Origin of the sequence: Glutamicibacter sp. JL.03c, assembly GCF_025854375.1 — a bacterium.
Lineage (GTDB): Bacteria > Actinomycetota > Actinomycetes > Actinomycetales > Micrococcaceae > Glutamicibacter.
The window spans coordinates 1,264,270-1,494,955 of sequence record NZ_CP107575.1 but is presented as its reverse complement, the minus strand read 5'-3'; the positions used below and the strand labels follow the sequence as shown (position 1 = coordinate 1,494,955).

At 59.8% G+C, this 230,686-nt stretch carries 192 protein-coding genes, 7 tRNA genes and 1 pseudogene (2 of these 200 running past the window's edge); 67 read left to right on the top strand and 133 right to left on the bottom strand.

The window, feature by feature from the left end; all coding sequences use genetic code 11:
• Positions 1-475: the beginning of an LCP family protein gene (locus tag OF385_RS06830; RefSeq protein ID WP_264277586.1), read on the bottom strand. The gene continues 581 nt to the left of window position 1, outside the view; the window shows 475 of its 1,056 coding nt (coding positions 1-475); the start codon lies at positions 473-475; the stop codon falls past the left edge of the window.
• A gap of 237 nt (positions 476-712) precedes the next feature.
• Between OF385_RS06830 and OF385_RS06825 the strand changes: the two genes are divergently transcribed.
• Complete coding sequence (locus tag OF385_RS06825) at positions 713-1,066, top strand: DUF3515 family protein (protein ID WP_319019270.1); 354 nt, start codon at positions 713-715, stop codon at positions 1,064-1,066.
• Positions 1,067-1,149: 83 nt separating this feature from the next.
• On the opposite strand, the gene OF385_RS06820 is transcribed toward OF385_RS06825, so the two are convergent.
• The 6 genes from OF385_RS06820 to leuC form a co-directional block, all read right to left on the bottom strand.
• On the bottom strand, positions 1,150-2,262 hold the full coding sequence (locus OF385_RS06820) for a D-alanine--D-alanine ligase family protein (RefSeq protein WP_264277584.1): 1,113 nt from the start codon (positions 2,260-2,262) through the stop codon (positions 1,150-1,152).
• Positions 2,262-3,296 (bottom strand): NAD(P)H-dependent glycerol-3-phosphate dehydrogenase, encoded by a 1,035-nt coding sequence (locus tag OF385_RS06815; protein WP_264277583.1) that lies wholly within the window; start codon positions 3,294-3,296, stop codon positions 2,262-2,264. The genes OF385_RS06820 and OF385_RS06815 overlap by 1 nt, the downstream gene beginning before the upstream one ends.
• A gap of 37 nt (positions 3,297-3,333) precedes the next feature.
• Positions 3,334-4,098, bottom strand: coding sequence for a lysophospholipid acyltransferase family protein (locus OF385_RS06810; protein WP_264277582.1), 765 nt, complete (start codon positions 4,096-4,098; stop codon positions 3,334-3,336).
• A 17-nt stretch (positions 4,099-4,115) separates the two neighbouring features.
• Entirely contained in the window at positions 4,116-5,435 is a 1,320-nt protein-coding gene (murA, locus tag OF385_RS06805) for a UDP-N-acetylglucosamine 1-carboxyvinyltransferase (protein WP_022876692.1), read from the bottom strand.
• A 257-nt stretch (positions 5,436-5,692) separates the two neighbouring features.
• Positions 5,693-6,298: a 3-isopropylmalate dehydratase small subunit gene (leuD, locus tag OF385_RS06800; RefSeq protein ID WP_264277581.1), complete on the bottom strand. Its 606-nt coding sequence runs from the start codon at positions 6,296-6,298 to the stop codon at positions 5,693-5,695.
• 14 nt (positions 6,299-6,312) lie between these two features.
• Complete coding sequence (gene leuC, locus OF385_RS06795) at positions 6,313-7,752, bottom strand: 3-isopropylmalate dehydratase large subunit (protein ID WP_264277871.1); 1,440 nt, start codon at positions 7,750-7,752, stop codon at positions 6,313-6,315.
• Between the two features lie 122 nt (positions 7,753-7,874).
• Here leuC and OF385_RS06790 point away from each other — a divergent pair, with 122 nt between their 5' ends.
• Entirely contained in the window at positions 7,875-8,600 is a 726-nt protein-coding gene (locus tag OF385_RS06790) for an IclR family transcriptional regulator (RefSeq protein ID WP_022876695.1), read from the top strand.
• A 27-nt stretch (positions 8,601-8,627) separates the two neighbouring features.
• Here OF385_RS06790 and thiL read toward each other — a convergent pair whose 3' ends face one another.
• The 10 genes from thiL to OF385_RS06740 all read right to left on the bottom strand — a co-directional run bounded on the left by thiL (position 8,628) and on the right by OF385_RS06740 (position 19,591).
• Complete coding sequence (thiL, locus tag OF385_RS06785) at positions 8,628-9,638, bottom strand: thiamine-phosphate kinase (RefSeq protein WP_264277580.1); 1,011 nt, start codon at positions 9,636-9,638, stop codon at positions 8,628-8,630.
• A 6-nt stretch (positions 9,639-9,644) separates the two neighbouring features.
• Entirely contained in the window at positions 9,645-11,288 is a 1,644-nt protein-coding gene (locus tag OF385_RS06780; protein ID WP_264277579.1) for a GTPase, read from the bottom strand.
• Positions 11,288-13,054 (bottom strand): dynamin family protein, encoded by a 1,767-nt coding sequence (locus tag OF385_RS06775; protein ID WP_264277578.1) that lies wholly within the window; start codon positions 13,052-13,054, stop codon positions 11,288-11,290. Before OF385_RS06775 ends, OF385_RS06780 begins: the two co-directional genes overlap by 1 nt.
• A 101-nt stretch (positions 13,055-13,155) precedes the next feature.
• Positions 13,156-13,228: transfer RNA gene (locus OF385_RS06770), tRNA-Glu, on the bottom strand.
• Between the two features lie 47 nt (positions 13,229-13,275).
• Positions 13,276-13,347, bottom strand: a tRNA-Gln gene (locus OF385_RS06765).
• Positions 13,348-13,710: 363 nt separating this feature from the next.
• Positions 13,711-15,216 carry a glutamate--tRNA ligase gene (gltX, locus tag OF385_RS06760; RefSeq protein ID WP_264277577.1) on the bottom strand — a complete coding sequence of 502 codons (1,506 nt, stop codon included), beginning with the start codon at positions 15,214-15,216 and terminating at the stop codon, positions 13,711-13,713.
• A 158-nt stretch (positions 15,217-15,374) separates the two neighbouring features.
• Positions 15,375-16,139, bottom strand: a complete 765-nt coding sequence (locus OF385_RS06755) for a fumarylacetoacetate hydrolase family protein (RefSeq protein ID WP_264277576.1) — start codon at positions 16,137-16,139, stop codon at positions 15,375-15,377.
• Positions 16,140-16,159: 20 nt separating this feature from the next.
• Complete coding sequence (galE, locus tag OF385_RS06750) at positions 16,160-17,248, bottom strand: UDP-glucose 4-epimerase GalE (protein WP_264277575.1); 1,089 nt, start codon at positions 17,246-17,248, stop codon at positions 16,160-16,162.
• 75 nt (positions 17,249-17,323) lie between these two features.
• Positions 17,324-18,418 (bottom strand): branched-chain amino acid aminotransferase, encoded by a 1,095-nt coding sequence (locus tag OF385_RS06745; protein ID WP_264277574.1) that lies wholly within the window; start codon positions 18,416-18,418, stop codon positions 17,324-17,326.
• Positions 18,419-18,532: 114 nt separating this feature from the next.
• Positions 18,533-19,591, bottom strand: coding sequence for a 3-isopropylmalate dehydrogenase (locus OF385_RS06740; protein ID WP_264277573.1), 1,059 nt, complete (start codon positions 19,589-19,591; stop codon positions 18,533-18,535).
• A gap of 182 nt (positions 19,592-19,773) precedes the next feature.
• Here OF385_RS06740 and OF385_RS06735 point away from each other — a divergent pair, with 182 nt between their 5' ends.
• Together OF385_RS06735 and OF385_RS06730 are read left to right on the top strand one after the other, a co-directional pair.
• Entirely contained in the window at positions 19,774-21,006 is a 1,233-nt protein-coding gene (locus OF385_RS06735) for a sensor histidine kinase (protein ID WP_264277572.1), read from the top strand.
• 6 nt (positions 21,007-21,012) lie between these two features.
• Entirely contained in the window at positions 21,013-21,705 is a 693-nt protein-coding gene (locus OF385_RS06730) for a response regulator (RefSeq protein WP_264277571.1), read from the top strand.
• A 99-nt stretch (positions 21,706-21,804) separates the two neighbouring features.
• Here the strand turns inward: OF385_RS06730 and metG are convergent, their stop codons facing one another.
• From metG to OF385_RS06710, 4 genes are all read right to left on the bottom strand, one after another.
• Positions 21,805-23,355 (bottom strand): methionine--tRNA ligase, encoded by a 1,551-nt coding sequence (gene metG / locus OF385_RS06725; protein ID WP_264277570.1) that lies wholly within the window; start codon positions 23,353-23,355, stop codon positions 21,805-21,807.
• Between the two features lie 57 nt (positions 23,356-23,412).
• Positions 23,413-24,417: an NYN domain-containing protein gene (locus OF385_RS06720; RefSeq protein ID WP_264277569.1), complete on the bottom strand. Its 1,005-nt coding sequence runs from the start codon at positions 24,415-24,417 to the stop codon at positions 23,413-23,415.
• Positions 24,418-24,445: 28 nt separating this feature from the next.
• On the bottom strand, positions 24,446-25,936 hold the full coding sequence (locus OF385_RS06715; RefSeq protein WP_264277568.1) for a glycosyltransferase: 1,491 nt from the start codon (positions 25,934-25,936) through the stop codon (positions 24,446-24,448).
• A 90-nt stretch (positions 25,937-26,026) separates the two neighbouring features.
• Positions 26,027-27,709, bottom strand: coding sequence for a Stealth CR1 domain-containing protein (locus tag OF385_RS06710; protein WP_264277567.1), 1,683 nt, complete (start codon positions 27,707-27,709; stop codon positions 26,027-26,029).
• A 392-nt stretch (positions 27,710-28,101) separates the two neighbouring features.
• Between OF385_RS06710 and OF385_RS06705 the strand changes: the two genes are divergently transcribed.
• Together OF385_RS06705 and OF385_RS06700 are read left to right on the top strand one after the other, a co-directional pair.
• Positions 28,102-29,310: a polysaccharide pyruvyl transferase family protein gene (locus OF385_RS06705; protein WP_264277566.1), complete on the top strand. Its 1,209-nt coding sequence runs from the start codon at positions 28,102-28,104 to the stop codon at positions 29,308-29,310.
• Positions 29,311-29,433: 123 nt separating this feature from the next.
• Positions 29,434-30,183, top strand: coding sequence for a hypothetical protein (locus OF385_RS06700; RefSeq protein ID WP_264277565.1), 750 nt, complete (start codon positions 29,434-29,436; stop codon positions 30,181-30,183).
• Positions 30,184-30,392: 209 nt separating this feature from the next.
• Here OF385_RS06700 and OF385_RS06695 read toward each other — a convergent pair whose 3' ends face one another.
• Together OF385_RS06695 and OF385_RS06690 are read right to left on the bottom strand one after the other, a co-directional pair.
• Positions 30,393-32,180, bottom strand: a complete 1,788-nt coding sequence (locus OF385_RS06695) for a hypothetical protein (protein WP_264277564.1) — start codon at positions 32,178-32,180, stop codon at positions 30,393-30,395.
• 80 nt (positions 32,181-32,260) lie between these two features.
• Positions 32,261-34,864, bottom strand: a complete 2,604-nt coding sequence (locus OF385_RS06690; RefSeq protein ID WP_264277563.1) for a polysaccharide pyruvyl transferase family protein — start codon at positions 34,862-34,864, stop codon at positions 32,261-32,263.
• 280 nt (positions 34,865-35,144) lie between these two features.
• On the opposite strand from OF385_RS06690, the gene glf reads away from it, so the two are divergent.
• Positions 35,145-36,317 carry a UDP-galactopyranose mutase gene (glf, locus tag OF385_RS06685; protein WP_264277562.1) on the top strand — a complete coding sequence of 391 codons (1,173 nt, stop codon included), beginning with the start codon at positions 35,145-35,147 and terminating at the stop codon, positions 36,315-36,317.
• Positions 36,318-36,471: 154 nt separating this feature from the next.
• Here glf and OF385_RS06680 read toward each other — a convergent pair whose 3' ends face one another.
• The 6 genes from OF385_RS06680 to OF385_RS06655 all read right to left on the bottom strand — a co-directional run bounded on the left by OF385_RS06680 (position 36,472) and on the right by OF385_RS06655 (position 47,798).
• Positions 36,472-37,488, bottom strand: a complete 1,017-nt coding sequence (locus OF385_RS06680; protein ID WP_264277561.1) for a glycosyltransferase — start codon at positions 37,486-37,488, stop codon at positions 36,472-36,474.
• A gap of 420 nt (positions 37,489-37,908) precedes the next feature.
• Positions 37,909-39,504 (bottom strand): phosphoglycerate dehydrogenase, encoded by a 1,596-nt coding sequence (gene serA, locus OF385_RS06675; RefSeq protein WP_264277560.1) that lies wholly within the window; start codon positions 39,502-39,504, stop codon positions 37,909-37,911.
• Between the two features lie 295 nt (positions 39,505-39,799).
• Positions 39,800-40,747 carry a class C sortase gene (locus OF385_RS06670; protein WP_264277559.1) on the bottom strand — a complete coding sequence of 316 codons (948 nt, stop codon included), beginning with the start codon at positions 40,745-40,747 and terminating at the stop codon, positions 39,800-39,802.
• Between the two features lie 141 nt (positions 40,748-40,888).
• Positions 40,889-42,361 carry a SpaH/EbpB family LPXTG-anchored major pilin gene (locus OF385_RS06665; RefSeq protein ID WP_264277558.1) on the bottom strand — a complete coding sequence of 491 codons (1,473 nt, stop codon included), beginning with the start codon at positions 42,359-42,361 and terminating at the stop codon, positions 40,889-40,891.
• Positions 42,362-42,503: 142 nt separating this feature from the next.
• Complete coding sequence (locus tag OF385_RS06660) at positions 42,504-45,929, bottom strand: prealbumin-like fold domain-containing protein (RefSeq protein WP_264277557.1); 3,426 nt, start codon at positions 45,927-45,929, stop codon at positions 42,504-42,506.
• Between the two features lie 1,167 nt (positions 45,930-47,096).
• Positions 47,097-47,798: a class I SAM-dependent methyltransferase gene (locus OF385_RS06655; RefSeq protein WP_264277556.1), complete on the bottom strand. Its 702-nt coding sequence runs from the start codon at positions 47,796-47,798 to the stop codon at positions 47,097-47,099.
• A gap of 1,002 nt (positions 47,799-48,800) precedes the next feature.
• On the opposite strand from OF385_RS06655, the gene OF385_RS06650 reads away from it, so the two are divergent.
• On the top strand, positions 48,801-49,406 hold the full coding sequence (locus OF385_RS06650) for a hypothetical protein (protein WP_264277555.1): 606 nt from the start codon (positions 48,801-48,803) through the stop codon (positions 49,404-49,406).
• Positions 49,407-49,603: 197 nt separating this feature from the next.
• Here OF385_RS06650 and ilvC read toward each other — a convergent pair whose 3' ends face one another.
• The 4 genes from ilvC to ilvD (OF385_RS06630) form a co-directional block, all read right to left on the bottom strand.
• Entirely contained in the window at positions 49,604-50,635 is a 1,032-nt protein-coding gene (gene ilvC, locus OF385_RS06645) for a ketol-acid reductoisomerase (RefSeq protein ID WP_264277554.1), read from the bottom strand.
• 104 nt (positions 50,636-50,739) lie between these two features.
• Positions 50,740-51,258: an acetolactate synthase small subunit gene (gene ilvN, locus OF385_RS06640; protein WP_264277553.1), complete on the bottom strand. Its 519-nt coding sequence runs from the start codon at positions 51,256-51,258 to the stop codon at positions 50,740-50,742.
• Between the two features lie 3 nt (positions 51,259-51,261).
• On the bottom strand, positions 51,262-53,145 hold the full coding sequence (locus tag OF385_RS06635) for an acetolactate synthase large subunit (protein WP_264277552.1): 1,884 nt from the start codon (positions 53,143-53,145) through the stop codon (positions 51,262-51,264).
• A gap of 288 nt (positions 53,146-53,433) precedes the next feature.
• A complete protein-coding gene (ilvD, locus tag OF385_RS06630; protein ID WP_413468119.1) occupies positions 53,434-55,146 on the bottom strand; it encodes a dihydroxy-acid dehydratase in 1,713 nt (570 codons plus the stop codon).
• Between the two features lie 108 nt (positions 55,147-55,254).
• On the opposite strand from ilvD (OF385_RS06630), the gene OF385_RS06625 reads away from it, so the two are divergent.
• A complete protein-coding gene (locus OF385_RS06625) occupies positions 55,255-55,716 on the top strand; it encodes a hypothetical protein (RefSeq protein WP_264277550.1) in 462 nt (153 codons plus the stop codon).
• Between the two features lie 84 nt (positions 55,717-55,800).
• Here the strand turns inward: OF385_RS06625 and idi are convergent, their stop codons facing one another.
• Genes idi through OF385_RS06585 form a run of 8 tightly spaced genes read right to left on the bottom strand, consistent with a single transcriptional unit; the run spans position 55,801 to position 62,042 of the window.
• Positions 55,801-56,316, bottom strand: coding sequence for an isopentenyl-diphosphate Delta-isomerase (gene idi / locus OF385_RS06620; RefSeq protein ID WP_264277549.1), 516 nt, complete (start codon positions 56,314-56,316; stop codon positions 55,801-55,803).
• A 26-nt stretch (positions 56,317-56,342) separates the two neighbouring features.
• Entirely contained in the window at positions 56,343-57,206 is an 864-nt protein-coding gene (locus OF385_RS06615) for a prenyltransferase (RefSeq protein ID WP_264277548.1), read from the bottom strand.
• The gene (locus OF385_RS06610; protein ID WP_264277547.1) at positions 57,203-57,562 is read right to left on the bottom strand and encodes a lycopene cyclase domain-containing protein; all 360 of its coding nucleotides are present in this window, start codon (positions 57,560-57,562) and stop codon (positions 57,203-57,205) included. Before OF385_RS06610 ends, OF385_RS06615 begins: the two co-directional genes overlap by 4 nt.
• A complete protein-coding gene (locus OF385_RS06605; protein WP_264277546.1) occupies positions 57,552-57,914 on the bottom strand; it encodes a lycopene cyclase domain-containing protein in 363 nt (120 codons plus the stop codon). Before OF385_RS06605 ends, OF385_RS06610 begins: the two co-directional genes overlap by 11 nt.
• The gene (gene crtI / locus OF385_RS06600; protein WP_264277545.1) at positions 57,911-59,503 is read right to left on the bottom strand and encodes a phytoene desaturase family protein; all 1,593 of its coding nucleotides are present in this window, start codon (positions 59,501-59,503) and stop codon (positions 57,911-57,913) included. The genes OF385_RS06605 and crtI overlap by 4 nt, the downstream gene beginning before the upstream one ends.
• Complete coding sequence (locus OF385_RS06595) at positions 59,500-60,441, bottom strand: phytoene/squalene synthase family protein (protein WP_264277544.1); 942 nt, start codon at positions 60,439-60,441, stop codon at positions 59,500-59,502. Before OF385_RS06595 ends, crtI begins: the two co-directional genes overlap by 4 nt.
• Entirely contained in the window at positions 60,438-61,547 is a 1,110-nt protein-coding gene (locus OF385_RS06590) for a polyprenyl synthetase family protein (protein ID WP_264277543.1), read from the bottom strand. The genes OF385_RS06595 and OF385_RS06590 overlap by 4 nt, the downstream gene beginning before the upstream one ends.
• 3 nt (positions 61,548-61,550) lie before the next feature.
• A complete protein-coding gene (locus OF385_RS06585) occupies positions 61,551-62,042 on the bottom strand; it encodes a MarR family winged helix-turn-helix transcriptional regulator (protein WP_264277542.1) in 492 nt (163 codons plus the stop codon).
• Between the two features lie 112 nt (positions 62,043-62,154).
• Here OF385_RS06585 and OF385_RS06580 point away from each other — a divergent pair, with 112 nt between their 5' ends.
• Both OF385_RS06580 and OF385_RS06575 read left to right on the top strand, forming a co-directional pair.
• The gene (locus OF385_RS06580; protein ID WP_264277541.1) at positions 62,155-63,000 is read left to right on the top strand and encodes a TspO/MBR family protein; all 846 of its coding nucleotides are present in this window, start codon (positions 62,155-62,157) and stop codon (positions 62,998-63,000) included.
• Positions 62,997-64,463, top strand: coding sequence for an SDR family oxidoreductase (locus OF385_RS06575; protein ID WP_264277870.1), 1,467 nt, complete (start codon positions 62,997-62,999; stop codon positions 64,461-64,463). The genes OF385_RS06580 and OF385_RS06575 overlap by 4 nt, the downstream gene beginning before the upstream one ends.
• A 12-nt stretch (positions 64,464-64,475) precedes the next feature.
• On the opposite strand, the gene OF385_RS06570 is transcribed toward OF385_RS06575, so the two are convergent.
• The 6 genes from OF385_RS06570 to OF385_RS06545 form a co-directional block, all read right to left on the bottom strand.
• Positions 64,476-65,033, bottom strand: coding sequence for a MarR family winged helix-turn-helix transcriptional regulator (locus OF385_RS06570; RefSeq protein WP_264277540.1), 558 nt, complete (start codon positions 65,031-65,033; stop codon positions 64,476-64,478).
• Positions 65,034-65,171: 138 nt separating this feature from the next.
• Positions 65,172-65,256 (bottom strand) — tRNA-Leu (locus OF385_RS06565).
• A gap of 91 nt (positions 65,257-65,347) precedes the next feature.
• Positions 65,348-65,839 (bottom strand): thioredoxin-dependent thiol peroxidase, encoded by a 492-nt coding sequence (gene bcp / locus OF385_RS06560; protein WP_264277539.1) that lies wholly within the window; start codon positions 65,837-65,839, stop codon positions 65,348-65,350.
• Between the two features lie 66 nt (positions 65,840-65,905).
• A tRNA-Lys gene (locus tag OF385_RS06555) sits at positions 65,906-65,978 on the bottom strand.
• A gap of 389 nt (positions 65,979-66,367) precedes the next feature.
• Positions 66,368-66,443, bottom strand: a tRNA-Lys gene (locus OF385_RS06550).
• A gap of 47 nt (positions 66,444-66,490) precedes the next feature.
• A tRNA-Lys gene (locus OF385_RS06545) sits at positions 66,491-66,566 on the bottom strand.
• Between the two features lie 174 nt (positions 66,567-66,740).
• On the opposite strand from OF385_RS06545, the gene OF385_RS06540 reads away from it, so the two are divergent.
• From OF385_RS06540 to OF385_RS06505, 8 genes are all read left to right on the top strand, one after another.
• Positions 66,741-67,673, top strand: coding sequence for a 2-hydroxyacid dehydrogenase (locus tag OF385_RS06540; protein ID WP_264277538.1), 933 nt, complete (start codon positions 66,741-66,743; stop codon positions 67,671-67,673).
• Between the two features lie 151 nt (positions 67,674-67,824).
• Positions 67,825-69,669: an ABC transporter substrate-binding protein gene (locus OF385_RS06535; RefSeq protein WP_264277537.1), complete on the top strand. Its 1,845-nt coding sequence runs from the start codon at positions 67,825-67,827 to the stop codon at positions 69,667-69,669.
• A 78-nt stretch (positions 69,670-69,747) separates the two neighbouring features.
• Positions 69,748-71,238, top strand: a complete 1,491-nt coding sequence (locus OF385_RS06530) for a malate:quinone oxidoreductase (protein WP_264277536.1) — start codon at positions 69,748-69,750, stop codon at positions 71,236-71,238.
• 209 nt (positions 71,239-71,447) lie between these two features.
• Entirely contained in the window at positions 71,448-72,479 is a 1,032-nt protein-coding gene (mgrA, locus tag OF385_RS06525; RefSeq protein ID WP_264277535.1) for an L-glyceraldehyde 3-phosphate reductase, read from the top strand.
• A 199-nt stretch (positions 72,480-72,678) separates the two neighbouring features.
• Positions 72,679-76,026, top strand: a complete 3,348-nt coding sequence (locus tag OF385_RS06520) for an efflux RND transporter permease subunit (protein ID WP_264277534.1) — start codon at positions 72,679-72,681, stop codon at positions 76,024-76,026.
• A gap of 162 nt (positions 76,027-76,188) precedes the next feature.
• Positions 76,189-76,629: a MarR family winged helix-turn-helix transcriptional regulator gene (locus tag OF385_RS06515; protein WP_264277533.1), complete on the top strand. Its 441-nt coding sequence runs from the start codon at positions 76,189-76,191 to the stop codon at positions 76,627-76,629.
• A 45-nt stretch (positions 76,630-76,674) separates the two neighbouring features.
• On the top strand, positions 76,675-77,094 hold the full coding sequence (locus OF385_RS06510; RefSeq protein ID WP_264277532.1) for an organic hydroperoxide resistance protein: 420 nt from the start codon (positions 76,675-76,677) through the stop codon (positions 77,092-77,094).
• The gene (locus OF385_RS06505) at positions 77,087-77,509 is read left to right on the top strand and encodes a DoxX family membrane protein (RefSeq protein WP_264277531.1); all 423 of its coding nucleotides are present in this window, start codon (positions 77,087-77,089) and stop codon (positions 77,507-77,509) included. The genes OF385_RS06510 and OF385_RS06505 overlap by 8 nt, the downstream gene beginning before the upstream one ends.
• 91 nt (positions 77,510-77,600) lie before the next feature.
• Here the strand turns inward: OF385_RS06505 and OF385_RS06500 are convergent, their stop codons facing one another.
• The 5 genes from OF385_RS06500 to OF385_RS06480 form a co-directional block, all read right to left on the bottom strand.
• Complete coding sequence (locus tag OF385_RS06500; protein WP_264277530.1) at positions 77,601-78,215, bottom strand: DUF305 domain-containing protein; 615 nt, start codon at positions 78,213-78,215, stop codon at positions 77,601-77,603.
• Positions 78,216-78,305: 90 nt separating this feature from the next.
• Positions 78,306-78,746, bottom strand: coding sequence for a DUF6153 family protein (locus tag OF385_RS06495; RefSeq protein ID WP_264277529.1), 441 nt, complete (start codon positions 78,744-78,746; stop codon positions 78,306-78,308).
• A 65-nt stretch (positions 78,747-78,811) separates the two neighbouring features.
• The gene (locus tag OF385_RS06490; RefSeq protein WP_264277528.1) at positions 78,812-79,327 is read right to left on the bottom strand and encodes a hypothetical protein; all 516 of its coding nucleotides are present in this window, start codon (positions 79,325-79,327) and stop codon (positions 78,812-78,814) included.
• Between the two features lie 30 nt (positions 79,328-79,357).
• Entirely contained in the window at positions 79,358-79,606 is a 249-nt protein-coding gene (locus tag OF385_RS06485) for a hypothetical protein (RefSeq protein WP_264277527.1), read from the bottom strand.
• Positions 79,607-79,610: 4 nt separating this feature from the next.
• Positions 79,611-80,528 (bottom strand): ATP-binding cassette domain-containing protein, encoded by a 918-nt coding sequence (locus OF385_RS06480; RefSeq protein WP_264277526.1) that lies wholly within the window; start codon positions 80,526-80,528, stop codon positions 79,611-79,613.
• 137 nt (positions 80,529-80,665) lie between these two features.
• Between OF385_RS06480 and OF385_RS06475 the strand changes: the two genes are divergently transcribed.
• From OF385_RS06475 to OF385_RS06445, 7 genes are all read left to right on the top strand, one after another.
• Entirely contained in the window at positions 80,666-82,015 is a 1,350-nt protein-coding gene (locus tag OF385_RS06475) for a sensor histidine kinase (RefSeq protein ID WP_264277525.1), read from the top strand.
• Between the two features lie 9 nt (positions 82,016-82,024).
• Positions 82,025-82,465, top strand: a complete 441-nt coding sequence (locus OF385_RS06470) for a response regulator transcription factor (RefSeq protein WP_264277524.1) — start codon at positions 82,025-82,027, stop codon at positions 82,463-82,465.
• Positions 82,466-82,489: 24 nt separating this feature from the next.
• Complete coding sequence (locus OF385_RS06465) at positions 82,490-82,690, top strand: response regulator transcription factor (protein ID WP_264277523.1); 201 nt, start codon at positions 82,490-82,492, stop codon at positions 82,688-82,690.
• 212 nt (positions 82,691-82,902) lie between these two features.
• Positions 82,903-84,036, top strand: a complete 1,134-nt coding sequence (locus tag OF385_RS06460; protein WP_264277522.1) for an LLM class flavin-dependent oxidoreductase — start codon at positions 82,903-82,905, stop codon at positions 84,034-84,036.
• Positions 84,020-84,478 (top strand): MarR family winged helix-turn-helix transcriptional regulator, encoded by a 459-nt coding sequence (locus tag OF385_RS06455; protein ID WP_264277521.1) that lies wholly within the window; start codon positions 84,020-84,022, stop codon positions 84,476-84,478. The genes OF385_RS06460 and OF385_RS06455 overlap by 17 nt, the downstream gene beginning before the upstream one ends.
• 114 nt (positions 84,479-84,592) lie before the next feature.
• Positions 84,593-85,285 carry a hypothetical protein gene (locus OF385_RS06450; RefSeq protein WP_264277520.1) on the top strand — a complete coding sequence of 231 codons (693 nt, stop codon included), beginning with the start codon at positions 84,593-84,595 and terminating at the stop codon, positions 85,283-85,285.
• A gap of 162 nt (positions 85,286-85,447) precedes the next feature.
• Positions 85,448-85,975, top strand: coding sequence for a dihydrofolate reductase family protein (locus OF385_RS06445; protein WP_264277519.1), 528 nt, complete (start codon positions 85,448-85,450; stop codon positions 85,973-85,975).
• A gap of 12 nt (positions 85,976-85,987) precedes the next feature.
• On the opposite strand, the gene OF385_RS06440 is transcribed toward OF385_RS06445, so the two are convergent.
• Complete coding sequence (locus tag OF385_RS06440) at positions 85,988-86,464, bottom strand: SRPBCC domain-containing protein (RefSeq protein ID WP_264277518.1); 477 nt, start codon at positions 86,462-86,464, stop codon at positions 85,988-85,990.
• Between the two features lie 68 nt (positions 86,465-86,532).
• Positions 86,533-87,042 carry a GNAT family N-acetyltransferase gene (locus tag OF385_RS06435; protein ID WP_264277517.1) on the bottom strand — a complete coding sequence of 170 codons (510 nt, stop codon included), beginning with the start codon at positions 87,040-87,042 and terminating at the stop codon, positions 86,533-86,535.
• A gap of 455 nt (positions 87,043-87,497) precedes the next feature.
• Here OF385_RS06435 and OF385_RS06430 point away from each other — a divergent pair, with 455 nt between their 5' ends.
• On the top strand, positions 87,498-88,691 hold the full coding sequence (locus tag OF385_RS06430; RefSeq protein ID WP_264277516.1) for a D-alanyl-D-alanine carboxypeptidase family protein: 1,194 nt from the start codon (positions 87,498-87,500) through the stop codon (positions 88,689-88,691).
• 292 nt (positions 88,692-88,983) lie between these two features.
• On the opposite strand, the gene OF385_RS06425 is transcribed toward OF385_RS06430, so the two are convergent.
• From OF385_RS06425 to OF385_RS06405, 5 genes are all read right to left on the bottom strand, one after another.
• Positions 88,984-89,352: a hypothetical protein gene (locus OF385_RS06425; protein ID WP_264277515.1), complete on the bottom strand. Its 369-nt coding sequence runs from the start codon at positions 89,350-89,352 to the stop codon at positions 88,984-88,986.
• Positions 89,353-89,747: 395 nt separating this feature from the next.
• Positions 89,748-91,196, bottom strand: coding sequence for an SH3 domain-containing protein (locus OF385_RS06420; RefSeq protein WP_264277514.1), 1,449 nt, complete (start codon positions 91,194-91,196; stop codon positions 89,748-89,750).
• A gap of 416 nt (positions 91,197-91,612) precedes the next feature.
• A complete protein-coding gene (locus OF385_RS06415; protein WP_264277513.1) occupies positions 91,613-93,091 on the bottom strand; it encodes an MFS transporter in 1,479 nt (492 codons plus the stop codon).
• 196 nt (positions 93,092-93,287) lie between these two features.
• Entirely contained in the window at positions 93,288-94,106 is an 819-nt protein-coding gene (locus tag OF385_RS06410; RefSeq protein ID WP_264277512.1) for an IclR family transcriptional regulator, read from the bottom strand.
• Entirely contained in the window at positions 94,106-95,167 is a 1,062-nt protein-coding gene (locus OF385_RS06405; protein WP_264277511.1) for a D-2-hydroxyacid dehydrogenase, read from the bottom strand. Before OF385_RS06405 ends, OF385_RS06410 begins: the two co-directional genes overlap by 1 nt.
• 119 nt (positions 95,168-95,286) lie before the next feature.
• Between OF385_RS06405 and OF385_RS06400 the strand changes: the two genes are divergently transcribed.
• Complete coding sequence (locus OF385_RS06400; RefSeq protein WP_264277510.1) at positions 95,287-96,231, top strand: NAD(P)-dependent oxidoreductase; 945 nt, start codon at positions 95,287-95,289, stop codon at positions 96,229-96,231.
• Positions 96,232-96,233: 2 nt separating this feature from the next.
• Here OF385_RS06400 and OF385_RS06395 read toward each other — a convergent pair whose 3' ends face one another.
• The 5 genes from OF385_RS06395 to OF385_RS06375 are packed head-to-tail and all read right to left on the bottom strand — an operon-like array spanning position 96,234 to position 101,905.
• Positions 96,234-97,376, bottom strand: a complete 1,143-nt coding sequence (locus OF385_RS06395) for a cysteine desulfurase family protein (protein WP_264277509.1) — start codon at positions 97,374-97,376, stop codon at positions 96,234-96,236.
• Positions 97,373-98,239 carry a carboxylating nicotinate-nucleotide diphosphorylase gene (gene nadC, locus OF385_RS06390; RefSeq protein ID WP_264277508.1) on the bottom strand — a complete coding sequence of 289 codons (867 nt, stop codon included), beginning with the start codon at positions 98,237-98,239 and terminating at the stop codon, positions 97,373-97,375. Before nadC ends, OF385_RS06395 begins: the two co-directional genes overlap by 4 nt.
• On the bottom strand, positions 98,236-99,858 hold the full coding sequence (locus tag OF385_RS06385) for an L-aspartate oxidase (protein ID WP_264277507.1): 1,623 nt from the start codon (positions 99,856-99,858) through the stop codon (positions 98,236-98,238). Before OF385_RS06385 ends, nadC begins: the two co-directional genes overlap by 4 nt.
• Positions 99,855-101,135 carry a quinolinate synthase NadA gene (nadA, locus tag OF385_RS06380; RefSeq protein WP_264277506.1) on the bottom strand — a complete coding sequence of 427 codons (1,281 nt, stop codon included), beginning with the start codon at positions 101,133-101,135 and terminating at the stop codon, positions 99,855-99,857. Before nadA ends, OF385_RS06385 begins: the two co-directional genes overlap by 4 nt.
• Positions 101,136-101,179: 44 nt before the next feature.
• Positions 101,180-101,905 carry an NUDIX hydrolase gene (locus OF385_RS06375; protein ID WP_264277505.1) on the bottom strand — a complete coding sequence of 242 codons (726 nt, stop codon included), beginning with the start codon at positions 101,903-101,905 and terminating at the stop codon, positions 101,180-101,182.
• 162 nt (positions 101,906-102,067) lie between these two features.
• On the opposite strand from OF385_RS06375, the gene OF385_RS06370 reads away from it, so the two are divergent.
• Positions 102,068-102,772: an alpha/beta fold hydrolase gene (locus OF385_RS06370; protein WP_264277504.1), complete on the top strand. Its 705-nt coding sequence runs from the start codon at positions 102,068-102,070 to the stop codon at positions 102,770-102,772.
• Positions 102,773-102,805: 33 nt separating this feature from the next.
• Here OF385_RS06370 and OF385_RS06365 read toward each other — a convergent pair whose 3' ends face one another.
• Positions 102,806-103,585: a helix-turn-helix transcriptional regulator gene (locus tag OF385_RS06365; RefSeq protein ID WP_264277503.1), complete on the bottom strand. Its 780-nt coding sequence runs from the start codon at positions 103,583-103,585 to the stop codon at positions 102,806-102,808.
• A gap of 84 nt (positions 103,586-103,669) precedes the next feature.
• Here OF385_RS06365 and ilvD (OF385_RS06360) point away from each other — a divergent pair, with 84 nt between their 5' ends.
• A complete protein-coding gene (gene ilvD, locus OF385_RS06360) occupies positions 103,670-105,592 on the top strand; it encodes a dihydroxy-acid dehydratase (RefSeq protein ID WP_264277502.1) in 1,923 nt (640 codons plus the stop codon).
• A gap of 86 nt (positions 105,593-105,678) precedes the next feature.
• Here ilvD (OF385_RS06360) and OF385_RS06355 read toward each other — a convergent pair whose 3' ends face one another.
• From OF385_RS06355 to OF385_RS06330, 6 genes are all read right to left on the bottom strand, one after another.
• Positions 105,679-113,508: a hypothetical protein gene (locus OF385_RS06355; RefSeq protein ID WP_264277501.1), complete on the bottom strand. Its 7,830-nt coding sequence runs from the start codon at positions 113,506-113,508 to the stop codon at positions 105,679-105,681.
• A gap of 729 nt (positions 113,509-114,237) precedes the next feature.
• Positions 114,238-115,119 (bottom strand): ABC transporter ATP-binding protein, encoded by an 882-nt coding sequence (locus tag OF385_RS06350; protein ID WP_264277500.1) that lies wholly within the window; start codon positions 115,117-115,119, stop codon positions 114,238-114,240.
• Positions 115,116-116,216 (bottom strand): FecCD family ABC transporter permease, encoded by a 1,101-nt coding sequence (locus tag OF385_RS06345; RefSeq protein ID WP_264277499.1) that lies wholly within the window; start codon positions 116,214-116,216, stop codon positions 115,116-115,118. Before OF385_RS06345 ends, OF385_RS06350 begins: the two co-directional genes overlap by 4 nt.
• Complete coding sequence (locus tag OF385_RS06340; RefSeq protein WP_264277498.1) at positions 116,213-117,343, bottom strand: FecCD family ABC transporter permease; 1,131 nt, start codon at positions 117,341-117,343, stop codon at positions 116,213-116,215. The genes OF385_RS06345 and OF385_RS06340 overlap by 4 nt, the downstream gene beginning before the upstream one ends.
• Positions 117,340-118,215 (bottom strand): siderophore-interacting protein, encoded by an 876-nt coding sequence (locus tag OF385_RS06335; protein ID WP_264277497.1) that lies wholly within the window; start codon positions 118,213-118,215, stop codon positions 117,340-117,342. Before OF385_RS06335 ends, OF385_RS06340 begins: the two co-directional genes overlap by 4 nt.
• 155 nt (positions 118,216-118,370) lie before the next feature.
• On the bottom strand, positions 118,371-119,189 hold the full coding sequence (locus OF385_RS06330) for an ABC transporter substrate-binding protein (RefSeq protein ID WP_264277496.1): 819 nt from the start codon (positions 119,187-119,189) through the stop codon (positions 118,371-118,373).
• 297 nt (positions 119,190-119,486) lie between these two features.
• Between OF385_RS06330 and OF385_RS06325 the strand changes: the two genes are divergently transcribed.
• From OF385_RS06325 to OF385_RS06290, 8 genes are all read left to right on the top strand, one after another.
• Positions 119,487-121,223, top strand: a complete 1,737-nt coding sequence (locus tag OF385_RS06325; RefSeq protein WP_264277495.1) for an ABC transporter transmembrane domain-containing protein — start codon at positions 119,487-119,489, stop codon at positions 121,221-121,223.
• On the top strand, positions 121,220-123,001 hold the full coding sequence (locus OF385_RS06320; RefSeq protein WP_264277494.1) for an ABC transporter ATP-binding protein: 1,782 nt from the start codon (positions 121,220-121,222) through the stop codon (positions 122,999-123,001). Before OF385_RS06325 ends, OF385_RS06320 begins: the two co-directional genes overlap by 4 nt.
• Before the next feature lie 466 nt (positions 123,002-123,467).
• The gene (locus tag OF385_RS06315) at positions 123,468-124,202 is read left to right on the top strand and encodes a hypothetical protein (RefSeq protein WP_264277493.1); all 735 of its coding nucleotides are present in this window, start codon (positions 123,468-123,470) and stop codon (positions 124,200-124,202) included.
• Positions 124,203-125,041: 839 nt separating this feature from the next.
• Positions 125,042-126,568, top strand: coding sequence for a fumarylacetoacetate hydrolase family protein (locus tag OF385_RS06310; protein ID WP_413468117.1), 1,527 nt, complete (start codon positions 125,042-125,044; stop codon positions 126,566-126,568).
• The gene (locus OF385_RS06305; RefSeq protein WP_264277491.1) at positions 126,556-127,227 is read left to right on the top strand and encodes a GntR family transcriptional regulator; all 672 of its coding nucleotides are present in this window, start codon (positions 126,556-126,558) and stop codon (positions 127,225-127,227) included. The genes OF385_RS06310 and OF385_RS06305 overlap by 13 nt, the downstream gene beginning before the upstream one ends.
• Positions 127,228-127,279: 52 nt before the next feature.
• On the top strand, positions 127,280-128,776 hold the full coding sequence (gene hpaE / locus OF385_RS06300; protein ID WP_264277490.1) for a 5-carboxymethyl-2-hydroxymuconate semialdehyde dehydrogenase: 1,497 nt from the start codon (positions 127,280-127,282) through the stop codon (positions 128,774-128,776).
• Between the two features lie 52 nt (positions 128,777-128,828).
• Positions 128,829-129,938, top strand: coding sequence for a 3,4-dihydroxyphenylacetate 2,3-dioxygenase (hpaD, locus tag OF385_RS06295; RefSeq protein ID WP_264277489.1), 1,110 nt, complete (start codon positions 128,829-128,831; stop codon positions 129,936-129,938).
• 163 nt (positions 129,939-130,101) lie between these two features.
• Positions 130,102-130,764 (top strand): phosphoribosyltransferase, encoded by a 663-nt coding sequence (locus OF385_RS06290; protein ID WP_264277488.1) that lies wholly within the window; start codon positions 130,102-130,104, stop codon positions 130,762-130,764.
• 75 nt (positions 130,765-130,839) lie between these two features.
• Here the strand turns inward: OF385_RS06290 and OF385_RS06285 are convergent, their stop codons facing one another.
• Both OF385_RS06285 and OF385_RS06280 read right to left on the bottom strand, forming a co-directional pair.
• Complete coding sequence (locus tag OF385_RS06285) at positions 130,840-132,153, bottom strand: MFS transporter (protein WP_264277487.1); 1,314 nt, start codon at positions 132,151-132,153, stop codon at positions 130,840-130,842.
• Between the two features lie 8 nt (positions 132,154-132,161).
• Positions 132,162-133,577: a M20 family metallopeptidase gene (locus OF385_RS06280; RefSeq protein ID WP_264277486.1), complete on the bottom strand. Its 1,416-nt coding sequence runs from the start codon at positions 133,575-133,577 to the stop codon at positions 132,162-132,164.
• A 127-nt stretch (positions 133,578-133,704) separates the two neighbouring features.
• Between OF385_RS06280 and OF385_RS06275 the strand changes: the two genes are divergently transcribed.
• Complete coding sequence (locus OF385_RS06275; protein WP_264277485.1) at positions 133,705-134,601, top strand: LysR family transcriptional regulator; 897 nt, start codon at positions 133,705-133,707, stop codon at positions 134,599-134,601.
• A 24-nt stretch (positions 134,602-134,625) separates the two neighbouring features.
• Here OF385_RS06275 and OF385_RS06270 read toward each other — a convergent pair whose 3' ends face one another.
• Complete coding sequence (locus OF385_RS06270) at positions 134,626-135,336, bottom strand: FadR/GntR family transcriptional regulator (protein ID WP_264277484.1); 711 nt, start codon at positions 135,334-135,336, stop codon at positions 134,626-134,628.
• Positions 135,337-135,488: 152 nt separating this feature from the next.
• Between OF385_RS06270 and OF385_RS06265 the strand changes: the two genes are divergently transcribed.
• The 5 genes from OF385_RS06265 to OF385_RS06245 all read left to right on the top strand — a co-directional run bounded on the left by OF385_RS06265 (position 135,489) and on the right by OF385_RS06245 (position 142,603).
• Positions 135,489-136,850, top strand: coding sequence for an SLC13 family permease (locus OF385_RS06265; RefSeq protein ID WP_264277483.1), 1,362 nt, complete (start codon positions 135,489-135,491; stop codon positions 136,848-136,850).
• Between the two features lie 46 nt (positions 136,851-136,896).
• Positions 136,897-138,123 carry a CaiB/BaiF CoA transferase family protein gene (locus OF385_RS06260; protein ID WP_264277482.1) on the top strand — a complete coding sequence of 409 codons (1,227 nt, stop codon included), beginning with the start codon at positions 136,897-136,899 and terminating at the stop codon, positions 138,121-138,123.
• The gene (locus OF385_RS06255; RefSeq protein ID WP_264277481.1) at positions 138,123-139,631 is read left to right on the top strand and encodes an acetyl-CoA carboxylase carboxyltransferase subunit alpha/beta; all 1,509 of its coding nucleotides are present in this window, start codon (positions 138,123-138,125) and stop codon (positions 139,629-139,631) included. The genes OF385_RS06260 and OF385_RS06255 overlap by 1 nt, the downstream gene beginning before the upstream one ends.
• 102 nt (positions 139,632-139,733) lie before the next feature.
• Positions 139,734-141,374 carry an ABC-F family ATP-binding cassette domain-containing protein gene (locus tag OF385_RS06250; RefSeq protein ID WP_264277480.1) on the top strand — a complete coding sequence of 547 codons (1,641 nt, stop codon included), beginning with the start codon at positions 139,734-139,736 and terminating at the stop codon, positions 141,372-141,374.
• A 128-nt stretch (positions 141,375-141,502) separates the two neighbouring features.
• Entirely contained in the window at positions 141,503-142,603 is a 1,101-nt protein-coding gene (locus OF385_RS06245; protein WP_264277479.1) for a fatty acid desaturase family protein, read from the top strand.
• 25 nt (positions 142,604-142,628) lie between these two features.
• Here the strand turns inward: OF385_RS06245 and OF385_RS06240 are convergent, their stop codons facing one another.
• The 7 genes from OF385_RS06240 to OF385_RS06210 all read right to left on the bottom strand — a co-directional run bounded on the left by OF385_RS06240 (position 142,629) and on the right by OF385_RS06210 (position 150,402).
• Positions 142,629-142,931 (bottom strand): META domain-containing protein, encoded by a 303-nt coding sequence (locus OF385_RS06240; protein ID WP_264277478.1) that lies wholly within the window; start codon positions 142,929-142,931, stop codon positions 142,629-142,631.
• A 36-nt stretch (positions 142,932-142,967) separates the two neighbouring features.
• On the bottom strand, positions 142,968-144,524 hold the full coding sequence (locus tag OF385_RS06235) for an MFS transporter (RefSeq protein ID WP_264277477.1): 1,557 nt from the start codon (positions 144,522-144,524) through the stop codon (positions 142,968-142,970).
• Positions 144,525-144,621: 97 nt separating this feature from the next.
• Positions 144,622-145,377, bottom strand: coding sequence for a TetR/AcrR family transcriptional regulator (locus OF385_RS06230; RefSeq protein WP_264277476.1), 756 nt, complete (start codon positions 145,375-145,377; stop codon positions 144,622-144,624).
• Between the two features lie 54 nt (positions 145,378-145,431).
• Entirely contained in the window at positions 145,432-146,418 is a 987-nt protein-coding gene (locus OF385_RS06225) for a hypothetical protein (RefSeq protein WP_264277475.1), read from the bottom strand.
• 98 nt (positions 146,419-146,516) lie between these two features.
• Entirely contained in the window at positions 146,517-147,437 is a 921-nt protein-coding gene (locus OF385_RS06220) for a sugar ABC transporter permease (RefSeq protein WP_264277474.1), read from the bottom strand.
• Positions 147,437-149,032: an ABC transporter permease subunit gene (locus OF385_RS06215; protein WP_264277473.1), complete on the bottom strand. Its 1,596-nt coding sequence runs from the start codon at positions 149,030-149,032 to the stop codon at positions 147,437-147,439. The genes OF385_RS06220 and OF385_RS06215 overlap by 1 nt, the downstream gene beginning before the upstream one ends.
• Positions 149,033-149,139: 107 nt before the next feature.
• Positions 149,140-150,402 carry an extracellular solute-binding protein gene (locus OF385_RS06210; protein WP_264277472.1) on the bottom strand — a complete coding sequence of 421 codons (1,263 nt, stop codon included), beginning with the start codon at positions 150,400-150,402 and terminating at the stop codon, positions 149,140-149,142.
• Positions 150,403-150,669: 267 nt separating this feature from the next.
• Here OF385_RS06210 and OF385_RS06205 point away from each other — a divergent pair, with 267 nt between their 5' ends.
• Positions 150,670-152,358: a glycoside hydrolase family 13 protein gene (locus tag OF385_RS06205; protein ID WP_264277471.1), complete on the top strand. Its 1,689-nt coding sequence runs from the start codon at positions 150,670-150,672 to the stop codon at positions 152,356-152,358.
• A gap of 114 nt (positions 152,359-152,472) precedes the next feature.
• Complete coding sequence (locus OF385_RS06200; RefSeq protein ID WP_264277470.1) at positions 152,473-153,486, top strand: LacI family DNA-binding transcriptional regulator; 1,014 nt, start codon at positions 152,473-152,475, stop codon at positions 153,484-153,486.
• Positions 153,487-153,587: 101 nt separating this feature from the next.
• On the opposite strand, the gene OF385_RS06195 is transcribed toward OF385_RS06200, so the two are convergent.
• Positions 153,588-154,928 carry an MFS transporter gene (locus OF385_RS06195; protein WP_264277469.1) on the bottom strand — a complete coding sequence of 447 codons (1,341 nt, stop codon included), beginning with the start codon at positions 154,926-154,928 and terminating at the stop codon, positions 153,588-153,590.
• Between the two features lie 266 nt (positions 154,929-155,194).
• Between OF385_RS06195 and OF385_RS06190 the strand changes: the two genes are divergently transcribed.
• Positions 155,195-155,890 carry an IclR family transcriptional regulator gene (locus tag OF385_RS06190; RefSeq protein ID WP_264277468.1) on the top strand — a complete coding sequence of 232 codons (696 nt, stop codon included), beginning with the start codon at positions 155,195-155,197 and terminating at the stop codon, positions 155,888-155,890.
• Between the two features lie 87 nt (positions 155,891-155,977).
• Here OF385_RS06190 and OF385_RS06185 read toward each other — a convergent pair whose 3' ends face one another.
• The 3 genes from OF385_RS06185 to OF385_RS06175 all read right to left on the bottom strand — a co-directional run bounded on the left by OF385_RS06185 (position 155,978) and on the right by OF385_RS06175 (position 161,551).
• Complete coding sequence (locus OF385_RS06185) at positions 155,978-157,252, bottom strand: MFS transporter (protein WP_264277467.1); 1,275 nt, start codon at positions 157,250-157,252, stop codon at positions 155,978-155,980.
• Positions 157,253-157,367: 115 nt separating this feature from the next.
• Positions 157,368-160,388, bottom strand: coding sequence for an AAA family ATPase (locus OF385_RS06180; protein WP_264277466.1), 3,021 nt, complete (start codon positions 160,386-160,388; stop codon positions 157,368-157,370).
• On the bottom strand, positions 160,385-161,551 hold the full coding sequence (locus OF385_RS06175) for an exonuclease SbcCD subunit D (protein ID WP_264277465.1): 1,167 nt from the start codon (positions 161,549-161,551) through the stop codon (positions 160,385-160,387). The genes OF385_RS06180 and OF385_RS06175 overlap by 4 nt, the downstream gene beginning before the upstream one ends.
• A gap of 51 nt (positions 161,552-161,602) precedes the next feature.
• On the opposite strand from OF385_RS06175, the gene OF385_RS06170 reads away from it, so the two are divergent.
• Positions 161,603-162,541, top strand: a complete 939-nt coding sequence (locus tag OF385_RS06170) for an ADP-ribosylglycohydrolase family protein (protein WP_264277464.1) — start codon at positions 161,603-161,605, stop codon at positions 162,539-162,541.
• Between the two features lie 71 nt (positions 162,542-162,612).
• Here the strand turns inward: OF385_RS06170 and OF385_RS06165 are convergent, their stop codons facing one another.
• The 5 genes from OF385_RS06165 to OF385_RS06145 all read right to left on the bottom strand — a co-directional run bounded on the left by OF385_RS06165 (position 162,613) and on the right by OF385_RS06145 (position 166,434).
• Positions 162,613-163,614: an exonuclease domain-containing protein gene (locus OF385_RS06165; protein ID WP_264277463.1), complete on the bottom strand. Its 1,002-nt coding sequence runs from the start codon at positions 163,612-163,614 to the stop codon at positions 162,613-162,615.
• A 195-nt stretch (positions 163,615-163,809) separates the two neighbouring features.
• The gene (locus OF385_RS06160; RefSeq protein ID WP_264277462.1) at positions 163,810-164,307 is read right to left on the bottom strand and encodes an SRPBCC domain-containing protein; all 498 of its coding nucleotides are present in this window, start codon (positions 164,305-164,307) and stop codon (positions 163,810-163,812) included.
• 135 nt (positions 164,308-164,442) lie between these two features.
• Positions 164,443-165,111 carry a hypothetical protein gene (locus OF385_RS06155; protein ID WP_264277461.1) on the bottom strand — a complete coding sequence of 223 codons (669 nt, stop codon included), beginning with the start codon at positions 165,109-165,111 and terminating at the stop codon, positions 164,443-164,445.
• Between the two features lie 23 nt (positions 165,112-165,134).
• Positions 165,135-166,046 carry an ABC transporter ATP-binding protein gene (locus tag OF385_RS06150; RefSeq protein ID WP_264277460.1) on the bottom strand — a complete coding sequence of 304 codons (912 nt, stop codon included), beginning with the start codon at positions 166,044-166,046 and terminating at the stop codon, positions 165,135-165,137.
• A gap of 28 nt (positions 166,047-166,074) precedes the next feature.
• Entirely contained in the window at positions 166,075-166,434 is a 360-nt protein-coding gene (locus OF385_RS06145) for a GntR family transcriptional regulator (protein WP_264277459.1), read from the bottom strand.
• Between the two features lie 329 nt (positions 166,435-166,763).
• Between OF385_RS06145 and OF385_RS06140 the strand changes: the two genes are divergently transcribed.
• Genes OF385_RS06140 through OF385_RS06130 form a run of 3 tightly spaced genes read left to right on the top strand, consistent with a single transcriptional unit; the run spans position 166,764 to position 169,946 of the window.
• Positions 166,764-167,381, top strand: coding sequence for a DUF4956 domain-containing protein (locus tag OF385_RS06140; protein WP_264277458.1), 618 nt, complete (start codon positions 166,764-166,766; stop codon positions 167,379-167,381).
• Positions 167,378-168,151, top strand: a complete 774-nt coding sequence (locus OF385_RS06135) for a polyphosphate polymerase domain-containing protein (RefSeq protein WP_264277457.1) — start codon at positions 167,378-167,380, stop codon at positions 168,149-168,151. Before OF385_RS06140 ends, OF385_RS06135 begins: the two co-directional genes overlap by 4 nt.
• 7 nt (positions 168,152-168,158) lie before the next feature.
• Positions 168,159-169,946 carry a CotH kinase family protein gene (locus tag OF385_RS06130; protein WP_264277456.1) on the top strand — a complete coding sequence of 596 codons (1,788 nt, stop codon included), beginning with the start codon at positions 168,159-168,161 and terminating at the stop codon, positions 169,944-169,946.
• 94 nt (positions 169,947-170,040) lie between these two features.
• Here the strand turns inward: OF385_RS06130 and rdgB are convergent, their stop codons facing one another.
• From rdgB to clpS, 6 genes and pseudogenes are all read right to left on the bottom strand, one after another.
• A complete protein-coding gene (gene rdgB, locus OF385_RS06125) occupies positions 170,041-170,676 on the bottom strand; it encodes an RdgB/HAM1 family non-canonical purine NTP pyrophosphatase (RefSeq protein ID WP_264277455.1) in 636 nt (211 codons plus the stop codon).
• Complete coding sequence (rph, locus tag OF385_RS06120; protein ID WP_264277454.1) at positions 170,673-171,407, bottom strand: ribonuclease PH; 735 nt, start codon at positions 171,405-171,407, stop codon at positions 170,673-170,675. Before rph ends, rdgB begins: the two co-directional genes overlap by 4 nt.
• 392 nt (positions 171,408-171,799) lie before the next feature.
• Positions 171,800-172,594 (bottom strand): annotated as a pseudogene (locus OF385_RS06115) (MBL fold metallo-hydrolase); the annotation flags it as partial.
• Positions 172,591-173,514: a glutamate racemase gene (gene murI / locus OF385_RS06110; protein ID WP_264277453.1), complete on the bottom strand. Its 924-nt coding sequence runs from the start codon at positions 173,512-173,514 to the stop codon at positions 172,591-172,593. The gene murI and the pseudogene OF385_RS06115, both read right to left, overlap by 4 nt.
• A gap of 3 nt (positions 173,515-173,517) precedes the next feature.
• Complete coding sequence (locus tag OF385_RS06105) at positions 173,518-174,096, bottom strand: DUF2017 domain-containing protein (protein WP_264277452.1); 579 nt, start codon at positions 174,094-174,096, stop codon at positions 173,518-173,520.
• A 2-nt stretch (positions 174,097-174,098) separates the two neighbouring features.
• A complete protein-coding gene (clpS, locus tag OF385_RS06100) occupies positions 174,099-174,383 on the bottom strand; it encodes an ATP-dependent Clp protease adapter ClpS (RefSeq protein WP_022876316.1) in 285 nt (94 codons plus the stop codon).
• A gap of 143 nt (positions 174,384-174,526) precedes the next feature.
• Here clpS and OF385_RS06095 point away from each other — a divergent pair, with 143 nt between their 5' ends.
• The 3 genes from OF385_RS06095 to OF385_RS06085 all read left to right on the top strand — a co-directional run bounded on the left by OF385_RS06095 (position 174,527) and on the right by OF385_RS06085 (position 177,178).
• Positions 174,527-175,825, top strand: a complete 1,299-nt coding sequence (locus tag OF385_RS06095) for a nicotinate phosphoribosyltransferase (RefSeq protein ID WP_264277451.1) — start codon at positions 174,527-174,529, stop codon at positions 175,823-175,825.
• Between the two features lie 76 nt (positions 175,826-175,901).
• Positions 175,902-176,495 (top strand): isochorismatase family protein, encoded by a 594-nt coding sequence (locus OF385_RS06090; protein ID WP_264277450.1) that lies wholly within the window; start codon positions 175,902-175,904, stop codon positions 176,493-176,495.
• 95 nt (positions 176,496-176,590) lie between these two features.
• Positions 176,591-177,178 carry a dihydrofolate reductase family protein gene (locus OF385_RS06085; protein ID WP_264277449.1) on the top strand — a complete coding sequence of 196 codons (588 nt, stop codon included), beginning with the start codon at positions 176,591-176,593 and terminating at the stop codon, positions 177,176-177,178.
• A 25-nt stretch (positions 177,179-177,203) separates the two neighbouring features.
• Here the strand turns inward: OF385_RS06085 and OF385_RS06080 are convergent, their stop codons facing one another.
• From OF385_RS06080 to OF385_RS06055, 6 genes are all read right to left on the bottom strand, one after another.
• Positions 177,204-178,970, bottom strand: a complete 1,767-nt coding sequence (locus tag OF385_RS06080; protein WP_264277448.1) for a DEAD/DEAH box helicase — start codon at positions 178,968-178,970, stop codon at positions 177,204-177,206.
• 55 nt (positions 178,971-179,025) lie between these two features.
• Positions 179,026-179,277, bottom strand: coding sequence for a DUF3039 domain-containing protein (locus OF385_RS06075; RefSeq protein ID WP_022876321.1), 252 nt, complete (start codon positions 179,275-179,277; stop codon positions 179,026-179,028).
• 224 nt (positions 179,278-179,501) lie between these two features.
• A complete protein-coding gene (locus OF385_RS06070) occupies positions 179,502-181,067 on the bottom strand; it encodes a transporter (protein ID WP_264277447.1) in 1,566 nt (521 codons plus the stop codon).
• Positions 181,043-181,807 (bottom strand): ABC transporter ATP-binding protein, encoded by a 765-nt coding sequence (locus OF385_RS06065; protein ID WP_264277446.1) that lies wholly within the window; start codon positions 181,805-181,807, stop codon positions 181,043-181,045. Before OF385_RS06065 ends, OF385_RS06070 begins: the two co-directional genes overlap by 25 nt.
• 120 nt (positions 181,808-181,927) lie before the next feature.
• A complete protein-coding gene (locus OF385_RS06060; RefSeq protein ID WP_264277445.1) occupies positions 181,928-182,839 on the bottom strand; it encodes a co-chaperone YbbN in 912 nt (303 codons plus the stop codon).
• Positions 182,840-182,844: 5 nt separating this feature from the next.
• Complete coding sequence (locus OF385_RS06055) at positions 182,845-184,539, bottom strand: hypothetical protein (protein ID WP_264277444.1); 1,695 nt, start codon at positions 184,537-184,539, stop codon at positions 182,845-182,847.
• 179 nt (positions 184,540-184,718) lie between these two features.
• Here OF385_RS06055 and OF385_RS06050 point away from each other — a divergent pair, with 179 nt between their 5' ends.
• The gene (locus tag OF385_RS06050) at positions 184,719-186,035 is read left to right on the top strand and encodes an AI-2E family transporter (protein WP_264277443.1); all 1,317 of its coding nucleotides are present in this window, start codon (positions 184,719-184,721) and stop codon (positions 186,033-186,035) included.
• A 7-nt stretch (positions 186,036-186,042) separates the two neighbouring features.
• On the opposite strand, the gene OF385_RS06045 is transcribed toward OF385_RS06050, so the two are convergent.
• A complete protein-coding gene (locus OF385_RS06045) occupies positions 186,043-186,393 on the bottom strand; it encodes a hypothetical protein (protein WP_264277442.1) in 351 nt (116 codons plus the stop codon).
• Between the two features lie 59 nt (positions 186,394-186,452).
• Between OF385_RS06045 and nucS the strand changes: the two genes are divergently transcribed.
• From nucS to OF385_RS06030, 3 genes are all read left to right on the top strand, one after another.
• Entirely contained in the window at positions 186,453-187,148 is a 696-nt protein-coding gene (gene nucS, locus OF385_RS06040) for an endonuclease NucS (RefSeq protein WP_264277441.1), read from the top strand.
• Between the two features lie 101 nt (positions 187,149-187,249).
• Positions 187,250-187,972, top strand: coding sequence for a DUF4126 domain-containing protein (locus tag OF385_RS06035; RefSeq protein ID WP_264277440.1), 723 nt, complete (start codon positions 187,250-187,252; stop codon positions 187,970-187,972).
• A gap of 78 nt (positions 187,973-188,050) precedes the next feature.
• The gene (locus OF385_RS06030; RefSeq protein ID WP_264277439.1) at positions 188,051-189,259 is read left to right on the top strand and encodes an N-acetylglucosamine-6-phosphate deacetylase; all 1,209 of its coding nucleotides are present in this window, start codon (positions 188,051-188,053) and stop codon (positions 189,257-189,259) included.
• Between the two features lie 445 nt (positions 189,260-189,704).
• Here OF385_RS06030 and OF385_RS06025 read toward each other — a convergent pair whose 3' ends face one another.
• The 21 genes from OF385_RS06025 to argS form a co-directional block, all read right to left on the bottom strand.
• Complete coding sequence (locus OF385_RS06025; protein ID WP_264277438.1) at positions 189,705-189,863, bottom strand: hypothetical protein; 159 nt, start codon at positions 189,861-189,863, stop codon at positions 189,705-189,707.
• Between the two features lie 126 nt (positions 189,864-189,989).
• Positions 189,990-190,418 carry a DUF2550 domain-containing protein gene (locus OF385_RS06020; RefSeq protein WP_264277437.1) on the bottom strand — a complete coding sequence of 143 codons (429 nt, stop codon included), beginning with the start codon at positions 190,416-190,418 and terminating at the stop codon, positions 189,990-189,992.
• A gap of 8 nt (positions 190,419-190,426) precedes the next feature.
• The gene (locus OF385_RS06015) at positions 190,427-190,696 is read right to left on the bottom strand and encodes a F0F1 ATP synthase subunit epsilon (protein ID WP_022876332.1); all 270 of its coding nucleotides are present in this window, start codon (positions 190,694-190,696) and stop codon (positions 190,427-190,429) included.
• Positions 190,697-190,698: 2 nt separating this feature from the next.
• On the bottom strand, positions 190,699-192,147 hold the full coding sequence (gene atpD, locus OF385_RS06010; protein WP_264277436.1) for a F0F1 ATP synthase subunit beta: 1,449 nt from the start codon (positions 192,145-192,147) through the stop codon (positions 190,699-190,701).
• A 36-nt stretch (positions 192,148-192,183) separates the two neighbouring features.
• Complete coding sequence (locus OF385_RS06005) at positions 192,184-193,077, bottom strand: F0F1 ATP synthase subunit gamma (RefSeq protein ID WP_022876334.1); 894 nt, start codon at positions 193,075-193,077, stop codon at positions 192,184-192,186.
• A 75-nt stretch (positions 193,078-193,152) separates the two neighbouring features.
• Positions 193,153-194,790: a F0F1 ATP synthase subunit alpha gene (gene atpA, locus OF385_RS06000; protein WP_060703342.1), complete on the bottom strand. Its 1,638-nt coding sequence runs from the start codon at positions 194,788-194,790 to the stop codon at positions 193,153-193,155.
• A gap of 123 nt (positions 194,791-194,913) precedes the next feature.
• Positions 194,914-195,726, bottom strand: coding sequence for a F0F1 ATP synthase subunit delta (locus OF385_RS05995; protein ID WP_264277435.1), 813 nt, complete (start codon positions 195,724-195,726; stop codon positions 194,914-194,916).
• Positions 195,726-196,280, bottom strand: coding sequence for a F0F1 ATP synthase subunit B (locus OF385_RS05990; RefSeq protein WP_022876337.1), 555 nt, complete (start codon positions 196,278-196,280; stop codon positions 195,726-195,728). The genes OF385_RS05995 and OF385_RS05990 overlap by 1 nt, the downstream gene beginning before the upstream one ends.
• An 80-nt stretch (positions 196,281-196,360) precedes the next feature.
• Complete coding sequence (locus OF385_RS05985; protein WP_028268761.1) at positions 196,361-196,573, bottom strand: ATP synthase subunit C; 213 nt, start codon at positions 196,571-196,573, stop codon at positions 196,361-196,363.
• A gap of 97 nt (positions 196,574-196,670) precedes the next feature.
• Positions 196,671-197,462, bottom strand: coding sequence for a F0F1 ATP synthase subunit A (atpB, locus tag OF385_RS05980; RefSeq protein ID WP_081638167.1), 792 nt, complete (start codon positions 197,460-197,462; stop codon positions 196,671-196,673).
• A 286-nt stretch (positions 197,463-197,748) separates the two neighbouring features.
• On the bottom strand, positions 197,749-198,105 hold the full coding sequence (locus OF385_RS05975; RefSeq protein WP_264277434.1) for a hypothetical protein: 357 nt from the start codon (positions 198,103-198,105) through the stop codon (positions 197,749-197,751).
• 244 nt (positions 198,106-198,349) lie between these two features.
• Positions 198,350-199,468, bottom strand: a complete 1,119-nt coding sequence (locus OF385_RS05970; protein WP_264277433.1) for an MraY family glycosyltransferase — start codon at positions 199,466-199,468, stop codon at positions 198,350-198,352.
• Entirely contained in the window at positions 199,465-200,148 is a 684-nt protein-coding gene (locus OF385_RS05965) for an L-threonylcarbamoyladenylate synthase (protein WP_264277432.1), read from the bottom strand. The genes OF385_RS05970 and OF385_RS05965 overlap by 4 nt, the downstream gene beginning before the upstream one ends.
• Positions 200,149-200,160: 12 nt before the next feature.
• Complete coding sequence (gene prmC, locus OF385_RS05960; protein ID WP_264277431.1) at positions 200,161-201,051, bottom strand: peptide chain release factor N(5)-glutamine methyltransferase; 891 nt, start codon at positions 201,049-201,051, stop codon at positions 200,161-200,163.
• Between the two features lie 8 nt (positions 201,052-201,059).
• The gene (gene prfA / locus OF385_RS05955) at positions 201,060-202,133 is read right to left on the bottom strand and encodes a peptide chain release factor 1 (RefSeq protein ID WP_264277430.1); all 1,074 of its coding nucleotides are present in this window, start codon (positions 202,131-202,133) and stop codon (positions 201,060-201,062) included.
• 164 nt (positions 202,134-202,297) lie between these two features.
• On the bottom strand, positions 202,298-204,442 hold the full coding sequence (rho, locus tag OF385_RS05950) for a transcription termination factor Rho (RefSeq protein WP_264277429.1): 2,145 nt from the start codon (positions 204,440-204,442) through the stop codon (positions 202,298-202,300).
• A 335-nt stretch (positions 204,443-204,777) separates the two neighbouring features.
• Positions 204,778-205,710 (bottom strand): homoserine kinase, encoded by a 933-nt coding sequence (gene thrB / locus OF385_RS05945; protein ID WP_264277428.1) that lies wholly within the window; start codon positions 205,708-205,710, stop codon positions 204,778-204,780.
• A 119-nt stretch (positions 205,711-205,829) separates the two neighbouring features.
• On the bottom strand, positions 205,830-206,930 hold the full coding sequence (gene thrC / locus OF385_RS05940; protein WP_264277427.1) for a threonine synthase: 1,101 nt from the start codon (positions 206,928-206,930) through the stop codon (positions 205,830-205,832).
• A gap of 1 nt (position 206,931) precedes the next feature.
• Positions 206,932-208,218 (bottom strand): homoserine dehydrogenase, encoded by a 1,287-nt coding sequence (locus tag OF385_RS05935; protein WP_264277426.1) that lies wholly within the window; start codon positions 208,216-208,218, stop codon positions 206,932-206,934.
• Positions 208,219-209,640 (bottom strand): diaminopimelate decarboxylase, encoded by a 1,422-nt coding sequence (lysA, locus tag OF385_RS05930; protein ID WP_264277425.1) that lies wholly within the window; start codon positions 209,638-209,640, stop codon positions 208,219-208,221.
• Positions 209,641-209,647: 7 nt separating this feature from the next.
• Positions 209,648-211,291, bottom strand: a complete 1,644-nt coding sequence (gene argS, locus OF385_RS05925; RefSeq protein ID WP_264277424.1) for an arginine--tRNA ligase — start codon at positions 211,289-211,291, stop codon at positions 209,648-209,650.
• A 167-nt stretch (positions 211,292-211,458) separates the two neighbouring features.
• Here argS and OF385_RS05920 point away from each other — a divergent pair.
• From OF385_RS05920 to OF385_RS16635, 5 genes are all read left to right on the top strand, one after another.
• A tRNA-Arg gene (locus OF385_RS05920) sits at positions 211,459-211,534 on the top strand.
• A 121-nt stretch (positions 211,535-211,655) separates the two neighbouring features.
• Positions 211,656-212,378, top strand: coding sequence for a VIT family protein (locus OF385_RS05915; RefSeq protein ID WP_264277423.1), 723 nt, complete (start codon positions 211,656-211,658; stop codon positions 212,376-212,378).
• A gap of 29 nt (positions 212,379-212,407) precedes the next feature.
• Positions 212,408-212,896: a GNAT family N-acetyltransferase gene (locus tag OF385_RS05910; RefSeq protein WP_264277422.1), complete on the top strand. Its 489-nt coding sequence runs from the start codon at positions 212,408-212,410 to the stop codon at positions 212,894-212,896.
• Between the two features lie 63 nt (positions 212,897-212,959).
• On the top strand, positions 212,960-213,535 hold the full coding sequence (locus OF385_RS16640; RefSeq protein ID WP_319019268.1) for an MFS transporter: 576 nt from the start codon (positions 212,960-212,962) through the stop codon (positions 213,533-213,535).
• A 30-nt stretch (positions 213,536-213,565) separates the two neighbouring features.
• The gene (locus OF385_RS16635; RefSeq protein WP_319019267.1) at positions 213,566-214,132 is read left to right on the top strand and encodes a hypothetical protein; all 567 of its coding nucleotides are present in this window, start codon (positions 213,566-213,568) and stop codon (positions 214,130-214,132) included.
• Positions 214,133-214,857: 725 nt separating this feature from the next.
• On the opposite strand, the gene OF385_RS05900 is transcribed toward OF385_RS16635, so the two are convergent.
• From OF385_RS05900 to OF385_RS05890, 3 genes are all read right to left on the bottom strand, one after another.
• Positions 214,858-215,649 (bottom strand): ABC transporter ATP-binding protein, encoded by a 792-nt coding sequence (locus OF385_RS05900; RefSeq protein ID WP_264277421.1) that lies wholly within the window; start codon positions 215,647-215,649, stop codon positions 214,858-214,860.
• Positions 215,642-216,559 (bottom strand): ABC transporter permease, encoded by a 918-nt coding sequence (locus OF385_RS05895; RefSeq protein WP_264277420.1) that lies wholly within the window; start codon positions 216,557-216,559, stop codon positions 215,642-215,644. Before OF385_RS05895 ends, OF385_RS05900 begins: the two co-directional genes overlap by 8 nt.
• Before the next feature lie 85 nt (positions 216,560-216,644).
• Positions 216,645-217,640 carry an ABC transporter substrate-binding protein gene (locus OF385_RS05890; RefSeq protein ID WP_264277419.1) on the bottom strand — a complete coding sequence of 332 codons (996 nt, stop codon included), beginning with the start codon at positions 217,638-217,640 and terminating at the stop codon, positions 216,645-216,647.
• A gap of 400 nt (positions 217,641-218,040) precedes the next feature.
• Between OF385_RS05890 and hrpA the strand changes: the two genes are divergently transcribed.
• Together hrpA and OF385_RS05880 are read left to right on the top strand one after the other, a co-directional pair.
• A complete protein-coding gene (gene hrpA, locus OF385_RS05885) occupies positions 218,041-221,964 on the top strand; it encodes an ATP-dependent RNA helicase HrpA (protein WP_264277418.1) in 3,924 nt (1,307 codons plus the stop codon).
• 183 nt (positions 221,965-222,147) lie between these two features.
• A complete protein-coding gene (locus OF385_RS05880; protein WP_264277417.1) occupies positions 222,148-223,332 on the top strand; it encodes a Cmx/CmrA family chloramphenicol efflux MFS transporter in 1,185 nt (394 codons plus the stop codon).
• Between the two features lie 263 nt (positions 223,333-223,595).
• On the opposite strand, the gene OF385_RS05875 is transcribed toward OF385_RS05880, so the two are convergent.
• Genes OF385_RS05875 through OF385_RS05865 form a run of 3 tightly spaced genes read right to left on the bottom strand, consistent with a single transcriptional unit; the run spans position 223,596 to position 225,577 of the window.
• The gene (locus OF385_RS05875) at positions 223,596-224,024 is read right to left on the bottom strand and encodes an HIT family protein (protein WP_264277416.1); all 429 of its coding nucleotides are present in this window, start codon (positions 224,022-224,024) and stop codon (positions 223,596-223,598) included.
• Between the two features lie 27 nt (positions 224,025-224,051).
• Positions 224,052-224,876, bottom strand: a complete 825-nt coding sequence (locus OF385_RS05870) for a sulfurtransferase (protein WP_264277415.1) — start codon at positions 224,874-224,876, stop codon at positions 224,052-224,054.
• Between the two features lie 5 nt (positions 224,877-224,881).
• Positions 224,882-225,577 carry an MBL fold metallo-hydrolase gene (locus tag OF385_RS05865; RefSeq protein ID WP_264277414.1) on the bottom strand — a complete coding sequence of 232 codons (696 nt, stop codon included), beginning with the start codon at positions 225,575-225,577 and terminating at the stop codon, positions 224,882-224,884.
• A 152-nt stretch (positions 225,578-225,729) separates the two neighbouring features.
• On the opposite strand from OF385_RS05865, the gene OF385_RS05860 reads away from it, so the two are divergent.
• Positions 225,730-226,137, top strand: coding sequence for a Fur family transcriptional regulator (locus tag OF385_RS05860; protein WP_264277413.1), 408 nt, complete (start codon positions 225,730-225,732; stop codon positions 226,135-226,137).
• A 129-nt stretch (positions 226,138-226,266) separates the two neighbouring features.
• Positions 226,267-227,739: an HNH endonuclease gene (locus OF385_RS05855; RefSeq protein WP_264277412.1), complete on the top strand. Its 1,473-nt coding sequence runs from the start codon at positions 226,267-226,269 to the stop codon at positions 227,737-227,739.
• Positions 227,740-227,819: 80 nt separating this feature from the next.
• On the opposite strand, the gene OF385_RS05850 is transcribed toward OF385_RS05855, so the two are convergent.
• From OF385_RS05850 to OF385_RS05840, 3 genes are all read right to left on the bottom strand, one after another.
• Positions 227,820-228,680, bottom strand: a complete 861-nt coding sequence (locus OF385_RS05850; RefSeq protein WP_264277411.1) for a metal ABC transporter permease — start codon at positions 228,678-228,680, stop codon at positions 227,820-227,822.
• A gap of 9 nt (positions 228,681-228,689) precedes the next feature.
• Complete coding sequence (locus OF385_RS05845; RefSeq protein ID WP_264277410.1) at positions 228,690-229,523, bottom strand: metal ABC transporter ATP-binding protein; 834 nt, start codon at positions 229,521-229,523, stop codon at positions 228,690-228,692.
• 129 nt (positions 229,524-229,652) lie between these two features.
• A protein-coding gene (locus tag OF385_RS05840) for a hemolysin family protein (RefSeq protein ID WP_264277409.1) crosses the window boundary here: on the bottom strand, positions 229,653-230,686 show its 3' portion. Its footprint extends 40 nt past the window's final position; only the last 1,034 of its 1,074 coding nucleotides appear in the window; the start codon falls outside the window, past its right edge — the gene reads right to left on this strand; the stop codon is at positions 229,653-229,655.

The following is a 230,686-nucleotide window of genomic DNA, read 5'->3' as shown; positions in this document are numbered from 1 at the left end:
CAAGGGTTTCAACTGCCTTTGGAACGCCGCCGCTGGCGAAGGCACGGTTGATCTTAGCCGTTCCAACGCCAGGAATGTCGAGCCACGTATCGCGCATGATCGAGGTGACAAACACGTTCTTTCTGTCTGACGGAATGTGAACGAGCATCATCGTGTCGGAGCGACCGCCGCTTGGGAGGGTGGCAAAGTCATCGCCCTGCTCATCATCGGAGCGTTCTGCGCGAGTATCCGATCCAAGCAAAAGGATATTAATTGCGTCCTTTGATTCTTCTTTAACCTCGGGACGGGTTTCCTCGGCAGGGAAAGCATCAGCGAGCTTGTTGCTGTTCTCATCAAATGTGCGTGCCAAGTTCCAGGCATATAGCCCGGCAACCAACGCAGCGATTACCACTACGGATAGAACACTAAAGAGTACTGCGCGCCCAGTGCGCTTCTTCTTTGTACGCTGCCTTGCTGGCTGCTCTTCAAAGGACATATGCTACCTTTCACAGTTTCAACTCAATACATCTTATCTTTCAGATAGCCGATGTACGCTTATAACGTGTCTAAAATCAGTGTCACAGCCCGACTGTCACCAAAACTTAATCCAAAAGTAGGCCAATTAACCCGAAACGCCTTACTTGGAGCACTATTTCTCCCGCTACTCACTGGGTGTTCGTCCGTAGCGGCGGTTGATGCGGCTCCCGATGCGGCCAACCCGCTTTGCGCTGAGATGATGGTAGTGCTCCCGGACACCATCGGCGACGCTGACCGTCGCACCACCACCTCCCAGTCGACCTCGGCGTGGGGCGATCCTTCCAAGGTAGTTCTGCGTTGCGGCGTCCAGGTGCCAACGCCGACCAGCGATCCATGTGTATCAGTCAATGATGTGGACTGGGTCGCCCACGAGGATGAGAAGTCCGGGATTTGGACACTGACCACCTACGGGCGCACGCCAGCTACTGAAGTTGTGCTGGATCCGAATGTCATTCCTTCAAGCACAGTACTCGCATCACTATCCGATGCCGCTGCCAAGATCCCTGCGCAGAAGGCTTGTGTGAGCGTCGATAAGTCAGAAAAGCTGTAGCCTGTCTCCTGGCGCTGCATACGTCATTGGCCTGGTGCCCCGATCTCGGGGCACCAGGCCAATGACTTTAATCTCGCTATGGGTTAGCGGAGGCCGACATTGCGTTCAGTTGCCAAGGCGATGAGCTCGTTAATCAGTTCACGGTAGTCGATACCCGTCTTATCCCACATCTGCGGGTACATGCTTGACGGCGTAAAGCCTGGCATCGTATTGATCTCATTGATAATCCACTGGCCTTCCGGCGTGTAGAAGAAGTCAACACGCGAAAGACCTTCAGCATCCAGGGAATCAAATGCCTTGACTGCCAATTCACGAATTTCCGCAGTGGCTTCTTCACTCAATACAGCAGGGCAGCTCAGCTTAGCAGCGGTTCCGTCCACGTATTTGGCTTCGAAGTCATAGAACGTATGCCCGTTATCCGCCACGGCAATCTCGCCCGGCAAGGAAGCACGGGCAGGAGAACTGCCTCGACCTTCCAGAACACCGCATTCGATTTCGCGGCCAACAATCCCCTGCTCAACAATCACCTTGGGATCTTCTGCCCGGGCTATCTCGACGGCAGCGCGAAGATCTGAGGGGACATCGACCTTGGTGATACCCACTGAAGAACCTGCGCGAGCAGGCTTGACGAACAGCGGGTACTCCAAGCGATCGCAACGAGCCAAAGCCGCGTCGCTGTCTCGCAGCCATTGCTTGTTGCTGATGACTTCGTAAGGGCCAACGTTGAAGCCGGCGCCTTCAAAAACGACTTTCATGAAGTGCTTATCCATGCCCATGGCACTAGCGGCAATACCGGAGCCAACATATGGAACTCCGGCGGTTTCAAGCATTCCCTGAATCGAGCCATCTTCACCGAATGGACCATGCAACAGCGGGAAGACTACATCGATTTCGGAGATTTCCGAGATCTTTGAACCGCCGAATGCTTGAAGCGAAGTCTTATTCGGCTCGGGTGATAGCTGAACCGGGTGATCAACGGAGGCGATTTCTGGCAACTGGCCCGAATCGAGAGCCCACCCTTCGGGGTCCTTGTCCAAGAGGGTCCATCCACCGTCGCGGGTGATGCCAACGGGGATGACGTCAAATCGCTCCCGGTCGATCGCATGCATCACGCCAGCGGCAGTCACGCAGGAAACCGAATGTTCCGAGGAACGTCCGCCGAAAAGCAGGAGGACACGAAGTTTACGGTCAGCCATTAGTTCTGTTCTCCTTCAGATTTCAGTTCGCGAGCCAGCAATCGCGCCGCCATGTTCTCAACGCTCAACGAACCTTCGAGCACCATGACCACCGCTTCGGTAATTGGCATTTCAACTTCGTGAGCGCGAGCCAGATCGAAGACTGCCCGCGCTGACTTGATGCCTTCGGCAGTCTGTGACATGCGGTCATTGACCTCGTCAAGGAAGAGCCCCTGGCCGAGCAGGCGACCTGCGGTGTTGTTGCGTGACAGCGACGAGGAGCAGGTGGCAACCAGGTCGCCTAGTCCCGAAAGGCCAGCCAGGGTGTCCAAGCGCCCGCCCAAGGAGAGCACCAGGCGGGTCGTCTCCGCCAGGCCACGAGTAATCACCGTGGACTTGGTGTTGTCGCCCATGCCCATGCCATCGCACATGCCAACAGCAAGCGCGATGATGTTCTTGACGATTCCACCGAGCTCAACACCCAAGACATCATCATTGGTATAAGGACGGAAGTACGATGCTGAGCAAAGCTCAGCGATCCACTGTGCAATTTCCGAGTCGGCACAAGCAACGACCGATGCAGTGGGCTGTTCCCGGGCAATCTCCATGGCAAGGTTCGGACCGGACAGCACGGCAATTCGGTCTTCAGGGAACTGGGTAATCTCGGCAATCACTTCGCTCATGCGAAGGTCGGTGCCACGCTCCAGGCCCTTCATCAGGGACAGCAATACGGCTTCTGGCTCAAAGTACTTCTTGAAGACAGCCAGTTCCCGGCGTAGCGACTGCGATGGGATGGCCAGGACGACAAGGTCAGCGCCCTCTAGCACCTCACGCTGATTCGACGAAGCCGAAATGTTGGCCGGCAGTTTCGTCTCCCGAAGATACCGGGAGTTGGTGTGGCGTTCGTTGATCTCGTTGGCAGCATCATCGCGGCGTGCCCAGATCTGAACGGGAATCCCTTGAGCTGCAACGGAGTCTGCCAAGACCTTGGCAAACGTAGTACCCCAGCTACCGGCACCCATCACGGCGATCTTGCGTGGAAGTGGCATTGTCATTGTCAGTCCTCTAGAAAGTGGTGATGTCCAGTGATGATTAGTTGTCCGGCTTTTCAAAGCTACGGCCGGTTTGGGCTTGACCATGCTCAGAAGGATCCCAGCGCTTGGCCGGTGGTTCTTCGTGGCGCAGTTCAGCCTGCAAAGCGGTGATCTCGTCCATGATTCGATCCGTTGCTTCTTGGAGCACCGTGCGGGTGCGCGGGCCTTCCCGCAAGTCATCCAGATCTACCGGCGCTCCAACGGAGACGGTGACGTGCTTGCGCGGGAACAGGTACATCTTCTTGGAGTACCTTGGCAGGAGCTCCTGGTCTCCCCAGTGTGCCATGGGCACTACCGGAGCACCGGTTTGCAGCGCCAAGCGCGCCGCACCGGTACGTCCGATCATGGGCCACAGGTCGGGATCCCTGGTCAGCGTGCCCTCGGGGTAAATCACGATGACTCCGCCGGCGTCCAGCACCTTCTTGGCCTGCTTCAACGAGTCGCCTGCGCTTGCAGAACTGCGCGAAACGGGGACCTGGCCGGTGGTCCGCAGGAACCAGCCAAGCACTGGTGGCTTGAACAGCGATTCCTTCGCCAGCCAACGAGGAAGCCTGCCGTTGCTGTAAATGGCATGCCCTACAACTAGCGGATCAATTTCCGTCAGATGATTGGGGCAGACGATGTAGCCGCCCTGCGGAAGGTTTTCAAAGCCCTTCCATGTTCTACCCGTCAGGCCGTTCATCACCGGACGGACGATTCCCGCCAGGACAGAAAAGACACGCTTGGTTTTTGCAGACTCCCCCGGAGCCAGGATCTTCACCACGAACAAGATCCCCTTTGCTAGTTGCTCAGCTCAACGTTGGCGCCCAAGCTCTGCAGCTTGTCCATGAAATGCTCGTAGCCGCGGTTGATGATTTCAATGCCGGTCACACGGCTGGTGCCCTCAGCAGCCAGAGCTGCAATGAGGTGGGAGAAACCGCCACGAAGATCTGGAACGTCAATATCAGCACCGGTGAGCTTTGCTGGGCCGACAACAACAGCTGAGTGCTTGAAGTTGCGCTGCCCGAAGCGGCAAGGGGTGGAACCGAGGCAGTCGGTATGCACCTGTACGGTGGAGCCCATGCGCACAAGAGCGTCGGTGAATCCGAAACGGTTTTCGTAAACGGTTTCGTGAATCACGGAAACACCCTTGGCCTGGGTCAGTGCCACGACCAGCGGCTGCTGCCAGTCGGTCATGAAACCTGGATGGACATCGGTTTCCAGGATCAAGGGATTCAGATCTCCACCTGGGTGGTAGAAGCGAATGCCGTTGGACTTGACCTCGAATTCTCCACCGATCTGGCGGTATACGTGGAGGAAGGCGGTCAGGTCGCGCTGTTGTGCGTCCTGAACGAAGATGTCACCCTTGGTGACCAGCGCTGCCGAAGCCCACGAGGCGGCTTCGTTGCGGTCAGGCAAGGCGGTATGGTCGAAGCCGGTGAGCTGGTCTACGCCCTGGATGCGAATCACACGGTCGCGGTGTACAGAGATAATGGCGCCCATCTTCTGCAACAGCGAGATCAGATCCAGGATTTCTGGCTCGATGGCGGCGTTGCTGACTTCGGTAACGCCCTTGGCGCGAACAGCCGAGAGCAGGACCTGCTCCGTCGTGCCCACGCTTGGGTACTGCAAGGAGAGCTTGGCACCGTGAAGCCCGTTGGGAGCCGAGATGCGGATGCCGTCCGGGGCCTTGTCCACGACTGCGCCGAATTCGCGCAGGACTTCAAGGTGGAAATCGATGGGACGGTCGCCGATGCGGCAGCCGCCCAGATCCGGGATGAAGGCTTCGCCCAAGGAGTGGATCAGCGGGCCGCAGAACAGGATAGGGATACGGGAGTCGCCTGCGTGGGCATCAATAGCCTGGTTGGAGGCAATCTTGACCTGGGTTGGGTCCATGGTGAGATCACCAGTGGTCGGGTCCTGGTCAACCTTGACACCATGAATCTCAAGCAAGCTGCGTACTACGACGACGTCTTTGATCTCTGGCACATTGCGCAGAACAGAAGGAGTGTCACCAAGCAGAGCTGCAACCATGGCTTTTGGCACTAGGTTCTTTGCTCCGCCGACTCGTACGGTGCCCTCGAGTGGAACACCACCATGGATCGTCAAGATCTTACCCATGTATGAATTACCTCATCGCGTAGTCGTTATCGCCCGCCGAAGCTTCTGAGCTTTCGAACTGGCAGGACTTAGCAAGCATACCGCCTATGTACCCGCTGGTATGTTCAGATCATCCCGTGGCGTACACATTGTGAGCATGCTTTCAGCCACGTCACGACCCTGAGCGGAATGCGCGTCCTGGGAAGAACAGCAGGTCCGCTCTCCCGCTATAAGAACGGTGAAGAGCGGACCTATTATTCCAGCATCAGGAAAACCTCTTAGCCGGCGGTTTGTGCGGGCAGCGTTTGAGGCTTGTGCTCCGGACGCTGTGCCTCGTAGGCCGTGATGGCATCTTCCTGCTGCAAAGTCAGCCCGATGTCATCCAGGCCTTCCATCAGGCGCCAGCGGGTGTAGTCGTCAATCTGGAATGGCGCCGAGATCGAGCCGCAGTGGACGGTACGGGATTCAAGATCCACGGTCACGGTGGTGCCCGGGTTGTTTTCCAGTTCCTTCCAGATCAGTTCGATGTCACTTTGCGCCACCTCGGCGGCAACCAATCCCTGCTTGCCGGAATTGCCACGGAAGATGTCGGCAAAGCGGGCAGAGATCACTGCTTTGAAGCCGTAATCCTTCAACGCCCAAACCGCGTGCTCACGTGAAGAGCCGGTGCCGAAATCAGGGCCGGCAACAAGCACGGAACCAGCGTTAAAAGGTTCCTTGTTCAGGATGAAGTTCTCATCTCGGCGCCATCCGGCAAACAGCGCGTCCTCGAAGCCAGTTCGCGTGATGCGCTTGAGGTAGACAGCAGGAATGATCTGGTCCGTGTCCACGTTGCTCTGCCGCAGCGGAACACCAATGCCGGTGTGGGTAACAATCTTTTCCATCGTGGTAATCCTTTCTAGACTGCAGCCGGTGCGTTGACCAGGTCGCTGGGCGAGGACAGGGTTCCGCGGACCGCGGTGGCGGCGGCAACCAGTGGAGAGACCAGGTGCGTGCGTCCGCCCTTGCCCTGCCGGCCTTCAAAGTTGCGGTTGGAGGTCGAAGCGCAACGCTCCCCCTCGTCCAGCTGATCCGGGTTCATTCCAAGGCACATGGAGCAACCAGCGAAACGCCACTCGGCGCCGAAATCCTTGAATACCTGATCCAGTCCCTCGGCTTCGGCTTCCAGCCGCACGCGGGCAGAGCCTGGCACAACGATCATTCGGATGTTTGGATCCTTGGTCTTGCCCTTGACGACTTCTGCCGCGGCTCGCAGGTCTTCCATGCGAGAGTTGGTGCAGGATCCCAGGAAGACGGTATCCACACGGATATCCTTCATCGGCGTTCCGCCGGTCAGGCCCATGTAGTCCAGTGCACGTTCGCAGGCTTTGCGATCATTCTCGTCTTCGAAGTCTTCTGGCGAAGGAACACTCTGGGAGAGTGAAACACCCTGGCCCGGGTTGGTTCCCCAGGTGACAAATGGTTCAAGTTCATCGGCGTTCAGGAAGACCTCTGCATCAAACTGGGCTCCCTCATCGGAGTGCAGCTGCTTCCAGTCTGCTACCGCAGCATCCCAGTCCGCGCCCTTTGGCGCGTGCGGACGGCCCTTCACATATTCGAAGGTTGTCTCATCCGGAGCGATCATGCCTGCGCGAGCGCCTGCTTCGATGGACATGTTGCAGATGGTCATTCGCGCGTCCATGGACAGGGAGCGGATGGCTGAACCTCGGTACTCGAGAACGTACCCTTGGCCGCCACCGGTGCCAATCTTGGCGATGACAGCCAGAATGATGTCCTTGGAGGTGACTCCCGGCTTCAAGGTGCCCTCGACGTTGATTGCCATGGTCTTGAAAGGCTTCAGGCTCAGCGACTGCGTGGCCATGACATGCTCTACCTCGGAGGTGCCGATGCCGAAGGCCAGGGCGCCGAACGCGCCATGCGTGGAGGTGTGGGAGTCTCCGCAGACCACGGTCATGCCTGGCTGGGTCAGGCCCAGCTGAGGACCAACCACGTGGACGATGCCCTGTTCCTTGTCACCCAGGGAGTGGAGGCGGACGCCAAACTCCTTGCAGTTTTCACGCAGGGTATTAATCTGGGCGCGGCTGGTCAAGTCAGCGATGGGCTTATCGATTTCCAGCGTAGGAGTGTTGTGATCTTCTGTCGCAATGGTCAAATCCGGGCGGCGCAGTTGGCGTCCTGCCAGGCGAAGCCCCTCGAATGCCTGCGGCGACGTCACCTCGTGTAGGAGGTGGAGGTCAATGTAGATCAAGTCCGGCTGGCGGGACTCTCCACTTCCTTCACCTTGGCGCACAACATGTGCACTCCAAACTTTTTCTGCCAATGTCTGGGGCGACTGCATGGCGGACATGCGACACACTCCTCAAGCTACGTAATTGTGGTAGTTCAACTTTGACACTTCACAGATAGTCATTTCCAGTATGCGGACTTGAATCTCAAATAATGAGACATGATACTTGGACTATGACAATAGGTAGCGGTGTAGGTGTTCTGGACAAGGCAGCAGCCATCCTCAATGCGCTGGAAAACGGACCAACGTCCCTTTCCCAGCTGGTGGAGTTGACGGACATTTCGCGCCCAACGGTTCACCGCATCGCCCAGTCGCTGGTGCACCACGGGCTGGTAGGCAGAGACATGCATGGCCGCTTTGAGCTGGGAAATCGCTTGGTGGAATTGGCGAGCGCCGCAGGTGAAGACCGCTTGGTCAGTGCGGCAGGACCGATTCTCATCAAGCTTCGGGACCTGACTGGGGAAAGCACGCAGATCTTCCGCAAACAAGGCGACTTCCGTGTCTGCATCGCCAGCGCAGAACGACCCATCGGATTGCGCGATACCATTCCGGTGGGTACCCAGCTGTCGATGAAAGCGGGTTCAGCCGCACAGATCCTCTTGGCCTGGGAAGACAATGAGCGAATGGTCGAAGGTCTGCATCATGCGCGCTTCACGCCGACCATTCTGGCGGGCGTACGCCGGCGCGGCTGGGCCCAGTCCTTGGGCGAGCGCGAGCCAGGTGTCGCCTCGGTTTCTGCGCCCGTTCGCGGCCAGTCCGGACGGGTCATCGCCGCCTTGTCGTTATCCGGTCCCATTGAACGATTGACACGGCAGCCAGGAAAAATTCATCACGAAGCCGTCACCAGCGCCGCCCATGAACTATCTGAACTGCTCAGGGTGCAAAACGACCACAGCTGAATTGCCCAGGTACGCGCGGGCCCTGAATCAGTTGAAGTGGTCGAAGCCCGCGCTAGCGGTTGCAGGTTTCCCGTCGACCGTCACCAATGAACGCCGGCCGCTGCGAGCCTTGGCAACGCCGATTACCGTGAACTCCTCCGGAACATCAGCTTCCGTTGGGAAAGCGGCCACAAGGCCGAAGTCCTCGCCGCCGTGCAATACCCATGCCATTGGATCTGTCCCGGTCAATTGCGCAGCAGGGGCCAACCGGGAGGCGAACTTTTGCAAGATCTGGCCGTTGTAATCAATGCTGATGCCGCTGCTCTTAGCCAGACGCGTGCTATCGCGCACCAGGCCGTCTGAAATATCCATCATGGCGTGGGCGCCGGCCTCGGCCGCACGGGGACCTGATCCTAGAGGCGGTGCGGGCTTGCATTGCGCTTCGACAATCCGGCGCACGGCCCGGCTCCACTCTTTGGCATCGCTGCCATGTTCCAAGACTGATAGGCCGGCACCCGCATCGCCAAGACGCCCAGCCACTGCGATGACATCCCCCGGCTTGGCGCCATTGCGCAGGATCTTTCCGTGCGCGCACTCCCCCAGCACGGTTGTCGTCACCGATATTTCCGTTGACTTGCCAAGGTCACCACCGAGGATCGCCAGTTCCTTGGCCTCCAATGAATTAATGGCATCGGCCATGCCCCGGGCAAAGTCCTTGACCCATTGAAGGGATGTCTGCACAGGCAGCGATAGGGAAACTACGGCGCCGGTAGTGGTGCCGCCCATCGCGTTGATATCCGAAACATTCTGGGCGATTGACTTCCATCCGATGTCATAAGCCCGGTGTTCGAGACCGCTTGGCCAAACCAGCTTGAAGTCTTGATTTTCGACAAGAGTATCCACCGAAACCAGGATTTCCGAGCCTTGGACGCTGAGCGCGCCTGCGTCATCCCCCGGACCGAGGTTTGCCTTTTGCGAATCGAGGAGTGGGAGTATGGTGTCAAGAATTCCTTGCTCGCCAAGGTCTCCAACGGTAGCTTCAGGCTGATTAATAGTCACAGAGTTCTAGTCGGCTTTCTTTGCTGCTGAGGTAATAAGGGAGGCGTAGCCGTTATACGTAGTCAGATACTCGTCTACAGGTTCAACGATGGCCGTGCGAACCAAGCTTGATACCGAACGTTCAATATTTCGTAACGCCTTCCTACGTTTAACTTTAGCCACTATTCGATTGACGAATGAGCACGCTACGCCTAGGACGATACCCAGCAATAACCCGATTGCCAAGACCAATGTAGGAACCGCGACCCCTTCCACCCGTGGGGCCGAGGGCAAGTCGAATTGGAAGTACCCTGCAACGGGATACGCGGCAAGCCAAAGCGCACCCGCCAATGCCGCCAGCAATGAGAACCACTGGATAAATTTGACTACAGGCCACCACCACGAAGCCTTTTCAACGCCAAGATGCGTACTGGCGATAGCGGCATCGACGGCACCATCAAGGTGCTCAACATTGCCCGCGACCTGTTCTCGAATTGGTTCATGCCAACTCTCAGGCAGTTCTTCGGTGGCCTGCTGAACATACTTGTCGATGGCATGGTCAATGGCCGAAGATTCGGCCGCAGATAGTTCTGGACGCGAGGTAATGGACAATTCGGGTTCATCCCGATTCCGCCCCAAGTTCATGCGCTGCAATGGATCGTTGCGCAGTCGAATCAGCCAGGTGGTCACTGGCCAACCAGTACGCCGGGCTGCCCGAAGCTTGTACGAAGTCTCTACCGCGTCTGCAATATATTGTGCGCCGTGGGCATTGGCGATCGTTCGTTCCAATTCGGATTGATGCAATTGGCTTGGCTGACGTACTTTTTCAACGCTTAATTGTCCATGCAACTGGTGCACTACCTGGTCAACGTCAGCCCTCAGCCGGCGCGTGGAGATAGCCTTGTTTCTTGCAGCAGCAGAGATCAGCTTTTGGACTTCGTCCAGCCCTTCCCCGGTGGTGGCCGACGCGCAGACAATCGGAAGTCGTTCCAGCCCGGACGAAGCGAGAGTATCGCGCAAGGAACTAACAATGATCTTGCGGTCAGACTCAGCCACTCGATCCATCTGGTTCAAAACAATCAGAATATTTCCCTGTTGGCTTTGCAAGGAGTTGAGATAACCATGGTGAATGGATGCATCCGCGTACTTCTGGGGATCAAGAACCCAAACCAGGAAATCCACCTGACCCACCAGACGCGCGGCAATTTGATGATGCTCTACCCGCGTCGAATCCATATCCGGCAGATCCAGGAGCAATAGCCCCGCATCAAGGTCTTTTTTCGAAGATCGGCGTCGAAGCCCTGCTCTCTCTTCGATGACGTGGCGATCTGTCACTTCAAGCCAGTCCAGAAGCTCATTGGCGCCTGTCGTATCCCAAATGGCAGCTACTGTATTTGCCGTCGTGGGACGAATCACGCCTGTTGATGCCAATTCCTCTCCAACGAGAGCGTTGAAGAGTGACGACTTGCCGCTACCCGTTGCGCCAAAGAGACCCACAACTACGTGTTCCGAGGATAGCTGTCGACGTGATTCCGATTTCCTGATGACCGAGGCCGCCAAATCGATGCTTTCCGCATCCAGATATGGTTCAGCTAGCTCCATGGCGCCGATAACGCTGTCTATCTGCTGATTCAGACCATTAACAGCTCGGACTACTTTTCGTTCAGCCATTATTTGGGCCCCTTGCCATTCAATCGATCAGTGACTTTGTTCAAGGCCAGGGCCGCTTCCGGTTGCGCCAGGTGATCCAGTCCGTCCGCGTACAGCTGCACGCTCGTGCCAATCAAAGCTTCCGCTCGTGCGTCCAACATCTTGCGCGCTCTGGCTGCCATGCGCCGGACAGCATCCTCGCCGAATATCGCTTCCAACAGCTTCTGGCCCACTACAGCAGACCCGCCGGCAATGCCGATTTCCAGTCCGGTCAATCCCGCGGTCGAGGCAAATACGACAACCATCAAAATGACCGCGACGCCGTTGACCCCGAAGGCCGCCATGCGGGCGGTCTTCCGCTTGCCGGCGCCTTCTTCACGGATCATATCGAGAATGTCTTTTTGCCAGAGGCGGATACTGTCAGCAGCTTGCGCATCAAGATCATTGGGTGGCCGCGGCGAAACCAGATCTGCGCGGAGAACTTGGCCCAATGGCGTGTTCTTCCAAGACCTGTCGACGTCATGGCAGGCCTTAGTGATTTCTGCGATGAACACCGTGTGCAAGCCTGATTCAATAGCTTGCTCAACTCGATGTGTGGCCGGAGGCCGCCCGGAGAAAAAAGCTCCTACCCTGTCGCGGACACGACCAATAGCTCCCTCGATCCCGCGAAGCAGCTCCCCTGCCCCGACAAAATCTTGCCATCGGGCCAGAATTTCTCCGCGTAATAGCGATCCGTCGTTGAGCGCTGCATTGATGCGTTCGTGAGCCTGGGCAAATCTCTCTTTGGTCAACTGACGCAGGTCTTCAATCTGCTGCTCCTGGTCTTGCAATTCGGCCAGTAGCTCTCCGACATCGGCCGTGCTTCGACGCAAGGCCCCCGCCAGTGTTTGCGCAGCGACCTCTTGACGCTTGGTGGCGTCAGCGGCCAAGGCATTGAGCCAGGCCAACAGGGGTTCGACTTGCTCCCCCGGCAGGAGTTTCTCGTCGTTCAGATGCGTCTCGTTAAAGACGTGCAGCAGGGCTGGATCCAGATTCTTTTCATTCAGCAGGCGACGCAAGTCGGGCACGATATCCCGCTCGGCACCCTTGGGAACTCGGTTGAGTACGACGGAGACGGTAATGTCCCTGACGCCGGCATCTGTCAGCAGTTCCCATGGCAGTGCGTCTGCGTAGCGGTTGGCTGTAGTTACGAAAATCCACAAATCAGCGGCGTTAAGCAGCTGCCCTGCAAGCGCCCGGTTGTCGTCTGATACTGAGTCGATATCCGGTGCATCCAGGATCGCCAGCCCCTGGGGCACGTTCGCGTGCGGCTTCATCAAGAGCGCATCATTTCGAGACGAATCACCGGTTAACGCAAAACCGCCCCCTGAAACGCGGGTGAGCTCCGGGAGCACGCGATCTGATTCGAAGAAGGGCTGATCAACGGGATTAAAAGCGAGGACAGGAGTTCGAGTGGTTGGCCGGACGGCGCCGGAAATACTGATTTGCTCCCCGATGAGTGAATTAACCAGTGTCGATTTGCCGGAGCCAGTGGAACCTCCAACGACTGCCAATAACGGCGCCCCCAAGTTCGAGACACGTGGAATCAGATAGTCGGATATCTGGTGCAGCGTCTTATCACGAAGCTGTTCGCTTTCAGATGCCGCAGAAGACTGATTTTTGGCGAAAACAAGATCCGTGAGTATGCTACGTAATTCCGCGAGGCTCCCAATGGTAATGTCACTGGTTTTTGCCCTTCCAGCGGCATCACCCGTTGCAGGGTTTGTCTGATCTGAGTTCGACTCCATGTGCACCATCTTGCCTTATGGCGGTGGTGTTTGCTGAGAGATGGAAGCACGTTTTCTGCGTAAAAGAAAAACCACGGATCTCTCCGTGGCTTTTCATGTTGTGACCCCAACGGGATTCGAACCCGTGTTGCCGCCGTGAGAGGGCGGAGTACTAGGCCGCTATACGATGGGGCCGTACGTCAAGTTTCACCTTGACTCACCGGAAAAAATCCGGTGAAGCGCTGGGATACCAGGACTCGAACCTAGAATGACGGAACCAGAAACCGTTGTGTTGCCAATTACACCATATCCCATTGTGACTTGGGAGTTTAGGAATTCTGTCAAGCATTATTCCAGGCCACTTCCGTAGCACGAGATACAACTATACCGGCAGGCAATCATCTACACAAATCGAAGAGCCTTCCCTCGGCTTTCGTAAACATCCGCGGATTCTAGCCGGTAAATCGGTTGCTGCTTCGGCTGGGAACACTCACCCTTCCACAATGGACATGTGAATTAACCCACTCCACCTACAGGTGCCGATGCACTTCTCCCAAATCCACCATCCAGCGTGGCGCTTGCCTCACCCCGGACATCGAAAAGCCTCGAGAGCCAGCAACTTTTAAAATTGATGGCCCCCGAGGCTTTCACGAATCAGTTGTCGCAAGCGCAGCAACTTACCGAGACGCTCCAAATGCGCGTAGACGGTTAAGGCTCGAATCGCGTCCCAGGATTTCCATGGACTCGAAGAGCGGTGGCGAAACTCGTTTGCCGGAGATAGCTACGCGCGCAGGGCCGAAGGCCTGTCGTGGCTTGAGTTCCAACTCGTCTACCAGTTTGGCACGAAGTGCACCCTGGATAGTTTCCGCGTTCCAATCTGACAGAGCTTCCAGTGTTTCAATCGAAGCCTCTACAACCTCGACAAGGTTGGCAGGCATTCCCTTGAGCGCGTTGTCGGCAATGACGATTTCATCGTCAGACTTGAAAAGGAATTCAAGCATGTCAGTGGCTTCGCCTAGGAGCGCGATGCGTTCCTGGACCAATGGAGCTGCCTGATCAAGGATTTCATTCTCACGTGCAGTCAGCTCCGAGCCGACCAGTTCTGCAGCTTGAAGGTAAGGAACCAGTCGGTCGCGGAAGTCCTGCGGCTCAAGCATGCGCACGTGCGTGCCGTTGATTGCTTCTGCCTTCTTGACGTCGAATCGAGCCGGGTTCGAAAGGACATCAGTTACGTCGAATGCCTCAACGAGCTGTTCGCGGGAGAAGATGTCCTCGTCTGCGCTGAGCGACCATCCGAGCAGTGCCAAGTAGTTCAGCAAGCCCTCCGGGATAAACCCGTTGTCGCGGTGCAAGAACAAGCTTGATTCTGGATCACGCTTGGACAGCTTCTTGTTGCCCTGGCCCATGACGTATGGGAGGTGGCCAAAACGAGGCATGTACTGAGCAACACCAATATCGTGAAGCAGCGCGTACAGCACCACCTGGCGAGGAGTTGAGGACAGCAGGTCTTCGCCACGAAGCACGTGGGTGATACCCATCAATGCATCGTCAACGGGGTTGACCAAGGTGTACAGCGGCTGTCCATTGGCGCGAACGACTACGAAGTCCGGAACACTGCCGGCCTTGAACGTGATTTCTCCGCGGACCAAGTCGTCGAAGGTGACATCGTGATCTGGCATGCGTACACGGAGAACAGGTTCACGCCCTTCAGCCTTGAAAGCGGCTTTCTGCTCATCAGTGAGTTCGCGGTCGAAGTTGTCGTACCCAAGCTTTGGGTCTCGGCCAGCTGCCTTGTGGCGCGCCTCGATCTCTTCTGGAGTCGAGTAGGACTCGTAAACGTGACCGGCCGCGCGCAGCTTGGCAATGACGTCTTGGTAGATCTCGCCTCGCTGAGACTGGCGGTATGGCTCGTGCGGTCCCCCGACGTTTACGCCTTCATCCCAGTCGATACCCAACCAGCCCAAGGCATCGAGTACTTGGTTGTAGCTTTCTTCCGAGTCACGCTTGGCATCGGTGTCTTCGATGCGGAAAATCATCCTGCCACCGGTGTGACGAGCATAGGCCCAGTTGAACAGGGCCGTGCGAATCAGGCCAACGTGTGGCGTACCAGTGGGTGATGGGCAAAAGCGGACGCGTACCGGGGTGTCTTCGGTTACTACAGGAATCAGCGATAGATCAGTCATGATGTCTTCATTCTATGCCTTCCGAACCGAAAGTTGCATTTAAACCGCAAGGCTCCCGATCACATTAATGATCGAGAGCCAGTGCGGTTCCACCAAAATGATGATGGCAAGTTGGTGGTAGTTATTATTGTATCCGGATAAAGGATAGATAAACTAACTCAGCGTCGGAATACACTTCGTAATGAACCGATACCTTCAACATCAATTTCGACAACATCGCCGGCATTAACTAATCCCACGCCTGCAGGAGTCCCGGTCATAATGACATCTCCTGGCAAAAGAGTAAATGCCTCGGAAGCTTGGGCAACAAGTTCATTAACGGGCCAGATCATTTCGTTGGTTGATCCGTCTTGCCGGATTTCGCCGTTGACTCGGGTGACAATGCTGACATCATCCGGATCAGATAGTTCTGTTTCAATCCACGGGCCCAATGGGCAAGAACCATCAAATCCCTTGGCACGGGCCCACTGAGGGTCCTTACGCTGCGCGTCGCGCGCCGTCAGGTCATTGGCAACGGTGTAACCGAAAATCACGTCCTGGGCTTTGTCAGCTGGTACGTCCTTGCAAATACGTCCGATAACTACAGCGAGCTCCCCTTCGAAGGAAACCTCATCTGAAAACGCCGGCAAGGTGACAGGATCCCCGTGGCCAACCACAGAAGTATTTGGCTTCAGGAATATCAGTGGTTCCTGCGGGACTTCGTTGCCGAGTTCCTTGGCATGCTCGCGGTAAGTGCGTCCGAAACCGACCACCTTGGAGCGCGGGATGATTGGAGCCACCAGTCGAACATCGTCAAGACTGTGGGTTGCACCGGTGGTCTTGATCCCCTGGAAGAAAGGGTCACCTGCTAGGACATGGATGTCGTTTCCATCAACGACTCCATAAAGAGGGTCACCGTCTACTACAAATCTTGCAATTTTCATTTGATTATTTCTCTTGTCTACTATTCTTTGACGATTGATGCGCGGGCCCCGCGAATGAATTCGTTAATTTCTTCTTCAGAAATTCCGTCAAGATCATAATCCGGGTATCCGGCAGGGTTTTTGGACTGCCATTCCCACATATCTCGGGCCATTTCCTCAACGCCGCGTTCGGCCTTCCAACCGAGCTCCAGACGAGCTGTGGTTGGATCACCGTAATACTCGGCAATGTCGCCTGGGCGGCGGTCTACCAATTTGTATGGCAACTGACGGCCGCAGGCTCGTGAAAATGCGCCGATGACGTCAAGGACGCTGGTGCCGCTTCCAGTTCCGAGGTTCCACACGTACTGCCCATTGTGGCTATTCAGGAAGTCCAATGCGTCCAGGTGCCCCTGGGCTAGATCCATGACGTGAATGTAGTCGCGTACACCCGTACCGTCATAGGTTGGGTAATCATTGCCGAAGACCTGGACTTCACTTCGGCGCCCAACGGCGACCTGAGCAATAAAAGGCATGAGGTTGTTCGGAATGCCTTGCGGATCCTCGCCGATATTGCCCGATGGATGGGCGCCGACCGGGTTGAAGTAGCGCAAGGTGGCGATGGACCACGAGGAGTCGGAGACTGCAAGGTCTTCAAGGATCTGCTCGTTGTGCAACTTGGTGCGGCCATAGGGGTTTGAGGCATCGCGCTGGGCGCCTTCAACCAGCGGCAATTCGGTGGACTCGGCGTAGACGGTTGCGGAAGAACTGAAGACCAAACGCTTCACGCCGGCCTTTTCCATCGCGGATACCAGGTTCAAGGTACCAACAACATTGTTCTGGTAATAGGAAATCGGCTTCTGTACTGATTCGCCAACAGCCTTCAACCCGCCGAAATGAATTACAGCGTCAGGCTGGGTCTGGCTCAAAACTGAATCCAACCGGTCGCTGTCAAGCAAATCGCCAATGAATAGCTCCGGAGCTGCACCAGACATTTCTCGAACTCGGCGTAATGATTCAGGTGAAGAATTGCTGAGATTATCGAAGACAGAAACCTTGTGGCCAGCTTCGAGCAATAGGAGCACAGCGTGCGAGCCTATGTAGCCTGCACCGCCAGTTACCAGTACGTGCATTTCATTCCTTTTCACATAAAAACGATGGCCCCAGGGCTTAAGCCCCGAGACCATCGTAGTCGCTTACTTTAGCGTCTATGCCAAACGCTCAAGCCAGCCGTGTCGATCTTCAACAGTTCCCAGCTGGATGCCCAGCAGTTCCTCGCGAATGGACATGGTCACTTCACCAGCCGGTGCATTTTCGGCACCAATGAGCTCGTCGCCGTTCTTCAAAACACCGATGGGGGTGATCACTGCCGCGGTACCGCAGGCGAAGACTTCGGTGATATCGCCGGACGCAATACCATCACGCCATTCGTCCAGGGTGATCTTGCGTTCTTCAACTTCGATGCCACGGTCCTTGGCAAGCTGAATAACGGATGAACGGGTAACGCCTTCAAGGATGGTGCCAGTCAATGCAGGGGTAACCAACTTGTTGTCCTTGGTGACAAAGAAAACATTCATGCCGCCTAGTTCTTCAACTGCGTTGTCGTTGAAGGAATCCAGGAACAGAACCTGCTTGCAGCCGTTTTCTTCGGCCTCCAGCTGCGCCACCAACGATGCGGCATAGTTGCCTCCGCACTTGGCTGAACCAGTGCCACCACGTCCCGCACGGGCATAATTCTTCGATACCCAAATAGCTACGGGCTTGAGCTCGCCACCGAAGTAGTTGCCTGCTGGAGAAGCGATGACGCGGTAGGAAACTTCGCGAGCGGCTCGCACACCGAGGAAGGCTTCGGTAGCAATCATGAATGGACGCAAGTACAGGGCTTCGCCGTCTCCGGTTGGCACCCAATCAATGTCAGTGGCCACGAGCTTTTTCAGAGACTCAACAAAGACTTCCTCATCCAGCTGTGGCAGCGCAAGACGCTGGGCAGACTTGTTTAAGCGAGCAGCGTTGGCGCGTGGGCGGAACGTCCACACGGAACCGTCAGCGTGACGGTATGCCTTCAAGCCTTCAAAAATTTCCTGGCCGTAGTGCAGCACCGAAGCAGCTGGATCCATGGCGATTGGCCCATAAGGCTCAATACGGGCGTCATGCCATTCGCCACCCTGGCCGCCTTTGTTGGCGGTCCAGTCAACGACAGTGGTGTGGTCAGTGAAGAAGTCCCCGAAACCAGGGTTAGCCAGAACGCTGGCACGCTCTTGGGCGCTCTTGCGACTCGTTGAAAGATTTTCGGTGAATTCCATCTACCTTGGACTTCCTAGCTCAATAAACAAAGAACGGATGCTCCACGCCAAAGCGGAACACCCGTTCGTGGAAATGCTGCCGATTAACCGGTAATCGGAAACGTCAGTTTCAGCTTATGCCAGTAACGCGACAATTGCATCGCCGATTTCACTCGTGGTGCGATTATCGGTCAATTCTTGACGCGAAGTGATCTCTTTTTCAACAGCTTGCTCAACCGAGCGTGCTTCTTCTGACAATCCGAGATGATCAAGCATCAAGGCCACCGAAAGAATAGCGGCAGTTGGATCCGCTTTCTGCTGCCCAGCGATGTCTGGCGCTGAACCGTGAACGGGCTCAAACATCGATGGGTACGTGCGATCCATGTTGATGTTGCCGCTAGCTGCCAAGCCGATGCCGCCGGTGATTGCGCCAGCCTGGTCGGTCAAGATATCTCCGAAGAGATTGTCCGTGACGATCACATCGAAGCGCGATGGATCAGTTGTCAGGAAAATAGTCGCGGCGTCGACATGGAGGTAGTCGTGAGTGACTTCAGGGAATTCCACTGCTACTGCCTCTACCGTGCGCTTCCACAAGTGACCGGCGTGCACCAGGACATTGTGCTTGTGCACCAGCGTGACATGCTTGCGTTCACGCTCTGAGGCGCGACGGAATGCATCACGGACAACACGCTCGACGCCATAGGCCGTGTTGACCGATACCTCGGTGGCAATTTCATGCGAGGTGCCGGTACGGACTGAACCGCCATTGCCTACATATGGGCCTTCAGTACCTTCGCGCACCACGATGAAGTCGATTGTTCCCGGGTTGGCCAGCGGGCTTTCGATACCTGGGTAGAGCTTGGATGGACGCAGGTTCACATAGTGGTCCAGCGAGAAACGGAGCTTCAGGAGCATTTCACGCTCGATGATCCCCGATGGAATGCGGGTGTCGCCCGGTGCCGCACCTACGGCGCCGAAGAGAATCGCATCGTGCTGCTTGATCGAGGCAAGGGTTTCATCCGGAAGAGTCTCGCCGGTTTCCAACCAGTGTTCTGCACCCAGTTTGTAGTTAGTGAGCTTGACGTCTTGCTTGCCACCGTTGGTGACGAATTTCAGAACCTTGACCGCTTCAGCTACAACTTCTGGGCCAATACCGTCGCCCGGAATGACCGCAATATCAATTTCTTTTGCCATGCTTTAACTCTAGCCACCCAAGTCCAACATGTGAGAGTTCATCTCATATTTTGAGAAGAATGTTCCTGCGCGTTTCAGAATTCAAACCTAGGCATGAGGAACAGGACTAGACGAGGTCGATATTCTGGATACTCCGGACGTAGCAACCAGTACACCAATAGTCCGCAGCAAGCTCCACGGAATTGAAGGAAGAATTGATTTTTGCCAATCCCCACCGTCGAATTGACGGTTGGATCCGAGCGAATCCACGACGAATAGACTTCATCACGGGTCTGATCTACACCCTATTCTGCGTGCCCGGAACACTCGGTTTCGCGGGCGCGATGTCAGTCTCTGCGGTGCTTTCAATCTTCGCCATCGCCCTGTTGCAAACCGTCCCCTTGATGGTAAGAAGGCGATACCCCTGGGCAGCGACACTTGTCGTCGCATTCGGCCACATCCTGCAGCTCGGCTTTGACAGCCTCGTGCTGCCATCGCAATTCTCGGTACCCATCATGGTTTACACGATGGCAGTGTACGGAAAGCGCTGGCAGTCCTTCACCGCCCTTGCCCTTGGCCTGACCGGTGCCGTCTTGGCCACATTCAGCATGTTCAACCCCTTCCGCGACGTTTCTGACCCCACGCCGTCGATGACTCTGAACATGTTGGTATCTTTTGTGGGTCTTGCTCTCGTTGTCACCGTCTCGTGGACCTTTGGCGACCTTGCGCGCACTCGACGCTTGGCCATGAAATCACTAAAGGATCATGCCGAACGGCTTGAAAAAGAGCGCGTCATGGAAAGAGCCCTGGCCGCGTCTGATGAACGCAATCATATTGCCAGGGAAATGCACGACATCGTTGCCCACTCGCTATCTGTCATCATCACGCAGGCGAATGGTGCTCGCTATGCAGCGGTCAATGACCCACAGATTGCCATTGATACTCTCAAGACAGTGTCCGACACCGGGCGCGCCTCACTCAAGGAAATGCGCAGACTCCTCGGCGTCCTCCGTAAAGACGAAGAACTTCAGAATCGGCCCTTGCCCGGCCTATCCGACATCTCAGATCTCGTGGAGTTAGCCAAGAATTCAGGCCTGACGGTGCAACTGACCACACACGGTACTCCACGAAAAGAACTGCCTGCTGGGGCTGAGCTCACCGCGTACCGTTGCGTTCAAGAATCACTGACTAATGTGCTCAAGCATGGCGGTGCTAACGCTGTCGCCGGGGTAATCCTCGAATGGACGTTCCGAGGCCTAGAGCTGCAGATCAAAGACGATGGGCGCGGCGCAGGAGCTATCAAGCTAGAAGGCGCCGGCCAGGGGCTGCTCGGCATGAAGGAACGCGTAGCCTTGTACGAGGGAACATGCAACGCTGGCCCACAATCTTCCGGCGGATTCGCCGTCGCCGTATTCATTCCATACTCCGAGGACTGACAACACATGGAAAACGACAACGCCATCAAGGTCGCCTTGGTGGATGACCAACTATTGGTACGCAGCGGCTTTCGCATGCTGATCAACTCTCAAGAAGACATGCAGGTGATTGTTGAAGCGAGCAATGGCCGAGAGGCTATCGCCACTCCCCTGATGAATCAAGCTGACGTCATCCTCATGGATGTGCGAATGCCGGAAATGGATGGCATCGAAGCAACAGAACGCTTGCTTGATCCGTCTAAAACCGCCGCCGAGGGCACAAAGGTCATTGTGCTGACGACGTTCGACATGGATGAGTACGCTTTGAGCGCGATCCAGGCTGGCGCCAGTGGATTCCTTTTGAAAGATGCACCGCCCGAAGAGTTGCTTGAATCGATTCGCACGGTGAATCGTGGCGATGCTGTGATCGCGCCTTCCACCACTCGCCGATTGCTGGATCATATGGCACCACTGCTGAAGAAGGAAAGCGCCCAGGGCAATGAGCAGCTGTCTGTTCTTGTGGATTCATTAACCCGAAGAGAACGCGAGGTCTTCGGCCTTATCGCGCTGGGTCGATCCAATCCTGAAATCGCCGAGGAGCTCTTCCTCTCTGAAGCCACGATCAAGACGCATGTTGGCCACATATTGGCCAAGCTAGACGCCCGGGATCGGGTTCAAGCCGTAGTCATTGCTTACCAGACCGGCGTTGTCAGCCCGTAGACGCAGAGAATCTGTAACGGCTCAAACGAAAGCTGCCGGCCAGGCAGAGAACGCACATTCTCTGCCTGGCCGGCAACTAGCTTACCTAGGTAGCTTCGGCTACTTTTCTTCCTCGTATCGAGGGAACACTGGGGATGGCGCTGGCAACTCGGTGCCTGGAACCAAAGCAGTGTCAAAGTATTCGAAGGTACGGGCCGACCCTTCGCCAACCGCCAAAGAATTCAGCATGGCGGTCATGGCCTGAGGCAGAACCGGTTGCAGAAGCAGTGCGACCTTGCGAACGATTTCGATTGTCACGTAAAGCACCGTGGCCATGCGCTCAGGATCAGTCTTCTTCAGCTTCCAAGGCTCTTGTTCCGCGAAGTACGCATTGGTATCACCCAATACGTGCCAAACGGCTTCCAGAGCTTTGCTGAATTCCTGACGCGAGTATGCGTCCCGGTTGGCTTCTAGAAGCTTCCCGGCAGCATCAAGAATCTGCTGGTCGGCTTCAAGCAACTCACCAGGCGTAGGTACTACCCCGCCGCAGTTCTTGGCGACCATCGACAACGAGCGCTGAGCGAGGTTGCCGAAGTTGTTGGCGAGGTCCCCATTGATACGGGCGACGATGGTCTCGTGGTTATAGCTGCCGTCGGCTCCGAAAGGAACTTCGCGCAGGAAGAAGTACCGGACCTGGTCCAGGCCGTAGCGGTTCACGAAGTCATCAGGCGAAACGGTGTTGCCCAATGACTTGGACATCTTGACACCGTTGTTGTGAAGGAATCCATGGATCATCACGCGCTTCGGCAAGGGAAGCTTGGCGGACATCAGGAATGCAGGCCAGTAGATGGCATGGAACCGTGAAATGTCCTTGCCGATGACGTGAACGTCAGCCGGCCAGTACTTCTGGAATGATGCAGACTCGACATCAGGGAAACCCACGCCGGTGAGGTAATTAGTCAATGCATCTACCCACACGTACATCACGTGCTTTTCATTGCCCGGTACAGGGATACCCCAGTCAAAGGTGGTGCGGGAAATCGAAAGGTCAGTCAGCCCGCCCTCGACAAATCGAACAACCTCATTAAAACGTGAACGAGGCGCACCGAATTCTGGGTTTTCGTTGTAGTACGCGAGAAGCTTGTCCTGGTACTTGGAAAGGCGGAAGAAGTAGGACTCTTCTTCAGTCCAGGTGACTTCGGTGTCGGTTTCGGTGGCGTATCGAATACCGTCCTCGCGGACCTCGGTTTGCTCTTCGGTGTAGAAGGCTTCGTCGCGTACAGAATACCAACCGGCGTACTTATCCAGGTAGATATCGTCGTTGGCCTCCATCCGGCGCCACAGCTCCTGAGCCGCGGCGTGGTGGTCTGCGTCAGTGGTACGGATAAACCGGTCGTAGCTAGTGCCCAATTCATCATTCATCACCTGGAACGCGTCGGAGTTACGCTGGGCCAGCTGAGCCGGAGTGATTCCCAGCTTTTCAGCTGTCTGCATCATCTTCTGACCGTGCTCATCGGTGCCGGTCATGAAGAAAACGTCGTGCCCATCTAGTCGCTTGAAGCGAGCCATGACGTCGGTCGCCACTACTTCGTAAGCGTGGCCGATATGAGGGGTGCCGTTCGGGTAGGAAATGGCAGTGGTGATGTAAAAGGGTTTCTGCTGAGAAGTCACGTTACAAATTTACCTTAGCTCGCGTCAGTTAGAGTTCTTCAAGTCGTTGCTAACTCGTCACATGATCTTTGCTAGATACTCCCAGAAGGCACTACGTAAGGTTCGGCGGATGGTCTGTTGATCAGTCTTCCATTCCCCAAGGACTTGAGCACAGTCTTTCAGCAATGTCCTATCGATTTCAGGTGGCAGTTGCGGCTTATCGGCCATGAGCTCAACGACTTCAGACTGGGTCGTAAATGCAAGCCAAGACTTGGCAACCTTTGCACCGATTTCTTCGGCCACTTTAAGTTCTTGTTGCTCGTAGGCAGCGTTGCCTTTGTAACCCGGCTGCTCGCCACCGCTTGAGTAGATAACTTCGGCGCTGGACACAGTGGAAGTGTGTGTCTTCGCAGTTGTTTTTTGAGCCATTACAGCAGGCGTTGGAGCGAAAGGCTTGGGTGCAATCGAAGTAGGTGCTTCGGTTGGAGCGTTAGCAATAATTGAGGTCTCTTCGGAGTGGCGTTGGTCCCACTCCAAAACTTTAGTAAATGCGCTATCCAACAACTGATTGGGGATGGTTTCGATATAATCGGCAGTTAAAGCCAGATGCTCAGCAACTGATGCGACGCCCAGCCTACTTTCAGACTTGGCTACGCCCAGAAGCACCACTTTCATGCCGAGGTCTTGGGCCTCTTCTACAGCTTCAGCAAGATCATCGTCACCGGATACTAGGTAGGCTATCGAGGCGGACCGATTCCTTGCCACTCCAACTAGGTCCAGAGCCAAACGTAGATCGACGCCTTTTTGCTCACCGTTGTAGGAGATCCGCCCCAAACGCACCTTCACGCCCGGTATCAGTCCGATTCTCTTGTGCTGCTCGGTAAACAGTCCGTCTTTAGATGCGTCATACCAGTAAACACGCAGGTTATTCAGGCCAGTATTCTTCTTCACCGTCTGCACTATGCCGCGCACCAACGACTCATAGTGCGTTGTAAAGGCCGTCCTTAAAGTCGTCCCGGCGGCGCGATGACCACCTAATGAGAGCAAGAATCCGGCATCTATGAATATCGCAGTATAGTTCATTTTCCTTTAACCCTCACTTTAATGCAATCTAATTAGACTCAATTTCAGAAAATAGATATAGCCAACGATTTAAAATCGCATTATCAGATAGATTCTTACTGAACCATTCCATAGCTGACAAGGAAAACTGATCGAGCAATGAGTCGTTTTCAAGCAAGTCAATTACATGGCCAGCCATCTGTTCTATATCTCTATTATTAACCAGAAAACCAGTTTTACTATTGTCGATAAGAGAAGCAGGACCATATTTACAGTCAAAGGACACTACGGGAGTTCCTGAAGACAGTGACTCGGCAATTGTTAGTCCAAATCCTTCGCTTTCAGAGGTAAACATGAATACCTTGGAATTCGCCATTTCCTGGAGCGGCCGATTGGTAGCACCACGCAATTTAACGTTTTGAGAAAGAACGTATTGAGATATCAATCCTTCAATCAGTTCTTGCTCACTACCAGAACCAAATATTTCCAACTTCGCATCTGGCAATTTATCAACAACATGCCTAAAAGCTCTGACGGCATCCCCAACACCTTTCCCCGGTTCTAGCCGAGAAACGAGAACGGCATCGTAGTCGCGATTTCTTGCAGCAATAACCCCGGAAACCGAAGTCCTGATTCGATTGGGGATTACAAAAATAGGAACTTCTACAGAAAATTCATTTTTCAAGTCAGTTGCCTGGCCATCCGTCAGACAAATTATGGAATCAAATTCATTGATTCTATCAAAATAAGCTGAATAGTGACGACGTAGCTTCCCATCGACGTCTCGGTGATTCATGTGAATGATTGGAACCACTCTAAACCTATTACTTTTCATTCTCAAGAACTGCGGTGGAACATTGTTTCCATCACACAAAATCACGTTTTGAGCGGAATCTTTGCACACGATATTTTTAACGAAATCTCTTCTCCAGTCCCAAATACTTTTATAGAATTTAAGGTCACCCTTGTGGGTCCATGACCAGAATCCGATGAATTTACCACTGGTTGGATCTACTTCCTGCCGCAGGTAGCAAAAACCATTTCGGCTCAAATAGCGCTCAGTAGTTAAGGATCCATTCCGAAACGACCGAACAATTACCGGAGATTTTTGCCCGAAATAAAATTCTTCTTTTCTAAGAGTTGAAGACTCGTCAAAAAACTGGATTCGGTTGAGCCGTCGAGACTCAATTGATCTAAAAACTTTGGCCTGTAAAAGTAAGCTATCGTCGAAATATGATTCGATGACTTCTTCCGAGTCATGAGATATATATTGATACGGGAAAGTGATCCTCTCAGGTGTATAGCCCTTTCTGGTAGAATAAAATTTCTCAAAATAGTCATAGGGGTTATGAACATGAACACGTTCATTGAGTTGCCCCTGCTGCTTCTTGGATTCGACATCCTGTCTAAAATTTGGCATAAACTGGTACAAAACAACCGACGCGTCGTTCCCTGCCTCGGCAAGAAGTGAAATCCTATTTAGGACTGCACCAGTAAGGCCTCCTGGCCCGATATCAGGAATGATTGATAAAATCTTCATTAATTTCCTATTTGAGTAACTCACAAAAAACAAGCCTACGGTGACATGATATCACCGTAGGCTTAAAAGAATTCCTGAACTATCTCGATCCTAGAGCTCGAATTCGCTCTTGGCAGGAAGAAGAAGATCAAGAGACTCACGAATGAATCGATCTGTTCTCAAACGCTCTTCGTCAGTTTCGGGCGTCGAGCCATCATTAATGACGATACAATCTTTGTCGCGACGATTGATCATTCGTTTCATTCTGTCCCGGCCACTTTCCGTGGCGGGATCGATATAGTCATATTTGATCTGCCCAGGCACAGCAGAACCTGTAGCCAATGCATAGTTGAAATAGAATGATCCCGAGACTGCGATATCCATCGTGTCTCGGAATTGTGCAGACCTCGTGATTTCGAATGCATCTGGAAATTCAGACTCAGCCTGCTCAACAATTTTCCGGTTCAGTGCACTTGGCGTATGGAAGAACTTTCTCGAGAATAGTTGATACCCTCTAGAATCCAACAATGTTCTAGCATTTTTCGCTGCAATGCTTGAAGCGTTGTCCAACGTTGACACTTCGGTAAATTCAACCATCGCTCGTGAGAAGAAGACCTTAGACAAACCATTGCCGAAGAAGAACGCACCAGGATCAAGAGGCCGTGTCAGGAAAAAATCGTCATTGAAATACAAATAATGATCCGCTAATCCTTTGATTCGGTGCAAATTTGATTCAATAGCGTGTGAGTTGAAGTTTGGCAACCCTACTTCATCGGGCCATATGTCTTCGTGCGAAACGACTTCGACTCGTGGATTATTCATATTCAACCACTTTGGAGTTTGTCCAGCCGAAACGATCCAGATTTTACGAATCCAAGGAGCGAATTGAGCAATCGATCGCAGGCTGTACTTTAATTCGTCATGATCAGCAAACCTAGCATCGGAGACAGCTTCATCGACGAATTCCTCTGCGTCTAGAACGTTCAATGCGCTTGCTTTCTGTGCCTGCCACACATTATCGGAACCGTCGACCCAAGTATAAACAGCGTCTATGGCGAAATCGACTTGAGTCGACAGTGTCTTCATTGCCTTTTCAAGTGAATTATGAAACTCTTCCTGTCGCGAGACTGGGTTTGGCAACAATGTAGCGTTTTCATTCCAGATCGGCGCCACAATTACTTGTTCAATTGTTTCAGAGTAACCATCAGAATCGACGCTTTCATTGGATCCCAACTGAGCCTCGGTCCAAAAGCTTAGGAGAACACCTTGCGATGAGCCAGATCGAAAATTTGATGTTGGACTGAATGCGACGCGTTCATATAGACGTACGGCGTCAAACTTAGTTGTTCCATTGATTTCTCTGACCAGTCTGGGCGCACCAGCAGGTTTACCGTCTTGCTTAATATACTGAAAATACCAATGTGAAAACTCAGGCCTGTTCTTTAAAATTGTTAGCAAACGATTCTGATTAGTCTGAAGAGTATGAATCGTTGACGCAACATTAGCTTTGGTTGGAAATTCCCAATGAATCATTCCCTCCTCTTCCAAAATTTTCTGCATACAAGATCGTGAATCCGCGTGAATTTTGCTGAGGTTTAACTTATGCGTTACTCGGAACAGCATCTGTTCGCCAGAAGCTGGGAGTAGCATGAGATCGGAACGGACGTTCGTTTCACGTAGGCTTTTTAGGGACTTCTTCTTGTTCTGTTTACGGTTTACCTCGTCGATTCGTGATTGAACCTTACGGTTGACCTTGGCACCGAATCGTTTGGCTTTTTTAGCAATTACGTTCACAAAAGTATTCCTTTACCGCCTGTGGTCCATCTAAATCCAAGTCACAGTATTGATCCGCTGACTCAGTTGTTACTGCAGTCAAGGATACCGTGGCGCGGCAGCGGCTGGAAACTTTTCGATTCAGACGTGTTGATATCCTCGATTACATATAGTAAATTTCCGGCTCTGGCTTGGTTCGATATGACGATAAAGGAAATACGAAATTACAAGGGAGTGATCATCTCAGATTACGCCAGCATTGCCGTAGAATGGGATGCGCTCAGGTAAGCGCCGCCTACTTTCTAGTTGCTCATCAGCCTTTGAGGCTCGACAGCTTGATAGTATTCCAAACTCTGACGGGCGACTTCGACCAGAGCAATGTATACACAAGTCACTAGTTTTAGGATTCAATCATGAGAACAAACGAAGCTGCGATGAAAGCTGTCGCTGCACGCTTGGCAAACGATAGTCAAGCAGGTCGCTTGTTTAGCAGATTTGATTCTTCCGAAAATGCTGTGTCCGCGAGAGTTCCAATGATGGGTTCTAACGTCACCGTACGTTCAGTGGCGAACGAAGATGGTAGCTTCACTGTTGGTCTAACTGGTCTTAGTAGTGGCTCGTTGCGTTGGTTGCACGATTTCTTGGTCATCGACACAACGATCACATTCACTTCAGATGGGAAAGAGATTCATGCTTTAGGCATGGATGTTAAATATCAAGACCTAGTAGACATGATGGTGCAAGCAGCCCAACTGGTGTTGTCATTTCGTAGCCAGGAAGAATACGGACACTACCCTCAGACTACGACCGTAAACACCTATTGGTCATCAGGGACTCTCAATTTCGGTGACTGGATTGGCCCTCATCTCCTTAATCACATGACCGGCCGTCAACCTATTCAAGGCAATCGGCAAGGCAACTCAACGCGAATCCTCTACACCGTCGGTTCAGTAGCTGGGTGGTTTAAGCGCAACAACGTTGATGTGTGGGGAAGCGGACTAATCAAGCCATTTACCCACGATGAAGTCTTGGTCCGCAAGCAGCTTAAGGGTGTAAAAATTCATGCGGTAAGAGGAAAGCTGACTCAACAGCATCTTGTTGAATCTATTGGATGGGATGTTCCTGACATTTATGGAGATCCTGCTCTGCTCATGCCCGACATGATTCAGAAACCCTCAACTAAGACTCATAATATTTCTCTGGTTCCTCACTATGTACACCGAGCTCCAGTCTTGGCTGGCAGTGTCGGCTTAGGAGACTGCCAAGTCATCGATGTGAGACAAGACATTCGAAACGTCATACCTGAAATTTCGGCAGGAAATGTTGTTGTTTCATCATCCTTGCATGGGCTTATTACAGCTCAGGCCTACGGAGTGCCCTGGGTCTGGTTGGATGTCGAGGACCAGCAGCTAACGGGCAAGGATTTTAAGTTCAAAGACTTCTTCTCCTGTTTAGAAGGCAACGACATTGCCCGTGTTTCGGTCTCGAAAAGCGACTTGGGTGCTCTGCCCCTTGAGGAAATCGCAAAACAAGCATTGTTACCTTCACTAAATATCGACCTCGACAAACTGCGAAATTCGCTTCCAATTTCGGGCGCTTCTACCCCGCGCACTCAGCCATAAGTGCAATCCCGCATGAAGATTGGCAATCGATATATATTGTGCAAATCTTTGCAATCAAATTAAAACTCGTTATGAAAAACGCCCAATAGCATAATAGTCAAAATCAATCCGGAGACAAAACTCGTGAAATTTTTAATTGTCGGAGATTCGCACACACAGTATTTCGGCATTACCAATCAGGTCCGCGCTTTCATGCCGACATTACGTGGTGTGAAAGGAGTAACTAAAGTCGTTAGTGCGTCCACTGTTTCCGGAGTCGGGAAATTAAATTCGACACTTGAGCTGGGCCAAAATATCAAAAAGTGGCAGAATGAAGAGAATCCCGACTACTTGGTATTAAATCTCGGGCAGGTGGACGTAGAGCTCGGTCTGCCGTTCCGACAGTTCGTTCAAGAATCGTCAAAGTCGCCGGAGCAATGGCTCGATTACTTCGTTGAAAGGTATTTCGAGTACATAGAAACTTTGGATCTGCGCGATTCGAAGTTGATTGTCAAAGGTATAAACCTTCCAGTGTTGTGCTACGACTGGAAAAAGGCGATCAAATATATCACTCGGATAGTGACCGAGAGATTCTCGGACTCACCGGATGACAAGCAACGTCGTGAATCTATCATCTCGAGGTTAAACGACAACTACATGTCGGATATTATGCGATCTGATTTAGCGCGAGATTTCAACCAGAAACTTTCAATTCGCTGCGCAGAGACCGGAGTCAATTATTTCGACATTAATGATCATTTGGTAAATAATGTAACCGAAATGATCCATCCAAGATTCATTCCCTCAAAATTCGACCATCATATCGTCGACTCTCTCGAAGTTAGAATGATTCACTGGGATGAGTTACTGTCTACTGCAAGGTCGAATCTGTAAATCTTTATTGTAACTAATTTGGCCTAGGTAATTAGTGTTGACATACGATTATCCAGCAGTGACTTCGCCTGATCATGTTGTTTCAATTTTGGACTAATCGCTCTAGAATGTACTAATCTTCGGTGTTGGTTCTGAAAAGATTTGTCTTCCACAGGAACTCCTAATAGGGGTTCTCATCTAAACCAACACCGAAGATTATTGTCCTAATTCTAATGTTGCCTCTTATGCGTAAGATTCAACTTGTCAGTCCAGTAAGAGTCCGAGGTCAGCTGATCATAGCCATCCCGCCACAACCGGATGTTCTCATCGTAGGCTGAACGCAAACGCATCGTGTTTCGTACCAAACGCAAAGACTCTCGCCAGAACTTTTTCTGATTTCGGCGAACCACGTACGCCGAGGACTGATCAGCGTTGAGATAAGTGATCTCCTTAGCCCCGTAAACCTTCCGGTAGTCATCACGGAAAGGCGATGACAGCGTCAGATTCGAGTCAGCTTCCTTGCCCAGTGGCAACAAGTGACCGTTCAGAGTTGCCAGGAGCAGCCCGCGTGAATAGCGTGGCTTTTCTCCGTGCAGTTCGCTTGGTCGTTCTTGAACTGGCTTCCACGCTTCGTCTTTGGTGAGCGCTTTAAGATCGGCCCGCCGTCGTGCCATATCGGCATGCTTGTCAAAGAACTTCGGTCCACGAAGCACATCCTCAAACGCCAGGTTGATGGCGGAGAGAGTGTCGTAGTGGAACCTCATGACGTTTCGCATGTAGAAGCTGGCCACCATCTGCTGCAGCTCCAACCAAGAACGCTGCTTCTCTGGCAGTGACAAGTGGTGTACCAAGTGGCTGCGGAAGTCCAGGTACCAGGTCATGGGAGATGCCTTGTCGGTAAAGTTTTCCTGGACCGAAGCAACACCTGGCAATGACACGATGTCGAAGTCATTGACTAGCGAGAAACTTACGTCATCACCACGCACGAAGAATGGGAACGGCAGGTGCTGCACCTGATCAATCGGGAAGGCGAAGAACCACCAGCCGGCATACAGATCTTCTGGCGCTGGCGCGGTCGTCTCGTATTCCATGTTGAAGACGGCGTCGCGCGAGCGAAGATCAAGGCCGTGATAACGGGGCTTGCAACCAAGCTCGAATTCAGCGCCGTTTTCCCAGATTTGCCAGCGGTGCGATGCGTTGATCATCGAGCCGGCTACTGCGGTCCGTGGGTCCTTCGCGAAGGCCAGCAGCCACCAAGTGCGTGATAGAGCTTCCATCTGAATGGAAGCGTCATCATCCATGAATAGGCAGTGGGTTGCTCCGATTTCTCGGGCCCGCAGCAAGCCGCGAGTGAAGCCACCGGCGCCACCGAGATTTTCGTTGGCAATGACCCGAACCCCGTCACCGTCATCAACTTTCAGCGAATTGCCGTTATCAACCACAGTCATGCTGATGTGCTCTTTGATCTCGGAAGTTGCGCGGAATTCACGGAAACGAGTGATCGTGTTCTCAACTTCGGCTTCACGCCGGAAAGTCGTTACCGAAAGCATCAGATCCGGCGTGCGTACTGGCGTTGCCGTAGTTGCCCACGCGAAGTCTTCCAGCTCGCCGTCCTTTAGCGCCATCAGGTCGAAGAACAGCAAGGACTCATCAGAGGTCGACTCGTCGATGACCACCGGCTGGCGGTACAGGCCATCGAGGGTGACGACTTCACTGACAATCTTGTGCCATGACTTATGGCGGTCAGCCTGGAAGACATTCAGCTGGTAGCGTCCGTGGCCCTTGAGCTGGAGTTCCAGTGGAAGGTTTCCACAGATCCTTCTCCACTTTCCGTAGTTGAACACGTTGTAGTACGTGCTCGTGGAGAGCAGGCCGCCCGGGGCGAATTCGGCCACGCCTCGGCTGAGCGAGATGCCCACCGGACCGTACACATGAAAGTGCGCTTCCTGCTCCGTCGAGATTCCGGCCTGCAGCCAGATTCCCGGTTGTACGGGGTAGGAGGTGCTTGACTCGGTCATGTCAGGTCCTTCGATCTGTTCCTGTTCAAATGTTGCTGGCATCGTCATACTCTTGCTACGTTCCTAACCGGGTTTACGATCTATGCGTGTCGCTTCAGAATGCTGTCTGCTTCAACTCGCTTGGAGCGAGGAACCAGAACGTTCTTGTCGAAGTTGCCGACAGCCACGAATGCGATGAATACTTCGTTTTCTGGAATATCGACGATGTTCCGGATCTGCTGTTCCTTCTCCACGCCCATGGCGGTGTTCAGCAAGCACGAGCCGAGCTCCATCTGGGTCAGTCCAAGTAGCAGGGACATCATAAACAGTCCCCCGTCAACGAATGGCTGATTGCGTTCTGGAGCGAAGAGGAACGCATCCAGGTCTGCGGTCACCAGCAGCAGCCGAGGCGGTGCCTTGAATCCAAAGAATCCACCCTGCACTTCCAAAAGCTGCTTGATGGTTTCCGGGTCATCAAACTGGTGAACACGTGCACCCTGACGACTGCAGACGGATGGCGACTGCATCGCAATCTGCACGGCGGACGAAATGGCTGCGTCGTCAACTGGAGTATCGACGAACTCCCGTACGCTTCGACGCCCGTACATCACGTCCATGAACGCGCGGTCATCATTCGGAGTCTCTACCGGATCTTCACGGTGATTCGCGGCCGGGAATGCGCCACCCTCGCCTACTCGGCCATTGGCGATGACTTCCAGCGCCTGTGCCGAGAACAGCTTGCGGAATTGCGAGACATCCGTATTGGTTTCCTCGTTGCGGGCAAAGTAGGCCTTCATCACCGAAGCCGAGCTCTGCACGATGGTGTCATTGGTGTCGAGGCCCCGGGTGATCCAGGCATTCATTTCCTTGGCGAGTCCAGGGATGGCGATGCGACCGAAGCCTGGACGGAAGTTGCTGTGGGTCAGGCCCTTTTCAATGGCGTGGGCGTGGAAGAACATGCGGGCACGGATTCCTGTGACGGAATCCGCCGAGCGGCCACGGCTGAATGACCGGACCTGGGATTCGAAGTCATGCAGCGCCAAACGACGTGCTTGCTTCGAGAACCCGTCAACGATGTCGTCATTAGACTTCGCTGGTGTGGCTGGGGCGGCTGGTGCCTTGGGCTTGATATCCGTAATGGAGATCTCATGAACCTGGGCGCCGGCCTGGGGACCGGTGAAGTGCAGGGCACCGAGCATGATCTGGCTCAGGCCGGCTTCAGCTACCGAGAACTCGAATTCATCGGTGCGCAGGTTGCCGGAAGCCTCGGCGACGTCTGCCTTGCCGATGACCTTGAACGTACCGGACTGCGGATTGCGCAGGTGTACGTTGATGCTATTGGTCTTGGTGGTTGGAGCCCACTGGATCTTCAGGCGCTTGCGGGAGCCAAGCGTCAATGGTTCTGGCAGATCAGTCCAGACATGCTTTCCGCGCAGGTCCTTATCCTTCCCGACGCTCAGTGATACGCCGTCTTTGCCCTTGGTGATAGCCCAGATGTCGCTATTTGCCGAGAAATCAAGATCAAGCGTGTGGCTCTGCACCGAGGCGCTTGCAGCGTCATTCACGGCCTTGCCATTGTCAAGGGCAGCTGATGATTTGACCGCCGGGTCCAGTGCCGCGTTCAACCATTCGAGGGAAGTCTTGCGGCCACTCTGGATGTAGTTGCGCGCCTTGGTGAAATCGATATCCAGTGAGACATTGTCATTGGCGTTGATGGTCTCGGTGGTATCGCTCTCGTAGACGCGGCGGGTGTCACCGAAGCCGAGGGACGACAGAAGGTTCTTGAACCGGTCGGCGCCACGCTTGTTGTTGTAGATCGAGGAGAATGGCTTCTCGAAGATGACCGAGAATGCGCTTCCATGGAAGCTGTCGGTGATCACGTAGCTGGAATCCTTGTAACCACGCAGGAAGTTTTCCGGCGAATCGCTCTCGATAATTTCTGCGCGTGGTTCGTCAGCCCAGATCTCCTTGGCAGCTGTGCGTCCCTCATCCGGATTGCAGATCACCAGGATCCTTTCCAGTCCAGTCTTTTCGAGAATGGCCAGTGCCGTGGATTTCTTCTCTGGAGTTGGATCCAGGAAGAAGACGGCCATGTACTGGCCTACTGGAGAGATCGTTGCCTTCGCAGCTAGCTCGCTGTAGTGGTTCTGGTCCAGCAGGAACACTGGGTCAACAACCAGCTCTGCTTTGGCACCGAAGATGTTGCGAGCGGTATCAATTCCGTAGTTTTCTCGAACCGAGATGGCTTTGAACTTCTGCAGGTTCTGGGCGTGCTTGGCTATGAATTCTGGCTTGAACTTCTCGGTTCCGCGATTACCGAACGACGTGCCATAGGCTACGCGGTTGCGGTCTGGAGCCACGAAGTCCAGGAAGAGATCATCGTTGACGCGGCCGATGAGCGGGTTCCACAGCTGGTCGCTTCCGACAACAAAAGTATCTGCCAGCTCATTGAGCTTTCCGAGCTGCGAGTAATGCATCTGCTCGGTGTACTGGTAACCGGTTCGGCGAGCGAAATCCATAGACAGGATGTCGTCTGGCCAACGCACTCGGAAGCCGTTGTAGCCCAGTGGTTCATGAACCATAAGTACCGAACGTCCGAGATTTTCGATGGCGCGATTCAGACCGTAGTAAGTCAGAATTGATCCGTAATTTTTGCCGTACCACCATCCGAGGACGGCTACATCATACTTGTTCTTCGGATCCACCAAGGGGAAATTCCTCATTCCTTGTCTTACGCATCATGCATTAACTAGCGCGCAACCGGCGAGCGGTTCCGCGGGGTTGCCCTTTCGTCCCTAGAAGAACGGGGCACTGCTACGACGGGCCGATATCAGGCGAATTGCTGGTCGCGAGTAACTACGCTATCAATAAATCAATTCCACGACCTTTGAAATTCCTTGATATAGCTATTTGTTAGAGCGAAATACACCTTCCGTTAACGTTCAATACGGTAGCCGGTTACTGCGCAATGAATAGATAGCATCTATGGATACAGAATTATTAGTTGTCGGGTCCGGTTTCTTTGGTCTAACGATTGCAGAACGGGCTGCCGATGCAGGTCTCAAGGTCACCGTCATCGACAGGCGCTCGCACATTGGCGGAAACGCCTACAGCGAAGCAGAACCAGAGACCGGCATCGAAGTTCACCGATACGGAGCCCACCTCTTCCACACCTCGAATGAACGAGTCTGGGAGTACGTGAATCGCTTCACCAGCTTCACCAATTACGAACACCGCGTTTACTCGACGCATAACAACCAGACCTTTGCTCTCCCTGTAAATCTGCACACTATCAACCAGTTCTTCAATGCCGCATACACCCCTGACGAGGCACGAGCCGTGGTCAAAGAACAGGCAGGGGAATTCGAGGTAGACAGCGCCAAGAATTTCTACGAGAAGGGCATCGCCCTCGTAGGTCGCCCGTTGTTCGAGGCCTTCTTCGCTCACTACACCGCTAAGCAGTGGCAGACCTCCCCCGAAAAGCTCTCGGGAGATATCGTTAGCCGGCTCCCGGTGCGCTACAACTACGACAATCGTTACTTCAATGACAAGTACGAGGGGTTGCCGGTTGACGGCTACACCGCCTGGATCGAGCGGATGGCAGAGCACCCAAACATCACCGTTCAGCTGAACACCGACTTCTTCGATACCAGCCAGCCCTTCAACAAGGAAGCCTTGGTTGGCAAGATGCCAATTGTCTACACCGGTCCAATCGACCGCTACTTCGACTACAGCGAAGGCAACTTGTCCTGGCGCACCTTGGACTTTGAAGAAGAAGTTTTGAACGTAGGCGATTACCAGGGCACCCCGGTGATGAACTATCCGGATGCCGATGTGGAATTCACCCGAATCCATGAGTTCAAGCATTTCCACCCGGAACGCAAGGACAGCTACCCTACGGACAAGACCGTCATCATGCGCGAGTTCTCGCGCTTCGCTGAACGCGACGACGAGCCTTATTACCCGGTGAATACTCCTGAGGACCGCACTGGCCTGCTGGCCTACCGTGAGCTCGCCAAGAAGGAAGAGAACGTCTTCTTCGGCGGCCGCCTGGGCACCTACCAGTATCTGGATATGCACATGGCCATCGGTTCAGCGCTATCGATGTGGGATAACCAGATCTCGCAGATTGCCCTGGGCCTGAAGGTCTCGCAGTAACGCACCGAAAAGTGGCAGCGTTCGCATCCGCGAACGCTGCCACTTTTCTTGCATGAGCTGCTTCTGACAGATTGTTTTCCTGGCTACTGCGCGAGGATCAACCTGGACGTCGGTGCCCTTAGGGCGTCCGATACTGACTCTCAAACGCAGTTCTTCAGTTGTGCTGTTGATGCTGGTTTTGCGGGTGGGCTTCCAACGGAGCCATGGGCTCCCAAGTCTTGTCCATGGCGATCTGGTGGCCATCGCGGATTCCCCTAAAGAGGTTCGACGTGCCTCGAATTGTCTTTTCCACCAAGAGCAGCCGCAGGATTTCCTTGCCGAACGTCAGAGCCGTGCCCAGGGCGAATGCCCCTGGATGCCACATGCCGTGCGCACGATAGTACTGCTTGAGTATCGCGCGGTTGCGCATAATGTAGTAACGGTAAGGATCGCTCGACGCATTGAAATGGCGGATGCCCAAATCGAGCTGGCGGATGTCCCGCGTGCGTCGAAGAACGAATTCATTGACAATAACCGCAGTCGTGATTCTTGAGGCCAGCCAGCCGTAGAGCTGATCATCCCAGTAGATGAAGAAGCGGGGATCAGGGAGTCCGATTCGACGTATTACATCGCGATGGATAAACATTCCCTCGAAACAGCCTGAGTTCATCTCCCGATAGCCAGTGGCATCAAAGTCGCTGGGTGCGAACGGAATGGGGATGGCAAGCTTGTCTGAGATTCGATATTGCCAATAGAATTCGCTGCCATCGTAGTCATAGCGTCGCCCTTGGATGACTTTGAAACGCTGCGACCAGTGGCCGAGGCGACCCAGTCCATTGGGTATGACCTCAACGTCGTCGTCCATCATCCAGATCCAAGTGGCACCAATTTCATAGGCGGTCTTGACTCCGGTGTGGAATCCACCGGCTCCGCCGGTATTTGTTGCCAGCTTCTTATAAATGACTTTTGCATCGAGTTCAGCTTCGTGTTTTTCGACAATCTCGTGCGTATCGTCGGCGGAGGCATTGTCGATGATAACTACATGACCGGGCGCTGGATCCATCACTTGGATACTAGTCAGGAGTCGATCAAGGAGATGCGATCGGTTGTAAGTAACGATCACAATAGCAGTGTCCGACGGCTCGAAACTCGCCTCGACGGTTTCCGTTTCGTCTCTTGATTCTTCCCTCATATCGAATCAAGTTTATCTCAATAAAAAGACGTCAGCTAATTTACTAACCACTTCTGATTAGTGAATACCTAAATTCAATCTTTTGTTTACCTGCAATTTACCTTGCGATTCCCGTGAATTCATATAGCAGATAGTCGCTAATGCCAGGTCCCCATGCCGCACGTTTCGAGTCGTCAGGCAACAAGCAGATGTCGGGCGTCGATACCTTGCTCGAGGGATACACAGGAGAACATGCAATCATCAAGTGGAAGACTATCTGTGTGCCGCTCTCGTTCCGCACTCCCCCGCCTATAGATAAAGCTACCCGCTGACGCGGGTAGCTTTATCTATAGATCAGTAGTTCAGGACCTGGCCGGCCAGTTCAGGAACCTGTCCCGGATCCTGTCTCAAGGCAAGCATGCTGAACAGGTAGCTTCGTGATCAGTCCTCGAGGTTGATCTCGCGAGCAACGCTGGCGCCGATGGCGGCGCCAACCACGTCGAGTACGCCAGCAGGGAGCGCCGAGTCAATGCTGATGACCGCCAGGGCTTCGGACTTCTTCTCATCGCGGGAAACCTGCATCCCGGCAATATTCACGCCCTGCTCGCCCAGAACGTTGCCCAGGGAGCCAACGACGCCTGGACGGTCGGCGTAACGAACGACGATCATGTGATCAGAGATTGGGATTTCAATTTCGTGACCGTTGATGCCAACAAGCTTTTCAATCTGCTTTGGACCGGTCAGGGTGCCAGCCACGGCAAGCTGAGTGCCTTCGTTGGTTGAGCCCTTGATGGTCAGCTGGTTGCGGAATTCCGGCGAATCCGGGGTGGTGATCAAACGCGTGGCCACGCCTCGCTGTTCTGCAAGAACTGGAGCGTTGACGTAGGAGACCTGCTCCGAGACGACATCCATGAACACACCCTTGAGCGCCGAGAGCTCCAATGCCTTGACATCAAGCTCAGCGATTTCGCCGGCGACCTCAACGTCAATGCTGGTCAACGATCCAACAGCCAATGCGTTGAAGATGCGACCCAGCTTTTCAATCAGCGGGATGCCTGGGCGCACATTCTCATCGATGACGCCACCGGCCACGTTGACTGCATCCGGCACCAATTCGCCCGACAATGCCAGTCGAACGGACTTGGCGACGGATACGCCGGCCTTTTCCTGAGCTTCATCGGTGGAGGCACCGAGGTGCGGAGTGACGGTAACGTTGTCGAATTCGAAGAATGGGAGATCGGTGCTTGGCTCCTTGACGAAAACGTCAATTCCGGCGCCGGCGATCTCCTTGTTCTTCAGTGCTTCATACAGAGCGGCCTCATCCACCAGGCCACCGCGGGCAACGTTGACCACGTAAGCGGTGTCCTTCATCTTGCTGAAGGCGTCCTTGCCCAGCATGCCCAGGGTCTCCGGGGTCTTTGGCATGTGGATGGTGATGAAATCGGCCTGCTCCAGAAGCTCGTCCAGGGTCAGCAGGGTGACACCAAGCTGAGCCGCGCGTGCTGGGGTGACGTATGGATCATAGGCGACGATTTCCATGCCGAAGCCCTGCAAGCGAGCCGCGACCAACGCGCCGATGCGGCCCAGGCCGATGATGCCGGCCTTCTTCTCGAACAGCTCTACACCGGTGAAGGAGCTACGCTTCCATTCGCCGTTCTTCAGCGAGGCATTCGCGGCCGGGATGCGACGGGCCAGCGATACGATGTGGCCGACGGTCAGCTCGGCTGCGGAGATGATGTTGGAGGTCGGAGCATTGACCACCATGACACCAGCCTGGGTCGCGGACTTGATGTCCACGTTGTCCAGGCCAACGCCTGCACGGGCGATGACCTTGAGGTTCTTGGCCGCTGCAATTGCCTCGGCATCTACCTGGGTGGCAGAGCGGACAAGGATTGCATCGACATCGGCAATGGCGGCGAGGAGCTGAGAGCGGTCCGCCCCGTCAGTCTGACGAATTTCAAAGTCGGGGCCGAGGGCAGCAACTGTCGCTGGGGAAAGTTGTTCGGCCAGAAGTACGATGGGCTTGTTGTCAGACACGGGTGTGGCACCTTTGCGATTTCATAGGGCTGATGCTTGCATATTGGCGATCGTTGATAGCCGCCAACATGTTCTAGCCTAGCGCCGGACGCCGGTGGATCCCGTCGAATTCGTGCATATTACGCGCCTCTCGCGTCACTTTGTGAAAACTTTCACTAAAGGTCTAGAATACCCGTATTCCGCGCTATGGGCGGTGCTTCACGAGGCCCGGGATCAGCCAGTTGCCCGGTGTAACAAGTTCCGTGGCGCACGGTCTTCGACCACGGCCACCGTAGCTGGTTTCCCCGCAATCTATCTACCCTGCTTCGCCGCTAGCCTCAGAATTCTTGTTGCGCTTCGCCGCCAACGCGCGCCCTGCCTGCCAGATGAACAGGCCGCAGAACGAGGCGACTCCTCCGAGGATCACCATCCACCATGGGAAGCCTGGCAGATGCGGGGCTTCACGTGCTGCTATTTCATCACCAATTGGCGTAGGTGTGACTCGCACCGCATTAACCAGGATGCGATGGCTATTAATTCCCAGAGGAGTACAGGTCACCAACGTAATCATGTCTTCACCGGGCACTGGCAGGATCGATTGCGTCTCTTCAGGATCGATCACCAGCATTTCAGAGACCCGGTAGGTGAGCACCTGATCAAGCAGTGACACCGTGAAAGTATCGCCGATTTCCGCATCATCCAGATGCGTGAAAAGTGTTGCCTCTGGCAAGCCGCGGTGGGCGGTCAGCACGGATCTTGTGTCAGTGCCTCCTACCGGCAACGAGGTTCCTTCAAGGTGGCCTATTCCACGCTCCAGGGTTTCCATGGAGGTCCCGTGATAGATGGGCAGATCGATCTCCAGGCGTTCGTACAGCAATCGGCCCATGAAGCCGCTGCCACCGGTGTTCAAAAGCTGCTCATAGTCATAGCCGGCAATCCGCTGCCCGGTCTCTCCATGCGCAATATTCTCGTTGGAACGGTACACCGCGCCGCTGTTGAGCGCCTGGTTGTATTCCTGGGCCTGGGCCAGGGCCATGTCCCATTCTTGCTCCTCCTGCTGGCCCCCCTCGCCCAAGGATTCAAGAGCGGTGCCGGTGACCCGGGACTGCTCCTTTTGCGAGAACCAGGCAGCCGTTGAGGGGTACATGAAGACCAGAACCCCGGCAAGCATCAGCAGAGCCGCGATGCTTTCCATCCACGGCCAGGCCCACCGTTTCCTTTCGGCCGGCCGGTTGGCTCGGCGGCTAGCGGTTTGGGTACTCACGAGTTGCCCCCCCTGGAAAGAAGTGACACCGGCTGCCGCCGGGGATCAATGCTGCTTGCTTGCTGGCGTGCCGAAGGCGGCGGCTCCCCCAAGAAACCACCGCCATCGGCCTGCTGCTAATGACTCAGCAATCCGCGATGCCTATGCATCGTGCTGGTGATGCCGGCGACGGGCCAGGAACATCACTGCAGCGCCAACTGCAATAATGGCCAAACCGCCAATCGTCATCATGATGGTGCCCTGGGCACCGGTCAGCGGCAGATCCGGTCCGTCCTTCTTGCTGTTGACTACGGTCAATTCAAGAGGGGCGCCATTATTGGTGGTAATGGTCACCGGATTGTCAATCTGCGTTGCCACGTGGCCAGCAGGGACCACTGTCTCGTAGACGCAGTACTCAGCTTCCGGAGCGGCCTGTTCTTCATTGAAGTTCCCGATGAACAATCCCAGTGGGCTGACAGCGCCGTCTCCCCACTTCACCACGCCGCTCGCATCAGATTCACCGACGGCCACGGCCCCGCTCTGTGGTGCGTCCGCCGGGCAGGTAGCACCATCGGCCAGATCAAAGACCTGGAACTCCGCTCCGGCCAGCATCAGCGGCGTTGCGGAATCATCAGTCTTCAGGATGCTCAATTGGCCCCAGTAGGTGAATGGAACCTGCGTGCCTGGAACTTCGGTGCCATTGAAGTTGCTGCGGTAGTCCGGGTTGGGAATGATGCCGTTGCCCACCGCAGTGACCGTGGTGTCGAAGCTGATGGTCAGCTCTTCACCCATATGGGCATCGAGAATTGCTTTACCGGCGTCGGTGAAGGTCCAGACCGCGTTGCCAGTGACGTTGTAATGAACTTCATCTTGCAGCGTTACGCCGCCAACCGAGGCCTGAGTGGAGCCCTCGACGTAGTCCAGCCGGCTATCCAAGTCATCGGTAATGACGGCCGTGTTGAACTTTTCGCCATTGTTCAGCGTTGGAACCGGGACGCTCATCGTCCAGGTCACGTCACTGCCCACGACCAAGTTGGAAGGATCCTCGTCGATGGTTTTTGTCGGAGCCTCCATCAGCTGGTTCTTCGGATCAGCAACGACATCATAGTTCCAGCCGCTTCCGGTATCGCCCTGCGAGGTCGGGATGGATACGTAGAAGTCTGGAACCTTGGAGACAATGTTGTTGTCTCCCGGGTCGGTTTCCTGGACGAAGTAGATTCCCAGATCCAAGGCGAACTCGGTTTGCCCATCTACCGTCGTCTGCACAGCAGGGGTTCCCGTCGTGCAGTATGGGTCTGTCGGCGCTGCTGGCGCCGAGGCAAACAAGCCATCGAGCCCGTCCCACTGGGCTGCATCGGTCAGATCGATGGCTTCACAAACACCGCCAACGAGAGTGCCAACCTGTGTCACGGTGAATTCGACACCGTCCAACAAGTTGTCAGGATCAGGGGTTTCCCCCTCGCCAACTGGTGCACCAGAGTACTTGTTGATGGTCAAGGTGCCTTCAGTTGGCGCATTTGGCTGGTCGGGACCAACTGCTGCCAAAGCCGGGGCCCCCAAAGCCATCATTCCGCCCGCCACCAGGGTGGCAGCTCCCAAGGCTGCTGCTCCACGCCACATAAGTGGTTTCTTCACGGTCATGATTCTCCGTCTTTCTCTCTTGCCATATCCGGTTGTGGGTATGGCATTTTTAATTGGTCCCCAAAGTACGAGTAGATAGGGCCAAAACTTGTAGGAATTTGACGCGTCGGGCGATCGGCGCCCACCGCCAGATCGATTAGCTGGATGAGCTGTGGCGGCGACGCCACTTCATCAGCCAGTAGGCGACTGCACCCATCGCGGCTACCGATCCGCCGAGCAGGAAGTACAGGTCGCTTCCCAACCCACCGGTCAGCGGCAGCATCGGTGATTCACGGCGAAGGTTTTCGATGCCTGCCAGGTCGACCACCAGGTCTCCGTCGATGATTTCGAAGGCCAGCGGATCCGCCATCGGGTAGTAGCCTGCCGGAGCCTTGGTTTCCTTCAGCTCGTAGTTGCCCCATGGAAGGTGGACCACAGTGAATTGCCCGCCTGCTGGATCCCGGTCGGCACCGGTGCAATCCGGGGATTCAGCGGCAATGCAGTCTTCGATGGCCATTGGCGCCCCGTCGTTGAAGTCGTCGGGTCCGCTCAGTTCCCATTCGGATTGCGCCAAGGCGTCGCCTGCTTCATCCGTCTTGGCCCAGTTCACCGTGCCCAGGATTGGATGCTCGGTGCACTCGGTGACCTCCGGATCACAAGTGCCAGGTGGTTCTTCGCCATCCGGAATCAGGAAGTTGGCAGCCACGCCGTTTCCGAAATCTTCGGTCTTGATGGTCACCGCGTAGGTCACGGTCACAGTGTCCTGGGCTGCGACTTCACCGATGAGCGCAATCTTGCCGTTCGTGATGGATGCTGTCAGACCTTCACCCTGCACCTGCAGGGAGTCATTGTTATAGGTGGCGTCATCCAGAACATCGGTGAGCCAGTCACTGTAATTGACCTCCGCTGGGACGCCGCCATCATTGGTGAAGGTGAGCGTGTAATTCACGATGCTGCCCGGCGCGACATATGATCCAGACACCGGGTCCGAAACCTTGTCCACGGTCAGGTCTGCCGGCAGGCAACCAGTCACCGTGACGCTGTCTTGATCCAGAGCCGTTTCCGGGTCATCCCCGAAGAGCTGGGCGATGTTGGTGAATTCATTGCACAGGTTGTCACTTTGCTCGTAGGCCCAGGAGACCTCGTAGCTCCGTGGTGGCGGGACAACGCCTTCCTGGTAGGTAATCGTCCATGCTGGATCGAAATCGTGGTGATCATCGAGTACGGTCACGGTTTCGTTGCGCTTGGTGATGTCCCAGTCTCCGGCTGCGTAGGTCGTTGCGGTGTGCGCGCCCTGACCACTCCTTGTTGACGCCGCGACGGCATCCCACGTGACGATGGCGCCCGAGGTCCCCGAGTAGTTCGGTTGCGCATCCACGGTGCACTCGTAGGAGAAGTCCAAAGTGGCAGATGAAGGGATCACGGCTTGGAACCCTTCGAGCTCAACGTCGCCATCGGTAGCTGTGATTGTGCAGATCGAAGTGCTCAAGCCACTGAAGGTCGGCTGTGCAATATGCACTTGCACGTCTTGCCAATTATTGGGGTTGTTCACCGAAACGGTGCCGTTGATCGTCCAGGCCCGGTCCACGGGGGTTCCCGGGGTGACGGTCACTTCGTATTCAGCGGCAGCCTTCCCCTCCTGGTCAAAGACCAGCGGCTCTTCGCTCAACAGGTTCTTGTCGATGTCCCAGAGGTATTCCCGTTCCAGGCTCAAGTCGAGGCTGCTGGAGACCAGCAGATCTGCACCCGAGCAGAGCGTGACCTGGGTTGAATCGTTCACCTCTGGAATTTCCTCGACCGACGCGGTGTTGCTGAATTCCGTGCACGTACCAGGCTCGCCCTGATGCTCCAGGGTGTACGAGCGGCTCAGATTCTCCTCCGGGTCTCCCCATGTGATCATCCATCCGTTTTCGTCTTCACCTGGCGCCGCGAAATCATGCTGATCGTCAAGGACCGTGATTGTCTTATTGATCTCGGTGACGACGTAGTCGAACTCTTCGGTATCAGATACCGAGCCTGTTCCCGCGTTGGCTGGATCGTCTAATTGCGCCTGGGTCTGCGGATAGTCGCCCAAGTCCCACGTCACCGTGACTTCGTTGCTGCCGGTCAGCTCTGCAGGTTCCTCCTCCGACGTGCATTCGTACCCGAAGGTCGACTCCCCCGCGGGGAGTTCCACCTGCAAGCCAGCGGTGTCGGCGTCCATGTCGGTCGCGCTGATAATGCAGGCAGTACCATCGGCGAGTTCATCCTCCAGCGTCGCCACCATGGGCCGGTCATTCGGATTATCCACGGTGATCTCGCCGCTGACCAGCACGTCACGCACAATGCGCTGCAATGGTTCCACAGCTACCGAGTAGTCGAAGTCCACTGCAGTGTCCCCGGCGGTCGGTACCCTCTCTCCGTCGACGTCTTCACCGGCAACAGCAACGGATTTGTCGATGTCCCACGTGTATTCAACTTCGTAGCCGCCGGCAGCCGACTTTTCTACGGTCAGCGGCTGGTACGGCTTGGGATCCACGAAGGTGACCTTGTACGTGCCGTAGGCGCTGGCGGTCACGCTTTTCGTGCGGTCCGCAGGAGCTGGCAAGAGGTAGCCTTGTGGCGCGACGGTTTCCTCGATAGACAGTGGGCCAGCAAAGTAGTTCGTCCGCAACTTGATAACGCCATTGGCAGATCCATCAGCATCGTTGCTGCTGCCGTCGGCCACGGTCAAAGACCCGGTTCCGGTCAAAGGATTAGGCGTGATCCGGAAAGTTGCACCTGATACCAGCTCACCGGCCTCATTGCGCTTTTCTATGTCGATATCCGCACAGCGTGGGGGGATCGACACCGGAGCTTGAACGCGGTCCTCCAAATCAGGATTTCCGCTATTCGATGCACGGCTGCGGATATTGATCTGGGTGAAAGTCCCCCGGGTACAGGTGGGGTTCTGGTTCAGGGCGGTCAGGTTGAACGAGGCTTCCATGAACGTGCGGGCGGGATACCCTTCGCTTGCGGCCGCGTTTGACTCGCCTTCAATGGAGTTCGTTGGCCTCGGCTTTTCCACCCATGCACCATTGGTCCACTCTTGGTAGCCGTTGATTTCGAAAGCGCCGTTGCCACCCTGGCCGATGCTCAGCATGATGTCGCCGTTGGTGCGGATTGGAACGAGTTGCCCTGCCGGAGCGCTGACCTGATTGAGTTCGACGCGATACCCAACGCTTCCGGTGCCGTCTTGGCGGGTAATGGCCAGGTAGAAGTACTGGTTGCCGTCAACCACCTGATTGTAAGTGAAGACGTCGCCAATATCGGCCTTGCCTGATGCTGAAGCGCTGGATGACACCCAGGTTGCGGGGTCGTTTTCCTTCCCACCGAGCTGCGTACTGTCTTTGAATCCGTCGTTCGTGATCCGTGGTGTCACGCTGGACCAGTCCGCTGATCCTGTCCCGTTCAAGGCCTTGTTGCCATCAATTTCAAAGCCGCCCACAACGGCAGCTGGGGCCAAGAGCTGAAGTCCGAGCTCCTTGGCGGACTCGCTCTCAGGGGCTTCGCTCGAAGCGGTGGGCTCTGATTCTTTTGCTGTTGGCGTTGAGTCAGATTTCATGGCAGCAGTTCGCTCAGAAGACTTCAGTGTTTTCTTGCTGGCATTCCCTTCCGTTGCTTCCGGTGCCGCAGAGCTGGGTGCCACAGATTTCACTGGCTTTGGTTGAGTTTCCGGCCGAGCGCTCGGTTCTTGCGTTTCGACCGGGACCGTGGACTCTTCAGGCTGTGCAGTGGCTGGTGCAGAATCTGCTTCCGTTGGCTGATCAGTCGGCGCGCCTGTTTTGGCCAGCCTCGTGGAATCAGGAGTCGGTAACCCGGTATTTTCATTCGGTAGCGTCGACAACGTTGTTGTCGGTTCATCAGTTTTGATCGCCGGTTCGACCGCTTGATTCGTTGGGTCAGTGGTGGCCGCGGATACAGCCCCGCCAATGAACATCGTTGCGACTACCGCTGAAATGGCGCCCATCGACAAAATCGAACGCAGAGTGCGTCGCCAACGACGCGGCCCCATATTCCGCAGTTGCCGTGCAATACGGCTCCTGCGATTTTCCGGGCGCGAGCCACCTGTAAATTTGCCAGTCACTGACTTCCCCAATACCCCAGTGAGACGTCACCGTTGGTAGTCGAAACCGGCAAATCTGTATAACGCTAATTCGCGTCTATCTACCCAAATCAAGACGCGAAAAATTCCCCAAGTTTCGACACCAGGCGAGTTCCCCAACTCTTAGTGCGTGTGTCTGATCACAGCTTATCCCTCAAAAGAGCAAACTGTCCATTGAAATAAATCTAATTCTGAAAATTTTCGTTTAATGCACAACGAGTGGTGTTCCCGCAATCGTGAAAGTTCGCTTGATCTGGATTTTATTGGCATTCGCAGGAATCACATTTATTGCTATTTTCTGTGATTCAACCTTACTCATCGGTAGTTAATCGAGGAATTCCGCCCCGGCCCGGAAGCACCGTGGCTGAACACTGATCCATGGCATGCTTTTGGCACGTGGTTGTATCTTGAGAAACTGGACTCGCCCCCAGAAGATTCAACGCGCGAGCTTCACAATGCCGGGATCCCGCCCCCTTGTACTGGGAAAGTGGCACGACGCCAGCACGCAAACAGCACTGTTAAGCCTTTGAAAACCGGCGCTCCGACCATATGCCACATCCCTGCTCGTCAGACTGTCGGAAGTCCGCTCGGCGACACCATCAGATCTCCAACACGGTGGATCATCGGTCACTCGGAGCTCAGCGAGAAAAAGAGAAAACTTAAGAATGCATCTCTTTCACGGAGCGGTTGGGGAACGACTTCTACGGGCGCATTCTTGTCATAGGGCGGTTCCCAAACACGTTGCACCCGAAAGCCAGCCGAGATCAGGGCAGCCATGGTCTCATGCAACGGTCGATGCCAATAAGTCAACGTTGCGGATCGGCCATCAAGGGTGACTTCATCGGTGTAGCGAGTCAACTGGAAATAGTCCTCACCTCGATGGTTGAACGGATAGAGAATCGGATGATTGACCGACATGATCAGCCGCCCTCCAGGCTTGAGCACACGGCGCACTTCGTCCAGCGCAAGCGTCCAGTCTTGTAGGTAGTGAAAGACCAGGGAGGCAACCGCGTCATCAAAGGAGTCATCCTCGTACGGGAGCTTTTCCCCTAGCGTCGCCACGCACAGCTCCGCCTGGTCTCCCAGGCGTCGTCGAGCCAGTTCAATCATGGCTGAACTGGTATCAAACCCTGCAACCAACGCACCTCGCTTGACCAGTTGCTCTGCCAGCGGCCCCGTGCCGCAGCCTATGTCCAGAATTCGCCGTCCCGCTACGTCTCCCGCGAGGGCTAACATGGCTGGACGTTCGTAGTAGGCATTGAGCAAACTGGTTTCGTTTTCCCTCGCATATGCTTCGGCGAATTCGTCGTAGTCGCTGACGTGCGTCATTACCCGCTCCTCTATTAGTGTTGGGCTGATCCTAGCAATCCGACCATTGAGCTTCGTGACGAACACCAAAGAATGTCCTGTTGCTCGAACTAGTATTTACGTCACCGTGTATCAGCCGTCGGGGGTCTCTACAGCCGTCGGGGACTTTTTGCAGTTCAAGCATCCGTTCGCGCAATCTGCTCGTCTGAGTTTTTATAGATCCCGTTCTGAATCGTGCCGGGTAGCGTTAGACGCCGAACCCATTGGCATGCATATGCGGAATCTTGCCTCATCCGATTCAACGTGGCCTAGGTGCCCTGCCGTCTGCTGCCTTGAGGCACTACGGCTACTTGGCCAAGACGATCACGGACGATGCGCCCAAATCCGGTCAATCGCATGGCCTATGCGATGGCTGGCCGCCTTAGTGCCCTATCGTGAGGTACAGCGAAAATCGAGCCTGCCAAGTTCGAATTGATCAGGGACCGATGGGCATAGCTCGGAATGAAAAGATGGCGAAGCTTGCAGCAGATGCCTAGGACACTACCTTCATGCTGGATCGACGGTGCTGGGATTGAATTTTCGTTACCCTTGGGCGCAAGAGAGCTGCGTCGAAGAATCGCGTCGCCAGCAAGCCAGCGACGGGAGATGGCGATAGCAGGGACCAACGGGGATGCCTGCCGTCCACGTGCGAGCTTGGCGAGCCAGAATGCGTGCCAACAGGAAAGCTGCGTAGATCGCTTCATCAGCACCGCTAGCCCTAGTCGGGCCGCATCGCCTAGGCACGTGCCCCCTGGCCGCTTTCAACTCAGGAAGTTCCTCTGTGCGGGCGGAAAACATGCACGGTGGAGCAGGACGAGAAGAGCATTGGTGTCCGCGTATCCGCGGTGGCAATCCGAGGCCAACACCGCCCACACCACGCTGCGTCATTTCATCGTGATTTGCGCGCGGGATAAGCCCATTCCCACATTAGAATCAATACTGGAACATTCAAGTTCTAACTCGCCCTACGAATGATGAGGAAATATGAAGAACATCGTTCGGCGCTCGCTCGCTGTCATCGCGGCCTGCGCCCTCGCCTTTTCAGGCGTTTCAGTTGCTTCGGCAACCCCTCTGCCAGCCTCGACGCCATCCATCGGCATTGTCGCCGCCAAGAAGGCGCCAGCAGTGTCCATCAAGAAGATCGGCACCAAAACTGTCAAGGGCAATGCCAAGGCCACGATCAAGCCCAGCTACTCCAAAGCCAAAAACGTGCAGGTCAAGTCGGCACTCCTGAAGGTCACCAAGGGCAAGAAGACGCTGGCGAAGAACAAGAAGTCGGTCAAGCTGGCCGCCGGTACGTACAAGGTCACCACGACGGTCAAGTACAAATACAAGGGCAAAACGTCATCACTGTCGAAGACCCAGACCTTGCAGGTGAAGAAGGCTTCGACCAAGCGCTCGGTGAAGATGAGCGGCAAGTCCTACAACTGCCCGTCAGGATTCCCGGTCAAGGGAAACCGCACTGGTAGCAAGAAGGAATGGAAGTACCATGTTCCTGGTGGCTCCTACTACAGCCGCACCAAGCCAGAAGAGTGCTTCAAGACCACGTCAGACGCCCGCAAAGCAGGTTACCGCGCGTCCAAGCGCTAATCAACGGCGGTCAAGCGGCCCCTTGCGATAGACCGCGCTGCAAGCATGCCCGGCTTTGTCCAGATTAGGACAAGGCCGGGCATGCTTTTTGTTCAGTTTTCCGCTACCTGACAACGCAAAGGCCCGGTGCGCATCCCGCCGAACTGGGAATGCAAACCGGGCCTAGGCACTGACGCTACGGCCAGCGGGAATCCTGCTTAGCGGGCGACGGAGCCGTCCACGTAGTCATCCGAGGATGCTTCCGAGATCCAGGAGAACAGCGAGCGCAGTTCGCGGCCGGTGGTCTCGATTGGGTGTGCTTCGCCCTTGGCGCGCAGTTCCTTGAACTCTGGAGCGCCGGCCTTCTGGTCATCCATGAAGCGCTTTGCGAAAGCGCCGGACTGGATGTCGCCCAGAACAGCCTTCATGTTTTCCTTCACCTCTGGGGTGATAACACGTGGGCCGGAAACGTAGTCGCCGTACTCAGCGGTGTCGGAGATGGACCAGCGCTGCTTGGCGATGCCACCTTCCCACATCAGGTCAACGATCAGCTTCAGCTCGTGCAGCACCTCGAAGTAGGCGATCTCTGGCTTGTAGCCAGCTTCGGTCAGGACTTCGAAGCCGTACTGGACCAGCTGCGAGGTGCCGCCGCAGAGAACAGCCTGCTCGCCGAACAGGTCGGTTTCGGTCTCTTCGGTGAAGGTGGTCTCGATGACGCCGGCGCGGGTGCCGCCGATGCCTGCAGCGTAGGACAGTGCCAGTTCCTTGGCGCCGCCGGTGAAGTTCTGCTCCACAGCGATCAGGTCAGGGATGCCACGGCCAGCTTCGAATTCGCGGCGTACGGTGTGGCCTGGAGCCTTAGGCGCAACCAGGGCAACGTCAACGTTGGCTGGTGGCTGGATGAAGCCGAAGCGGATGTTGAAGCCGTGGCCGAAGAACAGGGCGTTGCCCTCTTCCAGGTGCTCGGCGATCGACTCGGTGTACACCTGGGCCTGGACCTGGTCCGGGGTCAGGATCATGATGACGTCGGCCCAGGCAGCAGCCTCGGCCACGGTGGAAACCTTCAGGCCCTCGGCTTCGGCCTTGGCGCGGGACTTGGAGCCCTCGGCCAGGCCGACAACAACCTCGACACCCGAGTCGCGCAGGCTCAGTGCGTGTGCGTGGCCCTGGGAACCGTAGCCGATGATGGCTACCTTCTTGCCCTGGATGATTGAGAGGTCTGCGTCGTCTTCGTAATACAGATCAGCCACTGTAGTTCTCCTTATTTGTTCTCTGGCTTTCTAGCTCAATTTCTAAGCTAGATGCCAAGTATCTGAAATTTGTAGTTCGTGTCCGTAGAAGTCTTCTACGTCCTTTATGCGCTCAGCGTCTTCAGGGCCCGGTCGCTCATCGACTTGGCGCCGCGGCCCACCGCGAGCGTTCCGGACTGGACGATTTCTCGAATGCCGAATGGTTCCAGCACCGCCAGCAACGCGTCGATCTTTGCCGCGTTGCCGGTGGCCTCGACCACCAGCGAGTCGGTGGACACATCGATGACGGAGGCACGGAAGAGCTCCGCGGCCTGGGTCACCTGCAGACGGGTCGCCGCGTCGGCGCGCACCTTGATCATGATGTGGTCGCGCTGCACCGAGGTTTCCGGAAGCAGCTCGACGATCTTGATGACGTTGATCAGCTTATTGAGCTGCTTGGTCACCTGCTCCAGGGAATCCCCCTCGGCGTCGACCACCACGGTCATGCGGCTGATGCCCTCGATTTCGGTGGGGCCCACTGCCAGCGAGTGGATGTTGAAAGCACGGCGGGCGAAGAGGCTGGCTACTCGGGTCAGTACGCCGGGGACGTCTTCAACCAGTACCGAAAGCGTATGCTTTGCCATGTTCTAGTCCTCCTCTTCCCATTCTGGGGTCATGCCCTTGGCAATCTGAATCTCGTCATTGCTCACGCCCGATGGGACCATTGGCCAGACCATCGAATCTGCCGAGACAACGAAGTCGATCACCACTGGGCGGTCATTGATCTCCAGCGCCTTCTGGATCGTGGCATCGATGTCCTCGTCGCGTTCGCAGCGCAATCCCACACAGCCGTAGGCGTCGGCCAGCTTCACGAAGTCGGGAACGCGCGCGGTTCCGTGGCCGGTATTCAAATCGGTGTTCGAGTACCGGGAATCGTAGAACAGGGTCTGCCACTGGCGGACCATGCCCAGCGAGGAGTTGTTGATGACTGCGACCTTGATCGGAATATTGTTGATCACGCAGGTGGCCAACTCCTGGTTGGTCATCTGGAAGCAGCCGTCGCCATCGATGGCCCAGACCACGCGGTCCGGCTGTGCGACCTTGGCGCCCATGGCGGCAGGGACCGAGTATCCCATGGTGCCCAGGCCGGCCGAGTTCAGCCACGAGCGCGGACGCTCGTACTTGACGAACTGGGCCGCCCACATCTGGTGCTGGCCCACGCCGGCAACATAGACGCCTTCAGGACCGGTGAGCTCGCCGATGCGCTGGATCACGTGCTGCGGCGCCGAGAGGCCATCGTGGGTCTCGGTGTAGCCGATCGGGTAGGTCTCGCGCAGGCGGTTGAGCAAGCCCCACCAGCTGGAAAGATCCTGCTGCGGCTCGTTCTCGAAGCGGGTTGCGCAGGCTTCCTGCAGCTGCGGGATGATTTCATCCAGCGAGCCCACAATCGGCACGTCGGCAACGCGGTTCTTGGATATTTCCGCGGGGTCGATATCGGCGTGGATCACCTTCGCGTTCGGCGCGAAGGAGGAGAGCACGCCCGTGACTCGGTCATCGAAGCGGGCACCAAGGGTGATCAACAGGTCCGACTGCTGCAATGCGGTCACTGCAGACACGGCGCCGTGCATGCCTGGCATGCCCACGTGCTGTTCGTGCGAATCCGGGAAGGCACCGCGGGCGGTCAGGGTGGTGACCACCGGCGCGTTGATGTATTCCGCGAATTCCTTGAGCTGTTCGTGGGCGTTGGCCTTGATCACGCCACCACCGACGTACAGCACCGGACGGGTTGCCCCGGCGATCAGCTTGGCGGCTTCGCGAAGCTGCTTGTTGTGGCCACGGGTCACGACTCGGTAGCCGGGCAGATCCACCTTTGGCGGCCAGGAGAAGGTCATTTCGGACTGCTGGGCATCTTTGGTGATATCCACCAGCACCGGACCGGGTCGACCGGTCTGGGCGAGGTAGAAGGCACTTGCCAGTGTCTTCGGAATGTCTTCTGCGTTGGTGACCAAGAAAGCGTGCTTGGTAATCGGCATAGTGATGCCGACAATGTCTGCTTCCTGGAATGCGTCAGAGCCAATGAATGCGCTATTGACCTGACCGGTGATTGCCACCATTGGTACCGAGTCCATATTGGCATCGGCCAGTGCGGTGACGAGGTTGGTTGCGCCTGGTCCGGAGGTGGCGATGCATACGCCAACCTCCCCGCTCACCATGGCGAAACCCTGTGCGGCATGGCCGGCACCCTGTTCATGGCGGACCAAGACATGGTTGATCTTGGTCGAATCCATCAGTGGATCATAGGTGGGAAGGATGGCCCCACCTGGTAATCCGAAGACGTCTTTGACGCCTAGTTCTTCCAGCGAGCGGACGATGGCTTGTGAGCCCGTCATCTGTGTGGGAGCAACGATATTATTCGGACCCTGTACCGGGTTCGAAGCTTCCACAACGGAAGAGACAGCGGCGGCGGCATCCTTAGATCGATTGATTGACTTCGCAACCGACGCCGGATTGGCGGGTGTTGAGCTGCTCATCGGGATCCTTTCCATTTCTATCTCTTCATTTGCGCATAAAAAACGCCCCGCGGCCGTCACGACTGACGAAAGGGGGCTTGCGCGTTACCGATGTTCTGTTCGCTTAGTGCGACAGCGTCTCAGGCTCCGCGCCTGATAACTAGTAGAACATCGAAGTTTGTTTGCATGTCTCTAGTTTTCTCTACCCAAGGATAAAGTTCAACTAGACACCCCGTTCATCTCATTATATGAGATGGATGTCCATTCAGTGGACGTGTTTCCACGTCCACTGAAAGGACGCAAGCCTCGCTAGCCGCAATAAGCCCCAGTCGAAGCGGAATTCACCAATTTGGCATACTTGGCCAGCACACCCGAGGTGAACTTGGCTGGCAACGGCGTCCACCCCGCCTTCCGGGCTTCAAGCTCGGCCGGCTCAACCAGCAGGTCGAAAGTCCTCGCCGGGATGTCCACGCGAATCCGATCGCCGTCCCTGACGAAGGCAATGGGGCCACCGTCCACGGCTTCCGGGGCTACGTGCCCGATGCACAGTCCGGTCGTACCGCCGGAGAAGCGGCCATCGGTCAGCAGCAGCACGTCCTTGCCCAGGCCTGCGCCCTTGATGGCGCCGGTGATGGCCAGCATTTCGCGCATCCCGGGACCGCCCTTCGGGCCCTCGTAGCGAATGACCACCACGTCCCCGGCCTTGATCCGCCCGGCGTCCAAGGCTTCGAGCGCGCCTTGTTCGCGTTCGAAGACCCGCGCGGCGCCTTCGAAGACATCCGCGTCGAATCCGGCAGATTTCACCACGGCGCCTTCCGGTGCCAGGGTGCCGTGGAGCACCGTGACTCCTCCGGTCTTGTGGATCGGGTTATCCATGGCGCGAAGGATCTTCCCGTCAGGATCCGGCGGTGCAATCTGCGCCAGGTTCTCGGCGACCGTCTTGCCGGTCACCGTCAAGCAGTCGCCATGAAGCAGCCCGGCATCGAGCAGGGCTTTCATGACCACGGGCACGCCGCCAATGCGGTCCAGGTCGTTCATGACGTAGCGGCCGAATGGCTTGAGGTCCGCCAGGTGCGGCACCTTGTCGCCGATGCGGTTGAAGTCGCTGAGCGAAAGATCGACCTCGGCCTCGCGGGCGATGGCCAGCAGATGCAAGACGGCGTTGGTGGAACCGCCAAAGGCCATGGTCACTGCGATGGCGTTTTCGAAAGCTTGTTTGGTCATGATGTCCCGGGCGCGAATCCCCTGGCGCAGCATTTCCACCACGGCTTCTCCCGAACGGTGCGCGAACATGTCCCGGCGCCGGTCAGCTGAGGGCGGTGCGGCGGACCCGGGAAGGCTCATCCCCAGCGCTTCGCCGATGGAGGCCATGGTGTTCGCCGTGTACATGCCGCCGCATGCGCCTTCGCCCGGGCAGATGGCGCGCTCGATGGCATCGAGGTCCTTTTCGCTCATGCGCCCCGCGGCGCAGGCGCCCACGGCCTCGAAGGCGTCGATGAGCGTGACGTCCTTTTCCGTTCCGTCTTCCAGCTTCACCCATCCTGGCATGATGGATCCGGCGTACAGGAAGACCGAGGACAAGTTCAGCCGCGCCGCGGCCATGAGCATGCCCGGAAGGGACTTGTCGCAACCGGCCAGCAGCACCGATCCGTCAAGCCGTTCGGCCATCATGACAGTCTCCACCGAATCGGCAATGACTTCCCTGGAAACCAGGGAGAAGTGCATGCCCTCATGCCCCATGGAAATGCCATCGGAAACGGAGATCGTGCCGAATTGCATCGGGAAGCCCCCGCCTGCGTGGACGCCTTCCTTGGCGCCCTGCGCGAGGCGGTTCAACGAGAGATTGCAGGGAGTGATTTCGTTCCATGAACTGGCAATGCCAATTTGGGGTTTCGCGAAGTCATCATCGCCCATGCCGACGGCCCGCAGCATACCGCGCGCCGGAGCGGCGTGGATACCATCGGTGACCACACGGGAACGTGGTTTGATATCTGGCGTAGCATCCTGGCTCATAAATTCCATTCTAGTCGTCAATATGACCAATCAGGGAACCTATGACGCGACCGTGACACATTTCGGCAAATGTTCCGACTGATCAATTTGTCCGGACTTATCGGTAGAGTATGGGTCATGGACAACCGCCCAGACGAAAATCCAGCCGAGCAGGTCAAGGCCCGTCTCCACGAGGCCTTCGACTCGCAGATCCCCAATTACGCCAGCTACAACCTTGTCGCGGGCACCGGCATTGCCGGTTCTGGAGGGCTGAAGGTCATTGGATACCGGCGCCAGCCCGCAGAACTGATCATTGCCCCGGTCAATGCCAACGATCTGCGTGCGTCGGAAAATGCCATCAATATCAACAACACGAATGTGAACCAGCTCGCCGAGCTCAGCGATGGCGGCTATGAGGTAGCCACCTCCACCGGCCGGGTCTTCCGCTTCAACATCCCGGACAGGCCGAGCATCGATTACCACATCGATGATGCCGTGACCGTCGGCGCGCAGATCGACCAGGAATCCGATGCCCGGGATTTCGCGGATTTCATGGACCACTTCATGAACACCATCGAGGGCACCGAGAATTTCGTATAGCCGCTGGCCTGAGATCCCAGCTGGCAATGGCCACCGGTGGATGCCCCAGGGCATCGGCCGGTGGCCATTGCCACAGCGCTAGCCTCAACTGCGGTAGAGCTCCATGTCATTGGCCTGCATGACCAGCCACGGGCTGAAAGCCCAGGGTGTTGCCCGCGCTGATTGGGCCAGGGCCCCGGGCTCCACCCAGCAGTAATCCATGACTTCCTCCGGATTCGCGGCGATCTCCCCTGCCGCGATCGCCGTGAAGACCGGGCAGATTTCGTTCTCCACGATGCCCGAGGCATCCACGGCCCGGTAGCGGAAGTCCGGAAGCGCCATCCGCACCTCCCGGACCTCCAGGCCCAGCTCCCCCTGCGCGTGGCGCGCCAGGGCACGCTCCAGGTCCTCCCCCGGCTGCGGATGCCCGCAAAAGGAATTGGTCCATACTCCCGGCCAGGTCAGCTTTCCCAGCGCCCGGCGGGTGGCCAGCACCTGCCCGGCATCGTTGATCACATGGCAGGAGAAAGCCTGGTGCAAGGGGGTATTCGTGCTATGCACCGTCTGCTTGGACTGCGTGCCGATGGGCTGGCCATCGGCGGAAAGCAAGATGACATCCATTCTTTGCCTCTACTTCTTGATCGTGGTTAGCCCGTGAACACGGCGGTGGATATGAGCAGCATGGTCAGCAGGAATCCGCACAGGTAGTTAATCCACAAGAATCTCTTCCACGCCCGGTTAACCGTACCCGACGAGGCATCGTCCACGCCCACATGCGGGAGCACATTGAGCACATAGGGCACGGCCAGCAGGCCAGCCAGCCGCGGCAGGCCAGACACGCCGAAAAAGATCATGGCTCCGGCCAGCACATAGGCGCCAAGCACCAGGAACACCGTGGGGCGCGCACCCAGGGATGCCGCGATGGACCCGAGCTTCGCTGAGCGATCAGGGATGATGTCCTGCACCGCGCCCAAGGCATGGCTGGCCACGCCCCACAGCAGGAACGCGCCGAAAACCATCCACTGGGTCCGGTGCACGGGAGCACCGGCCAGGATCCACCCGTAGACCGCCGGGGAGACAAAGTGCACGGCGCTGGTCAGCGAATCCAGCACGGCCCGCTCCTTGAACCGCAGGACCGGGAGGCTGTAGGCCAGCACGGCGGCCATCGAGCCCGCCAGCACCGCATTGGCTGCCAGGTCGCCGGCCAGCACCAGCACGGCCAGGAACGGTGCGGCCAGCACCAGGCAGGCCAGCAGGATCATGCGATGGCTCTGCCGGGCCAGCAGCGCGCCTTCGATGCCGCCCTTGCGCGGGTTGCGCAAATCGGACTCGTAGTCGAAGACGTCATTGACCCCGTACATCACCAGGTTGTAGGGGAACAAGAAAAAGAGGCTGCCCACGATGAGCATCGCATCGAGCCCGCCGCCGGCCAGAAGATAGGCGGCGGTGAAGGGATAGGCGGTATTCACCCACGACACCGGCCGGGAGGTGGCCAGAATGGCGCGAATCATGGTTGCGGGGTCCTTCCGGTTGGCTTGGCAGAACGCTGGCTGGCTGCGCGGCGGCGCTCCAGCGGCTCGGTGAGCCACCAGAGCCCCGGAACCAGGAGCACCGCGCAGGCGGCGTAGAAGAAATCCTCGATCGGCGCCAAGCCCACCCGGACCCCGGACAGCGCGTGGCTTCCATAGTCGAACAGGCCCGCGGCAATCATCAGGTTGTCGAAGAGAGCGGTGAGCAGCAGCATCAGGCCCATGGCCAGCAGCATGGGCCGCGCCACGGTGCGCAGCCGCCGTCGGCTGGCCAGCAGGCCCGCCAGGAACACGAGGCTGGCCGCGGCGAGGAACCACAGGCTCATTTCAAGAAACATTGCCCGGCTCCTTGGGATCGGTGCGGCCGCCGCGGCCGGGGCGCGGACTTCGGGCGCCGAGCCGGTGCGTGCCGGCCACGGCGATCATCGAGCAATAGCAGAGGAAAACCAGGAAGAACACCTCTTCCAGTGGGAATTGCTCGCCCACCATGATCCCGGTCATCAGCCCGGATTCCTTGTGCACGAAAATCCCGCGTTCGATGGCCATCACATCCCAGAGCACGAAGAACCCGGTGCCCGCGGCCAAGCACAGCAGCGCCCGCAGCGGCGCAGCGAAGACGAAGAGCGTGAACCGGGCATCGAGCAATGCCATGCAGGCCAGTAGGAAAAGCAGGATGCCCAGGTAGATCATGCCCCCGCCTTCCCTTCAGAGCCGGCCAGCGGCTGCTCGCCCAGCGGGCCCGGGCCGGCCAGGCCCAGCACCGCCTTGGCCGCCAGCTCCCCGCTGATCAAGCACATGGGCACGCCGATGCCCGGGCGCACGGTGCTGCCGGCATAGTGCAGTCCCGAGACCTTGGTGCTGCGATTGCCCGGGCGCAGCATGGCGCTTTGGCCCAGCGTGTGGGCCAGCCCGAGGGCCCCGCCGCGGTAGGCCCCGTACTGCTGTTCGAAATCGGCGGGCCCGATGCTCTGGCGCACCACGATGCGCTCGCGCAGGTCCGGGATCCCGGCCCAGGCGGCGAGCTGGTCGATGGCCGCGTCGGCCACCTGCTCCACCATGCTCTCCCCGCTGCCGTCGGCACCGCCATGGCCCCATTCAGGGGCGGCCGGGGCGGGGACGAGGATGAACAGGTTCTCGCAGCCCTCCGGCGCGACGCCGGGATCCGTGGCGCTGGGCTTGCACACGTAGATGCTGGTTTCCCCCTGCAGGGCGCGCCCCTGGCGGATGCGCGCGAAATTATCGGCCCAATCACCGGTGAACAGCAGGTTGTGGTGCCGCAATTCCGGCAGTTCCCCGGTGACGCCCAGGCACACCAGGACCGCGCTGGGCCCCGGGTCCCGGCGCGCGAAGCTGCGCGCCGTATGGGTTCGCAGGCGTTCGGGGAGCAGCCGGCGATCAAGATGCTGCGCATCCGCCGCGGCGATGACATGCTGGGCCGGGGTCCGATGGCGTTGGCCGTGCGCATCGATCCATTCCACCGCGGTGACCGCGGCCTGGCCCCGGGAGCTGGTCTCGATGGCGGTGGCCGTGGCGCCCAATCTGATGTCCGCCCCGTGCTGCGCCGCCAGATCGGCCATGGCATCCGCCAGCGCGGCGAACCCGCCCATCGGGTACTTGACGCCGTCGGCCAAATCCAGGTGGCTCATCAGCTGGTACAGCGCCGGGGTGCGCTCCGGGCTGGACCCGAGGAACACGGCCGGATAGCCCAGGATCTGGCGCAGTTCCGTGCTCTGGAAGCGCCGCGCGAGGTACTTCTCCAAGCTCGATCCCAGCAGCGGCGCCAGCTGCGGGAGCCGGCGCAGGATCGCGGGCTTGAGCAGTGATCCCGGCGAGCTGAAATCGTCGTACAAGAAGTGCTGGAGGGCCAGTTCATAGCCTTCGCGCGCGGTGCGCAGGTACTCGTCCAGGGCCGGCGCGCTGCCGGGTTCCAGGGTCTCGAACAGCTCGCGGACCGTGGTGCCGGTGCCCACGTCCACCGGTGCCTGCCGCCCCTGGAAAAAGGTGCGGTAGCCGATGGGCAAGGGGCGCAGATCCAGTTGCTCGCTGGCGCTGGTTCCCATCAGGGAGAACCAGTGCTCGAAGACCTCCGGCATGAGGTACCACGACGGGCCGGTGTCGAATCGGAAGCCGCCGCGCTCGAGGCGTCCCGAGCGGCCCCCGACATGGTTGTGCTGCTCCAGCAACGTGACCTTGCATCCCCGGGCGGCGAGCAGCCCTGCGCTGGCCAGTCCGGAGAATCCGGCGCCGATGACCACGACGTCCTGCGGTGCGCCGCTCATTTGCCGCCCCCTGCCTGCGTCTTGGCTTCCCTGGGTCCTGTCCAGGGCACGAGCACCCGGGCGGCGATCAGCGCCTTGCGGCCGGTGGAGACCGAGATGCGGGTGCGCAGCAGCTCCTGCGCGGGGGCCGCGGCCAGTTGGCGGTTCAGCTCCCGGAAGAGGTCATGGGCCAGGCGGACGGCACGGGCTGCCGGCGGAGCCAGCAGTTCCAGCCCGGAACGCGCGGTGGCCAGGTCGGCGTCGATCTGCTGGACCAGCAGGGCCTTGTCCGCCTCGCCGAAGTCCCGCGCATCGATGCCCGGGAAGTAGGCGCGGCCCAGATCCAGGCTGTCCTGGGCCAGATCGCGCAGGAAGTTGACCTTCTGGAAAGCCGCTCCGAGGCTGCGGGCCGAGCGCTGGGCCTGTTCCACCTGCTCCGGGCGCAGCTCGGGGGCCGAGTCGATGGCGCGGAAGACCTGCAGGCACATCAGCCCGATGACTTCGGCCGACCCGTAGATGTAGTGCTCCAGGCTGTGCGCGTCGTGGGTTGATGTCGTCAGGTCCGCCCGCATGGAGCAGAAGAAGGGGGTGGTCAGCTCGGTGCCGATGCCGGTGGCCCGGGCGGAGAGCGCGAAGGCATGCACCACCATGTTGGTGCTGTAGCCGCGCTGCATCGCGCGCCGGGTTTCGGCTTCCAGGTCATCGAGGCAGGCCGCGATGTCCCCGGCGTCCAGGCCGGCCTGCTGCGCCACCCCGTCCACGATTTCATCGGCGAGCCGCACCAGGGCGTAGATGTTGGCGATATGCGTGGCGCTGGCGGCATCCAACAGCCGGCAGGCCAGCGAGAAGGAGGTGGAGTACTGCTCGAGCAGCACCTTGGCGCTGCGCTGGGCGGTCAGCGAGTACCGCTGCAATGCCGGGGCTTGCGGGGCGATGCCCCGGGGCTTGATCAGGTTCATCGGCTTCGATTCAGAATCAGGTGGCTGCAGGTGCGAAGGAGCGCCTGGGCCTCATCGGGCAGATCGAGGAAGGCCACCGAGCCGGTGGCCCGCGCGCACAATTGCTCGGCCAGCTGCCGGGCGAAGCGCTCGGCCCCCTGGGCCGTCAATTCCTCGCGGATTTGCTGGGCTGGAATGCGGCCGGACCGGAACTCGGCCAACAGCGCCGCGAACTCGGGCTGCTCGGCGGCCAGCGCCAGCAAGATGGTGCTCTTGAATTCACGCAGGTCCGATTCCACCGACTTCCCGGTGCGCATCGGATCCCCGAAGGTGCCCAGCACATCGTCGATGACCTGGTAGGCCACGCCGAGCTGGCACCCCACGGTGCCCAGGTCATCGGCCTGCGAGCTGGAAGCCCCGGCCAGCAGCGCCCCGGCCTGCAGCGGCAGCTGGAAGGAGTAGGCCGCGGTCTTCAACTGCTCCATGCGCAGCACTTCGCTGGTGGTCGCCGGCGTGGCGCCCAGGGAGAAGAGCAGGTCCTCGAGTTCGCCGGCCCCTGCCTGCTCGATGCCCTGGAAGAAGGCCTGCTCCACCGCGGCTTCCGCGTCGGTTCCCGCGGCGGCCCTGATGGCGTGCTTGATGGCCTCATTGATCAGCAGGTCCCCGGCGATGATCGCCACCGAGTTCCCGGCATGCTCGGCCTCGGCCAGGCTCCGCCCGGCCGCCGTCGCCCGATCCCGGTAGCGGGCCGAGATGGTCGGTTCGGAGCGGCGCACGAAGTCCCTGTCCACCACGTCGTCGTGGATCAGCAGGGCGGTGTGCAGCAGCTCGAAGGCGCACCCCAGGTCAATGGCCCGCGTTTCGTTGCGGCCGCCGAAAGCGCGGTAGCCGAGCATGACCAGGGCCGGGCGCATCATCTTTCCGGTGGCCAGGCCGCCGGAGATTTCCGCCCAGAGCTCGGCGGCGGTCCGCGAGTAGGCGGCTGCCCGCGCTTGCGCCTGCGCCCCGATCTGTGCCAGGCGCCGGCTGATGGCCGCGCGGGTGGGGTCGTCGATGAGCCGGGCCTCGGCGCTGTTCGGCTGGGTGTCGGCTCGTTGGCCGCGATGGCTTCGTGTGTGCGTGGTCATTGGTCACTGCTCCGGGGGCGTGGTGAGGGTGGATGTGGGGGCTGCGGGCGCCGTCGCGCCGGTGGCGTCCAGCTCCCGATGGATCTGCGCGAGCAGCTGGCCCAGCGCGAGGCGGGTCGGCTCATCGAGCTGGGAGTAGAACCGGTGCAGGCCGCGCAGGAGCACCATCGAGGCGCCGGCATTCCCGGGGAATGCGCGGCCCGGGCGCACCAGTGTCCGGCGTCGATCCGATCCGTGGTGCTCGCGCTGGACCATCTGCCGGGCCTCGAGGCGATCGAGCACCGAGGTGATCCCGGCCGAGGAAAGCCCCAGTTCCCGGGCGAGTTCGCCGGGGCTGGGCGTTTGCCGGGAGCGCAGGAGGTTGACGGCCCGCAGATCTGTATCGTTCAGGTTGAGGCTGGAACGAAAACGCACTTCACTCTGTGCATAGGCACGCTGCAGGCCCAGGAGCACCCGGAACAAATCCGAGGTTCGAAGCGGTGGTGTGTGGCGCATGATCACTTATCTCGAAAGGTTGATATTTAGCTTATCTAGATACATCATGGTTTAACTATCTCGTTTTGTCGACCCGGATTTGGAAATCTTTGAAGAACCTGTGGAGGACCCCGTGAATCGATCGCCTGACCCCGCACTATCGCCCGGCGCCCAGCGCATCGGCGATCCGCTATGGACCACCCCGTTGCTCACCGCCCTGTCCTTGCTCATTGCCATCGCCGTATCCTTCATCGGCAGCGGCGCCTTCGGCGGAACCCCGGTCCAGCAAGTTGCCGGCGGCTACCTGAGCGCCGATGCGACCCTGCTGGCCCCGGCTGGGCCCGCCTTCTCCATCTGGAGCGTGGTCTACACCGGGCTTGCCGTCTATGGCGTCTACCAGCTCACCGCCCCGGGACGGCGCTCCGGCTGGGGCGCGAAACTCAGGGTTCCGGCGATGATCTCGGCCCTGCTCAACGCCGCCTGGATTTCCGTGGTCCAGCTGGGTTGGCTCGGCTTCAGCGTGATCGTCATTTTCGCGCTCGTCGCCGTCCTTGCCTGGATGATCCGCCTCATGGCCTCCGGAACCCCGGGCTCACGCACCGAGTACTGGGTGATCTGGCTGACCTTCGGGCTCTACCTCGGGTGGGTCTGCGTGGCCAGCATCGCGAACGTGGCCGCCTGGCTGCTCTCGCTGGGTGTCGGCGAAGGTGCTCGGTGGGCCCCCGCGGCGGCCGTAGCGCTGCTGGTGATTGCCGCGCTGGTGGCCCTGGCCATCAGCTACTACGCCGGCAATGCCTTCGCCGCCTTGGCCATCAGCTGGGGCCTGGCCTGGATCGGCGTGAGCCGGCTGGCCGGGAGCAACCCCTCGGAGATCGTTGGCTATGCCTCGCTGGGCTGCGCGCTGGCCGCGTTGCTCGGCTCGCTGCTGATTGCGTGGCGGCGCAGAACCGCGGCCCGTACCGGCGGGAGAATTCCATGAGCCTGATCGCCGTCACCGGAGCCACCGGATACATCGGCGGGCGGCTGGTCCCCCGACTCCTGCGCAACGGGCATCAGGTGCGGGTCTTCACCCGGGACGCACAGCGCCTTCGCGACATTCCGTGGCACGACGAGGTCGAGATCATCGAAGGCGATCTGGAAGACGCCGAGGCGGTCAACCGGTTGTGCCGCGGCGTCGCGCTGGTCTACTACCTGGTTCATTCCATGTCCGGCACGCGCAATTTTGCCGAGCAGGAAAAGAGCTGCGCCGCCATCATGGCCCGGGCCGCGAAGCAGCAGGGCGTGGAGCAGGTGGTGTACCTCTCGGGTCTGCACCCGCAAGGGCAGCTGAGCGAGCATCTGGCATCGCGCGTGGCCGTGGGGAAGATCCTGGCCTCGTCGGTGGACACCCTGGTGCTCCAAGCAGGACTGGTGATCGGGTCGGGATCCGCCAGCTTCGAGATGATCCGGCATTTGAGCGACGTGCTGCCGGTGATGCCGGCTCCGCGCTGGGTCACCAATCAGGTCCAGCCCATCGCCGTGCGCGACGCGCTGCACTACCTGGTCTGCGCCGCGCAGCTGAAGGAGCCGGTGCAGGGCGTCTACGATATCGGCGGCCCGAAGGCCTACAGCTATGCGCAACTGATGAAGATCTACGCCCGCTGCGCAGGCCTGCGCGAACCCTCGGTGTGGGCCCTGCCCCTGCTGACGCCGCGGCTGGCCTCGCACTGGGTGAACCTGGTCACCCCGCTGCCGCGCACCCTGGCCTCGGCTCTGGTGCAATCCCTGCAGCACGACTGCGTCATGGGCTCCCGCGAGATCGACACGCTGATTCCCCCGCCGGCGGAAGGCTTGTGCGACTACCCCAGGGCGGTGGAGCTGGCGCTGGAGAAAATCGAGGCGGACGCGGTGGAGACCACGTGGGCCACGGCCCATCCGCTGTCGTCACCAGCCGAGCCCTTGCCGTCCGACCCGCAATGGGCCGGGCGCAAGAGCTACAGCGACGTCCGCCGGGCCACCACGACGGCCAGCGCGCCGGAGTTGTTCCAGGTGGTACAGCGACTCGGCGGGGACTCCCCCTATTTCGCCTTTCCCACGCTGTGGAAGTTGCGCGGGCTGCTGGACAAGCTCGCCGGAGGCGTGGGCTCACGCCGCACGCGGCGCTCCAAGAGCACCTTGGCCCTGGGCGATGTGCTGGACTGGTGGCGCGTGGAAGCCCTCCAGCAGGACCGGCTGCTGCGATTGCGGGCTGAAATGCGCGTGCCTGGCCAGGCGTGGCTGGAGTATCGGCTGAGCCCCCAAGAGAACGGGGAGACCGAGCTGGTCCAACGCGCCGTGTATTTCCCACGCGGACTGTGGGGACGATGCTACTGGTGGGCCGTGTATCCCTTCCACGGGATCATCTTCCCGGCCACCATCAAGAATATCGTGACGGCCGCCGAACACGATAACCAGCAGGTGTAGGCCAAAGGCCTGCTACTGCCCCTGCTCCGCGGCCTGCTCCAGGCTCACCTCCAGTGCATCAGAGGTCGCCGAGAGAAAGCGGATCACGATCTCGCGCTCCTCAGCGGTCATGGAGCGGGCGACTTGGAATCGTTGGGCATGGTGCCGTCCCACTTGCTCGCGCGCGGCCAGGTGCGTCTGCTCGGTGACTTCGATGCATTGCGAACGCCGGTCGGTGGGATGCTGGCTTCGCCTGACATGGCCGTTGGCTTCAAGCCGGTCGACCATCTTGGTCACCGAGGCACTGGATATCCCCAGGTACTCGCGCAGGTCCGACGGGGTCAGCACCTTGCCCGTGTTCTTTGCGGCAATCATCTGCCGCAACGCGCGCATATCCGTCTCATTGAGTTTCATGAAACGTTGCGAACTGCGCATGATCTTGCGCTCGATTTGCCTCATGCGCCCCATTTCAGCCATGATCCGTTCGATCTGCTCGAGATCCGAGGCGCTGATGTTCCGGCGATCAATCAGGATCTGCTGCGGGTCAGATTCCGCCAGCCCGTAGGTGGTAGGCAAACGCTCTTCGGCCATGACGTTTCTCCCTTGCCGCGACGTGGAGCAGCGGTCGCCGCCGCTGACTGACTGCGTATTTCGATACTACGCCCGCGGACAAGCCGCGAGGCATGCAAAAACCCTGCGATCCAGCAACTGGGACCGCAGGGTTTTCTCTGGTGCGAGTAGAGAGACTTGAACTCTCACGTCCGAAGACACTGGAACCTAAATCCAGCGCGTCTACCAATTCCGCCATACTCGCTCGCGCTACACCGAGAACCATGGATCTCGAAGGCGACCTCATTTAGTGTAGCGGAAGTTCAGCCCGAGATGAAATCGAGCCTCGCCCTTGCCTATTTCGGATCAAGGCCCAAGTCACGGCGCAACTTCGCCACGTGCCCGGTGGCCCGGACGTTGTACTGCGCCAGGCTCACCATGCCCTCCTCGTCAACAACGATCGTTGACCGGATCAGCCCCTCGTACACGCGGCCATAGTTCTTCTTCTCGCCCCATGCGCCATAGGCTTCAGCCACGGCATGATCCTCATCCGAAAGCAGCGGGAAGTTCAGCTCTTCATTGGCCACGAACTTTTCCAGCTTCGAGACCTTGTCCGGGGAAACCCCCAGTACCTGGTAGCCCGAGGCCTGCAGCGATGCCAGCGAGTCGCGGAAATCGCAGGCCTGCTTGGTGCACCCTGGAGTTGCGGCGGCGGGGTAGAAATAGACAATGACCTTCTGCCCGCGATAATCGGCCAGCGCTACGGAATTGCCGGCGGCGTCGCTCAAGTTGAATTCAGGTGCCCGGTCGCCGGTGGACAGGCGTGCGGTTGCTTCGGAAGTACTCATCGGTGAACCTCTTCTCATCGCGGTATGCAAAAAATCCGACCTGAAGCCTTCAGATCGGATCAACTGTGCGCCCCCCGGGACTTGAACCCGGAACCTAATGATTAAGAGTCATTTGCTCTGCCAATTGAGCTAGAGGCGCATATCGCTCTGACTAGTTCGTTTTCACTAACCATCGTTGCAACGTAGATAATCATAAGCAGAAACAGGTTCAAATCAAAAATCGCCACCATTCGCCGAGAAAACCGAAAAACCACAGGTCGGACGGCACTTGGGGCCTTCTATTGCAGCGTTGAGTAATCCGCGACACATAAAATGTTATTCAACTCGGCCCTGGGCCTGCGAACCTAAAGGGGATTGCCCTGGGCTGTGCACCTCGAATCCTGCCAATTGGGACGTCGCAATGAGCGGTGGAGGCGGATTCCCCCGGCGGCTGCCGCCATGGCCCCGCGATGCCGGAAATGGCTACGGGCAGAAATGAAGCAAGGTCCGAATCGCTACCAGAAATGGCGGCAATTCGAACCTTGATTTTGGTGCGCCCCCCGGGACTTGAACCCGGAACCTAATGATTAAGAGTCATTTGCTCTGCCAATTGAGCTAGAGGCGCATATTCATTTTTGTGAACACGCATTTCGATGGTATCGATCAACATGTTGGTGCGCCCCCCGGGACTTGAACCCGGAACCTAATGATTAAGAGTCATTTGCTCTGCCAATTGAGCTAGAGGCGCCCGCTGCGATGTTCTAGAAGCTTTTTCGAGCTCCGCGCTTTCGCAACGAGATAAAACTCTACCAGCTTTATCCCCCAGCGCAAATTCGATAGCCCCGGATCCGCGGTGACCTTCATTACAGGATATGACTAGGAGTTACTTCTCCACTATTGACGGCATTTGTAGAGTAAATCCATGAGCACCCAACGAACCATCTCATTTCCCAGCCAAGACCTTATTGACGCAATCGGAGCTTTTCCCGAGAACCTCAAACCTGTGCTGTGGGACTTGGAGAATGAGCCCCAGGTACCGCTAGAAGACATCGAGATCGCGGTGATGCCCTATATGGCGACGGCCGACACCCTGCGCTCCATCGGCACGGCGGAGAATCTGAAGGTGGTCCAGACTCAGACCACTGGCTACGACGGCATGGTGGAACTCATCGGAGATCGTGCCAATATCAATACCGCTGCCGGCGTCCACGCCGCGTCCACCGCGGAGATGGCCATCGGCCTGGCCATCGCCTCGCTGCGCGGTTTCCCCCAAGCGGTCCGCGATCAGCAGGACGGCCGCTGGAATCCGCACCCGTGGCCCGGTTTGGCCGACCGGACCGTGGGGCTGGTGGGCGTTGGCGGCATCGGTGATGAGATCCGCAAGAGGCTGGAACCCTTCGAGGTCAACCTTCTGCGCTTTGGGTCCGCGGCGCGCACCGATGACCATGGGCCTGTCTACGCAACCGGCGATCTGGCTGCCCATGCACCAGGGATCGACGTATTGATACTCATCGTTCCGCTCAACGATTCCACCCATCAGCTAGTTGATGCCTCGCTGCTGGCCCGGCTCCCCGATGGCGCTACCGTGGTCAACGTCGCACGCGGCCCCGTGGTGGACACCGAAGCACTTGTGGCCGAAGTCGCTTCCGGACGCCTGAATGTCGCCTCGGATGTCTTCGACCCCGAACCGCTACCGCAAGACCACCCGTTGTGGAAATGCCCGAATGCACTGATCATTCCGCACAACGGCGGCAATACTGCTGCCTTCTTCCCACGCATGGTCAAGTTGCTGCAGCGCCAGGTCGCTGCTTGGGCAGCCGGTGAAGCTGGTGAGAATCTCGTGCACCGCAGCTAACGATTCGGTGACAAGTGCTGGCACCGGGAGTTTCAGCCCCCGAGGCCAGCACTTTGGTGCGCTATCTTTGATAAATACCGTTGCGCCATCATCGATTCCCGTGGTGCGCGGAACTGAAAACTGCTTGCTATAAGGAAGATGAGCCATCCCAGTGCCCGATTTGCCACTAAGTTTCGTATCTCGACGCGCAGTGCTGACCGGTACTTTAGCGACAACCGCGCTGGCCTTGGCCGCCTGCACCGCCAACCCTGAATCACAGGCTTCATCTGCCGTTCCGGCTTCTGCATCGGCCAAGCCCGCCCCGCGTACCTTGCGACTGGCAGCCTCCGCTCCCCCCATCAAATTGGATCCAGCCATCGTCGCGGACAATGAATCCTTCCGCGTGACCCGCCAGGTCTACGAGACGCTGATCGACATTGATCCGGATACCGGTGGCGCGGTAGCCGGGTTGGCCGATTCGTGGACCGAAAGCAATGACGGCCTGAGCTACACCTTCACGCTGCGCCAAGGCGTCAAGTTCCACGATGGCACCGAGCTCAACGCCCAGGCAGTCGTCGCGAACTTCAAGCGCTGGGAGTCAATGACCAAGGCCCTCAGCGAGCAGTCGGCGCAAGGCTTCTTCGATGTTTTCCACTACTACAGCAACATGCCCTCCCTGCCCAAGGCCAAGGATCTCGAGCTGCCGGCCAAGGAGAAGGAGAATGCAACGCCCGAAGAGCTCGCCAGCGAGCAACAGCGCCTCCAGCAGCTGGCGGATCTGCAGAAGCAGTTCACCACCGATCTCTTCGAGGGGACGTCCGAAGGCGGCTCCGCCAGCCATTTCAAGTCCATCACGGCAACGGATACCTATGTCGTCACGCTGGATCTGCGTCGCCGGCTGCCGGGGCTCATTGAAGCCCTGACACTTCCGGGAATGGCCATTGCCGCGCCGAGCGCACTGACCGGCGGGCCAAAGGAGAATCCGGCGGAATCACTGGCTGCCAAGCCCATGGGCACTGGACCGTACCGGTTCGTATCCCTGGACAACGATGTTGTCCGGCTGGAGATCTTCGCCGACTACTGGGACCAGCAGCGCCTCACCGACAACAAGCAATACCCTGAAGTGGTTCTGATTTCCTCGATCCCTTCCCCCTATAACAGGGAGGGCGCGCTGCTGGCCGATGAAATCGACGGCTTTGACATGGTGTCCGTCGACACCATGCGCACCTTGGTGCGCAATGCCAAGGTCGTGGTGCAGCGTGATCCTTTCTCCGTGCTCTATCTCGGCATGGACCAGCGCAATCAATGGCTTGCCCAGCCAGAGTTCCGCCAAGCCATCGCCCACGGGATCAACCGCAGCGCGCTGGCCGACAAGCTGTTCATCCAGGGATCCAAATACGCGGCAACGATCCTGCCGCCGGCCTTGAGCATTCCGACCCCCGAAGACACCGCCACCCATGATCCGGCAAAGGCCAGGGAATTGCTGGACAAGATCGGCTACAAGGGCGAGGAAATCGAGTTCGCCTACCCATTGCGCGTCTCCCGCAACTACTTGCCGTTGCCGGAACGGACCTTTGCGCAAATTGCGGAGGACCTCGCCACGGTGGGCATCCGGATCAAGCCGCGGCCCATCGCCTGGACCGACGGCTACGTCAAGACCGTCCAATCCAGCAAGTTCAACGGCCTGCACCTGCTGGGCTTCTCCGGCGGCTATCGATCAGCCGATGACTTCCTTTCGGGCATCCTGGCGAATAAAGGCAATGAGTTCGGCTACAAGTCCGCGTTACTTGACTCACAAATCATGCTGGCCCGTTCGATCCCATCGGGTGAAGAACGCACGGCGGCCTACGCGAGCATCCTGAAAACCCTGGATGAGGACTTGCCCCTGTTGCCACTGGTCTTTCCGATCTCTGCACTGGCATTTAACGGAAATGTCACCTTCTATCCGCCATCTCCAATGCTCAATGAATGCTTCGCCGATGTCCAGATGACGAATTCGCCATCCATCTCAAGTTAATGACCCTTAACCGAGTTGAGGATTTCTAACCCGAGGGTGGTTAGGTCTACTCTGGGATAGAGCAAAGTATCACTGTCGATGGAGTTCCTTGTGCCTTCTGAAACGTCAACCGAATCTTTTGACGTAGTACTAATCGGTGCCGGCATCATGAGTGCCACCCTGGGCACTATGATCAACCAGCTAGAACCAACCTGGTCTATTGGTCTATTTGAGAACCTGGACAAGGCAGGGCTGGAATCCTCCTCCCCTTGGAACAACGCAGGTACCGGCCACTCGGCCCTGTGCGAGTTGAACTACACCGCTGCTGCTGCTGACGGTTCGGTTGATCCGGCCAAGGCCATTGGGATCAATGAGCAGTTCCAGATGTCCCGCCAGTTCTACTCCTGGGCAGTGGACAACAAGCGCGTTGCTGACAACAGCTTCATCAACCCGCTGCCCCACATGTCGTTCGTCATCGGCGATGAGCACTCCAAGTACCTGCAGACCCGCTACGAGGCACTCAAGCCCAATACGCTGTTCGAGGAACTGGAAATCACCAACGACCTGGACACCATCAACGAGTGGACTCCACTGGTGGCCCAGGGTCGCGACGCATCCCAGAAGGTCGCCGCTTCGCGCGTCACCTCCGGCACCGACGTCGACTTCGGCCGCCTCACCGCGGATCTGACCAACTCCCTTGGCGCCGCTGGCGCATCCGTGAACTACGGCCACAAGGTTCAGAACCTCAAGCGCTCCGGCGCCGGCTGGGAACTGACCGTCAAGGACAAGGCTTCCGGCTCGGTCAAGAACGTCAAGGCAAAGTTCGTCTTCGTTGGCGCCGGTGGCGGCGCGCTGCCACTTCTGCAGAAGTCTGGCATCGAGGAAATCAAGGGCTTCGGCGGCTTCCCGGTCTCCGGGCAGTTCCTGCGCTGCACCGATGAAACTGTCGTCAACCAGCACAACGCCAAGGTGTACGGCCAGGCTTCGGTCGGCGCTCCTCCAATGTCGGTTCCACACCTGGATACCCGCTTTGTTGACGGCAAGCGTTCGCTGATGTTCGGCCCCTACGCTGGCTTCTCGATGAACTTCCTGAAGTCCACCGGCCAGCTGGACCTGCCACTCTCGTTGCGTCCGCATAACCTGATCCCGATGCTCGCAGTGGGCAAGGACAACTTGGACTTGACCACCTACCTGATCAAGGAAGTGCTCAAGTCCCGCGCCAAGAAGGACGAGGCACTGACCGAATACTTCCCAGGTGCCGATGGCTCCCAGTGGGAGCTGATCACCGCTGGCCAGCGCGTGCAGGTCATCAAGAAGGACGCCAAGAAGGGCGGTGTGCTCCAGTTCGGCACCGAGGTCATCACTTCTTCGGACGGCTCCATCTCCGGCCTGCTCGGCGCTTCGCCAGGCGCTTCGACCGCCACCCCGATCATGGTTGGCCTGCTCTCGCGCTGCTTCCCCCAGCAGTTCGCAGGCTGGGAGTCGAAGCTGAAGGACATGATTCCTTCCTACGGCCAGAAGCTGAACGAGAACCCGGCGCTCTACGCAGAGGTCAAGGCAGCAACCGATAAGACCCTGGGACTGGCCTAGTCCCCCACGGCCAAGAGCCGCTCGCCGAATGGCGGGCGGCTCTTGGCCGTTAATCGCCCAGGCGGAGCAGCGCACCGGCACGCCGGAAATGATTTCTTGGAATGCCAGCGACTCACTTCACAATAAAAGAGTCCCAGATCACTTTTACCGGTATCCTCAAAAATGCTGTCCGGCACAGACCGCGCCGGACACATTGCTGAAAGGTATCCATGACTTACTCCGCAGCTGCGAACCGCTACGAATCCATGCCATACCGCCGCGTTGGACGAAGCGGCCTCAAGCTCCCGGTCATCTCACTAGGACTGTGGCATAACTTCGGCGATGACAAGCGCTTCGACGAACAGAACGCCATCCTGCGCCGCGCCTTCGACCTCGGCGTCACGCATTTCGATCTGGCCAACAACTACGGTCCTCCTGATGGCACCGCGGAAACCAACTTCGGCCGGCACCTTGCCCAGGACTTCAAGCCGTACCGCGATGAACTGGTCATCTCTTCCAAGGCCGGACACCGTATGTGGCCTGGCCCGTACGGCGATGGCGGTTCGCGCAAATACCTGCTCTCCAGCCTTGACCAGTCGCTGGAGCGCATGGGCCTGGACTACGTGGACATCTTCTACAGCCACCGCCCGGACCCGGACACCCCGCTGGAAGAGACCATGGGCGCGCTGGACCAAGCGGTGCGCTCCGGACGAGCCCTGTACGCCGGCATTTCTTCCTACTCGCCCGGGCAGACACTTGAAGCTGCCCGGATCCTCAAGGAACTGGGTACGCCGCTGCTGATCCACCAGCCCAGCTATTCCATGTTCAACCGGTGGACCGAAGCTGGCGAGCCAAATCTCTTCCAGGCTCTGGAACAAGCGGGCGCCGGATCGATTGCGTTCTCCCCACTGGCCCAGGGCCTGCTCACCAACCGGTACCTGAACGGAATCCCGGAAAACTCCCGGGCAACCAAGGGCCGCTTCCTCTCGGAATCCTCGATTACCGAACCGATCCTGGAACGCATCCGTGGACTGAACGCTATTGCAGCGCAGCGCGGCCAGTCCTTGGCGCAAATGGCGATCTCCTGGTTGCTGCGCGACCAATCGGTCGGCACCCCGGTGACCTCCGCACTGGTGGGCGCTTCAAGCGTCAAGCAGCTGGAGGACTCGTTGGCAGCCGTGGACAACCTGGAATTCTCCGCGGAGGAATTGGCAGCGATCGATGCCTTCGCAGCCGAGCCCGGAGGCAACGTCCGAGCATAATCGCCGCCGGGCGGCGCATCACCCCGCGTCCCTCAAACCCCCTGAGCGCCACCGCGCCCAGGGGGTTTTGCCATCTTCATACTCCTCTCGGATGATCTTTGCCGATATGCCTCCAGAACGGACAGTTGCGCTTGAACAACCACATAGAATTAAGATCAAGCCCACTTCCGTACTGCGACTTAGCTAGGACTACACCCGCATGCATCGCTTGGCCATCCTGTCCTTGAAGAACCGGGCGCTCATCGCGCTGGTGACCATCTTCGCCGCCGTCTTCGGCGTGATTTCCATGGGATCACTGAAACAGGAACTGATCCCTTCGCTGGAGTTCCCGCAGATCTCGGTCATGGCCACGCAGGCCGGCGCCAGCCCGGAGGTGATCGACGAACAGGTCGCCGCCCCGCTGGAAACCGCCCTGCAGGCGGTGGAAGGCCTCGAATCCTCCAGCGCCACCTCGCAGGCAGGCTTCACGCGCATCGCGCTGACCTTCGAATACGGCACCGACATGGATCGCGCCCGCGCCCAGGTTGAGCGCGCCATCTCCAACGCGAAGCAGCAGCTGCCCGACGATGTCGAGCCCACCGCCCTGGCCGGCTCGATCGCTGATCTTCCGGTGCTGATGCTGGCCGTTTCCTCGGACGAGTCCCTCGAGGCGCTCAATGACGATGTCGAGCGCATTGCACTGCCAAAGCTGCAGAAGATCGACGGCGTGCGCGAAGCCTCGGTCTCCGGCGGTGCTTCCCAGCACATTGCGGTGATTCCGAAGAACGACGAGATGACCCGTGCCGGGTTGAGCGTGAATGATCTGAAGGACGGCATCGAAAATGCCGGCTCTCCGATCCCGGTGGGCACCATGGATGCGGACGGCCTTGAGCTCCCGGTGATCGCCGGGTCCACCCCCGATAGCCTCGACGCCATCAAGGACATCCCGCTGGTCACCGACAATGGCCCGGCGCTGCTCAAGGATGTCGCCGACGTCTCGGTCAAGGCCGATGAAGCCACCAGCGTCACCCGCACCAATGGCGAGGAAACGCTGTCCATCTCGGTCACCAAGACACCTGATGGCGATACCGTCGCCATCTCGCATGCCGTGGCGGCCATGGTTGCCGACCTCGAGTCCGAATTGGGCCACAAGGCCACCATGACCACGATCTTCGACCAGGCGCCATTCATCGAGGACTCGATCAGCCACCTGGCGGTCGAAGGCGCGCTCGGCTTGGGCTTCGCGGTCATCATCATCCTGGTCTTCCTCTTCTCGGTGCGCTCCACGCTGGTCACCGCCATCTCGATCCCGCTCTCCCTGATGGCCACCTTCATCGGCATGAATGTCTTCGGCTACACGTTGAACATGCTGACCCTCGGGGCCTTGACCATCTCCATTGGCCGCGTGGTCGATGACTCGATCGTGGTCATCGAGAACATCAAGCGGCATCTGGCCTTTGGCGAGTCCAAGGCGCAATCCATCCTCCTGGCAGTGCGGGAGGTCGCCGGAGCTATTACCGCCGCGACCCTGACCACCGTCGCGGTCTTCCTGCCCATCGCCATGGTGGGCGGCATGGCCGGCGAGCTGTTCAGCCCGTTCGCGCTGACCATGACCATTGCCCTGCTTGCTTCCCTGCTGGTCTCGCTCACCATCGTTCCGGTGCTCGCCTACTGGTTCCTGCCGCACCGCCCGGGCAGCGACAAAGCGCGAACCGTCCACGTTGCCGAGGACAAGTCCTGGATGCAGCGCACCTACCTGCCGGTGCTCAAGTCCACCCAGAAGCATCCGGTGATCACCCTGCTCGCCTCAGTGCTCATCCTTGCCGGCACGGTGGCAATGACCCCGCTGCTCAACACCAACCTGCTGGGTTCCACCGGCGAGAACTCGATCACCGTGACCGCGAAAATGCCTTCGGGCACCGCCTTGGATACCACCGTGGCCGAAGCGGGCAAGATCGAAGAGAAGCTGCGCGATATCGACGGTATCCAAGACGTGCAGATGACGGTGGGCACCGCCAGCGGCATGGCGGCCATGTTCGCCTCGGGCTCGGATACCGCCAGCTTCACCGCCATCACCAATCCTGATGCGGATCAGGAAGAGCTGGCCAATTCGGTGCGCGAGCAGGTGCAGGGCCTGGATCTGTCCAAGGACATGGCCGTCACCTTCGGCTCGAACTCCTCGGCCATGACTTCCAGCGATGTCACCATCGAGATCAAGGCTCCTGATGAGGCGATCCTTCGCGATGCCACGCAGAAGATGCGCGAGTCCTTGAAGGACACTGCGCACATCACCGGGATCACCGATAACCTCTCGGCAGAACGCGAACAGGTCTCCATCGATATCGATGCGGACAAGGCCGCCGCGGCCGGGCTGACCGAAACCCAGCTGGCCGGGATGGTGGCTGGCCAGGTCTCCCCGGTTCCGGCGGGCACGCTGCGCCTGGACTACACGGATCTGACCGTGCAGATCGGCGAGGGGCTGAAGCTCGATAGCTTGCAGAAGCTGCGCGAGCTGAAGATTCCAACGGCTGCCGGTGTCCAGGAACTGCAGGACTTGGCCAAGGTCGACCGCGCCAAGGTCGTTCAGCAGGTCACGACCTCTAATGGCGAACGGATCGCAACGGTGACGCTGACACCGGAAGAGAACATGCTGGGCAAGGTTTCCTCCGAGGTCACCAAGACCCTGGAGTCCGTTGACCTCCCAGAGGGCGCGAGCGCCGAAATCGGTGGCGCCGCCACCGAACAGGCCGAGTCCTTCAACCAGCTCTACCTGGCGCTGCTGGCTGCCATTGCCATTGTCTACGTGATCATGGTGGCGACCTTCAAGTCGCTGGTCCAGCCGCTGGTCCTTTTGGTCTCCATTCCCTTCGCCGCCACCGGCGCCATCGGACTGCTGCTGATCTCGGGCATCCCCTTGGGCTTGCCATCGCTGATTGGCATGCTGATGCTGGTGGGCATCGTGGTCACCAACGCGATTGTGCTCATCGACCTGATCAACCAGTATCGTGTGGCCACGCCAGAGCGCGAGGCCATGAGCCTGGATGATGCGATCATGCAAGGTGCCCGACAGCGCTTGCGCCCGATCCTGATGACGGCGCTGGCCACGATCTTCGCGTTGATCCCGATGGGCCTGGGGCTCACCGGCCAGTCCGGGTTCATTTCCCAGCCGCTGGCTGTTGTGGTGATTGGCGGCTTGGTCTCTTCGACCCTGCTGACCCTGATCCTGGTTCCGGTGCTCTACCGCCTGGTCGAGTCGCGCAAGGAAAAGCGCGCCCTGCGCCGGGCCAACCGCAAGCACTCGGCCCAGCGCGACACCGACGCGGCAGAGCTGGCCGTGGCCATGGATTCGGCCAGCGCCAAGATCACCGCGACCGCCAACGATCCAGCGTCCAAGAGCGATGCATCCAAGGTGCAGGAATCGACGCGGCCGGAACCGGCTCCGAACGGCAAGCCGGGCGCCCAGGTGGTCCACCCGTTGACCGGACAGATTCCCGCCACGCGCAAGGAGCGGCGTGCGATTGAAGAAATGATCAATAAGCCGGCGAAGGATTCTTCCGAAGAATCCTGACCGGCAAGCCGAATCGGGGCGGAGACCCAAGCAGGGTTTCCGCCCCGATTGGCCTATACGGTAACGGTATTCCCCCGCTCGGCTCCCTGGCCCGATCACCGGTGAACTAGATCACTGCAAATTTAAGTTGTACACAATTGAATTGCGTGCAATGATTATGTCATGGCGATAGTTGATGAGATGGTGTGCTTCTCCCTGTACTCGGCAAGCCGGGCAACCAACAGGGCCTACGCGGAGCTTTTGGCACCCTGGCAGCTGACCTATACCCAGTACCTGGTGCTGGTCGTGCTGTGGAATGAAGGCTCAAAGCCAGTGCGGGAAATCGGCGACATCCTCCAGCTTGATTCCGGGACTCTCTCCCCGCTGCTGCGGCGCTTGGAAAGCAAAGACTACATCCAGCGGCAACGCAGCGAATTCGACACCCGGGTAGTGAAGGCGGTCCTCACCCAGCAGGGAACCGAGCTGCGCCATGACCTGGCACATATCCCAGAACAGATCGCCTGCGGCACGGGACTGCCTGATATCGAAAGCGCCAAAGCGCTGGTGAATTCACTGCATCGCATCACCGAAACGATGCAGACCCTCCCGCTAGCGGACCGCTAGATCCCAACGGCCCCAATGAACGTCCACCCTCAGAAAGGCAGAACAATGGAAACCTTGTACACCGCAGAAGCACTGTCCACCGGCCAGGGTCGCGAAGGCCGCGCCCAGACTCCGGACGGACGCCTTGATCTGGTCCTCACCGCCCCTCAGGAATTGGGCGGCAGCGGTATCGGCACCAACCCGGAACAGCTCTTTGCCGCCGGATACTCGGCCTGCTTCCATTCGGCACTGAACACCGTGGCCCGAGCCCGCAAGATCAAGGTCGAGGACTCCAGCGTCGGAGGACGCGTCAGCCTGCACCGTGAAGGCGAAGGCTACAAGCTCTCGGTTGAACTCGAAGTCGTCATTCCAGGCATGGACCACGACGCAGCCCAGGAGCTCGCCGACGCAGCCCACGCCGTCTGCCCATACTCGAATGCCACCCGCGGAAACATCGACGTGACTGTCACCGTTTCCGATGACTAATCAGCTCAGCAAGCCGCGTCATGCAGCGCGCCTCGCGTTGGGCGCATTCCTGGCCTACGCCGGCATCAGCCATCTGAGCTTTGCCCGCGAAGAGTTCCAGGCGCAGGTTCCGCCGGGCCTTCCGCTGGATCCGGATCTGGTGGTCATCGTCTCGGGTGTGGCCGAGGTGGGGCTTGGCGTCTCCCTGCTGGCCTTGCTGAAGAAACGCGTGCACGTCGGCTGGATCGTTGCCTTGTTCTTCGTGGCTGTGTTCCCCGGCAACATCGCCCAGCTGCTGGAGCACCGGGATGCCTTTGGACTCGACACCGACGGCAAGCGACTAGCCCGGCTCTTCTTCCAGCCGGTGCTCATCGCCCTGGCCCTGTGGGCCACCGGCGCATGGCGCGACCGGGACCAGCTTCGGGCCCGAAGCTAGGGACGACAGCGGGATTTCAAGGGTGCGGGGCGGGTTCCAGGTGGAACCAGCCCCACACCCCTGATCGTTCCCCGGTGATCCAGCGCCCCGGCTAGAGCGTGCCCAGCAGATCCTTCATCGCCTGGATTTCCTGGGACTGGGATTCAACAATATTCTTGGACAATTCGATGGCCTCGGGGAACGAGCCATCGGCAATCTCGGTCTCGGCCATCTCAATCGCGCCTTCGTGATGCGCGATCATCTGCTCCAGGAACAGTTTTGCCGCCTTGGGACCGGTGGACTCCTTCAACGAGGTGATGTCCTCTTGCGAAATCATTCCCTCGCCGTGATCCATTTGCCCGTGGTCCATGCCTTCTGGCATATCCCATCCGGACAGCCAGCTCTCCATCAGCTCGATTTCCGGGGTTTGCGCCGATTTGATCTGTTCTGCCAACTTCCTGACCTCGCCCGGGATCTGCTCCTTCCCCAGCAGGTCCGTGGACATCTCCAGGGCCTGTTCATGGTGCGCTTTCATGCCGCTGGCAAAACTCGCGTCTGCCGCATTGGCCTCACCGGCAGCCGATGCCGACGATGATGACATCTGATGTTCCGAACCGTGGGATTCGAACGTGGCCGGGGCATTCTGGGCTTGATCTGCTGCGCATGAGGTCAGCGCGACGAGGGTGCTCAGCGCCAGGGCGCCAAAGCCTAAGGTCTTGTGCTTCATGGAATTCTCCTGTGGTACGTGAAAGATTAGAGTGCCGTTCGAAGGGGGCACAAAAAATGTCAGGCAAGCGACAATGCGCGAGCCTGCTCGTCACGTTCGACAAATCCCCAAGGCCGTCAGATCCGGTCTGGACAGCGGGAACCGCGGGCGGCAAAGCGTCAAGACCTCCGGCCTCATCGCCATCTTCTTGGCAAGTGCGAGAATTCCCGGCGGCCGCAAGAGCAGCAGCAAAGCCAGCAATGCGAGGACGCATCCAGCAGCCGACATTTCATGATCCATCGGGCAGTCTGAACACCCGTGGCCCTCGTCGCCGCCAGCCGGCGCCATATCGGAATCATGAGCCGAAGAATGAGCGATCATTCCCTGCCCGGACGAGCTCATCGGGGCGGCCGACGGCATCGCTGGAGCCACCAAGACATGCATCGAGAGCAATCCCATAAATACGGCGCCAACGAGCAACGCCAAATGCAACCAGGCCAAGGCAGGAACCGGCCTCTGGCCCGGTTGCATCGCATTGCCCTTGCTACCCATACCCACAACCATATCGAAATTAGATCCCCATAGCGGGCCAGAATTCCTGTGCAAACGGTATGCGCCTAGGCGTCGCGCTTTTTCAAGGCCACCGTCCCAGCACCCAGCAGCGCAGCACTCCACGCTACAAGAATCACGAACGCCATCGCTGGCCCATAAGGTTCGCTGGCGCCTGTGGCCATGAATGTTGCAGCATTGGTCGGCAGGTACTGGATCAGCGTCTGCACCCAGTCCATGGGTATCAGCTGGAGGATTTGCGGCAGGCCAAGCACGAGCGCAATGAGCGAGACAATGGTTCCGGCCGAATTCCGGCACAGCAGTCCCAGCCCAAGCACCATCAGATTCAGCAGCGCCAAATAGGTTCCTGCCCCCAGGGAAGCCGAGAACAGATCCGCCAAGGCAAATTGTCCGTACTGCCCGGCGCTCAAGGCAGTGGGAATCGTGGCCACCGGAATCAGCATCAGGCCGGTGGCCAGGCCGAGTACGCCCAGGACCAAAGCCTTGGAGCCCACCATGATTCCGCGACGCGGCACCGCCTGCAAGGTGCTGATGATGGCGCCGCTGGAGTACTCGCCGGTCATGTGCAGTGCCGCTGCCGCGGCAAAAAATAGCTACCCGAACTGCAGCGTGGCAAAAACCAGCAATGGCGCGGGCATCGCGGTGTCGAAGCCGTTATTACCGCTGGCCTTCGCGCTGGCGCCCAGCAACCAGCCCAGCGCAATTGTGGCGAGGAGGCCTGCTGCGTACAATCCGGTGAGAGAACGCGAGCCGCGGAACTTCGTGACTTCGGCTCGCGTCGCAGCAAGCAACGGGCCAACGCTGGATAACTGGCGCTCCGGATGAAGATCTAGTGTTTTCATGGGTTCAGCTCCTTGCCGGGGATGGTGCGGTGAATTCGATCGAGTCTCGGGTCAGCTGGTTATAGGCCGACTCCAGTGAACCGCGGGCAGCGCTCAATTCGTGCAATTCGATGTGCTGGGCAAAGGCCAGCGCTCCGATTTCTTCCAGCGCCAGGCCCGTGACCCGTACTGCTTGCTCTCCCGCGGGCTGCACCTGGACACCCCGCTGCCCCAGCAGGTCGGCGAGCGCCTGGACTTGCGGAGAACGCACGGTGACAATCTGTTGCGTGAACTCGGTGATGAGCTGCTCGGTGGCGGCATGGGCGATGAGCTGGCCGCGGCCGATGAGGATCAGCTGGTCGGCTACCTGCTGCACTTCGCTCATCAGGTGGCTGGAGACAAAGACTGTTCCCCCATTTTCGGCCCGGGTGCGCATCATGTGCCGGATCCATGCGATGCCTTGTGCATCCAGCCCGTTCATCGGCTCATCAAGGATGAGGATTTGCGGGTCGCCGAGCAATGCGGCGCTGATGCCAAGGCGCTGGCGCATGCCCAGGGAGAAACCACCGATGCGCTTGGAGGCCACGGTTGCCAGTCCGGATTCTTCGAGCACCTGCCCGACTCGCTGCCGACAGATGCGGTTGCTTTGGGCCAGCGCCTGCAGGAATGTCCTGGGCGTATGCCCTGGGTGCCCGGCCGTGCCGCTGATGTGGGCACCCACCGTATGCATGGGGTAGGCCAATTGGCCGTAGCGTTGCCCGTTGACCAGGGCTTGGCCGCTGGTCGGAGCGTCCAGGCCGAGAATCATGCGCATGGTGGTGGACTTGCCGGCTCCATTGGGTCCGAGGAAACCGGTGACCTTTCCCGGTGGAATGTCTACGCTCAGTTCGTTGACGGCGCGGGTGTTGCCGTAGTCCTTGGTGAGTGCGTCGAGCTTGATCATGGTGAACTCCTTTTCCTGGGCTCAACTCTGTCATCGCATGAAGCCGGGCACACCGGCTGATGGTCGGCAGTTCCGGGTCGGGCTCCCCCGACTTTGGTCGGTGTCAGCTTCCACCGATCTTGCGTAGCATGATCATCATGGCTATCCAGTGGAAGCAAATCCTGCTGCTCATCGTTCTCGCGCTGAGCGCGTACCTGCTTCCGCTGTCTACCAGCGGAGCGTGGCTTTTCCTGGCCCCGCTGGCCGCCGTCGGCAGCTTTTTTGCGGGGCGCCGCGTGGACTCGGTGGTCCATGGAATCGCTGCCTTGGCGGCCGGAGCGCTCGCAGCGGGGATGACGCTGATTTTTTCCGCTCATGTCAGCGTGCTGACCTTTGCCTTGAATCTCTCGACCGGGGTGGTCTTGTTCGTCCTCTTGCCCTGGTGGGCGGGGCGGGCCAGGCGCAATGCCTTGTCCTTCCGTGCCCAGGAACGCCACCATGCAGTGATCCAGGCCGGGCTTCGCGAGAGAGCGCGAATTGCCGAGGCGATGCATGACCAGTTGGGACATGACATGGCGCTGTTGGCGCTGTCTACCGGCGGGTTGCAGATGGCCCTGGACAGGGAGTCGGAGGCTTACCGATTCGCCGTGCGCATCCGCGCCCAGGCAGATCAGGCCGTTGAGCACCTGCACGAGATTATCGAAGTGCTTCATGATCCGGCTCAGAATGCATCGTTGAGCCCCCAGCAGCAATCCCTGGGAAGGCTGATATCCCAGGCGCGCAGCCGGGGCATGCGGATCAACTACCAGGCGACGGGTCCGGACCCCGCAGCCCCGCCCAGCTCCCCCACCGGTGCTGTCCTGCATCAGGTGCTGCAGGAGGCGCTGACCAATGCGGCCAAATACGCGCCGCAGCATCTGGTGGATGTGGAGCTTGATAGCAGTGCGGATCCCATGACCTTGCGGATCAGCAATACGCTGGACGGTTCCCCGACTCCGGCGCGGGCCGGGGCCACGGGTCTGCGCACCCTGCGCGCGGCATTAGCCTTGCATGGCGGATCCCTGCGCGTGAACCGTTCTGACGAGTCCTTTGAAGTGGTGGCCACGATCGGCCGGATCCAGCCGGATTCCGGAGCGCTGCTGGAGCCGGGGTCCGGCAAGGCCTCTTCACGATGGCTGCTGGTGCTGGTGCCCGTCCTGACGGTTGCGGCCATGGTGCTGGGCCTGTACTTCTTGCAGTTGGCGACTTTCCGGGCCACGGCGTTGAGCCCGGCTGACTTCCAGCAGCTCACGATGGGGATGAACCGGGAGGAAGTCGCTGAGCATGTCCAGGCCAAGGGTCTGGACCAGCCGCTTCCGGTGATCGATGAATCCCGGCTGCCGGCCAGCGGCCAGTGCCGGTACTACGCTGCGCGCACCGGGGTGCTGGACCTGGGCAGCGAGATGTTCCGGCTCTGCTTCTCGGATGATGTCCTGATTTCCGCCGACCACCTCTACCCCGCGTCATAGGATCAATACATGAGCACAGAACATCCGGTAGGGCTACTGCTTGTTGATGATGATCCGCTGATCCGCGCAGGGCTTGGGACCATCCTCGCCAGCGATCCAGGGATCAAGATCCTGGGCGAGGCAGAGAATGGGATCCGGGCTATCGAATTGGCTGCTCGGCTCCGCCCCCAGGTGACCATGATGGATATTCGCATGCCCCAGCTTGATGGGCTCAGCGCGATGGAGCGCATCTTGGCCGAGGACCCGGAGGCCAAGGTGCTGGTCCTGACAACTTTTGGCGAGGAAGAATATATCGATCGCGCCATGGCCGGCGGTGCGGCCGGGTTCATGCTCAAGAGTTCCAGCCCGGAGGAATTGATCGGGGCTGTCCATTCGGTTGCCGATGGCGCCGCTGCCCTCTCCCCGCGCATCGCCAAGCGCCTGGTGGACAAGGTCCGCCGCCTTGATTAGGGGCGGCGCACCGAGGCAGCCTCGATGATTGCAGAGCTGACGCCGCGTGAACGTGATGTCTTGTCGCTGGTGGGAGCGGGAGATTCGAATGCGGAAATCGCCGAAGAGCTGGTGCTCACTGCGGCCACGGTCAAGGGGCATATGACCTCGATTATGCTCAAGCTCGGTGTGCGCAATCGCGTTGAAGCGGCGTTGATCGCGTATCAGAGCGGCATGGTCAACTAGCAAGACCGGCCACCGCTGAATGCTGCAGCCTTGCACTGTCCCCTAGCCCCCTTGGCCTTCTGCCATCCATGCCGTGTCCATGGCGGCCTTGTGTCCCATCGCACTACCCATGTCCGGGAATATTTGACGCATCAACTTGTTATTACATGCATACGCATATAAATTGTAGGTAGGCGCACAACGCAAAACCTCGACGACAAGCAGGAGTGGACATGCAGTTCGGAGTATTCTCAGTCAGCGATATCACCCGCGACCCCACCACCGGCCGCATTCCTACGGAAAAGGAACGCATCGACGCCTCGGTAGCCATCGCCAAAAAAGTCGAAGAAATCGGCATGGACGTCTACGCCATTGGCGAGCACCACAACCGCCCATTCTTCTCTTCCTCTCCTACCACCACGCTGGCCTACATCGCCGCCCAGACCAAGCGGATCATCCTCTCGACCACCACGACCTTGATCACCACGAATGATCCGGTGAAGATCGCCGAAGATTTCGCGATGCTGCAGCACCTGTCCGGCGGACGCGTGGATCTGGTCTTGGGCCGCGGTAATACCGGCCCGGTCTACCCGTGGTTCGGCAAGAACATCCAGGATTCGGTCAACCTCACCGTGGAGAACTACAACCTGCTGCGCCGCCTGTGGGATGAGGACGTAGTGGACTGGGAAGGCACCTTCCGCACTCCCCTGCAGAATTTCACCTCCACGCCCCGGCCGTTGGACGACGTGGCGCCCTTCGTCTGGCACGGCTCCATCCGGACCCCGCAGGTCGCCGAGATCGCCGCCTACTACGGAGACGGCTTCTTCGCCAACAACATCTTCTGGCCAAAGGAGCACTACCAGCAGCTGATCAACCTCTACCGCGAACGCTACGAGCACTACGGCCATGGCAAGGCCCACCAGGCCGTGGTCGGATTGGGCGGCCAGTTCTACATGGCCAAGGACTCGCAGCAAGCAGTCAAGGAGTTCCGCCCCTACTTCGACAACGCGCCGGTCTACGGACACGGTCCATCGCTGGAGGACTTCACCGCGCAAACCCCATTGACCGTCGGCTCGCCTCAGCAGGTTCTGGAAAAGACCCTGACCTTCCAGGAATACTTCGGCAGCTACCAGCGCCAGCTCTTCCTCATCGACCACGCGGGCTTGCCGCTGAAGACCGTTTTGAACCAGCTGGACATGTTCGGCGAGTACGTCTTGCCTGAACTGCGCAAGGAAATGGAATCCCGCGCCCCGGCAGATCTGACCCCCGCCCCAACCCATGAAGGGCTGGTCGCCGCTCGCCGGGCTAAACTGGAGGCTGAGGAAGCGAAGACCAAGGAGCCAGCAGCAAGTGACCGGGACCAATAAACCTGTAGCCTCGTTGAAGGTCACCACCGACGCCTGGGAATCCCTGTTCCGGGCGCAGGTGGCGGTCATGCGCCAAATCACCGCCATGCCGGAGTTCGGCAAGCTGTCCATGCGCGAATACGATGTCCTGTTCAACTTGCGCACCTGTCCCGGGGGCAAGAGCCGGATGGTCGACTTGAACAAGCAGTTGCTCATTTCCCAGCCCAGCTTGAGCCGCATGGTGGTCCGCCTTGAAGAGCAGGGACTGGTTGTCCGCGAACCGGATCCGGTGGATCATCGAGCCACTCAGCTGTCCCTGACTGATGAGGGACGGAAGCTGCAGCAGGAAATCGGCCGGGAGCATGTGAAGCATCTGCACGAGCTTCTTGGTTCGGCACTTTCCGAGGAGGAATTCCTCGAATTGAACCGGCTGAGCAGCAAACTGCATCACGCAGTTCTATAACCGGCAGATTACTCGGAAGCTCTGGCGCTAGCGCCCGATCTTCCGGGTTTTCTGGCACCATGGGAACAGAAATGTCGTTGCTTGAAGGATCGGCTCAGCACAGAAGGAAGATCATTGTTGAAGGACGCGCAGCTACTGGGCTTGGACGTAGCAGCCAGCCAACTTGGCGTCGATACCAAGGATCTCCGAAGCTACTTGCGAAAGCAGCGGCCCAAGGGCGCGGTGCAAATCCCCAACAAGCCCGGCGGCAACTGGCACCTGCACCCCGGGTTGTTGCAGCAACTGCAATTTGCCGGAGCGCCCGGGATCGATGCGCCGCTTCGCCCGATCGATGATGCCATCCTCGATGCGCTGGACTGGTCCGAATGGACTCCCTTCGAACAGTCCGCCGAACAAGCGCCGGCGCTGCCCGGAGTCTATGCCGTCCGGCAACGCGGCGACGAGCAGAATCCGCCGCTGTACATCGGGCAAGCCGGGGAGCGAAATGGCAAAGGCCTGCGCGGACGCTTGAAGGTCTACTCCAGCGGCAAGGGCGCCACCTCTGGCCTTGGAAAATATGCCATGAATTTGGCGCTGGCCGATTCCGCATGGCTGGCCCAATTCGTCCAAGAGGCCGACGCAGGTCGCCCCGAGAGCGTGGAAGGCATGGCGCGTCGTGCCATCGACCGGTTGAACTTGGAAGTGCGGTGGATGCCGTGCGTTCACCGCAAAGCGGCCATGCTGCTAGAGGCTGCACTCATCAAGAAGCACTCCTCAACGCTGTGGAATGGCTCCAGCGAAAACAAGCAGGGCGCCTCCGAAAAATAATCATCGCCGAATACTGCTTGCATCTGCGCTGTGACCGGTTCACTGTAGGAATATCTGCAGAACCAGTACTGCGGTTGGAGATTTGAGGAGTAGGCGATGGGGCCAGTTACTTGCGATGTGACAGTATCTTCTGATGGATTTTGCGCAGGACCCCATCAGAGCATGCAGTTCCCTCTCGGCGAGGGCGCAGAAGAACTGCATCGCTGGCAATTCGAGCGCACCGAAGAAAATGCCGAGGAAATCACGGCAATCACCGAAGCTGCCGCATTCATCATGGGCAGCCACATGTTCGGCCCGCCTCCTGGCCATCATTCAACGGACTGGACCGGCTGGTGGGGAGATAACCCGCCCTATCACGCGCCGGTTTTCGTGCTCAGTTCACATCCGCGCCCGCTGATCCGGATGGAGGGCGGAACCAGTTTCCAATTCATCACCGAAGGAATCCACGAGGCACTGTCGGAGGCGCAAGAGGCCGCGGGCGAACGGCCGGTTGCCATTGCCGGCGGCGCTAACACCATTGTGCAGTTCCTCAAGGCGGGCCTTATTGACGAGTTGCGGCTGCATATCGCGCCGATCCGGCTAGGACATGGCGAAGCCATCACCGTGGAAACCATCGAGACCCACATGGACCGGTACTCGCGGCGTGAAACACCTTTGGCGACACACGTCTACTATCGCCGTCGGCGTTAGAAGCAATGCGAATTACTTGTAGAAGCCTTCTCGGAGGTTGATTCCATACTCCATCCAGGCCTTCATAGCTGCCAGCATGCCAGTCCAGCCCATGCAATTGCCGAAAGCCGCCTGAGCGCCGGCGGAATTGACCTGCCAGGCGCTTTCGGTGATGTCGACCTTGGTTCTGGTGCTGTCATCCACCGAGGTGAATTCAAAGGTCACTGTATTCAGTGCATCATCTGCTGTGGCGTGCTCCGCACCCCACTGCAAGACGATCTTGTTGGGGAACTGCGCCTCCAGCACCTTGACCGGGAAGGCTCCGGGGAAATCATGGAAGTCCCACGTAACCGTCGTGCCCGCTTCGACCCTTCCCTGCGCCCCACCGGTAGTGAAATAGCTCGATAGTTGCACCGGATCGGCGACGGCCTCGTAGACTTGGGTCACCGCCTTGGAAATGAATCCGGAAACGGTGAAGGACAGTTGCTCTAGCTCTGCATTTGATGACATGCTCCATGTCTACGCCAGATGAGAAATCTAGACAATAGTCACGGCGCTTTTCTGAGCTAATTGGTTAGTCAAACACCGAATGGCTTGGCGTATTGGAAGTCGCCCCGCGGAAGTCTTGATTCATCGAAGACGCGCACCATGAAGTGCTCTCCCCAGCTGGTGTCGCTCGGTGAAATGCCGCGAGCCAGAGCCGGCTCGTAGCCAAAACGGCGGTAATATCCCGGTGCTCCGAGCAACACGATTCCACTTAGCGCTTCCGCTTCGGCCTGATCGTGGATGCTCTGCATCAGAATCGATCCGACACCACGGTGCTGGTATTCCGGCGCTACAGCCAGCGGCCCGAGCCCCAGCATCGGCTCGCCGCCAATCCTTCCCCACGTCGCAATGACGTGGCCGATGACCACTGAATCATCGAGCGCCACGAGTGAGAAGCGTGAGTCATACTCTTCGCAGCCGAACAGATTCTGAAGCAACCCGACTTCCTCAGGCTCAACCATGGGGTCAATTCCAGCAAAGGCAGCATGCGTTACTGCATACACCGCTGCACGGTCGTCAAAGACTTCGGGACGGATATGCATGATCGCAAACCTACCAAACCTCGCGGATCAAGAAAAATTCAGCGGACGCTTCGATCAATTCCCAGCTTGCCCTTGCGCCACTAAGAATGATCGGGAAATCCGCAGGTTACGGCCACGGGTCGAATGTTCATTTTCCCTTCACTTCCCGTCCTTGAATCCTATTGTTCAGCTGAGCTCAGGCCAGGAAGCCTGGGCGTCTCTTCATGGACTATGCTGCACAGAAGCTCCCGGCAATTCAGATTCCTTCAAGTGGGATGCGCTTCTTGGAAACGCTCAGCGCTAGAGGCCGCAGGGCTCGACGGAGCGTTGGCACTTAGTGCATGGCGTGCACAGCCGGCGCCATTGAGAATTGTGGTTAGTCCATTCATCATCAACCGGTTGCAGAAACCTTGAATCGAGTCGTGAATAGTGATGCAATTAGGGTCGCATCTTCCATCACTTGCAATGGAGAACCAATGAAACAGCCGCGTGCCTTGAAAGTCCCACTCGCTGCAACAATCTCGGCGACGCTCATGGTTGCCTTATTGCCGCTGTCCCCTGCCAATGCGGCGCCAAAAGCGACTTCAACGACTCAGGTGGCGCAGTCAGTGTCGGTGAATTCTGCAGTGCAGATTGCCGCGAAGAAGATTCAGCGTGATCCGAGCAAGACGGATGTCTTCGTCAACAAGAAGTATCCACTGAGCCCCAAGAAATATGCTCCCAAGACCGTGGCAGTTAAAGGCACCAACGTCCGGCTGAAGTCCTCGGCAGCGGAGGCTTACTCCAAGATGGTCAAGGCAGCGGCCAAGGATGGCGTTCACATTCGAGCCGTCAGCGGTTACCGCTCCTATGCTCGCCAAGCCGAGCTGTACAACTACTACACCCGGATCTACGGGAAGAGCTACGCGTCCAAGATCTCCGCGGTTCCAGGTACGAGCGAACACCAAACCGGGTTGGCCATTGATGTTGGCAATCGAAATGGCGAGTGTGGCCTCCAAGCCTGCTTCGCCAACACTCCGGTTGGCAAGTGGGTGGCCAAGAACGCACACAAGTATGGCTTCATTCTCCGCTACCCCAAGGGCCAGGAATCGGTCACCGGTTACTCGTTCGAGCCATGGCACTTCCGCTACTTGGGCACTTCGCTCGCCAAGAGCTACAAGAGCTCAGGCGCAAAGACTCTTGAGGCATACTACGGCGTCGCAGGTAGCAATTCCAAGGATACTTCGGCTAAGAATTCCAAGAACACTCAAGCCAAGTCTGCTAGGACCACCGTGAATCTCAACATGCGCGCTGGCCTTGGCACGGGCCATCGAGTGGTCTTGACGATTCCACGTGGCAAGCAGGTAACGATCACTGGCTCAAAGAAGTCCGGCTGGTATCCAGTGAAGTACTCGGGCAAGTCGGGCTGGGTATCCGGCAAGTACCTGAACAACTTCTCGAATTCCGCGCCAAAGTCCAATGGCCAGAAGCAGAAGTCCAGCCCGAAGTCTTCTACCAAAAAGACTGTCGCTAATCTGAATATGCGCAGCGGTGCAGGAACCAACCACCGTGTGATTCTCACCATCCCCAAGGGCAAGAAGGTGACTTTGACGGGCTCGAAGAAGCCGGGTTGGTACGAGGTCAAGTATTCCTCGAAGACCGGCTGGGTCTCAGGCAAGTACCTACGCTAGAAAAACTTGCAACACAAGACAGCGCCCCTTAGCTCGAATGTTGAGGCGGCGCTGTCTTGTAATGTCCGCATCCTATTTTCTGATCGCGTCCATCAACCCCAACAGGTTACCCAAATGCCTCTCGCCATCGATTCCGAAGTCCTCTACAGCGAACCACCTGCTCTGCTCGCCCGCAGCCATCCCATATGCTGCCCGTTTACTTATCAGGCACGCGAGTCGACAAGTACCCGCAAATCGCATCAAATCCCACGCCCCATGCGCGAGCCGGAAACGGTTCGCAGCACGTGCAGAATCACGGAATAAGGGGCGTTTCAGAGATCACCGCACGAGGTAGGCTTCCATGCTTGGAGCGAAGACCATCTTTGCCCCAGTACAAAATGCAATCCCCGTCGGCAGCCAATTCGACGGTTTCATGGACGTGTACGGAAAACAACGACATCTTCGCCTGAAGCGCATCCATGTCTGGCCAGAGGCTTTCCCCGTCCGTGAGCATGACCATGTCCATGACTCCGGAAAAATCCCTATCGAAAGCGTAGAGCACTCCCGTCTCCGCGTACTTCAGGAATGCTGCGCCGCGATCATTGGGCGGGAGGACCGAGAACTCCCCGAGCTCGCTCAGGTGATACTTCAGGCATTCGTACGACGCTGGAAAATTGCCCACCTGCACCCTTTCTGCTCGTCGGCTGGAGAGGCCGGGATCGGTTTAACGGGCAAGCTCATGCTTTCCGCAGCCGTGAAATATGGTTGTTATTCGTCAACGGAATGCCGGCTACTGATCCCTGCAACAGCTTGTGCACCCCGCAGACCATGCCTGTTGCCGGAGAATGATTTCTCATTGCTCGGGCGAAGATTCCCCGGCGACGTGACCGCCCGCCGTGGCCGCTGCCTACTGCGCAATTTTTCTGGCTCTTGAAGCCTCATCGAGTTCGGATACTTGCCTCTGGTACTCGAAAATGCTGGTTCACGCGCTTTCGTTCTTGGGCCGAATCAGGACCGGCCACCGAAACTCTTGATATGGGATTTCGGTGGCCGTTCGAGCTCCGATGTTGCTATTGATTAGCCGTTCAGCGCGCGGTAGTTCAACGCGCCACCGGTGGCCGAACTGCCATGGGTTTCCACATGGATGTGATCCATATGCCTGGTGGTGTCAGTCCAGTTGTTGGTGAACTGCGTGCCGTACTTGCCCGAAGTGGAGTAAGGCTCCCAGCCCTTAGAAGCAGACAGCCAGATCTTGTCCTGCCAAATCAGGTAACTGATCCCCAGCTGCGCACGGTTGTCCAGGAGGAACTGGGCAATGCGGTCGCCCGCTTTGATCCCGGATGCGCTCTTGTAATTGGCCATCATCACGTCCACAGCGCGTCCAGAACTGTGGCCAGCGGAACCGGGACGGATAGTGCCCAGCGAAGTGTAGTCACCGCTGAAAAGGCGACGCACTGTATCGATGACCAGCTGCGTATCGCTGCGGACCGTGCTCAGTTCCGAAGTAGTGAGGTACTTGGAGCTGATGTAGCCGCTGCCGATCTTGGTGGAGACCTTGGACCAGCCGTTTGACGATGAGCGAACTGTGACCTTCTCCCCCGCTTGGACAACGCCGAGCACGCGGTAGCTGGTGCCCGCGCCAGAGCGAAGGTTCACACCCGCGGTCGCGTAGGCCACCGTGGAGGGCGTCTGTTCCGGCTGTGGAGAAGGCGAGGCAGGAGCCTTGCCCACATAGGACTTGCTGACCCATCCGGTTCCCTTGGATGAAGAGACCTGGGCCCAGTTGCCCGAGTAGCGATAGATCTTGATTTTTTCGCCCGCAGGGATCACTCCCACGGAACGGTAGGAGATTCCAGCCCCGGATCGAAGGTTCAAATTGGCCGTCGTGTATCCGGTGGTGCTCGACGATTCCGGCTTGGGCTTCTGCGGGTTTGAGGTACTCGGTGCAGACTTGAGGTAGCTCAGGCTGGACCATCCTGTGCCTTTGGAAGAACCGATCTTCGCCCACCCTTTGGAAGTTTGCAGTACGGTTACTCGTTCACCCTTGGGTATGACGCCCAAGGAACGGTAGCCTGTTCCTGCTCCGGCGCGCAGGTTCAGATTCGCGGTGGTGTAGCGAGCGGTGCCGCTATCGGTCTTCGGCGATGAAGCGACGGTTTCCAAGTACGAATTGGAAGACCAGCCGGTCTTTCCAGCGTATTTGACCTTGCTCCACTTGCCGCTGGTCGCCAGAACGGTGACCTTGGTGCCCTTGGGAATGACTGCCAAGGTTGCTGACGCGGTCGTTGCTTTGGCACGCAGGCGCAGGTTCGCAGCAGTGCGCTTGGTCGTCGAAGCTTTCGCAGCGACCACGTTGAGCTTGTTTGAAGGCATTGACTTGGGAACGTCGGCGTTGGCGGCGGTTGCCACCGTGGCCTGAGCACCCGTGCCGATGGTCATGGTTAGTGCCAGCGCTACTGCGGCGGTGCGTCCAGGAATCCTCATCAGGTCCTTCTTTTCGTGGATCGGGGTAGCCGCTTTCCACATTCCTTGTATTTGCGGTGTTCCCCGAGCGAGCGATGCGAGTTGATTTAATTTTTGGCTTCAGCCGCGAGGCTGTGCCGGTCCCGAGCACCGTTTAGGCGTACGTTCCCGTAGTTACTTTGCCATATCTCACACGTCCACGCATCTAAATTTGGCCAAATCAGCACTGAATTCTCAACTTAGTGAGGAGGAATACTTTCCGCTTGCTACTTTAAAGTAGACAGAATTCTGCGTCAGCTAATGAGCCGGACCAAGATTTGTGCACCTAGCGCTCGCTGTCCGTGCCTAGAGGAAAAGTCGTTATTGCACCTCCTCTGGCAGGAAAGCCATCTAACAGAGCCCCTTTAAGCGGGATTCTCCGAGCAACTATGGTGCCCGGAGAATCCCGCGTTCTCTGTCAGGGTTCTTGGTAGCCGTGGTTAGCGCTCGTCAGCGGTCACCGTTTCGCGGTCCACCGTGAATGAGGTGCGGGCAGAGACCGCCGAAGCTCCCATGCCCTGGCTTCCCTTGAGCCAGACGTCGTCGCCTGCCTCAACCGAGGAGATCTTCACTGCATCGTCGGTACGGGTCAGGTCACGACGCAGGGTTTCAGGTACCAGGAATGTCGAGCCCAGGGTGATGGCGGAAAGCACTGCCATGTACAGTCCCAGCACCAGCCAGCTGCCATCGGTGATTGCAATCAGGTAGGCGCCCAAGACGCCGGCAAGGCCGCCGGCGAGCACGGCAGAGATTTCGCGTGCCATGGCAACGCCAAGGTAACGGTGGCGGCTGCCGAAGAGTTCAGGAAGCATGGCGCACTGTGGGCCAAGCATGGTGGCAACGCCACAACCAATGCCGATCGCGATGACGGCGACGGCCAGTGCATGGCTGCCCATTGTCAGCGCCCACCACGCTGGCAACGAGTACACGAGCATGAAGATGGCGCCTACACGGTAGACGATTCTGCGGCCAAAGCGGTCCGAGAGCGCTCCGGCGAATGGCACTGAGAATACGCCGATCAGCGAGCCGATGGTCACTCCCCAGGTCAGCAGCCCCTTGTCGGCTTCCGGACCGACGACAGTGACAAAGAAGCTCAGCGCCAGGCCCTGGAACATGTAGGAGCCGCCGTTTTCGGCCATGCGCAGTCCAATGCCCACCAGCACGCCTGGGAAGCCATTGCGGAAGAGTTCACGCATCGGATGCTCGGAAACCTGCTCGCGCTTTTCCATCTCCACGAAGGTCGGGGTTTCTTCCAACTTCGCACGGATCAGAACCGCCAAGATGATCAGCAGGAAGGATGCTAGGAATGGCACGCGCCAGCCCCACGACATCAGCGCTTCCTCGGGCAACATGGTCAGCAGCGAGAAGACTACCGCGGCTAGCAGCGTTCCGGCCTGAATGCCGATAAATGGGAGCGCCGAGAAGAAACCACGGCGGCCAGTTGGCGAGTACTCGGCCATCAGGACGGTTGCGCCGGCCTGTTCTGCGCCTGCGCCAAAGCCCTGCAGCAATCGCAACAGCACCAGGAGGATTGGTGACCAGATGCCGGCCATCTGGTAGGTCGGCAGTACGCCGATCAAAGTGGATGCGCCACCCATCAGCATGATGGTGATGATCAGGACGATCTTTCGCCCCAGTTTGTCGCCCAACATGCCGAAGAACATTCCGCCGAAGGGACGAGCTACGAAACCCACGCCAAAGGTGGCGAATGCTGCCACCGTGGCCATGGCTGGATCCCCTTGCGGGAAGAAGAGCACATTGAAGATCAACGCCGTAGCGAGACCGTACAGCGCGAAGTCGAAGTATTCCAGGGCACTGCCGATGCTTGATGCCAAGGTGGCGCGTTGAAGGTTCTTTGCGTAGTCGGCGTCCAGCGCCGAACCGCCGGAGCTTTGGGCTCCTGTTGGCGATGAATTCATGGTGGTCTCCTTTGACGAGTGAAGCACATCACTTCTACCTGCATCGAAGATACCAGCATATCGAACAGCGTACAACATAGTGAACGCATTATTTTTCCGGAAGATTCCACCTCATGGCAAAAGCTCGCCCCACCCTTCCTGCAGAGAGGAAGAATGGGGCGAGTTATCGCAAAACTATTCGGTTATCAGATGGCGTTTATCCACGCGCCGCCCGTTGCCTCCACGGGTTTTCCAGCCGGGCGGCAACTTCTCGCAAAGCCGTGCCCACCGCGGCAATCCGCAGCGGGTCGGCCTGATCCACTGGCAGCGCCGTCCCCAGCGCCAACGGAGGATCACCAGGCGACCAGGCTGCCAGGGGCACGGCCACGCCCATCACCCCGCTGGTCGATCGGCCATCATCCACTGCGAAGCCACGTTCACGGGCAAGCGCCAGCCTTTCGCGCAGTTCCTCGCCAGTGAGTTCATGGCCATCGACGCTGCTGCGCCGAGGCAGCTCTTTCTCCATAATGAGCGCCAGCTGCTCTTCATCAAGCGAAAGCAGCAGGGCATTGCCTGCCGCGCTCATCACCGCAGGTAGTCGCGAGCCGAGGGGTGCGCCAAAGCGGTAGGGCATACGGCCTTCATGCCGGGCCAAGTACAAAGCTTCGGCACCGTCCAGCATGGCGATTTGCACCAGCTCACCACGCAGTGTCGGCGATGAGGAAATCAGCCCGAAGAATTCACGCACTTGGTTGAATTGCACCGAGTATGCTCCCCCAAGTTCAGCGTTCCTGCGGCCCAGCCCGAATCCCTCGCTGGTGCGGCGAATCATTTCGCCGTCTTCCAGTGCTTGGCAGAGATTTGCGCACGAGGATTTGGCGATGCCCAAGGTGCGCGCCAGCTCGCTCAGGGACAGCGAACGCCCTTCGGCTTCCGCAAGCAGGCCAAGGATCGCCAAGGCACGAGTTACCGCGGGAGCAGGATCCCGGCTTGGACGTTCGCCTGATTCTTCTACAGCCTCATTCACGCTTGTCATTAGTAGAACTCTACGGTGTCGACCTTGTTCCGCACAGCCTTTCCATCCAGAATACGTGTTGCGTTGCAGGCGAAGAGCCGAGCGATGCGAGTGGTTTCCTGCCTGCTGAGCGCAGAGGTATGCGGGCTAATCAGAACGTTCGGGTGCTCCCACAGCACGCTGTTGGGATCCAGGGGTTCCTGGGCCACGACATCCAGCGCGGCGAAGCCTATGCGGCCAGCTTCCAGTGCAGGAATCAGTGCCGACTCATCAACTACCGTTCCACGTCCCACATTGACGAAGATCGTTCCATCCTTGACCGCTTCGAACACATCAGCGCCGAGCAATCCTTCGGTGCTCCTAGTTCCCGGGAGCGTAGCCACTATGGCATCAACCTCGCCAGCAACGTCGGCGATCTTGGCCGGATCAATGAGGCGATCCACACCTTCCACTGGCTTGCCGCTGCGCGACGTTCCCCACACGGTCGAGCCGCAGGCATTGAAGCGTTCAACCACCGCGGTGCCGATTCCGCCCAAGCCAACCACCAGGATGGTCATCTCATCCAGGTGGCGCATGCCCCAGCGCTCGGAAGGCCAGAACTTGTTCGCCTGATCGGCCTCCAGCTTGCGAAGATTCTTCGCTCCGGCAAGCACGCCAAAGAGCGCGAACTCCGCCAAGGTGGATCCATGCACGCCGGCACTGGTAGTGAAGGTGACTCGATCCAGCTCCTCGGAGCTCAGGCCCGCAGCCTTTACTTGCGCACCGCCGCCAGCAGCAGTGGTGTGAACCCAGATAAGGTCCTGGTTCTGCTTGACGGTGTTCTTCAGCAGCTGCGGGTTGACGTCCGGGATGCCGAAGAGCGCTTGCGAGGAGGTGACGATTTCTTCATAACGCTTGGCCTGTTCGGCAGTGCGGGTGAAGCGAGGATCCCCTTCCCAGTCTCCTTGCCAGCGTTGTGGCCGGTAGAGTCCTGGTTCATAGACAAAGTCCAGGCGAGGTTCGAGTTCCTGCATGAGTTCAAGATCTGCAGCAGGGAGGCCTACGGCGATTCCCACGCGCAGGCGTTCTGTTTGAGGCGTCATTGCTCTGTATTCCTTCCGTCTGATGACAGCATACCGCCACGGACAGTATATTGAACAGTGTTCGCTATATTGATCAATGATTTTTTCGGCCTTGCCGCCTCACGACAAAGGAGTTGCTGATGAATGCACCAGCCCCGAACCACACGCCCAACGTTGGAGTCATCGGCCTCGGAGCCATGGGCCGGCCGATGGCACGGCTCCTCGCGGAGCACCATGGTGTTGTCACCGTTGCCTCAAGCCGCCCAGAAAACGACGTGCTGCAAGGCCTCCGCGCAGAAATGCCTGAAGGCAGCGAAACATCACGAATTCAGTGGGCAGAGAATGCAGCCCAGTTGACAGCGGCTTGCGATGAAGTGCTTCTGATGCTTCCTGATCTTCCGCAGATCATCGAATGCCTGGAATCCGAGGACGGGCTACTAGCCGGGCTGGACCAGCGACTCTCAGATGCCGCCCCGCTTCTGCTGATGATCGGCTCGACCTGCTCAGCCCCCGGGGTGCGGCAGCTGGACGAAGACCTCACCGCACGTTTCGGCGAGCGCATTGCCGTGGTCGACGCCCCGGTCTCCGGCGGAGAGGACGGCGCCAAGCAAGGATCACTATCAATCATGCTCGGCGGTTCAGGTGAACTCTGCGAACGAGCCGCCACAGCGCTGGCGCCCTGCGGCACCCCGGTACGCCTCGGAGAGCTAGGAGCCGGACAGGTTGCCAAGGCCTGCAACCAACTAGTCGTCAGCGCCACGATCTTCGCGCTGGGCGAGGCGTCGGTACTCGCCGAACGTTCCGGGCTGGACCTCCAGGACATGTGGAACCTGCTGGGGCACGGTTACGCCGCCTCGCGGCTGCTTGAAAGCCGCCAAGATCGATTGGTCAGCGGGGATGACTCGCCTTCCGGAGCTATCAAGTACATGCGCAAGGACTTGGCAGGGGCCGACGAGATCGCGGAATCCACCGGAACTAATACCGTCTTGCTTCCCCTGTTGCGCCAGGCCATCGACGAGGTCATCGAAGCGGGGCTCGGCGAGAGGGACATAACGGTGACCAAGCGCTTTATCGCTGGACGCTAGGCTCAGGCCACCAGGGATTTCACGGTAGCCACCACGGCGCTGGCCACCTGGCTGATCTCGTTTTCCTTGGTGCCCCGGGTAAAGGACAGCCGCACCGCGGTATGGGCGAGCTGCTCTTCATAGCCCATGGCGGTGAGCACGGCCGAGGGATCGGTGCTGCCGGCCGAGCAGGCCGAGCCCGATGAGCACAGCACCCCGCGGCGTTCGAGCTCGATGAGCACGGTTTCCCCTGCGGTGCGCGGGAATACGAAGGAGACAATGCCGCCAATGCGTTCTTCGCGGTGGCCGGTCACCTTCACGAGCCCGGGGGCCACAGCGTCCAGCTCCTTGCTGATCCGATCGATGAGATACGGTCCATAGCTGTCCCCGGCCCCGGCCTTCCGTTGTTCGGTACACAGCTGCAGCGCCCTGGCAATGCCTACCGCGGCAGCCGGGTTTTCCGTGCCCGAGCGCAGGCCGCCCTGCTGGCCGCCACCGTGCAGCAGGGGAAGAATCGTGCATTGGCTGCTGGCGTAGAGAACGCCGCTGCCCTTCAAGGCGCCGATCTTATGCCCCGAGAGGCTCAACAGATCCACGTTCCGGGCCAGGTCTGCGAGGTCCATCCATCCGGCGGCCTGCACCGCGTCGGTATGCATCAGCGCCCCGGCGCCATGGGCCAGCTCTGCCAGTTCCCTGATCGGCTGGATGGTTCCGACTTCATTGTTCACCGACATGACCGAGACCAGCGCGACCTGGTCATCGATCAGATCCCTGGCCGCGCGAAGATCGATGATCCCGGATCCATCGACCGGGATCAGCCGGTGCGTGAAGCCATGGACGCTGGAGAGATAGGCGCAGGCTTCGAGAACCGCAGGGTGCTCGATGGTGCTGCTGACAACGACTTTGCCCCGTGGATTGGCCAGGGCCGAGCCGATCACTGCGGTATTGTCCCCCTCGGTGCCGCCTGAGGTGAAGTAGATTTCCCTCTCGTCCACGCCCAGTTGGCTGGCGACTTGGGTTCGTGCCCAGTCGTTGGCTCTTTTGGCTTGGTGGCCCAGCTCATGCAGCGAGGCAGGGTTACCGAAGTTGCCCGTGAGCAGCGGGGTGACGAGGTCGAGTACTTCTTGGCGGGGCGGGGCGGTGGAGGCCGCGTCCATGTAGATCATGCAATAACCATATCCAAGCCCAGGTCGATGGCCCGCACCGAGTGGGTGATCGCGCCACTGGAGATGATATCCACTCCGGTCTGCGCGATAGGACCGACGGTGGCGGCGCTGACGGTGCCGCTGGCCTCGATGATTGCCTGCCCGTCAATGAGCTTGATGGCTGCCGGAAGATCGGCCAGGTCGAAGTTGTCCAGCATGATGACATCCACCTTGGCGTCAAGTACCGCGGGGATCTGTTCGATCCGGTCCACTTCGACTTCCATGGCCGTGGTGTGGCCCAGCCGGGCACGCACAGCTTTCAGAGCCCGGGTGAGCTCTTCCCCCTCACCGAGCAAGGCCAGGTGGTTGTCCTTGGCCATGAAGGCCTCGGAGAGGTTGTCCCGGTGGTTCACTCCTCCGCCGCAGCGCACCGCATAGCGTTCCAAGACGCGAAGGCCGGGCGTTGTTTTCCGGGTATCGGCAATCCGGGCCTTGGTATGCGACACAAGATCCACCAGTTCGCGGGTGGCCGTGGCGATGGCGCTCATCCGCTGCAGCAGGTTCAGTGCCACACGCTCGGCGCTGAGCACCGAAGCGGCTGGCCCCTGAACGGTGAGCAATTCATCCCCCGCCTCGAATTTTTCGCCATCGGCGACGATCTGGGTGACCGTGATGTTTCCGTTCATCATCGTCATGGCGCGGGCAAAGACCAGGCCGCCGGAGAGCACTCCCGGTTCCCGGGCGCTGACCACGGCGGTTGCCTGGGCGTTGGCCGGCACGATGGTATCGGCGGTCAGATCCCCGCGTGGATGATCCTCAGCGAAGGCCATCTCTAGGATGCGGTCGATGGCTGCCTGGGGTACCGGTTGGATTGGCTGGTTCACGCGTTGACTTCCTTGTTTTCAAACTGTTGATTCATCGGCTGCGCGGCTTCAAGCCTCCAGCCGTACCGCACGTTATTTTCCGCGGCGCCTTCGCCATTGGCGTCGACCCGGTGGTGTGCGCCCAGGGACTGGGTCCGTTGGCGGGCAGCGTAGGCAATCATGCGCGCGCAGGTGTAGAGATTGTCCAGTTCCGCCAGTTCGCGTTCGCCTTGGGCTACCGGCGTGCTGGCGTCGAGCACTGCCACGAGTTCTTCGAGCCCGGAGCCGGTGCGATAAACGCCCAGGTGCTTGTTGGCCAGCGCCTTTAGCTGCGGCAGTTCCAGGGGTGCTCGGGTCTCGGGTGCCGGCAGCTGGTTCACCGCAAGATCATCCAGCGCGCAGGCCTGCCCCGGTGCATCGGTTGCCATGGCGTGCACGGCTTTCCGGGCGAACACCATGGCTTCGAGCAACGAGTTGCTGGCCAGGCGATTGGCCCCGTGCACCGTGGTGTTGGCGCATTCGCCGGCGGCATAGAGCCCGGGAACACTCGTGCGCCCATGGGTGTCGGTGTGGATGCCACCCATGGCGTAGTGCTGCGCAGCCACCACCGGAATCGGGGCCAGCGCCATGTCGAGGCCACTGGCTTCCAGGCGTGCGGTGATCGAGGGGAACCGCCGGGCCAGGAATCCTTCGCCATGGCGCGTTTCCACGGCGCGGGCATCAATCAGGACCTGGTGGCCTGCTTGATACTGCGCATGGATCGCTCGGGCAACCACGTCACGGGGCGCCAACTCGGCTCGCTGATCAATATCAGCCATGAAGCGCTGCCCCAGTTCATTGATCAGGACCGCTCCTTCTCCGCGCACGGCTTCGCTGATCATGCCCGCCTCCGGGTAGAGCTGTGGATCGACCAGGGTGGGGTGGAACTGGATGAACTCCATATCGCTGATCACAGCCCCGGCACGGGCAGCCAACCCGATGCCGTCGGCCGTGGCGCCATGGGGATTGGTGCTGGCCTCATACAGGGAGCCCAATCCGCCGGTGGCCAGCAATACTGCGTCGGCGGCCAGCTCTTGGGATTGCTCGTGGTGCAGGTAGCGCACGATGCATGGGCCGGAAGCGCTGAACTGCAGGTCCGTTACCAGCGCATTCTCGAGGATTTCAAGGTGCCCGGCTTGTCGGGCTGAACGCACCGCCTGCCTGAGCGCAGCCACGAGGCCCGCGCCGGTCGCGTCCCCTCCGGCATGGAGGATCCGGTGCGCGCTGTGAGCCGCTTCAAGGCCCAACTGGTAATTTCCCGATAAGTCCCGATCAAACTGGACGGCGTATTCTTCCAGGGTGTCCACCAGGTCAGCAGCGGAACCACACAGTTCCTGGACCGCCAGCTCCCCGCCATGCCACGCACCGGCACGCAAGGTATCGGTGATGTGGCTTGCCACGGAATCTCCGACGGCCAACCCTTGGGCGGTTACCGCGGACAGGCCGCCCTGGGCACAGGTGCTGTTGCCATCGCCCAGGTCCAGCTTCGTCAGCAGGCGCACCCGCGCACCCAGACGCATGGCTTCCAACGCCGCGCACAATCCGGCGACGCCCGAGCCGATGACCACCAGCGTTCTCGGGCCGAAGGCTGCCTGGTTCATGGCTTGGCTGCCAGCATGCGTTCCAGGGCGATTTTTGCGTCGCCCTGCTGTTCGGCGGGCACCGTGATCTGGTTGACCACTCGGCCTGCCACGAGTTCTTCGAGCACCCAGGCGAGGTAGCCGGGGTGGATGCGGTACATCGTGGAGCAGGGGCAGATCACCGGGTCCAGGCAGAAGATGGTGTGCTGCGGGTACTGGGCTGCCAGCCGGTTGACCATGTTGATCTCGGTGCCAATGGAGAAAACGGTGGGCTCGGTGGCAGCGGCAATGGCCTTCTGGATGTAGTCGGTGGAACCGGCTGCGTCCGCGGCATCAACCACCTCCATGGGGCATTCAGGGTGCACGATCACCTTGACGCCGGGGAATTCCTCGCGGGCCTTGGTGATTTGCGCCGGGGTGAAGCGCTTGTGAACCGAGCAGAATCCGTGCCACAAGATCACCTTGGCATCCTGCAGGGTCTGCGGATCGTTCCCGCCCAGTTCCTTGCGCGGGGTCCACATCGGCATCTGTTCCAGCGGCACGCCCATGGCCTTGGCGGTGTTGCGCCCCAGGTGCTGGTCGGGGAAGAACAGCACCCGCCGCCCACGTTCAAAAGCCCACTCCAGGACGGTGGCAGCATTCGATGAGGTGCAGACCAATCCGCCGTTGCGCCCGACAAAGGCCTTGAGCTCTGCCGAGCAGTTCATGTAGGTCACCGGGATCACCGGCAGCCGCCCGTCATCATCTTCCTGCGCATACAGCGCGGTGAGTTCATCCCAGCAAGCCTGGACGCTGGGGCCGTCGGCCATATCAGCCATGGAGCATCCGGCGGCGAGGTTGGGCAGGATCACCGACTGGTCATCGCGGCTGAGGATATCGGCGGTTTCAGCCATGAAGTGCACGCCGCAAAAGACGATCGCTTCGGCTTTGTCGCGGGTCAAGGCGGCATTGGCCAGCTGGAAGGAATCGCCCACGAAGTCCGCGTACTTCACCACTTCGTCCCGCTGGTAGAAGTGCCCGAGGATGACGGCCCTGTCCCCCAGGGCCTGCTTGGCTGCCACGATGCGCGCATCAAGCTCGGCGTCGCTGGCCTTCAAGTATTCTTCGGGAATGGAGCCCTGCACCGGGTACCCTGCTGGGATCTTGTCCTCTTGGGAGGCGCCTGGGCCGTAGCCGGCAGGAGTGTCCCATGGATTGGCGGCGAGGTCCGTGGAACAGGTGGAGCCGGGGGCCAAGAGGTTCAGCCGGGTGATGTTCTGGGCGACAGATTCGTTGCTGCCGGTGACTTGGGTGCTCATGGTTTTCCATTTCTAGGGAATCAAGGTTGAAGCTGGAGAAAGTTCTAGGGTTGCGCTGGATCGACTTCCAGCGGGTCGGGTCCGTGGCCTGCATAGCGATAGAGGCGAGGCGGGCGGTGCTGTCCACCGGCAAGGTATTCATCGGTGGCCTCGATGGTGGCGGTATTTTTCAGCGTGCGCCGGAAGTTCGCCGGGTCCAGCCTCCTGCCCAGGATCGCCTCGTAGACCCCACGCAGGGCTGCCAGGGTAAATCGCTCCCCCAGAAGCCGATGCGCGATTTGCCCGTATTCGGTCTTGTTGCGTAGCCTCCACAGCGCGTAGTCGACGATCTTGCGGTGATCGAACGCCAACTGGGCAATTCCCGGATCATCGATGTCGAACCAGGCCACGTTTTCGTCCTGGACCGTTGCCCCAACTTGGTCTGCGTTGAGCAGGGCAAAGTAGGCGATGGTCACCAGACGATGAGTAGGTGACCTGTCGATGTCGCCGAAGGTGTAGAGCTGTTCGAGGTAGCTCGGGCGCAGGCCGGTAGTTTCGGCCAGATTCCGCCCGGCTGCCTGGCCCAGGGATTCGCGGGCATCGACCGGCCCTCCGGGCAGTGCCCACAATCCTGCGTGCGGTTGGCGGATTCGGCGCACCAGTGGCAGGCAGAGCTTGTCCGGACCCCCGTCCTGCCCTTCCCTGATGCCCAGGATGACCGTCGAGACGGCCAGGGCGGGTGGGAGGTTGCGGCGTTCGTTGACGTTCGCCCATCCCGGTGCCAATGACATGTTCTTTCTGCCTCATTTCCACTGCGCCGAATATCGTTAGAGTCATTGTGACATTAAGTCGTGGGCGACACTAACTCCGGTCCTGGAATCAACTGCTGATGGCCTATGATCTAAGGCATGACACTGGATCTGAATCTTCGAGTGATACGCACAAACGCTGAGGTGAACGGCCCCTCCGCACTGCTCATCCATGGCTTCGCCTCATCCGGCGAATTGAATTGGGAGCGTTCTCGATGGCTGAAATATTTCACTGATGCCGGACGCAACGTACTGCTCGTGGATCTCCCTGGACATGGCAACAACCCCCGGCGCAATGTCGGAAGCTGGGCGCCAAGCCAGATCCGCCAGGCACTGGCCGCCATCGTCATGGAATTGGAAGAAGGACCGGTGGACGTCATCGGCTATTCGCTGGGATCCCGCCTCGCCTGGGAGTTCGCGGCATTCAACCCCGACCTGGTGGAGCACCTTGTGATCGGCGGTCCGGGCGCCGGAGACCCATTGGCCGCGTTCGAGCTGGCCCAGGCCAAAGCCAATGTGGCCACCGGCGAGCCGATCAACGATGACTACACCGCCACCATCATGAAGATCGCTGCCGCGGAGCCGAGCAACGAGCTGGATGCCCTGTTTGACCTCATTGAAGCGATCAAGACCGAACCCTACGATCCCGCAGCGAAAGTCCCCTCGGCGCCAACGCTTTTGGTAGCTGGCGACCAGGACGATCTGGCAACGACAATGCCGCGCTTGCGGCGCTTGCTCAAGGATGCGGGCACCCCCAACGAGGTGCTGTGGCTGGCCGGACGCAATCATGCCAACGCAGTGACCAGCCGCGAATTCAAGGAGAAGGCGCTGGCGTTCGTGGGAAGCTGAGACAACTTGCGGCAGGCTCCAGACAACAGTCGACTAGAGCGGAACGTACATCAGCAATGTCAGGTCCGGCGCTTCGGCCGGGGTGAGGTTGTGCTGCTCGTACTTGGTGAGCCCTATAAGGGGATGACGGAAGAGCCGCTCCCCGGTTTGGAAGCCCGCGACATCCCGTTCATTCCAAATGGCTGCGAACTGAGTTGAAGCTGCCGAGACTCGCGCGACTATTCCCGTTTCTCCCGATGGGCTGAGCCATCCTCTGGTTTCTGCACGGAAGCTGCCCACAAATCCCCGGCTTTGCTTTTCCCAGTCGGGCAGCATTTCCTGCAGCTGGTCATCAGTGAACACGAGCCACAACAGGTTTCGGTCCTCAATTTCCACGGTGCTGATCCGCGGATACAGCTGCGCGTACTCGGCGTTCCAGCCGATGATGGCCCAGTCGGCTGAGAGCAGGAAAGCCGGGAAATCCATCACGTCCAGCAGGCGCTGCAAGGCAGGGGTCATGGCACTGGATTCTTCCGGTGCCACTTCGCCGTGCCCTGCCAAGGACAGGAGATAGCTGGTTTCGATGGCGCTCAGGCGGAAAAGGCGTGCAAGCGATAGCATCACCTGGCGCGAGGGGTTGATGTCCCGCGCTTGCTCCAGCCACGTGTACCAGGTCGCGGATACCCCGGCCAGGGTGGCGACTTCTTCGCGGCGCAAACCGCGCACCCGGCTTCGGCCAACCTCCGGCAGTCCGTGCGATGCCCTGTCGGCCCGTGCACGGCGGTCCTTGAGGAATGCCGCCAGTTCCTCGCGACGGCGCTGACCTGCGTTCATAACCAACCCTCATTATCATGGTAGTAGTACTACTAGTATCGTCACCGTCTGGGTTTAGGAGCAAAATTGTGGTGAGATTCTAAAATGACCACACTTCGTTCACACACCGTTACCCATGGCCGCAATATGGCAGGCGCCCGCGCATTGTTCCGCGCAGCCGGCGTTAATGGCGCAGATCTTGGCCGCAAGCCAATCATCGCCGTGGCCAACAGCTTCACCGAGTTCGTTCCCGGACACACCCACCTGCAGCCGGTAGGCCGCATTGTTTCCGAGGCCATCGAGGCTGCCGGCGGCATCCCCCGCGAATTCAACACCATCGCCGTCGATGATGGCATCGCCATGGGCCACGGCGGCATGCTTTACTCCTTGCCTTCCCGCGACCTCATCGCGGACTCCGTGGAATACATGGTCAACGCCCACTGCGCCGACGCGCTGATCTGCATCTCCAACTGCGACAAGATCACCCCCGGCATGCTCATGGCCGCACTGCGCCTGAACATCCCCACCGTCTTCGTCTCCGGTGGTCCGATGGAAGCCGGACGCGCCACCTTGGTTGATGGCACCGTGCGCACCTTGGACTTGGTGGATGCCATCTCTGAAGCAGTGAACGAAAAGGTCTCCGATGCAGACCTCCTGCGCATCGAAGAGTCGGCTTGCCCAACCTGTGGCTCCTGCTCCGGCATGTTCACCGCCAACTCGATGAACTGCCTGACCGAGGCCATGGGCCTGTCCCTGCCGGGCAACGGTTCCACGCTGGCCACCCACACCGCCCGCAAGGATCTTTACCAGAACGCAGGCAAGCTGGTAGTGGATATCGCCAACCGCTACTACGGCGAGAGCGATGAGTCGGTGTTGCCGCGTAGCATCGCCACCGTGGAAGCCTTCGGCAACGCCATGGCCCTGGACATCGCCATGGGCGGTTCCACCAATACCATCCTGCACCTGCTGGCCGCCGCCCGTGAGGCCGGCGTGGACTTCGGCTTGGACGAAATCGACGCAGTCTCCCGCCGTGTGCCTTGCTTGGCCAAGGTCGCGCCGAACGCCGCTGGAGCCGGGAAGATCTACTACATGGAAGATGTCCACCGTGCCGGTGGCATCCCGGCCATCCTCGGCGAGCTGCGCCGCGGCGGGCTGCTGGACGAAACCGTCCACACTGTACATGCAGCCACCTTGGGTGAATGGCTGGACAAGTGGGATATCCGTGGCGGAAGCGCCAGCGACGAATCCCTCGCCCTGTGGCATGCAGCCCCAGGCGGCGTGCGTTCCTCGACCGCATTCTCGCAGTCCGCCCAGTGGGAAACGCTGGACACCGACTCCGAGGCCGGTTGCATCCGTTCGGTAGAGCACGCCTATTCCAAGGACGGCGGCTTGGCTGTGCTGCGCGGCAATATTGCCGTGGATGGTGCCGTGGTGAAGACCGCTGGCGTGGACCCATCGATCTGGACCTTCACCGGCCCGGCAGTGGTCTGCGAATCACAGGATGAAGCAGTGGAGAAGATCCTGAACAAGCAGGTCAAGGAAGGCGACGTTGTTGTCATCCGCTACGAGGGTCCTAAGGGCGGCCCGGGCATGCAGGAAATGCTCTACCCGACCTCCTTCCTCAAGGGACGCGGCTTGGGCAAGTCTTGCGCGCTGATCACTGACGGCCGATTCTCCGGCGGCACCTCGGGCCTGTCCATCGGACACGTCTCGCCCGAGGCAGCCTCCGGCGGCATGATCGCGTTAGTAGAAGACGGCGATACCATCTCCATCGACATCCCGACCCGCGAGCTGACCCTGAACGTCTCCGAAGAGGTCTTGGCCGAACGCCGCGAGCGCTTGATCGCGACCACCGGCTACCGCCCGGCAAACCGCGAACGTGTGGTCTCCCCTGCGCTGCGTGCCTACGCAGCCATGGCATTGTCTGCCGACAAGGGCGCGGTCCGCGACGTTGATCGCGTGGAGCGCGCACTGCGCGAAGCCGACGAGCGCGAAGCCGCGGCAGCACGCGCAGGTGTCCAGGCCTAGTTGAATTACTGCTGAAAGCCTCCAGCACGCAGCGAATGCCGGATCAGCCATGTGGCTGATCCGGCATTCGCTGTGTTACCGAGGGACTACTGGGTCCGGCGGCGGTAGCGGAGCAGCATCAATGCTCCTGCGATGATGATCATCGAGGCCGAACCCACCAGCCACAACAATCCTTCATCCATGCCCGTTGCGGCCATTGGTGTTGGCCGGGCCGGCGGTGCTGCAGGTGGTTCCGGCTCAGCCGGGGGCGCAGCCTGCGGTGCTTCGGAGCAAACTTCCACGTCTGCCGAATCCGAGTTGTTCTCATCTTGCGAGGAGGATTCTTCAACGGTGGCGGTGTTGGTCCACGTCTGGCACTTGCCGGCCACGCCAGCCAGGTCCATGGTGTACGTGAACTTCTTGCTCTTCTCGTCGGCGGTTACGGTGCCCAGTTCCCGTTGCTGGTCTGGGTTGGCGTAATCGTCAAGGACGGTCACTTTCTCGTCATGGACTTCAGTGGCTTTGAAGTCCAGCGGTGCGGCGGCGCTGACTGTCTGAGCTTCCCCATTCTCATCACTCCAGCTGACGTTCACCAGGTTCTCCTGACCGGAGTAGTCAGCTTCAGCTACTGGCTCGTCAAACGAGCAACTGTAGTTCAGCGTGCTGGTTTCCCCAGCTGGGATGGTGATCTTGCCATCGCTCAGTCCTTCTATGGTGCAAGTGGCTGATTCCAGCGAGATCTTGTCTTCGACAAGGACTTCGGTGTCCTTGAAGTCATTCGGATTCGCTACGGTAATCTCGCCATTTACGGTGAATTCACGATCTTCATAGCCCTCCAGCTTGGCCTCAACGGTGTATTCGGCTGTGGCTTGCCCATCAGCTTCGACCTTGAATTGCGTCTGCTTGGCATCCTTCAGGACCGACCAATCGTAGTCCCGCAGATACTGGGCCTCGGCGCTCTTGGCCACCACCAGCCCCTGCTCGATGCACACCTGCAAATCAACGCTCGATTCGTCCATGCCATTGCCATCCGTGTCTTCGTGGACGGCTGCGGTATTCGTGTAGACAGTGCAAGTCCCTTCCTCAGGTTCAAGGATGAGGTCGTACTCGAATAGTTGTGGCGACTGCATGACGTGCACCTCACCGAGAACCTTCGGCTCTCCTTCGGCATTTGTCATGTCATCGGTGACGGTCACTGTCTCATCGGTGATTTCATCCGTCTCAAAATCAATCGATGCTTCAGCGCTGACTTCCCGTCCTTCGAAGCTTGCTGTCACGGTGTTGACGGCTCCTTCAAAGGCATCGGTGGTCAGCCAGCTGGCGAGGTCGCATTCATACCGGGCCCCCAAGTTTTCTCCGGCATTTATGACAACTTGCAGGCCAGCTGCAGCTTCGTCGGCATCTTGCGCATCAATGCGACAGGTGACGCCTGCGGTGTTGACTTGATCGGCCAACGTAGCGGTGATGGAATCAAAATCATTTGGATTCGATACCGTCACCGTTCCAGATAGCCGCAAGTTCTTCTCGGCTACCCCAGTGCTACGAGCTTCCACACTGTAGTGGGCATTGAGCGTGCCGTCCTCGTTGTATTCGACCCGGCTTTGATCCAGCTGCTTCTCAATTGCCCATTCGTAGTCCAGATCCACCAATCCTTCAGCGGTCTTTTCCAGTCCCAGAGCCATCTGTCCGCACAGGGTGACAGTCGTGGAATCTTCCGCACCAGTCTGCTCAATCACTGCGGTGTTCGTGAATTCGGTGCAAGTACCGGCCTGTGCCTGGTGACGCAGGGTGTAGTCGAAGTCAATCGGGGTGCCTTCGGCATTCCAGATTGCTTCACCCAGGATCACTGGCTCATCAGGATTAGTCTTGTCATCCACGACGGTCACCTGCTTGTTGGTTTCCTCGTCCAACAGGTAGTCCACAGGGACTGTGGCGCTGGCTGTTGAATCCTCGCCCCATGTTGCAGTGACCGTATTGCTGCCGGAGAGCTCTTTCGGTTCTCCCGCGCAGCTATAGGGCAGCTGTACCGTGGCACCCATGCCGTCGTCACCAACGGGCAACGGAACCTGCAATCCTTCAGTTTGCGGGTCGCTGTCTTCGGCCTGGATTGAACAGGTGACGCCTTCGATGCTGATTTCGTCAGCAACGGTCGCAACGGTGGATGCAGATTCGAAACGGTTCGGGTTGATCAGCGTGATCGTACCGTGAACTTCATGTGCCGAGTCCTCCACACCTTGAGGCAGCGCCGAGACGGTGTAGGAGAAGTCAGCCGTTCCATCCTCGGCCACCGTCACTTCGGTGCGATCGACCTTCTTCTCCAGGTCCCAAAGGTAGGTCCTATCGAAGCTGGCTTCCGCGTCCTTGGCCACCAGCAGGTCAAGCAAGCCACAGACTTCGACGGTGACTTCGTCTCGTGGATCCTCTCCTGCCTGGATATCAACCCATGCCGTGTTTGTGTAGCTAGCGCACTGTCCGGCTGGTGCCTCGTGCTCCACGGTGTATTCGATGGACACTGGCGACTCGTCGACACTGACGTTCCGCAAGAGCACCGGCTCGTCAGGGTTCGATTTATCGTCCCACACGCTCACTTCGCGGTCGGTTTCGACATCAAGCGCAAAGTCGATTGGCACCTGGGTGCTCGATTCGCGTTCATCTCCCCAACTGACCGTTGCCGTGTTGGTGCCGCCGCTATAGGAGGAAGAATCCACCCCGGCGGTGACATCGCAGCTGTAGCCGACGTCTATGCTGCCATTGGCCGGTATGGTGACCGCGGGCTGCGACGTGGTGCAAATGATGCCATCCAAATCCACGGTGTCCTGGACGGTGGCGTCAATGCTGGTGTACTGATTCGGGTTGGTGATAGTGATGACACCGTCGAGCATCCATCCCGAGTCCTGGTATCCCGTGTTCTCGACATTGATCACGTAGTTGATTGGCGCTGAACTTCCGCCATCGACGGTGACCTTGTCGTCCTGGCCTTCGGCGAGAGACTTTTCAATCTCCCACTGATGGGTTCGATCGTAACTTGCCTCAACGCTCTTGCTGATTTCCAATGCTGCCTCGCGGCAGGCCTGGGCAAGTTCGTTGTCCGTGGCAGTGAATCCGTCGTCGCCGGTAAGGGTGGCGACATTTTCAAAGACTTGGCAGGTGCCTGCTTCGTCTACCGTCCAGGTCACGGAATAATCCCGGCTCTGTACGCCATCTTCGACATTGACTGTCCACGCAGGATCGAATTCAAAGCGGCTGTCAGTGATGGTGACAGTGTCGTTCAGCGGTGTCTGGGACCAATCGTCCTCGGTGATCTCGACCGTGGCCGAGTCCTCCCCGTTGACCGTGATCAGAGCTTGGGCGTCCCAGAGAACTGTTGCGGTGTTGTGGCCCTCATAGGCCGGCTGGGACTCGAAGGTGCATGAATAAGTCATGACCCACTGCGCTCCTGCCGGTATCACGGTCTGGAACCCCGGCTCTTCGGCAGACATGTCGGCGACGGCTTCACCCTTCACCGAAGTGATGGTGCAGGCTACTTCCCCGCCTACATCAGCAAAATCCTGGACCGTGACTGGCGCGTCTTGCCAGTCGTTAGGGTTGCTGACCGTGATCTCGCCGCTCATTGCCCAATTGCCATCTTCATGGCCTTCAGGAGTCACGGTGACCCGGTAATCGGCAGTGACCTCGCCGGTGTGCGGATTTGCTGCCAGCGGTTCGCCGGAAAGCAGCTCCTTTTCAAGTCCCCAGATGTAGGAACGGTCGAAGGAGGTGACAACGTTCTTGGAGATGTCCATATCCGCTCCGGCACACACCGTGGTGGTGGCGGTTGCGGTATTTTCTTCCCCTTGCTCCGTTGCTTCGTTGACCGCGGCGGTGTTCGTGAAGTCGGTACACCTGCCGGCCTCTCCCTGGAGCTGAACATCGTATTCGAAGGTCACCGGCGAATCCTGGACGGTGGCGGTGCCTAGCGAAACTTCCTCACCGGGAACTGTCTTGTCATCAGTGACCTCAACGCTGTCATCGGTGAGCTTGACCTGCTCGAATTCGAACTCCACAACATCCTGGGCCTGGCGTTCCTGGCCCCAGGTCACGGTAGCCGTGTTGTCGTAGACCGAGCTGATATCGGTACCTTCCGGTATCGAGCACTCGTAATCAAGCACGATGCTTTGCCCGTCTGAGAGCACTACCTGGAAGCCATCCATGGATTCATTCTCGTCAGCTCCGAGTATCGTGCAGCTGGCCGAAGGGATGGAAACCAGGTCCGTGACGGTACCGGTCAATTCACCAACTTGGGTATTGGGATTGGCAATGGTGATGCTTCCCGATACCTGCTTGGCTGAATCCTGCGCGTCGCCAGCGGTGGCTTGCACCGTGTAGTGCGCGGTCACCGAGCCATCGCCGGCCACGGTGAATCGACTTTGATCTACCTGCTTCTCAACTGACCAGTCGTAGTCCCTTTCGTAGCTGGCGTTGACGTCTTTGGTGATCGTCAGATTCTTCTGATCGCAGACGCTGACCTCTTGGGAGTCGCTGGCGTCTTCGCCTGTCAGCACCGCCCATGCGGTATTGGTGAAGATCAAGCATTCGTCCCTTGGCACTTCATACGTCGTCTCGTATTCGAACGTCTGCGGAGCATCCTCATGATGAACCGTTCCCAAAAGCGTAGCTTCGCTTTCGGGGTCCGCATTGTCATCGAAGACATCGACGGATTCGTCAATAGTCTCATCGAGTATGAACTGGATCGGCACTGCCTGGCTTTCGGCTTCCCGGCCGCTGCCCCAGGCGATGAACGCACGAGTGCTGTGGCCGATGTAGTCCGATTCGGACAATCCCGAAGCATCACAACTGTAAGTGACAACGGCAGAATCATTGCGCAGCACCAGCTGCTGAGTGCCGTCCACATCGGGATTGCCGTCCGCTACGGTGACAGTGCAGACAGTTCCGGCAATATTCTCGAAGCTGACCGTGACTTCGATATCCTCGAAATCATTCGGATTAGTCACGGTGATGCTGCCCAGGATTTGCTGGGCCGAGTCGACGTAGCCGGTGTTCTGAACGGTGGCCGTGTACTTGACAGTGGCCGTGCCGTCTTCGTCTACCACCACATCAGGCGATTGCCCGTCAGCCAGGTCCTTGTCGATAGTCCACAGGTAGGTTCTGTCGTAGGACGCGGTGATCTCCTTGGTAACCGTGAGTCCTGCCTGGTAGCACCCTTGGACCTCGGCGTCATCGCTCTTGACCAGCTGGTTGCTCCCGGTAATGGTGGCGGTGTTCATGAAGCTCTGGCAGGTGCCGGCTTCGTCCACAGTCCAGGTGTAGGTGTAGTTCCTGGTCTGCTGGCCATCGGAGTAGCTGATGATCCAGGCCGGATCGAATTCATGCAGCGGATCGGTGACGGTCACCGTTTCGTTCAGCGGTGTCTGTGTCCAGTCGCCCGCATCCACGTCAACCACCTCGGTGGCGCTGGCTGACGGCGTGGAGGCTTCGCTGGCGGACCAGGTGACCTCAGCGGTATTGCTGCCTTCGTAGTTCGGCTGCGATGTGAAGGTGCAGCTGTAGGTGAAGGTCAGCGTTTGCGAGGCATCCAGTGTCGTCTGGAAGCCCGGTGCGGTCGGATCTGCATCCATCGTGTCCGAGTCGCCGGCAATGCCGACCACCTGGCAGATTGCGCCCCCGCCAACATCGACCTGGTCGGTGACGGTCACGTCAACCGATTGCCAGTCGTTGGGGTTGGATACGGTGATGGTTCCGCTCATGGCCCAGTCACTGTCCGAGTAGCTTTCGGGCGTGACGGTGACCGAGTATTCAGCGGTGAATTCACCGGTTTCCGGATCTGCGGTGAACGGCTGCTCGCCCAGTGCGTCCTTGACGATGCTCCAGTCGTAGCTGCGGTTGAAGCTGGAAACGACCAGCTTCTCGATACTCAGGTCCTGGCCTATGCAGATTTCGACCGTGGCATCATCGGTCAGTGTTTTCCCGTCATCCGTGGCGAGGCTGGCGATGTTCTTGTAGTCGGTGCATTGCCCGGGCACGCCGTCCCATTCGATGCTGTAGGCGAAGGACTTCGGACTGTCCGCTACCGTGACGGTGTTGCCGCCCTCGATGCCCGACAGGTCGATTTCGCTGTCGGTGACGGTCACTTCCGCATCGGTCACGGTGGGCGTAACTGACGCGAAGTCGTAATCCGCCGAGGCGCTGGCCTGGCCATCCGTGCCGTAGTAGTCTTCCGCATCCCACGTTGCCGTGACAGTGTTGGTGCCGGCGCTGCTGGCGGTGGTTCCCTCGGGCAGGTCGCATTCGTAGGTGAATGACGAATCGCCTGGCTGGATGGTCAGCGGATTCGCGGTCGGTGATCCGCCAGCGGAGATGACGCAGTTGGCGCCGTCGAGCTGGTCGACCAGGGAGACCCCAGTCATCGCCGTGTCATTCGGGTTCGTCACGGTAATCGTGCCGGACAGCTCGAAGTTGCTGTCTTGGGCTTCGCTGGCGGTGGCGACCACGTTGTAGTCGACTTCAACTCCGGTTGCCGTCGCCTTCACCGTAGCTTCCTGTCCCTCGGCCAGGGACTTGACCAGCTCCCAGTCGTAGTCGCGGTCATAGGATGCCTGAACATCCTTCTGGAGCGTAAGCTCCTCGTAGGTGGTCTTTGTGTTGGTGAAAGTGCAGGTGACTTCATCGTTGTCGACCAACTCGAAGGTGATGGACGAACCGCTACGAGTTGCAGCGGCACCGGTGCAGGTGATATCCGACAGGTTCCATCCCGCTGGCAGGCTGTTCTCAGTGACGGTTACGGTGGACGGTGCCACGGTGTAGGTGACACGATCCGGCAAGTTCGCACCTGTATCCGCATCGGCACTGTCGTCGAGGTTGAATGACGTCGAATCGTTGAATCGGTCCTCGGCGAGGGTGAAAGCGAAGTCCGTGCCATCGGCAGGTACTGCGTCCTTGATGATGGTCACGAAGCCCGCTTGGACCGCACCTGCCTGGATCTGGTTGTCGCGTTGGCCAATGGACTTGCAGTTCAACGATGAAATCACGACATGGTACGGCGAACCGTTGATTGATGAAGCGCCGGTGCCTGGACCATGGTCCAGCTCGGAAGCAATGTGCGCATCGAATAATAGGGTGACATCTGTTTGGTCACCGTCCTCGCCGTCAACCATCAACGTGATGTATACGGTGTCGACGCGGTCATCCCCGCTGCCTTCGTCAACGGTCCACTCGGCGATAGTGGCTCCCGTCACGGATTCGTTGATCAGGTAGTCGTAGGCCCATTTTCCGGCCTGCTTGACCTGATACTTGATAACCAGCTCGTTCTCGCCTGCTGGCAGGGTCATCTCCAAGCGCTGGTGCACGACGCCGCCTTCGTAGAGGCCGTCGTGCACGTTGCCGTTGGCATAGTCCGTCATCGCGTCGGACTTCTGCATAAAGGTCTCGACCGAACCCTTGCCCTCGTTGTATTCGCAGATTCTCGGTTCCCCTGGTTCAAGTGCCTGAGTGGTTATCGGCTCGTTGGCCGCCGATGAGGATTCAGCAGGATCTAATGACTCGGGAGTTTCGGCCTTCGGCTGCGCAAGCTTCGGTGAAGACGTGTCTTTCAGATTCTTTTCCGGCTGGGGGGCAGCAGATTCCACGAGTTCTGATTTGGGCGCCGGCTTTGTAGTTTCCACCGCTTTCGGCTTGTCCGGTTTCTCTGATTCCGGTACAGGTGCCGGGGCAGGCTCGGGTTCTGCCGCCACTTTTTCTTCTGGCGCCGGAGCCTCGGTACCCTTGTCTGTTTCAGCAGCTGGCTGCTTTTCCTCCGAGGTTGCCTTGGAGGATTCGTCGGCATCGGCTTCAGATTCCTTCGTGGTCTCTGTGGCGAGTGACTTGGCCGAATCCTCGGCATCAGTTCCCTGCTCTGCGGCCGATGCTTCGTCTCCAACAGAAGTTTCGGCAGCAACTGCCATACCTGGAATCATTATGGCAAGGCACAAGGCCAGAGAAGAAAACACCGCCAAAAACGGTTTAATTAGTTTTTTTGAAATTAATTGGTGGCGCAAGAATGGTACAAAGGCGCCACGCCTTTGATGCTTAGACATTTCTCCCCCAACAGGAATGTCTGCGGCAAATCATCCGGCGCGGGTATGATTCACCAAAATGATCATACGAGTATAGGGTTCTGACCTGAATCTTAAAATGGCCATACCCCGATTAAGCCACCCCATGCGGCTCAACAATTTAGGATTAGTCCCCAATACATCTAAAGATGCGAAACGATTGCGAGTGTTTCAATGCGTCTTCAAATCCCCCAATTCGAGACAACGATATGGCGATAGACTACGCTCACTTTGAGGCTTTTGCCAGCAAATTAGAGGAAAAAAATCAGTGGGTAATTGAAAGATTCATTGGATTTCCAGCGTCACGGATCAAGTGCCCAAGTCGAACAGGCATTTCTATCTGCCGTCGAGAACAGCTGGTCTCCGCATAGAACTCTGCCTGACCTTAATCTGGTCCAGCATGGACCGATCCAGCGGCAACACCTTCACACTGCATGTTGCCGCCCAGGGCTTACCACAGCGGGTGATCGAGGCCGCGGTCGGTGCTTCCCGAACGGACGCTGTGCGCACATGGTGCGGGAGGAGCACACCCGCGCTTTCTCACCCGGTAGCTGCCAGTCGATCTAGGTAAGCGACTGCTTAAAAAATTCGACGTGAGGCTGGAACAGTTACCATCATCGGGCCACCGGTGACGGGGTCCGGATGAATCTCGCAGCGAACACCAAATGCTGCCTCAAGGCTCCCACCGGTGATAACTTCATCCGGAGCACCACTGGCCAGTACCTTGCCCTCATGCATGAGCACCACCCTATCGGCGTAGCGCATTGCCTGATTAATGTCGTGCAGCACGGCAATGACCGTTTTTCCGGCATCACGCTGCGAGGCGAAGAGATCAAGTAAATCTACTTGGTGCGCAACGTCCAAATACGTCGTCGGTTCATCTAGGAGCATGATCGGGGCCTGCTGCGCCAGGGTGGTGGCTACCCACACTCGCTGACGCTGGCCTCCGGACAGTTCGGAGAGTCTGCGCGTGGCCAGTTCAAGTATCCCCGTCGACATCAGGGCCTGATGCACTGCGGCTTCATCGCCGCTACTGTGTTGCGCGAGTAGACCCTGGTGCGGAAAACGCCCGCGCGAAACCAATTGAGCGACTGTGATTCCAGACGGTGCCACCGCCTGTTGGCTCAGTAATGATACTTCGCGTGCGTAGGCTTTGGGCTTGAAGGCGTCAAGGGCCACGCCTCCTAGCAGGATTTGGCCCGCGGATGGTTTCAGGAGACGGGCCATGGCGCTGAGCAACGTAGATTTTCCGCAGCCGTTGGGACCGATAATCGCCGTGAACTTGCCCGGCTCAAAGGACAGGTCCAGTGAATCTATCACGGGTTTTCGGTCGTATCCCAAGCGCACACCTTGTACCTGAAGCCGCCGTGATGTCTCCGAATCGCGGTACTCAGTGGCATCCGGGGCGCCGGAGACTGCGCCTTGCTCGTACGGCCTTTGTTCCGTATCCAGTTTCTTCACGAACGGCTCTCCCTTATCAACAACCAAATCAAGTACATCCCGCCGAGGCAAACTGTCACGATGCCGACCGGCAATTGAACAGGCATGAATGCCACGCGAGCCACGGTGTCGGCTAGCACCAGGAGCAAAGCACCCAGGCAACCAGCCGGGACCAGGTCCAATTCGGCCCTGCGGGTCAGCCGGGCGGAAATCTGCGGGGCCACGAGGGCGACAAAAGCGATGGGACCTGCAGCGGCCGTGGTCACTGCTACCAGGCCGACGCCAGCGATGACCATCGCCACGCGCAAGAGGCTTGTGTTGACCCCCAGCGACGTAGCCAAGGCATCGCCGCATTCCAATATCCGTGCCTGTCGTTGCAGCAGGATCGCCATCGCAGAAAACAGTGCGATGCCCACCATGGACGGGCCCAGAACCGTATTGCTGACCGAGTTCAATGATCCGGAGCCCCAGACGGCGGCCGACATCGCCACCTGGCGTTGGGCGGCCAAAAGCATGAAGGTGTTGGCCGAGGCTAGCATCGCCCCCACACCGATACCCACCACTATGAGCCGAAAACCACTGGTCCCTTCTCGGTTTGCAATGATGAACACCATGGCGGCAGCAAGCAATCCGCCAAGAATGGATCCCATGGCAATCTGCTCTGCGCTGGCGGTGGTAAATAACATGAGGGCCAACGCTACGGTATAGGCGCCGGAACTGAATCCGATCACATCGGGGCTACCTAATGGGTTGCGCGTCAGAGACTGGAACAACGCCCCAGAAATTCCGAGGGCGAATCCGAAGACCAAGGCCAATAGCACCCGGGTTAATCGCCAATCACGCACAACTACGTCATAACGACGCTCCGAGTTTCCCAACAGGGCCGGCAGAAGCTGGTCAAAGGGAACACGGATGTCGCCCAAAGCCAACGAGATGAACCCGGTCAATAGCGCCGCCACTGCCAACAGGGCGGCGACCATCGCCGAGGCACGGTCAACACGCCAGGTCCACCGGCCCAGCTGCAATTTCATTTCCCGACGGCCGGTAGGAACAACTATTGGCTGGGCGACCTCAGGTTCCGCAGGATGAGGCGGATCCATCACGCCGTTGATGCTCACAGCGCGCTCGCTTTCTTTCGGCGGGCCAAAATCAGCAGCACAGGGGCCCCGACGAAAGCGGTGATGATCCCTGCAGACACCTCGGTCTGGGGAAGGATAATCCTGCCCAGAATGTCCGAACCGAGTAGCAGGACCGGTGCGAGCACCGTGGAGAAAATCAGGATCCAACCCTGGTGGACTCCAAAGAGCCAGCGCACCACATGCGGAATCATCAATCCGACAAACCCTATCGGACCGGCCAACGCAGTAGCCGCTCCGCACAATAGTGTCACCGCGGTAATCACCGCAATACGCACCGGTGCGATTCGAACGCCCAAAGCCTTTGCAGGAGCATCACCCAGGGCGATCGCGTTCAGCGACCGTGCGCAGAACAGTGAAATGAGCAATCCCACCGTGACAAAAGGAGCGATCACCATGACGGTGGACAGCTCATGTCCATTGAGGTTTCCGGCCGCATAGACCCGCATCATGTCAAAGATCTGCGGCCTAAGTAGGACCAAGGCCGTAGTGATTCCGGAAAGCACCGCACCGAAGGCGACACCAGCCAGCACCAAGGTGGCAGGATCTGCATTACGCCCACGCCGCGACAGCGACAAGCCATACACTGCGAGGGTGGCGGCCAAGGCGCCGGCCAAAGCCCACCAGATCGAGGCGATGACTGACAGAGAACCCAGGAGGAAGCTGGCCGTGACCAACGCAAATTGCGCTCCGGCGTTCACCCCGAGAATCCCGGGATCAGCTAGCGGATTGCGAGTCAATGCCTGAATCAGCGCACCTGCGACGCCTAAAGCGATTCCCGCCAGAACGCCCAGGACCGTGCGAGGGATTCTCAGCTGCCGAACGACCTGAGCTTCTTCGGAATTAAACGATGGTTCGACGATGCTGCGCCACGCCACCGAAGGGTCTATTTGCCGGCTCCCAATAGCCAATGAACACACTATGGTGAAGGCCAGAAGCGCCAGCAGGCCCACAAGCCACGCAAGTTTTGCCCCGGTGGAATCCACCAGCTTGCCTCCGGCCGCGAGTTCCCCAGCGCCCTGCGTGGCACTGGCCTGGACCTGCGGGCCAGGGGCACGTAGTGGTGAATCTCTGATGTGGCTACGTTGCGCGATGCTCACCACGCTCACAGCCCGAGACGTGCAAGTTCAGATTCGTAAGCAATGAGCGCCTCGTCCTGGTCGTCAAAGCTCTCCCACAGCGCATCCAGGGACGATTTGGTTGAAGCATCCAGGGACTCCCATCGTTCGCGCCATTTTTCAGCCTCTTCCACCCAGTAGCCAATCACCTTGTACTGGGTGTTGGGCCAACGCAATTCGCGATGCAGCATCTTGCGAATTTCGCGCAATGCCGCGGATTGGCCGGCCACCCATACGTAGGGCCGTGGCTGGTCTTCGCCCAGCCGTTCCACTACCTTGCGTGCGACCTGCGGAAGAACGCTGGGCCCGACCCCATTGCCGGCCACGATCCACTGGACCGCAAGCTGAGGCAGGAAGCTGAGATCCAGGCGGGATGATTCGTCGGGAATTTCCACCACAAGCTCGGTACGCATGCGGGCATCACCGAGTTCAGCAATGCGCACGGCTGCCGGCAAGCCGGTCAGGTCGCAGATCAATACCTGGGATGTCGCATCTGCCGGGCAGTCATAGAGACCGGTGGGAGAATTCAACCCAATCCGGTCCCCCACACGAGCATCAAGTGCCCAGGCGGCAGCAATGCCGCCCTCATGAACCACAAAGTCAATTTCAATCCAACCTTCGCCGGCATCACGAATGGTATAGGTGCGCATTGGAGCATCGGGCTGCCCCTCGACGGTGCGCCAGGTATCGCCATCTGCCACCGGCAGGCTCAACAGGTTGCGATCTTCGGTGTGCGGGAAGAAGAGCCTGACGTACTCATCGCCAATGCCGGTACTTGTAAATCCTTGGATGCTGAAGCGCAGGCGTTTCAGGGTGGGCGAGAGAAGATGCGTGGATTGAACGGTAGCTTCAAAGATTTCCATTGACTGCTCCTTTTTCTGCGATGCACCGGTGAGCCTAGGAGTCCGTCGATGCTTCAGTGTCTGATGTGGGCTGGAAGGTTTACCGTGCCGCGCCGCCGGCCGGTGCAGGAAATGACAGTCAAAGCCCTGCCCGGCCAACGCGAAACACCGTGTGACTACTTGGCTAGATCACTGCGGACCTGCTCCATGAACGCCACCGCGCCAGAGGGCGAGCCGTAGGTCATTTCCATGTTGTATGTGTAGATCCGGTTATTTTTCACAAACGGAAGGCTCTTCCAGTACGGTGACTTCTCCATAGCAGCGATGGATTTATCCAGTTCTGCCTGTGCATCATCGCCAACACCCTTGGACATCCACACGGCGTCAACGTTCTTGAGTTGGTCGAGCTCTTCCAAGGACAGGCTCAATCCTTTTTGCTTGCTTAGTTCTTCGGTTTTCAGTCCGATGGTGTCAAAGACACCGCATTCGAGGTACGAGTAGCAGTCAACGTTGACCTTCCCGTCCCAGTAGCCCAGGGTGGCCACCGTTAGATCCCCATTGCCCGCTTCATCGATGGCTTTCTTAGCTTGCTGGCCGTGGTCCTGATATCCCTTCACCCACTGGTCGTACTGTTCTTGACGGCCCAAATCCTTGGCTGTCTGTTCAAAATGTGATTGCCAGGATTCTCCATCAAAGGCGTTGGTCGTGTAAGTCGGGGCGATCGCTGCGAGCTTCTCGTGGACTTCGGCATCGTAGCCCAGGCCGTTGAGGATGAAATCAGGAGCTGCGCCCAGGACCCGCTCGTAGTTGAACTCTGGATAATTGGCAAAGGGTGTGACCTCGGCGAGCGCTTCCTGGGGGAAGTAATCAGGGAATGTCGTGAACCCTGAATCGCCTCGAATCGGCTGCTCGGCGGCCAATGGAATGCCCAGAGTCGCCAAAATGTCAACGTCCGTGGTGTAGAAGCCTAGGGCAGCGGCGGGCTGCTGGTCCACGCTCACCTCATGCCCTTGCGGGTCAACGGTTTCTAATGGCGACTGATCCGCTGGCACTGATGTGTTCTCAGCAGCTTGGCCTGAAGATTGCCCACAGCCTGTGAGAGAAAGTGAAGCAAGTGCCAGCAGCGCTGCTGGCGCCAACAGGGCGCGAGTGAAGGTTCGAGGCATGCGAGTGATCCTTAGGGTTGGGGGGTGTGTTGATGACTAGGCCTGCCAGGCCACGCACCTCAACTAAATTACCGTAGGCTAACCTACATTAGTTACGAAACATATTTATAACATATTATGAATTCCATGTCGTCATCTCGCCCTTCCGGGCCTCTACTGCTACGTGCCATGTTGCGCGCTGAACGCGGCCGAATCATTGCCGCCGTCGCCCTGCTCTCATGTTGGACCGCTGGTGAAGCACTTGTCCCAGCACTCATCGGCGCAACCATCGATCACGCAATTGCCGGTGGCAACCTAACTGGCTTGGTCCTCTGGCTCATCGCCTTGGGACTATGTTTCGCCATGCTTTCCTTCGGCTATCGCTATGGCGCCCGCCTAGGAAACTCGGGAATGAACCGGCAGGTGCACCAACTGCGCACGCGAATTGCCGAACATGTCATGGCCCCGGATTATCGGCCACGCAGTGCCCGCATGCCCGGGGAAATCGCCACCATCACCTCGGTAGACACCGATGTCAGCGCCTCGGTCATCCGTCAGGCATCACTAGGTTTTAGCGCCCTTGGTGGCCTGCTGGTCTGCGCCGCGTATCTGATCTGGGCCAATCTATGGGTGGGCCTGTCGGTCCTGATCATCACGCCCCTGGGCATGGCCGCACTGCGCTGGCTCACTCCCCGCTTAAGCAAGGCCAGCGATGATCTCCAATCCGACATCGCCGCATCCGGGGCCGCGGCCGCTGATCTCATGGCCGGCATCCAGGTGCTGCGCGGCATTGGTGGCCACGACCAGGCCGCCGCTCATTATCGTGAGGCCAGCCAGCGCGCCGCCAACGCCGGAATCGTTTCGGCGTCCGCCTCGGGGCGCATCGACGCGGCTCAGGTGATGGTCTCCGGAACAGTCCTCTTGTCCGCTGCAGGTCTCGGTGCGTGGCAGGTAACGGCCAGTTCCATGAGCATCGGGGCATTGCTGGGCGTATTAGGCGTCGCGCAATTCCTCTCCACTCCCCTGGGCACCTTGGTCTCCACAGTGGAGGCCCGCACCCGGTCCGTGGCCGCCGCCGAACGCGTCGCCACCTTGCTGGCCGACGGAGCAGATCGCTCAGGAATGCAACGCCCGGCACAGCGCAGCGATGGCGTATTGACCATCGATTTACCTCCATTCACACATGGAGCACTCACCGTGACGCCCGGCAGCTTTACCGTCCTGGTTTGCGCCGAAGATTCTGTGCGTTCACAACTGGCCACGATGCTCTCCCTTGGCGGCGAACATCAGGAAAGAACAGAAGCTGCAGCTATTACGCACCCACGCCTCCTACTCGACGGCATCGATATTTCACACATCGACCCCGCCTACCTGCCCAGCCTGCTGCGCCTGGCACCTCATCAAGCGCATCTGGTTGAAGGCAGTATCAAGGCAAATATTTTTGGTGAAGCCCCACTTCCTGACCCGCAGGCGTTGCAGCTACTCCTGCGCGCCAGTGGAGTTGACGAACTATTGGAGAACTTCCCTGAAGGTTTAGAGCACCGGGTGCAAGGGCGGGGCTTCAACCTCTCCGGTGGGCAACGGCAACGCGTCGCGCTGGCCCGTGCACTGGCTGGGGGCCCGCTGATCCGAGTTCTGCAAGAACCGACCAGCGCCGTGGATTCGGTGACCGAAGCAAATATCGCCCAAGGATTACTCCGTTGGCGCGAGAATGCGCAAATAACCGGTGCAGGGGCGGGGACCTTGCTCATCTTGAGCACCTCACCCACGTTGTTGCACGCAGCCGATGAGGTCATCTTCTTTGACCGTAACGGGTCGATCACCCGATCAACCCATGTGGAACTCAGTGCAAAGTCAACGTATGAAAAGGTGGTCAGCCGATGAGCCTTACCCCAGAAGACATCGACCAACCATCGCCGGCGTTGCCCACGGCCAGTATCGCCACCGCTTGGCGAGTATTGGGTCGAACCCTCCGCCCACAGAGATGGCTGATCATCTGGGCATCAATGGTCACTCTGGCATCATCAGCGGCAGCCATGCTGGCACCCTTTGCCATCGGCATCCTTGTCGACGCATTGGGCACCGATAACCCCGAACCCACACTCATCCGATGCCTGCTGGCCATCGCCGCCTCATTGGCCTGCGGTGCCGCACTCACCTGGTATGCCCGAGTACTGTACGCAAGAATCGCCGAACCTGCGGTGGCAACCCTGCGTGAAGACGCCGTCGAACATGCGCTGAATCTAGAATCCGGTATCTTGGAGCGCGCAGGTGACGGCGAACTAGTCTCACGTGTCTCAGATGATTCTCGATTGATTTCACAAGCTGTCGCATGGCTCTTACCGGCTTTCCTCTCGGCAACCACCCTATTGGTGCTCTCGATTCCAGGACTTTTCACCCTGCACTGGGTATTGGGGCTCACCGGGCTAATAGCCATTCCAATGTACTGGTTGTCCCTGCGCTGGTACCTCCCGCGCAGTGCCCCGCTCTACCGTGAAGAACGTGAAATCCTGGCGCGTCGCACCAACACCTTCCTTAATGCGTTTCACGGACGCGCGATGCTGCATTCTCAGGGTTGGGCTCGGGTGCAGATCGAAGCGTTGGAACGGGCCAGCGACGACTCACGAAACGTAGCCGACCGCGTCTTCCGCATGCTCACCCGCTATTTCGCACGCAACAACCGTGCAGAATTTGTCACGATGGCAGCCTTGTTGACAGCCGGATTTTTCCTTGTCCAGAGCGATGCCACGACGGTTGGAGCAGTCACCACTGCAGCCCTGCTCTACCATCGGCTTTTCGACCCGATCTCAGAGGTGGTCACGCTCTTTGACATGGTTCAAGAGGCAGGCATCGCACTGCGCCGAGTCACCGGCATTCTTTTGGCCAAGCGTCGCACGCCCAGTGAAAATTCCCAGTTGCCCCATGAGCTGTCTTCCACCACAGGGCTGGTTCTGCATAGCGTCGGTCACCACTTCGAATCTGACGTGGCCGTACTCAAGGAGCTGAATTTGTCCCTCGCTGAGGGTCAGTGCGTCGCTTTGGTGGGTACCACCGGAGCTGGAAAAACCACCGCGGCACGGATCTTGTCTGGCGTCATCGAACCGGCAAGTGGCATCGCAACCCTTGACGGGAAGCCGTTATCTGCCTACGAAATGACGAGCCTTCGCCAGAACATCGCAATGATCTCCCAGGATACCCACGTCTTTTCCGGAACAGTACGAGAAAACCTCACGCTAGGGTCGACAGCACCTTGTTCCGAGAATCAGCTGCAACAGGCAATTGCTTCGTGTCATGCCGAGTGGATTAATGAATTACCTCAAGGATTGGACTGCGCACTGGGTTCTAATGCCTACCAGCTCTCCAGCCACCAAGAGCAGCATCTAGCCTTGGTTCGTATTGCTGTGCTTGATCCACGCATTATTGTCATGGACGAAGCCACTGCCGAGTCGGGATCTAGCAATTCGCGCGAGTTGGATAAGGCCGCAGCAACTTTGACCAAGGAGCGAACTTCGCTGGTTATAGCGCACCGGTTATCGCAGGCGAGAAACGCTGATCGGATCATCGTGATGGAGCAGGGTGAAATCATAGAAGATGGAACCCACGAGCACCTCCTGGCCATCGATGGCAAATACGCCAAGCTATGGAGAGCGTGGGAGGGCTAATCCCCAATATCTCAAGGCTTGATGTACCGTGAACATCATCAGGTGGTTCCGCCAAGAATTTCGGCGGAACCACCTTCTTCTGAAAAAGCAACGGCACTGGCCCCGATACAGGCTACACCTGGTGGCACCTGGATCCATGCGCACCACGTACGTCAGGAAGCCAGAGACATCTCCTGTGCGCTCCGTGCTCGTGCGTCCATGTCATGATTCGAGCTAGCCCAGTCGTTTCTGCATGGTCGATCATCATTGATCAAGAACGACCAGCTGAAAACGTTCGAACGTGTAGTCAGCCTTGATTGATGAAATGCGCAGCGACCGTGTTGCCGGACCCAGAGTCCAGATATGTCGCATCAATCTGGTGGGGCCACCGCATAATCTTCTAAATTGTCCAAGAAATCATTTATAGTTCAAATATTCAAGGAACCATCCTTGTAAATTCACTCGCATTCACCATGGGGAAATCTCTATGCATAATACTGTTGGGCGTCGGATTCGCAACCTCGTCATTGGCCTAGCTGCCACCGGATTGCTCGCAGCTGGAACAGTTCCAGCCCAAGCTAGCGAGAGGCCAATCGACGTCACCGGATATTCCGTTTCGTCCATCGCCGTGGCCGACTCAAACTGCCATTATGTCTCGGTCAAAGCTTCTTCGAAGGTCAAGCGAGACTACGAGGAGGCGTTCGGTTTCATCGATGTCACCCGAAATGGCGGCCTCGTCGATTCGCTGTGGTTCGAGAATCGCAAGGTTGGGGACCGCGCCCTGATTTGTCCAGCATGGGAGGGCTTGGGGACCTACAAAGTGGGGCCAGCCGACATCTCCGCCGCCTACAGCTACTGGGATTCATACTTCGGCTACGAAGGTACCGATTACGTGGACTACGTGGATCGAACCAGCAAGACCTTCAACGTCCGAGGCAAATCCAAGAGCACCCTCACCGCCAAACGATCCGGCAGCAAGGTCACCTTGACTGCAAAGGCCCAGGTGTACTCGCCAGAGAAGTACCGGTACGCGCAATACAACGGCAAGAAAGCCAAGTTCCAGGTTAAGTCCGGAAGCAAGTGGAAAACCCTGAAGACGCTCGACCTGAAAAAGGGCACCGCGAAACTTACGGTGAAGCAGTCCAAGAAGAAGACCTACCGCTTGTCCATCCCTACGGCCTCATGGGCCACCGCAACCAGCAGCAATTCCGTGTCGAAGTAGAACGTTCATTCATTTAGGGATCAATTGGCTTCTCGATCCGGCGCCCGCTTAACCGGGCGCTGGATCAGCGGTGATCCTCGGCCCGGTTCTTGTGCACCCGTGATAGAACTTCAGGCACTGATCTTGATCGTTGCGCCCCACGAACGATGGATTCCGCTTGTACGCCCCGAGCAGCCCGCTGCTTGTCGCGACCTGCTTGCAAGCCGAACGTCCCGGCTCGACCGTTGATGCGTCGCGCCCTGGCTCCTTTTCTTGAGGTCGCGGCGCAAGCCTGAAACAACCAACCGTGCTGGCTGGCGAAATCGCAGGGATCATTCTTTGGCACGGTTCATCCCGTCTCTTGAATGTCGCCGTGGCGAGCATGAAACATGCGTATTCGCGAGGCGGGTATCCGGCATAGCTGCGCCGCCATGAGTCGATCCTTCCTCGCAGATATGGAGGAAAGCATCGCTGCCACCACGGTGGCTGGCCGCCCGGCTCTACTGGTGCCCACGGCCGTGGCGGCCACTTCTCGGCTCATTATCTTGGCGGTGAGTTCAGGCATCGATCAAATGCGCCGATTCCTGCTTGGAGCCAGCATTACCGGCGTCCCAGTTTCCATCGGTGCCGGTTCACTCACTAGAGCACTGCCGACCCCAGCAGCTTCCCCGACGAGGGATGCTGATGCGATTCGCGTCCGGCCTTCGCTAATTTCAGTCCTTTCTCATGTGGCGCCATCCAGGTATTCAAGGAACGGCGTCTTTTTCATTGACGAACTTAGTGCATTGTTCCAGCACGCTTGACAGTGGATGAGATTCGGAGCACACTGATCGTATACGATTTGATGTACGACATGATGTATGACGAAAGCAGGACGATCAACGGTGACCACTACCGTCCCAGTAACCGAAGAGACCTTCGCCCAGGCAGGCAAAGTTCTGGCCGTGCACCTGAGCTACTCCTCCCGCGCAGCACAGCGCGGGCGTACCCCGAAGTTCCCCAGCTACTTCATGAAGGCTTCCAGTTCCCTGGCCGCCACCAACGGCACCGTCGAGCGCCCAGCAGGCACCGAGCTCTTGGCCTTCGAAGGAGAAATCGCGCTGATCATCGGCACCGCTGCCCGCCGGGTTTCGGTAGAAGAAGCCTGGAGCTACGTCGGCTCCATCACCGCATCCAACGACCTGGGCGTGCACGATATGAAGTACGCCGACAAGGGATCCAACATCCGCTCCAAGTCCGGCGACGGCTACACCCCGCTGGGCCCCAACATGCTGGATGCCGCTTCCCTGGACCCAGCCAAGCTGCGCGTGCAGACCTGGGTCAACGGAAACCTCGCCCAAGACGCCACCACCTCGGAACTGCTCTTCTCCTTCGCCCAAATCGTCGCCGACCTCTCCCAGCAGATGACCCTGCAGCCGGGCGACATCATCCTGACCGGCACCCCTGCGGGTTCCACCGTCTTCTTCCCGGGCGACGTGGTGGAAGTCGAAGTCACCGACCTGATCACCGGCGCCTCCACCGGGAAGCTGAAAACCACCGCCACCGAAGGCACTGCCGCTTTCGGCTCCTTCGGCAACCAGCCGAAGGTCAATGACAAGGACAAGGAAGACGCCTACGGCGACCGCGCCTCGGCCAGCCTGCCTCCGGTGATCACCGGCAAGGACGTCCTGACCGATGCCGTGCGCGAACAGCTCGCCGCGGTGGCCACCGCCACCCTCTCCGCCACCCTGCGCAAGCGCGGCCTGAACAACGTGAACATCGAAGTCCCCGGCGCCACCAAGGGCATGCAGCGCGTGATCGGCACCGCCCGCACCCTGCGCTACATCCCCAACCGCGAAGACCTCTTCAAGGCCCACGGCGGCGGATACAACACCCAGAAGCAGTCCATCGACTCGCTGAACAGCGGCGAAATCCTCGTCATGGAAGCCCGCGGCGAAACCGGCTCGGCCACCCTGGGCGACATCCTGGCGCTGCGTTCCCAGCAGCTGGGCGCAGCCGGCATCATCTCCGATGGCGGCGTACGCGACCTCGACGCGGTCTCCAACCTGGAGATCCCGGTCTTCTACAACGGCGCCCACCCGGCAGTGCTCGGCCGTAAGCACGTGGCCTGGGACAAGGACATCACCGTGGCTTGCGGCGGCGTCTCGGTCCAGCCCGGCGATGTCATCGTCGCCGACTCGGATGGCATCGTCGTCATCCCGCCGGCACTGGTCGAGGACGTCGCTGCCGAGGCAGTAGTCACCGAATCCAATGACGAGTTCATCTTCGCCATGGTCAAGCGCGGCTACGGCATCGAGGGGCTGTTCCCGATGAACGCGGAATGGAAGGCCAAGTACAACGCGTGGAAAGACGCCGGCAGCCCGGAGCTGGACTCATGGGTGCTGTAGTGACCGCCTCGAAGTCCGAAGCCGCCTACCAGCTGGTCTCCGAGCGCATCACCAACGGCGCCTACTCGCCGGGCTACCGCCTGGTGTTGGGCACCATCGCCGAGGAGCTTGGCTGCTCGGTGGTCCCGGTGCGCGAAGCGATCCGCCGCCTCGAGGCCGAAGGCCTGGTGCACTTCACCCGCAATGTCGGCGCCACCGTGGCCCATGTGGATTCGACCCTGTATCTGCACACCATGCAGACCCTGATGGTGATCGAACCGGCCGCCACCGCGCTGGCTGCCGACTCCATGGATGCCACGTGGCTGGCCAAGGCCCGGGAACTGAACGAAAAGATGCGCCAGTGCCTGGAGGACTTCGACCCGGTGGCCTTCACCCGGATGAACACCGAGTTCCACCAGCTGCTCTACGGGCAGTGCCCCAACCCGCACATCCTGGATCTGGTGCAGCGCGGCTGGCGCCGCCTGGCAGCGATGCGGGCCAGCAGCTTCACCCATATCCCCTACCGCGCCCGCGAATCGGTCAAGGAGCACGATGCGCTCCTTGATTTGATCGCCGATCACGCCACCCCGGCGCAGATCGAAGCGGCCTGCCGCGAACACCGCGCCCATACCCTGAACAGCTATTTGAAAGCTGCGGGCATGGAACCCAGCGCGATCTAGAACCTGATTTTCCACGACCCACCAACACTCACCAGCACGAAAGGAATTGCACATGAGCAAGCACTTCGTACCAGAAAATCTCCCCACCCACCTGCAGCACTACATCAACGGCGAATTCGTGGACTCCATCGGCGGGGAAACCTTCGATGTCCAGGAGCCAGTGACCAACACCAACTACGCCACCGCTGCATCGGCGCAGCCCGCCGACGTTGACCTGGCCGTGGCGGCCGCGTCCAAGGCCTTCAAGGAAGGCCCTTGGTCCAAGATGCTGCCACGCGAGCGCTCTCGTGTGCTGCACAAGATCGCCGACATCGTCGAATCCCGCGATGACGAGCTGGCCTTGCTGGAGTCCTACGACTCGGGCCTGCCGATCACCCAGGCCAAGGGCCAGGCACGCCGCGCAGCCGAGAACTTCCGCTTCTTCGCCGATCTGATCGTCGCCCAGGTGGATAACTCCTTCCGCGTGCCAGGCCGGCAGATGAACTACGTGAACCGCAAGCCGATTGGCGTGGCCGCGCTGATCACTCCATGGAATGTGCCGTTCATGCAGGAGTCCTGGAAGCTGGCCCCGGCCATCGCCACCGGCAACTCCGTGGTCATGAAACCGGCCAGCTACACCCCGCTCTCCGCTGGCCTGTGGCCAGATATCTTCCGTGAAGCCGGACTGCCAGAAGGCGTCTTCAACCTGATCTTCGGCTCCGGCTCCGTGGCCGGCGACTACCTGGTCAAGCACCCGGATGTGCCATTGGTGTCCTTCACCGGCGACTCCTCCACCGGCGCCACCATCTCCACCGCGGCGGCTCCATTCTTCAAGGGCCTGTCCCTGGAGCTCGGAGGCAAGTCCCCGGCAGTGGTCTTCGCCGATGCCGACCTGGATGCTGCTTTGGATGCCACCGTCTTCGGCGTGTTCTCGCTGAACGGCGAGCGCTGCACCGCCGGCTCCCGCGTGCTGGTTCAGCGCGACATCTACGATGACTTCGTCGCCAAGTTCGCGCAACGCGCCAAGAACATTCGCGTTGGCCTGCCTAGCGATCCGCAGACCGAGGTCGGCTCGCTGGTGCACCCCAAGCACTTCGAGAAGGTCATGAGCTACATCGAAATCGGCAAGCGCGAAGGCCGGCTGCTGGCCGGCGGCGGGCGCGCTGAAGGCTTCGAGGACGAGGGCAACTATGTCGCACCGACCGTGTTCGCCGATGTCGCCCCGGATGCGCAGATCTTCCAGGACGAGATCTTCGGCCCGGTCGTGGCGATCACCCCGTTCGACACCGACGAGGAAGCACTTGAGCTGGCCAACAACACCAAGTACGGCCTGGCCGCCTACGTATGGACCAGCAACCTGAAGCGCGCGCACAACTTCGCGCACCAGATCGAGTCCGGCATGGTCTGGCTGAACTCGAACAACGTCCGCGATTTGCGCACCCCCTTCGGCGGGGTGAAGGCTTCGGGTCTGGGCCGCGAGGGCGGCTACCGTTCGGTGGACTTCTACACCACCCAGCAGTCCATCCAGATCACCCTGAACGAAGCCCACTCCCCCAAGTTCGGCGTCTAGGAAGCATCAGCTTCCCCGCCACAAATCTTTCCTGCTTGCAAAGGAGCAAATCATGAGCGAAGAGATCGCAAACCCGATTCCCACCCCATCGGTTCCAGCACCGGATATCCTGCGCTGCGCCTACGCCGAATTGGTGGTCACCGACCTGGAGCGCTCGCGCAACTTCTACGTTGACGTCCTCGGCCTGCACGTTTCCTACGAGGACGAGAACCAGATCTACCTGCGTTCCTTCGAAGAATTCATCCACCACAACCTGGTGCTGACCAAGGGTCCAGTAGCAGCGCTGAAGGCCATGGCGTTCCGTGTCCGCTCCACCGAAGACGTGGACAAGGCCGAGGCCTACTACAAGGAACTGGGTTGCCGCACCGAGCGCCGCAAGGAAGGCTTCGTCAAGGGCATCGGCGACGCCGTGCGCGTCGAGGATCCGCTGGGCTTCCCCTACGAGTTCTTCTTCGAGACCACCCACGTTGAACGCCTGCACATGCGCTACGACCTGTACTCGGCCGGCGAATTGGTCCGCCTGGACCACTTCAACCAGGTCACCCCGAATGTGCCTCGTGGCCGCGCCTATCTTGAGGACCTGGGCTTCCGCGTCACCGAGGACATCCAGGACGATGAAGGCACCACCTATGCGGCCTGGATGCACCGCAAGGGCACCGTGCACGACACCGCCCTGACCGGCGGCAACGGCCCGCGACTGCACCACGTGGCCTTCTCCACCCACGAGAAGCACAACATCATCCAGATCTGCGACAAGATGGGCGCCCTGCGCATCTCGGATCGCATCGAGCGCGGCCCCGGCCGCCACGGCGTGTCAAACGCGTTCTACCTGTACATCCTGGATCCGGATGACCACCGCATCGAGATCTACACCCAGGATTACTACACCGGCGACCCGGACAATCCGACCATCACCTGGAATGTGCACGATAACCAGCGCCGCGACTGGTGGGGCAACCCGGTGGTTCCATCGTGGTACACCGAAGCTTCCAAGGTCCTGGACCTGGACGGCAACGTGCAGGAAGTCATCGAGCGCACCGATGACTCCGAACTCGAAGTCACCATTGGCGCCGACGGCTTCTCCTACACCCGTGCCGGCGACGAAGATGGCTCATACCACGGCCAGGCTTCCAAGGGTTTCAAGCTGGGCAACCAGCTCTAGGCGCCAGTCGCTGACAAGGCTCCTGCGCACTGAACGGTTTATTCCGTTCAGTGCGCAGGAGCCTTTTGCGTGCACGCTCGATTGCACAACGGGCAACGCAAAGAACCGCTGGAATTCATGTCGGACGCTATTCATTTCGCGGGGATTGGGCAAGACTGGAACCATGGTCGGTGAAAACAGTTCCAGGTTTGATGACCGCAGCCACGCCGGGGCCGCGTTAGGCATGAAGCTCGCCACGACCTTGCCCGCCGGCGAGTACACGGTGCTCGGGCTGCTGCGCGGCGGCGTTCCCATAGCTTATGAAGTAGCCCAAGCTCTGGGTGCTCGACTCGGCGCCCTGGCGGTGCGCAAACTCGGAGTGCCCAGCAACCCGGAACTGGCCTTCGGCGCCATCGCGCAGTATGCCGGCGCCAGCGGCCGCTACCTCAATCCCGAAGTGCATCGACGCGCAGTGCAATTTTTCGGCCATGATGAATTGGCTTCAGTTGAAAACGGGACGCACGCGGATCTTTTGGCATTGGCCCACGCGTTCAAGGCCTATACGCCGGATCTTGCCGGGCAATCAGTGATTCTCTGCGATGACGGTATTGCCACTGGTGCGACCATGAAGGCATCCCTGGAACTCATCTTGAAGCTGCACCCGCGTTCGGTCACCGTCGCATCCCCGGTGATAACGCCGGAATCCTTTGCCGGGCTCGCACCATTAGCCAATGGCCTCGTCGAACTCTTGAAGCCTCGGCAGTTCGGTGCAGTCGGCGCGTATTACAAGGACTTCAGCCAGGTGGAGCAGGACAACGTTCTCAAGCTCTTGGGTGCGAGTTCCTGAGTGCTGCACGGCAAATGGCCGGCACCCTTGAACTGGGTCCCGGCCATTGAGCTGTGCGTCCTTTGAATTACCGGTTCAGCGCACCGAGCGGAAACGGAAGGCCGCTCCCAGGGCAGTGATGCTGACGATGGACAGCACCGCGAGATAGTAACCTGGCGCCACCGGCTGCCCCGTGGCTTCGATCAGGAATGCGCAGATCATTGGAGTGAACCCGCCAAAGACCGCCACTGCCGCGTTGTAGCTGAATGACAAGCCAGTCGCCCGTACCGAACCGGTAAACACGTCAGCCATAACCGAAGGCAGCGCCCCAAAATACAGGGCCTTGAGCAGTCCGAGAATCGTCATCACCACAGCCAGGACCAGGAAGCTCTTTCCTGCGATGAGCCAGAGGAACAGGGGAATCGTCAACAAGACAATCCCGATAACCGCCGGAATCATGATTTTCAATCGGCCGTATCGGTCCGATAGGTGGCCAACGACTGGAGTCGCGAAAGTCAGGATCACGCCGGAAATAATCAAGGATGAGAATGAGACAGACGGGTTCATGCCCAGTTGCTTGATTCCGAAAGTCGGCATGTACTGAAGAACAAAGTTCAACGCAGTCGAGATCGCCAGGGCACCGCCAGCAATCAGCACAGATACCTTGTGCGAGCGGAAAAGCTGTTGCACCGGTGCATGGGCTCGCGTCTGCGCACCCGAAACCGGCTGCTCTTCAGCTTTTTCTATTGGCGCTTCGTCTACATGCCGGCGGATCCACCAACCGGCAGGGCCAACTAATAGTCCAATGAAGAACGGAATGCGCCATGCCCAGTCGTTCATTTGCTCTGTAGTGAAGACGCTGGTCAGAATGACGACCGTAATTGCAGCCATCAGCGATCCAAGGCCTTGGCTCGCAAATTGGAAACTACCCAAGAAGCCTTTTCGCCCCTTGTTTTGGGCCAGCAGGTACGAGGTTGCTGCTCCGAATTCTCCGCCGGCCGAAAAGCCTTGGACCAGACGTCCGAGAATCAACCCCAACGGGGCTAGCAAGCCAAGAGTCTCGTATCCGGGCATGAAAGCAATGATTGCAGTGCCTACTACCATCAACCTGATGGTGAGGATCAGGCCTTTTTTCATTCCCTTGCGGTCTGCGTAGGAGCCGAGCACCAGGCCACCCAGCGGCCGGATCAGGTACGAGATCCCGAAAACGGCAAACGCTTGGATTACTTCCACGGCCGCATTGTCCGAGGGGAAGAAATTGTGCCCGATGTAGATTGCCAGCAGCGCATAGATGGACATGTCGTACCATTCCAGGGCATTGCCAATGGTGGCCGCCGCAATCCCTCGTGCCGCGGACTGGCGTGCAGGCGCGGAGACTTCCGAGACCATTGCTTGTTGTTGCTTATCCATGCTGGTTCCTATATCTTTCCGGCGGCCAGCACGCTGGCGCTTGGTGAGTCGTTCCGCGTTCCCAGATCGTGGAACAGTCCGCACATCATTTGCAGCCCTTCGCGAAGGACCGATTCCAGTGCATGTTCGTTGGGGCCGTGCTGCTGGCACCCAGGGTAGGAGTGCGGAATCCAGAGGGTGGGCAATCCCAGCGTGGACTCAAAAACGGCGTTGGGAAGCGAGCCGCCAATATTCGGCAGGATCGTGATGGGCTGGCCGGTGGTTTCTTCCAGGGAATTGCGCGCCCACTGCACCCACGGATTCTCCGGTTCAATACGGCTTGCCGGAAAACATTGGCCCGTGCTCAATTGCACCATCGAGTATCCGGCTTCATCCAGGGCCTGGCGAATCGCCGATTCGAGCATGCTGGTGTTGGTTCCGACGACAAACCGCAGCTGCAGGACTGCCCGTGCTTGTCCAGGTATCGCATTCACCGGTACCTGAACATTCGCCGAGTTCATCGCCAGGACTTCCAAGGTGTTCCACCCGTAGAGCCGCTCGGCGGCGCTCAAGCTGGTATCCGCCCAGCCTGCCGCCACTTCTGGATCCTGCTTTCCCTGTCCAACTTGAACTGGTGCCAATACCTCGCGCACGGACTCCGGGAGGCTCTCCGGCAGCAATTCAGGGACCCTGATACGTCCGTGGCCATCGACGAGTGTTCCAATCGCGCCGGCCAGCGTCGTCGCGGGATTGCGCAATAGCCCGCCCCAGTTTCCCGAATGGTATCCACCGTGGCGCAGGGGAACGTTCAGCTCAAAGGTCGCCCCACCGCGTGCTCCGAGGAAGATGGTGGGCTTGTCCGCGCTCTGCCGCGGACCATCCGAGGCAATGAAGACATCCGCCTCAAGCAGTTCGCGATGCGCCGCGGCATATTCATCCAGCTGGGGCGATCCGATTTCCTCCCCGGCTTCGAAGAGGAAGGTGATGTTGAATCCCAGGGTTCCTTGTTCTGCCAGGATCAACTCGATGGCTTTGAGGTTCACCAGATGCTGGCCCTTGTTATCGGCGGCGCCGCGTCCATACCAACGGTCCCCTTCAGCACGAAGCTCAAAGGGATCCCGCCCCGCATCCCACTGTCCGGCTTGCCCGTCGACCACATCCGCATGCCCGTAGCACAGCACCGTCGGGTACTGCTGGGCTTCAATGCGAGTGGCGATCAGAAAGGAATTTCCTGAACCCTGCCAATTCAGATCCGTGGTCACAGCGAAGCCCGAGGCCTCGAATCGCCCACGCAGCATGTCGTCGAGATATGCGTTGACAGCAACGCTTTGCGCGGGGTCACTGCTCACCGTCGGCCGCGCTACCAGCTGCGAAAGTTCATTGAACAACTCCCCAGAGTCGGCGAACTGCTGCGCTTTTTCCAATAGCTCTTGTCTCGTTGCCACGGTTCCCCCTCGATAATTTCCTGTACTGGAGATCACACTATGAGATCAGGAGGGGCTTGAACCAGTGCCGTTTCGAGCACTAGGTTTGACTTAAAGGCAAACCTACGGAGAACGAGAGTTCAGCACTATGCAAACGCTACCCACCGCCCTGCACTATTTCCATGAGGTGGCGACCACCGGGTCGATTTCCGAGGCAGCCGAAGCCCAGCACGTTTCCCCTTCGGCGATTAGCCGGCAAATCAGCCAGCTTGAACGGCAGATAGGCTCACCGGTGTTTCGCCGGCATGCGCGCGGCATGGAGCTGACCGATGCCGGAGTACTTTTGCTCACCCATACCCGTCGAGTCCAGGCGGAGGGCGAACAGCTTCTCCAGGACCTCGGCCAGATCTCCAGCGGCATCTCACGGAGCATCAAAGTCGTCAGCTCCGAAGGGCTGGCTGCCTCGGTCACACCGAGGGCGATCGCCGCTTTCTGCAAGCTCCATCCGCAAGTGTCAGTGCACCTGACGGTGCTCCCCTCAGCTGACGCGGCCCGCCAAATCGTCGAGGGGACCGCGGATATCGCGACGGTCTTCACCCTGGGCTTGCAACGCGATGCGCAAGTCGAGTACTCCCGCCCCGCCCCGGCCTATGCGGTCCTTGCCACAGGTCATCCGCTGGCTGGCAAATCCCAGGTCTCGCTGGAGGAGCTATGCCGCTATCCCCTGTCAATGACCGCCAAGGGCATTACCCAGCGCGAACTGTTCGACATTGCGATGTCCATGGCAGGACTAACCCCGAACATTGCATTGACGACGGACCATATCAACCCGGCGATGGAATTCGCGCGCTCGGGCGCGGGAGTGACGCTTTTGAGCCAATTCGCGCGGGACAGCGCATTGAGCGAGGGATTGGAATTCATCCGCATTGACCATCCAGCTTTCGCAGAACGCACGGCTCAGATTCTGACAATGCCCCGCCGCCGCCAGCCTGCCTTGGTCACGGCACTGATCCAGCACATCACCGATGTCATGAAGAGCAACTAGCCGGCACGGGCAGATAGCAGGAACCTACTGGATTTCCTTCAACAGGGCCACGTCGGAAACCAGCTCGATATGCTCCTGCATCGCTGCGGCCGCGGCTTTCGGGTCGCCGGCGGCAATCGCTTCGGTGATTTTCCGGTGCGATTCCAGAGATCGTTCCGGACGCCCGGGCTGCCCCAGGGACTCAAGGCGCGTTTCGAGCACCATTTCAGAAATGAACGTCATCAGCTTCTGCAAGACCGAAGATTTCGCGGCCCCGGTAATAGCCTCATGGAAAAGCTCGTCGCCCTTTTCACCCCGGTCCCCCTCGGCAATTTCTCGGGCCATCACCTCCAACGCATGATTGATGCGCTCCAGGTCATCGCCGGTGCGTCGTTCCGCCGCAAGCGACGCCAATTTCACCTCGAGGGTACTGCGCGCTTCGACGATATCCGGGAGCCTGCTCTTGTGTTCATGCAGCTCTCTCAATACCGTCGCAACACTCGGCCGGTACACCAGGACGGCACCCGTCCCATGCTTGACGTCAATGACGCCCAAAACTTCCAAGGCCACCAGCGCCTGCGCCAAAGTAGCCCGGGAAACACCCAGCTGATCTGCCAATTCCCGTTCGGCCGGCAGGTGATCGCCGGGCCCCAGCTGCTCCTCCTCGACGAAAGCCAGGATCTGCTGCATGAGCTGCTCATAGAGCCGCGGACGCTGCACCTTGGCAAAGCCTTTGGGCTTTTTGACTTCAGCCATGTTCACTCCCTCTGATGTGTCCTAGGTCAAACTTACACTGAAATTTTGCTTGACAAGACACTCGGAGTCTAGGAGGCTAGGCCAGTGAGCCAGTGACTACCGTCACAACAACTACCACTTGCTTTGCGGCCTTCACGAAAAGGATATTCCCCATGTCTGTCGCGCTCGTCTCTATCATCATCCTGGCGGTGATGTTCATCATCGCCACGATGTTCCCCATCAATATGGGGGCCTTGGCCTTCGTCGGAGCCTTCCTGCTCGGCGCCGTCTTCCTCGGGATGGATACCAAGGACATCCTCGCCAGTTTCCCTGGCGGCCTATTCCTCACCCTCGTGGGGGTCACCTATCTTTTTGCCATCGCGCAAAACAACGGCACCATCGACATCCTCGTCGACAAAGCCGTCAAACTCGTTGACAGCCGGATCTCGCTGATCCCCTGGGTCATGTTCGCCATCACCGCGGCCATCACCGCCATTGGCGCCCTGGGCCCGGCAGCGGTCGCGATCATCGCCCCCATCGGCCTGAACTTCGCCCAGCGCTACAAGATCAACCCGCTGATGATGGGCATGCTCATCGTCCATGGCGCCCAGGCCGGCGGCTTCTCACCGATCGCCGTCTACGGCGTCATCGTCAACGGGCTGATCGAGGAAGCCGGGTTCGACTTCAGCCCTACCGCGCTCTTCCTCACCAGCTTCATCTTCAACCTGGTCATCGCCATCATCTTGTTCCTGGTCCTTGGCGGACGGCAGCTGGCCGGCCAGCGTGCCGGAGCCATCGCCGAACGTGTCGCCGAAGCACGGCTGAAGGTCTCCGCCGGCGCACGCGCCGCGGACGTCGACTTCAAGGGCAGCGGCTCAGGCACCTACGGTCCCCGCGATCCCGCCGGCGACGGCGCAGCACCGAAGGCACCGGGACAGCGTTTCGGTCAGACCATGACCATCATCGGCCTCATCGTGCTGGCAGTCGTCGCCCTGGGCTTCAAGGTCGACGTCGGATTCGTCTCCATCACCATTGCGGTGTTCCTGGCACTGGTCAACCCTGCCGGGCAAAAGGGAGCAGTGAACAAGATCAGCTGGTCCACCGTCCTGTTGATCTGCGGAATGCTCACCTTCGTGGGCGTGCTGGAAGAAGCCGGAACCATCGAATACGTCTCCAACGGCGTGGCCAATCTCGGCGCACCGCTGCTGGCCGGACTGCTCATCTGCTACATCGGCGCCGTGGTCTCGGCCTTCGCATCTTCCACCGCGATCCTGGCCGCCCTGATCCCGCTGGCCATTCCGTTCCTGAACACCGGATCTATCAGCGCCACCGGCCTGATTTGCGCCCTGGCCATCGCCTCCACCGTCGTTGACGTTTCACCCTTCTCCACCAACGGCGCACTGGTCCTGGCCAACGCTCCCGAAGGAACCGACAAGGACCGCTTCTACAAGCAGGTCCTGAGCTACGGCGGCATTGTCGTGCTCGCCGGTCCGGTGCTGGCCTGGGCGCTGCTGGTCCTGCCCGGCTGGCTCTAGACCGCCGCCCCCTCACATCACAGACAATAATCTTCAGGAGGATCTGTTGAGTTCCCTAACCGCCGAAAACGACACGATTCAAGGCACCGCCACCGGACCGCTGAGCGGATACGTGGTGCTAGATCTCACCCGCGCATTGGCCGGCCCGCACGCCGGAATGATGATGGGAGACCTTGGTGCCAAGGTCATCAAAATCGAGACCGTCGGCACCGGCGATGACACCCGCGGCTGGGGCCCGCCTTTCGTCGGCCCCGAAGATAACCGCCAGGCCACCTATTTCCTCTCCTGCAACCGCAACAAGCTCTCGCTGTCGCTGAATCTCAAGGACCAGGAACACAAGGAGAAGCTGGCGGAGCTGATCAAGAACAGTGACGTCTTGATGGAGAATTTCCGCACTGGCGTGCTGGACCGCTTGGGCTTCAGCACCCAGGTGCTGCACGAGCTCAATCCGCGTCTGGTGATCCTGTCCATCACCGGGTTCGGCCACGATGGCCCCGAAGCCCACCGCAGCGGCTACGACCAGATCCTGCAGGGCGAAGCGGGGCTGATGTCCATCACCGGTTCGGGCCCGGACGATCCGCAGAAGGTCGGCGTGCCCATCGCCGACTTGCTCTCCGGAATGTACGGCGCCTACGGAGCGCTGGCCGCCTTGCTGGAGCGCGAGAAAACCGGCCGCGGCCAGGTGGTGCGCACCTCGTTGCTCGCATCGATCATCGGGGTGCATGCCTTCCAGGGAACGCGTGCCACAGTGGCGGGGCAAAACCCGAAAGCCATCGGCAACCACCATCCCTCCATCGCTCCCTACGGACTGTACGGCTGCAAGGATTCCAAGGTGCAGATCAGCATCGGCAGCGAAAAACTCTGGCAGAATTTCGCCAGCGCCTTCGGCCTGCCCGCCGATGACCCGCGCTTTATCAGCAACGCGCTGCGCGTCCAGAACCGTCCGGCATTGAACGAGCTGATCGAGCAGGCGTTCTCCGCCTATGGTGCCGAAGACCTGCTGGCCGCCCTTGATGGGGCCGGCATCCCGTCTGGCAAGGTGCGCACCATTGAAGAGGTGTACGAATGGGACCAGGTGAAATCCCAAGGCCTCATCGTCGAGGTGGATCATGAGGTCTTGGGCAAGATCAACCTGCCTGGTCCGCCGCTGCGGTTCTTTGATCCAGAGACCAATAACGAGACCACCCGCACCGTGCATAGCGCCCCTCCGGTGCTCAACGCCAACGCCCAGGAAATTGAGCAGTGGCTGGCTTCCCGGAAGGACGATGCCTGATGAGCACGAGAACCCTGCGCATTGATGCCGCGACCCTGCTGGACATCGTCCTCGACGAAGGGTCCTTTGAATCCTGGGATCAGCCGCCGCACCAGCCGAAGCTCAGCGCCGAATACGCGGCGGACCTTGAAGCCGCTGCCGCCAAGAGCGGCACCGATGAAGCGGTGATCACCGGCCAGGGCAGGATCCGCGGGCGCGAGGTCGCAGTCATCGTCTCCGAGTTCAATTTCCTGGCCGGTTCCATTGGCCAGGCTGCGGCGCATCGCATTGTGGCGGCCATCCAGCGGGCTACCGCCGAAAAGCTGCCACTGCTGGCAGGCCCGGCCTCCGGTGGAACCCGAATGCAAGAGGGCACCCTCGCATTCCTTGGCATGGTTTCCATCACCGATGCGGTTCGCCGCCACAAGGAATCCGGGCTTCCCTACCTGGTGTACCTGCGCCACCCAACCACCGGCGGGGTCATGGCTTCCTGGGGATCGCTTGGGCATATCACGGTGGCCGAGCCAGGCGCCTTGCTCGGGTTCCTGGGTCCGAGGGTCTATGAAGCGCTCTACGACCAGAAGTTCCCGGACGGGGTGCAGATTTCCGAGAACCTCTTCCGCAAGGGCTTGATCGATGCCGTGGTCCCGCCGCAGGAATTGCCGAACCTGGTCAACCGCGCCCTGTCGATCTTGCAACCGGTCTCCACCAGCGGCGGCTTCCCGGCCCCGGCAGGCCGCCCCCTGGTGCGCGAGGCCAAAGATGTCTGGGAATCGGTGCAACTGAGCCGCAATCCCCGCCGTCCCGATACCCGCATGCTGCTGGCCTCGGCCGACGAGGCGTTGCCCCTGAACGGCACCGGACAGGGCGAAAAGGACCCCGGGCTGATGCTGGCCTTGGCCCGCTTCGGCGATCAGCCGTGCGTAGTGCTCGGCCAGCAGCGTCCGCGCCACCCGGAGACCGCCAGCCTGGGTCCTGCATCCTTGCGCGAAGCGCGTCGCGGGATGCAGCTGGCCCAAGAGCTCAAGCTTCCGCTGGTCACCATCATCGACACCACCGGCGCCGAACTCTCGGTGCAGTCCGAGGAAGGCGGGCTGGCCGGGGAAATCGCGCGCTCGCTCAGTGAATTGATCGGGCTGCGCTCCCCTTCGGTTTCTGTCTTGCTGGGCCAAGGCACCGGCGGCGCGGCACTTGCATTGCTGCCGGCGGATCGAACGCTCGCGGCGGAAAACTCCTGGCTCTCGCCGCTGCCGCCTGAAGGAGCCAGTGCGATCATCCACCGCACCACGGAGCATGCCGCGCAGATGGCCCGGCAGCAAAAAATCGGGGTGCCGGATCTTTGCAGTTTCGGCCTTGTTGACCATGTGGTGGAGGAACAGATTGACGCGGCCAGCCGTCCTCGCGAGTTCTGCCAGGAACTCGGGGCCGCCATCGCGGCGGAGATCTCCTTGGCTCGCGCGATTCCTGATGCGCACCGCCTTGCACGGCGGCAGCTCAAGTTCCAGAGCCTGGGCGAGACCTCCGATTAAGGTCTCATAAAGTTCATGAGGTTCGAACCTCGAGGGGTTCGAACCTCATCAGCGTTTCTGCATCAGCGTTTCTGCCCCCTAGCTCCCACTAGACTTAACACCATGACTGCAACGCTCGTGGCCAAAGACCTCGCTGGTGGCCACGCCCACCGAACCCTGTTCTCCAATTTGAACTTCACCGCAACCACTGCGGATGTCTATGGCGTGGTGGGAGCCAACGGCGCAGGAAAATCCACGTTGCTCTCCTTGCTGGCCAAGGCGGCCAGCGCCCAGTCGGGCACCGTGAGCACAGCCCCTGATTCAGCGTTCATCGGTTGGCTGCCGCAGGAACATGAACGCATCCCGGGCGAAACGATCGCAGCCTACCTGGCCCGACGCACCGGCTGCGCGCAGGCCACAGCGCGCATGGAAGAAACCGCCCAGGAACTGGGCAGCGGCAAGCCGGGCGCCGATGACGCCTATGCGACGGCATTTGACCACTGGATGGCTTCGGGAGCGACGGACCTGGAGGACCGGATCCCCGAGGTCCTCGCGAAGCTGGGCTTCACCCTGCCGGTTGACACGGAAATGCCTGCCCTCTCCGGAGGGCAGGTCGCGCGGGTCGCATTAGCCGCCTTGCTGCTCTCCCGCTTCGACATCGTCCTGCTGGATGAGCCAACCAATGATCTTGACTTGGCCGGACTAGAGCTGCTCGAAGAGTTCATCAACGCACTGCGCGCACCGGTCATCCTGGTTTCGCACGACCGCGAATTCTTGGCACGCTGCACCACCGGGATCATCGAATTGGATCTGGCGCAGAACAAGGTTGCCGTCTACGAAGGCGGGTACGACTCCTACCTGGCCGAGCGCGCCATCAACCGCGCCCATGCCCGGGACGCCTATGAACAGTTTGAAAATCAGAAAGCGGACCTCGTTGCCCGCGCTCGAACCCAGCGTGAGTGGTCATCCCAAGGCGTGCGCAACGCCATGCGCAAAGCGCCGGATAATGACAAGATCCGCCGTCGCGCCAACAGCGAATCCTCGGAAAAGCAGGCCGCCAAGGTCCGCCAGATGGAATCGCGCATCGCCCGCTTGGAAGAAGTCGCCGAACCGCGCAAGGAATGGGCCCTGCAGTTTTCCATCGCGGCCGCGCCACGGGGCTCATCGGTGATGTGCACCCTGAACGAAGCACAGCTCGCCCAAGGCGGGTTCACCTTCGGCCCGGTCTCGGCCCAGGTGAACGCCGCAGATCGCATCGGCATCACCGGCCCGAACGGTGCCGGCAAGTCCACGCTGCTCAATCTCCTGCTCGGCAAGCAAGCCCCCGACCAAGGTACCGCGTCACGAGGAACTTCAGTCAGCGTCGGAGAAATCGATCAGGCCCGCAGCCAGCTTCCCGGCGATTTGCCCCTGGGCCACGCCTTTGAGCTGGCCGTCCCTGAATATTCTTCGGCCGAAGTTCGGACGCTCCTGGCGAAGTTCGGGCTCAAAGCGGACCAGTCCAGTTCCCTGGTTGCTTCCTTGTCTCCCGGCGAGCGCACTCGCGCGTCCATGGCGTTGCTCCAGGCCCGTGGGGTGAACCTGCTGGTTCTCGATGAGCCGACCAACCATTTGGATGTCCCTGCCATCGAGCAGCTGGAGGAAGCGCTCGAAGCCTATGAAGGTGCCCTTCTGCTGGTGACCCACGATCGGCGATTGCTTGAGAATGTCCGGCTGACGGCCCGCTGGGAAATTGCGGATGGAAAGCTCGCCGTCCAGTATTAACAATTACAGAATCTGTGGTCTTTTAGGGCTAGTTCACAGTTGCCCGCCGTAGGCTTGGAAGCAGAGGAGCCGAGACTTTCAGTTCTTTCGACTGAAATGTCGCCCGCTACAACAGCCAAGGATTCGACTTGAGTAGCAGTTCCGTACTTCCATCCCCCGCACCCTCGATCAGGCCCGGAGATCCCAAAAGCTTCTTCCACGTCAAGAAACTCGTTCATGATGCAGGTTTATCCGGTCGCCGGCGCGGCCATTATTTGGGTCTTGGCACGGTTCTGACGCTCCTCATGGGTTCGGCCATTGCCGGCTCCATCCTGCTCGGCCACAGCTGGTTCCAGTTGTTGATCGCAGCGGCAGTGGGCATTTTGCTCACCCAGTTCGCTTTCCTGGCCCATGAGGCGGCGCACCGGCAGATCCTGTCTTCGGGCAAAACCAACGACAAGCTGGGCCGGTTCCTGGCCAACGTGGTCGTGGGCATCAGTTACCAGTGGTGGATGAACAAGCACAACAAGCACCACGCCACTCCGAATACCATCGGCAAGGACCCGGATATCGAGTGGGACACGATCTCGTTCCAGCCGGTTGATGCCCAGCGCCAGCGCGGCCTACTTAAATGGATCACGCAACGCCAGGGCTACCTCTTCTTCCCGCTGTTGACTTTGGAAGGCGTGAACCTCCACTTCCAGTCGATCCGCTACCTGTTCACCGAGGAACGCACCAAGCGCCGCAAGCGCGAAATTGCGGCCATTGCGTTGCGCGTTGGCCTGTATTTCGCACTGATCTTCACGTTCTTGCCAGTGGGCTTGGCCTTTGCATTCATCGGAGTGCAGCTTGCGGTTTTCGGAATATACATGGGAGCCTCCTTCGCCCCGAATCACAAGGGAATGCCCATGGTTCCCGGGGACGCACGCATCGACTTCTTCTCCCGCCAAGTGCTCACTAGCCGCAACATCATGGCTCGCTCATCATGGGGAAACCGGGTGCTCTCCCACGTCTTCGGCGGCCTGAACTACCAGGTTGAACACCACTTGTTCCCATCGATGCCCCGGGCAAACCTGGCCGCTGTGTCGGGCATCGTGCGCCAATACTGCGATGAGCACCAGATCCCCTACACCGTAGCGGGCATCCGGGAATCCTACGCCCAGGTGATCACCTATCTGAACAAGGTCGGACTCTCGGCACGGGATCCCTTCGACTGCCCGATGGTGTCCGGCTACCGCGTCAGCTCCTGACAGCCAACCCGTGATCCATCAGCAGCTAGGAATTCTTGCCTTCCTTGGCGAGGATTCCTAGCTCTTTTTCTTCACGATCGAAGATGGCCATCGAGCCATCATCGTGCAGCTTTCCGATCGCGGCTCGCGATAGCCAGTCGTCTATGCCCTCGCAGAACATGCGCGTGCTGCCAAGGGCTCTGAATTCCACGTCCGCGGCTTCGACCCATTGCCCGAAGAGCCGATTGCAGCCATCGTGTCCGAGAACGCGACCGTCGTGGAGAAGCTCAAGCCAAGGTTGTCCATGGTCCTTGCTGCCCCAGAGGCCAAGCAGCTGTCCAGCTTTCACCGTTGCTCCTCGTTTTGAAGGTGGTATTGCAGCGTATCAGGGCTGGGAGTCCACTGGTTGGCTTGGTTCCTTGGGACCAGCGACATCGTTGGCGCCGTTCGCCGTATGCTGTACGCCCGTGGTCACGGGGACATACTCTTCGCGGGTGGATACCGCCGGCTTCCCGTGGCCGTGGCGCATGTCGGCGACCGCCACCAGCAAGGTCGCCACGACTAGCAGGGAAATTGCCACGAACGAAAGCTCCATCGCCACCGAGTACCCGGCAATGTGATTCAGTCCGTAGAATACGGCGGTAATCACCGCGATGCCAACGGCCGTGCCAACACGCTGCGAGGTCTGCATCAGTCCCCCAGCGCTGCCCGAGTTAGCCACAGGCACTTCCATCAGCGTCAGCGCCTGGTTCGGGGAAATGATGAACCCCTGCGCGATGCCGATAAAGGCCAGGGACAAGAGCATCCACCACACGTTCAGGCCAAGGCGATCTTCGAAGAACACCACGGCGATGGTGGCCAACAAGCCGAACAGCGCACTGAGCGTGCCGCCGATGACGAGCTTGCGGCCCAAGGTCGTGGCATAGCGCCCAGCGATATGCGAGCTGAAGGCCGACAACAGAGCCGCCGGAAGGCAGATCAGTCCGGCTTCGAGGGCAGTGAACCCCTGGGATGCCTGGACGTAGACGGCCACCAGCACCCAGACGCTGGATACGCCCATGAAGTACAGTCCCGCGATCAGGGTGCCGTTGGTGAAGCTGCGGATCTTGAACAGCGCCAGCTCGACCATCGGCTCGCGGCCGCGATCCTTGTACTTCTTCTCCCACAGGACCCATACGGCCAGCAGGACGACCGCCGCGGCCAGAAGCCACCAGAGCGCCGGGTTTTCCCGGCCTTGGACGAAGGGCAGCAGCAAGGCGAAAATGCTCAGGGCCAGTACGATTCCGCCCACCGGGTCCAGGTCAAGCTTGCCCGAGGGCTTGGTGAATAGCGGTTTTGGAAGCCAAAGCAACGCCAAGACGATGGCCAGGATCCCCACGGGCACGTTGATCAGGAAGGTCGACCGCCAGCCGGCATCGGCGCCGAGCCAGTTGATCAGCAATCCGCCCAGAACCGGTCCGACAGCGACCGAGAATCCGACCACGGTGCCGAGCAATCCGTAAGCCCTGCCTCGTGCCGCGCCGCGGAAGTGCTGCTGAATCATGCCCATCACCTGGGGATTGAGCAGGCCGGAGCCAATACCCATGATGAAACGCGCGATGTTCAGAAGCATCGGGTCCGCTGCCAGCCCGGCCAAGATGCTGGCCGCGGTGAAGATGGCCACGCCAGCCACGAACATGACACCGCGGCCTAGCAGGTCGCCCGCACGCCCAGCAGCAACCAGCACAACGCCGAAAGTCAAAGCGTAGCCGGCCAGCACCCATTGCATATCGGCTTCACTGGCCTGCAGCGTCGACCCGATGGATGGCAGAACCACGTTGACGATGCTGACCGAGACAAGCGACATGAACATCGCTGCGAGCAAGACTCCGAGAAGCCTCCACCGGGCCCCAACAGATAACTCGCCGGGCTCTTGGGATGCTTCTGTCTTGCTTGGTGACATCGGGGCAACTTTCCACACGGTATTCGGCCGCAGGAGCGCGGCGGTTCTGAACTGTTCAGCGCCGCCTAGGCACAAAATATTCCCTGACGAGGAACTTTCAACGTGGGGTGAGCAAATTTTCGCCGTTGATCTGCAGCAGTCGTTCAAGGGCGAGTATGCGCAGTTCGATGACCTCGTCGAATAGCTCGTCGCTGGTTTGTTCTGGCAGTCCCAGAGCCTGTTGCGAGTAGGGCGCCGGAACCTCGGGATAGAAATCCAGCCACTCTTTGGGCACCGGATGGCTGAAAAAATCCGGGGCTCCCGGGACCCGCCGGTCGTAGAAGTAGTCCACATGCAACACGAATCCCAGAACATCGCGTTCCAGCGCGCGAACCATGCCCACTGCCTGCTTCAGCGTCAGCCCCATCTCGACGTAGAACTTCAGTACCCGTTCCATCAGCTCGGTGCGCCGTGGACCGGGCACGACATGGATTTTCTCATCCATGCTCAGCTGCGAAGCGCGAGGAAAAGCCCTGTAGGCAGATCGCGTAGCACTGTAGGCGTCGCGCACGCTGTCTTTCCAGTGAGCGCAGTCGAATTCGACATTCGGGCTAATGGCCAAGAACTGCTGCATGGCAAGATTGATGACTTCTTCGCGATCTGCCACATAGTTGTACAGTGCACGCGGAGTCACCCCGAATTCTAAGGCCAACCGGTGCATGGTCAGGGCGCCATAGCCTTCGGCACCTGCAATGTCCAATGCTTTTTGTCCCAGCAGTTCTTTGCTCAGACTTAAAAACTCTGAATCCTTGCGGGGACGCCCGCGACCGCGCTTCGCGGGTGGCGCGGGGGAAGATTCCTTATTATCGGCCATGCCACGAGAATATACGGAAGTGATGAGTAAATCTGCTTTGTTGGCATCAATTCGCTAAAACAGCGCGAGAAGCTTCCTTGCCCGCTCATTCCACATGCCCGCAGCCACCGCCAAGTGGCCGACGGCAAAGGACAGTCCCCCAGCCAGCCATGGCCATAGCAGGACCGCATTAAAGCTCGACGGCAGCGCAGCGATGAACCCGGCCGCCATGACCAGCAGCCCCGCGACCACCAATGCGATATGCACGGATCTCCAGCGCGTCGGGAGCAAGGCTGCAAGGACTGCCAGCAGCACTGCAGGAGACAGCACCACCCATGCTGCCCCAGCAAAATGGGACACCCCCTGGTAGGTGGCCATGGCTATGGCAACTATCAGCAAGACTGCGGCAGTAGCCAGCCAGGCAGGACCCGGCCGGGCCATCGAACCGCGCATCATCAGCAGTGGCGTGAAAACCTGCGCCCACAGCAAAAGGGTTACCGGGATGAAGTACAGCGAGAGGATTCCGCCGCCGAGGCACACGGCGGTCATCGCCACCGCCCCGAGGACCTGTAGGACCATTGCGGCCCCGCCGTGGAGCCATAGCGGCAGCAAGCTGAAGACGACAGGGATGAAGGCGAGCCAGATCAGCTGGCTGCCAATGGCTTCTTCAAGTCCTGCCAGCCAGCCGTTCCCCGATGACAGGTACTGATCAACGCTTTCTGTGCCGATGAGCGCCTGCTGCGGCGGAGCGAACAGAACAATGATGACCGTCATCAGCGCTAGCGCAAAAATCGGCCAGGCAAGAATCCTCGTCAGGAAGTGCTTTCCGCTGCGGACTTCCAGGTCTTCGGGTTCTGTTCGTGCAAATTTGCGTGCGCGAGTCGCTGGCTCCCCCAGCATGCCGAACAGCTCGCGCTTGCGGCGTCCACCACCGGGCAGGCGAAGGATCTCTCCGCGCGTTTGGTCAAGGACTTGCTTTCGTTCCTGCTCGGAGAGGAAATCCAGCGCTTGACGGAGCTGCTCCAGATAATTGCGGGCAGCGCGCGGAAGATAAGATTTCATGCTTTTCACTTTACGTGTACTTTAAAGCCGACGAGCGCAGCATGGCCGGCGCCTGCGTGAGGCATCGGCCATGCTGCGCCAAGTTGTGGGCCTGACGGCTACTTGCCAGCACCGGCGGTCAGCCCGCCGACAATGTACTTCTGCAAGAACAGGAATAACGCCATCACAGGTATTGCGGCCAGCACTGCGCCGGCGGCAAAGACAGACCAGTTGGAGGTGAACTCCTCCGAGACGTAGGAATACAGTCCCACGGCAAGCGTCTGGTTTTCCGGTGACACCAAGACCACGGATGCCAGCACGAAGTCGCTGGTGCTGGAAATGAAGGTCAGCAAGCCGACGACTGCCAGAATCGGCGAGACCAAGCGCAGGATCATGGTGAAGAAGATGCGGGCGTGCCCGGCGCCGTCGATCTTGGCCGCTTCATCGATTTCCACCGGAATGGTGTTGAAGAAGCCATACATCAGGTAGGTATTCACGCCCAGCGCTCCGCCAAGGTAGACCATGATCAATGCGATCTGGTTGTCGATTCCCAAGGCCGGGAAAACATCGCCCAGCGAAGTAAGCAGGATGAAGATGGCCACCACGGCAAGCAGCTGCGGGAAGATCTGCACAATCAGCAAGCTGACCAACCCGACTCGGCGTCCGGTGAATCTCATGCGCGAAAAGCTGTAGGCGGCCAAGGCGCCAAGGAAGACCGAAGCCGCAGCCGTGGTGAGCCCGATGATCAGGGTGTTGGCAAACCAGGCCCCATAAGGGCGCTGCTCGTTCTGGAATAGATCAATGAAGCTCTGGAATCCAATGGTCGAGAAGAACCCGTTGGAAGAGAGCAGGGTGCCATTGGGATTCAGCGAGGCCGAGAGCACGTAGAGCAACGGGAACGCCGAGTAGACGCACAATGCCACACCGATCAGGTGCCGCCATCCGGTGGTGGCGAACCACTTTCCGAAGCTTCGCCGGTCAGGATGCGGGAACGGACGGAAGGTCGGAGCCGTTTCGGGGTTTGAGGTTTCGGTGCTCATTAGTTCAACTCCTCCAGGGCCTTGGTCTGCTTGAAACTGATAATCGAAATGATCGCGACGATTACGAAGATGATGATGGAGAACGCGCTGGCCAAGCCGTAGTCACGCTGGGAGCCGACGAAGGCGACCTTGTAGACCATGGAGATCAGGATGTCGGTTGCGCCGACGTTCAGTCCGGCATCTTCCAGACGTGGCCCGCCTTCGGTGAGCATATAGATCACGTTGAAGTTATTGAAGTTGAAGGCGAAGGAGCTGATCAGCAACGGTGCCACGGAGACCAAGAGCAATGGAAGCTTGATCAGACGGAAAATCTGGAATGGCCTGGCGCCATCGATGGTCGCGGCTTCGGAAAGTTCCTGCGGGATCGACTGCAGGGCACCGGTGCACACCAGGAACATGTAGGGGAAACCGAGCCAGAGGTTGACCCAGAGCACCGAGAATTTTGCCAGCCACGGATCAGTCAGCCACGGAATATCGGCGCCGCCGAAGAGCACCTGGTTCACGAAGCCGAAGTCCTTGTTGAGCATGCCTGCCCAGACCAGCCCGCCGAGGAATGCCGGGAAGGCATAAGGAAGTATGGAGATGACGCGATAGATCTTCCGGCCCTTCATGCGAATGTCATTGAAGACAATGGCCAGGAACAATCCCAGGAAGAAGGTCGAGGCCACAGAGAGCAAGGCGAAGGCAAAGGTCCATACCGATACCGAGAGCAATGCGCCGCGGATGGATGAGTCAGTGAAGGCTCGCGCGAAGTTGTCAAAGCCTACGTTGATGGACCAGCCTGGCATCAGTTGTGTTCCGTCATCTGCCGTAAAGGCCCCAACACCGGTGTCCTTGAATACCAATCCAGTCTTCTGGTCCGTCATGGTGTCCGCGGCTTCGTCGTACTTCAGCGACGAGGTGTACTGGTAGGCGGTGCGCCCGTCGCTGGTGCGCAGTGTTCCGTCTGCAGGATTATCGCTGACCGGAACCTTCAAGGAGGTGACTTCTTGCTGGCGGCCGAGCAGGTCGGCAAAGGTGAGTTCGGTGTACTCCCCCAGCGATGCTGGCTCCACTGGCGCCAGCGCATCGTTGCCATCGCCGATGAGCTGCTGGCCTTCACGCTCGATGAGCATGGCCAGTCCGTCATCGCCGCTGTAGACCTTGACCGGATACCCTGGCGATCCTTCAACACGTTCCTGGTTGGACTGCAACAAGGCCGAGATGGCGTCTGCCTTGTCGGAGTTGTGGCCTGAACCGTAGTTGGTGAAGGAAATGTATCCGGTGTACCCGATGACGAAAACCTGGAAGATCAGCAAGAAGATGGTGCCAGGCAGCAGGTACTTGGCCGGGAGCCATCCCTTCTTGAAGTAGACGACGTTGATCAGCACGGTGATCACGGCGATGACGCTGGCGATAGCCCAGGCTTCCCGTCCAATGGCCGTGAAGAGAGCGAATACGGCGGTGGCATCAACGATCGCGATGACGATGATCTTGATCAGGATGGAGCCGAGGCTCGTGCTCGATGCGTTGGCGAAACGCTGCGCCGCGGGCGACAGCTTGCGTTTCGTTTCGTCGCTGTGACGTGGCGGTGCCTCTGGGGCAGTCTTAGTCATCTTCCAGATGTCCCTGTCAGTAAAGTTCAGTTGGTGCTGGCCTGGTGAAGGCGCTGGAGCCGGCATGGATCATGGCTGGCTCCAGCGCCAGGTGCGCGCAAGCGTGCCTACTTGCTGATGGCCTTCTCGATATCGCTGGTCATCTGCTTCCAGCGCTTGGCTGGATCAGCCTTGCCGGTGATGATCTCGGCTTCGGCTACTCCCCAGAATTCCCAGACGGCGGCCATTTCTGGAATGTTCGGCATGGGCACCCCGCTGGCGCCTACCTCGCCGAAGGAGGCGATGGTTTCATCAGACTTGGCCGCTTCGAAAGCGGCCTTGTTGGCTGGCGGACGGTTGCCCACTTCGTAGAGTTCGGTCTGCACTTCCTCGGTGCCGATGTAGTTGGTCAGGAATTCGGTAGCTGCCAACAGGTTTTCGGTCTTGGCCGAAACGAAGAAGCCCTGGACTGCTACGAATGGCTGGGCCTCTTCGCCGCCGGCGGTCGGGATCGGGTCGATGGCCAAGTTCATCTTGGCCTTTTCAGCCGCTTCCACATTCCATGGACCGGTCAGGAAGAATGGCGAGTCGCCGGAGACGAACTTCTCCTTGGCGATATCAGCATCGATGCTGGTCTTCAGGGTGCCAGCTTCGCCTTGCTCGGCCAGCCACTTGGCGAACTCCACGCCGCCTTCATTGCCGATCTGCAGATCAGCCGGGTCGTAGGCTCCGGTGTCATCGGTGCCGAAGACCGGCGCGCCGAAGGAGGTCTGGAAAGGGTAAGCGTGGAATGGATCGCCCACATCGCTGACCTGCACGAGGAATGGGAATTCGGTGTCCGCTTCCTTGCCGGCTTCGATCATGTCGTCGAAAGTCTTTGGCGCTTCGTCGACCAGGTCCGCATTGCGCAGAAGGGCCAGGTTTTCGGTGGCGTAAGGAACGCCGTAGGTGCTGCCTTCGTAGCTCATGGCGTCGATGGAGACATCCTGGAATTCCGAAGCCTTGTCGCCCAATTCAACGGGCTGGACCACGCCGTTATTAACGAGATTTCCCAGCCAGTCATGGGCACCGATGGTGATGTCCGGGCCCTTGCCGGTTGGGACCTGGCGCAGGAAATCTTCTTGGATCTTGGAGAAATCCTTGATGACCAGGTTGACCTTGACTCCGGACTGCTTCTCGAAGTCTGCTGCAGCTTCCTGCAGCACTGGCTGGCGGTTGGCGTCGACCCAAACGGTCAGCGAGCCGCCGGACGCGGCGGCTGGCGATGCTTGTTCGGTGGCCGGGCTGGAGGAGGTTTCAGCTGATCCGGACCCACCGCAAGCGGTCAGTGACAGGGCTGCGATAGCCGTCAGTGCTCCACCGAGAAGCCAGGGGCGTGTATTCACCTTCATGTGATGTCCTTTCGTGACAACTTTGTCCGGGGGCCGGCTCTGGCGCGGTTTTGCGCGGGATCGCCGGTGTAGGTCTAGGAAGTGCGAGTGGCGCTTCGTCTTGTAAGCGTTTCCAGAGTGGCACATCTCACCCAGCTTGGCAAGGCGGCCGAAGAAATCCGCATGAGATTCATCATCTTCCCAATCGCGCATGAAGGATGGATTTCATTACCGAGAGGATTATTGCAAGCGTTTACATTCTGAATTACTTCGATTATCGTTACGGTCATGACTCAAACACGCTCTGAAGCTGATAACCCTTTGCAATCCGAGGACTCTCAATGGTGGCGTTCCTCGGTGATCTACCAGATCTACCCGCGTTCCTTCGCCGATTCCAATGCCGATGGCATGGGCGATCTGCGCGGCATTACCCAGAATCTGGAGAGCATCGCCGAGCTGTCGGTTGATGCTATTTGGCTTTCGCCGTTCTTCACATCTCCGCAGAAGGATGCCGGCTACGACGTCGCCAACTACTGCGACGTAGACCCGCTTTTTGGCACTCTCGAAGACTTCGACACGATGGTTGCCAGGGCCCACGGTCTAGGACTGAAAGTCATTATCGACCTCGTGCCAAACCACTGCTCCGACCAGCATCCGTGGTTCCAGCAGGCCCTGGCCGCAGCTCCCGGCTCCCCGGAACGCGACCGTTTTATCTTCATGGATCCTCCGGCGCAGGGTCACCCTAATAACTGGGAATCGGTGTTCGGTGGTCCGATGTGGACACCAACTACCAACCCTGATGGCAGTGCGGGCCAGTCCTACCTACACATCTTCGATTCCTCGCAGCCTGACTTCAACTGGAAGAATCCCGAGGTGCGAGCGATGTTCCGCGACGTGCTGCGCTTCTGGCTGGATCGCGGCACAGATGGCTTCCGCGTTGATGTGGCTCACGGGCTCATCAAGGCCGAAGGCCTGCCGGACTTCACTCCGGATCCAACGTCCGCTTCGATGGGCGGCACCGAAGAACTCGCCCCGTGGTGGGGCCAAGATGGCGTGCACGAAATCTACCGCGAATGGCGCCAGGTGATGGACGAGTACGAAGGCGACCGTGTGCTGTGCGCAGAAGCCTGGGTCAACCCGCTATCCCTCATGGCCAAGTGGGTCCGCAATGACGAGATGCATCAAGCCTTCAACTTCCCGTATCTGTCCTGCGCTTTCGATGCTCGGCAGATCCGGGCCACCATCGATGAGTCCCTCCATGAATTCGGTGCCGTCGGCGCGCCGAGCACGTGGGTCTTGTCCAACCATGACGTCGTGCGGCACGCCACCCGATTGGCTCTCACTGAGGATAATCCCCAGGGTGAAGGCATCGGCCCGATGACGCCAAACCTTCCGGATCCCGTCGTCGGCCTGCGCCGGGCACGTTCCTCAACCGCGCTCATGCTGGCCCTGCCGGGTGGCGCGTACCTGTACCAAGGCGAGGAGCTCGGGCTGCCCGAGGCCATTGAGCTGCCAGATGAGGCTCGCCAGGATCCAACGTGGTTCCGCACCCATGGCGAACGCTACGGCCGCGATGGCTGCCGCGTACCGCTGCCATGGACAAGCGAGGCTCCAGCCTTCGGCTTCAGCCAGAACGGAGAAAGCTGGTTGCCGCAGCCAAGCTCCTGGGCACCCTACGCCCGAGACGCGCAGCGAAAAGATCCGGATTCCACGTTGAGCCTCTACCGCCGCCTGCTTGAACTGCGCAAGGAGCACGATCTGGGCACCGGTGAGCTGGCTTGGGCCAGCGAAGAGGACTCCGACGTGCTGGTCTTCAGCAATGGCAAAGTGCTGGTTGTCGCCAACTTCGGCGCCAACACGCAGGATCTTCCCGAGCTTGCCCGAGGCGCACAGGAACTGGTGCGCAGCCAGCCAGCAGATGGTTCGGCTCCGGAGACGATTCCGGCTGAATCGACCATCTGGTACTTGCTGCCCTAGGCAAAGCAATCAGTCCCGGTGTGCAACTCACCGGGTATTGTTGAACAGTGGCCGCGATGTGCGCAGTGCATCTTCACTCGCACCGCGGCCACACACTTGAAGGAAGGACGAATTGTGGCCGGGATCAAAGATGTCGCTCAAGCTGCCGGGGTCTCGGTGGCAACGGTCTCCCGCGCGCTCTCCGGTCGAGGATCGGTGTCCACGGCGGCCCAAAAAGCAGTGCAGCGCGCCGCCACGGAGCTGGGATACGTCGTTTCCTCCTCGGCCTCCGGACTGGCTTCGGGCCGCACCAGGAACATTGGCGTGCTCGTCCCGGTGATCAACCACTGGTTCTATGCCAGCGTGCTCGAAGGCATTTCCAGCAGGCTCATGGACGAAGGCTACGACACCACCCTCTATCAGCTGACAAAAGATCGCACCCAGAGGGAAAAGGTCTTCTCCGACTTCCTGCTGCGCCAGCGCGTCGACGCGGTCATCGCCGTAAACGTCGAGCTGAACGCCGAGGAAGTCCAGGCCTTGCATGCCCTGGATAAGCCCTTGGTCGGCGTCGGCGGTCCACTGCCCGGGGTGCCCACCTTGCACGTTGATGACGAAGGAATCTCAGCACTAGCGACCCAGCATCTGATTTCCCTCGGACATCGGCGCATCGGATTCATCGGGGGCAATGAGGAAACCGACGTGGACTTCCGGGTTCCCAGCCATCGTCGCACCGGCTATGAGCAAGCGCTGCACGAGGCCGGGATCAAGGTGGATGAGAACCTCTGCGTGGGGGCCGACTTCACCATGCCCCAGGCCTACGCCGCGGCGAAGCAGCTGCTGGGCGACCCCTCCGGACACCCCACCGCGCTCATGGCAGCCAGCGACGAAATGGCCATCGGGGCGATCCTCGCCGCCCGCGACTTGGGCCTGCAGGTCCCCCGCGACCTTTCAGTGATCGGCGTGGACAATCATGACCTTGCCGAAATGTTCGGCTTGACCACGATCGAGCAGCGGCCGCATGAGCAAGGCGAGCTCGCGGTAGCGATGCTGCTTCGAGCCATCCGGGGCGAGGAGCCGGCCCATGCGCACAAGGTCGACCATCGCCTGGTGGTTCGCTCTTCCACCACCCGCCCGCTCGACGCCGCCTAGAATCCGCGGCTGAAGCCCGCGCATGGCAAACGGCCCGTGCCGCCGACCGGATCCACATGATCTGGCCAACGGCACGGGCCGTTTGTTGCGCCACGGAGCTCCTAGTGCGAGGTTTTCAGATCCTCGGAGCTGCCTTCGACTTCTTCCACATGAAGATTGCGCCCGCGGGTTTCGCCAACCCATAGCACCGCGGCCACCGAAATCACTGTCAGCGCCATGATGTAGATGGCGATGGAAATCGATGAACCAGTTGATTCGAGCAAGATCTGCGCCACGGTCGCGGCGAAGGCGCCGCCGAGAATCGCGCCCAAGGCGTAGCCGATGGAAATGCCCGAGTAGCGCACGTGGGCCGGGAACATTTCTGCGTACATGGCCGACTGCGGGCCGTAAGACAGTCCCAGGCCCACGGTCAGCACGAAGATCGCTACCGTGTACAGGACAATGTTTCCGGAATCGACCAGCATGAACATCGGGATCATCCACACGAAGACAAGCGCGTAGCCGATGACAAAGGTACTGCGGCGGCCAATCAGATCCGAAAGCCATCCGCCTACGAGGGTGAAGATCAGCCAGCCCACCGAACCGATGGTGGTAGCCAGCAGCACTGGGGCAACGGGCATCTTCAATACCGCCGTCGTGTAGGAGATGAAGAAGGCGATCACCAGGTAGCCGGCCGCGTTGTTGGAAATGAAGATCAGCGCTGCCTGCACAACCTGCTTGGCGTTTTTCGCCATCAGTTCACGCAGCGGCGTGTGCTCCGCAGCTTTGCGCAGGGCCAGCTGCTTGAACACCGGCGACTCTTCCACTGCGCGGCGGATCATGTAGCCCACGAGGATGAGTACTACCGAGAGCAGGAATGGGATGCGCCATCCCCAGGTCTCGAAAGCTTCCGGCGACATCGCGACGCGGAGGATGTACAGCAGCCCGGTTGCCAAGATCATGCCGATGGGAACGCCAATCTGCGGGTATGCACCGAAGTAGCCACGGCGATTCGTTGGTGCGTGCTCGACCGCCATCAGTGCCGCGCCGCCCCATTCGCCGCCAGCAGAGAAGCCCTGGATGATGCGAAGCAGAACCAGAAGAATCGGTGCAGCTATGCCGATTGAGGCATAGGTGGGAAGCACACCGATAAGAGCCGTAGCGGCACCCATCAGGATCAGGGTCAGGACCAGGATCCTCTTGCGTCCGTAGCGGTCGCCCAGGTGGCCGGCGACGATGGCGCCGAGCGGACGGAAGAAGAAGGAAATGCCGATCATCGCAAAGGAGAGAATCTGAGCAAGACCCGGATTCGAGGCTCCCAGAGGCGCCAGGAAAAGCGGTGCCAGCAAGGTTGCGGTGAGCTGCGCGAAGATGAAGAAGTCATACCACTCAATGGTGGTTCCCACGAGGGTGCCGGCGAGAACGCGGCGCTCTTCCTGGGTGCGAGTGACTGTAGATGACATGAGTTGCCCTTTGCACGTTACTTTACCGACCGTTCGGACGGTTTGTTATGCTCACAATCATAGTCTGACAGTGAATCAGATCACAACACTAGTGCTTGTCCGAGCGAACATCCGAACCATGGCCCGCGCGCCATGACGGAAAAGAATTCGATGTTCTAATAGAGAACGACTAAAATTGCAGCTAGAGCAACCATTCAGCAGTCGCAAGGCTCACAGCGAGGGCGCTACCAGGCATTGACCAATGCCAGGCGCCAGATTGAAGTTCCATGCCTACTTCCCAGACGCTTTCCCGTGGCATTCGCGTCCTAGAAATCGTCGCCAATTCCCCGGTGCACCTTTCGATTGACGAAATTGCCGAAAAGCTCGAGGTCCACCGCTCCATTGCCTATCGCATCATCCGTACTCTGGAGCAGCACCACCTGCTCAATCGCGACGAAGCAGGCCACATCCGCTCCGCGTCGGGGCTGGCCGTGCTGGCCCGCTCGGTTGAGCACGATTTGCAGGCCGCCGCCACCGTAGAGCTGACCACACTGGCCAACGAATTGTCGATGACCGCATTTGTCGCAGTGTGGGAATACGACCTGTGCACCACCTTGCAGTCCGTTTCACCGCTCAATTCGCAACGAGCCATCGTCCACCGCCCTGGATCGGTGCACGGCATGGATGTTGGAGCGGCAGGCATCGCCATCCAATCGCACTACAGCAAAGATCAGTGGGAAGCGATGGATACCACCGTCGCTTACCGCGAGGCCGCGGTCCAGGCTCGTAGCGAAGGCTACGCCACCAGCGAGAATGAAGTGATACAGGGCGTGACCTCGCTGGCCGTGCCCATCGAACAGCCAGGACAGACTCCCGCAGCCCTTGCGGTAGTCTTCGCCACGAGCACCGTGGATTCCCATGAACCGGTCATCGAAGCACTGAAGCTCGCCGCCCGCCGGATCAACCGGAAACTGGTTGGCTGAGCACCAGTCGATTCACTAAAACAGCTCACCCGTCGTGGATCGTTCAAGATCCACGACGGGTGAGCTGTTTTGCGGCGGGCGAGCTGGCTAGCGGACCCGCGAGAGCGACGGCGACTTCGCGACGATGGCCTTCATCGTCAAGGCAGCGAGCAGGATGACCAGCGCGCCTCCGGTGGAGACCCAGAACGCCCCGAGGTAGCCCAGCGAGTCCGCGAAGACTCCTGCAAGGCCATTGCCGATTGCGGTGCCGACAACGATGCCTGCCGAGAGCATGGTCATCACCGTGGAGAGCCGCGACGCTGGAGCCACTTCGCCGCCCAAGGTCATGACGGTGACAATGACTGGGCCCACGGCAAAGCCAGCGACAAATAGTGCCACAATCATCCATGGAGTGCTATCGGCCAGGTGCAGGCCAAAGCTCAGCACGGTCAGCAGTGCACCGCAAAGAATCCACCGGTTGATCTGGCGGAAGTACTGTGGCCACGCCGCGACTGAGATGGCGGCAATCGCACTGGATAGTCCCATGGCACCATAGAGCAAGCCACCTTCATTCGAGTTCCCTTGCTCTCCGGCGAAAGCCAACGTGCCAGCAGCCGATGAGCCGAAGACCGTTCCCAATGCGATCATGCCCAGCACCAAGGCGCTGATCGCGGCCACCTGGGTGCCTGAGACTCGCACCTTTTCGGCCGACTTTGACATCTTGGCGGGCTTCACCGCCATTCCGGTGGAGTGCGTGGCAAAAATTGGTACCAGGACCAGGGTCATGATGGCCGCAAGATACAACGGCAGCACCGGGTTCACCAGCGAAGCAAGAAGCCCTACTGCTACCGGGCCGAAAACGAATCCCAGTTCGTCAAACATCGATTCCAGGCTCAACGCTGCAGAGAGGACCTTCGGATTTTTCTTCTGCTGACGGGTCATGGCAATCCACCGCACCCGGGACATCGGCCCTACCTGGGGTCCGGTGGCACCGGTAACCAGGCACATGAGGACCAATAGGCCCACCGAGAGATCTGGGCCGCTATTTCCCAGCAGGGTCAGCAGGACCAGCAGAACGCTGTGGATCAAGGCGACGGTGATCAAGATCGGGCGCTGCCCGAAACGGTCGGCCAAATAGCCAATGCCCGGTCCACCCACGGCTGAGCCAAGGCCAACCATGGCCGCGGCAAGACCGCCTAAGGCATAAGATCCCGTTGTGGCGGTCACCAAGGTCATGGACCCGATGGTCAGCATCGCTAGAGGCAGGCGGGCTAGAAATGTAAGAGGCAGGAAGGGAGCCCCTACCAAGGGAACAAGCGCGGAGTATCCGGATTTCATCGCCGGGTCTTCGCGGTTTTCATTCGACAACGCATACTGAGTCATCAAAAACTCCATAACGAAGCGTGCGTCGTCCCACACCCCCCGACGCACAATATTTCCCAGACATGCCTGATGGCACTACCTTCAAGATAGCCACCGCCACCGGCCAAGTCCAATCCTATGGGGAAGCTAACATCAGGCCGTCTCGCAGAATCGCAGATCCGTGCTGGGTCTTGAGCACCGAGACCCGATTGGTGATGCGTTGTTTCATCTCGGCAACGTGCGAGACCAAGCCGATGGTTCGTCCGCCAGCGCGCAGATTCTCCAGAGCCTGCATCACCTCTTCGAGGGTCTCGGCGTCCAAGGAGCCGAAGCCCTCGTCTACGAAGAGCGTCTGCATGTCCACGGCGCCTGAGTGATGGGAAATCACATCCGCTAGCCCCAGGGCCAATGCCAACGACGCCATGAACGTCTCGCCACCGGAGAGTGTCTGGGTTTCCCGGTACTTGCCAGTCCACGAGTCAAGCACCCGGAGCCCCAGCCCGGACTTGGCATTTCCCTGCTTTGAGTCGTCGTGGTGCAGCGAATAACGACCGCCGGACATCGCATCCAAACGCTCGGTAGCGGCCATTGCCACTTCCTCCAGCCGCGCTGCCAGGACATAGGTGCTCAGGGTCATCTTGTAGAGGTTCTCTCCCCCGCCCCTGATGACTTCGGCGAGCCCGCGAAGACGGCGGTACGCTTCGATGACCGGGCCGGCATCGGCCCGCAATCGCTGCAATTCATCGACTGCCTGGTCATGGCGTTCCAAACGCGTGGCTGCCAAGACAACTTGTTCGCGGGCAGCTTCGTAGTGTCCTTCTGAGCTGGCAGCTTGCGCCCGCGCGTCCTGGAGCTCTTCGTCGCTCGGCGCACCAAGGCCCTTGGCATGCAGCTCTTCGGCGGCACGGTAGTCCTCTGATTTTTCCAAGGTGGCGATGGCGCTGCAAAGATCTGCATCCGCGCGGTGCAACTGGCGCAAACGCTCCCTCGCCTCGTCATCAAGGATCGCCGCTGCGAAGTCTTCAACGGTGTCAAACCCGGCGGCTTGGCGTTCGGTATTCCACGAGGATTCCGCCTTGCCCAGCGCTACGCGAGCGTCGATCAGCATTTGCAAGGCGTGAACCGATTGTGCCAGGCCATCTGATTTCCCTTGAAGCTCTGCCACTTGCACCAAGAGGTTCTTTTTGCCGCTGCGCAGTTCCTGGAGCCTGGCATCAAGCTCCTGCAACTGGGCACTGAGCGATTGGGCATTCTGGTGCGCGGTGGCGTATTCGATGCCAGCCTGGGCTGCCCGCGCGGTCAATTGCTCGATTCGTGCGCGAAGCTGTTCAAGTTTCGTGATGCGAGCGGTGACTTCGGTCTGGTGCTTTCGAACAAACTCCAGTTCCTCCTGCGCGCGGCCAAGTTCCACCCGCAATTCAGCAACGCTTTTCCCGCCGGCAGACAGTTGCGCCGTTTCCAATTTGGCCTGCAGCGTATCGCGAGCCTGGGCAGCCTTTTGCCCAGCAGCGCGGGCCTCGGCCACCTGCGCCTCGGATCGCTGGATCTGTTCGTCATCAATCAGCGTCGCGTCCGCATCTGCCATCGCCGGGGCGGGGTGCTCCGCCGAGCCGCAGACCAAGCAGGGTTGCCCGTCTTCCAAGGCAGCGGCAAGGCGCAACGCGCTTTGGCCCAATTGCTCCGTGCGAAGAGCCAACAATCTCTTCTCCGCTTCGACAATCTTCAGCTCTTGTGCGCTGGCCGCTTCGCGGGCCGAGAGGACCTTTTCCTCCAGGTCATCGCGGGCGATTGCGTGGGCGATTTGCGTTTCCACTAGCTGCTGGCATTCCTTGGCCTGGTGCAGCTTGTCCCCCGCAGCGACCTGATCCACGTCTCCGCTGGCCAATTCCTCGCGTTCACTTGAAAGCCGCGCAACTGCGGCTTCGGCGCTCACCCGGTTCTGTTCATGCTCGGTGGCGCGTTGCTTGGCCTGCGCAACCTCGTTGGCCAATGGAACACGGCGTTGTTCTTCATCCAGCGCTGACTTGGCGACGGCTAATTCCGCTGCAACCTGTTGGCTGTGCTGGCGCAAGGCCTCCAGGCCCGCGGACGTCGCGTCACTGGATAGCCCAATTTCTTCGCTGAGCCAACGTTGCAGCCGCTTCCAGGCCAGCGAGCATTCATCCACGGTGGCCTGAGCGCTTTTCGACTGCGCGAGATAGGCCCGCACCGAACTGGCTTGGGCATCTTTTTCCAGCCTGCCTCCGGCGATCACCGCTGCTTCATGATTCTCGGCATAGCGCTGCTGCATGGTTTTCAGTTCGCTGTGCCGTGCGAAGAGGCGGCGGCGCTCATCCAGCGCCCGCACCACATCGCCAGTGCGAGACCGGTTAACTTTCAGCTTCGCGGCTTCTGCCTCGGCCAATTGGAGAATCTGTTCAATCCGGATACGGTACCCGGCAAAGTGCTCTTCAGCATCATCGGGCTGTTCGCGGCCTGCCAGGAAGGCTCGTGCTTCAGAATGAATGGCATCTTCAACCGCGCTCAAGCGTGCTTCGACGCTTTCGGATTTTTTGCGTTCTTCTGCCAGGCGCGACGAGAATTCCTCTTCGATACGTGCGTAGTCGCTCGTGTCAAAGAGATTAGCCAAGAGATCCTCGCGGTCCTTCGCTTTGGCTCTGAGGAAATCGGCAAACCCGCCCTGGGGCAGCATGACCACTTTGGTGAACTGATCACGGTCGAGTCCCAGGAGGCTGCCGAGCACATGTCCCACCTCGTCGTTGCGGGTCGAGAGTTCCTTCCACCCCTGTGACGTGAATTCCCTGAGCAGGCTCGAAGCTTTTTGTTCCGTGGTCCTGTTCTTGCCGCGCTTTGAAGGGCGCATCCACGCTGGTGACCGGGTCACTTCGAAGCGGCGATCACCAATGGTCAGCTCGCAGGTTACCTCTGGAGCCACTTCCGCGGGAGCATGATCAGAACGAATCTGGCGGCTGCCGGTGCGACTGCCAGGCAGCGAACCATAGAGGGCATAACATATTGCATCGAGAATGCTGGATTTGCCTGCACCCGTTGGGCCATCAAGGAGGAACAGTCCGCCTTCGGCAAGCTCGTCGAAGTCGATCTGCTCGCTGCCGGCGAAGGGGCCGAAGGCCTGGATCTGGAGCTTATGAATTCTCACTGGCTCACCTGCGATTCGCGAGTAGCTCGGATAACTGTGCTGATGACCTCGCGTTCAGCTTCATCAGCCGAGCGTTCGCGGACATGCTCCATGAAGTCGCCGACCACGTCTTCGGTGCTTGTCGCCTTGGCCATTCGCTGCGCATACGTGGATGGAGCGCTGTTTTCCGCTCCGCCTTCGGGAGCGAAATTCAGCACGACCGTATCAGGGAAACGAGTTCGCAATGCTGTCATAGCATCGGCGGGACGCTGCGCATCGGTGAGCGTGATCTGGCACCATGCCTCGGTGGCGTGCTCAAGGTCCGGATCACTGAGAAGATCCGGCAGCTTTCCTTTCAGGACAGCTAATTTCTTGGGTACGGCCAGCAAGACTTCCCGCACCGATTCGATGCCATCTGCGCTGGTATCGATCAGCCACATGCCCTTGGTTTGATTGACCTCGGAGAATGAGTAGGCCATGGGAGAACCCGAATAGCGCACATGTTCGCGCACCTTTTGGCGCCCATGCAGGTGTCCCAAGGCGGCATAATCGAAGTGCTCGAAAAGCTCTACGGGAACCACGTCAAGGTTTCCTGTGCTCAGTTCGCGCTCTGAATCGCTGCCGATGCCGCCCGCTGCGAAGAGGTGCGCCATCGCGATAGCAACCACTGGCTTCCCGCCGTGGTCCACTGCCTCGAGGTGCTGATCGATCTCTCCGATAGCCGCCCGCACCACCGATTCATGGCTGGCTTTAGTAGCTCCCAGCCGCTCCATCACCATGCGGGGCTCCAGGTAGGGAATGCCAAAAATGGCGACCTGGTGATCGCCCGCCTCGCACAGCACGGGATGGACCATGCGATCGATATCAGCAATGATGTGCACCCCGGCGCTATCCAAAAGCTCTGCGCCAAATCCGAGGCGCGAGGCCGAATCATGATTGCCGCTGGTAATGATGATGGTGGCCCCGGTGGCCCGCAGTTCCCGCAGCGCCCAGTTGCACAGCTGGACTGCGTCCACGTGGGGCAACGCCCGGTCGTAGATATCGCCGGAGATCAGCACCGCCTGAACCTGCTGATTGGCCGTGACATTGATGATTTCCTGTAGCACGCTGCGCTGGGCATCGATCAGGGATGCGCCGTGGAAGGTGCGGCCCAGATGCCAATCAGAGGTGTGTAGCAATCGCATATTTCCAACCATATGCAATGTCGGGGACAACTTGGACATTAGAATGGAGCTGTGAATGAAACCGGTGAATCTGTACTCCTGCCAGAGAACTACTCAGACAAGGTGTTTGCGATCCTCCTCGGCCTAGCCGACGGCGCAACCCACGCCCGTGACGACATCGACCCCGGTGCCACCGAAATCCTCCCCCTCTATCTGGCCGATGGCCTGCTAGAGGCGTTGGAGTGGGCTCGTGATGGTGTTGCTAGCGACGAGGCGGCCTGCATGTGGCTTGCCGCGCTTCGCAGCTACAAAAAGCTCACCGGGACTTTCCCAACCGGCGCGCCTGAACCTTTGGGCCGCTGGATCGATAGCGAATTCCCCAACGTTGAGATTTTCGAGAAGATCGCTCACGGCGATCCACAGAATATCTCCGGGTTGAACAGTGCCGACATGGGCCAGGCTGGGCGCCCAACCGGCGCCGGAGCTGACTCGACCGGTGTATTGCCTCGCGCGGCGATCACCGCGTTGTTGGCCCGCGTTCCGTTGGGCACGACCGAAGCCCTGGCCCGTTCGGCAGCATTCTTGACACATGATGCCCAAGCTGCAAAGACTTCGGTAGCCGCGGCAAAGATCATTCGATCGGCGATGGAGCGTTCCGAGGAGTCGGCTGGCGAGTGGGAGGACCTGCTCGTCGATCTGGAGGGTCCATCGGCCGAGGCTCTTGGCAGCGTGGTGGCAAGGATCCGCGAGAATATTGCGCTGTCCCCTGAAGATGCTTACAACGCCTACTTCGGCGATGCTTCCGAGGACGAATCGGCCGAGTCAGATGTGGCGGCAGCTCCTGAATCGGTGGTGTCCGTTCCGGAAGACCGCGATCCTGAGGTTGATGCCTACGCCGTTGCCTTGCTGGCGGCGGTCTATGGCACCGAAGCTGTTGGCGAGCGTCCTGCCAGCGCGCTGGACGACATCATTTCCGAATTGCATGATCGCTGGATGGCTCTGCTGGTCTGATTATGGCCTTGAAATTGGCAATCGGTGGCCGGCTCGAATGAGCCGGCCACCGATTGCCTATCTGGCTTCGATCAGGCGGTGAGCCCGAAGCCACCGACCATCTGCATGAATTCGCCTTCGGAAATGATGGTGACTTTCTGCCCCTTCTCCCGCAGGCGCAAGACGTGCTTGGCCTTGTTGGTCAACCGGCCATTAGCCAGGTCCTGCGGGACGAATCCATCGCCGACAACCAGAGCTGTCGTTGTACGGGTAACACGGGATGCCGTTTGCGCTCCATGTTCTGCTGCGAGTTCCTTGGCCTGCGGGCGTGGCAGTGCCAAGTTCCCGGTGAAGACCATGATCTGCCCATAGAGCGGATGCCCCGGATCAGCTTCGGGATTCGGAGACGGATTCGGCCCCTCCTGGGGCCAGTTATTGAACACGTCCTGTGGTGGCAATGGGTGGCCGGAGGCTAGCCACCCACGGGCGTCGCGAGTAGCACGAGAATATTCATCCCCCGGCTGCCAAGCCGAGGTCAGCCCCAAACGCACGCCGTAGTGGTCAGCCGTTTCCAACAAGGAGCCAAAGCCGCTGCGCTCGGCCATATCGATCATGGCCCAAGCGCAGGCCGTGGAGTCGGCGAGCGCTTCGTGGTGGTTTTCAATCGGATGCCCCGCTTCTTCAGCAACGAAGGGCAGCGAATAGCTGGGCAGGTCGTAGGCCTTGCGGGAGAGCTTCACAGTGCACAGGTGCGCGATTTCCGGAACGGGGATTTCGCTGGCTTCCGAAGCAGCCCGGATGACGCCTGAATCAAAGGCTGAATTATGCGCTACCAGGACGTCCGGGCCAATGAAGTCCAGCAATTCTGGCAGTTTCTCGGTGACGCGCGGCGCGTCGACAACCATGTCCGGGGTGATGTGGTGGATCGACACGTTGCGCGGGTCAAAGTGGTCGAAACCAACAGGAGGCTTCAATAGCCACTGCTCGGTTTCAACGATTTTTCCGGAACGGACCTTAACCAGCCCCACCGAACAGGCGGAGCCGATAAAACCGTTTGCTGTCTCAAAATCTACTGCTGTGAAGTCCAATGCCACGCCCAACAGCTTACTCTTCTTGGCTCAAGACACGGCATTCAAGACCACGGTGGGGTTCGGGCGGAATCTGCTGGGCTGCATCGACCCGTTCCGCATTTTCCTTGCATGTCGGTACTGACGTGCACGTATTACTCATGGCCGGAAACTGGGAGGCCCTGCCAAGGCAGGGCATCTCACATTGGAGTAGCTCGTGGTTTATGAGTTGAACAGCGCCTTATAGTAGTCGCTCAGTCCCGGGTAGTAGTCCGGTTCAAACACCACAAGGCCAGCGTCTTTGCCATTCACCGCAGCGACTAGTCGGTCCAGATAGAATTCCCACCCTGGCCCCACCGAAGAGGCCATCTGCGGGTCCAGTCCGGGCATCCGGAAGACCAATTCGCTCCCCTCGTCCCGCGTCTCGATGTGCAGTTCCAGCTGCCAGCTTTCGCTGCCCTGACCCGTGCGAACTTCCAGAAGCAAGGCTCGCTGGTCGCAATCAAGAATCTCCACCGACTCTGTAGGTGAGCCTTCTTCGGCGCTGAGCGTGACCTGTACCCGTCGGCTCTCGGGGTCCCCCTGCCAGGCGCCAAACCACTGATCGAGATAATCCGAGTCAACGAGGTACCGCCATAGATTAGTCGCGCTGGTCCTAAAGGAGCGCCGTAATTCCAAGGCATTCAAATGGTCTCGAGTTCCTGTTCCTTGGATAGGCATGGCGGTTCTCCTGGGAGATCGTGGCGGCGTTGTTGAAGTATTCAAAGAATAACAAGAGCTTTTCAGAGCAGGCAGGTCAATGCCCCCGCCAGTGGCGAGGGCATTGCACCTGATGTTCGTGTTCCATGCCAGCGATCAGGCGGTGGCTTTGCGCAAGGTGAGATAGGAACCAGCAGCCATCAGGACAGCTGCGAGCGCCCCCCACAGGGTGACCGACCCGGCAGTCCAAGTCAGCGCCCAGCTCCAGAACTGACCCCAGAAGCTCGTGAAGGTGAACAAAGCGATAATGCCCAGAACCAGCAGTCCCAACAGAGTGAAGAAGACCACCATGCCGGTTTGGCGCCAGCGCATGTATATGGTTGCGATGAAGAACCCAACCATGAACAGCAGGACCATTAACACGAAGTAGAACATGATCTGGATGAACCCGCTGTTGTCGGCAATCCATTGCAGTGCAAAGAATCGTCCGTCAAGTCCCCACCCGCCGGTAGCGGTTTCCACTAGACCCATCAGGTAGTAGAAGACCGAGAGCACCAGGGCACAGACCGCGAACAGCGCTAAGGTACCCAGGTAGAAGGTACGCCGCGAGATGCTCATCGCCATGGAGAATGGGAATGTCATCGTCAGCGCTTGAATACCCAGCGCCAGGAAGTACCACATGGGTGCCTGGGCTCCGCCGCCATACAGCACTCCGTCCCCTCCGCTTCGGCGAACCAGCCACCAGATTGCCACAGTGAAGAGGAACGCGCTGACCAGGATCATCAGCGGAATGCCGATAAAGGTGGCTTTGTTGATCAGCTGCATGCGCGCAACTTTCATTATGCGGTTCATGCTCGTGCCTCCGTTCTTTCGTCAGTTCCTTCGTTGGTGCTCAAGGCACTGCGAACAACCAGCTGCTGCAGTGAGACTGGGCTCAAATCCAGCCCCATGAGCTTAGCTTGTTCGCGTTGGCCCCCGCTGAGCTTGGCCTTGATAGTCACGCTGGCCAGCGCACCCAGTGAATCGCGGTGCAGTACCTCGGCCGCCCCAATGAATTCTTGGACCTTTTTCGCATCGCCGGTTACGGTGACCGCGGCTCCACGGAGTTCTTCGGCGTCACTGTCCACTACGATGCGGCCCTTATCGATCACGATGACGTGTTCAAGCAGGTTCGCCACCTCATCGATCAAGTGGCTGGATAGCACGATGGTGCGTGGGTATTCGGCAAAGTCTTCAACCAAACGGTCGTAGAAGATCTGCCGGGCCACCGCATCCAGCCCTAGATACGGTTCATCAAAGAAAGTGATCTCGGCGCGAGAAGCCATACCAATGATGACGCCGACAGCAGAGAGCTGACCGCGGGACAGCTTCTTGATCCGACGCTTGGCCGGCAGGGCGAAGGCCTCAACAAGATCTAGCGCCAGCTGCTCGTCCCAGTTCTCGAAGAACATTGCGGCGGCTTTGAAAGCTTGATGGACTTTGAAGTCTTCGGGGTACTTTTGCGATTCGCGAATGAAGCAGATGCGCGAAAGGGTCAAGTCATTCTCGAAGGGTGCGCGTCCGAAGATGTGTGCCGTTCCCTGATCAGGGTAGTTCTGTCCAGTCAGGATGGACATCAGTGTGGTCTTGCCTGCACCGTTACGGCCGAGCAGCCCGTAGATTCGGTTAGGTTCCAAATCCAGAGTCACATTATCCAGGGCGCGTACGTCTTTATAAGTCTTGCTCAGCTCGCGGGTGGCGATTGCTGTTGATCGAGTCATGCTGTTCCTCCTTACCTCGTGATGATGGTTAGCCTGCTGAACCGGTCTTGATCATGGAGACCAGTTCTTCGATGCCGATGCCGAGTTTGGATGCTTCGGCGGTCAGTGGTGCGATGAATTGCTGCTGGAATTTCTCGCGGCGCTTTTCGCGTAACCGCTGTGGTGCGCCCTGTGTGACAAACCTGCCGATCCCCCGCTTCTTATAGAGCAGTCCGTCTTCCACCAAACGATTAATCCCTTTGGCAGCGGTCGCCGGGTTGATCCGGTAGAAGGCTGCGAACTCATTGGTTGATGGAACCTGCGCTTCTTCAGCTAGAACACCAGAGATGATGTCGTTCTCAATCAGCTCAGCGATCTGCATGAAAATCGGTTTCGAATCATCGATCATGCTGGCTCCTCTCCGTGCTCAAACCCACCAGGTTGGTTAGTGGGTTAGTTACTCATGTAACTAACCATAGAACCCATTGTGGCAGAGCGCAACCGATGGCCCGTTTTGCCCTTCTGGGCATTTTCATAATCAATGCATACGGAAGCCAAAATTTCGTCGAAATTTCCCAGAATTCCGCGTTTTTAACTGCTGCAAAACAATCCATTTTCTTGTCCGAGAGTTCCTTTTGACCTGCGCCTTAGCTTCCTCAAGTGGTCGTCCTACGAATCGCACAGTAAAGGATTCAATGCTTATTGAAGCCCCCTTTTCGAAGAACTATAAGGACTTCCATGAACATCTTGCTTTTTGCAGCCGCCGATATTGCTGCCATTTTGATCCTCACTTTCGGCCTGTACCTTCGCCGTCATCGACGTCGTGATTTGGCCGTGTCGTATATCGGTATCAACATCGGAGTTTTCGCGGTCGCCACCGCTTTGGCAGGAAGCACGGTCAGCGCAGGTCTGGGCATGGGACTGTTCGGGGTTCTTTCCATCATCCGCTTGCGCTCTACTGAGCTGGAACAGCACGAGATCGCGTATTACTTCTCGGCGCTGGCCATTGGCCTGATCACCGGAATGGGTCCAACGCCGATTTGGCTGCCATTGGCTCTGGTGGGCTTGATCTTGGTCGCCATGCTGGTCGCCGATCATTCGAAAGTCTTGCCGACCTACCGCCACCAGGAGGTCATTCTGGATCGGGCCATCGCCAATGACGATGAACTCAATGCCCATCTGAGCTTGCTCTTCGGAGGAGCAACCATCCACCAGGCAGTAGTTCAGCAGCTGGACCTGATCAACGACAAGACCATCGTCAAGGTTCGTTTCTCACAGCCCACGGCCACGATGATCGAAACCTCTGCGTCACGAACCGTAGAAAACCACGAAGTGATTAACGGACAGACACGATGAATTTCACTGACCACCTAGAAACCATTAGCCTCGAAGAACTCAACGCGGCCGCTGCCTTGCAGACCCGAACGGACCGCAAATACATCCTTAGCCAACAGCAAGCCGCCGACGTTCTCCCGATACTGGGGCAGCAGGCGCTGGTCCTATCCATTGATGAACGCCGCGCTTCCGACTACACCTCGGTGTACTTCGATACTCCTGATCTCGCCAGCTTTCATCTGGCAGCCCATCCTCGCCGACGCCGATTCAAGATCCGCACCCGAAGCTACATGGATACCAAGCAGTGCTATCTGGAAGTGAAAACCGAAGGTGCCCGTGAGCAAACGGTCAAGGAACGCGTTGAACATCCGTTCATGTCTCGTGACGCGCTGAGCAGAGCATCGCTGGATTACATTCAAGAGACTCTCGGCCATGAGCTGGGTACTTGCCCCATTGATCCAGAGTTGCTCACCCCGGTCATTGATTCGTCGTATACCCGCACGACCTTGTATCTGCCCCAGACGAACAGCCGTGTCACCGTGGACACCAACCTGGTGTGGACGGACCCGAAGTCCGGGACGCGCCTTGAATGCAACGAAATCATCGTGGAAACGAAGTCCGCCATGAATGCTGGTCCGGCCGACAAATTGCTGTGGAGCCACCAGATTCGACCGTCGCGCATCTCGAAGTTCGCTACCGGAATGAGCTTGCTCGACCAGCATCTGCCAGCAAACCGCTGGCACAAGACGACCAAACACAAAATATCCACCGCAGTATCCCTGCACCCTTAGGAGCATCATGAAAGACTCACCCCGCCACAGGGCGCAGTCCCCGCGCCACTTCGGATCCAGATCCCCACGGGTTATGACCGCCGTGGCTTCGCTTTCCGTTGCCGCCCTCGCTCTGGCAGGTTGCACCAATGCCGCCTCGGCACAAAGCGTCGTCAACACCGAGATCAGCACCGAAACAGCAACGTTCTTCAACGCTGATTCCGTCCATGAAATCAGCGTGACGGCCGAGCCAGATGACATCACTGCAGCGCTGAAAGCCTACGCAGCAGACGGCACGAAAGACTGGATCTCGGCTGACATCACCATTGACGGAACCACCTTCAAGAACGTGGGAATGAAGCTGAAGGGCAACTCCACCCTGCGCGGAGCCGATGAATCATCGGATGCCGCGACGCTGCCATGGATCCTGCGACTGGACAAATTTGAAGCCAACCAGTCGTACTCCGGCCGCACCGAGTTCGTCATTCGGACCAACTCCAGCGAATCCTCGCTCAATGAGGCGGTTGCCCTTGACCTGTTGGGAGAAGCAGGACTCGCCACCGAGCATGCCGCTGCCACCCGTTTCTCGCTCAACGGCTCGGATGCCGAACTGCGTCTGGTCATCGATAACCCCTCCGACGAGCTCTACAGCGATGAGACCTTCGAGGGCGATGGCATTACCTACAAGGCTGATGCCGACGGCGATTATTCCTACCGTGGAGATGCAGCCAGCGACTACGAATCCGCATTCGAGGTCGAGTCCGGAGCTGATGATCTGACTCCCGTTGCCACCTTCCTGGATTTCGTGAATAACTCCTCCGATGAAGATTTCTCCAGCAAGCTCTCCGACTATCTCGATACCGACCAGTTCGCTACCTACTTGGCCATGCAGGATCTGGTGTCGAACACCGATGACATCGATGGACCAGGCAACAATTCCTTCCTGCGGTACGACAACGAAACCAAGAAGATGACCGTGGTCGCTTGGGATCAGAACCTCTCCTTCGGCTCTGGCCCGGGTGGAATGGGCGGTGGCGGCGCCATGGGTGGCGGAAATGGCGGCGGCCCCGGCAAGATGGACGCCGATTCATTGCTCACCAGCATGCTGCCCGACGGCCTCAAGCTGGCCGATGCAAAGAAGCAGATCGAGGCTGGAACCGTCCCAGATGGCATGGAGCTTCCAGAACAGATGACTTTGCAGGACGGTACCAAACTGATTGATGTCCTCAAGGATTTGGTTAACGGCGAGATGCCAGATGGCCTGTCCTTCGAAGGCCGTGGCGGTCAACCGCCTGCCATGGATGGTCAGGGCGGTCAACCGCCTGCCATGGATGGTCAGGGCGGCGCGCCCGGCGGGAACATGACTCCCCCGGATCAGAATTCAGACGAGGACTCCAACGCTACGGAAAGCAAAGACACCGCTGACGACACCACCGATGCTGCCAAGGACAGGGCTGAGGGTGGACAAAACGGCGGAAAGTCCATGGGTGGAAAGTCCAATCCTCTGGTGACTCGTTTCCTGGCTGACGAAGATTTCAAAGCCCAATATGAGGCCGCCAAGACTGAACTGGCTGACAAGCTTTACGAGTCGGGAACAGCAGAAGAGATCCTCAACAAGTGGACTACTCTGCTGAATAACGAAGCCAGCGACCTCATTGATTCCGAAACCGTCAGCAGTGAAGCGGACACCATTCGCTCGCACTTCACCTCGGATTCAGTGCAATCTTCCACGCCAAACAATCAGCAACCGTCCACGGCTCCCAAGACCGAGGAAGACGAGGCTAGCCCGAGCGCATCCCCAACAACCAGCTCATGATCATTGTGAATCTGGAACACTGGTCCTGACATGACAAACGCCAGCCAGCACTTGCCCCTATGGCAATGCTGACTGGCGTTTGTTGCCGCGATGATCAGTTGCTGTTCAAGGCCTTGCTGACGGTTTCCACAATAGCGGGAAGCAGTGCGGCGAAGGCCCGAGCACGATGCGAGATCGCGTTCTTCTCCGCGGGAGTGTGCTGCGCCATCGACTTGCCGGCGCCGGCTGGTTCAAAGATCGGGTCATAGCCGAAGCCATGCTCGCCAGCGCGTTCGGTGCGCAGCAGCCCCTCGACCTTCCCCAGCTCAACGAATTCGTCGCCTTCCGGTGTTGCCAACGCCGCAGCGCACACGAACTGCGCGCCACGATGCTCCACGGCGATATCGCCCAGCTGCGCAAGCAACAGGTCGATATTCGCCTCATCGTTGCCGTGGACACCGGACCAGCGCGCCGAGAAGATCCCCGGAGCTCCGCCCAGCACGTCAACGCTCAGGCCGGAGTCGTCAGCGAGCGCGATCAATCCGGTCGACGCTGCAATCTCGCGGGCTTTTTTCAGCGCATTGCCCTGGAAAGTCACCTGGTCTTCGACCGGATCGGTTGCCCCAGCGGTCGCCGCGTCGATCACCTGGGTATCAACGTCCAGCCCTGGCACCTGCCCGCGCAGCAACTCGCGCAATTCACGCAGCTTGCCCTGGTTATGCGAAGCGAGAACAAGAACTGGCTGGCTCATTTGGTGTTCTTCAGGGTCTCACGCTGGATCTGCGCCAGCTCGTTGGTCCCGCCCAAGGCGAGATCAAGCAGCGAATCAAGTTCAGCACGCTTGAATGGCACGCCCTCGGCGGTACCCTGGACCTCGACGAAATCGCCGGATCCAGTGACCACAACGTTCATGTCGGTCTCTGCGCGGACGTCTTCTTCATATGGCAGATCCAGCATCGGGGTGCCATCGATGATGCCGACAGAGATGGCGGCCACCGAATCGGTGAGCACCTGGGCGTTCTCCTTCACGATGCCCTGGGAGCGGGCCCAGGCAATGGCTTCAGCCAAGGCCACGTAGGCCCCGGTGATGGCTGCGGTGCGGGTGCCGCCGTCAGCCTGCAAAACGTCGCAGTCCAGCACGATGGTGTTTTCGCCCAGCGCCTTGGTGTCGACCACGGCGCGCAGCGAGCGGCCGATGAGGCGCGAGATTTCGTGGGTGCGGCCGGAGAGCTTGCCCTTCACCGACTCGCGGGAGTTACGGGTGTTGGTAGCTCGTGGCAGCATGGCATATTCGGCGGTGACCCAGCCGGTGCCCTGGCCCTTGAGCCAGCGTGGCACGCCCTCGGTGAGGGAAGCGGTGCACAGCACTCGGGTGTTCCCGAATTCAATCAGTGCAGACCCTTCGGCCTGTGCGGACCAGCCGCGGGTGATGGTGATGTCTCGAAGTTGCGCGGCTCCTCGGCCGTCAGCGCGTAAAGTCATGCTTCCATCCTAACCACGCTGGCCCCTTGATTCTCACGAGATCGCCTTAGCGTTACGGTGAAATGCACCTCGCCGACCAGCGGCGTTCATCTGCGCGGAGCACTGTGCACCCGGTAACGCCCCGGCACTAGGCCGCCGGGCAGCCCAGTACGGCAAACCACCGTGCGCTAATCAGCTAGGAAAACAGCGAAGCACCGTGGCAACGCCCCCTGGCGTTGCCACGGTGCTTCGCTGCGGAAACTCGACTACTTCTTGCGCTTGAGCAGAGGGAACTTGCGGGTCTTCTCATAGGAAATCGTCGGCAGGGTTCCGGTGCGGGTCTTGAGATAATCGGTGCCCTTCTCGCCCTTGAAGCGAGCCGGATCCTTGTCCTCTTTCAAGCTTCCGGAGTACACGCCATAGGTCACGCCAGAAACAGCGACAGCGATGCCGCCCTCATAGGTTTCCTTGGCTTCCTCGACAATCTTGTTGATGTCGGTCCACACCGGAATGTGAGTGAGCAGCATGCGTTCGACGCCGGCCGCAGTGGCCATTTCGCCAGCGCGCTTTCCGGTCAGGTGCACGCCATCGATATGGTCGTCGCGGCCTTCTTCAAAGGCCGCTTCGCAGAGGAACATATCTGCGTCTTTGGCTGCTTCCACCAAGCCATCGCAGGAATCGGTGTCCCCCGAATAGGTCAGCACACTAGTCAGCAATTGGCCATCCGGGCCAGGTTCGCTGGCTTCCACGCGCAAGGCATAGGCTTCTTCGATCGGATGCCGCACCGGATAGGGCGTGATCGTGAACGGGCCGATGTTCACCGGCTTGTTCGGCGTCCACACCTGGAAGTCGTAGTCCTTGGCCATGGTGTCGCCATCAGGCAGGGAATAAGCTGTTTCGATTCGATCCGCGGTGGCTTCCGGTCCGTGCACCAGCATGCGGTCACGGCCCCAGCCATTGGGGTCCCAACGGATTGCCACGTGCATTCCGCACAGGTCCATGCAGTGGTCCGGGTGCAGATGGGAAATCATGACCCCGTCGATATCCTTGATATCGGTGTAGCGCTGAAGCACGCCCAACGCGCCGGATCCCAAATCAAGCAGGATCTTCCAGTCGCGTGTGCCATCAAAGGCGGACACCAGGTAGCAGGACGCGGGAGATCCCGGTCCCGGGAACGACCCGGTGCATCCAATGATGGTCAGCTTCATTCGTTTCTCGCTTTCGACGCGGCGATCATTTGCGGGGTAATCCGCGCAATGGCACCGGTCGGGTAGTGGGCGGCCACATGGTCCACGTGGCGCACCTGCAAGACCTCGGGACCGAGGAAACGGCGAGCCAGTACACCAAAACTATCAGCGTTGCCTGTGGCAAGGAACTCATGACGCGCCGCGACACCGTCTTCGCGAACCAGCGAGTGGCGGGTCAACGCACGGAAAACATCCTTGGCGGTTTCTTCTGCGCTGGAAACCAAAGTGACGCCATCACCCATGACGTAGGAGATCACACCGGTGAGCAGCGGGTAGTGCGTGCAGCCCAAAATCAGCGTATCGATGCCTGCTTGCTGCAACGGCGCCAAGTACTCCTGCGCGATCTGCAGAAGTTCCGGTCCGGCGGTAATCCCGGATTCCACGAACTCCACAAAACGAGGGCAGGCCACGGAAGTCACTTGCAGATCGGGCGCGGCGGCAAAGGCGTCCTCATAGGCACGTGAACCCACGGTGGCCTGCGTGCCGATGATGCCGATCTTGCCATTCTTGGAGCCAGCCACGGCGCGGCGCACCGCGGGCTGGATGACCTCGACGACGGGAATTCCGTAGCGTGCGGTGTATCGTTCGCGGGCATCACGCAGAACCGCAGACGACGCCGAATTGCACGCGATCACCAGCAGCTTCACGCCGGCATCCACCAGCTCATCCATGACGCCCAAGGCGTTGGCGCGCACCTGGGCAATGGGCAACGGGCCGTAGGGGGAATTAGCGGTGTCGCCGACATAGATCAGGGATTCGCCGGGCAGCTGGTCGATAACCGCCCGGGCGACAGTCAGTCCACCAACCCCGGAGTCGAAAATTCCGATGGGCGTATCGGAGTCAGGAGCCGAAACCTGTCCAGTGGCAAAATATGAATTCATCGACTAGAACTCCGCATTCATCAGTGCACTCATCAGCGTATCCTGCACCCATGAAACCAGGTTGTATACCAAGGCCAGGTACTCTTCCGGAGTTTCAACGTCGGCGGCATCAAGCACTTCGGAAACTCGCGCAGCGTCTTGCTCATCACGGATTTCCAGACGCTCCGCCAAGACGAGCCGCACATCGTTCAGGGCCTGCGCAAAGCGTTGCGCATTCCCTTGTTCCAAGACAATCTTGTCGGTTTCCAACAGGAACTGTGCTTCGCGCAAGCGGCCGGTTTTCTGCGCAATCAGATCTGCTTCCGTCAGCCTGCGGTACTCTGCAGCCACCACCGGATCACCGCTGGCATCCGGCAGCAGCTTGGCCAAGGCCGGGTCGGAAACCGGTGGCAGATCCATCGACTCGGGCCGCATCCCGGTCAACGCGTACAAAGGATCGACATCCTCCGGGAGCTGATGCACCTCGGCGCGTTCCTCCAGCATGGTGATCACATCGCCGAACAGCTCTCGAAGCAACTTGCGCTCAGCCGAGTGCAAGGTGCCGGTAATGCCGTGGGCGCCGTTTTTAAAGGCCTTGGCCACGCTCAGGCCTCCTGCGTCATGGTCGCATTGAGCCCGAATCCGTGCATGGCCTGCACGTCCGATTCAATGGCTTCGCGGCTGCCGCTGCGCACGGCGCAAAAGCCGTCGTGGTGCACCTGCAGCATGAGCTGTTCGGCCTTCTCCGCGGTGAAACCGAAGTATGAGCGGAATACATAAGCCACGTAGCTCATCAAGTTCACCGGGTCGTTCCACACGATCAAGCGCCATGGCTTTTCGTTGGTGGCGGCGGTTTCGATTTCGGGAAGTACATCGGGCATTGCGGTCATGATCTCTATTTTACGCGCGGATCCTGAACGCCACGCAGGACACGGTAAATATCATCTTCGGCGTGAGGCGTTATACAGTAAAACCGGCCTGTTGGAACTTTCAGGACCACCACTGATACTTTTTCGATCCCCAGGAGCGTCCCATGCGCACCAGCCTCTTCACCGACCACTACGAGTTGACCATGCTACAGGCGGCCCTCGAGTCCGGTGCGGCCCACCGCCCATCCGTGTTCGAAGCTTTCGCACGGCGCTTGCCTGAGGGTCGACGCTACGGCGTAGTCGGTGGCACCGGTCGCTTCCTGGAAGGCTTGTCCGGGTTCCACTTCGACGACGAGCAGCTGCGCTTCCTGTCGGACAACAAGGTTGTCAACGCCGCCACCATCAAATACCTGGAGAACTACCGCTTCAGCGGCGATATCTCCGGCTATGCCGAAGGCGAGCTGTACTTCCCCAACTCGCCGCTGCTGACCGTGGAATCGACATTTGCCGAGGCCTGCGTGGTCGAAACCTACCTGCTGTCGATCATGAACCATGACTCGGCTATCGCTTCGGCCGCCTCGCGCATGATCGCTTCGGCAGGCGGCCGCCCCTGCATCGAAATGGGTTCGCGCCGCACCCATGAAGAGTCCGCCGTCGCTGCCGCACGCGCGGCAATGATCGCTGGCTTCACCTCGACCTCGAACTTGGAGGCCGGAGCGCGCTATGGCCTGAGGACCGTGGGCACCTCCGCCCACTCCTTCACCCTCCTGCACGATTCAGAACGCGCGGCCTTCGAGGCGCAGGTCGCGTCGCTGGGCAAGGACACCATTCTGCTGGTGGACACCTACGACGTGGAAAACGGCGTGCGCACCGCGGTCGAGGTCGCCGGACCAGAGCTGGGCGGTGTTCGCCTGGATTCCGGAGACCTGGTGCAGCAAGCCGGATGGGTCCGCCAGCTGCTCGATGATCTGGGGAACTGGAACACCAAGATCACGGTCACCTCGGACTTGGACGAATATGCCATCGCGGCCTTGGCCAGCGCGCCGGTGGATTCCTATGGAGTAGGCACCGCCCTGGTGACCGGTTCGGGGCATCCGACCGCGTCGATGGTCTACAAGCTCGTGGCCCGCCAAGACGATGCCGGCACCTGGATTCCGGTAGCCAAGGCAGCGGCGAACAAGGCCAGCGTCGGCGGGCGCAAGCACGCTGTCCGCCAGCTAAATGACCGCGACCGGGCCGTGGCTGAGGTGGTTTCGACCACCTCCCACACCACAGGTGGCCCCGAACGCGAGCTCGTTGTGCCCCTGGTGGTCAACGGCGAGATCGACATGTCCTACACCGGGGCTTCGGGCGTCAAGAAGGCCACCGAACGGCACCGGGCCTCCATCCAGGAATTGCCGGGCGTGGCCCGCAAGCTGCAGCGTGGCGAACCCGTGATCCCGACGATCATGGTCCAGGACTGAAAACACACGAAAATCTCAGTTGCGGGCCGTAGCATTTTCACAGTTGGAATCGACGGTCCGCATCAAGGAGCAAGCCATGACCCGAGCGCTGCTGATCATTGATCTGCAACCTGACTTTTGCGAAGGCGGAGCCCTGGCTGTGGCTGGCGGCAATGCCGTGGCCGCTGCCATCGCCAGTGATGTGGCCGAACGCCGGGAGAGTTATGCCGCGGTCATCACCACCCAAGATTGGCATATCGAGCCCGGAGGCCATTTTTCCCAGTCGCCGGACTTTGTCGATTCCTGGCCGGTGCACTGCGTTGCCGGCACCGAGGGCGCGGCCCTGCATCCACTACTCCAGGACACCGCGACCGACGCCCATTTTGCCAAGGGGCGGTTCGCCGCGGCCTATTCGGGATTCGAAGCACGAGAACTCATCGCCGATGCACCGCTGGCGGATGAAAGCGGCACGCTTTTGGCTCCGTGGCTGCGCGAGGCGGGAATCACCGCGGTGGACATCGTGGGGCTGGCAGCCGATCACTGCGTCCGCGCTACCGCCTTGGATGCGGTGGCCGAAGGCTTTGGCGCCACCGTCATCTCACCCTTGACCGCTGCGGTGTCACCGCAGAACCTGCCGGCCGTCCACGAGGAACTGCGCGCTGCCGGCGTCACAGTGCTCACCCTAGGCTAGCCGCCAACAAGGCACCGCAACCACGGGCTCTTGACCAGCCAGCAAGTCCCCGGGCATGCTGGGGTCACACAGTGCGCCTCAAGGGACGGATCAGCATGCGAAAACTCGTGTACTACGTAGCGACCACATTGGACGGCTACATCGCCTCCCCCGAGGGCGGGGATCCCAGCGGCGCCCATTTCTTCCCGCTGGGCGCGGATCTGATTGATTTCATCGTCAGGAACTACCCGGAAACCCTGCCCGGCCCTGCACGCGAGGCTATGGGGATTTCTGGGCCCGGGGCCGCCTTCGACACCGTCCTGGAAGGCCGGTCGTCCTACGAAGTCGGACTGGCTGCGGGCACCACGGACGCTTATCCGCACCTGCGCCATCTAGTGTTCTCGACCACGCTGACCAGCCAGGATCCGGCAATTGAGATCGTCCGCAGCGATGCCCTGGATCGGGTTCGACAGCTCAAGGCGGAGGCTGGAAAAGATCTTTGGCTGGTGGGCGGAGGGAAGCTCGCCCACAGCTTGCTGCCGGAAATCGACCGATTGGTCCTCAAGCAGAACCCGTCGATCATCGGTTCGGGCATTCCGCTCTTCGACGGGCCCTTCCACAGTCAGATGTTCCGCCCGGTGGATCAGGCCATGCTGGATTCAGGCATCAGGGTGCTGACCTACGACCGGGTTCAGCGGTCATAGGCCAGGATCCCGGCCACCAACTGGGCTATTTGCGTCCGACGAACCAATCCTGCAGCTTGTCAATGCGTGCCTGCAACTGATCGGCGGTAGCCTGCGGCACCGCCGGACCACCACAGACGCTGCGCAGCTTGTTATGAACCTGTCCGTGCGGCATCCCCGTGCGAGCTGCCCACGCCGAGACGTTCTTTGACAGCTTGGTTCGCAGGTCCATCATCCGCCGGTGATCGGACACCGGTTCGGGTTTGGTACCACCCTTGTTGATCTGCTTGCGCTGCTGTTTGCGCAGCAGCTCGGAGACCTGATCGGTGTCCAGCAGGCCCGGGATCCCGAGGAATCCTAGTTCCTCGTCGCTGCCGATGTCGGCGCCGGTACCGAACTCGCCGCCGTCAAAAAGCACGCGGTCAAAGGAGGCTTGGGAATTGAGCGCTTCGAACTTGTTGCGCGCCAGCTCATCGCTGGCCTTGTCTTCCTTGTTGGCTTCTTCCAGCAGGGAATCGTCAAGGCCGTCCTCGTCCTTGCTGCCCTCCTTGTCCAAGGCGTGATCGCGTTCGACTTCCATCTCGTTGGCCAGGGCCATCAGGATTGGCACCGAGGGCAAAAAGACGCTGGCCACTTCCCCGCGTTTGCGGCTACGCACAAATCGTCCCACTGCCTGGGCGAAGAACAACGGGGTCGAGGTGCTGGTGGCGTACACGCCGACGCAGAGGCGTGGAACGTCGACGCCTTCGGACACCATACGCACGGCGACCATCCAGCGGGCATCGGATGCGGCGAAATCATCGATCTTCTGCGAGGCCTTGGGATCATCGGAAAGGATGGTAGTGACCTTCTCGCCGCAGATCGACTCCAGCTGGCTGGCATAACCGCGGGCGTCTTCATGGTCGGTGGCGATGATCAGGCCGCCGGCGTCCTTGACGGTGCGGCGCACCTCTGACAGCCGCCGGTCAGCTGCTTGCAGCACCGAGGGAATCCAGTCGCCGTGCGGGTCCAAGGCAGTGCGCCAAGCATGGGCGGTGACGTCTTTGGTGAAGCCTTCTCCGAGGTTGGCTTCCATTTCCTCACCGGCCGCGGTGCGCCAGCGCATATTGCCGGAATAGGCCATGAATAGCACCGGGCGGACCACATGGTCGGCCAGCGCGTTGCCATAACCGTAGGTGTAGTCGGCCTTGGAGCGGCGGATGCCGTCTCCCTCGTCGACATACTGCACGAAGGGAATCGGGGCGGCATCGGAACGGAACGGCGTACCGGTCAGCGCCAGGCGTCGGGTGGCCGGTTCAAAGGCTTCGCGGATGCCATCACCCCAGGACAGGGCGTCACCAGCATGGTGCACCTCGTCCATGATCACCAGGGTGCGGGCATTCTCCGTTTTGGCGCGATGCACCGCTGGCTTCAGCGCCACCTGCGCATAGGTCACGGCGACGCCCATATAGTGCGAGCCGTGGCGGCCATCGGAGTTCTTGTAATTCGGGTCCAGGGCAATGCCCACGCGTGCCGCCGAATCGGCCCACTGCTTTTTCAAGTGGTCGGTGGGGGCGACAACGATCATGCGGTTGATCTTGCCGGAATCGATGAGCACCTTGGCCAGGCGCAGCGCGAAGGTCGTCTTGCCCGCGCCGGGAGTCGCCACGGCCATGAAGTCCTTGGGCTCGGTCTCGAAGTACTGGGCCAGGGCCTCTGCCTGCCAGGCACGAAGCTTGGGCCCGGTTCCCCAGGCCGCTCGTTCCGGATACGCTACGGGGAGCTTGTCTTCCAGTGGAAGCTTGTCGCCAAAATCAAAGAGTGTCTCGGTCATATACCTTTTCCCGGCCGCGTGCAGTGTGTGAAGTAGTGCTGGTGTTTCTCGGGCACTACCCCATCAAGGAGTCGTAAACTTCCTTGCACTCAGGGCATACCGGGAACTTCTTCGGGTCTCGGCCCGGGGTCCAGACCTTGCCGCACAAAGCAATCACTGGTTCGCCGGACAACGCCGACTCCATGATCTTTTCCTTCTGCACATAGTGGGCAAAACGCTCGTGATCGCCGGCCTCGACACTTTGAGTTGTCTCGGTACGTTCGATCGTCGCAGTGCCACCGCGGGTTTCTTCAGACTGTTCCACCATGCCTTCAAGTCTAATACGTTTTACCTGCTCCGTGGGTCTGATCAGGGTGGGAGCTTGTCCACATCGAAGCCGATAAAACCTTGGCATACCGCCATCACCTGCACGCTTTTAGTGCGAATCCCCCGGCATTATTCACGGAGTTTTAACATCAGCAACTACACGAAGCCAAGCGCCGGATTTCCGCTCCGGCACTTGGCTCCGTGTCGTGACACGATGAACAGTTGCTATTTGTTGAGCATCACGGCTTGCATCAGTTCCGGGGCCCGCTTTTCATACCACTTGCCGCCCAGGGCAATGCCGCCAATCAGCAGCCCGATGCCGAGCACCAGCCCGATGCCCAAGGTCAAGAACCCGAGGCCGCGCGATTCCTGGAACCAGCCCACGAGGTAGGGGATCATCACCGGAAGCAGCAAGAGCGCCATGACACCGATGGTTGCCAGCTGGGTGGCGGCCACGCGCAGCCCATTGCCGGGAGGGGTCTTCATCGGGTTATCGCCCGGCAGCGGCACCGCATAGGTGTAGCGTGCCGAGGCCACCGAAGCGACGCCCAAGGCAATCAGCAGCGCGGCCAGCGAGAACCCCAGATCCCCCGGGATCCTCCACGCTTCGCCGGCGATGGCACCCGGCAGGATCGCAGCGGCCAGCACCGGGATAATCGATAGCGCAAGGCAGGCCATCGCTCGTCCAGCGCGGTCGGCACGCCCGGACACCCCGGTGAGCACATGCAGGGCAAAAGCGGTGTTGTCATAGGAGATATCAGCGGAGATGGAGAAGCCGAGCAGAATGCCGATCATCGGGCCGAGCAGGTACATCATTGTGTAGTTACCCGACTGGCTGCCGGTGAACCAGAAGATCAGGGGCAGGACCGGAACCATCAGGACGCCAATGGCATAGCGTGGATCCTTGAACCAATAGGTCAAAGCGCGGGCACCGACCGCGCCGGCGGGAGTCGCCGGAGCGTACTTGAAGAAGCCCAAGCCGCTCTGCTTGGCTGCGCGCTGTTCTGGTGGCGGCGTCACGGTGGCTTGCGCCGTCGCCCGGGCGACCAGCCAGTACAGGCCACCCAGATAGATCACGGTGAGCATCAGGCAGATGGCGAATTGCAGGTAGTTCCCGTAGGCCAGCGCGCCGGGCAAGGCCGCCGCTGCACCCAGCGGCGTATAGGCCAGGACATTGGAGATTGGGCCAACCAGATCCAGCAGGCTGTTCGCGGCCGAGGCGATCGAGGAGATGATCGGGCCCAGGCAAATCAGCAGCAGGAACAGCACCGCAAAGGTCAGTTCGCGGAAACGGCGCTTGGCCCGCAGAGCTGTGGCCATGATCGTCAGGTACTGGCACACCAGAACAGCGATCACCGCGGTGGCGATAGCAGCCAGCACCGCCACCGGCATGGCCAGCGGTTCATGCCGCCAAATCAGCGAGCCGCCGATCAGCCCGAGAATGCTCAGGATCGCTGGCACCGAAATGAAGCCCGAGAGCACCAGCGCCGGGCCCAGCACCTTCTGCGGGATCCCGAAGTGCACAAATCGCGAAGGTTCCAGGGTCAGATCAACCCCGGTGAGCAGCGGCGGAATCACCGCCCAGCCGAGGACAACCAGCGAGCCGACGATGATGCTCAGCTCGGCGTCGATCGCGGTCTCGGAGGCCATGAACCAGGCGGCGAGCGTGAGCATCACGATCATCCCCAGGGCGTACACCGCGCCGATGATGACACCGATCAGCTGGCCTACCGACCGCTTGAAGCCATTGGCCAGCAGCAGGAGTTTCAGTTTGAGGATGTGCGCAACCATGACAGCCCCTCTTTGTTCGCTCGACCGCCAACAAGATCCACGAACCGGTCTTCCAAGCTCATGCCGCCGCGCACCTGCTCGACCGAGCCCTGCGCCTTGAGCACGCCGCCGGCAATGACCGCCACGTGCGAGCACATGCGCTGGACGAGATCCATCACGTGCGAGGAGACGATGACCGTCCCGCCGAATTCAACGTAGTCGTTGAGGATATCCCGGATATTCGCCGCGGATACCGGGTCAACTGCCTCGAAAGGCTCATCGAGCACCAGGAGCTTGGGCGAGTGGATCATCGCGGTGGCCAGGGTGATCTTCTTCGTCATGCCGGCCGAATAGTCCACCACCAGCTTGTCGCCGTCACCGCTCAGATCCATCACGCGCAGTAGATCCTCTGTTCGTTCGGCCACTTCCACGCGGTCCATGCCCCGCAAAAGCCCCGAGTAGGTCACCAGCTGGCGGCCGGTCAGGCGATCGAATTGGCGCACTCCATCAGCCAGCACGCCCAGGGTCGCCTTGGCCGACTGCGGGTCGTTCCAGATATCCACGCCGTTGACCAAGGCCTGGCCAGCATCCGGACGGAGCAGTCCGGTGGCCATGGACAGCATGGTTGTTTTGCCGGCGCCGTTGGGGCCAACGAGGCCATAGAAGGAGCCAGCAGGTACCTGCAGGCTGACGTTGTCCACTGCGGCCTTGGGGCCAAATTGCTTGGCGAGGCCGCGAATATCCAGTGCGATCTGATTCATGCTTTCAGGCTAACAAAAGCCCTAGTCAATACACATCATCCTTTGGAATTAATCCTGAGCGCAAAAAAGCCTCGGCCAACAAGATCACTTGTCGGCCGAGGCTGGGTGAAGCTGCAGGAATTAGAAGAGCACGCGCGCCAGCTTCTGGCGGGAGGCAGCGACCCGCGGGTCGTTATTGCCCACTACCGCATAGAGCTCGATGAGGCGACGGCGAACCCGTTCACGATCATCGTCTGCCAGCTTCGATATCAACGACACCAGACGGGCAAATGCGTCCTCGACGTGGCCGCCGATCACATCAAGATCGGCGACGTCCAGCTGCGCGGCAAGGTCCTGCGGATCTTGCGCGGCCAGCTCGCGGGACTTGTTCAGCTCAAGGTTCTGCGTGCGGGAGAGCAGGCGCACCTGGTACACGCCTACCTGGGCTTCATGATCATTCGGCTTCTCATTGAGCGCTTCAAGGTAGGCTGCCTCAGCGGAGGCGTAGTCCCCTGCATCGATGGCATCCACAGCCTTCTGGTGCAGCGGCGGCAGCTCAGGCTCGGTGGCCGTGGCAGTCCCGCTGAATGGCGGCACCGTTCCGGACAGCCCTTGCTGCACCGCCAGCTGTTCCAGCTGGCCGAAGAGCTGAACGATCTGTTCCTCGGCAGCCGGGCCCTGGAACAAGGGCACCGGCTGGCCCTTGATCAGGGCGACAACCATCGGAATCTGCTGCGCCTGGAATGCCTGGGCGATTTGAGGATAGGTTTCCGCATCCACCAAGCCGAGAACGAATTTGCCGCCCTTGGCGTCAACCAGCTTGCGCAATACCGCATCAAGATCGGCCGATACCTGCACCCGGGGCGAGCCCAGGGACACGATGGCAGGAACGCTCTGGGAGAGGCCGACAAATTGCTGGAACGCCGCCTCGTCCAGGCCGGTGGTCCAGCTGGCAGCAGCCGCAGCGGTGGTCTCGGTGGCCTGCGGGCTCTGGTTTGCCAACGCCGACAGGTCTACCGCGCCACGGGTTGATGGAATGTTTTCTTCGCTCATAGTTACTAGTCAACTTCCTTCACGTCGAGCAGGACTTGGTCAGCGGAAATCAACTGGATCTTGTCTTCGGATCCGTCAGCAGGGATGTAGAACATCACTGGTTCAGCGTAGGTGCTTTCCACATTGCCATTCGAAGAGCTGGAACCCAACAGCTGCTCGGTCAACTTATCGCTGCTCTTGAGCGGATCAGCATTTTCGGTGCGCTCGAACAAGGCCTTGTTATTCAGCTTCCCCGCGACGATGGCTCCGCCATCAGGCGTGGATACGACGTAGGTATCGCCCTTGGTCACGGTGCGCTTGTAGCTCACCTTGGCTTCATCGGCGTTGTCGGACTCGGACTTCTGCGCGGCGTGGATGGCCTTGATGAACTCGGACTCAGCGAACTTGTCCTTCTGCTTCGAGTCCTCGTTGGTCAGCACATCGCCCAGGGCTTCCAGAGCCTTCTCCGGGGTCATCTGCAGATCCTTGGCATTGGCATCCAGCTGCTTGGTTGCTGGATCCCCCACGGCAATGCCCGGGAAGGAGGAATTCGGCAGCATCTGGCCAGCGAAAACAACCTTGTAATTATCGCGAGCGCTCTTCTGCACCAAGGTCATAGCCTGCGGCAGGGTGTTCGCGTCGTTGTCCTTGGCAGTGACCACGGAAATGACTCGAGGGAATTTGGCTTCACTGGTGTTGGGCACCGCGGCCGAACGCAAAACCTGCGTGTTCAGGGCCAGAGGCTTATCCACCTTGAACTCGTCCTTGAGCATGTCGTAGCGCTTGCCGCGCAGGTACTTGAAAGCACCAGCTGCGCGAGCGTCCAAGGCCTTGTCATCGTTCTTCTCATCCGCGTCGCCAACCTGCTTTTGAACGTCAGCCAGGACATTCTTCAACTGCTCCTCGGTGAGCACAGGGAACGCGGTCGGTTCCTTTGCGCTTTCCGAAGCAGAAGCCGAAGCGGACTCTTCGGCAGGTGCTGAGGAGGAAGGGCTCTGGCTGGCCTCGTCGGATTTAGCCGCGGACTCCGAAGGCGAAGCGCTGGCATCGTCCTGCGGCTGCATCGGCAGGTTGACTCCCGACAGGGCCAGAGCAACAACGGCTGCCGCGGCAACCGAGTGCTGGGTATTGGTGCCATTCTTCGGCTTGCCAGGACGCATCACCAGCAGAGCCAAGCCGAAGACCAGCAGCAGAGCGCCGGCGATGATCAGTGGCAGGGCAAATGGCATGGCATCATCATTGGCGTAGGTGACGGAGATATCCACTGGTGCGGCATCTTTTCCACCGGCAGCCAGCAGCAGCGACCAGTCGCCGGAATCCGGAGCAGTCCAGCGGTAGGTCATGGTGCCATCGGCGCTTTGCGAATCGAAGAAGATGTCGTCGCCAGCTGGGTTGGGCACCTGTGCCTCGCCCTTGTCCAGTTCGGCAAGCATCTGGTGGTTTTCGGTATCAATACCGGTGACCGAAACATGGGCGGCCTTGCCGACCCAGGCATCAACGTCATAGCTGCGGCCCAGGGACGCCGTGAATTCACCCTTGCCCTTGATGACCAGTTCTACCGGGTCAAGCTTAGGATCATTGACCGAGGACTCGATCAACGTCAGCGGAGCCTCGCCTTCCAGTTGCGGCATCGAAGCGGTGACCGTTTCGGGCGGGGCCCAAAAGGTCTTCTGTCCGATGCCGACCACGAGGGCCGCAGCCCCCAGTAGCATCGCGATCACGGAGATTACTTTTCGCACGAGTTCACCTATTCGCCTACGTCTTACTGCAGTTCATTCCCAAGTCTAACGAGTTCGGCGCGAACATGGTTCCGTTCTCCCGCTGTGAAGTGGCTCATTGGCCTTTTCATTCAATGTCTTGAAACACGATTTCAACACAAACCCGCGATATGCTCAGTGCCATGGAGCCAGATCAACAGCGGCAGCACCACGATCCTCATGATCCCGAGGACCGTGCTGGCGCGCCCGCTTCCTCCTCTCATCCAGGCACCTCTGAAGCTGTGAATTCCCCGGAAAGCACCCCGGGCGCGGAGGTTCCAGCCGATAACCAGAGGCTCGCTGAGCATGGTTCGTGGACGCAGCGGCTGGGCGCCAGCGTGGCCAAATTGTTCAGCACTCCAGCACGCACCGCAGCCCTCGGCGAGGAACCAGAGCACCATTCAGAAGAAACCTTCGACCCCTTCCCTGCCTTGCATCCCATTTCCATGGGCTTCTTGGCCACCATCGGTGTCGGGCTGGCGCTGGGAGGCTACTACGTCCTGACCAACGTGGGTTCGCTGCTGACCTGGATTGCCATCGCGTTGTTCATTGCGCTCGGCCTGGATCCGGTGGTCCGGTTCCTGATGCGCCGCGGACTGTCCCGACCGCTGGCAGTGGTCGCCACGATGGTTGGCATGTTGGCGGTCTTTGGCGGCTTCATGGCGCTGATCATTCCTACGCTGGTGAACCAGATCACCACCTTCATTACCCGAGCTCCGGATATCGTGGCTGATTTCCTGAACAGCGAGTGGGTCTTGGAAATCGATCAGCAGTATGCCCTGTCCGAGCGCGTGACCACCGAAGTGAATCGATTCTTCGGGGATTCCGGTGCGGTGACCAATGTCTTTGGCGGCGTTTTGGGCGTCTCCCAAACCGTGGCCCAGTCGATGTTCGGTGTGCTGATCGTCCTGGTCCTTGCCATCTACTTCCTGGCCTCGTTGCCCGGCATGATGGGATTCTCTATTCGCCTGGCACCGCGCTCCAAGCGCGAGCGAGTCACTGAGCTAGCCGAACGCATTACCCGTTCGGTGGGCAACTACGTGATGGGCCAGGCGACCGTGGCGATTTTGAACTCGCTCGTTGCCTTGCTGCTCATGACCATTCTCGGTGTTCCATTCACCGCGCTGCTGACGCTCCTGGTCGCGATGCTGGCGTTCATTCCGCTGGTTGGCGGAGTAATTGCCGGAATCCTCGTCACCTTGGTGACCTTGTCGTTGGGATGGCAGACCGCCCTGGTCTACGCCATCTGCTATTTCGGCTACCTGCAGGTCGAGGCCTACTTCGTCTCTCCGCGCATCATGCGCCGTGCGGTGGCGGTGCCCGGGGCCGTGGCGGTGATCTCCGTGATTGCCGGCGGCACCCTGGCCGGAGTCACCGGCGCCTTGATGGCGATCCCGGTCGCGGCCAGCGCCATGATCCTGCTGCGCGAAGTGTTCATCGCGCGCCAAGACCGCCGCTAGCTAGCTCCTAATAGCGGTAGGAACGGGTGTCCCAGCAGTGCGGGTGCCAATGGCGTCGTGCCGACGCAGCTGCATCATCGCCGGACCAGTGATCGGCCCGCCATGCCACAACGTGCCCTACCCCGACGCCGATCGGCCGATTGCAGCCCGGGCAGGTGTAGGCCTTATTGGCGTTAAGCGGGGCGATTCTGCGCACATGCCACTGCCCATCGGGTGCATCCTGCAGCCGCACCACGCCGAAGCGGGCTCGCTGCAACCAGTCGTCATCACCGGCTTCATACTCTGATTCTTCGTCATGATTCGGCGCCTTGCGGGGGCGGGAATTCTTCGAACGGCGCGGGCGGTTTGAACGTGGCATGTCGTTAATCATGCCGTATCTCCCCGCGCATCACGCAACCAGCTAGTAAAGTGTGTGAGGTGCGTTTAGTGGTTGCAAAGTGTTCAGTAGATTACGAGGGCCGTCTTCGAGCCCACCTTCCGTTGGCGACTCGCCTGGTCATGGTCAAGGCCGATGGCTCGGTCCTCATCCACTCCGACGGCGGCAGCTACAAGCCGCTGAACTGGATGAACCCGCCGCTGACCCTTCATGAGGGAACTCCAGACGAGGATGCCACGGCACTGGGCGCTATTTCCACCTGGACGGTGGCCAGCGCCAAGACCGATGACAAGCTCACGATCAACTTCCACAGCTTCGAACACGACTCGGCCCATATCCTTGGGACCGATCCGGGCCTGATCAAGGACGGCGTCGAAGCCGACCTCCAGCGACTGCTGGCCGAACAGATCGAATTGCTCGGCGACGGGCACAAGCTGATTCGCCGCGAATACATGACCGCGATCGGCCCAGTGGATATCCTGGCCCGCGATGCCAAGGGCGCCACCGTCGCGGTGGAGCTCAAGCGCCGCGGGGACATCGATGGTGTCGAACAGCTGACCCGCTACCTCGATCTGCTCAACCGCGATCCGTTGCTGAAGCCGGTTACCGGAATCTTTGCCGCGCAGCAGATCAAGCCGCAGGCCCGCACCTTGGCCGAGGATCGCGGAATCCGCTGCCTCACTTTGGATTATGACGCGATGCGCGGTGTCGATGACTCCGCTGGGCGCCTCTTCTAGCCCTGGCATCCACCTGCGAGCACTTCACTGCTAATCTGTTCAGCACCGATACCTGCATCTCTGGTGCCTAACGGAACCAGCAGTCCCGCTCAGGAGGAACATTGGATCCGCTGACAGCTTCGCTCATGGCCATTGGCAGCGGTTCCGCCGCGGGCCTGCGCCCTTATTTCACGGTCCTTGCATTGGGCCTTGCCGGACTGCTGATCCCCGATACCGCTCCGCAGTGGCTTGCGTCCACGGCTGATCAGATTCCCGAGTCCATCACCAATCCCTGGGTTCTGGCGATCTGCACGGTGCTTTCCATTGGCGAGGCGGGCCTGGATAAGATCCCGTTCATCAATCTGTCCATGGAAACCGTCTCGGTGTGGCTGCGCCCGGTCTTCGGAGCCCTCGTGGGCGTGGGGCTCGGTGCCAATTCCAGCGTTGAGGTAGCCGTGTTCACCGGGTTGCTAGGAGCCGGATCGGCGCTCTTTGTGAGCCTGGGCAAGTCATCCGTGACTGCGGCCAGCAATGTGGTCCCAGAACCTTTCACCCAATGGGCCCGAAGCCTGATCGAGGATTTCGGCGCACTGATACTCGTTCTCGCCGCCGTGCTTCTTCCGGTGCTTGCCGCGTTGCTCGGCATCGCAGCCACCGCTATCGGATTCCTGCTCTACCGGATGTTCCGCAAGGCCTACCGGGCCCTGAAACAGACGTTCGGCAATGTTTCCGAGGGACGCCAAGCGGTCAACCAAGTGCGCACAACACATCAGGACCCGGGCCAGTCCTCCGGTGCGATTCACACCTTGCGCCAACTAGCCGCTGACCCCGGGCCAGTCGATTAGACCAATGGCCTCGCAGCTCAACAAGATCATTTTCGCGTGTTCGGTGACGCAGGGCGTTCTGTCTTCTAAGCTGGGAATATGACATCGACGCGTTATGCCCTTTTCGCCACCCTGATTTCCGATGGACTGAAGGTCACCGATGGCGTACTTGCCGTCGATGGTGATCGCATCAGCTTCGCTGGCAACAAGGACGACTTTGCCACCCTCCCCGACGCAGCCGACTATGAGGTTCGTGAACTGGCCGGCGGAGCCACCATCATTCCCGGCCTTGTCGACCTGCACTGCCACGGTGCCCTGGGTGCGGATTTTTCTTCGCCTGATCATGCCGGCATCACCGATGCGCTGGAGTTCCTGCACCGTTCGGGAACCACAACGCTGCTTGCCTCGCTGGTCACCGCCGAGCCGAGCTCGATGGTCGTCGCCGCGGAGCTGCTCGCCGAGTTCGCAGAATCCGGGGGCATCGCGGGCATCCACGCCGAAGGCCCGTTCCTGTCGGAGGCACGCTGCGGCGCCCAGGACTCCCGCTTCCTGCAGAGCCCTGATCCGGACTTCGTCACCGAGCTTGTCTCGGCCAGCCGCGGGCAGTTGCGCACCATGACCTATGCTCCGGAGCTGGAGGGCAGCGAGGAGCTCATCGAGCAGCTGGTCTCCCACGGCGTCATCCCGTCCCTGGGCCATACCAACGCTTCCGCGGAAGTCACCGCAGACTCGTTGCGCTACGCCCGCGAAGAGCTGCGCAGCGCGGGCGTGGATGGGTTTACCGAGCGTCCAACCGTCACACACCTGTTCAACGGCATGCCGCCGTTGCATCATCGCGAGCCCGGACCGGTGGCGGCCTGCCTGGAGGAAGCCGCCAACCGCAATGCGTTCGTGGAATTGATCTCCGATGGGGTGCACCTGTCCCCCGATACCGTTCGCATGGTTTACCGTCTGGTCGGTGCCGACAACGTGCTGCTGGTGAGCGACTCGATGGCCGCGACAGGGCTTGCCGACGGCCAATATGCGCTGGGTCCTCAACAGGTCAATGTGACAGATGCCCAGGCGCGCTTGGCGAGCGACAATTCCCTGGCCGGTGGCACGTCCACGCTCCTGCAGGTTCTGCAGCAGGCCGTGGCCGCGGGGGTTCCGCTGGTACAGGCAGTCAGTTCGTCCACGAGCGTGCCGGCATCGCTCATCGGCTTGGCCGACGAAGTCGGTTCCTTGCATTACGGATTTGCCGCGGATGCCCTGGTGCTTGACGAGGAACTGCAGCTGGTGCAAACCATCCGCAAGGGCGAATTCCTGTAATCCTTCTCTGTCAGTGTGCCACCGCTGTCCAGCGCGGCCAGAAGCTGGCATTCTTCCGTCCTGCCCAATCCCGATCGCCGTAGCCGGTCCAGCCCACGCGCCCTCTCGCCTTCCAGAACATCGCGCAGCAGCTGTTCCAGACTTCGTCCGTTGCCGCCTGTATCCCGGTACGTCCCGTTGCTTCGTTGCCGGCTCTGGCAATCGGCCTGCCAGAGCCTGGGCGCTGGAGCGTTCCGCAGCGTCCTCCGCAGGCCCGTCGTGGCTCGAATCGGCCGGCGCAGAACCTTCGGCGTCTTCGGCTTCACCCGGCTGCCCGAGATGGCTGGAGACCGAGATCGATGAAACCAGAATCCGGCACTCCGGCTACGAGCTGCGGATGGAAGGACAGCTCAATGACGTCGTCCCAGGGCACGTTCCGGACGGCTTCACAGGGACCAAGCTGCGTTCAGCCGGCATATACTGCTGTGGCGCCAGGTACCACATCGCCGGATTGCCCTCTGGCCAGGCAGGCCAGGTCCTTGCCGGCGGCCAGCAATTGCCGGAGTTTTCCCTGCCAGCCCCCGGTGCCGCCGGATACCGAATCTTCTCCGTGTACGCATGTCAACTGCATGATCCTGCGGGTGCCTGGGTGATCGCCGAGGGGCAAATTCGCGACATCGCTGCGCAAAATTGCCCGGAAGCGACGAAGAGCCGCCGTTACGCAGGTAACGGCGGCTCTTCGTATGCAATTCTAGATCTGCCAGCTTCCGGCAATCGGCCCGGCTTCAAGCCAAGCAGAAAAACCGGTGTAGTCACGATAGTCCATGGCCAGCAGCAATTCTTCCCCGTTCCGGGTCAGCATCACCACGATGAAACCTGGCGGAATCCGCGAGGCTTCATCATCTGTGGCACGACGGGTACCGGTGATATCCAGGCCTCTGCGAGAGAGCTGGAAACGCGGCACCGGTGAAACAGAGAAAAACCGCAACAGATCTACATGTCCCGGCCCATAACGGCCAATGACCATCATCCATTTCCCCTGCGGAGTCCGGATGGAGGCATCGAAGGTGCCCAGCGTGCGCCGCAATTGAATGCGACGCACGGCCATGGCACCAAAGAACATGGCGATGCCGATCAGTATCAGCAGCGCAATGAGAACTGGTGCGGTTATCCCAAACAATTCATCGCCTACGCTGCGGTACCAAGCACAGCGTTGTCAGCAACGATCACCACGCGGTCCGACTCGACGGAGAAGAATCCCCCGTCGACCTGAACCGAGAAGCGGGACTCGGAAACCGGTTCGATTTCCAGATCCCCAGCGGCAAGCACCGACAGCATCGGAACGTGACCGGGCAGAACTCCGATCTCGCCGTCTACCGAGCGAGCTTTGACCAGCTTCGCAGCGCCCGACCACACGAAGTGGTCGGCCGCGACGATTTCGACCTGAAGTTCGGCCATGGTTACTTGCTGGCCTTCTGGATCTCAGCCCACTGGCGCTCAACGTCATCAAGACCACCGACGTTGAAGAACGCCTGCTCTGCAATGTGGTCCAGGTCGCCATCGCAAATGGCCTTGAAGCCTTCGATGGTGTCCTTGATGGCAACGGTCGAACCCTCGACACCGGTGAACTGCTTTGCGGTGTAGGTGTTCTGCGACAGGAACTGCTGGATGCGACGTGCGCGGGCAACGACGATCTTGTCCTCTTCGCCCAGTTCGTCGATACCGAGGATCGCGATGATGTCCTGCAGTTCCTTGTTCTTCTGCAGGATCGCCTTCACGCGGATGGCGACATCGTAGTGAGCCTGGCCGATGTACTGCGGATCAAGGATTCGCGAGGTCGAGGTCAGCGGGTCGATTGCTGGGTACAGGCCACGGGAAGCGATCTCACGCGAGAGTTCGGTGGTTGCATCCAAGTGCGCGAATGTTGCTGCTGGAGCCGGGTCGGTGTAGTCATCGGCCGGGACGTAAACAGCCTGCATCGAGGTGATCGAGCGGCCCTTCGTCGAGGTGATGCGTTCCTGCAGCAGACCCATTTCATCGGCCAAGTTCGGCTGGTAACCCACAGCGGAAGGCATGCGGCCCAGAAGGGTCGACACCTCGGAACCGGCCTGGGTGAAGCGGAAGATGTTGTCGATGAACAGCAGCACGTCCTGGTTCTGGACATCGCGGAAGTATTCCGCCATGGTCAGTGCGGACAGTGCCACGCGCAGACGGGTTCCTGGTGGCTCATCCATCTGGCCGAACACCAAGGCGGTGTCCTTCAGAACGTTGGCCTCATCCATTTCGACCCAGAGGTCGTTACCTTCACGGGTGCGCTCGCCCACACCGGCGAATACCGAAGTACCACCGAAGTTGCGTGCCACACGGGTGATCATTTCCTGGATCAGAACGGTCTTGCCAACACCAGCGCCGCCGAACAGGCCGATCTTTCCACCCTTGATGTACGGGGTGAGGAGGTCGATCGACTTGATGCCGGTTTCCAGCATCTCGGTCGAGCCTTCGAGTTCGGAGAACTTCGGTGCCTGGCGGTGGATTGGCCAGCGCTCGGAGACCTGGATCTCCGAGTTGTCAACGTCCAGGGCATCGCCCAACACGTTGAAGATGTGGCCCTTGACGCCGTCGCCTACTGGGACGGAGATCGCAGCGCCGGTGTCCTTCACAGAGGTGCCGCGAACCAGGCCGTCGGTGGCCTGCAGCGATACCGCGCGAACCAGGCCCTCACCGAGGTGCTGGCTGGTTTCGAAGGTAACGGTCTTGGTTTCGCCGTTGAGGGTCAGCTCAGCGGTCAGTGCGTTGTAGATAGCAGGCAGTGCATCGGCTGGGAACTCGACGTCCACGACCGGGCCAGTCACGCGCGCGATGCGACCGATGGCCCCTGCGGTAACCTGCTCGTTGAGTTGGGCAGTCATCTTTCTCACTTCTTGTCTGGTCGGAGTCTTGGGAAATTAGCTGTTCAGCGCGTCCGCGCCGGCGATGATTTCCGAAAGCTCCTGGGTGATTTCAGCCTGACGGGCATTGTTAAGCAATCGTGTGTACTTCTTGATCAGTTCGCCTGCGTTGTCGCCTGCGGCCTTCATTGCCCGCTGGCGTGCAGCAAGCTCGGAGGCTGCGGACTGCAGCTGGCAGTTGAACAGTCGAGACTCGATGTACCGAGGAAGCAGTGCGTCAAGCACTTCTTCCGCCGATGGCTCAAACTCGTACAGTGGCAACAGCTCGTCGGTTGGAGTCTCGGATTCATCCTCGACAACCTCCAACGGCAACAGACGGATGACCGTCGGTTCCTGCGTGACCATCGACTTGAACTGGGTGTAAACGACGTGAATTTCTTCGACGCCACCCTCTTCGAAATCGGTGTTGAAGTCCTCTAGGAGGACGTCGCGCAGCTCGTGTGCGGTTTCGAAACGCGGAGAATCAGTTTCCCCGGTCCACACTCTTGCGTACTCGCGTGAACGGAAATCAAAGTAAGCCTGTGCCTTGCGGCCGACCAGGTAGGTCTTAACTTCTTTGCCTTCTTCACGCAGGAGTTCCACGAGGTGCTCTGCCTGCTTTAGAACGCTGGCGGAGTAGGACCCGGCAAGTCCTCGGTCCGAAGTCATCACCAGGACCGCGGCACGGCGTACCTGCGCCGGCTCGGTGGTCAGTGGGTGTTCAACATCGGCCTGGGACGAGACGGCGGTTACTGCACGGGTAATCGCATTGGCGTATGGCAGTGATGCCGCGACACGCGTACGTGCCTTGCCAATGCGGGATGCAGCGATCAGTTCCATCGCCTTGAAGATCTTGCGCATCGACTTGGTCGATCCGATCTTCTGGCGGTAGACCCGAATCTGGGCTCCCATGTGTGTCCTTTCCTTATTCCTACTGCGGGGGTGCGGCGCCGTTACCGGCGCCGCTCCCCCTCAGCACGGAATGTGTCAGCGCTTCTGCTTGACGATCTGTTCCTGGTCAACGGACTCGGCGTTCAGAGCGTCGTGCTCTTCGTGGCCAGCGGCAACCAGCTGATCGCTGCCTGCACCGAAGAAGCCAGCCTTGAAGTCGGCGATGCCGGACTTCATGGCTTCCAAGGTCTCGTTCTCCAGCTTGCCGGTCTGGCCGATAACGGTCAGCACGTCGGTGCGGTGACGCAGGTAGTCGATGAACTCAGCTTCGAAGCGGCGTACGTCCTCAACTGGAACATCGTCCAGGTAGCCATTGGTGCCGGCCCAGATCGAAACGACCTGATCCTCAACAGCGTATGGGGTGTACTGGCCCTGCTTGAGCAGTTCCATCAGACGTGCGCCACGGGTCAGCTGCTGCTTGGAAGCGGCATCCAGATCCGAAGCGAACATGGCGAATGCCTGCATGTCGCGGTACTGAGCCAGTTCAAGCTTCAAAGTACCGGAGACCTTCTTCATGGCCTTGACCTGTGCCGAACCACCAACGCGGGATACGGAGATACCCACGTCGACAGCTGGACGCTGGTTGGCGTTGAACAGGTCCGACTGCAAGAAGATCTGGCCGTCGGTGATCGAGATAACGTTGGTCGGGATGAACGCGCCCACGTCGTTTGCCTTGGTTTCGATGATTGGAAGACCAGTCATCGAACCCGCACCGAGCTCGTCCGACAGCTTGGCGCAACGCTCAAGCAGACGGGAGTGCAGGTAGAAGACGTCACCTGGGTAGGCTTCGCGTCCTGGCGGACGGCGCAGCAACAGCGACACGGCGCGGTAGGCTTCAGCCTGCTTGGACAGATCATCAAAGACGATCAGAACGTGCTTGCCACCGTACATCCAGTGCTGGCCAATGGCCGAGCCTGCGTATGGTGCCAAGTACTTGAAGCCTGCAGGGTCAGATGCCGGGGAAGCCACGATGGTGGTGTATTCCAGGGCACCCTGCTCTTCGAGGGTCTGGCGTACGGCAGCGATGGTCGATGCCTTCTGGCCGATTGCCACGTAGATGCAGCGGACCTGCTTGGTCTCATCACCGGTTGCCCAGTTGTCGCGCTGGTTCAGGATGGCGTCAACCGCGATAGCGGTCTTACCGGTCTGGCGGTCGCCAATGATCAGCTGACGCTGGCCACGGCCGATCGGGATCATTGCGTCGATGGCCTTCAGGCCGGTCTGCAATGGTTCGTGAACGCTCTTGCGCTGGGTCACGCCTGGTGCCTGGAGTTCCAGGGCACGACGTCCTTCAGCGGCAATTGGGCCCATGTTGTCCAGTGGCTCACCCAGCGGATCAACAACGCGGCCGAGGTAGCCGTCGCCGACTGGAACCGAAAGGATCTCGCCGGTGCGCTCTACCTTCTGGCCGTCTTCGATGCCGGTGAAGTCACCAAGCACAACGACACCGATTTCACGGGTATCGAGGTTCTGGGCCAGGCCCAGGGTGCCATCTTCGAACTTCAGCAACTCGTTGGCCATAACGGAAGGAAGACCTTCCACTCTGGCGATGCCGTCGCTCGCGGCGACGACGCGTCCCACCTCGGTGCGCTCTGCCTTACCCGGTTCGTAGGAAGATGCGAACTCGTTTAGGGCATTGCGGACGTCGTTGGCATTGATGGTCAAATCGGCCATCTGCAGTCCCTGCTCTCCTAAATTGTGATCCACCCTCAAGAATGGTGGATCGATGTGAATGAAGTCTGTGTTGGTCCCGGCGAACCGGAACTTTTGCCAGGAGGCCAGCTCCTGGCAAAAGTCCTAGCTAGCCAGTGCGCGGCGCAAATCGGCCACGCGCGATGCCACGGAAGCGTCGACAACTTCGTCGCCAACCTTTACTACCAGTCCACCGACCAGCGATGGGTCGATAGCGGTGTTGAGCTTGAGCTGACGACCGTATAGCTTGTTCAGGCTGGTCTCCAGGCGCGAACGCTGAGCCTCGGAAAGCTCCACCGTGCTGGTCACCGAAGCGATCCAGCGCTGTTGGCGCTTAGCGACAAGTTCAACGAAACGCTCAACCAGGGTTGCCGGCTTCAAACCACGCGGGTTCGAAACTGCCTGGGAGATCAAAACCTGCGAGGTCTGCGACGCGTTAGGCACGAGCTTGAGCGCGAGAGCGCGCTTAGCTTCAACTGGGGCCTGTGCATCATCCAACGCACGCTGCAGTTCGTGATTGCCACGAACTACCTCGATGAAGGAGAACAGATCCTGCTCCAGCTTGTTCAGCCCTGAAGCGCCGTCCTGCTGTTCAGCCACTGCGGTAACCGCGGTGACGGCCAGCGTTTCGAGCGCATCGCTAATGTCGCGTTCCGAGCTCCAGCGGGTTGAAGCCAGCTGGGCAACGGTGTCCTCGGCATGAGCCGAGACCTTTCCGTGCAGCAGCTGAGCCAAGAGGCTTGCCTTTTCGGCATCTTCACGGGCTGGATCAGTCAATGCTCGGCGAAGACCGGCATTTGCATCCAGTACTTCCAGGACCGCGAACAGTTCCTCTGGCAGCTCAATAGATGCCAGTGCCAACTTGGGTTCCAAGAACTCCAAGGCCTTTGCCAATGACTCGCTCGATACACTTGCCATTAGTTCGATGCACCTGCGTTCTGCTGAGCTTCCAAATCGTTCAGGAACTGATCAACCACGCGCTGTGCACGGGCATCGTCCTTCAGAGCTTCGTCAACAACCTTGCTTGCAAGCTCGGTGGCCAAGGTGCCCACGTCGGTGCGAAGCGAGGACAGAGCAGCTGCGCGCTCTGCCTGGATCTGACGCTGAGCCTGCTCGCTGATGCGAGTAGCCTCGTCGGTTGCTTTGGTCTTCAGATCTTCGAGGATCTGAGCGCCTTCGCTGCGAGCTTCCTCGCGGATGCGGTTTGCTTCGGTGCGTGCTTCCAGAAGCTGGGCCTTGTACTGTGCCAAGGTCTCCTCTGCTTCCTTCTGCGCTGCCTCTGCCTTCTCAAGACCACCTTCGATCGCGGTGACGCGATCTTCATAGGCCTGCTCGAACTTGGGAGCGATGACCTTGATGACGATGAAAAGGAGAACCGCGAAGCCAACGCCCGTGACGAGAATTTCCCACGGGTTCGGCATCAGCGGATTGACCGATTCTTCCGCAGCGAGGATGAAGTCAGTGCTATTCATTCTCACCATTCCTTATCTATTAGTTTCCACTTGTGTGTATGCCTCGCGATAGTGGCGAGGCCACTACAGCCGGGAAGGACTTACTTGATAACGAAGGCGAAAACCAGGCCAAGGATGGCCAGTGCTTCAGCAAGTGCGAAGCCGAGCATTGCGATTGGCTGCAGGATGCGCTGTGCCTCTGGCTGACGTGCAACGCCGTTGATGTACGCAGCGAAGATCAAGCCCACGCCGATTGCCGAACCAATTGCTGCCAGACCGTAACCGATCATGTTCAGGGAGCCGCTCATGCGAATTTTCCTTTCAAGATACCGGCATCTTGCCGGTAGGTTGTGAGGTTTTCCTTGAATGCTTCAAGGAAGAACTTTTGGGATTTAGTAAATAAGAAATGGCCTAGTGGGCGTCAGCTTCAATTGCACCCTGGATGTAGATCGCGGTCAGCAGCGTAAACACGAACGCCTGCAGAACCATGATCAACAATTCGAGGAAGTACATAGCCACGGAACCGGCGATAACCAGAACGCCAACACCATTCAGTGCCAGCGAATCCTGCACGACGATCAAGTGGCGTGCACCTGAAGCAGCCAGCATCACAATGATATGGCCTGCCAGCATCGTTGCCATCAGACGCAGCGAGTGCGTCAGCGGGCGAACAATGAAGTTAGAAATGATTTCCAACGGCACCAGCAGAATCAACATCACTGGGCTGACACCGGCTGGGGTGACAGCTAGCTTGAAGAAGCGGATACCGTGGTTCTTCAGACCTACGGCAATCCAGGTGCCATAGATGATGATGGCCATCGCGTATGCAGAACCAGCGTGTGAGAACGATGGAAGCTGCAAGAACGGAATCGCGCCGAAGAGGTTGTTGAGCAGTACGAAGAAGAAAGTCGCGAACAGCAGCGGAATCCAAGGGCGGAAGTTCTTCTCGCCGATGATGTCGCGGCCGATGCCGTTACGCACGAAGGCGTAACCGGATTCAGCGAGGTACTGCATCTTGCCTGGAACCAGCTTCGGGTTCTTGATGGCCGTGGTGAAGAACCAAGAGATGAGCGCGATCGACAAAACGATCATGAGCATCTGCTTGCCGAAACCGGTGCCGTACTCAGCTGCCCAAGGGAAAATCTCTGGGAGGTGGGTATCGGACACCGATGGCGGAATGAAGCCGCCTTCTTCTGAGGCCATTGGGAGCGCAAACGCGAACAACGCGCTGTCCTCTCTGCAGTAACGGTCACGGGCAAAAGGCGGTGACTGGCGGAAACTGCCTCTCACCGTGTGAAGAAAAGATCAAACGGGGATCCCATCACGGCTGCTGCCGGAGGCATCAACCCTGATGAGGTGCCACCTGCAGGTTTCCCCGCAAGCGCATTTGTATCCAGCCTCACGCAATTGAGCGCTCAGCTAAAAATGACCCGTAGTAAGCCTATCAAACTCACAGCATCCTTCCGACACATTCGCCGGCCGGTACTCCCTAGTCCTCGTTGTAGATTGCCAGCCGGGCCTTCATGAAAGCCCTGACTTCACCAACCTGCCAGGCAACGAGTGAGATTGCTGCTGCAAGAACGAATCCCTGACGATTCACCCATTCGGGCAAACCCAGGTTCAACAACACGAAGGCGATACCAAAAACCTTGATGACATATGCGCCCAAAAACGCAGGCATGGCCCACGTGCGGCGAATTCGTCCCGCAGCTTCGGCGATCAGAATGCCAATGGCAAAGAAGCCAATGACTATTCCGGCCGCCAATGCACCCGACAGTGCGTAACGAAGATCGGCGAACAACCACGAAATCAGGAAAAATGCGGCCGTCGCGATCAGCGAATACACCAGTGACAAAGCCAGAATCGGCAACCAGATGGATTTCGGAGCTGGCGAAGTGCTGACGCGGGCAGAACTGGAAGTCACGTCCGCAACCTTTCTTCGTCAAATCCGAGGGACCATCGTGTACCCACGATGCTGATGAAACTTGAAACTTCCGCTCACCCAAAAGAGCTCCCGGAAGAAGATCCATTCTGAATTCTACACGAGATAGAAAGGCTTTGCTCGTGGATTACTTGACCAATTGGTGAGGCTAGTCGCTGCCCAGGCGCTTGCGCAGCGCGCCAGCACGTCGAACCACCAGCGGCCACCAGGTGCCAATGGCCGCGGCCAGGAAAAGAACCAGGGCCAGCGGGATCACCAGGACCACCGGAATGAAGGCGATGGACACCACCGATACCGCGATCACCGCCGCCCACAAGTAGAGCAAGATCACTGCGCGGCGCACCGAGTGGCCCTGGGCCAGCATCCGGTGATGGATGTGCTTGGAATCCGGCGAAAAGGGTGAGCGCTTGTTGGCCAGCCGGCGGAAGACCGAGAGCACAAGGTCTAGAACTGGTAGGAAGACAATGACCATAGGCAGAAGCATCGGCATGTACGCAGGGATGTTGCGGAAGCGGCGGGCTTCGAGGCCCTGCACGTCGCCGGTGACAGCAATGGCGGAGACCGAGAGGATCAAGCCAATGGCCAGCACCCCGGTCTCCCCCATGAAGATGTTCGCAGGGTTGAAGTTGTGCGGAAGGAATCCCAGGCAGGCGCCGAGCAGCAATGCGCAGAGCAGGGCTCCGAGATTGGCATAGTCGTCGGCGCTCACGTGGGTCGCCAGCACATAGGAGTAGACGAAGAACGTCGCCGCTCCGATGGCCGCCAGGCCGGCTGCCAGACCGTCCAGCCCATCGGAGAAGTTGATCGCATTCATCGTCAGGACAATCAGGAAGATGGTGACTACAACCTGCAGCCATTGTTCATCGATGCGCCAGGAGCCCACGGGCAGCGATTGGATCAAAACCCCGTGGGTGGCCATCAGCCAGCCAATCAGGATCTGCCCCAGGAGCTTGATCCACCAGCGCAGATCGAACATGTCATCGGCCAGGCCCAGGATCACGATGACCAGCAACGCCAAGCACAGGCCTTGGATGGCCTGCCCGCCGAAAACGCCGCGGAAGAAGTGGAAGTTGCTGGCCAGCCAAATGCCCATCGCGAAGGAAGCGATCATGGCGACGCCACCGAATTTCACGATGGGCGCCCGATGCTGATCGCGTTCGCGCAGCATCTGGTTAGCCGTGAAGCGCTCCCCCAGGGAACGAACCATCGGGGTCAGCAGATAAGAAGCTGTGAAGCTGAAGGCGATGAGCAGCAGGTATATTCTCATGCGCCCGTGCCTGGGACATCCTGTCCCAAGTCGAGCACTTCGGGGACCACCACGCGCAGTTCCTCGATGGAGATGGCACCGGAGCGGACGACCTTGAGGTGTTCGCCGGTGCAATCGATAATCGTCGATGGCAATGTGCCGTCCGCGCTCTCGCCGCGCGAACCGCCATCGAGATACACGTCGACGGATTCCCCCAGCTGCTCCATGGCCGAATCAATGTTCAGGGCTGCCGGTTGCCCGGTGCGGTTGGCCGAGGAGACAGCCAACGGCCCGGTTTCGCGCAGCAGTTCCAAGGCGGTGTCGTCATTGGGCACGCGCAGCCCGACCGTGCCCCGCGTCTCCCCCAGGTCCCAGGTCAGTGAAGGCTGCGCCTGCAGGATCAGCGTCAGGCCGCCGGGCCAGAAAGCCTCGGCAAGCTTGCGTGCGGCATCAGGAATGTCGCGAGCCAAGCCATCCATGGTGGCGGTTTGGGCGATGAGAACCGGTGGCGGCATGGAGCGGCCGCGCCCCTTGGCGGCCAGCAGCATGGCCACGCCCTGGGCGCTGAAGGCGTCGGCTCCGATCCCGTAGACCGTATCGGTGGGCAAAACGATGCATCGCCTGTCCGCCAGGGCAGCTTTGGCCGCGGCGATGCCCGCTGCGTGTTCCTGCTCGTTGCTTACCAAAAATCTTGTGCTCACGGGATCATTCTTTCATGCACGGTCGGTCGTCGGTGGTACTGGTTCACGGTGTGGTGCGTAGCCGGAGGTGGCGCGCGCCCGTCCGGTTAAATCTTCATGGCCTGCCACGCGCTCGAATCCGGCCTCGCGCAACATGGCCGCGGCGGGATCCTTTTGCACTTCGGCGTGCTCCATCACATAGTATCCGCCGGGGCGCAGCAGTCTCATCGCCTGGGCGCTGATGGCGCGCGGAATCTGCAAGCCGTCTTCCCCCAAGCCATAGAGCGCCATCTGCGGGTCGTGGTCGCGCACTTCTTGCTCGCGCGGGATCGCATGCGGCGGGATATACGGAGGGTTGGAGACCACCAGGTCCATGGTGCCATCGAGTTCCGCAGGCAAATTCGTGGCGTCCTGGTGCAGAACGGTGACTTGGTGCGGCAGGCAATTGGCGCGGGTGTAGCCGATCGCCTCATCGGAGAGCTCCACCGCCCAGACCGTGGAACCGGGCAGTTCACTGGCCAGCGAGGCCGCGATGGCCCCGGACCCCGAGCACAAATCGATGCACTTCGGGTCGTCGATTCCCTGCTCTGCCACGAAATCCAGTCCCAGCTGCACCACGGTCTCGGTTTCCGGACGCGGGGTGAAGACCCCCGGCCCCACCTTGAGCTCGAGGTAGCGGAAATGCGCCACCCCGGTCAGGTGCTGCAGGGGTATGCGGGTTCGGCGGGCGGCCACCAGCGCGGTGAACTGCTCTCGCTGATCCCCCTGGAACCCATCGCCACGCAGTTCGCGCAGTTTCAGCTCGGAGCGGCTGATGCCCAGCACATGGCAGAGCATCAGGTCGGCGTCAACGCCGGGGCTTGGCACCCCGGCGTCGGCCAACGCCGCCACCGCCGCGAGGCGAACGGCAGTCAGTTTCTCCAAGGCGCTGCTTACTCGCCCAGCGCGGCCAGGCGCTCTTCCTCATCCATCTGGATGCAGGATTCGATGACCGGCTGCAGGTCGCCGTCCATGACGGCATCCAGGTTGTAGGCCTTGTACCCGGTGCGGTGGTCCGCGATGCGGTTCTCCGGGTAGTTGTACGTGCGGATGCGCTCGGAACGGTCCATGGTGCGGATCTGGCTGGCGCGCTGGGCCGAGTTCTCGGCGTCGATCTGCTCCTGCTGGTGGGCCAGCAGGCGCGAGCGCAGCACGCGCATCGCGGCTTCACGGTTCTGGATCTGCGACTTCTCGTTCTGCATGGCCACCACGATGCCGGTAGGCATGTGGGTGATGCGCACGGCGGAGTCGGTGGTGTTCACCGACTGGCCGCCGGGGCCGGAGGAACGGTAGACGTCGATCTTCAGGTCGTTCTGGTGGATCTCGACTTCTTCTGGCTCGTCGACTTCCGGCAGGACCAGCACGCCGGCGGCCGAGGTGTGGATGCGGCCCTGGGACTCGGTCACCGGCACGCGCTGCACGCGGTGCACGCCGCCCTCGAACTTCAGCTGGGCGTAGACGCCTTCGGCCGGGTCGTTGGACTTGCCCTTGATGGCCACCTGGGCATCCTTGTAGCCGCCCAGATCGGACTCGTTGAAGGAGATCATCTCCACCTTCCAGCCCTTGTGCTCTGCGAAGCGGGTGTACATGCGCAGCAGGTCGGCTGCGAACAAGGCCGCCTCGTCGCCGCCTTCGCCGCCCTTGACTTCGAGGATCACGTCGCGCGCGTCGTTTTCATCGCGAGGGATCAGCAGGCGGCGCAGCTTTTCCTGCAGCTCTGGCAGGGCTGCGGTCAGGGTTTCGACTTCTTCGGCGAAGTCCGGATCCTCATCTGCCATTTCCTTGGCGGCTTCCAGATCCTCGGTGGCCGAATGCCAGCGGTTGTAGGCTTCGACGATGCCGTTGAGCTGGGCAGAGCGGCGGCCGAGCTTGCGGGCCAGCGCCTGATCGGCGTACACCGCCGGATCCGAGAGCTGCGCCTGGATCTGCGCATGCTCTTCTAGTAGCGTCTTGACGGATTCGAACATGGTGGTGTGCTTCCTTGTCGGCGGTGTCCGCGCAGTCGGGCCTTCACGGCTCTACGGGGCTGCTGGGATTAAATTCTAGTCGGTTCTCTGGTCACTACGCGCCGATGGCGTCCAGCCAGCTTCCACGAGGGCAAGCTGGCTGGACGCCATGGCGGGTAGGTGTGCTAATCCTTGTTCGGGGTGGTCTTGTTGACCAGCATCAAGAATTCGGCGTTCGATCCGGTTTCGCGGATCTTGCCGGTGAGCACTTCCAGGGCCTGCTGCGGGTCGATGCCCGAGAGCATGCGACGCAGGCGCCACATGATGCGCACCTCTTCCGCGCTCATCAGCGCCTCTTCGCGGCGGGTGCTCGAGGCATTGACGTCCACTGCTGGGAAGATGCGCTTCTCGGCCAGCTGGCGCGAGAGGCGAAGTTCCATGTTGCCGGTGCCCTTGAATTCCTCGAAGATGACCTCGTCCATCTTGGATCCGGTCTCCACCAGCGCGGTGGCCAGAATGGTCAGCGAGCCGCCGTTTTCGATGTTGCGGGCAGCACCGAAGAAACGCTTTGGCGGGTACAGCGCGGCGGAGTCCACTCCACCGGAGAGGATGCGGCCCGATGCCGGAGCCGACAGGTTGTAGGCACGGCCCAGGCGGGTCATCGAGTCCAGCAGGACGACGACGTCCATGCCCATTTCCACCAGGCGCTTGGCGCGCTCGATGGCCAGTTCAGCCACGGTGGTGTGGTCATCAGCCGGACGGTCGAAGGTCGAGGCAATGACTTCGCCCTTGACGGTGCGCTGCATGTCGGTGACTTCTTCGGGGCGCTCATCAACCAGCACCATCATCAGGTGGACTTCTGGGTTGTTGATGGTGATCGCGTTGGCAATGGCCTGGAGGATCAGGGTCTTGCCGGCCTTGGGAGGCGAAACGATCAGGCCGCGCTGGCCCTTGCCGATGGGGGCGACCAGGTCGATCACACGTGGACCGACCAGCTTCGGATCGGTTTCCAGGCGCAGGCGCTCGGTTGGGTACAGCGGAACGAGCTTGTTGAACTCAACGCGTTCGCGGTTGTCTTCTGGCTTCTTGCCGTTGACCGAGGTCAGCTGCACCAGTGCGTTGAACTTCTGGCGTGGGTTGGGGCTCTCGCCCTCGCGTGGCTGGCGGATCGCGCCAACGATGGCGTCGCCCTTGCGCAGGTTGTACTTCTTGACCTGGCCCAGGGTGACGTAGACATCGTTCGGGCCTGGCAGGTAGCCGGAGGTGCGGACGAACGCGTAGTTCTCCAGGACGTCCAGGATACCGGCGATTGGCAGTACGACATCGTCTTCGCTCAGCTGCGGCTCGTCGTCATCACGGCGGTTGCGGCGATTGCGGTTGTTGCGATCGTTGTTGCGCTCCCGGCGGTTGTTGCGATCGTTGCGATCGTTGTTGCGCTCGCGGCGGTTGTTGCGATCGTTGCGGTCATTATTGCGCTCGTTGCGCTCTTCGCCGGCCTCGGTCTCGGTGGATTCGGCGCGGTCATTGTTGCGCTGGTCGCGGTCGTTGTTGCGCTCGCGGCGGTTGCCGCGTTCACGACGCTCTTCGCGGGCTTCGCCGTTGTTCTCGGTCTCGGCGGCTTCAGCACGGTCATTGCGCTCATTGCGTTCCGCGCGGTCGCTGTTGCGCTCGCGGCGGTTTCCGCGCTCGCGGCGGTTTCCGCGTTCGCGGCGCTCTTCGCGGGCTTCTGTGTTGTTCTCGGCTGCCTCGGCCGTTGGCTCAGCGTTCTGGGCTGGCTGCTCGGCGGCGGCTTCGGCTTTCTTGGAGTTGCGGCGCTGGCGTGGAGCCTTCTGCTCTGCCGGTGCTGCTTCGGTTTCAGCTGCGGCTTGTGGCGCATCGTTCTTGGCTTCAGCGGCGGCTGGCGCCTTGCCCGAATCGGTGGCGCGACGCGATGGGCGGCGGGTGCGTGCCGGCTTCTGCTCTGCGGCAGCTGGCTCAGCGGCTGGCTGCGCCTCTGCGGCTGCCTCGGTTTCGACCTTGGCTTCGGCCTTCGGTGCGCGGCGCGAGCGGGCCTTGGTTTCCTTTGGCTGCTCAGCTGGTGCCGATACGGCTTCTGCTTCAGGCTTCTGCTCCTTGGCGGCCTTTGCGTCCTTGGCGGCGACGGAGCCGCCACGCTGGTGATCGCCGATGGCCTTGACCAGGTCAGCCTTGCGCATTCGCGATCCGCCGGTGATGCCCAGCTGCGAAGCCAGCTGCTGGAGCTGGGTCATCTTCAAGGAGGCCAGGCCGGCGCTCTTGGTTTCGGAAGTCTTGGTGTCCACGCCTTCGTTGAGGCTCGTGGTTTCGGTCACGAAAGTTCCTTCTGACTCGTAGGATGGGCCGCTTCAAGGCAGGCCCACTGTGCCGTAAATGGTGTGCAACAGCCGAAGATCCATGGCTGTTCCACGCTCCACCGAGCGCGCCCAGGAATTCGGGACACTAAACTGCGGTGGATATGAGGAAACTGATATCTCGACGGCACGAGGCTGTGCATGAGTGTGGGATATCAAAGGTGCTGCGAACGGCAGGAAGATCCGGAAGGGCTGGACGGATGACATGGGGTTCAAGAACCGAATTCATTCGCATCAACACCGGCCAAAAGGGACTTGAACCGGGGTACGACCCAGCAATCCGGCCTGCCATAGTGTTACAGCTCTTCTACTGTAACACCGTTGGCAGCCAGCATGGGAACTTGAGTACGCCACGACACCGGGGATTTTGCAGAAAAATCTGCAATGATCCGCTGTGCCTGCTGGGCTTGGGCGTCCGAAGCGACCAGCACCATCACCGTTGGCCCGGCCCCGGACACCACTGCCGCCAGCTGTTCGTCGCGCAGTGCGCAGATCAGCGCGGCGCTTTCGGGCATGGCCGCGGCGCGGTAATCCTGGTGCAGGTAGTCCTTGGTGCCGCCTAGCAGCTGGCTTGGGTCATTGCTCAATGCATGGATCAGCAGCGCGGCGCTGGCGCTGTTGGCCGCGGCCACGGAGTGATCCACCTGGGCTGGCAGCGCACCGCGGGCCACCTCTGTGGACAGCCCGTTGGAAGGAATGGCGATCACGGCACCGACCTTCGGGTGAAGCGGCACCTGGACCGAGCTGAAGCTGCCATCGGGGTTGGTGGCCGAAATGCTCAAGCCGCCGTAGACGGCCGGGGCCACATTATCCGGGTGGCCTTCCCAGGCGGCCGCGGCCTGGAAGATCGCCCCGGTGCCACCGCGGGCCTCGGTGGGAAGCAAGGCGTCGGCTGCCGCGTAGGCGGCCACGATCGCCGCGGCCGAGGAGCCCAGGCCACGGGCGTGGGGGATGTTGTTGTGCGCCACCAGCTGCACGCCTACCGGTTCAAAACCGGCATTGGCCCAGTAGCGATGCATCTCCTTGATGATCAGGTGGGACTCATCGCGCGGCAGCTCATCGGCCCCGTCGCCGTAGATCTCCACGCTGCTGCGCCCGGCCGTGCCCACTTCCAGCCGGTCGCGGTATTCCAGGGCCAGGCCCAGCGAATCGAACCCCGGGCCGAGGTTGGCGGAGGTGGCCGGCGGGGACACGATCAATTTCTGGCCCAGGGCGATCTGCTGCGTCATGGTTCCTTCGAGAATTCTGCGATAGGTGATGGAAAGGGAAACGGCCCGCCACGTCCAGCTCCCCGTGATCGGGAAGGGCGCGGCGGGCCGAGGGCGCCGGAATCCTCCGGCGATCGCTTCTAGGCCAGGCCCAGCGCGCCGGCGACCTCGACCACGTCGAAGGCCACCTTCTTCGGTGCCACTTCGGAACCGTCGGCCTGCTTCAGGGCCCAGTCCGGGTCCTTCAGGCCGTGGCCGGTCACGGTGATGACGATCTTCTTGCCGGTAGGCACATTGCCTGCGGCGTGGTGCTTGAGCAGACCGGCCACACCCGCAGCCGAGGCAGGCTCCACGAAAACGCCTTCGCGGGCCGAGAGCCAGCGGTGCGCTTCGAGGATCTGATCGTCGGAGACCGAGTCGATCTGGCCGCCGGACTCGTCGCGCGCGGCTTCGGCCTGCTCCCAGGAGGCAGGGTTGCCGATGCGGATCGCGGTGGCGATGGTGTCTGGTTCGGTGATCGGGTGGCCGGCCACGATGGGAGCGGCCCCTTCAGCCTGGAAGCCCCACATGATCGGGTTCTTGGTGGACACCGGTGCAAGTTCCTTGCCGGCCTCGTTGGTCCACGCCGAAGAGTACTCCTTGTAGCCCTTCCAGTAGGCGGTGATGTTGCCGGCGTTGCCTACTGGCAGCAGGTGGTAGTCCGGCGCGTCGCCCAGGAAGTCGACAACCTCGAAGGCGCCGGTCTTCTGGCCCTGGATGCGGGCGGGGTTCACGGAATTCACCAGGAAGACCGGGTAGTTTTCCGAAAGCTTGCGGGCTACCTCAAGGCAGTTATCGAAGTTGCCGTCGATCTGGATGATGTCCGCGCCGTGGGCGATGGCCTGGGACAGCTTGCCCATGGAGATCTTGCCATCCGGTACCAGCACCGCGCACTTCAAGCCAGCCTGGGTGGCGTAGGCCGCCGCCGAGGCAGAGGTGTTGCCGGTGGAGGCACACACCACGGCCTTGGCACCGGCGGCCACCGCAGCAGTCATCGCCATGGTCATGCCGCGGTCCTTGAAGGAACCGGTCGGGTTCATGCCTTCGACCTTGAGGTAGACCTCGTTGCCGGTGAGTTCCGAGAGCGCCGGTGCGAACACCAGCGGGGTGCCGCCCTCGCCCAGGGTGATGACCCTGGTGTTCTCGTCTACTGGCAGGCGTTCGGCATATTCGCGGATGACTCCGCGCCACTGGTGAGCCACGTTAGTTTCCTTCAACTCGCATAACGGATAGTACTGAATGCACCGCGTCCAAGGCCTTGAGCGCTTCGACGGTGCTGGCCAGGGCGGATTCGGTGCCCTGGTGGGTGAGGATGCGCAATTGGGCACCGGAGTGAGCATCGCCCTGCTGGCTCATGGACTGGATCGAGACGCCATGCTCGCCGAAGACGGTGGCGATGGCTGCGAGCACGCCGGACTGGTCCTTGACCGACAGGCCGATCCAGTAGCGGGTGGTAATCGCGTCGAAGTCCAGCATGCGCGGGCTCTGATGCACCGAGCCGTTGGGCAGCGGCGCGCCGGCGGCGATCTGCCGGGCCACGGCCACGACATCGCCCATCACAGCGCTGGCGGTCGCGTTGCCGCCGGCACCTGCGCCGTAGAACATCAGGTCCCCGGCGTTTTCCGCTTCGACGAAGACCGCATTGAACGCGCCGTGCACGGTAGCCAGCGGGTGGCCTCGGCGAATCAGCGCCGGGTAGACGCGCACCGAAATGCCCGCATCGCCCTGCTCGGCGATGGCTAGCAGCTTGATGACATAGCCGGCATCGGCCGCGGCGGCCACATCCTCGGCGGTGACCTCGGTAATGCCCTGGGTGGAAACCTGTTCTGAGGAGACCGTGGTGTGGAAGGCCAGCGACGCGAGGATCGCGGCTTTCGCGGCGGCGTCGTGCCCGCCGACGTCGGCGGTCGGATCCGCTTCGGCGTAGCCCAGGGCCTGGGCTTCGGCCAGCACATCATCGAAGGCCGCGCCGGTGGTGTCCATGGCGTCCAGGATGAAGTTGGTGGTTCCGTTGACGATGCCCATCACCTTGGTGATGTGATCGCCGGCCAGCGAGTCGGCGATCGGGCGCAGGATCGGGATCGCGCCAGCGACCGCGGCTTCGTAGCGCAACTGCGCGCCGGAGGCTGCGGCGACCTCGTTCAGTTCGGCTCCCTTGAGCGCGATGAGCGCCTTGTTGCCGGTGATCACGCTGGCGCCCTTGGACAGGGCGGCGGCGATGTACTGGCCGGCAGGATCCAAGCCGCCGAGCAGCTCGATGACCACATCGGCCTGTTCGATCAGGCCCAGCGCATCGGTGGTGAAAAGCTGAATGGGCAAGTCCACGTCGCGCTTGGTCTCCAGATTGCGCACGGCAATGCCGATCAGCTGCAGGCCGGCACCCGAACGGGATGCCAATTCATTCGCGTCTTCCAGCAGGATGCGGGCCACCTGGGCTCCGACCGTACCGCAACCCAGCAGGGCTACCTTCAGGTTCTTTTCACCGCTCAATTAAACTCCCATGTCGCGGGCTAGCAAGTCGTCTTCGGTTTCCCTGCGCACGATCAAACGGGCTTGGCCATCGCGTACCGCTACCACCGCTGGGCGGGTGAGGTAGTTGTAGTTGCTCGACAGGGCCCAGCAGTAGGCGCCGGTGGCCGGAATCGCGAGCAAGTCGCCAGCCGCCACATCCTCGGGCAGGTAAACGTCCTTCACGACTATGTCACCTGACTCGCAATGTTTCCCAACTACGCGAGAAATAATTGCGTCGCTTTGCGTCATACGGCTCGCGAGCACGGCGGTGTATTGCGCGTCATAGAGCACCGGGCGGGGGTTATCGCTCATGCCGCCGTCCACCGAAATATAACGGCGCGGGAACAGCGCTCCGGTGGCGTCCTCCACCTGGACGTCCTTGCGCACGCCGGCCTCGTAGAGGGTGAAGGTGGTCGGGCCGACGATGGCCCGTCCAGGCTCGATGGAGATGCGCGGACAGTCCAGGGCCAGTTCCTGGCAGGTCGCGGTGACGACCTCGGCCATTTGGCCGGCCAGCTTCGCCGGGGTCGAGGGGTGGTCCTCGGAGGTGTAGGCGATGCCGTAGCCGCCACCGAGATCCAGCTCGGGCAGGCTCACGCCGTGGATTTCGCGGATCTGCGCCAGCAAGCCGAGCATGGTGCGAGCGACCATGGCAAAGCCCTCGGCTTCGAAGATCTGCGAGCCAATGTGCGCGTGCAGGCCCAAGAGGTTCACGTTCTGCGCTTCAAGGGCGCGGGCCACCGCGCGCAATGCCGGGGAGGTGCCGGTGGCATCGGCCAGGATCGACAGGCCGAACTTCTGGTCCTCGTGGGCGGTGGCGATGGCCTCATGGGTGGAGGCGTGCACGCCCGGGGTGATGCGCAGCATCACCTCTGCTTTCAGGCCCAGCCCATCGGCCAGCGAGATCACGCGGTCGAGCTCGTCGAGCGAGTCGATGACAATGCGTCCGACGCCCATTTCCAGGCCCCGGGTGATCTCGGCCTTGGACTTGTTGTTCCCGTGCAACGAGAGGTTTTCCGCCGGGACGTTGGCGGCCTTGGCCACGGCCAGCTCGCCGCCGGAGCAGGTGTCCAGGCGCAGCCCTTCTTCGGTCACCCAGCGGGCGACCTCGGTGCAGACAAAGGCCTTGCCGGCGTAGTAGACGTCTACTGCCCCGCACAACTCCTTGAAGGCCTCATCGAAAGCGGTCTTGAAGCCGCGGGCGCGGGCGCGGAAGTCGTTTTCATCCAGCACGAACAGCGGGGTGCCGAATTCCTCGGCCAGCGCGCTGACCGCGATGCCCTGGACGGACAGTTCGCCGCTAGCTTCGCGGGAAACCCCCGAAGCCCATTCGATCTGGCGCAGTGCGTTGATGTTTTCGGGGAATTGCAGCCATTGCGGGGCTAGCGGCGATAGTGCCATCGGCTAATTACATCCTCTCTGGGGCGGAGACGCCCAGCAGTTCCAATCCATTGGCCAAGACGGTGGTCGCTGCATCGTTCAGCCACAGGCGGGTGCTGTGCACTGGAGTGATGGCTCCATCTTCAGCGACCGGGGTAATGCGGGTTGCGGCATACCAGGAGTGGTACGCGCCAGCGACCTGTTCCAGGTAGCGGGCGATGCGGTGCGGTTCGCGGAACTCCGCGGCGCCGGCTACCACCGAAGGGAACTGTCCGAGCACTGCCAGCAGTTCGTTTTCGGTAGCGTCGGTCAGCAGGGCTGCGTCGAACTGCTCGCGGGTGACCCCCTTCGCGGCAGCGTTGCGGGCTGCGGCGGCCGAGCGAGCGTGGGCGTACTGGACGTAGAACACCGGGTTGTCGTTGGTGTTCTTCTTCAGCTGCTCTGGGTCCAGGGCGATCGGCGAATCGGCCGGGAAGCGGGCCAGCGAGTAGCGCAGCGCGTCGGCACCGATCCAGTTGATCAGATCGCGCAGCTCGATGATGTTGCCAGCGCGCTTGGAGAGCTTGGCACCGTTGACGCTGATCAATTGGCCGATCAGCACCTCGATGTTCTTCTCCTTGTCATCGCCCGCGCAGGCGGCGATGGCCTTCAGGCGGTTGACGTACCCGTGGTGGTCGGCACCGAGCAGGTAGATCTTCTCTTCGAAGCCGCGATCCTTCTTGGACAGGTAGTAGGCGGCGTCCGCGGCGAAGTAGGTCGGTTCGCCGTTGGCACGGATCAGCACGCGGTCCTTGTCATCACCGAAGTCGGTGGTGCGCAGCCAGACAGCGCCTTCCTGGTCGAAGATGTGTCCCTGTTCGCGCAGGCGAGTCACGGCGTCGGCCACGGCCCCGCCTTCGTGCAGGGTGGTTTCGGAGAAGAAGACATCGAAGCTGACGCCGAAATCGGCCAGGGTCTTCTTGATGTCTTCGAGCTGTGCCTTGTAGGCCGCTTCACGCAAGGCCGGAATGGCTTCGGCTTCGTCCAGGTCCTTCAGGCCAGGGTTTTCGGCAAGAACGATCTCGCCCAGTTCCTTGATGTATTCGCCGGGGTAGCCCCCCTCGGGGACCGGCAGGCCGTGGATGCGGTTGTAGACCGAGCGGGCAAAGACGTTCATCTGGTTGCCGGCGTCGTTGATGTAGTACTCGCAGGTCACGCTTGCACCGGAGGCACGAAGGACGCGCGAGATCGCATCGCCCAGGGCGGCCCAGCGGGTGTGGCCGATATGCAGCGGACCGGTGGGGTTCGCCGAGACGAATTCCATGTTGACCACGTGGCCGACCAGGGCCTGGTTGTTGCCGTAGGCGGCCCCGGATTCGACGATGGTGCGAGCCAGTTCGCCAGCGGCGCCAGCTTCGAGGGTGATGTTCAGGAAGCCTGGACCTGCGATGTCCACGGCGCCGACTCCTGAAACCTCGGCAAGGCGTCGGGCAAGGATCTGCGCGAAGTCGCGCGGTGCCATGCCAGCCTTCTTGCCCAGCTGCAGCGCGATGTTGGTTGCCCAGTCACCGTGCTCACGGCTCTTGGGACGGTCGACACGCACGGTGCCTGGAACCTCAACGGAGATTTCACCAGCGGCGACGGCTTCGGTGAGGCATGCGGATATTGCTGCGGAGAGTTCTTCAGGAGTCACCGTTCAAGAATACCGGTAATTGCACCGCTTCATTAGCATTCATGACTCCGCCAAGCCTGTGAGACTTGCCGGGTTCGGTGACTTTTACAACACGGCACAGTCCGGTTGCTCGAATTGCGCAGATCAGCACACCACCTGATAGTATTTCTTCTGTTGCCCAGCAACGCGCCTCTGTAGCTCAGTGGATAGAGCGTCTGCCTCCGGAGCAGAAGGTCGAAGGTTCGATTCCTTTCAGGGGCACCAGCAAATTGCAGGTCTGGATCATCCGGACCTGCAATTTCTTATTTCCCCGGCGGTGTGATCTTCCGCCGCAGATCAACTGAACACTGGCGGTTCTCGCCCAGCTGGTGGTTATCTTGGTGGCATGACCGTTTCAACTCAGGCCCATCCCAATGAGCCCCATGATCAGAACTTCGCCGAACGCCTGAACTGGCTCCGCGCTGGAGTTCTCGGCGCGAATGACGGCATCGTCTCGGTAGCCGCCACGGTTGTTGGGGTCGCCGGCGTCACCAACCACACCGCCCCGATTTTCACTGCCGGAATGGCCGCGGTCATCGGCGGAGCCATCTCGATGGCCCTGGGCGAATATGTTTCGGTCAGCAGTCAACGTGATTCGCAGCGAGCCCTGGTTGAGAAGGAGCGCCAAGAGCTCCGTGACGATCCCGACGCGGAGCTCGCTGAGCTTGCCGGGATCTACGAGGCCAAGGGATTGAGCCAGCACACCGCGATGCAGGTAGCCACCGAGCTGACGGAGCATGATGCGCTGGCAGCACATTTATCCGCGGAACTGAATATCGATGAGGAAGAAGTCGTCAACCCTTGGCATGCCGCCTATGCATCGGCGGCGTCCTTCATTATCGGTGCCGTCCTGCCCATGCTGGCCATCTTGCTGCCGCCGGAACAGATCCGCATTCCCGTGACCTTTGCCGCGGTACTCGTTGCCCTCGCGGTTACCGGGACGCTGGGCGCCTACATCGGAGGCAGCTCCAAACGGGTGGCGGCACTTCGCCTGGTCGTCGGCGGTGCCCTGGCCTTGGCCGCGACCTTCGCCGCCGGCTCGCTGCTTGGCTCCAGCGGGATCATCTAGCCGACGAGCTCCGGCCTGGGAAACTATTAATGGACACCCCCTCGATAACTGTTGCTGAAGCAGCACCACAGGATCCGCAGCATGTCCAGAACGCTGCGAAAATCTGGGCGCAGGCTGCGGCCCAACGCGATCACATGCCCCGGCCTGTTGACGGCAGCCAAGCACTGGCCGGAGTCGAGCGTCGCTTGGCCTTGCCCGATGCCAGGCTCGTGTTCGCATCCAAGGACGGGGTTCCAGCAGGATTCACACTCTGCTCACCGCATGATGGCTACCTGGAGATCTACTACGTCGCCGTTGCCCCTGATTTCTGGGGACAGGGCGTGGCACGCGAACTCATGGCCGAAGTGGAGAACTTTGCGCGGGCGGCCGGTTTCCGCGAAGTGCGCCTTTGGGCCATCACCGACAATTCGCGGGCAATCAAGCTGTATCAGGCCAACGGCTGGCGGCCTACCGGTGAAGAACTCACGGATGCAGCCTCGGGACGAACTGAAATCCTGCTGGCTAAGGCGAAGCATTAGAAAGTTTCTGCCGCCCCGTACCGATACGCTGGGACCGCGGCTACTCAACGCGGATTCGCCGTTTTGTGGACAGCATCTTCGCTGTCCAACCTTGCCGATGGAGTTGCCTTTGCAGCTGTTCCGCTGATCGCCGCATCCTTGACGCAGGACCCCCGGCTGATCGCCGGCTTGTCGCTCTGCTACGCCGCGGTACGATTGCTTCTCGCCTTGGCCTCTGGAGCGTGGGTCGACCGATTCGATCGGCGCACCTTGCTCAGCTATGCAAATATCTTGCGCGGAATCGCCTTGCTGGTCTTAGCGTCGTCCTTCGCTTTCTCCGGCCCGAATCTGTGGGCGCTTTATCTGGCCATGGCATTCATCGCCGTCTTGGAAGGCACAGCAGACACCGCGGCGATCGCTTTGTTGCCACAGCTGGTGAGCCCTGAAAAGCTGGATCAAGCCAATAGCAAGATCACTGCCACGCAACTGATCACCGATGAATTCGCTGGCCCGCCCCTGGGAGGATTTCTCTTGGCCTTCGCCGCGGCCATCCCCTTATATGCGATGGGAGGACTTTGGGCCGTAGCCGGAGCAATCGCTCTGGCCATGCCTCGCAGCGCGCGTCCGGCAGTTGGCTCCGGCGAGCGCCCGCGCATCTAGGTTGGGGCTGGCGACGGAATTCGTTGGCTCATGAAGCACCGATTGGTCGCGGCTTTGGCATTGATCAGCGGCTTGGCCAGCATCAGGTACATGATGGCATTTTCAATTCTGGTGTTGTTTGCCAAGGAATGGCTCGGCCTGGATTCCACCAGGTACGGGCTTCTGCTCGCGTTTTCAGCAATTGGCGGTCTTGCCGGAAGCGCCATGACGCCAAGGTTTCGCCACATTCTGGGATATCGCAGCTCAATACTGGGAAGCCTTGCTCTGGGGTCGCTGAGCCTAGGGATGCTTGCCATCAGCACAACAGCGTTGCTGGCTGGCATCATGCTGGCGTTCTACATCATGCATGCTGTGATCTGGAATGTCTGTTCGCTTTCCTTGCGCCAACGGCTGGTTCCCGAGCAACTCATGGGCAGGGTCAGCGCGGCTAGCCGGGTCCTCGGATTAGCCGGTCTCGCGTTGGGATCCGTAGCCGGAGGGCTCTTGGGCAGTGTCAATCTCACGTTGCCGATTGCTGCTGGCGCATCTGTCTTCGCGCTCTGCGTGGCACTAGCGTGGCGAGGCATTGGCAAAGAACCAGAAGCCGTCATTCAGTGAAGGCCAGCAAGTACGCTTGCCGGCCACAGCTCTCGGCTCTCTTCTTGCCAACGACTACTGATTATCTCATCCGGTTTTGCGTCGCCATGTAGGCTATGGCCATGCCACGTATTGTTTCAGCGCCATTGGATCTAGTCATCGCGACATACCGCGGGGTGGATTGTCTTTTTGCAGGCCTCAACCTGACAACGGATCGCCCCCATTCTCGATATGTCACGGGCGGCAGTGCTGGTTTCGAAATCCATCTGAGGGGTATCACCAATGATGAAACCCGTCGGCTGGACTCGAAGTTCCATGAGGCCTTGGAATCATGGGGTTCAAGAGCGCAAGAACGTGCTGCGAACCAAGCAGAGCCTGAGCCGCGAATGCCCAGCAATGAATTTCTTGAACCCATCAAGGCGAACATTACCGATGACGCAGGGACTAGTTATTTCTGCCTTGGGGGGGGCGAACTGGCGGCACGGGCACGGATTGGGATGCCACGTGGATCTACTGCCCGGCCCCACCATCCGAGGCAGAGTCAATGACTGCGGATTTCACCATCTCCGGCATGCCAACGGGCCATTCGTGCGTCATTGAGTTGTAGTCGCCGGGACCGGGCTCTGCCCAGTGCCGATTGCCATCTTAGCCAACTAGCCGCCAGCGCGTTCGCAACACCTCCTGCGCTTTAATCACCGCGGGCCCGAACCTGAAAATAGGTCCGGGGCCCGCGAATGGCAATTCAATTACTGCAGCATGGTCTTGTCATCAAGCTGCGCGCCCTTGATCTTCCCGAATTCGTCGAGCAGACCTTGCACGGTCATCTGGGACTTCTGCTCCTGGTTCAAGTCCAAGATGATTTCGCCATCGTGCATCATGATCAGGCGTGTTCCCAATTGCAGGGCCTGCTCCATATTGTGCGTCACCATCAGCGTGGTCAGCTGGTGGCGTTCGACGATCTCCTTGGTCAACCGGGAAACCAGCGCAGCACGCTGCGGATCCAGTGCCGCGGTGTGCTCGTCGAGCAGCAGGATCTTCGGCTTGGAGAAGGTGGCCATCAAAAGGCTCAGCGCCTGGCGCTGGCCGCCCGAGAGCAGGCCGACCTTGGTCTTCAGGCGGTTCTCCAGGCCCAGTTCCAGGCTCTTGAGCTCTTCGACAAAGAGCTCGCGGCGCTTGGAACCCACGCCCAGGCCCAGTCCGCGGAAACGCCCACGAGCGTAGGCCAGGGCCATATTCTCCTCGATGGACATGGTCGGCGCGGTGCCAGCCATCGGATCCTGGAATACCCGGCCGATGTATTTGGCGCGGCGGTAGTCCGCCAGCTTCGTGACATTCTTGCCTGCGATCGTCACCGAGCCGGTATCCGGCTGGAGCTTGCCCGCGACCATATTCAGCACCGTGGACTTGCCCGCGCCATTGGACCCGATCACGGTGACGAATTCGCCATCGCCCAGCTCCAGGTTGATATTGCGCAGTGCCTTGCGCTCGTTGACCGTTCCCGGGAAGAACGTGCGCGACAGGTTCTTGATACTAAGCATTGGTGCCAACCTCTTCCTTGGCGGTCACGGCGGAGGGGGTGCGCTTGAAGGTCTTCACGATTTTCTGGAATCCCTTCCACTTTGGCAGCAGCAAGGCCACCACGACCAGGATCGCGGAAATCAGCTTCATGTCGTTGACCTCCAGTCCCACCGACAGCGCCAGCTGGATGACCAAACGGTAGATCACCGCGCCGAAAACTACTGCCAGGGCGGCCAGCCAGATGTAGCGCTGGGTGAAAATCGCCTGTCCCACGATCACCGAAGCCAGGCCGATCAGGATCAGGCCGATGCCCATGCCCACATCGGCGAAGCCCTGGTATTGGGCGATGATGGCGCCGGAGAGCGCCACCAGGCCGTTGGACAATGCCAGGCCCAGGATCTTCTGGTTGTCGGTGCTCACGCCGAAGGAGCGGATCATTTCCTGATTGTCGCCGGTAGCGCGCATGGCCATGCCCAGCTCAGTGTGCAGGAACCATACGATGGCGCCGACGAAGATCAGGCAGATCACGAAGAAGATGCCGATCGAGGACCATGAGCCGAGAATGCCGGCCGCGCGCAGCGGGCTGATCAGCGTCTCTTCGCCCAGCAGCGGCGTATTGGCTTTGCCCATGATGCGCAGGTTGATGGAATACAACGCGATCATGGTCAAGATGCCGGCCAGCAGGCCATCGATCTTTCCCTTGGTGTGCAGCAGGCCGGTGATCGTGCCGGCGACCATGCCAGCGAAGAAGGCCAGCACGGTAGCCAGCCATGGGTTCATCCCGCTGACGATCCCCACGGACGCGACCGCGGCACCGGTGGTGAAGCTGCCGTCAACGGTCAGGTCGGGAAAGTCCAGGATACGGAAGGTCAGATACACGCCGAGCGCCATAATGGCGTAAATCAGGCCGAGTTCAACCGCTGTGATCATGTGTGGATCCTTGAGTTGTGTAGTCACGACGAAAGGCGAGGCATCAGGTTATGCGCCTCGCCTTCTGTCGCTGGTTCTTGCGGGTTTAGTAGACCTCGACGGCCTTGGACTTCATGTCCTCGGTGAATTCGATTCCGGCCTTCTTGGCCGCGTCCTCATTCAGGTACAGGTCCACCTGCGAGATGGTTTCCACCGGGAGGCTGGCTGGCTCGGCTTCGCCCTTGAGCACCTTCACAGCCATGGCCGCGGTCTGCTCGCCAAGCTTCTCGTAGTTGATGCCGTAGGTTGCGGTAGCGCCGCGCTTGACCGATTCGCCGTCGGCGGAGATGACTGGAACCTTCTTCTTGTCCGCGGTCTGCAGCAGGCCTTCCAGCGCGGAGACCACGGCATTGTCGGTTGGCACGTAGTATGCATCAACGTCCAGGGAACCGGCAGCCTGCTGGACTTCGCTGGAGGCAGAGATCGCGGCCTTTTCAATGGTCAGGCCCAAATCCTTGGCTGCGGCTTCAGCCATTTCGACCTGGACGGCCGAGTTGGCCTCGCCCGAGGAGTACACGATGCCGACCTTCTTGGCATCCGGCTTCAGCTCCTTGAGCAGTGCCAGCTGTTCGTCCACCGGGTTCATGTCCGAGGTGCCGCTGACATTGGCGCCCGGTGCCTCATTGGAGGCGACCAGCTTGGCGCTGACCGGATCGGTGACTGCGGAGAAGAGTACCGGGATGTTGGTGATGCTCTGGGCCGCGGCCTGGGCCGACGGGGTGGCCACAGCCAGGACCAGATCAATATCTGAGTCAGCTGCCAGCTTGCCGGCGATCGAGGTATTGGTTGCCTGATCCGCTTCGGCGTTGTTCTCATCGTAGGAAATCTTGTCGCCGGTGTACCCGGCCTTTTCCATGCCGGACTTGAAGCCTTCAACTACTGCATCCAGCGAAGGGTGCGAGACGTACTGGGCGATGCCGATCTTGACTGCCTCGTCGCCGCCGGCCGAACCGCCGGATCCGTCGCCGCTTCCGCAAGCGGTTAATGCCAGTGCGCTTGCAGCTGCCACGGCTGCAAATTTCATAGCTGTGAAGCTCTTCATTGAAGTTCCTTTCAAAGTTCCCTGATGCGAGTGATTCCCATCGATTCCGCTGTTGCCTGGTAGTGCAGCGCCACACGTGGGCCGCCGTAGGGAACCATCCAGGCCTGACGTCGATGATTACCCTAGATCTTACATGTGAAAGACCTCACCTTGCTTACAAGAAAGGCGCTTTCACAGACGATTTACTGTTGATCCACGGAGCAATGGACACAAATTCTCTGCCAACGGCGAGAATCTGGAAGTTTTGTATTTTGTCACCCCAAGATGTCGACACTTGCTGAGACACAGCGAAAATTTGACTCGGCCCGGAAACTGCCGCAGCCGGCGAAATCACCGGTATTCGCCGCCTCGGCCCGGCGGCCACAGAGAACTCGCGCGACGCGAATAGAATGGGATCATCATGGCGCTTAGCATTACGTATCCCGAAGCCCTCCCGGTCTCAGCCCGTCGCGCGGACATCCTCACGGCAGTGCGCGAAAACCAAGTGGTAGTCATTGCCGGTGAAACCGGTTCGGGCAAAACCACCCAGCTGCCCAAAATGCTCATCGAGCTCGGCTTGGCCGAGAAGGGCATGATCGGCCACACCCAGCCCCGCCGCCTGGCCGCGCGCACCGTGGCCGAACGCATCGCCGAGGAAATGGGCACCGAGATCGGCGACGAGGTGGGCTTCCATGTGCGCTTCACCGGCGAGGTCTCCCGCAATACCAAGCTGAAGGTCATGACCGACGGCATCCTGCTGGCCGAAATCCAGCGCGACCGCTTGCTGAAGAAGTATTCGGCGATCATCATCGACGAGGCCCACGAACGCAGCCTGAATATCGACTTCCTGCTCGGATACCTCAAGCAGATCATGCCCCAGCGCCCCGAGCTGAAGATCATCATCACCTCGGCGACTATCGACCCCGAACGCTTCGCCGCGCATTTCGGCTCCCCGCTGCCCGACGGCGAGGTGAAGCCAGCGCCGATTATCGAAGTTTCCGGGCGCACCTTCCCCGTGGAACTGCGCTACCGTCCGCTGCAAGCCGAAGCCGAGCTGGATGCCGAGGAAGAGAATTCGCTGGAAGAAGAGCGCGATCCGCTGGATGCGGTCACCGACGCGGTCACGGAGCTGAGCCGCGAAGCGCCGGGCGACATCCTGATCTTCTTCTCCGGTGAACGCGAAATCCGCGACGCCGCCGACGCCCTGCGCGCCCTGGTCGCCTCGAACCAGCGCATGCCGCGCTATGAGGTGCTGCCCCTGTTCGCCCGGCTCTCGCTGGCCGAACAGCACCGGGTCTTCCACCCCGGCGGGGCGCCGCGCATCATCCTGGCCACCAACGTGGCCGAAACCTCGCTGACCGTGCCGGGCATCAAGTACGTGATCGACACCGGCACCGCCCGCATCTCGCGCTACTCGCATCGCACCAAGGTGCAGCGCCTGCCGATCGAACGCGTCTCCCAGGCCAGCGCCAACCAGCGCTCGGGCCGCTGCGGCCGCGTCTCCGAAGGCATCGCCATCCGCCTGTATTCGCAGACCGACTACGAAGCGCGCCCGGAATTCACCGATCCGGAAATCCTGCGCACCAACCTGGCCAGCGTCATCTTGCAGATGATCTCCATGGGCGTGGTTTCCTCCGCCGCCGAGGTCGCGCAATTCCCGTTCGTCCAGCCGCCCGAAGCCAAAGCCATCACCGACGGCGTGAGCCTCTTGCGCGAATTGGGCGCCCTGGGCTCCAGCAAGGCCGCCAAGCTCACGGACATCGGGCGCAAGCTCGCGCAGCTGCCGCTGGATGTGCGACTAGGCCGGATGATCGTCGAGTCCGCGCAACGCGGCGTCGCCAAGGAGGTCATGGTGCTGGCCGCCGGGCTGAGCATCCAGGACCCCCGCGAACGGCCCAGCGAAGAAACCGGCCAGCGTGATCGCGCGGTGGAATTGCACCAGCGCTTCGCCGATGAGAAGTCCGACTTCATCGCGCTGCTGAACCTCTGGGCCTACCTGCAGGAGAAGCAAAAGGAGCTGTCCTCCTCGGCCTTCCGCAGGTTGTGCAAGTCCGAGTTCATCAACTACCTGCGCGTGCGCGAATGGCAGGACCTGTTCACCCAGCTGCGCCAGCTGGCCAAGCCCCTGGGCATCACCGTGGCGGCCGCGCCCGTGGATCCTGCGGCCAATGAGGATGCGGTGCACATCTCGCTGCTGGCCGGGCTGCTCGGGCATATCGGCCTCTATGATGAGCGCAAGCGCGACTACCTGGGCGCGCGCGGCACCCGCTTCGCGATCTTCCCCGGATCGGGACTATTCAAGAAGTCCCCGACCTGGGTCATGTCCGCCGAACTGGTGGAAACCTCGCGCCTGTGGGCCAGGGTCAACGCGGCCATCTCGCCCGAATGGGTTGAGGAAGTCGCCCCGCACCTGCTCAAACGCACCCACTCCGAACCGCACTGGTCCAAGCGCACCGGCTCGGTCATGGGCTATGAGAAGGTCACGCTCTTCGGCTTGCCGATCATTGCGCGCCGCCAATTCCATTACTGGCGCGTGGATCCGCAGCTGGCCCGCGAGCTGTTCATCCGCCATGCCCTGGTCGAAGGCGATTGGCGCACGCATCACAAGTTCTTCGCCAAGAACCGGGCGCTGCTCGAAGAGGTGGAAGAGCTTGAAACCCGCATGCGCCGCCACGATCTGCGCATCAGCGACGAGGAGCTCTTCGCTTTCTACGACGCCCGCGTGGGCGAGCAGGTCTACTCCGAGCGGCACTTCGACCGCTGGTGGAAGAAGGCCCGCGCCACCGACCCGACCCTCTTGGACTTTGATCCAGACGCCCTGTTGGCCGAGGGCGGGCAGCTGGATGAAAGCCTGTTCCCGACCACCTGGCAGCTCGGTTCCATCCACCTGCCGCTGAGCTACGAATTCAACCCGGCGGCTTCGGAGGCCGAGGGCGATGGCGTATCCCTGAGCGTGCCCGTGGTGTTCCTGAACCAGCTGGATCCGGCGCGCTTCGCCTGGCTGATCCCGGGACTGCGCCACGAGCTGATCACCGCGTTGATCCGTTCCATGCCCAAGTCGATCCGCAAGAACTTCGTGCCGGCCCCCGATGTGGCGGCCAAGGCGCTGCAGATGCTCACCGCGGACTTCGATTCGGCCAGCGACGATCTGGCCGAATCCCTGGCACTGGTTTTGCGCCGGCTGCGCGGCATGGTCGTCGACCCTGGAGTTTTCGACTTCGCCGCGCTGCCCGCGCACCTGCGCTTCGGCTTCACCGTCACCGATGCCTCGGGCAAGGTGCTCGGCCAAGGTGATGACCTCGCGGCCTTGCAGCACAAGTTCGCCGCGGCCAACCGGGCGGCGCTGGCCAGCGGGGTCAACTCCCCCGGTGCTGGCAAGCCGGCGACGCCGGGCAAGGCCGTTCCTGCTGCCAAAGCCCGCAAGAAGGCCGAAGCCTCCGGCGCGTGGGACCAGAAGGCCCTGGATTCCTGGCCGCAGCTACCGGCATCCGGCGAAACCCTGGGTGATGCCCTGCCGGCCAAGGTGACCACCACCGTGATGGGCCAGCAGATCACCGCGTACCCCGGGCTGACAGGCAACGGCTCCACCGTGGATCTGACGGTCTTCCGCAATGAATCGGAGCGTGATGCCGCGCACCGCAGCGGCGTGATCCGCCTGCTGATGCTGCGTTTGCCGCCAGCGGCCAAGTTCGTCATTTCGCACCTGAACAATGCGGAGAAGCTGGTCTTCACCCAGAACCCGCACGGGTCGATCGACAAGTTGATCGCCGACTGCACCCTGGCCGCCGTGGACCAGCTGGTTCCCGAGCAGCTGCCGATGAACCGGGCCGAATTCGAGGCCCTGTTCGAAACCGTGCGCGCCGAGCAGATCGATACCATCTTCACCATCACCGCGATCGTGGCCACGGTCTTCGGCGCCTCCGCGCGCATCAACAAGGACCTGAAGAACACCAAGTCGCTGGCGATGTTCGCAGCGGTCACCGATATCCGCTCGCAGCTGGAGCAGCTGATCTATCCGGGCTTCATCGCCGCCACCGGGGCGGCGAACCTGATGCGCCTGCCCCGCTATGTGCAAGGTGTCGAGAAGCGCCTGGAGAAGCTGCGCGGCGGGGCGGTGACCCGTGATTCGCAGGCGCTGGTGATCATCCAGAAGCTGGAGGACGAGTACGATGCCGCGCTCGAGCGGGTGCCGGCCGGCGCCCGCGTGCCGGCCGCGCTGGCCCAGGTGAAGTGGATGCTGGAGGAGATGCGCATCTCGCTGTTCGCCCAGGAACTGGGCACCGCCTATTCGGTGAGCGAAAAGCGCATCCGCAAGGCGATGAAGGACGGGCTGGCGCAACTGTAGATTGCGGTAAAGTGGTCGGCATGTCGAGTCCCGAGTCAGATTTCTTCGGGGTTGCCGGCCACGCCGTCAGCCCCCTGCTCCCCTGATACAGCGTCCGCATCTAGCGCGGGCGCGCTTTCTGGCATCCCAGGGTGCAAGCGGTGGTGGCACAAGCCCGCTTGTTCCTTCACCCCGGAGTCTTCCATGCCTTTTGCCCTCTACCTGCTTGCCCTGGCGGTCTTCGTCATGGGCACTTCCGAATTCATGCTCGCGGGCCTGCTTCCCGCGATATCCGCCGATCTGGACGTCGATCTGGGCGCTGCGGGGCTGCTCACCTCGGCCTTCGCCGCGGGAATGGCCCTCGGTGCACCGCTGATGGCCGCGGCTGCCCGGCGCTGGCCTGCCCGGCCCGCGCTGCTCGCCTGCCTGTCGGGCTTTGCTGCCAGCCACGTGATCGCCGCCCTGGCCACGGATTTTGAACTGTTGCTGATCACCCGGGTGCTTGGCGCCGTCTCCAACGCCGGCTTCCTGGCGATCGCGCTGAGCGCCGCCACCACGATGGTGCCCGCGAACCTGAGGGGCCGGGCGGTCTCCATCCTGCTGGCCGGAACCAGCGCCGCGATGATCGCCGGGGTTCCGGCCGGCACGCTGCTCGGTTCCCAGCTGGGGTGGCGCAGCGTCTTCTGGGTCATCGCCGGGCTCTGCCTGCCCGCGGTGCTCGGTGTCCTGTCCGCGGTGCCCCGGCCCAGCCCTGCCGTGGAGCTGTCTGTGCAGAACCCATCCGGCCCGGCACCGAAGCTGGCTGCCGAGCTGGCCCAGCTGCTCAGGCCGCAGCTGGCTGGCACCATGGTGCTGGCCGCCTTGGTCAACGGCGGGACATTTGCCGCGTTCACCTTCATCTCCCCGATCGTGACCGTCACGGCCGGGATGCCCGAAGGCGCGGTCCCGCTGGCGCTGGTGTTCTTCGGGCTCGGCTCATTTTCGGGCATCACTGTCGCCGGCCGGCTCTCGGACCGGCACCCCCTGCTGGTCCTGATCGTGGGCGGCCCGCTGCTATTGGCCGGTTGGATCGCCCTGGCTGCGCTGGCCGAACACCCCGCGGCACTGCTGGTGCTGGTCTTCACCCAAGGGTTCCTGTCCTTCGCCGTGGGCAGCACGTTGATCACCCGTGTGCTCTACGCCGCGACCGGCGCCCCGCGCATGGGCGGATCCTACGCGACCATGGCCCTGAATGTCGGCGCCGCCCTTGGTCCGGTGCTCGGCGGCATCACGCTCAGCGCCGGTTTCGGGCAGCTCTCCCCGGTGTGGGTGGCCATGCAGCTGGTTGCCCTGGGCCTGGTTATCGCTCTTGCGGCACAACGATTACTTGGACTTCGTCCTCGTAGATGATTCGTCCGGGCCGTTCGCTTTCCAGCTTCTCCCACGGCACCTGGTGCGCATCGAGCAGCGCCGGGTAGGGCTCGACGTTCCACCGCACCCGGGTTGATCTGGTGATCGCAGACCTCGGGATACTGTGCACTGGGATTGGGGGTAGGCCGCGTCGTACCAGTCGTTTCCGGCACGCCAAATACAGTGCTCTTCGGCGCTGAACTTCCCGTCCCGACCTAGGAGGTTGGCCAGGGCGAAGACTCCTGGATACCAGCCACCGGCTTTCAGGCCTCGGGCACGAACTCGCCGTGGCCGTCGGCGACCAGCCCGTCGCGCAGCTTCTGCGCATTGTTGTCCATCTGCTGCGGATCCGGGTCCTGCGCCGCATTGGACAGGTCGAAATCCGCCAGCGAGTTGGTCGGCCACACGTGCACATGCAGGTGCGGCACTTCGAATCCGGCGACCATCAGCCCGGCCCGCTGCGCGCCGAAAACCCGCTTCTGGGTCTGCCCGATCTTCTGCGCGACCAGTGTGAGGTGCGTCAGCAGCTCGGGGGCTGCATCGGTGAACTCGTCGATCTCTTCGCGCGGGACCACCAGGGTGTGCCCGTCGGAGAGCGGGCCGATGGACAGGAAGCCGACACAGGTCTCGTCCTTCCAGACGAAGCGTCCGGGGATTTGGCCGTCGATGATCTTGCTGAACAGCGTGCTCATTGCTGCCTTTCTGTGGGTAGCTGAAATCTAGTTGCGGTGCTTTTCGTCGCTGGTCGCGACCGGCGCTTGCGGGTAGGAGCAGTATTCGGACCAGCTGCCCGGATACAGGCCGAGTTCGATGCCGGCGCTCGCGGCGGCCAGCACCTGATGGGCGGCGGTGATTCCCGAACCGCAGTACGCGGCCGATCCGGGCCGCTGGGCACCGAGCTTCTCGAACCCGGCACGCAGCACCTGGGGATCGTAGAAGCGCGCCTGATCGTCGATATTATCGGTGGTCGGCCGGTTCAATGCGCCCGGGATATGGCCGGCGACAGGATCCACCGGCTCCTCGATGCCCAGGTACCTTGCCGTGGCCCTCGAATCGATCAGCACCCCTGGCAGGGAGTCCAGTTCGTCGAATTCCACCACCGGCATCCGGCCCCAGGACAGCGATACGGATCCGGGGCTCACGGTCGGCGTCTGGGTTGAGAGCTGTCCGGACGCCTGCTTCCACGCATCCAATCCCCCATCAAGCACCCGCACGTTCTCGAACCCGGCATGGCGCAATAGCCACCATGCGCGAGCGGCCGCCAGCGCCCCGGAATTGTCGTACACCACCACATGGGTGTCCTGGTGGATCCCCCAGCGCCGGGCTGCCGCCTCGAAATCCGCGGGCAGCGGCAAGGGGTGCCGTCCGGTGTGCTCGCCCACCGCTCCGGACAGGTCGCGTTCCAGATCGACGAACACCGCGCCCGGGATATGGCCTTGGGCGTACTGCTGCGCTCCGTCATCACGCCCGAGCACCCAGCGGACATCAAGGAGCACGCACGAAGGCAGATCCTTCAATTCTTCGGCTGAAATCAGGGGGTTCATCCGCGCTACCTTGCCAGGAGTTCTTCGACTTTGTTTTCGGCGCCCTGCTGCAGGCGCTCGAATCGGCTGCCATCGCGCTCGGCAATAGCGCCGAGCTGCCGATCAAACAGGGAGACGCCGCGATCGTTAAGCAGCCCGTCATGAATCGGCGTCCAGCATCCGGCCTTGACCGATACTGCGAAGTCCGCGGCCTCCGACATCTTCGCCCAGGGCGCCATCACCGGAAGCAGCAGGACATCGACCCTTACTCCGACCGGGACGTGATAGCTATCGCCCGGGTGATACACCACCGGCTGCCCTACCGCATGATCGCCCAGCAGGTAGCCGACATTGGCGACCAGGCCGATCGACTGGTGGATCGTGGCATGGGTGCCTCCGACTGTCCGCACCTTGATTCCGCCGACCACGAAGTCCGCGCCGGCGCGCACCGTGTGCACCTGGCTGGCCGCCGCCGAGGGCAACTGTCCGCGCAGGCTCTGGGCCAGCGCGGCAGGCGCGTAGACCTCCAGAACAGAGTTCGCGCCAAGGGCCTGGACGATGGCATTTTCATCGGCGTGGTCCACATGCTCGTGGGTGATCAGCACCGCGTTCTTGCCCTCGAAAGCGTCCGTCAGATCCGAAAAGACTCCCGGATCCAGCAACAGCGAACCATCGATCGTACTCAGTTCAATGCAGGAATGGCCTCTGGTTTTGATACGCATATCTTTAGCGTAGGCTCCACGCCCCGCCCGTGTCAGCGCCAGACACGCATCATCTTGGAAAGTTGGCTAAAATCGAGTGGAAGCACAGGTGATTGGCTCAGTAGATTGACCCTTTGCCCACCAACATCGAAGTCAAGGAATGGTGCACGTAGATGTCCCAGCCAGAAACACGGATCACCAAGCAGCGACTGGCTGTCACGCAGGCCTTGAGTGAGATCGACGATTTCGCCACGGCCCAGCAGCTTCATCGTTGGTTGCAGGATTCCGAAAAGAAGGTTTCACTGGCGACTGTCTACCGCCTCTTGCAGTCCATGGCCGACGATGGCCTGCTCGATGTTCTGCGCAGTGGTGACGGCGAAGCCCGTTTCCGCCAGTGCGTTACCGAATCCCACCACCACCATCTCGTCTGCCGATCCTGCTCGAAGACCGTCGAGGTCCAGGCTCCATCAGTCGAACGGTGGGCCGCTCGTGTTGCCGCTGAACATGATTTTTCCGAGCCCGAGCACACCGTGGAGATCTACGGCGTCTGCGCCGAATGCCGCGCCAAGAAGCTCGCCTAGGGCCTCGCCACCCACCGCTATCAGGGTCATTATCAACCTCTGACGTGTGACTTTACTGTGTCCTAAAAGTTATCCACCCGCAACCTAACACTCGAAGACATATTCGACTAGCAGGCGTAAAATAAGAACATGTCCGAAACAACGATCCCCCGCACGGGTACCCCCAACCCGCAGAACCACGGCAACTACACCGCCGTGGCCCGCGCCCTGGAAACCGACCTGGCCCGGATCGAAGAAGAAGGCACCACCGAAGAATGCCTCCAAGCCATCCGCCTGCTCGAAACCCTCACCTCCTCAGCGGACTACCACAAAGCAGCACTGAGCCACCAAGCCGAAATCAACATCACCCGCAACAACACCCGCAAAGGCAAATTCACCCAGCTGAACCGCGGCGCCGCCGCCGGCATCGCCCTAGCACGCAAAGCCGACCCCCACGGCTACGGCACCTACCTGGAAAACTGCCGCATCCTCTTCAACGACACCCCGCACCTGGCCGCCGCCTACAGCCGCGGCGAATACACCGAAACACAAATGCGCGCCATCCTCACCCCGCTGCGCGCAGTCAAAGCCGACCGGCGCAAGGAATTCGACACCCTCTACGCCCAGAACCCGGCCATGTTCCACAACCTGGGCCACCGGAAAATCAGCGACACCGTCAAGGACTTCACCCTCGCCTACGGCAGCGACGACCAGTGCAAAGAGCAAAAAGCCGCCGACGAACAACGCCACGTGAAATTCACCCCGCACGCAGCCACCGGCACCATGACCCTGCACGCGCACCTGCCCCTGGCCGCTGGCATCGCCATGAAAAACCAGATCAAAGCCACATCCCAAAGCCTCAAAGCCGCAGGCGATGAACGCACCCGCGCCCAGATAGAAGCAGACTACCTCGCCAGCTTCTGCACCAACCCCGACGCCAAAGTCCCGGTGAACCTGACGATCGGGCTGATCATGACCGATAAGACCCTGTTCCTCGGCGACCGGCAGCCCGCCTACCTCGAAGGCTACGGCGTGATCGCACCCCAGTACGCCCGGGAACTGGCCGCCGGAGAAGAGATCAGCAACAACATGACCCTGGCCGAAATGGCGAAAACCCGCTCCCCGGCCTTCATCGAGCAACTGGAAGCCACTGTGGAACTCATCCGCCTGTATACCGCTCCAGGAGACCAGGACCTGATCGCGATGGACTCCAAAGCGCGGATCTTCCCGGAGAAGATGAAGAAGTTCATCAAGATGCGCGACCGCCGGTGCCGCACCCCGTTCTGCGACGGCATGATCGAAGAAATCGACCACGTCACCCAAGCCCATCTCGGCGGGCACACCTGCGTGATCAACTCCGATGGACGCTGCAAATTCTGCAACCAGACCAAGGAAACCCCCGGATGGCAGGAAATCGTCATCTCAACCGGCCCACACCAGATGAAAATCGCGACCGGAATGGGCCCGACCTATCACTCCACCGCGCCACCTGCGACAGGATTCGCGCACAAGCCCTACCCGCAATGCATGAGTGAAGCCGACTGGGTGCACTCATTCGAAGAGTGGCTGCATCAGCCACCAGACACCAGCAGTCCGCCGGGCAACGAGGACACCCCCGCCTGAGGAGTCCGAAGAGCCAATGATTGCCAGCTGGATACACCCATCGCCCCAGTTCAGAACTAGGGCGATGGGAAAAGTTGCACTTACACCTGATGGCGCCGTCGCGGAGAACGCACAAATTCAATTCCGCGGCAGATGACGTAAATCAGGAACGAAATCGTAGTGACATACGGACTAATCGGGAGAGCGCCAGCCAGCGCCAACAAGATGCCGCCAACAACCGCCAGTTCCGCAAATGCGATTGACAGCACCACAGTAAGCACGGGATTGGACGTCACTCGCATGGCCGCGGCTGCCGGTGTAATGAGCAAGGCAAGTACCAGCAACGCGCCGACAACCTGGATGGTGACTGCCACCGCCAGAGCCAGGATCACCATGAAGAAAATCGACAATCCCGAGGTACGAACTCCTCGGGCATTGGCTACCACCGGATCTACCGAAGCGAAGGTCAGCGGTCGCCAGACGAAGATCAATGCGAGAACTACGACGAGCGACAGCACTAGCATGCCGGTCAGCTGGACGTTGTCGACAGCGACAATCTGGCCGGTGAGCAATCCGAACTTATTGGCACTGCGTCCCTCATAAAGCGACAGGAACAAGATGCCCAGACCCAGCCCGAAAGGCATCAAGACACCGGTAATCGAGTTACGGTCGCGGGCTCTCGTCCCTAGGAATCCAAGGATCAACGCCGCGATAAGTGATCCAAGCACTGATCCAGTCACCACATCCGCACCGATCAGTAGCGCAAACGCAGCACCGGCGAAGGATAGCTCCGCGATTCCATGAACGGCAAACGCCATATCGCGCATCATGATGAAGATGCCGATCAGACCGCCAACGATGCCCAGGACCGCGCCGGCAATAAGCGAATTGGAGACGAGCGGCAATAGCTGCGCGTAATCGTCAAAATTAAAAGCCTTATCGATGAAGTCCGAAAAGTTCATGCCCTGCCCCTACTTCCCGGTTTCCAAGTCAATGTCTTCCGCGTGGTCATGGCCATCCGCGGGCATAGCGTGCGACCCTTCGCCAGAGACCACGACGATTCGACCATTCACCCGCAGCACCTCAACCGGTGCACCATAAAGTTCGGTGAGCACTGAAGACTGCATGACCTCATCCACGGTTCCAAGATGGAACCTGCCTTCGGCCAAATACAGCACACGATCCACGTAGGGAAGAATCGGATTGATTTCATGCGTCACGAAGATGACGGCGCTGTCCCGCTCGGCAGCCTGGCGGTGGATGACTTCACTAATGGCCTGCTGATGGTGCAGGTCAAGCGACAGCAATGGCTCATCGCATAGCAGCACCCTGGGATTCCCGGCCAGGGCCTGGGCAGCGCGCAAACGCTGCTGCTCGCCACCGGAAAGATCGGATACCGGACGGTTGGCATAACCGCTGGCTCCGACCATGTCCAGCAGTTCATCCACTTGCTTGCGAACCAAGTTGCGTCCAATGCGGATCCCCATCTTGGAACCATCGAGGCCGAGAGCTACCAAGTCGCGAGCGCGCAACGGGACATTATCGCCAAAAGGGCGCTGTTGGGGAATCAAGCCAACGGCTGCCGATCCTCGCCGGACCGGCGCACCCGCGATCGACACAGAACCCTTGTTGAGCGACGTGGTCCCCAGCATGGTGTTGATAAAGCTGGTCTTGCCGGAGCCATTGGGGCCCAGCACTGCAAGAAACTCCCCTGCCGCGATGGACAGGTTGAGCTCATCCCAGAGCACACGGGACCCATAGGCCAAACGCGCGTCCTCAAAGCGGACAATGGGGCTAGATGACATGGATTGCTTTCTAAACTTCGCGGATGTTGGTTTGCCAGCGACGAAAAACTGCGGCACCCGATAGGGTGCCGCAGTCAATCTTACCAGTTGCGATTCATTCGCAATACGCACTCAGATGGTGAGCTTCGCCTAGTTTCCATGCTTCTCGGTACGCGGCGGGGAGGTGCGCTTACGGGTGGTGTCGGTAATCTCGCCCACCAGCACCTCGATCACATCTTCAAGGAAGACGACGCCAACGGCCGAGCCGGCAGCGTCGACAACCACCGAAAGGTGGTTGCCCTCCTGGCGCATCTCCTCCAGGGCTGCTTCGATCTCGGTATCCTGCCCCAGCTTGCCCAGCGGGTGCAGCGGAAGATCCCGCAGCGGCTGGGTGGAATGCGCGTCGTCGATCAGCATCACGTCTTTCACATGCCAGTAGCCCACCGGAACATCATTTTTGGTGATCAGCATGCGGGAAAAGCCGGTCTTGCCGACCTTCTTCTCGAATTCGCGAGCCGTGGTTTCGCCCCATTCCAAGGTGAACAGGTCATCCAAGGGAACCATGCAGCTTCGGGCGGTCACCGAGGAGAATTCCAGCGCCTTCGTCAAACGCAAGGCGTTGTCCTCATCCAAGGTGCCCTCTTCGGACGAGGTGTCGATGATCGATCGAACTTCTGCCGCGGTGTAGGAACTGGATACCTCGTCCTTGGGCTCGATGCCAAAAGCATGCAGCACCAAGTTCGCCAGGCCGTTGAGCATCGAAGTGACCGGCGTGAGCACCTTGGACAGGCCAACCAGCGGCATGGCCAACAGCATCACAGCCTTGTCAGCCACGGACACCGAGATGTTCTTCGGCACCATTTCACCGAAGGTGACATGCAAGAAGGTCACCAGAACCAGTGCGATCAGGAAGGCAACGGTATCGGCCACCGACTCAGCCATGCCGATCATGGTCAATGGCTCCGCCAGCAAGTGGTGGATCGCCGGCTCTGAGATATTCAGGATCAGCAGCGAGCAAACGGTAATGCCGAGCTGGCAGACCGCCAGCATCACCGAGACATGCTCCATGGCATACAACGCAATTTTCGCTCGCTTATTGCCCTCGTCGGCCAGCGGTTCAATCTGCGAACGACGAGCGCTCATCACCGCGAATTCGCCGGCCACGAAGAATGCGTTGAACAACA

Coding starts and splice junctions, on each gene's coding strand:
- OF385_RS06825 (WP_319019270.1), top strand. CDS start 713: ATGATGGTAGTGCTCCCGGACACCATCGGCGACGCTGACCGTCGCACC.
- OF385_RS06820 (WP_264277584.1), bottom strand. CDS start 2,262: ATGGCTGACCGTAAACTTCGTGTCCTCCTGCTTTTCGGCGGACGTTCC.
- OF385_RS06815 (WP_264277583.1), bottom strand. CDS start 3,296: ATGACAATGCCACTTCCACGCAAGATCGCCGTGATGGGTGCCGGTAGC.
- murA (WP_022876692.1), bottom strand. CDS start 5,435: ATGGGTAAGATCTTGACGATCCATGGTGGTGTTCCACTCGAGGGCACC.
- leuD (WP_264277581.1), bottom strand. CDS start 6,298: ATGGAAAAGATTGTTACCCACACCGGCATTGGTGTTCCGCTGCGGCAG.
- leuC (WP_264277871.1), bottom strand. CDS start 7,752: ATGCAGTCGCCCCAGACATTGGCAGAAAAAGTTTGGAGTGCACATGTT.
- OF385_RS06790 (WP_022876695.1), top strand. CDS start 7,875: ATGACAATAGGTAGCGGTGTAGGTGTTCTGGACAAGGCAGCAGCCATC.
- OF385_RS06780 (WP_264277579.1), bottom strand. CDS start 11,288: ATGGCTGAACGAAAAGTAGTCCGAGCTGTTAATGGTCTGAATCAGCAG.
- OF385_RS06775 (WP_264277578.1), bottom strand. CDS start 13,054: ATGGAGTCGAACTCAGATCAGACAAACCCTGCAACGGGTGATGCCGCT.
- gltX (WP_264277577.1), bottom strand. CDS start 15,216: ATGACTGATCTATCGCTGATTCCTGTAGTAACCGAAGACACCCCGGTA.
- OF385_RS06755 (WP_264277576.1), bottom strand. CDS start 16,139: ATGAAAATTGCAAGATTTGTAGTAGACGGTGACCCTCTTTATGGAGTC.
- galE (WP_264277575.1), bottom strand. CDS start 17,248: ATGCACGTACTGGTAACTGGCGGTGCAGGCTACATAGGCTCGCACGCT.
- OF385_RS06745 (WP_264277574.1), bottom strand. CDS start 18,418: ATGGAATTCACCGAAAATCTTTCAACGAGTCGCAAGAGCGCCCAAGAG.
- OF385_RS06740 (WP_264277573.1), bottom strand. CDS start 19,591: ATGGCAAAAGAAATTGATATTGCGGTCATTCCGGGCGACGGTATTGGC.
- OF385_RS06730 (WP_264277571.1), top strand. CDS start 21,013: ATGGAAAACGACAACGCCATCAAGGTCGCCTTGGTGGATGACCAACTA.
- OF385_RS06720 (WP_264277569.1), bottom strand. CDS start 24,417: ATGAACTATACTGCGATATTCATAGATGCCGGATTCTTGCTCTCATTA.
- OF385_RS06715 (WP_264277568.1), bottom strand. CDS start 25,936: ATGAAGATTTTATCAATCATTCCTGATATCGGGCCAGGAGGCCTTACT.
- OF385_RS06705 (WP_264277566.1), top strand. CDS start 28,102: ATGAGAACAAACGAAGCTGCGATGAAAGCTGTCGCTGCACGCTTGGCA.
- OF385_RS06695 (WP_264277564.1), bottom strand. CDS start 32,180: ATGACCGAGTCAAGCACCTCCTACCCCGTACAACCGGGAATCTGGCTG.
- glf (WP_264277562.1), top strand. CDS start 35,145: ATGGATACAGAATTATTAGTTGTCGGGTCCGGTTTCTTTGGTCTAACG.
- OF385_RS06680 (WP_264277561.1), bottom strand. CDS start 37,488: ATGAGGGAAGAATCAAGAGACGAAACGGAAACCGTCGAGGCGAGTTTC.
- OF385_RS06660 (WP_264277557.1), bottom strand. CDS start 45,929: ATGAAATCTGACTCAACGCCAACAGCAAAAGAATCAGAGCCCACCGCT.
- OF385_RS06655 (WP_264277556.1), bottom strand. CDS start 47,798: ATGACGCACGTCAGCGACTACGACGAATTCGCCGAAGCATATGCGAGG.
- OF385_RS06650 (WP_264277555.1), top strand. CDS start 48,801: ATGAAGAACATCGTTCGGCGCTCGCTCGCTGTCATCGCGGCCTGCGCC.
- ilvN (WP_264277553.1), bottom strand. CDS start 51,258: ATGGCAAAGCATACGCTTTCGGTACTGGTTGAAGACGTCCCCGGCGTA.
- OF385_RS06635 (WP_264277552.1), bottom strand. CDS start 53,145: ATGAGCAGCTCAACACCCGCCAATCCGGCGTCGGTTGCGAAGTCAATC.
- ilvD (WP_413468119.1), bottom strand. CDS start 55,146: ATGGAATTTATGAGCCAGGATGCTACGCCAGATATCAAACCACGTTCC.
- OF385_RS06625 (WP_264277550.1), top strand. CDS start 55,255: ATGGACAACCGCCCAGACGAAAATCCAGCCGAGCAGGTCAAGGCCCGT.
- idi (WP_264277549.1), bottom strand. CDS start 56,316: ATGGATGTCATCTTGCTTTCCGCCGATGGCCAGCCCATCGGCACGCAG.
- OF385_RS06615 (WP_264277548.1), bottom strand. CDS start 57,206: ATGATTCGCGCCATTCTGGCCACCTCCCGGCCGGTGTCGTGGGTGAAT.
- OF385_RS06610 (WP_264277547.1), bottom strand. CDS start 57,562: ATGTTTCTTGAAATGAGCCTGTGGTTCCTCGCCGCGGCCAGCCTCGTG.
- OF385_RS06605 (WP_264277546.1), bottom strand. CDS start 57,914: ATGATCTACCTGGGCATCCTGCTTTTCCTACTGGCCTGCATGGCATTG.
- crtI (WP_264277545.1), bottom strand. CDS start 59,503: ATGAGCGGCGCACCGCAGGACGTCGTGGTCATCGGCGCCGGATTCTCC.
- OF385_RS06595 (WP_264277544.1), bottom strand. CDS start 60,441: ATGAACCTGATCAAGCCCCGGGGCATCGCCCCGCAAGCCCCGGCATTG.
- OF385_RS06590 (WP_264277543.1), bottom strand. CDS start 61,547: ATGACCACGCACACACGAAGCCATCGCGGCCAACGAGCCGACACCCAG.
- OF385_RS06585 (WP_264277542.1), bottom strand. CDS start 62,042: ATGCGCCACACACCACCGCTTCGAACCTCGGATTTGTTCCGGGTGCTC.
- OF385_RS06575 (WP_264277870.1), top strand. CDS start 62,997: ATGAGCCTGATCGCCGTCACCGGAGCCACCGGATACATCGGCGGGCGG.
- OF385_RS06570 (WP_264277540.1), bottom strand. CDS start 65,033: ATGGCCGAAGAGCGTTTGCCTACCACCTACGGGCTGGCGGAATCTGAC.
- bcp (WP_264277539.1), bottom strand. CDS start 65,839: ATGAGTACTTCCGAAGCAACCGCACGCCTGTCCACCGGCGACCGGGCA.
- OF385_RS06540 (WP_264277538.1), top strand. CDS start 66,741: ATGAGCACCCAACGAACCATCTCATTTCCCAGCCAAGACCTTATTGAC.
- OF385_RS06530 (WP_264277536.1), top strand. CDS start 69,748: ATGGAGTTCCTTGTGCCTTCTGAAACGTCAACCGAATCTTTTGACGTA.
- mgrA (WP_264277535.1), top strand. CDS start 71,448: ATGACTTACTCCGCAGCTGCGAACCGCTACGAATCCATGCCATACCGC.
- OF385_RS06520 (WP_264277534.1), top strand. CDS start 72,679: ATGCATCGCTTGGCCATCCTGTCCTTGAAGAACCGGGCGCTCATCGCG.
- OF385_RS06515 (WP_264277533.1), top strand. CDS start 76,189: ATGGCGATAGTTGATGAGATGGTGTGCTTCTCCCTGTACTCGGCAAGC.
- OF385_RS06510 (WP_264277532.1), top strand. CDS start 76,675: ATGGAAACCTTGTACACCGCAGAAGCACTGTCCACCGGCCAGGGTCGC.
- OF385_RS06505 (WP_264277531.1), top strand. CDS start 77,087: ATGACTAATCAGCTCAGCAAGCCGCGTCATGCAGCGCGCCTCGCGTTG.
- OF385_RS06500 (WP_264277530.1), bottom strand. CDS start 78,215: ATGAAGCACAAGACCTTAGGCTTTGGCGCCCTGGCGCTGAGCACCCTC.
- OF385_RS06495 (WP_264277529.1), bottom strand. CDS start 78,746: ATGGGTAGCAAGGGCAATGCGATGCAACCGGGCCAGAGGCCGGTTCCT.
- OF385_RS06490 (WP_264277528.1), bottom strand. CDS start 79,327: ATGACCGGCGAGTACTCCAGCGGCGCCATCATCAGCACCTTGCAGGCG.
- OF385_RS06485 (WP_264277527.1), bottom strand. CDS start 79,606: ATGAAAACACTAGATCTTCATCCGGAGCGCCAGTTATCCAGCGTTGGC.
- OF385_RS06480 (WP_264277526.1), bottom strand. CDS start 80,528: ATGATCAAGCTCGACGCACTCACCAAGGACTACGGCAACACCCGCGCC.
- OF385_RS06475 (WP_264277525.1), top strand. CDS start 80,666: ATGGCTATCCAGTGGAAGCAAATCCTGCTGCTCATCGTTCTCGCGCTG.
- OF385_RS06470 (WP_264277524.1), top strand. CDS start 82,025: ATGAGCACAGAACATCCGGTAGGGCTACTGCTTGTTGATGATGATCCG.
- OF385_RS06465 (WP_264277523.1), top strand. CDS start 82,490: ATGATTGCAGAGCTGACGCCGCGTGAACGTGATGTCTTGTCGCTGGTG.
- OF385_RS06460 (WP_264277522.1), top strand. CDS start 82,903: ATGCAGTTCGGAGTATTCTCAGTCAGCGATATCACCCGCGACCCCACC.
- OF385_RS06445 (WP_264277519.1), top strand. CDS start 85,448: ATGCAGTTCCCTCTCGGCGAGGGCGCAGAAGAACTGCATCGCTGGCAA.
- OF385_RS06440 (WP_264277518.1), bottom strand. CDS start 86,464: ATGTCATCAAATGCAGAGCTAGAGCAACTGTCCTTCACCGTTTCCGGA.
- OF385_RS06435 (WP_264277517.1), bottom strand. CDS start 87,042: ATGCATATCCGTCCCGAAGTCTTTGACGACCGTGCAGCGGTGTATGCA.
- OF385_RS06430 (WP_264277516.1), top strand. CDS start 87,498: ATGAAACAGCCGCGTGCCTTGAAAGTCCCACTCGCTGCAACAATCTCG.
- OF385_RS06420 (WP_264277514.1), bottom strand. CDS start 91,196: ATGTGGAAAGCGGCTACCCCGATCCACGAAAAGAAGGACCTGATGAGG.
- OF385_RS06415 (WP_264277513.1), bottom strand. CDS start 93,091: ATGAATTCATCGCCAACAGGAGCCCAAAGCTCCGGCGGTTCGGCGCTG.
- OF385_RS06410 (WP_264277512.1), bottom strand. CDS start 94,106: ATGACAAGCGTGAATGAGGCTGTAGAAGAATCAGGCGAACGTCCAAGC.
- OF385_RS06405 (WP_264277511.1), bottom strand. CDS start 95,167: ATGACGCCTCAAACAGAACGCCTGCGCGTGGGAATCGCCGTAGGCCTC.
- OF385_RS06400 (WP_264277510.1), top strand. CDS start 95,287: ATGAATGCACCAGCCCCGAACCACACGCCCAACGTTGGAGTCATCGGC.
- OF385_RS06395 (WP_264277509.1), bottom strand. CDS start 97,376: ATGATCTACATGGACGCGGCCTCCACCGCCCCGCCCCGCCAAGAAGTA.
- OF385_RS06385 (WP_264277507.1), bottom strand. CDS start 99,858: ATGAACCAGGCAGCCTTCGGCCCGAGAACGCTGGTGGTCATCGGCTCG.
- nadA (WP_264277506.1), bottom strand. CDS start 101,135: ATGAGCACCCAAGTCACCGGCAGCAACGAATCTGTCGCCCAGAACATC.
- OF385_RS06375 (WP_264277505.1), bottom strand. CDS start 101,905: ATGTCATTGGCACCGGGATGGGCGAACGTCAACGAACGCCGCAACCTC.
- OF385_RS06365 (WP_264277503.1), bottom strand. CDS start 103,585: ATGAACGCAGGTCAGCGCCGTCGCGAGGAACTGGCGGCATTCCTCAAG.
- ilvD (WP_264277502.1), top strand. CDS start 103,670: ATGACCACACTTCGTTCACACACCGTTACCCATGGCCGCAATATGGCA.
- OF385_RS06355 (WP_264277501.1), bottom strand. CDS start 113,508: ATGGCAGTTGCTGCCGAAACTTCTGTTGGAGACGAAGCATCGGCCGCA.
- OF385_RS06335 (WP_264277497.1), bottom strand. CDS start 118,215: ATGGAAATCTTTGAAGCTACCGTTCAATCCACGCATCTTCTCTCGCCC.
- OF385_RS06325 (WP_264277495.1), top strand. CDS start 119,487: ATGTCGTCATCTCGCCCTTCCGGGCCTCTACTGCTACGTGCCATGTTG.
- OF385_RS06320 (WP_264277494.1), top strand. CDS start 121,220: ATGAGCCTTACCCCAGAAGACATCGACCAACCATCGCCGGCGTTGCCC.
- OF385_RS06315 (WP_264277493.1), top strand. CDS start 123,468: ATGCATAATACTGTTGGGCGTCGGATTCGCAACCTCGTCATTGGCCTA.
- OF385_RS06310 (WP_413468117.1), top strand. CDS start 125,042: ATGACGAAAGCAGGACGATCAACGGTGACCACTACCGTCCCAGTAACC.
- OF385_RS06305 (WP_264277491.1), top strand. CDS start 126,556: ATGGGTGCTGTAGTGACCGCCTCGAAGTCCGAAGCCGCCTACCAGCTG.
- hpaE (WP_264277490.1), top strand. CDS start 127,280: ATGAGCAAGCACTTCGTACCAGAAAATCTCCCCACCCACCTGCAGCAC.
- hpaD (WP_264277489.1), top strand. CDS start 128,829: ATGAGCGAAGAGATCGCAAACCCGATTCCCACCCCATCGGTTCCAGCA.
- OF385_RS06290 (WP_264277488.1), top strand. CDS start 130,102: ATGGTCGGTGAAAACAGTTCCAGGTTTGATGACCGCAGCCACGCCGGG.
- OF385_RS06285 (WP_264277487.1), bottom strand. CDS start 132,153: ATGGATAAGCAACAACAAGCAATGGTCTCGGAAGTCTCCGCGCCTGCA.
- OF385_RS06275 (WP_264277485.1), top strand. CDS start 133,705: ATGCAAACGCTACCCACCGCCCTGCACTATTTCCATGAGGTGGCGACC.
- OF385_RS06270 (WP_264277484.1), bottom strand. CDS start 135,336: ATGGCTGAAGTCAAAAAGCCCAAAGGCTTTGCCAAGGTGCAGCGTCCG.
- OF385_RS06265 (WP_264277483.1), top strand. CDS start 135,489: ATGTCTGTCGCGCTCGTCTCTATCATCATCCTGGCGGTGATGTTCATC.
- OF385_RS06255 (WP_264277481.1), top strand. CDS start 138,123: ATGAGCACGAGAACCCTGCGCATTGATGCCGCGACCCTGCTGGACATC.
- OF385_RS06250 (WP_264277480.1), top strand. CDS start 139,734: ATGACTGCAACGCTCGTGGCCAAAGACCTCGCTGGTGGCCACGCCCAC.
- OF385_RS06235 (WP_264277477.1), bottom strand. CDS start 144,524: ATGTCACCAAGCAAGACAGAAGCATCCCAAGAGCCCGGCGAGTTATCT.
- OF385_RS06230 (WP_264277476.1), bottom strand. CDS start 145,377: ATGGCCGATAATAAGGAATCTTCCCCCGCGCCACCCGCGAAGCGCGGT.
- OF385_RS06225 (WP_264277475.1), bottom strand. CDS start 146,418: ATGAAATCTTATCTTCCGCGCGCTGCCCGCAATTATCTGGAGCAGCTC.
- OF385_RS06220 (WP_264277474.1), bottom strand. CDS start 147,437: ATGAGCACCGAAACCTCAAACCCCGAAACGGCTCCGACCTTCCGTCCG.
- OF385_RS06215 (WP_264277473.1), bottom strand. CDS start 149,032: ATGACTAAGACTGCCCCAGAGGCACCGCCACGTCACAGCGACGAAACG.
- OF385_RS06210 (WP_264277472.1), bottom strand. CDS start 150,402: ATGAAGGTGAATACACGCCCCTGGCTTCTCGGTGGAGCACTGACGGCT.
- OF385_RS06205 (WP_264277471.1), top strand. CDS start 150,670: ATGACTCAAACACGCTCTGAAGCTGATAACCCTTTGCAATCCGAGGAC.
- OF385_RS06195 (WP_264277469.1), bottom strand. CDS start 154,928: ATGTCATCTACAGTCACTCGCACCCAGGAAGAGCGCCGCGTTCTCGCC.
- OF385_RS06190 (WP_264277468.1), top strand. CDS start 155,195: ATGCCTACTTCCCAGACGCTTTCCCGTGGCATTCGCGTCCTAGAAATC.
- OF385_RS06185 (WP_264277467.1), bottom strand. CDS start 157,252: ATGACTCAGTATGCGTTGTCGAATGAAAACCGCGAAGACCCGGCGATG.
- OF385_RS06175 (WP_264277465.1), bottom strand. CDS start 161,551: ATGCGATTGCTACACACCTCTGATTGGCATCTGGGCCGCACCTTCCAC.
- OF385_RS06160 (WP_264277462.1), bottom strand. CDS start 164,307: ATGCCTATCCAAGGAACAGGAACTCGAGACCATTTGAATGCCTTGGAA.
- OF385_RS06155 (WP_264277461.1), bottom strand. CDS start 165,111: ATGCAGCTGATCAACAAAGCCACCTTTATCGGCATTCCGCTGATGATC.
- OF385_RS06150 (WP_264277460.1), bottom strand. CDS start 166,046: ATGACTCGATCAACAGCAATCGCCACCCGCGAGCTGAGCAAGACTTAT.
- OF385_RS06145 (WP_264277459.1), bottom strand. CDS start 166,434: ATGATCGATGATTCGAAACCGATTTTCATGCAGATCGCTGAGCTGATT.
- OF385_RS06140 (WP_264277458.1), top strand. CDS start 166,764: ATGAACATCTTGCTTTTTGCAGCCGCCGATATTGCTGCCATTTTGATC.
- OF385_RS06135 (WP_264277457.1), top strand. CDS start 167,378: ATGAATTTCACTGACCACCTAGAAACCATTAGCCTCGAAGAACTCAAC.
- OF385_RS06130 (WP_264277456.1), top strand. CDS start 168,159: ATGAAAGACTCACCCCGCCACAGGGCGCAGTCCCCGCGCCACTTCGGA.
- rdgB (WP_264277455.1), bottom strand. CDS start 170,676: ATGAGCCAGCCAGTTCTTGTTCTCGCTTCGCATAACCAGGGCAAGCTG.
- rph (WP_264277454.1), bottom strand. CDS start 171,407: ATGACTTTACGCGCTGACGGCCGAGGAGCCGCGCAACTTCGAGACATC.
- murI (WP_264277453.1), bottom strand. CDS start 173,514: ATGAATTCATATTTTGCCACTGGACAGGTTTCGGCTCCTGACTCCGAT.
- clpS (WP_022876316.1), bottom strand. CDS start 174,383: ATGACCGCAATGCCCGATGTACTTCCCGAAATCGAAACCGCCGCCACC.
- OF385_RS06095 (WP_264277451.1), top strand. CDS start 174,527: ATGCGCACCAGCCTCTTCACCGACCACTACGAGTTGACCATGCTACAG.
- OF385_RS06090 (WP_264277450.1), top strand. CDS start 175,902: ATGACCCGAGCGCTGCTGATCATTGATCTGCAACCTGACTTTTGCGAA.
- OF385_RS06085 (WP_264277449.1), top strand. CDS start 176,591: ATGCGAAAACTCGTGTACTACGTAGCGACCACATTGGACGGCTACATC.
- OF385_RS06080 (WP_264277448.1), bottom strand. CDS start 178,970: ATGACCGAGACACTCTTTGATTTTGGCGACAAGCTTCCACTGGAAGAC.
- OF385_RS06075 (WP_022876321.1), bottom strand. CDS start 179,277: ATGGTGGAACAGTCTGAAGAAACCCGCGGTGGCACTGCGACGATCGAA.
- OF385_RS06070 (WP_264277447.1), bottom strand. CDS start 181,067: ATGGTTGCGCACATCCTCAAACTGAAACTCCTGCTGCTGGCCAATGGC.
- OF385_RS06065 (WP_264277446.1), bottom strand. CDS start 181,807: ATGAATCAGATCGCACTGGATATTCGCGGCCTCGCCAAGCAATTTGGC.
- OF385_RS06060 (WP_264277445.1), bottom strand. CDS start 182,839: ATGAGCGAAGAAAACATTCCATCAACCCGTGGCGCGGTAGACCTGTCG.
- OF385_RS06050 (WP_264277443.1), top strand. CDS start 184,719: ATGGAGCCAGATCAACAGCGGCAGCACCACGATCCTCATGATCCCGAG.
- OF385_RS06045 (WP_264277442.1), bottom strand. CDS start 186,393: ATGCCACGTTCAAACCGCCCGCGCCGTTCGAAGAATTCCCGCCCCCGC.
- OF385_RS06030 (WP_264277439.1), top strand. CDS start 188,051: ATGACATCGACGCGTTATGCCCTTTTCGCCACCCTGATTTCCGATGGA.
- OF385_RS06015 (WP_022876332.1), bottom strand. CDS start 190,696: ATGGCCGAACTTCAGGTCGAAATCGTCGCGGCCGACCACTTCGTGTGG.
- atpD (WP_264277436.1), bottom strand. CDS start 192,147: ATGACTGCCCAACTCAACGAGCAGGTTACCGCAGGGGCCATCGGTCGC.
- OF385_RS06005 (WP_022876334.1), bottom strand. CDS start 193,077: ATGGGAGCCCAGATTCGGGTCTACCGCCAGAAGATCGGATCGACCAAG.
- atpA (WP_060703342.1), bottom strand. CDS start 194,790: ATGGCCGATTTGACCATCAATGCCAACGACGTCCGCAATGCCCTAAAC.
- OF385_RS05995 (WP_264277435.1), bottom strand. CDS start 195,726: ATGGCAAGTGTATCGAGCGAGTCATTGGCAAAGGCCTTGGAGTTCTTG.
- OF385_RS05990 (WP_022876337.1), bottom strand. CDS start 196,280: ATGAATAGCACTGACTTCATCCTCGCTGCGGAAGAATCGGTCAATCCG.
- atpB (WP_081638167.1), bottom strand. CDS start 197,462: ATGGCCTCAGAAGAAGGCGGCTTCATTCCGCCATCGGTGTCCGATACC.
- OF385_RS05970 (WP_264277433.1), bottom strand. CDS start 199,468: ATGAGAATATACCTGCTGCTCATCGCCTTCAGCTTCACAGCTTCTTAT.
- prfA (WP_264277430.1), bottom strand. CDS start 202,133: ATGTTCGAATCCGTCAAGACGCTACTAGAAGAGCATGCGCAGATCCAG.
- thrB (WP_264277428.1), bottom strand. CDS start 205,710: ATGACGCAGCAGATCGCCCTGGGCCAGAAATTGATCGTGTCCCCGCCG.
- lysA (WP_264277425.1), bottom strand. CDS start 209,640: ATGGCACTATCGCCGCTAGCCCCGCAATGGCTGCAATTCCCCGAAAAC.
- OF385_RS05915 (WP_264277423.1), top strand. CDS start 211,656: ATGACCGTTTCAACTCAGGCCCATCCCAATGAGCCCCATGATCAGAAC.
- OF385_RS05910 (WP_264277422.1), top strand. CDS start 212,408: ATGGACACCCCCTCGATAACTGTTGCTGAAGCAGCACCACAGGATCCG.
- OF385_RS16635 (WP_319019267.1), top strand. CDS start 213,566: ATGAAGCACCGATTGGTCGCGGCTTTGGCATTGATCAGCGGCTTGGCC.
- OF385_RS05900 (WP_264277421.1), bottom strand. CDS start 215,649: ATGCTTAGTATCAAGAACCTGTCGCGCACGTTCTTCCCGGGAACGGTC.
- OF385_RS05895 (WP_264277420.1), bottom strand. CDS start 216,559: ATGATCACAGCGGTTGAACTCGGCCTGATTTACGCCATTATGGCGCTC.
- OF385_RS05890 (WP_264277419.1), bottom strand. CDS start 217,640: ATGAAGAGCTTCACAGCTATGAAATTTGCAGCCGTGGCAGCTGCAAGC.
- hrpA (WP_264277418.1), top strand. CDS start 218,041: ATGGCGCTTAGCATTACGTATCCCGAAGCCCTCCCGGTCTCAGCCCGT.
- OF385_RS05880 (WP_264277417.1), top strand. CDS start 222,148: ATGCCTTTTGCCCTCTACCTGCTTGCCCTGGCGGTCTTCGTCATGGGC.
- OF385_RS05875 (WP_264277416.1), bottom strand. CDS start 224,024: ATGAGCACGCTGTTCAGCAAGATCATCGACGGCCAAATCCCCGGACGC.
- OF385_RS05870 (WP_264277415.1), bottom strand. CDS start 224,876: ATGAACCCCCTGATTTCAGCCGAAGAATTGAAGGATCTGCCTTCGTGC.
- OF385_RS05865 (WP_264277414.1), bottom strand. CDS start 225,577: ATGCGTATCAAAACCAGAGGCCATTCCTGCATTGAACTGAGTACGATC.
- OF385_RS05860 (WP_264277413.1), top strand. CDS start 225,730: ATGTCCCAGCCAGAAACACGGATCACCAAGCAGCGACTGGCTGTCACG.
- OF385_RS05855 (WP_264277412.1), top strand. CDS start 226,267: ATGTCCGAAACAACGATCCCCCGCACGGGTACCCCCAACCCGCAGAAC.
- OF385_RS05850 (WP_264277411.1), bottom strand. CDS start 228,680: ATGAACTTTTCGGACTTCATCGATAAGGCTTTTAATTTTGACGATTAC.
- OF385_RS05845 (WP_264277410.1), bottom strand. CDS start 229,523: ATGTCATCTAGCCCCATTGTCCGCTTTGAGGACGCGCGTTTGGCCTAT.